The organism is Natronosalvus rutilus, from assembly GCF_024204665.1.
GTDB lineage: Archaea > Halobacteriota > Halobacteria > Halobacteriales > Natrialbaceae > Natronosalvus > Natronosalvus rutilus.
Genome location: NZ_CP100355.1, coordinates 2,937,343 through 3,163,876, shown reverse-complemented (window position 1 = coordinate 3,163,876; position 226,534 = coordinate 2,937,343). Strand labels below are relative to the sequence as shown.

Below are 226,534 nucleotides of genomic sequence, written 5' to 3'. Positions count from 1 at the left end.
GGCGAGTTGCTCATGAGCCTCGACCCCGACACGCCGATCGAGGAAGACCAGGAGACCAGTGTCGTCCTGGATCGCTCGAGCATCCACCTCTTCGACACCAGGTCGGGCGAGGCGCTCGCCCACGGCATCGAGACGCTCGCCGAACAGCCCCGAGGCGACGACACGACGCCGACCGAAGCGGAATCCGACAGCTACTCATGAGCAACCTCGTCATCGCGATCTACTACGGCGGCCTGCTCGTCCTGTTTTTCTTCTGGATCTACGGAATCGTCTCGTTCGGCCTCGACGTGCGATACAAGATCGCCCCTGGAATCCGGCGATACCTCCGAGGACGACGGCGTCTCGAAGACGACGCGACGGAACGAGACGAGCGGGACGAACGGGAACGACAGCTGTACTGAGTCGAGTCTGGACTCGACCGGGAGATGCACTCAGCGCACATGACGCCACAACACGACCGAACGACGCTTCGAACCGGCCTCGTCGGCCTCGGTAACATCGGGCAGTACCATGCCGAGCGCCTGCTCGACCTCGGCGTCCCCCTCGTCGGCGGCATGGACATCTCCGCGGAGGCTCGAGAGAGCTTCGCGCGCCGCTACGATGTCGACGCGTACGACGACCACACCGACCTCTACGACGAGGTCGACGCCGTGATTGTCACCACGCCGAACAAGTTCCACGAGGAGTACACCGTCGCCGCACTCGAGCGGGACGTGCACGTGCTGGTCGAGAAACCGCTCGCCCACTCCCTCGAGAGCGCCAGGCGAATCGTCGACGCCGCGAAGGCAAGCGATGCCGTCTGCATGGTCGGGTTCAACAACCGCTTCCTGAACACCGTTCGAATCGTCCGCGACCGGATCGAACGCGGCGACCTTGGGCGAGTGAACCACATCGAGGCGAACTACGTCCGGCGGCGAGGAGTTCCAGGCCGTGGCTCCTGGTTCACCCGTCGGGCGGTCGCGGGCGGCGGCGCGTTGATCGACCTCGGCGTCCACGCCATCGACCTCGCGCTCTACCTGCACGAGTACCCCGAGGTCGTCGAGGTAAACGGCGTGACGCGAACCGCGTTCGGTACCCAGGAGGAGTACGCCTACCTCGACATGTGGGGCGACGACGCCGGGCCGGACGAGTTCGACGTGGACGACTCCGCCAGCGCGTTTATTCGCTGTGCGGACAACCGGACCATCTCGCTCGAGGTCGCCTGGGCGACGAACCGCCCGCCGACCCACGAGTTCTTCGTCCGCGGAACCGAGGCGGCCGCGCGGTTCGACTTCCTCGAGGGGGACCTCTCGTTTTACTCCGCGAGTGCAGCCGGGCCACATCACCTCGAGGATACGTCCGTGGAGACGGCTCACAACGACACCCACGCCGACGAACAACGCGCGTTTTTCGACGCCATCGTCAGCGGTCGGTCGCTCAAGGACAGCGTCGACCAGGCGTTCGCGGTGCAGCAGGTGATCGATGCAATCTATCGCTCGAGCGACATCGGCAGGTGCGTGATGGACTTCGAGTCCCCCTGATCGCCTCTGGTCGTCCCGACGTCGAGACGTCGAGAACTGGACGACTGCGTGCACCCGCCCTTTTATTTCGCCAGCAGTCGTCGGTCGAGACGTATGGACATCGGCGTACACACCCCACCGCTGTACGGTGAATCGCTCGAGGACGCCGTCGCCTACCTCGCCGAGCGGGGCGTCGGCGCAATCGAACCCGGCGTCGGCGGCTACCCGGGCGACACCCACCTGCCTCGAGACGAGTACCTCGACGACGAGGATGCGCAGGCGGACCTCCACGCACTGCTCGAGGACCACGAGATGCGAATCAGTGCGCTCGCGACCCACAACAATCCGCTCCACCCCGACGAGGAACGTGCGAGCGAGGCGGATACGGAACTCCGGGAGGCGATCGGGTTGGCCGACCAGCTCGCCGTCGGCACCGTCACCTGTTTCTCGGGCCTCCCAGCAGGCGGGCCGGAGGACGAGGTTCCCAACTGGATCACGGCGCCGTGGCCGAGCGAACACGCCGACGCCCACGAGTACCAGTGGGAGGTCGCCCGCGAGTACTGGGGCGACCTGGCCGCGTACGCGGACGATCACGGCGTCGACCTGGCGATCGAGATGCACCCGAACATGCTGGTCTACGAACCCAGCGGCCTGCTCGAGTTACGCGAGGCGACCAACGAGCGCGTCGGGGCGAACTTCGACCCCTCGCACCTCTATTGGCAGGGAATCTCGATCACGGACGCGATCCGTCATCTCGGGAAACGCGACGCGATCCACCACGTCCACGCCAAAGACACCCGAATCTACGAGGAGGAGTCGCGCGTGAAGGGCGTCCTGGACACGACGGCCTACGACGACGAGTCCAACCGGTCGTGGCTGTTCCGCTCGGTCGGCTACGGTCACGGCGAGGCCCACTGGAAGGACATCGTCTCGACGCTGCGAATGGTCGGTTACGACGACGTACTGAGCATCGAGCACGAGGACTCGCTCACGAGTTCGACGGAGGGCCTCGAGAAGGCCATCGAACTGCTCGAGCGGGCGGTCTTCACGGACCGGCCGGGCGAAGCCTACTGGGCCGAGTGAGGGGATTCGTGGTGTCGACGAGTGGTCAATCCCGTGTCCACTCCCAGATACCCTACCTCCCGTTCACTCGGCTGGCCTGGCGCGACGCAGCTGCCAGGAGCGGCCGTCGGTACTTCTCGAGGTCGAAGTTGAGCCCGATGTAGACGCTCACGGCCGCGAGAACGATCCCGGCGGCGACATCCGAGAACCAGTGGATGCCGAGGTACATCGTCGATACCACGACGCTCAGCGCCAGGATGCCCGAGATGGGCACCCAAAGCGGATACTCGTCGCGGGTCGCCAGCGCGAGGAAGAAGACGCTCACCGATAGCGACGTGTGAAGCGAGGGGAAGACGTTCGTGTTCTGGTTGATCTCGTTGGTCAGGAACCGGGCCTGTGGATAGGACTCGTAGAGGAGCGGGACGACCTCGAGGGCGAGCAGGTTTCGCGGCCCGTAGGCGATGAACAACACGTAACAGAGCAGGCCGATGGCGTAATTCGCCGTAAACGCGAGCACCAGCGAATTGAACCGGTCCATTCGCCCTAGCGAGAAGTACGCGACGAACGGGAACAGGAGCAAGAAGGCGTAGCCATAGAGGTAACTGAAGACGAAAAACGACGTCAGGAGGTCGCTCTCGAGCGACTGGAGTACGATGACGGGGTTCTCGGCGAACAGTTCCCGCTCGAATCGGTCGATCAGCGGCGTGATGTTTCGGCCGACGACGCGAAACTGTAACCACGACATGACGTCCTGGGAGGTCCACGGGACGCTCTGGGAGGACCCCCATCTGAGGAGCAACACACCGAGGAAGGTGCCGAGAGTGAGGGATGCGTTTCGAAACCGCGAGCCGGCATCCCTGAGTGCGCGGGTGAATCGTGCCGGCCCGACCAGGACCAGCGTCGCAGAGCAGAGCATCACGCCGACGCCGAGCGCGAGGTCCAGCACGACTCCTTCGAGTGCCATACGCTCCCGGTACGTTCTCGACGGGGTTAAAACAATCTGCTCGCGGGCGAATTAGTGTACGGTGACCGACCGAAAGCCCGGGTATGCACTGTGACCGAGGGCTCGAGTGTGCAAAACTGACGCGTTCGATCACTCGACGAGTTCGCCGTTGACGTAACTGTATCCGGCCTCCTCGAACAGCCCTCGTGCCTGCTCTTCGTCGAGTTCCCCGTCCTGACCCGGAAATGCGTATCCCGAGGCGCGCCGGTCGGTGTCCCATCGGTCGTCGGGGATGCCGACGAAGGCGCTCTGGGTCTCTGGCGCCCTCGCATACCCGTGAAAAATTCCTTCGGCTGCGTTTTCGCGGTCGATCAACTGCGATATCACGCCTCTGAACCGCGGATTGCCGAGTGAGGAGTGAGTCAGGTTGTACCCGATCATGTAGAACGCCCCGGTGTCCTGGGTCGTCGTCCGTATGGCTTCCTCGTCCGCGACTTCGTCGAGTTGGGCCGCCGGAATCTGATTGGCGATGAAGTCGAGGTTGCCGTCGATCAGCGCGTCGAGAGCGGCGCCGACGTTCGGGAGGACGCGAAACTCGAGGCCGTCGAATCTGGCGTCGGTCTCTGTGGACGTGTCTTCGTCGTCGAACTGATCGTCCCCATCTGCATCCCCGTCCCCGTTCCCATCCTCGAGTTCATCGTCCGTCTCGTTGGCCCCGCCACCGTCTGACTCGGGCTCCGTTACGGGGTCGTCCGTCGCCGGTTCGTCTTCGTCCGCGGATTCGGGTTCGTACAGCACGTGGTCCTCGAACAACTCGAGGGTGACCGACTCCCCGTCTTCGGACTCGACGAACGCGAATAGGCCGGAACCGATGGGTTCGGAGTTGTCCCACTCAAGGGCGTCAGTCTGGTGATCGCCGACGAGTTCTGACCGCTCGTACCAGATGTGCTCGGGAAGGAGCGGGAGCGTGAGCGCCCATCGGGCCACTTCTCGGGAGACGTCGTCGAAGCGAACGCGGGCGGTTCGCTCGCCGACGACGGTAACCTCGTCGATCAGCGACTGCCGACCCCGTAACTGTGGGGCCGTGACGGGGCTCTCGGCTTCTCCGAGCGAGGTATCGGAGAGGAAATCGACCGTGAACCGGACGTCCTCGGCGTCGATTGGCTCGCCGTCGTGCCAGTGGAGGCCGTCGTGGAGCGTCACCGTCGCCTCGAGCGCGCCGCCGGATTCCTCCCACTCGATGCCGTCGGCGAGCCAGTGGACGTACTCCTCCTCGAACTTTCGAACGAGTGGATCGTACACCAGGTCCAGAATCGTCTGGACGTCGGTCAGGTCGACGACGAGCGGGTTCAGGCGTGACGTGCGTTGATAGCCGAACAGGCCGGCGCGGAGTGGTCGGTCGATCTCGTCGTCGGGTGGATTCGTGACGGCCTCGAGATACTCCCGTGGGGTAAACGGGATCCGAGAGAGTGAGAGATCGGTGTTGACGGCGCCGAGGTGGTCGTGGTGGGCGACGACGGTGTACGGAGCCGTATCATCCTGGGTGAGGTAGGTAAACAGGGAGTCGAAAATTTCGCGTCGGTCGCCTCCCTCCGCTTCGCGCTGTGAATCGAGGAAATCGTCCGCCGTCGGGTCGGAGAATCGAAACGGGTTCTGCCAGCCCTGCTCGCCGACGAAGTCCGAGTGGAGGAGCGATCGAAGCGAGTCGATTTCGTCGAAGCCGGGGTGGCGAATGATGAAGACGTCGTAGTTTCGCTCGATTAGCACCTCTCGGTAGAGTTCGGCTTCCTCGAGCGGGACGTGATCGGTGTCGATCCCGACTGCACGGAGGTTGTTGGTCAACTGGTTCGCGATCTTCGGAGCGATGACGTCGTCGTCGGTCGGAACGGTCTTGATCTCGAGCGAGATTGGGTCGGGCGAGGTGCCATTGGTTCCCGACCAGATGTACTCCGAACAGCCGGCGAGGGACGCGCTGGCACCGGCCCCGAGCGTGGCCAGGACGTCTCGCCGACGTACCCGATTATCCATCACCTCACTGGTTACTTACGGCGCAGTATATGACTTTCTACTCAGTCGACATTGCGTGTTTTTGCCAGTTTGCCGTCCTCGAACGAGGGTGATACCCCTTCGGTCACGTCAGAGAGAACTCACCGAACACGACGATCACCAGTGGGCACCCTGCAGTCGCTCGATACGCGAGAGACGGAAAATGAGTGTCAGACTCGAGCGTCGAGACTCGAGTTCTGGTTCGAGTGTACGGCTCGAGTAATCGCTCCCAAACGCGCCGTAGCGACTGCTTACTCACTCACTCGAATCCCGGCGTTCGCAGTACGGCCGGCATAACAATGGACGCATAGGCGGCCCTGACTATACGGCTTCCAGACAGGTCTCCCGCGGCGGTCGCCCGCCGGGAACGGGGCGAGCGCTGTAAGGCGGGGATACCGGGCGGTAGCCGTTGGAATCAGAGCCATGAAACTCGCACTCATCGGTTTCGGTCAGGCAGGCGGAAAGGTCGTCGACGCCTTCTGTGCGTTCGACGAAACGATCGGTGGCCACGTCGTCGAGGCGGCGATCGCCGTCAACACCGCGACGGCCGACCTGCGCGGACTCGAGCACGTCACTCCCGAGAATCGCGTCCTGATCGGGCAGTCTCGCGTGAAGGGCCACGGGGTCGGCGCCGACAACGAGTTGGGCGCCGAGGTCGCCGCAGCCGACGTCGACGAGATACAGACGGCGATCGACCGCGTCCCCGTCCACGACCTCGACGCCTTCCTGATCGTGGCTGGTCTGGGTGGCGGGACGGGATCGGGCGGCGCCCCCGTGCTCGCGACGCACCTCAAACGGATCTACAACGAGCCGGTGTACGGCCTCGGCATCCTCCCCGGGACGGACGAGGGCGGCATCTACACGCTCAACGCCGCCCGGTCGTTCCGGACTTTCACGCGCGAGGTCGATTCGCTGGTCGTCTTCGACAACGACGCCTGGCGCCAGACCGGCGAGTCGGTGGAGAGCGGGTTCGAACGGAGCAACCGGGAACTCGTCGAGCGAGTCGGTCGACTCTTCGCCGCCGGCGAGGTGTCGTCGGGCGACCACGTCGCCGAGAGCGTGGTCGACGCCTCCGAGATCATCAACACGCTCGAGAACGGCATCGCCACGATCGGCTACGCGACTCAGTCGGTCGATTCGAATACGTCCGGTATCCTCGAGCGCGTCTCCAGAACGTCCTCGAGCACCCACTTCGGCACCGAACACGAGGCGACGAACCGAATCACGAGTCTCGTCCGAAAGGCGACGCTGGGCCGACTGACGCTCCCCTGTTCGGTCGCGAGCGCCGACAAGGGGCTCGTCGTGGCGACCGGCCCGCCGGACGAACTGAGCCGGAAGGGAATCGAGCGCGGACGAACCTGGCTCGAGGAGGAGACCGGGAGCATGGAGATTCGCGGCGGCGATTATCCGCGACCGGGCGCCGACGAGGTGGGGGCGATCGTGCTCCTCTCCGGAGTCACGGACGTACCCCGCATCGAGCAACTTCAGTCGGTCGCCGTCGAGACCAAGGAGACGACCTCGGCGATTCGAGCTGAACAGGCTGGCGACCTGGAGTCGCTGCTCGACACCAGCGGTGAACTCGACGCGCTGTTCTAGGCGCCAGACGTTCGAGAAGGCCGAGCGCCCATCCGTTTCGACGTTCCGCTAGCGCCACCGCCCTCGAGTGCCCACTCCCTTGTTTTTAGCACGGGCTCGAGAATCGTCCCCCGTCGATCGATCACGGGACATACAACGTTAAGAGAGTTGACTGTGTATTCGGCCACGAGCATGGGTACCACGAGACGGAGTGACCAGCGATGACGGTCGAACAGTTCCACGTCGACGGCGACGTCGCCATCGTGACCGGCGCCTCGAGCGGCATCGGCCGGACCATCGCCGAGCGATTCGCCGACGACGGCGTCGACGTCGTGATCTGTTCGCGCGAGCAGGAGAACGTCGATCCCGTCGCCGACGCCATCGAGGACAGCGATCGACCTGGAAACACACTCGCCGTCGAGTGCGACGTGACCGATAGCGAGGCCGTCGCGGCTCTCGTGGAGGCGACCGTCGAGACGTTCGGCGGACTAGATATCCTCGTGAACAACGCGGGCGCCAGCTTCATGGCCAACTTCGACGGCATCAGCGAGAACGGCTGGCGAACGATCCTGGACATCAATCTCACTGGAACCTACCTGTGTACCCACGCGGCCGCCGACCACCTCAAGGACGGCGGCGGCATCGTCGTCAACCTCTCGAGCGTCGCCGGGATCAAGGGCGCGCCGTATATGAGCCACTACGCGGCGGCGAAAGCCGGCGTCAACGCCCTCACGTCGTCGCTGGGCTTCGAGTGGGCAAGTGAGGGCGTCCGCGTGAACGCTGTCGCTCCCGGTTTCGTCGCGACGAAGGGCGTCGAGGCCCAGATGGGGATCGCCGCGGACGAGGTCGACCGCGACGAAATCGACCGACGGATGGGAACCGTCGAGGAAATCGCCGACGTCGTCCAGTTCCTCGCCAGCCCCGCCTCGTCGTACCTCGTCGGCCAGACGCTCGAGGCCGGCGGCAAACCAGCGATCATGGAGAACCCCGATACCTGACATCTGATACCTGCTATGACCAGAAAAACGCTTCACCTGCCCGTCGCCGCACAGCCATCCATCCAGTCGCTCGTCGACATCGCCAAACGGGGCGAGGAGCGGGGATACGAACGCGCGTGGGTCCCGGAAACGTGGGGGCGCGACGTCGTAACCGTCCTCACGCGAATCGCCACCGAGACCGACGAGATCGGAATTGGCCCGAGCATCGCCAACGTCTACTCGCGCTCCCCGGCGCTCCTGGGTCAGACGGCCGCCACCCTCCAGGAGGTCTCCGATGGCCGCCTCCGCCTCGGCATCGGTCCCAGTGGTCCGGCCGTCATCGAGGGCTGGCACGGCGCCGACTTCGATCGCCCCCTCCGGCGCACGCGCGAGTACCTCGAGATCGTCCGGGCGGTGACCAGCGGCGAGACGCTGTACTACGACGGCGACATATTCTCGCTGGCCGGCTTTCGGTTGCGCTGTGATCCGCCCGAAACGTCGATTCCCGTCGACGTCGCCGGCATGGGGCCGAAGTCCGTCGAACTGGCTGGCCGGTTCGCGGACGGCTGGCACGCCATCGTCTTCACGCCCGAGGGCATGCGCGAACGTCTGGAGGACCTCGAGCGCGGCATCGACCTCGGTGACCGCGAGCGCGACGACGTTCGCGTGACGCTCTCGCTGACCACTTGCGCGCTCGAGGACGGCGAACGGGCCCGCGACCTCGCCCGCCAGCACCTGGCGTTCTACGTCGGCGCGATGGGCACGTACTACCGGGAGTCCCTCGCCCGGCAGGGGTACGAGGAGGAAGCGAACGATATCGCGGCTGCCTGGTCGAGCGGCGACCACGAGCGGGCGTGTTCGCTGATTCCCGAGGACCTGCTCGACGACCTCGGCGTGGCGGGGACGCCCGATAGAGCCCGCGCCGAACTCGAGAAGTTCGAGGCGATCGACGGCGTCGATTCGCTCGCTATCGGCTTCCCGCGGGGGGCCACGACCGAGGAGATCGAAGCGACGATCGACGTGCTCGCACCCGGGCGCTGAGTCGCGCTCGAGGTTCCGGGGAACTTCGACGGACGAATCCGCTGATCTCCTTCGCTAGCTAACACGGGTGAGCGTTTAAGAGAACTCGTCACGAACTTCACCCATGAGCATGAGCTACCGGAAGGTGAACTACGAGGAGGTCGAGCAGGTCTCGGACGCGATGCACCTCCTGAGCGAGCCGCTGGGATGTCGCCAGGTCGGCGTCACGTTCTCCCGGTGTCCGCCGAACTGGAACAGCAAACCGCACGACCACACCGGCGACGATCACGAAGAGGTGTACGTCCTGGTTCGAGGCGCCGCGGAGGTTCGCGTCGACGACGAGTCGGTCCCCGTCGAGGAGGGGGACGCGGTCTGGATTGCACCGGAGGCGGAACGGCAGATCAGAAACGGCGACGAAGAGAGCGCGTTCGTGCTGATAAGCGCCCCCGAGTTCGATTCGGGGCAAGCTGACGACGACGATACCTGGTCGCTCACTGGTTTTCAGGGCTGAGTCGCGCTCTCGCTCTCGCACGTACCCTCGTTCTCACTCTCGAGCGTCCGTCGGGCGAATTGCGTTGTCGACTGCCTCTCGAAACCCGTCGCTCTCGCAGTACCAGAGCCACGTCCCGGTCAGGGCGGTCACGAGGGACATCGCGACGAGCGCGGCGACGGAGACGGTGTACGCGACCGAACCGTCACCCGTGACGGCACCGACGTTCGCGGGATTGTCGTGAACGAAGAAGAAGTAGACGATGAACCAGCAGGTCGTGGCGGTCGTTCCCACCAGCAGCGGCGCGCCGTAGCCGTAGTTCTTCACCCAGACGAACCCCATCACGAGGAGCGGGCCGAGGTAGCCGACGAGCACGATGAACTCGACCTGGCTCTCCGTGTACGTCACGCCGGCCGCCGACTGGGCGATGGCGAATAGGGCGCCGCCGACGAGGTAGCCGGTAAACACATCGTGACGATGAGGCGTTGATCCACGACTCTCACTGGCCGTTTGAGGGGCTTAATTGTTGTCGACGACTCAGTTCTCGAGTCGTCGCGACGGTTGCGGACGTCATGACAGTCGCGGGCGCCACGAACCGACCGAGCCAGGACCGTTCGACTCAGGTACCGGGCGCCGAAACGACGACTATGACCGTAGTTCGAGTGCCAGTCGGCGGCGGGACGCCCGAAGGAACCAACAGCGCCTACCTCGTCGACGAACGGGTTCTCGTCGATCCTGGACCGCCGACTGAGTCGGCGTGGTCGAATCTACAGAACGGCCTCGAGGCCGAACTCGAGGCGCTCGCGGACCTCGAGTACGTCGTCTGCACCCACTGGCACGCCGACCACGTCGGGCTGGCGCCGCGCCTCGCCGAAGCCGCCGACGCGACGGTTGCGATGGGCGAGCGGGACGCGCCACTGCTCGCGGACTACGCCGCCGAGCGCGAGGCCCGACTCGAGCGAGACGCTGCAGCGATGGTCGCCTGGGGCGTCCCAGAAGACGTCGTTACCGCAGTCGTCGAGGGAGATCGACCCTCACCGCTTCCCGACGCGACGCCCGTCGAGTCGCTGGTCGACGGGCAGACCGTCGCCGGCCTCGAGGTGCTTGAGACGCCCGGCCACACGGCGGGGCACGTCTCGCTCGCGACCGACGAGACGCTCGTCCTCGGGGACGCCGCGTTGCCCACGTACACCCCCAACGTCGGCGGGAGCGACACGCGGACGCGCGGCACGGACCCGCTCGGTACCTACCTCGAGACGCTGGATCGACTCCTCGCCCGCGAAGGCGTCGAATCGGGTGCGGTGACGCTCCGCCCAGGACACGGCGAAACCGTCGACCCCGAGCGGATCGAGGCGCTTCGAGGCCACCACGACGAGCGAACGCGGCGCGTCAAAACGGCCCTCGAGTCGCGCACGGAAGCGACGCCGTGGGACCTCGCTCGGGACCTGTTCGGCGAACTCGAGGGGATCCACGCCAAGTTCGGGGCCGGCGAGGTCGCGGCTCACCTGGAGCGACTCGAGCGAGACGGCGTCGTAGAGTGCGAAGAGGGCGGCCGGTACGGAATAGCGAACGAGTGAGTCGGGTCAGTGCGAATCAGCGGGTGAGCCGTCCACGCCCTCGAGCGGAATCGCCCGCGCCGCGGTCGCCTTGAACGACGCGACGATGGGACGACCGGGTTCGAGACCGAGGGAGTCGACGCTCGCGCGGGTGACGAGCGCCTCGAGTGCGGCTTCGTCGGTCCGTGGCCCCTTTAGTGCGGCTCCGTCGGCCCCCATTCGCCCCTGCGTTCCGTCCACGCCGACGCGAACCTGGGCCACCGAGGTTCCTTGTTCCACGCGCTCGACGGTGCCCTCGAACCGGTTGCGAAAACTCGTCTGACCCGGTTGCGACCGTTCCCCGGGATCGGACAGGACGACCGCGTCCGATCGGACGCTCACTTGGACCATCTCCGCCTCCTGGGGAGCGACGGCGACGACCAGCCCGATGTCGGTCTCGACCGTCGCGAGTTCGCCCTCGCGGTCGACGACCGTTCCTGACAACACCGACTCCGTGACGCTCGCGACGCCCTCGAGCGCCGTCTGGTGGCGTTCGAAGCGCCGGCGGAGGTCCTGCGCGGTCTCGGTGATGGTGGTCCCGCCGCCGTCGGCGCCACCCCGGTGGCGCTCGGTGAGTGGACCCAGTTCGTCCTCGAGTTCGACGATCCGGCGCTGGAGTCGGGCGTAGGATCGCCCCAAGGCGTCGGCGGCCGCGTGCATCGAGCCGTGGGCGTCGATCGCCTCGAGCATCTCGACGTCGCGGCGGCCGACCGTCACCTCGCCGACGGTGAGTTCCGTTCGATACCCGCGCTCGATCGTCATGGATCAGTAGACCAGGTCCCCCCGGATAAACTGTCGCGTTCGGTCGTCGCTGGGGTCCTCGAAGATGGTGTCCGTCTCGTCGATTTCGACGATGCCGTCGTCCAGAAGGAGGCCGACGCGGTCGGCCACGCGCCGGGCCTGGTGCATGTCGTGGGTCGCCAGCGCGACCCCGATGCCGTTCGCGCGGGCCGTCCGGACGGCGTCCTCGAGGATCGCCGTGTTCCGCGGGTCGAGTTCCGACGTGGGTTCGTCGAGGACGAGGACGTCCGGATCGTACGCGAGCGCTCGAGCGAACGCCACGCGCTGGGCCTCACCACCCGAGAGCGAATCGACGTCGCGATCGGCGTACGACTCGAGGCCGACGGCCTCGAGGGCCTGTGCGACGGCCGGAGACGTCGACGCACTCCCCAGAATCGAGGCGAAACTGTGCCGAACCCGTTCGGGCCACCCCTGCCGAACGCGCAACCCGTAGGCGACGTTCTGCCGGACGCTCGCGCCGAAGAGGTTCGGTTCCTGGAACACCATGCCGACGCGACGACGGTGGTCGAGACGTTCGCCGTTACCGTTCGCCCAGACGTCCTCGCCGCCGTGACGAACCGTCCCGTCGTCGGGCCGCTCGAAAAGGGCGAGGAGTCGCAACAGCGTCGTCTTCCCGACGCCCGAGGGGCCGATGAGTGCGACGACCTCACCGGGGGCGACCGAGAGGGTAACGTCCTCGAGGACGCGCTCGCGGCCGTAGCCGTGGGTGACGTCGCGGGCCTCGATGGTTGCCCTCGGCGCGTTCGTTGCGTTCGTTTCGCTCGCCTCGTTCGTCGCGTTCGATCCGTCCGTCTCGCCCGTCTCGTCTGTCTCCTCCGTCGAGCCCGCCCCGTCTGTCACCCTCATCGGTACCGCCCACCCCCGCCGTCGCCCAGCCGAAGGACCAGCGCGTTCACGAGCAAGACGAGCGCGACCAGCACGCCCCCGAGGATCATCGCCGTCTCGTAGCGTCCCTGTCGGGCCTCGAGCTGGATCGCCGTCGTGAGCGTCCGCGTGTACGACTCCCCGGAAACGACGATGTTCCCGCCGACGATGAGCACCCCGCCGACCTCGCTGATCGCCCGACCGAAGCCGGCAAGGACGGCCGTCGCAATGCCGTAGCGGGCCTCCCTGATCGTCACGATGGCCACGTCGAGCCGGGTGCCGCCCATGGCGAACGCCGCGTCGCGAACGCCGTCGTCGACGCTCGAGACGGCCGCGAGGCTGACGCCGGTGATGACCGGCATCGCGAGGACGATCTGAGAGAGGATCATCGCCTCCGGCGTGAAGGCGAGCTCGAGCGAGCCGAGCGGCCCCTGGTTCGAGACCCCGAAGAGCACGACGAGGCCGACGACGACGCTCGGAAATCCCATCCCGGTGGTGATAATCGAGGTGAGCAGTCCCTTCCCGCGAAACGAAGTAAATCCCAGCGCGAGCGCGATGGGCAGGCTGAGCAGCGTGCTCACTAAGACGGCGGCGGTGCTGACGTACAGGGAGACCTCGATAATGCTCCTGACGTAGGGCCACTCGAAGGGGAAAGCGACGGCCGGAATCGACAGGACCTCGAGTGGCAGTTCGCTCATCGTCCGCGTCATCTCCGTGGAACCATTGTAGCCGTTCCGAATAGTGATCACTCCTGGTCGGTCGACTCGTTAGACGAGCCGCTGGGTGAGTCGTCGGACGACGACCGCCAGGCCGTCGGTACGTACTGTTCGAAGTTCGGTTCCTCGGCGAGCGCCTCGGGGAAGAACAGCTGTTCGTCCGAGACGGTGTACCCCTCGATGACCTCCTGGCCCTCGAGACTCGTCAGGAAGCCGATGTAGGCCATCGCGAGGTCGTAGGCCACGTTCTCGTGAACGGCCGGGTTCACTGCGACGATCCCGTAGGGGTTCATCAGGGACTCCGGGCCGCCTCCGACCGGGCCCTGGACGTGGATCTTGAGGTCGATCTCGGACTTCATCGAGAGGTAGGTCCCCCTGTCGGCCAGGGTGTACCCGCCCATCTCGTTCGTTCGGGTGAGTGCCTCGCCCATCCCCGACCCCGTCTCGACGTACCACTCGCCGCTCTCGGCGGGGTCGATGCCCGCGTCCGCCCACAGTTGCTGTTCCTTCGTGTGGGTGCCCGAGTTGTCGCCTCGAGAGACGAACGTGGATTCGGTCTCGGCGATGGTCGAGAGCGCGCCCTCGACCTCGCTCTCGCCGCCGATTCCCGCCGGATCGTCGCTCTCGCCGACGATTACGAAGTCGTTGAACATGAGGTCCCGGCGGTTCACCCCGTACCCGTCCTCGAGGAACTCGTCCTCGAGCGAGCGGGCGTGAACCATGACCACGTCGGCGTCGCCGTTTCGCGCCGTCTCGAGGGCCGCCCCGGTTCCCTTGGCGACGGTGTGGACGGTCACGCCGAAGCGCTCCTCGAACGGTTCGTTCAGCGCAGCCAGGAGCCCCGTGTCGTCGGTACTGGTCGTCGTCGCCAGTGTGAGGGTTTCGCCGGCAATCTCGGCCCCGTCATTTCCCGAATCGCCGCTCGCGAAACAGCCAGCGACGCCGGCGGCCGCGGCGGATCCGGCGACGGCCAGGAACCGACGGCGTTGTATCGGCATGGATACCACGATACGCTCCAGTTGCAAATAACCGTCGATCGGGCGTAATTGGATGTGGTTACGGCTGGGTGGGTGTTCGACGACAAGTAGTTGCCCTCGTGCTGAGTCACTCGATTGGAAGTGCTCGCACGTCAATCGCGTCGCGGCGGCCGTCGAGGACCGAAAAGTTCTCGCCGCGACGGTGCTCGAGCCAGTAGAGCAGCCGTTCGGCCCACGAAAGCTTTTTCGATTTCGTCGGGTCGACGGCGGGGTCGTCGAAATCCCAGCCGACGAATCTCAGCCGACTGGCTCCAAGGTGGTCCGCGAGAAACGCCGCCCGGTCGCCGTCGGTGAAGCCGCCGAAGTTGCGGACGGGTCTAGCCGGTTCGGCCTGCGTTGTCGGCAGGACGAACTTCTGGTCGCACTCGGGGACCACGGTTTGAAGGGCGGGAACGTTGTCGCCGTGCGCGTGGACGGCTACCGGGGTTCCGCGGCGGGTGAGGTGTTCGACAGTCTCCGGGTTCTTATCCAGGTCCGTCACCATGCAATCGACCTCGACTCCAGCGGCCTCGAGTACGTCCACTGCCGTCGAGGCCGCGATCACGACCTCGGCCGCTCGAGCCGTCTCGAGGGCCGCGTCGGTCTCGAGCGACGGTCCCGCTCCAGCGAGGACGACCCGGGCGCCGCGCACGAACGCGAGTCGCTCGAGGTCGAAGGACGAGGTGAGGTCGGCGAGGGCGTCTCGAGCGCGTTCGTCGGCCGTCCGGTCGAATCCGAAGTCGGCGAGAATCGCGTCGTACGCCGGTTCCCACTCGTGATAGTCCATAGTCGTCACTGTCCCAAGTTAGAGCCGACCGCAATAATCCGTTTGTGGGCCGAGCGTTGCCTCGCAAGTACCCCTACCCGTGAGGCCACCCGGCTTCCACTTCCCTCTTTCGAAGCGGATGCCATAAGCTTTCTCTTACTCGAGCACCCGTCTGACGGCGTTCCAGGCGTCTTCGGTTTCGTCGTCTGAGCCCTCGAGGCGCTCGAAAATCCCGGATAGTTGATCGTCCGACGCGCACAACAGCATGCGTCCGTCAGACAATTCGACCGGGGTTGCGCCCGTATCGTGTGCTAATTCGCCGACTCGTTCGCGTTTCGATGGCGTGAGGCCGTCGATTTCGAGAACCTGTTGGTACAGTTCGCCGGCCAGCGACGGATCGACTCCGCCCTCGCGAAGGTGCGCCCGGAGGTCGCGCGTCGACTCGACCTCGAGCCGGGCTACTCGAACACCGTCTTCCAGTACCTGCTCGCGGTCGGTGAACGCCTTCCCGATATGCGCGGCGTCGACAGTCTCCGCCACGTCGTGGGTTCGGACGACGTGGGCCCCATGGTCGACGGCCAGCGCGGTCGCCGCGAGGCTCGCGGGGAGTCGACCCTCCGTATCGCGGCCGACGAGGTCGCCGAGGAAATTCTTCCGGTTGATCGAGACCAACATTGGTCGGCCGAGGGCGCGAAACTCACGCAACCGGCGGAAGGTCTCCCGGTCGTGTGCGAGCGTCTTCTCCTCGCTCCAGCCGCCGAAAGCGGGGTCGACGATGGTCTTCTCGGTCAGCCCGTTCTGCTTCAGCGCCTCGTAGACCTGGTCGACGTAGTCGGCCGACGCGGCCCACTCGGGTGACTTCCGGACGCTCCAGTCGGTCTCCTCGACGGCACCTGGTCGCTCGAGGTCCGGCGGACTCGCCATCTTCACGACGGCGGCGTCGTGGTCCCGACAGACCGCGGGCATCTCTGGGTCGGCGAACCCGCAGATGTCGTTTACCATATCGAAGCCGCTTGCGAGGGCCTCGTCGGCGACCGCCGCGTAGCGCGTCTCGATCGAGAACACGGCGTCTCCGGAGACGCGATCGATCGTCTCGAGGGCGACGTGGAGGCGCTTGAGTTCCTCCGCTGCGCTAAGCACATCGAAGCGCTTGTTGGCCGACTCGAGGCCGACGTCGACGATGTCCGCTCCCTCGCCGACGAGTTCCTCGTCCACGTACCGGGCCGCCTCTTCGGGGTCGTCGAACACGCTCGGATCGTACGGCGACTCCTCGCTGACGTTGAGCACGCCCATGATCCGGGGCGGGTACTCGTCTCCGATGCCCAGTCCCGCGGCGTCGACGCTGTCCATGGGGGTACTCGAGCGGGCGGCTACAAAGGGGCCGTGATTCCGGCGAACCGATCAGTCGTCGGATCCAGGGGCTCCCGTCAGGAATGTCTCCTGTCGAGATGGTCACGAAACCGCCCCTCGAGCGAAACGAACGTCCACTCGTGTAGCTGTTTCCCAGCGAACGGGAACCACGACCCCTTCTTAGGTGGATAGGCAGCCTACGAATACCTGTAAGAGGTACCAGACAATGTCAACTAACACGTTCAACCGGCTCGAAAGCCGTTACGGCGGTATCACCCTTGAAGGTCACCCCCACGCCCTGTCGGCGTGGTTCGTCGTCGCCCTTCGGTTCGTCATTGGCGGCATGATCCTGTTCGCCGGTCTCGGAAAGGTCAGCGAGTGGCCCTTCGACGCGAGCGGCTACCTCGTCCACGGCGTCGACGCGGCCAGCCCGGTCAGCGGGCTCTACGCCACGATGGCGGCCAACGCCGCGCTGATGGACGTCATCAACGTCGTCATCCCGGCGACCCAGCTCCTGATCGGGATCGCCCTCATCGCGGGGGCGTTCGTCCGACTGGCGGCCCTCGGCGGCGCGCTCCAGATGACCGCCTTCTACCTCGGCGGCTGGGAAGGCGACGTGCTCGCGCTGTTCGACTCGACGCTGATCTACGCGGTCGTCTTCCTGGCGGTCGCCGCCTTCGGCGCCGGTCGAATCCTCGGGCTCGACCGCTACATCGAGCAGATGGAGATTCGCGGCGAAGCGCTCGTCGAGCGGTACCCGGTGATGCGGTACCTGCTGGGCTGAGCCCCTGACCACTCGGGAAGCGAACAGTCTCTTTTTGTCTTCGCGGCCGAAACCCCGACCATGGGAAAAGTGAGTATCGGGATGCGCGGCTGGCGTTTCGACGAGGAAGACATCCTCGACGAAGACGGCGACTTTCTCCCGCTCGCGCAGATGCCCGAGGACGCCCGCAAACGGATGATCCGACTCGACGTCATCTACAACGCACCGTGTCACGGCTGCTGGTTGATCTACGGCGACGACAACCTCGAGGCGTGCAACCGGGCGCGGTACGTCTACGGCGAACCCCTCTCGGAAGTCATTCTCTGTGAGGAACACGAACCCGACTTCGTCTACTGGTTCCGCGAGGAGGGCGGCGACGCCCACCGCGGCAGCGACGACTTCGCGGAGGCGTTCTACGAGTGGTTCCTCGAGGGCGGTCGCGCACCCGAGGGCTACGAGGGCATGGAGTACGTCGAGACGGACCCGACGGACCTGCCGAAGCCGCCGAAGGCCGATCCCGACGAGCACGGCGACCTGATGGGCGACGACATCAGCGACCGGGTCGGCCTGAGCGACGAGGACATCGCCAACGCGGACGTGGATTTCGGTGCCGAGTATCCGGGCCGGAAATGACCGACGACCCGCGAGCGTCTTCGCCGGAAACCGGTGACGAACATCCTCGAAATCCGCCCGCTGTCGCCGTCGTCGACGCCCAGACGCCCGGCAACGTCGGCACCATCGCTCGAGCGATGAAGAACTTCGGCTTCTCGGAGCTGCTGCTCGTCGACCCGCCCGAACTCGACCCCGACGGGGAGGCCTACGGCTTCGCCGGTCACGCACGCGAGGACGTCCTTCCGAACGCGCGGGAGGTCTCGTTCGACCACCTGGTCGAGAACTACCACACCGTCGGCACCACGGCGATCACGAACGAGGACGACCAGCACCACGTGCGCTTTCCGTTCACGACGCCCGCCGAGCTCGCCGACCGCCTCGAGCGCGTCGAAGCCGACACCGTCGTCGTCTTCGGTCGGGAGGGCGTCGGCCTGACGAACGAGGAACTCGCCCGCCTGGACGAGGTCTGCTCGATCCCAGCCAGCGCCGAGTACCCGGTACTCAACCTCGGCCAGGCCGCGACCATCACGCTCTACGAACTCCGGACGATCGCGCTCGATCCCGGAGATGTCCAGCTTCCCGACGTCGAGCGCGTCCGGGCCGACGAGCCGTCGCTCGAGCGGCTGTACGACCAGTGGGCGGCCCTCCTCGAGGAGATCAACCACCCCGAGGAGAAGCGAGCGAAGACAATGCGGATGCTTCGTCGACTGCACGGTCGAGCAGATCCCACGGTCCAGGAGGTCACCACCTTGCTCGGCGTGTTGCGCCGAGCGACCGAGCGCCCGGACCGTGAGGAGAACTGAGGAGTACGAACCGTCGCGAAGAGGTATCAATACTCCCGGAGTGGCCACCAGGGATATAGTCCTCGGATCACGACCACCGAGCAATGGACGCACACCGCCGCCACGTTCTCGCGATGCTCGGCGCCGCCAGCACGCTTCTGGCCGGCTGTTCCGACCTCGCCGACGAGGCCGATCAGTCGCTCGAGCCGAACGATGACGAGGATAGCGAAGAATCGAACGCCGACGATGGCACCGACGGGGCCGACGAGGACGAGATCGACGAAACCGACGAGGAGACGACGCCCGCCTGGCTCGAGGGTGGCGAACTCCCCAGTTACGCGTCAGTGCTGCCGTCGGCCGACGCGCTGGCCGACGACGAAACGACGCCGCGAGAGTACTTCTTCACCGCCGTCGACCTCGCGACCATCGTCGGGACCCTCGACGACGACCCGGGCGAGGGAACGGTGCCCGACGACCCCTTCCTCCAGAATCCGATCGCCGTGGTGTCGCTCGGCATCTACGGGCTGTTCGCTCTGGGATCATCGCCAATCGCACAGGTACAGGCCGAGGCGGAGGGCGAGTCCGACGACGCCGCCCTCGTCTACGTCGACGGCGCGTACGCCCTCTACGGTGCGTACGACCTCGAGACGGCCCGCTCGGGGCTCGAGGCCGAGGGCTACGAGCTGCAGGCCGAGGCGGAAGACGGTGCCGATGACTTCGTCGTCTTCGCGGACGACGCCTCGAGCGAGGTCGTTGGCGTCACCGACGACGCGTTCGTCTACGCGTTCGGCGCCGACCAGGCCCGGTCGCTCGCGGTCGTCTCCGCCATCGTCGAGACGAACGTGGGGTCGCAATCGCCGGCCCACGAATCGGACACGACGCTCGAGACATTGCTTCGCGCGGGGGCGAACACCGGAATCACGTCGTGTCTCGCCGGCGCAGGCGAATCACTCACCGACCTCGAACCGGGCGACCAGGTCCAGGAGGACGACGTCGCTTTCGACTTCTCGCCCTTCGAGGGGGCGACGGGCGTCGTTCAGGGACTACAACTCGCGGAGTCCGAGTCGAATGCCCGCGTGATAGTCACCTACGAGTCTGAAACCGCCGTCGACGTCGAGCGCCTCGAGTCGGGACTTGGCGGCGAGGCGCGTTCGTTCGACCTCGAGACCGGCGGGTCGGCGGCGCTCGTCACCGCCGTCTACGGGACCGACCCGATCGAGGAGTGACGGCTGGGCGGTGCTCGAACGGCGCGGCGGAGTCGCTATCGTTTTTATACCAAACTGCTTCGAAAAGTGTAGTAATAGTCACCACTTCGACTCGTGACGGCCGACTCGCGACGGCTATCTCGAGTGAAAACGGGTCTCGAACTCAGGCCCGCTCCTGAATCTCCTCGCGCAACACCTGGCTCACGAGGTCGCCGTCGGCCTTTCCACGCAAGGCGCCCATACATTCGCCCATAAGCCCCGAGAACGCCTGCATTCCCTCGCGCTCGACCTGATCAGCGTTTCGCTCGACGACCTCGAGGACGGCCTCGCGCACGTCGTCCTCGGCGGCGGATCCGAGTCCGGCCTCCTCGGCGACCGTTCGCGGGTCCTGGTCGGGCTCGTCCGCGAGCGCCGCAAGGAGATCAGGCACGCCCTCTCGCGCCAGGTCGCCGTCCTCGGCCATCGTGAAGACGGTCTCGAGGTGGCCCTCGGTGAGGTTCTCGACCGGCACGTCGTCTCGGCGTAGTTCCGTGAGCGTCGACTCGAGCGTCGTCGCGGCGAAGGTGGGATCGATCCCGTCTCCGACGACGCGCTCGAACAGCGGCATGTGGGTGCCGTAGGCGACCTGTTCGGCCAGGCCGGCATCGAGGTCGTACTCGGCCTGGTAGCGCTCGACCTTGTCGGTCAGGAGTTCCGGTTCGGGAACCTCGCTCGGATCGGGTTCGACCGGGGGCACGTCCGTCTCGGGGTACATCCTGGCCGCACCCGGGAGCGGGCGGAGGTAACGTGTCGACCCGTCCTGGTTCGCACCGCGGGTCTCCTCCGGAACGCCCTCGAGGGCCGTCCGCGCGCGGTCGGCAACGGCCTCGATCGAGGATTCGGCGACGTCGGTCGCGGCGGCGACGATGGCGACGGCGTCCTCGTCGGTCGCTCCCACTGCCTCGCGAAGCGCCATCACCTCGTCGTCGGTGACGCCGTAGGCCGGCAGTTCGTCGGTGTGGAAGATGCCGCCCGCACCGTGGCGCTTCGCGTGGTCGGAGAACTCGGTGCCGAGGCGGCGGTCGGGCGCGATCTCGCGACCGACGAGGCCGTCGAAGCCCTCGAGGCGGACGCCGAAGACCGACCCGCCGTCGTTCAGCGCGCTCGCGACGACCCCGCTGTCAGTACCCTCGAAGACGCCGGAGACGTCCCGGGGTTCGTGGACGGCCGCCTCGCAGGCCTCGAGTTTGTCGCGGATCGAAACCAGTTCGGCCTGGCGACCGACCTCGGTACGGACGATGTCGGCGATGTCGTCGAGGCTCTGGACGCCCTTGATCTCGACGCGAGCGCCGTCGGCGATGGAGACGTTGACGTCCTGGCGGATGGTTCCCAGGCCGCGCTTGACCTTTCCGGTCGATCGCAACAGCATGCCGATGCGCTCGGCGGCTTCTTGGGCCTGTTCGGGCGTTCGAACGTCGGGCGCGGTGCCGATTTCGACCAGCGGGATGCCGAGGCGGTCGAGGCTGTAGGTCACGCCGTCGTCGGTCTCCTCGATGCGCTGGGCGCTCTCTTCCTCGAGCATCATGTCCTCGATGCCGACGTCGCCCGCGCTCGTCTCGATGGCCCCGCCGGTGGCGACCAGCGTCGAGCGCTGGAAGCCCGAGGTGTTCGAGCCGTCGACGACGATCTTGCGCATCACGTTCGCCTGGTCGACCGGCATCATGTCCATCAACTGGGCGACCTCGAGGGCCGTCTCGAGAGCCTCCTCGTCGAGTCGGTGGGGTGGTTCGTCGTCCTCTTCGACGAGGCAGGTGCTGTCGTAAGCCAGATAGGTGAACTCCCGTTCGACCCGGCTCTCCTCGAGGGCGGCCTCGTCGAGTTCGCCCAGTTCGCTCCGCGTCGGGTGGAGGTAGCGGGTGAACCGACGGGCCGACTCGTCGGGTTCGCGAAGATCAGTCGGACACGCACAGAACAGTTTCGTCGCCGTGTCGAGTTGCTGGTGAATCTCGAGTCCGGCGACGAGACCGAGCGCCTCGTAGTCGTAATCCGCGGTCATTGGCGAGCACTCGGTGGCGGAGGGGTAAAAAACCGTCCAGTCCGTCCCGGGAGCGGGTTCAGTCGTCGTCGCTCGAGGGGTCGTCGAAGGCGGTTTCGCGAACGTCAGCATCACGGACGGCGATGGCTCTCGCCGTCACCTCGAGCACCGAGCCCTCGGTCGCCTCGAGTGCGCCTGCCTCGACCCGTCGGTATCGGTCCGTCCCCGCCTCGCCGACGAAGTTTCGGTCGTCGAGCGGCCGGGTTTCGAGGGCGACTAGCGACGGCGCCGCCTCGAGCGCCTCGATCAGGAGTTGCGTTCCAGGTGCGAGTTCGAAGTCGGCGAGCACCGTCGCGTCGGCGCGGCCGACGAGTTCGCCCACGCGTTTCCGAGCTGCGGCCGAGACCGGCGCGAACGGTTCGGTTCGCACGCACTCGAGGCCGCGGTCGACCGCACGCTGGTCGACGACTCCACCGGCCGGTGCGGGACCGGACGTCACCTCGGCGCCCGCTCGCTCGAACCGTGCTATCACGTCGGCGGCGGTTTCTCCTGTGCCCACGACGTGAACGCGCCGCCCCTCGAGCCTCGTCGGAGTCGTCGATTCGATCTCCTGGTCGTCCACAGTACCGCGATCCCCCGACTCCGAGCGCGGAAACGCCGTCACGCTCGCCGCCCCGGTCACCGGGTGTCGGGTGACCGTCGCGTTCGCGTCGAAGGCCGACTCGAGCACGTCGGCCGTCAGCACCTCGCCCGGTGGACCGTCGGCCTGGACCGTACCGCCCGCGAGGACGACCAGTCGGTCGCAGTAGCGCGCCGCCAGGTCGAGGTCGTGAATCGCCGCGACGACGGCCCGCCCGTCCGCGGACAGCTCGCGGGCCAGCTCGAGCGTCTCGACCTGATGGTTCACATCCAGGCTCGCCGTCGGCTCGTCCAGCAACAGCAGCGGCGTGTCCTGGGCGAGCGCCCGCGCGATGAGCACTCGCTGACGCTCGCCACCGCTGACCGCGTCGATCGGCCGATCCGCGAACCGGGCCGTTCGCGTCCGCTCGAGCGCCCGGTCGACCTGCTGCCGATCCTCCTCTGCGGGCGGAGAGAACCGCGAACGATGGGGGTATCGCCCCATCTCGACGACGGCTCGGACGTCGAAGGCGAACGACAGCGAGGTGTTCTGGGGGACGACGCCCACGAGTCGACTCGCCTCGCGGGAGGCGAGCGTCACGACGTCCTCGCCATCGATCCGGACGTCGCCGCCCGCGGGCGTGATCGCGCCGCTGAGCGCCCGCAGGAGGGTGGTCTTCCCGGCGCCGTTCGGACCGACGAGGCCGACGAACTCGCCGCGGTCGACCTCGAGCGAAACGGCCTCGAGGATCTCAAGAGTTCCGTAGGCGACCTCGAGATCCTCGATTTCCACGAGCGGTCGAGCAGGAGCGTCGGTCACAGCGAGTGCACCTCCCGTCGAACGAGCAGAAAGAGGAAGAATGGCGCACCGAGGGCCGCCGTGACGATTCCGACTGGAACCTCCGCGGGGCCGGCTCGAGCGAGGGTATCCGTCACGACCAGAAACGACGCGCCGGCGAGCGCGCTCGTCGGGAGCAAGATTCGGTGGTCGGGGCCGACGAGCAAGCGCAGGACGTGTGGGACGACGAGACCGACGAAGCCGATGACGCCAGCGACGGCGACGCCCGCAGCGGTGACGACGGAGGCGATCACGAGCAAGAGGAGTTTGGTCCGCTCGACGTCGACGCCGAGGTGGTGGGCGTCCTCCTCGCCGAGCAGGAGGACGTTCATTTCGCGGGTATAGGCGCCGAGGACGCCGACGCCGACGAGGGCAACGGGGAGGGCGAAGCCGACGTCGCCCCAGTTGCTCCCGCCGAGGTGACCCATCATCCAGACGACGGCCGCCCGGAGGCTGTCCCCGCTGTGGACGAGCATGTAGGAGATGAGCGCGCCCAGGAACGCCTGGACGGCGACGCCGGCGAGCAGGAGAGTCGCAACGGGGGTGCGTCCACCCTCGGTCGCGATGGCGTAGACGAGCATCGCGGTGGCGATGGCCCCGACGAACGCGGAGAGGTGCAGGCTCGTCAGGGGAACCAGCGCTGGGTACGCGATGGCGGCGACGGCGCCGGCGGCCGCGCCGGTCGAGACGCCGATGATGGAAGGGTCGGCCAGCGGGTTCCTGAAGAAGCCCTGCATCACCGTCCCGGCGGCGGCCAGGCCGAAGCCGACCGTGGCCGCCAGCGCGATCCGCGGCAGTCGGACGTCGCCGACGATCGTCTGGTGGGTTGCGGGAACGTCGAACCCGAAGACGGAGGCGTAGGTGAATCCAGGCCGGGGGATCGACCGCTCGAGCAGCGGAACCGCCGTCGCGGTCCACTCGAGGCCCGCAGGGACGACGAGCACGTTGAGCATCGCTTTCGTGACGACGAACGGGTCGATCCGGACTGGTCCGAGGGCGGCGCTCCCGATCATCACGAGAACGAGCAGTATCGCCAGCCCGATCGACCACGAGAGCCCGGATCGCTTCACGTTGGCAAGCTCGCTTGCTTTAGGTAAATATTTATTGGATAGCCGTCGATCATCGGGCGATGCGACGACTACTCATCGTGACGATCGCGATACTCGCGCTCACCGCGAGCGCCGGTCCTGCGCTGGCTGCCGGGGGCGCTGCACCAGCGGCTTCGAGCGGGGTCCAGACTCCGGCCCAGGCCGACTCCACGTGCGAGTACCCGATCGAACTCGAGGACGCGACAGGCGAACAGTTGACGCTCGAGGAACCGCCCGAATCGATCGTCGCGCTCTACCCGAGCGACGCGCAACTGGTGTACAGCGTCGGGGCCGAGGACCGACTCGAGGGTATGCCGATGGGTCCGTACACCGAGGGTCTCGAAACCGAGGGCAAGACCGACATCACCGCCGACGACGGCGTGACACCGGTCGTCGAGGAGATCATCGCGCTCGAACCTGACGTCGTGCTCGCGGCGAACGTCGTCACGTTCGAGGAGGACAAGTTGAATCAGCTTCGAGACGCCGGCATCGACGTCTACGTGTTCGATTCCTCGAGTTCTGTCGATGACGTGCGCTCGGCGGTCGAAATCACCGGGCAGCTCACCGGCGCCTGCGACAGCAGCGACGTCACGCTCGAGTGGATGGACGAGCGCCTCTCGATCATCGAGGGCGCACTCGCGGACGAGCCGCGCCCATCGGCCCTCTACGCGATGGACGGCGAGGTCTACACCACCGGAACCGGAACGTTCCAGCACGAGATTCTGACGACTGCCGGCGTCGAAAACGTGGCCGCGAATGCTGGTATCGAGGGCTGGGGCATCATCAGCGACGAGACGATTATCGACGAGGACCCCGAGTGGATCCTCTACGGCGACGACGCCTACGACGAACCGCCCGTCTCCGACGCGGTCGGCGAGACGACGGCGATGCAGGAAGATCAGCACTTCGGCGTCGACGCGAACGCGATGAGCCAGCCCGCACCGAACGTCGTCTTCGCCATCGAGGACATCTTCGCCACCGTTCACGCCGACGCCTACGGCGAGGTCGAAGCGGACCTCGAGGCGGCCGACGAGTCCTACGAGGAGTCACTGGCCGACTTGCAGACGAGTGCCTCTGACGATGAAAACGCTGACGAAGAAGACGCCGACAGTGGGAACAAAAGCAACGCGAACGACAGTGAGAGCGAGATGGAAGACGAGGACCAGGGTGAAAACGAGGGCACGGTCCAGGACGCAAACGAATCCGACGACGAGGATTCGATTCCCGGCTTCGGCGTCCCCGTCGCACTCGCCGCTATCGCGGGTCTGCTCGGACTCCGTCGACTGTAGCGCTCCGGACCTGACAGGTCTGGTACGAATTTACCCGGTATTCTTTTGGCGACGTGTTTCATTGTTCGCCGTCTGTTCGACGAGTCTGCAGTCACGCTCGAGTCGGCGGTGGCCAGAACTTGAGGTACTCGAGGGAACGCCAGTCGGATCGAACAAAAGCCGAGAACGGACGTGAGACTGATTCGTCCGCCCCGGTGTGTCGATTAGTCCTCGCGTTCACTCACATTTCTGTTGCGTTTTCGATTGCTCTTTGGCCTCTTCCTTTCGTTTTTCCTTTTTCGATTTTCCGTCCTGGTCGTCAGTGTCGTCGCCGCTATCGTCGCCGTCGTCATTGTCTTCGCCGTCGTCACCGCTGCCACTATCATCATCGTCGTCGCCGTTATCGCCGTTACCGCCGTCTTCTCCGTCACCGCCGTCATCACCATTACCGCCGTCGCCGTTGTCACCATCTCCGCCATCTCCGTCGTCTCCATCTCCGCCATCTCCGTCACTGCCGTCGCCATCATCGCTATCGTCACCGTCTCCGTCGTCCCCATCGTCGCCACCGTCGACACCGTCGATCTCCTCGAGTTCACCACAGAACCGAATATTTGACATCCCAGCTTGCTGTCCGCTCTGGCCCGCTTCGAGATCCGTCTCGATGAGCCCCTCGGTCTCACCGTCGCCGTAGTCGTAATCCTCACAATCGTTGCCGCCGTAGACGCGTACGGCGTACACGACGCAGTCGTCGTCGACGGTCCATTCGAAGCTGTACGCATCGCAGTCGTCTCCCTCTCCTTCGCCTTCGGATTCGGTCACTTCCACGGTAATCGCACAGTCACCTTCGACCTGCTCGACCGAACAGCCGTCGAACTCGTGGACCGCTAGCAACTCGCCGTTGGGACAGTCGTACTGCCCCGGCGGCACGCACCCCTCCTGCCCGCTGTCCTGTAGCGATCCGAGACACCCGCTCAGCGAACCCATGGCCACACCGGTCGCCACCAGTACCGTTCGTCGTTTAATGGTGTTACCCATGGGCGCACCGATACCGTCACCAGATATTGTTAGAGACGAGTTGAAAATGTGAAAAGATACCAGGCCAGTGATTCGATAATACCTTCTCTCTGTATGATCGCCTTATTGCCCCGCACACCGGGACTTCAGACCAGGTAGGGTCACCGAACTCCCGGTCTCCTACCACGGCGAGCAGATCCCCAACCGACCGCATCGCAAGCGACCGAGGGTTGATCTTCACGAAACGTTGTTCAAGACGAGACGGCACTCGAGTCCCGATTCCACGTCGCATACCGGCTCGAGAACCGATTCCACCCCATCTGCGCGCCCCGTCTCGTTTTGAAAAGCGTTTACTCACCGGCCCGCCGAGTTGGCTCATGGTCGAGAACGTCATCTGGCCCGCGTACCTGGATTCCACCCGCACGCGGGCCGAGGGGCGACGCGTACCCCTCGAGCTGGCAGTCGAAGAGCCGACGGTCGAGGAAATCGCGAAGGCGGTCCAGCAGATTGGCTACGACGCGACCGTCGAACGCGACAAGGCCTACTCGCGAGAGCACTGGGTGCCCCGGGGACGGGTCGTCGTCCGCGGAACCGAGGACTCGACAAAGAACGACCTCGTCCAGGCAGTCGCGGCGTACGTCGTCGCGTTACGAGAATGATGCGGCGGGTTGGAACGGTCGTCCGGACGGCTCAGGGGCTCGCGGTGTTGCGGGCTGAGCTTGTGGGCGATGGGGACGGCGACGACGGCGGGGACGGTAACGGCGGTACTGGCGGCGATAGCGGACGAAACGCCATCGGCACGATGGTCCTGAACGACTCCCTCGAAACCGTCGGTCGAGTCGTCGACGTGTTCGGTCCGGTCGACCGACCGTATCTCGCGGTTACGCCGCAGTCGAGCGTTCATCTACCCGGCCTCGTCGGGTCGACGCTGTACGCACGATAACGTCGTGCGTTTCGTGCTTTGTGGCGGATTCGCGTCGTGGTGGCCGTCGTCAGCCTCGAGTCGTTACTTCTCGGATTCGTCTTCGTCGACGCGACGTCGCAGCCACTCGAGGGTGAGTCCGCCGCCGGCGAGCGCGCCAATGCCGGTGAACCCGGGGGTCTCGTCGGCCGACGATCCGCCGTCTTCGGTTGCGGATTCGTTTCCAGAGTCGTTGGAGTCGTTGGAGCCGATGGTCTCGTTAGTCTCGTTCGTCTCATCGGAACCGCTCGAGTTGTCGGTACTGTCGCTCTCGTTGCCCTCGCTGATGTCGCTCGATTCGTTCTCGGAACCACCGTCGTCTGTATCGCCACTTCCATCGGAGTCGTTCTCTTCGTCGTCGGTATCGTCGTCGATCTCGCTTCCCCCGTCGGACTCGTCGTCTCCGTCTTCGCCATTGTCGCCCTCGTCGTCTTCGTCCTCACCGTTGGGTCGCAACGCGGCCAGCACCTCGCCGTCGACGCTCCCGACGTAGAGCGTTTCGTCGACGAGTGCGAGGGGACGCAGTACCGCCGTGGTGTCTCTCTCCCACTCGACGGAGCCGTCCCAGGCATCGAACGCGAAAAAGCGCATCCAGGACCCCTCGTCCTCGCCTGTCGATTCTGAATCACTTTCGAGACCGGCGTAGACGTGCTCTTCGTCGATGATGAACGGACTGGTCCCTTCGCCGGACGGGTCCGGTTCCCACTCCTTCTCCCCCGTCTCGAGGTCGTGGCCCGTCGCGGTGTCGTTGTTCGTCCCGTCGACGGTGTAGACGAGTTCCGAGCCGATCACGGGTGGGTGATTGTGCGCTCGACCGGCCACGCGAGCGATTCGGCCCCCGGATTCGACGTCGTGGTAGGAGATCCCAGCGTCCGACTCGCCGTGGTAGCCAGCGGCCAGGATGCCGTAGTCCACGACCGGCGTGACCGCGCTGAACTGTCCATCGTCGTCGTTGGCCTCGAGGTCGAACGTCCAGCGTTCGGCGCCGTCGCTGGCCTCGCGGGCGTACAGGCGCGTCTCGTCCGCGACGAATACAGCGCCGTCGTCGATCGGGACCGGTGATTCGTGTAGCCCTCCGTCATCCGGATCGAACTGCCAGAGCTCTTTGCCGCTCGAGGCGTCGATCGCGTAGAGGACGCCGTCACCGACGACGAACACGACCCCATCGGCGACTTTCGGCGATCGAATCCCGTCGCTGTACTCGAGGTCGAGCCGCCAGCGAATCTCGCCGTTCTCGGCGTCGACCGCGGTGAGTGCCTCGCCGCCGACGTAAACGGTTCCGTCAGCAACTGCCGGCGTTCGATCGGCGCCGAGGTCGTCGGATTGCCACACCTGTGACCCGTCCGCGGCTTCGTAGGCGTGTACGGAGCCGTCGTCCGCTCGGAGGTAAACCGTCTCGTCGACGACCGCGATATGGCCGCCGCAGTCACACGACCAGGCGACCTCGAGGGACCCGGGATCGCTGATCCCCGAGGCGACCCGCGCGTTGTTTCCCGGCCTTCCCCCGAGGGAGGGCCAGTCGCTCGGATCGGCGGCCGTCGACGACGTGGCGCCAGCCGTCCCACTCACTGCGGCGAGGGTGCTTCCGGCGGTGATCGTCAGCCCGGTGTGCCGGAGGAACGTCCGTCGGCTGTGGTCTGGCATACGCCGGCCCTTCGACTCTACCCAGTTAGCTACTGTTTCGGTAACTCAATTTCGACACCGAAACGGTACCCGTGAGACGATTGCGCCGGGAGCAACGGACCACGTCCCTGGGTCGAAAATAACCGTTCACGAAACCGGGCTCCGCTTCGTTTCGACGAAGTGACACGAGAGGTGATCGATCCAGATACGTCGTTCACTGGTCGGTGGCGCTCTCCTCCTCGAGGTCACTCTCGACCACCCGCCGGCACAGCCACTCGAGGGTGCGTCCGTCGCCGGCGAGTACCGCGAAGTCGGTGAACCCGGGCGAAGGGTCATCCGCCTCGAGAACGCAACACCAATACGACGGCCGGTCAAATCGCGACCCATGAACGAGCGGATTCGTCTGGGCAGTGCGGTCGGATTCACCTGTCTCCTCTTTATCGGCGTCCAGTTCGGCGCGCTCGCGCTCGTCGAACCCTTCACCGCCGCCGAGATGCAGGCCGTCGAGGACCCCTCCGACCCGACGAACAGCCTGGTCTACGTCGGGGCGATTCTCGTGATGACGGCGTTCATGCTCGCGGCGTTCAAGTACGATCTCCAGTGGATCATCCGCGGACTCATCGTCGGCGTCAGCGTCATGCTCTCGTGGTTCGTCTTCGCCGAGATTCTCCCGCCCGTAGCCACGATCGCCTCGTTCGGTGTCTTCCCCCTCCTCGTCTCGCTCGGCATCGGCGCCGCCCTCGTGATCTATCCCGAGTGGTACGTCATCGACCTCGCCGGCGTCGTCATGGGCGCGGGCGCGGCCGGCCTCTTCGGGATCAGCTTCGGCCTCTTGCCCGCTCTCGTCTTGCTCGTCGTGCTCGCCGTCTACGACGCGATTAGCGTCTACCGGACGGAGCACATGCTCGACCTCGCCGAGGGCGTGATGGACCTGCACATTCCCGTCGTCCTCGTCGTCCCGACCTCGCTGTCGTACTCCTTCCTCGAGGCCGGCGACGTGCCCGGTGAAATCGAAAATCGAGACGCGGAATCGACGGCGACGACCAACGGCGGTTCCCCGGAAGCCGATGCGGACGATTTCGAAGGCCCCACCGCCGAGCCGACCGATTCCGAGGCTGCCGAGGACGAACGCGAGCGAGAGCGGACAGAGTCAGAGCAGCCAGAGCCTGAGCAAACAGAGCCAGAACTGGACGACGCATCCGAAGGCGTCCGCGACGCCCTCTTCATCGGTCTCGGTGACGCCGTCATCCCGACAATCCTGATCGCCAGCGCCGCCTCCTTCCTCGAGGTTGGCTCGCTCGACGTTCCGCTGATCACGCTCAACGCGCCCGCGCTGGGTGGCGTGCTGGGCACGCTCGCGGGGTTGCTGGTCCTGATGGCCATGGTCCTCAGGGGCCGACCGCACGCCGGACTGCCGCTGCTCAATTCGGGAGCGATCGGCGGCTACCTCGTCGGCGCGCTTTGGGCCGGCGTGCCGGTCGCGACGGCGCTCGGGTTGTGAGTCGGCAACTCTCGACCACATCGTTTTGTGCCTGGGGCGGTCTCGATGGCGTGGACGTGAACGTGAACGTGAAGGCTTATAGCTATCTAACCGGTTAGTTAACCTATGGATCGGTCGTTCTCGAAGAAGCGCCCGTGGCTCGCCGCGTTACTCGGGGTCCTCGTCACCGGCTTCGGTCACTGTTACCTCCGGCGCTGGCGGCGTGCGCTGGGCTGGATCGTCCTCCTGTTCGGCGTCAGTATCCTGTTCGTCGAGACGGCCACGCTCGAGGCCCTCGCGGCCGGCGAGGGCGCAGATCTGGCGGAACTGTCCCCGCTCCTGTTCGTCGCGATTCTCAGCGTCGTCGATGCGTATCTGCTCGCGGTGGCGCACAATCAGGTGGCCCGGCGAGCACCCGCACCCGACGGGAGCCTCACGCACTGCCCGTACTGTGGGAAGGAACTCGATACGGATCTCGAGTTCTGTCACTGGTGTACGAGCGATCTCTCGGACTTCTCTAATCTGGAAGCGCAAGAGGAGACGTCCACCGAATCAGACCGGTAGTCCCCGGGACGGCTACCGTAACACGGCATTGTCGTACTCGGCGGTCGCCCGCTTCGCTGTCGCCAGCTCGCCTCGCTTTCTCGTTTTTATCGCAGGAGTATACCCACCGCAATCGTTCCTGCTTTCGCGACGAACTCGGACCTCGAGTCCGTCACGAGCACTGACGACGTTCGAACAAGGAGGGGTGGAGGAGAACAGCCGCCGTCACGGAAGCCGAAACGTCGGCCCCTCGTCCGTATCTTGTACCTCGACGCCGATCGCCTCGAGTTCGTCGCGCAACTCGTCGGCGCGCTCGTAGTTACCCGCGTCTCGCTCCTGCTCGCGGATCTCGAGGACCAGGTCGACGACCTCGCCCGCGAGTTCGACGTTGCCGGTCGCCTTGGCGCCGCCGAAGGTCAATCCGAGTACGTCGCCGAGTTCCTCGAGCGTCTCGACGGCTCGTTTCAGGCCCTGGTAGTCGTACGCCCTCGATCCGTGTTCGCCTTCGGCGCCCTCGTGATGGCGATTCGCCGCGCTCGCAATTTCGAGCAGCGCCGACTGCGCCTCGCGGGTGTTGAAGTCGTCGTTCATCGCCTCGGTGAACGCCTCCCGCGCAGCGTCCACGGACTCGCGAAGGTCCTCGTCGACGAGTTTCGACTTCGTGGCGGGGGAATCGAGCACATCGACGGCGGCGTCGTAGGCACGCTCGAGGCGTTCCCAGCGTTCTTCGGCCTCCGAGATGGTGTCGTCGCTGTAGAGTTGCTGGCTGTTGTACGCACCCGCGGTGAGGAACGTGCGAAGGACGTTGGGTCCCCACCGCTCGACGGCCTCGTCGACGGTCACGAAGTTGCCCAGACTCGAGGACATCTTCGTCTCGCCCATCTGGAACAGTTCGCAGTGGAGCCAGTAGCGGGCGAACTGGTGGCCCGTCGCGGCCTCGCTCTGGGCAATCTCGTTCTCGTGGTGAGGGAAGACGAGGTCCCGGCCGCCGACGTGGATGTCGAGGGTCTCCCCGAGGTGGGTCATGCTCATCGCCGAGCACTCGATGTGCCATCCTGGCCGCCCCTCGCCCCACGGCGAGTCCCAGGTCTGGCCGGTCGGCGTCTCCTCCCAGGTCGCACCCTTGCTGTGTTCGTGGACGGCCTCTTCCGAGACCGGTCCCGCCTTCCAGAGCGCGAAGTCGGCCGGGTGGCGCTTATCGGCCTGTTCGTCGGGTTCGCCCTGGGCCTCGATCGATTCGATGTCCTGGTTCGAGAGCGCCCCGTAGTCCTCGAAGGTCGTCACGTCGAAGTAGACCGAGCCGTTGGACTCGTAGGCGTAGCCCGACTCGACGAGTGTCTCCACGAGGTCGATGATCTCGGGGATGTGCTCCGATACCCTGGGGTAGACCTCGGCGCGCAGGAGGTTCAGCGAACGCATGTCCTCGATCGTCCGCTGAACGTAGGTTTCGGCGACCGCGGCTTCGTCGTCGCCGAGGTCGTCCTGGCCGACGCGGGCGACGATCTTCTCGTTGACGTCGGTGAAGTTCTCGACGTGACGGACGCCGTAGCCGACGTGCTCGAGCCAGCGGTGCATCACGTCGACGTGCACCCACGAGCGGGCGTGCCCGAGGTGGGGCGGGTCCGAAACCGTCAGGCCACAGTAGTAGAGGAGGACGTTTTGGGGATCCTGTGGCTCGAACGGCTCCGTCTCGCCCGTCAACGTATTCGTCACGTGCAGGGTCATTACTCGAGTGTCCTCGCGGGCGTACCTTAAAGCGTCGGATGGGGTGTCGACCGTCGACACGGACTCACTCGACCGCCCGATGGATTGCGTTCCGTGCTCTCCACCCCAAGCTATTTTGGGCGAAACGTTATCTGCGGATTTCGAAACGTTGAGACAATGCCCGAGCTACTGCTGATTTTTACTATTCTCATCGCCGTCTTCGTCGGGTTCAACATCGGGGGCTCGACGACGGCGCCGGCGTTCGGTCCAGCCGTCGGAGCGTCGCTGGTACCGAAGGTCGTCGCCGGGGGGCTGATGGCCGTCTTCTTCGGCCTCGGTGCGGCGACGATCGGCCGTCGCGTCGTCGACACGCTCGGACAGCAACTACTCAACGATTCGTCGCTCTTCACGCTCGAGTCGAGCATCGTCATTCTCGGGCTCATCGGCATCGTGCTGTTCGCCGGCAACCGGACCGGAGTTCCGGCCTCGACCTCGATGACCACCGTCGGAGCGATCGCCGGCCTCGGCATGGCCAGCGGCGAACTGCAGTGGGCGACGATGCGCGAGATCGTCTTCTGGTGGACCATCGCCCCGATTGCTGGGTTCGCTGTCTCGGTTGCCATCGGGTACTTCTACTACCAACGGTTCGACGACTGGATCTCGGAGTCGAGTTCGAACGAACCGCTGTTCGCCGTGGACCGTTCGGGTACGATTCCCTCGATGACTGTCACCTCGAGCCAGCGCGACGAATTGCTGGCCGGGGGCGTGGTGGTCGTCGTCGGCTGTCTCATGGCGTTCAGTTCCGGTACCTCCAACATCGCGAACATCGTCGCGCCGCTGATCGGCGGTGACGTACTCGACATGCCAGTCGGCATCGTTCTGGGATCGATCGCCGTTGCTCTCGGTGCGCTGACGATCGCTCGACGAACCCTCGAGACGCTGGGCAACGATATCGTCAAACTTCCGCTCCCTGCCGCGCTCGTCGCGTCGACGGTCAGTGCGGCCATCATCATCACACTCTCGCTGCTGGGTATTCCCGCCAGTTTCGTGATCGTCGCGACGGTCTCCATCGCGGGACTCGGATGGAGTCGAACGCTCCGCGTTGACGACGATTCCGGCGGCCGAAAACGCGGCCCCGTCGGCGATGGCGGGCTCGACCCTGCCGAGGTCAGGGGAACCATCGCGTCGAAGGACGACTCGTCCGAATCCGAACTCGAGTTCGACCCGTTCGAGAGCGCCCGCGTGCTCACACTCCAGCACGTGATCCCGGTCGTCGCGACCGTCGGCGCCTACGCCGTCTTCTCAGTCGCACCGGTGTACTGAGTGAAAGCGGCTACTTGAGCGCCGTCTCCAGGGCACCCTCGACCGCACGAACGGCGTTCGCCCCGTCGAGACGCTCGACCGCGACGACCAGCGTTTCGGCCTCAAATCCGGCGGCGACCACCTCGATACCTGCGATGCTCAGCGACGCGAGCGCCGTCGAAACCGCTCGAGCATCCACTTCGCCTGTCGCGACGATAGCCGTGTACGCACTCGAGTCGGCACCAGTGCCGAAGACAGTTGAACCGACCGCCAGGAGCGCTTCGCCGTTATCGTCGACTGGCCCGACGCCGCTTTGCATCCGGACGCGGACGGATCGGTCGCTCGGACCGAGCGCCTCGAGTTCGTCGCCGTAACGCCTGAGCGCCGTCGCGACCGCGTCGGTTTCATCGTCCACCGCGAGGAAGCGGGCGGCAGCGGTATAGTTGACCACGTCTGCACGGAGCGCGGTGTGGAGAAACGGGTGGGCGTCGACTGCCCGTCGCGTCTCGGCTGCGAGTGACATGTTCGGCGGTGTGGAGGCGACCAGTATAAACGCGCCGGCCGATGGCGACGACGGCGCCGAGGATGGTGGCGAAGACGGCGTCAATGGGGATGGTGACGGAGAGGACGGTAACGGGGACGATGGCGGAGACGGCGCCAACGGAGACGGTGACGGAGACGACGAGACCGGGGCGCTTTTGGGCACTTCGGACGATGAACCGGACATGGAACCCGAAGCCGTCGAATCTCTCATCGAATCCGAACTCGAGGACGCCGACGTGACCGTCGGCCGTGCCCGCGGCGACCACGACGACGATCACCTGGCGGCGACGGTCGTCTCGCCGGCGTTCGAGGGTCTGCCCCTCGTTCAGCAACACCAGCGCGTCTATGACGCCCTCGAGGGCCACATGACGACCGACATCCACGCCCTCGAGTTGTCGACGTACACGCCCGCGGAGTACGCCGAGCGCGTCGACGACTGAGCGCACGTCGGTGCTGGTTGAGCGCTCGACGATGACTCGAGGTCGGACGACCCGAACCGGACGCTCGACCGCAACGACCTGCCGCCAAAACGCTCGACCGCAACGACCTGCCGCCAGAACGCTCGACCGCAACGTATCGACGACCGAACGCGCCACCAATCCGCACGTTTATCCGACTCTCCTGAGAGGATTTGGCTATGGAATCGTTGCATCCGCGCATTCGCCTGGTGTGGATCGCTCGGTGGGTGCTGCTGGCTGTCCTCCTCGGCGTCGCCGTCAGCGCCATCGACCAGTGGCTGGTCCAAATACCGGTCGCCGTGACGGTCACCGTCGTCGCTCTCGCACTCGTTCTCGGCATCGTCTACGCAGTCGTGCTCTACGGGCGCTGGCACTTCGACCTTCAGGAGGACGCCCTCTACCTCGAGCGGGGCGTCGTGACGTTCGTCGAGACGGCCGTCCCGTTCGTTCGCGTCCAGCACGTCGACACGCAGTTCGGCCCCGTCGAGCGCGCACTGGGCCTCTCGAGCGTCGTGGTCTACACGGCCGGCTCGCGAAACGCCGACGTGCGGGTCCCGGGACTCACCCCTGAACGCGCTCGCCGGCTCCAGGACACACTCCGGGAACTGGCCGTCGAGAGCGAGGCCGACGACGCCGTATGACGGACTCGAGTACCCATCGCCTCCACCCGTTGAGCGCGGTCACGACCACGCTCCGGTCGGCCGTCGTCGGCCTCTCGATGCCGTTCTTCCTCGTGAGCGTGCTGAGCGCCGTCTTCGACGCCGTCTCCGTCACCTGGGCCCTGTATCTCGCACCCATCGGGCTGCTCGTCGGCGCCGGTTACGGCCTCGCGTACTACTACCGGTTCGAGTACGGGCTCACCGACGACACGGTCGACGTCGCCTCCGGCGTCTTCTCCCGGCGCGCTCGAGAGATCCCCTACCGGCGCATCCAGAACGTCGACGTTCGTCAGGGCGTGTTCCACCGCGTGGCGGGTCTCGCGGTCGTCTCGATCGAAACCGCCGGCGGCGGCGAGACGGAAGCGGCACTCGACTTCGTCGGCGAGGACGAAGCGAAGCGCCTGCAGCGCGAGATTCGGCGACGAACCGCGCGTCGACCCGACGAAGCCGAGGCCGACACCGATACATCCGCTCCAGCGACACGCCCCACGACCGCACCGGACGAAACCGACCAGCACGAGCGTGAGAGCGAGCGCGATCACCCCTGGAGCGGCCAGGCCTCGGCCCTCACGGATTCGGGCCTCGAGTCCGCGACTACGAGGACGGAGACCGGGACAGAGGCACCGTTCGAGGACGACCAACCGACGCTACTGTTCGCACTCGATGCCCGAGAGTTGTTGCTCTACGCGTTCACGACGGTTCGCCCGGCGGCGGCCGCCAGTGTCCTCGCGCTCGCGTTCTTCTTCACCAGCCAGGTCGAGGCGCTGTTGCTCGCGACGGCCCAACCGTTCGGCGGCCCGGCCTCGTTCACGGACGCGACGCCCTCGGGGTACGTCGCCCTGGGGCTCGCCTCGGCGATCAACGGCGTCGTCGTCACCTACGCCGTCAGCGTCGCCTACACCTTCGCCACCTACTACGACTTCCGACTCGGCCGGGCCGGCGACGACTTCGTCTATGAACGCGGCCTGCTCCAGCGCTACAGCGGCTCGGTCCCGTCCGAGAAAGTCCAGTCGGTGACGATCACCGACAATCCGCTCCAGCGGGCGCTCGGCTACGCCGGCCTCTGGGTCGAAACCGCCGGCTACGGCCCGGACTCGAGCGGCGGGAGCACGTCCGCCGTCCCGCTGGCGAGGGTCGAGCGCGTCCAGACGTTCGCGGAGAACCTCACGGGCACCGAACCCCCGCGATTCGAGTCGCCGCCGGCAGTCGCCCGCCGGCGCTACTTCGTGCGCTACGCGCTCGTCGCGGCGGTTCTCGTGGGGGTCGCGTTCGGGATCTCGAGCCTGACCGGCTTCGGGACGGAGTACTGGTATCTCTCGGTGGCCGTCTTCCTCGCGGTACCCCCAGCAGCCCACATCCGATACGTCAACCTCGGCTACTCCGTCGGTGACGATCACCTCGTGATTCGCCGGGGCTTCTGGCGACGGCGAACGACCGTAATTCCCTACTACCGGATCCAGACCGTCTCGAATCGCCGGTCGATCTTCCAGCGTCGACTCGGGCTGACCTCGGTCGTCGTCGACACGGCCAGCTCTCAGACGTTCGTCTGGAAGACGCCGACCATCTACGACGTCGACCTCGAGGACGGCCGTATCGTCGCGTCGACGGGTCGAAAACGGTTACAGACCGCCCTGCGCGAGCGCCGCGAGGCGACGGACGAGGGGCCGCGGTTTTCGGTGGATTTTACCTGACACCCGCGAACCGCTAGGGTATGGGAGACGAATTTCGCACGGAGCAGGACAGTCTCGGCGAGATGCAGGTCCCGGCCGACGCCTACTGGGGCGCACAGACTCAGCGCGCGGTCGAGAACTTCCCCATCTCGGGGATCACGTTCGGCCGCCGGTTCGTTCGCGCCCTCGGCGTCGTCAAAAAGGCCGCGGCCCAGGCCAACCGCGATCTCGAGTTGATCGACGACGACGTCGCCGACGCCATCGTCGAGGCGGCAGACGAGGTCATCGACGGGGAACTGGACGACCAGTTCCCCGTCGACGTGTTCCAGACAGGTTCAGGGACCTCGTCGAACATGAACGCCAACGAGGTCATCGCCAACCGTGCTGCCGAGATTATGGGTTCGGAAATCGGCGACCGCGTCGTCCACCCGAACGACCACGTCAACTTCGGCCAGTCGAGCAACGACGTGATCCCGACGGCGATGCACGTCGCCGCGCTCGAGGCCGTCGAGAAGGACGTCATCCCCGCGCTCGACACGCTTCGCCAGGCGCTCGAGGCGAAAGAAGAGGAGTTCGACGACGTCGTCAAGACCGGACGGACGCACCTTCAGGACGCCACACCCGTGACCCTCGGCCAAGAGTTCGGCGGCTACCGAACCCAGGTCGCGAAGGGACTCGCCCGCGTCGACAAGACCCGCGAGCACCTCGCGGAACTCGCCCTCGGCGGGACCGCGGTCGGGACGGGGCTGAACACCCATCCCGAGTTCCCCGGGCGCGCCGCCGAGTACATAACCAAAGAGACCGGCGTCCAGTTCCGCGAGGCCGACGACCACTTTGAGGCGCAGGCCGCCCACGACGCCATGTCGGAGGCCCACGGCGCGCTTCGCGTCGTCGCGGGGTCGCTCAACAAGATCGCGAACGACCTCCGATTGCTCGCGTCCGGCCCGCGAAACGGCCTCGGCGAGATCGAACAGCCCGAGAACCAGCCCGGGTCGTCCATCATGCCCGGCAAGATCAACCCGGTCGTCGCCGAGGCGGTCAACCAGGTCCACAAGCAAGTCGTCGGCAACGACGCCGCCGTCGCCGCCGGCGCCGCCGAGGGTCAGATCGACCTCAACCTCTACAAGCCCGTCCTGGCGCACAACTTCCTCGAGTCCGCCGAACTCCTCTCGAACGCGAGCACGGTGTTCGCTGACCGCTTCGTCCGCAAACTCGAGGCCAACCGGGAGTACTGCGAGGCGCAGGTCGAGCAGTCGATGGCGCTGGCGACCTCGCTCAATGTCCACATCGGTTACGACAAGGCCAGCGAGGTCGCGAAGACGGCACTCAAGGAGGACAAGACGGTTCGGGAGGTCGCCCTCGAGAAGGGCTACCTCACCGAGGACGAGGCCGACGAGGTGCTCGACCCGCGGAAGATGACCGAACGTGGCATCCTCGGCGACGAGTAACTAACAGGTTCTCGACACACTTCGAGCGGGGTTTTTCCACCGCGAATTACCCTCACGAGAGCGAGGGGACCTGTAATCGAGACTGATAGATCAACGTCACGTTCGTCGTATCGTGACGCTCATTTTTTCTCGAACGCGTTGCCAAAATCGACCGAGAGTACCCCAATCGGCGGCGAATACGGTGAAATAAACGAACCCACGTAATTTTTGGCCTGGGTTCGCGTCACTTCTAGTATGCACACCTGTCGCAACTGCAACCAGTCGTTCCAGACGTCGCTCGCCCTCGAGATTCACCGGGACTCATGTGAGAAAGGGCAACTATACTGTCAAGTCTGTGGGGAGCGATTCCGGGAACGCGACGCGACTCGAGACGGCTGGCACTACGCGTGCCCGACGGAGGACTGTGACGGCGAGGGACTCCACGAGGACCTCTACGAAATCGACGCGATTCGCAAGGCAACCCACTGATCGACTGAATCGACCACTCCACTGCCCTTCTGACTGGCTGGCTCTCCAATCGTTGCGGCCACAACTCTCAATTTCTGCCCGCTGTCAGACGCTTTATCGGGCTGTCCGTCGAATCCCGACCCGATGGAACGACTCGAGCCGAGGATTCGCTGGGTCTGGATCGTCGCCGCCGTCGTTCGAACCGTGATCCTGGGCACCGTCCTGGGGGGCCTCCTGGTGGCGTTACAGGCTCGCGAGGTGCTGGCGATCGGCACGGATCGGATTCTCCTCGGAACCGTCGTCCTCGTCATCCTCGTCTCCCTCGTCCGGACCGCCGTCGCCTGGCGCCGGTACGCCGTGTTCGGCTTCACGCTCCGCGACCAGTCGCTGTACATCGAGCGCGGCGTCTTCACCCGAATCAAGACCGTGGTTCCCTACGTTCGCGTCCAGCACGTCGACTCCAGGCGGTCGCCGCTCGAGCGAGCCCTCGGACTCGGGACGCTCGTGGTCTACACGGCGGGATCCAGGAACGCCGACGTGGCGATTCCCGGCCTCACGCCCGACCGGGCCGAGGCGTTACAGGAACGGCTCCGCGAGCTCACGATCGAAACCAACGGTGAAGACGCCGTATGAAGCGCCTCCACCCGTCGTCGGTGATCGTCCGTTCACTCTCGCGGAGTCTCAACCTCGGCTTTTTCTTCTTCGTCGTCGGCCTCGTCACGTCTCCGGGCGAGGTCGGAGCGAACCTCTTCGTCGTCGGCGTGTTCGTCCTGGGTGGGATCCTCGTCGGCGTCCTCTACGAACTGGCCTACTACGAGCGGTTTCGGTACGCCGTCACCGACGACACGTTCGACGTCGTCTCGGGGGTCGTCTCGCGACGCGACCGCGAGGTCCCCCTCCACCGGGTCCAGAACGTCGACGTTCGCCAGACGGCGCTGCACCGTCTGTTCGGCATCGCGGCGGTCCACGTGGAGACGGCTGGCGGGAGCCGGACTGAAATCACGCTCCGGTACGTCGACGAGGCGGAGGCTCGAGCGCTCACTCGTCGTCTCCGAACGGGTGCCGAGGCCGAAGCCGAGGCGGAGCTCGGAGACGCCGACAGCGGAGAGCCGACGACCGCAGAGACGGACGCTGGCCGCGCGCCTCGAGAACCCGGTGACGGGGTCGCTGGCGCTCGAGATGCGGACGCCGAACGGACCCTCTTTCGAATCAAACCGAAGGAACTCGCCATCCTCAGCGTCTTCACGATCGACCCCGGCGCGAGCCTCCTCGGGGGACTCATCCTCTCGTTCGCTAGCGGGTTCGACCCGACGACGCTCGTCCCCATCGACCTCCTCGAGAGCGACCTCCCCGGGACGGGACTGGTGGCCATTCTCTGGGCGGGGTTCCTCTTCTTGCTCGCGGCCTGGATTCTGAGCGCGCTCCTCACGCTGACGCGCTACTACGGCTTCCGGCTGACGCGAGTCGGCGACGAACTCTACTACGAACGGGGCCTCGTCCAGCGCTACAGTGGGACTATCCCGCTCGAGAAAGTCCAGACGCTCACGATCACCGAGTCCGTCCCCTACCGGTGGTTCGGCTACGCCTCCCTGGCGGTCGAGACCGCCGGCTACGGTCCCGAACAGTCCGATTCCCGCGGGACCGAGTCGGCGATTCCGCTGGCCGAGTTCGGTCGCGTCGTCGCGCTCGCCAGGTCGATCGAGCCGTTCGAGGCGGGGGAGGCGAGCAGGACTAGCGGAACGGGCGAGACAGCCGATTCGACGGGATCAGCCCTCGACGCTCCTGACGCCGTTAGCGCCGGTGACGCCCCCGACGCCGTTGACGCTCCCGCTGACGCAATAGACGCGCCAACCGACGAATCGAACGACAGTGACCTCCCATCACTCGATCGACCGCCACTCAGAGCCCGCGAACGCTACGCTGTCCGGTACATCGCCGTCATCACCGTGGTGCTCGCCGCCGGCTACGTCCTGGCCTCCCGAACCGAAATCGTGCGCGACTGGTACGCGTTCGCGCCACTGCTCTTCCTCGTCCCGCTCGCCGCCCACCTGAAGTGGCGCAATCGCGGCTATCGAGTGGGCGAGGCGTACTTTTACGCCCGAACCGGCTTCTGGCGGCGCTCGACCAAGATCGTCCCCGCCTACCGGGTGCAGTCCGTGCTGAACGCACAGACGGTGTTCCAGCGGCGGCGTCGCCTCGCGAGCGTGACGGCGGACACGGCCAGTTCGGCGACTCTCCTCGGACGGTCGGCGACGGCCCACGACATCGACGCCGAGCGGGCGCTCGAGGTCCAGTGGACGCTCGAGGAGCGGTTACAAGAGCAACGACGAGTTCGGTCTCACGAAAGTGGTGGGTCGGCCAGTGACTGAGAGGCGGCCGAACCACGTCGAGAACCATCACATCACTCAGGTCACGGCGTCAGGATCGGCCGCCTCGAGCAAATTCTCCTCGAACAACGTCTCCACTACGTCCACGAAAGTCCAGACATCGTGATAGCCCATATACAGGGGTGCAGGGCACACTCGAACCACGTTCGGCGGACGGACGTCGACGACGTATCCGCGCTCTCGGAGGGCCGCCCCGAGCGCGTAGGCCTGTTCGTGCTCGAGAGCGACGTGGCCGCCGCGGCGGTCGGCATCGCGAGGGGTGCCGACGTCGACGCCGTACTCGCTCAGGCTTTCGTCGGTGAGTTCGACGAGATACTCGGTGAGCGCGACCGACTTTCGCCTGATTGCCTCGAGTCCGGCCTCCTCCAGGATCGACAGCGCCCCGTCGAGCGGCGCGGCCGAAAAGATCGGAATCGTCCCGATCTGCCAGGCGCCGGCCGACGTGGCGGGCGTGTACTCGAGGTTCAGGTCGAACTGGGTCTCCTTCTCGTGGCCCCACCAGCCGGCGAGTCCAGGACGCGTCCCGAAGTGGCGTTCATTGACGTAGAGGCCGGCGACCGCGCCGGGCCCGGCATTGCAGTACTTGTAGTGACACCAGACGGCGAAGTCCGCGCCGATTCCCGAGAGGTCGTGGGTCATTGCGCCGACCGAGTGTGCCAGGTCGAATCCCGCGAACGCGTCGTGCTCGTGGGCAATCTCGGTGAGCGCCTCGAGGTCGAACAACTGGCCGCTCCGGTAGAGTACCGAGGGGAAGAAGACGATGGCCGTCTCGTCGTCGACGGCCGCACGAATCGCGTCTTCGTCGATGGTTCGGCCGTCCTCGCTCTCGACGCGAACGAGGTGCTCGTCGGGGTCCAGTCTGTGCGCTCGAAGCTGGGAGGCGATGGCGTAGTGGTCGGTCGGAAAGTCGAGTTCGTTGACCACGACGGTGTCGCCGTCGGCCGCCTCGAGGAAGGTCCCAATCAGCGTGTGGATGTTGACCGTCGTGGAGTTACCGACGACGACCTCGTCGGGATTCGCGCCGACCATCGGCGCCAGTCGGTCCCCAAGGCGCTCGCCGTACCAGAACCACGGCGGGTCGCCCTCGGTCCAGCCGCGCACTCCGAGGGTGCGCCACTCTTCGACGACGTGCTCGAGGGCGGCGACGGCCTCGTCGCTCGCCGGGCCGAGCGAGTTGCCGTCCAGGTAGCAGGTATCGGGTACGTCGAAGCGGTCGCGGAAGCCCGCGAGCGGATCGCTCGCGTCGAGTTCGCGGGCTGTCGATTCGCTGGCGTCGAACTCCCGGTCGCTATCCGGTCCGGATCCGCCCTCGGGGTCGCTCATGTCCTCCCCTTCGCGGCCACCCCCATTCATCTTTGTGCCGCGGCAAGGGGCCGGTATGGACGCCCAACGGACAGATCTCGACCCGCAGGTCGCGACGCTGCTCGAGGAGCCGACCTACCAATCGCTTCGGCCGTGGCACGCCCTCTCGGTCGAGGCGGCCCGCCGACTCGAGGACGACGTCTTTGGCGGCGACCCGACGATTTCGCTCCCCGAGGTGACAGACACCGCGATTCCCGGAGCCGACGCGGCAAGCGAGATTCCGATTCGCGTCTATCGCCCGTTCGAGGCTCACGACCTCCCGGTCCTCGTCTTCTACCACGGCGGCGGCTGGACGCTCGGCACGCTCGATTCCGCCGACGACCTCTGTCGGGCGTTCGCCGCAGAGACGGAGTCGCTGGTCGTCTCGGTCGACTATCGCCTCGCCCCCGAACACCCGTTTCCGGCCCCGCTCGAGGACGCCATCGCCGCCCTCGAGTGGGTCCACGAGCACGCGGCGGCCGTCGGCGGCGACCCGGATCGGATTGGGGTCTGTGGCTCGAGCGCGGGGGCCAACCTCGCGACCGCGGTCGCCCAGTGGGACGCTCGGGAAGGAGCCGACGTGCTGGCCCAGCAGGTGCTCTGCTATCCGATCACCGACCACGCGTTCGACACGCCCTCGTACGCGGAGAACGCGGACGGCCCGCTGCTCACCCGCGCAGACATGCGCTGGTTCTGGGACCAGTACCTCCGCCACCCGGTCGACGGTGTGAACCCCTATGCGTCGGTCCTCCGGGCACCCTCCTTCGATGGGCTTCCGCCCACTACTGTCGTCACCTGTGGTCACGACCCGCTTCGGGACGAAGGAATCGCCTACGTCGAGGCGCTCGAGGATGCGGGCGTGCCCGTGAGCCATCACCATTACCCGTCGTTGCCCCACGGTGCGTTGAGTCTGGCCGACGAGGTCGAGCGGTCGGCCGAAGCGATGGAGAAACTCACTGACCGAATCCGGTCTGCGTTCTGAGTCGCTTTTGATGGCAGCACCCACGCCGTCCTGCTGATCAGCCGAGTTCGGCCCCGCTAGCTATAGATAGTATAGTATCAACTCAGGGAAGAATTCGAGGGAGCACGCGTGTTCACGAGTAGAACGGTGCACGACGGTGGTTCGACGTCCAACGCTTTAGGCGACCGTCCCGAACACGCTCGTATGCACGAACACCCGACGACCGATTTGCGACAGCGACTCGAGAGGGCGGTTTCGGGATGACCTCGCGTGTTTCCATCGAGGACTACGACGCGCTCGCCTCGAGCGAGCCGCGAACGGTCGCCCTGGACTGTCTGATCGCGGGTATTGACGCGGCCCACCCGCGACGGGTCGTATTCGACGCGCTCACGCTCGAGGGCGAGCACCTCACCGTCACTCCGGTCGCCGGCCCGTCACGAACGTACGACCTCGAGACGTACGGCGACGTCGTCGTTCTCGGTGGCGGAAACGCGGCGGGCCACGTGGCCGCGGCGCTCGAGGCTTTGCTAGGGGATCGAATCGACGACGGCGTCGTGGTCACCGACGACCCCGTCGAAACCGACCGGATCGACGTTATGCCCGGCGATCACCCCGTGCCCTCCGAACGCGGGGTCGAAGGGACGAACGCGGTCCTCGAACGGGCCGCCGACGCCGGTCCGGACGACCTCGTCCTCGGCTGTCTCACCGGTGGCGGGAGCGCTCTCCTTCCGGCACCCGCCGAGAACATTTCGCTCGAGGCCCTCCGGAAGACCACCGAGGCACTGCTCGCGAGCGGCGCGTCCATCGACGAGTTCAACGCCGTCCGCAAACACCTCTCGAGGCTCAAGGGCGGGAACCTCGCCCGTGTCGCGGATCCCGCGACCGTCGTCGGCCTGCTCGTCAGCGACGTCGCCGGAGACGACCCGAGCGTGATCGCCAGCGGGCCGCTCTCGCCCGACGAGACGACCTTCGCTGACGCGCTCGACGTGCTCGAGCGCTACGGAATCACCGCTCCTGAGCCGGTCCTCGAGCATCTTCGACGCGGTGCCGACGGAAACGAACGAGAGACGCCGGTCGACGACGACCCGGCGTTCGACGACGTCGACTGCCACGTCGTCGCTAGCGCGACCACGGCGCTCGAGGCAGCCCGCGAGGTCGCCGTCGACCGTGGCTACGCGCCACTCGTGCTCTCCTCGTCCGTGCGGGGCGAAGCACGCGAGGCTGCGAAAACGCAGGTCGCCATTGCCGAGGAAATCGCCCGCACGGGGACGCCGGCCGAGCCACCGGCCGTCGTCCTCTCGGGCGGGGAAACGACCGTCACGCTCGCGGAGGACCACGGACGAGGCGGACCGAACCAGGAGTTCGTTCTCGGTGGCGCGCTCGAACTCGAGGTCCCGGCGGTCGTCGCCAGCGTCGACACCGACGGCATCGACGGTACGACGGACGCGGCGGGAGCCATCGTCGACCAGGGAACCGTCTCTCTGGACGGACCGCTCGATCCGCTGAAAGCACGACGGGCGCTCGAGCGAAACGACGCCTATCCGGCGCTTGAGGCGGCGAACGCGCTGGTTCGGATGGGAGCGACCGGAACGAACGTCAACGATCTTCGAGCCCTCGTCGTCGAACGGGGCATCGCCAATCGGTAAAAACTGGACCGAATTCGATATAGCGGTATACGATTTATTTGTCCGGTGTGGATCGGGCATTATGGACAATAATACAACAATTACTGCTCAATTCACAACTCGAAATTCCGAAAATCGCTCGTTCAGACTCCCAGCGAGTAGATGTTCGATTCGTACACCGTTCGGACCTGATCACCCCAGTCGTGGGTATACGTGTCGATCACGTCGCTCGCGACGTCCCCCCGCAGGTACTTGACGACTCCACGATCACCCGTCCGATCGCGAAGGTGAGTCGTGAAGAAGTGACGGAAGTAGTGGGGCGTCACGTTCTCGCTTGCACCGCCGCCGGTACGATACCAGCCTCGGTCGCGAGCGTGTTCCTCGACGATATAGCGCACGTCCGAGGGCTCGAGGCGCCGTCCCCAGCTATCGCCGGTGTCCAGGAAGAGCGGTTCGGCCGTCGACCGCGCGTCGGGTCGAATCGCCAGCCACGCCGTCAGAACCGCCTGTAGCTCCGAATCGACCGGGATAACGGTTCCGCGCTTGCGCTTATTCGACGCCGTCCGTTCCTCTCCGTTGACGACCACGCCGCGGACGGGTTTCTCGTCGACGTACAGCGAATCGGGACGGGCCTCGAGTTGAACTCGCGGAGTCCACTCGAGATCGACCGCCTCGATGTCTGCGTGCAGATCGCGTAGATCCAGGTTACAGAGCTCGCCGACACGCATTCCCGTCTTGAGGAGAGTGACGACCACGGCACGCTCGAGAGGGTGTGCGAGGTCCCCGACGAACGACTGCATTTCGGGGATCGAGATCTCACGTCTGGTTGGGTTCGTGTCGATCGATTCGTTCATCTCCTCGACGACCAGCGTCATCGGATTCCCCTCGAAGGCGTCGACGCGGGTCATGTAGTCGTAAAACCGGTGGACGTAGGAGGCGTAGGTGGCGATCGTACTCGGCTCGAGACGGCCGCGCAGGGAGTGCACCCAGGCCATACACTCCCGTCGGGTCGCGTTTGCAGGCGAGACGCCGCTCTCGTCCTCGACGAACGCCTCGAACTGCCCGAGAACGCGCTCGTAGGCCTCGACTGTCCGCTCGCTCTTGCCGTGATAACGTTGCTCCTCGAGGAAGTAGGAAACTGGCTCCTCGATCGTGGCTGGCTCGCTCGCTCGGTCAGTTGCCATCGATATCACCGCTCAGGGTGTATCCGCCGTGGCGACCGCTGTATCGAACCTGGTTCGTTGCCTGGAGGCGCTCGAGCGTCTCGTCGAGTTGAGACTCGATGTCGTCGCTCACCGCCTCAAGCAATTCTTCCCACGAATAGGTGCCGGAACGAAGCAACTCGAGGACCTGTGTTTCGAGGCCGCTACCCCCAGGGGTAGCATCCGGAGAACGGGGTTGCTCTGTCGGCGACTCGAATCCCTTCCGGCCGGCTTGTACCATACTCCTTACATACTCGCTCTGGCTCATGTCGAGTTCGTCGGCGTGGGCGGTCCAGTTCTCTTTCTGGTATCTGGGGACGTAAGTTCTGACGACGACAGTCTCGGAACTCGGATCGTCACTCATGAACGACGGTCCGTACTCGAGGATAATTAATCTAGCTGTTACTCGAGATAAGAGACCTTATCTAAACATGAATACCCGATTTTCGCCTATATTTGAGTATGCTATTCTATATTTGGTGGCCCTATAGGCTACTAGTTGAGATTATATGATAGCTGGAATAGGTACGTGGCTCGAGATTAAAATCTACCCGATCGGCACTGCGTTCGAGGACTAGCCTGGTGAGTTGTGCATAACGAAACTGAACTGAGGACGCTTTCTTCAGAGTTCGTGTCGTTTACGTCCCGTATCTCTGATTATCCGAAGCAGGATTCTACCATCTTTCTTATATATGATACGACGGCTATCGAGCAACGGAGCTCGGTAGCGACGACCGCTCCAGTCGAGCGATCGAACGACGGTCGAATGGCGTTCAGACGTTAGCTCAAGAGCGTCGATGAATGCGTTCGTCTGACATTGCCAGGGATCCATCTCTTGGTAGCGAGCAACGGCGGGGCAAGTCGCTTTCGCGAATACGCCGGGCTAGAACCGTATATCAGCCATACCGGAGACCGGCCGTAGCACGCACATTACTCCGGTATCGGGTGGGCAGTGTTTATCCACCGAGCGGACTCGAGCGTCTGAGGGAGGGACGGAACGGAACCCACAAACCCGGATTGTGTATCGCGACCAGGACGCTATCGGTCCGAGCTCATCCGAAGACCGGAAACGACTCGTTCTGCAGGATGGAGAGTCGGCTGATACCGTTCTAGAGGGGTTTCACCGGGGTTTTGGTCAGGGGGGGGGGGGGGATCGGAGGGTACATTCGCTCCACGAGAGACACCGTCTGGGGCCGATTGCGACACTGAGGCAGTACTGACAACGCCATAGCAGTGTTGGGAAGCCTTCGTTTGGCTGGAGCGAGAATAGCGACTGTCCGGGACGGGAATTCGCCCCGTATTCGATAACGAGTTTCATTGGACTCCTGGATATACTTCGTGTCGCTGTACTCTCGACACTCCCTACACTCGCCGTTCATCGCAACTGAACTGCAACTGAACCGCTCGAGGAGTGCGCAGTTGAAGCCAACTCTGATCGACCGCTCGAGTGACCTGGGCAGGTTTTTGTTGATTGGGTTAGTGCGTCCTGGTCGTCGAGAGGGGTCGCATTCCTTCGACTCGGCCAGGTCGCCTCGAGCCTTTCGAATCTGGATCCACTCCAGATCAGTGCGTGCGGACGTCAGTGTACGGGTGAGAGCGGGCCAGCCAGGGATCTCGAAGGCATCTTCTCGTAGGGAAGAGAACCGCTCACGCGACCCGTGAGGGTGTTCGACGTCACGGTTACGCCCCCTAAGCCCAGATTGTCCCAGCGGTGTGTTGCGTCCAGCTACTGGCGATTTCGTCCGACCTGACAGCCGTTCGTCTCACGATAGCTTCGGTACTGGTGACGAGAGCGGTCGACGTACATCCTGTAACGACGTCCATGAATATCCATGGATACGTGACCGTATCGCCCGGTTCACGCGCTCGATTGCCCCTCGTACCAGACCTTTCGGCCAATTTCCTGCCTCAGCCACGCACAGCTGAGCCGGAAATACACCAAGGTTCGGTCACCTCGGTATCTTCGCCTGATCTCGTCGAAACTGGGATGAATTGATGAAAATAGCGAAATTTGTCTTGGTGAAGTGTCATTAAATCCTGTCTGGCCGAGACTGTCGTGCGACGCATAAACTCCATAACGATATACCGAATCGGCGCCGCTGAGAAGGAAGACGTGATCTCGAGTATCGCCAGGAATATCGCTAGACGGCGTGGCCACCGCGATAGCCGGAGTCGGTTTCTCGAGTCGTTTCGTCCGGGTCACGGACTGATCTCGTTCCGGCCAGGTGCCACTCGACCGTACCTATTTGTCACCGCGTCGTGACTGTCCACCTATGTCCACGATTCTGCTGGCAGTCGATCGAGACGAGGACAGGGCGGTCGCACAGGCGGAGTCCATCGTCGATCTCGAACTCGAGTCGGCGTCGACCCGAGTCCGAGTCGTCCACATCTTCACCAATAACCCCGAAGGGGCGTCTGTCACACAGCTCGGCGCCGTCCGTCGAGCGAAGGCGGTGCTCGAGGCCGCCGGATTCGACGTCGAGGTCGAGGGCCGAAGTGGGGATCCCGTCGACGAAATTCTCGACGCCGCGGACGAGCACGACGCGGACGTCATTACGATCGCCGGTCGAAAACGGTCGCCGGCCGGAAAGGCACTGTTCGGCAGCGTGGCTCAGGGCGTATTTCTCAACACGAACCGGTCTGTCTTGCTGTGCAGTGAACGGGACGCCTGATTGTCTTCTGGGATCGTGCAACTCGAGCACGATTGGCGATTCCCTCGACGTTACTACGCTCTGCGGACACCAATTGCTCGAGCAGGCGCCACGCTGTGGCGTCGATTTTGGGTGATACGGCCAGAAAAGAGGTTGACGATCCCGATCGCCGTGACGAGTGTGAAATGTCTCGAGGAGGATGTCCTTACCCTCTCGTCGTAGCACCGCGAAAGCGATCGAACTCGAGTTGCTGATCGGCGGGTCGACGCGATCGAGGAAGGCATCGCCCACGTGGTGGAAATCGGCATCTAACAATGTGGCCGTCTGTCTTCACTGCGGACATGACCGCCGACAGCGAGCACTCGATCGTCTACGTCGGGTGTACCGCACCCGGTCGGAACGTTCTCGAAGCCCTCCTCGAGCACGGCCTGCCCATCGACTCGGTCGTGACGATCGACCCCGAGATGGCCGAGACGAACGCCGTCTCTGGCTACGCGTCCCTCGGCCCAATCGCTGAGGCCCACGACCTCGAGGTGTACCACCCGCGGACGTACTCGATGACCGACGCGGCCGACCTGGATCACTTCCGGACCATCGACCCCGACATCCTGATCGTCAACGGTTGGCAGCGACTGATCCCGGAATCGATCCTGGAGACGGCGACCCACGGTGCGCTCGGGAACCACGGCAGCGCGTTCGGCCTGCCGAAGGGCCGCGGTCGCTCGCCGCTCAACTGGTCGCTCATCGAGGACCGCGACCGGTTCCTTCTCTCGGTGATTCGACTGGACCCCGGCGCCGACTCCGGGGACGTGGTGACGACCAGAAAGTTCGACGTCACCGAGTTCGACACCATCGAGACGCTGTACTACAAGGTCTCGATGTGTCTCGAGGCGATGCTCCTGGAAGTCGTCGAGCCGATTCTCGAGGGCGAGCGGCCCTTCGAACCGCAGACCGGGGAGCCGACGTACTATCCGAAGCGCACTCCCGAGGACGGGGAGATGCACTGGGCGAACGGCACTCGAGAACTGTACAACCTCGTTCGGGCGGTAGCCGATCCCTACCCGGGTGCGTTCACCTACGTCGACGGCGACGGCAACGTTGGCGGCGATGCGAACACCGACGCGACCAGCAACGACGACGCCTCCCGTAACCGACTCGAGCAGGTCATGATCTGGGACGCCATTCCGTTCTCGTCGGACCTCGCGAAGTCGGCTCCGCCCGGAACGATCGTCGAAGTCTTCTGGACGGACGAGTTCGTCGTCGCGACCGGTGACGGAACCCTACTCGTCCGCGAGTGGGAAGTGGATTCGAACTCAGGTTGGGAACCGGTCGCGGGTGGCCGGTTCGAGTCTCGTGGCGAACCGGATCGTGTGGATCGGCCCGGTCACCACGAAAACCTCTCGAGTTCGGGGTCGGATTCGGGTTCGAATACGGCTTCAGATTCTGCTCCGGGTGCCACCGATGCCTGAACTCTCGACGCTCGAGCGCCTCGAGTACACGCTCGATGAGTACGAACACCTCCTTCGGACGTTGCTCGAGGACGGCGTCTCCTTCGTGGATTTCGGCCGCCCCCTCGACCGCGACGAGGTGATCCTGCGCCACGACGTCGACCTCTCCCCGGAGCTAGCCCTCCGGATGGCGCGGCTCGAGGCCGCGCTCGACATCTCGTCGACCTACTGCGTGCTTGTGACGACGCCGATTTACAACCTGCTCGAGGTCGACCGATCGAAGGCCCTGGCGGAGATCCAGGCGCTGGGTCACGACGTGGCGGTCCACTTCAACACTCACCACTACTGGGACGACCGACCGAGCGACGACGAACTCCGAACGCAGGTGCGCGCCGAGTGCGACGTGCTGGGGACGATTCTCAACCGCCACGTCGACGTCGTTTCGTTTCACCGCCCGCCCGAGTGGGTGCTCGACGTCGATTTCGACGGATTCGAGAACACCTACCAGCCGGCGTACTTCTCGGAGATCAACTACCGGTCGGACTCGAGCCAGAAGTGGCGCGCAGAACCGCCGTTCCCGGAGGGACGACCGGAGCGGATGCAACTGCTGGTCCATCCAGGATTGTGGGGTGAATCTCCCAGACGGATGGCCGACATTGTCACCGAAATCGCGACGAGACAGCGCGCGCACGTCGACTCGTACCTGGACGGACTCGGCGTTTGAGGGTTGGCGTGGTGTACCCGGTGGTCCGGTGAGGTGTTGCGACTACGAGAGGGCGACCTCGAGTTCGGTCTCCGTGTCGTCACCCGCGAGTAGCGACCGTACGGTGGCCACCTCTGGGGAAATTTCGGCCGCGTTCTCCATCAACACCGTCTCGCTGGGGAACAGTTGCTCGCCCAGCACCAACCCGTGGTCTCTGGCGGTCGACCCGGTGACGGTCAGGTAGACGCCGACGCCCGCCTCGGCGATGGCACGCTCCTCCTCGACGCCCTCGTCGGGGTACTGAAACCGAACGTTCTCGAGGCTATCGGTGCCGAGGACGGCCCGAACCAGCCGTTCGTAGCGTGGGGTGATACACAGCGGCCCTGCGTAGTCTCGCAGGAAGTCCCGATCGATCTGCTCGCCCGAGGGCGCCGCGTCGGGCGTCGCCATCAGCGTGTGGTAGACGGTGTCGCCGAGGCCCGAAACGACCTGGACGTCGGTGTTCGCTGGATCGATCCGCGCGTTGATGTCGGCGATGCGCTCGAGAGGGTCCGAACGCAGGTCGACGACCTCCTCGAGAATGAGGTCGGCGCTGTCGAACCCGAGCGCGAACTCGTGGGTTCGGAGTGCGCGAAACGGTTCCTCGCGGCCGACGAGGACGAGTTCTGTTCCTCCGGAGACGCCGTCGACGCCCTCGAGCGGGATCGTGACGCTATCGAAGACGATTCGCCGGGGCTTGCCGGCCCGGTCGTCCCGGAGGAGGGTGTACTCGGGGGCCATCGGATCGTCGACGGCGCTGTAGGTGGCGAGGCGATGGTAGACGTCGGGTTCGTCGGGCTCGACGGAGCCCTTGGTCACGGCCTTCTCGTGTCGAAGCGTCGTGATGACGTCGTCCGCGAGATCCGCCACGTCGAGTCGACGCGCCAGCAGGTCGAGGACCGACTCGAGCGGTCGACCCTTTCGCGGTATCGCGAGTGGAATACGCTCGCCCATTGACGTAGCTGTGAGACGGGCGGCTAAACCGGTTGCGTTTCAGGTGAGATTGTCGTGCTTGTGGTGTCCGTGGCGGCTGTGTCGACGATGGTGTCTGCGGTGATCGTGGCCGGCGTGGTGTCCGTGGCGCCAACCGGAACTCGGATCGAAACAAAAGCACGGAGCGACCGGCAGAACAGAACGATCGGCAGAACAGAACAACCGACGGAACGAAACGGCCTACTCCGAGAACATCGAACCCAGCTGGTTTCGCCACTCCGTAATGTCAGTGACCTCGTCTCGAACCTCCTCGAGGTCCTCCTTGAGGGTCTCGACGTCGGACTGGACGTCCCCGACCGACGATTCGACGTCGTCGATACCTTCCTGCAGATCACTTTCGACCTCCTCGAGGTCACCTTCGACGCGCTCCAGATCGTCCTCGGCGTCCTCCAGATCGGCCTCGAGGTTGTCGACTGCCGAATCGGTGTCAGCGAGTTCGGCCTCGAGGTTCTCGGTACGTTCGTCGACGGTTTCGACCGTCTTGCTGACCGCCTCGAGGTCGGCCTCGAACGAGTCGACCAGTTCCGTGAACTCGGTGATGAGCTGTTCGCCGGTTCCGTTCTCGTCGAGGAACTCCTCGAGGGCGCCGGTGTAGGCGGCGAGTTCTTCGACCCGGGACTGGAGGTGCTCGATCTTCGCGGCGTCGCTTCCCGAGAGGGTGGCCTCTGGTGGTTCTGAGTCGACATCTACGTCCAGGGCCAACCGGATCGCCTCGCGGTCGTCCTCGGCGAGTTCACCGGAGCGGAGTTCTGCGGCGAGGGCCGCGCCGATGGACGCGGCGTCGGCTGGGGGTGACTGTTCGTCGGTCACCGCGTCTGGGGTTTGGTCGTCGGTTACGTCGGTTTCGTCTGCGTCCTCATCCTCGTCCGTATCGCCGTCCGTTTGGCCGTCGGTGGGATCCTCGAGGTCCAGTTTCTCTGCCTCGGCGTCTTCGGTGTCGGCGTCTGCTTCGGTGTCGTCTACCGCGTCCTCCGCGTCGTCTGCCTCAGTGGCCGCCGCCTCGAGGTCGAGTTCGATCGTCGGCGCGTCGTCGTCTTCCGCTTCGGCCTCGTCTGCGGGATCTGGCAGTTCCTCACCGTCGAATCCGAGGTCGATGTCGGGGGCGTCCTCGTCGTCTCCTTCGTCCGCGTCGACGGGGGTCGGGTCGGTGTCGACGTCGCCAAGGTCGAGGTCGAGTCCCTTGTCCTCGTCGAGGAAGCCGCCGGTGTCTTCGTCAGCGTCGCCAGCGTCGTCAGAGGCCGTGTCCTCGCTTTCCGATTCATCGAAGTCGAGGTCGATCGACTCGTCCTCGTTTTCAGCTACTGTGGGCTCGTCGTCTTCGGCTTCTACGGCTTCGTCCTCGTTCGCGGCTTCTGCAGTCGCTTCCGCGGATTTGTCCTCTACTTCGCTCGACTCCTCATCGTCTCCATCGTCCACACCATCCGCGTCGTCCTCGAGGCCCGGTACGCTGTCGGCCTCCCCCGACAGCATATCCTTGACCACCTGGTTGCTGTCGTCGGCGATGATGTCGTCGATCATCGTCTCGTCGAGGTGGCCAGCCGCCTCGTCGTCCGCCTCGGTTTCGTCCTCCAGCTCCTCATCCTCGTCCCCGTCCTCGTCCGAGGACACACCCTCGATCGTCGGTTCGGTCAGAAAGTCGGTCTGATCCGTCTCCTCGTCGAGGCGGACTCCGTAGACCGTGACCAGCGGGTCGTCGGGCGAGACGACGCCGGAGAACTCGACGTGGTTGTCCTGGAACGCCGTCCAGTTTTCGCTGTGGTACTCCGGGTGGAAGCCGACGCTGTCCATCGGAAATGATTCGGGAATGTCCTCGGAGAGTCGGACCGTCGCCGGTTCGTCTCGCGTCGACTCGAATTCGAACCGGACGGCCGGCACGGGGAACTCGTCTGCGGTGAACGACTTTCGCACCGTTATCCCACTGTCGGTCACCTCGACCACTTTCTCACCATCCGCGGTTTCACTCATGCGAGCAACGTTAATTCAGCATTACCTTAAAACGAACGGGCGTTCGTTCGGGGCGACCGGACGCGTTCTTCCTCAGGTGAGATCGACCCGATCGCCGATCTCGACGACCTCGAGTCGCTCGGGGTGATCGAAACTCCGGGCGTGGTGGTGGAGCACTTTCGGGTCAGCGGTTAGCCCCTTCCACATGTCCCAGTGACTGGGGAGCAGGGTCTCGAGTTGTAGTGCCTCGGCGCACTCGATAATCTGATTCTCGTCGTTGTACCATCGCGTACGTTTTGGTTCGCCCGTCTCCTTGTCGGGGATGGTGCCGACCGTGCCGAACGCGAGGATGCCGAGGTCGAGGTCGTACGCCTCGCCGATGCGCTCGAACGAATCGTCCTCGGGGGGTTTGGTGTCGCCGCCGTGGAACACCGTGCCCGTCTTGTGTTCGATCACGTAACTCACGGGATGGGTCGCGTCGGGGTCGTTGGCCGGCTCGACGTGGACCGTGAACTCGCCGACCTCGATGGTGTCTCCCTCCGTCACTTCCGCGAACTGGTCGTCCGTCACGTCCCAGTTGTCGGGCCAAGCTTCGTCTTCGCGCGCGACCGCGAGGCTGTCGTCGGGGCCGTACAGTGTGGCGCTCGAGTTCGCCAGGATCGGTGCCTGACTCGGCCCGTGGACGTGGTCGGTGTGTTCGTGGGTGACCAGGACGGCGTCGGCGTGGTCGACGTCCTCGGGGTCGAAGGGCACTGGAACCATCCGTACCGTCCGTGGCGGGTCGCCCAGGCCGACGTAGGGATCGACGTAGATGGTCGTCCCCTCGCGTCCCTTCAGGACGAAGCCGTTACAGCCCAAGTACCAGAGCGCGACCCCGTCTGGGTCGGCCGATTCGATCGCGTTCGGGAGCCAGTCTCCCCAGTCGCTCGTTGCCATACTCAAGTCTGTGTGAGGACGGTGGGTAAGTGTTGTCGTTCGATTTTCACTCGCAAAATTCTGGGTTCTCTCGAGCACTGGCAGCTGTCAGAGATACTATAGAATTTATGGGGAATGCTATAGTAGATATAGTAAAGTCGAATCGGTTGCGTCTGTGCTCACCAGGTCCCGTGAAACGTGTCGAACTCGAGGTTCTCGAGGGGTTCGTTCCCGACGGCGATCTCGTACTCGCCGGGGGTGAGCATCGGCTTGTGGAAGCGGGGACCGTCGTCGGTCGTGATTCGGGGACAGCCGGTGTTGACGAACGCGTCCATGTCGAAGTTGCGCAGGCGGTCGGGGGTGACCTCGTCCATCGTGATGAGGTAGGCGTCGTCGTTGTCCTCGAGGATCTCCTGGGCCTTCTCCCAGCGGCCCTGCCCGATTTTGGTACAGAAGATGACGCCCCACTTCTCGGCGTCCATTGCGCGGTGGACGGCGCCGTAGCGCTGTTTCATGAACTTCTCCGTGTCAGCGACGGTGACGACGTTGTTGACGGGGTCGGCGATGACGACATGCTTGTCTGGGTGTTCCATCGCCAGGCCGAGCGGGTGGAACTTGCCGCCGCCGACGTAGAGCACCTGGTCGGCGGGCACGTCCGCGCTGGCGTAGTTGCACCCTAGCACCTGTCCCTCGTGGGTCAGGCGGTCGTCGCCGCGACGCGTCTTCACGTCGTAGCCCCGATCCTCGAGGAAATCGCGCATCTCCTCGAACCGGTTCATGTGCTGGGCGGTGGTGACGAGCCCGACTTCCGGCGTCTCCTCGGCCGGCTCGAGCGTCTCGAGGGCTTCCTCGATGATCGGGGTCACCTCGACGTTCGAGAACAGCGGGACGTAGATCACCTTGTCCGTGTCCTTCATCGGCGAGTGGCCGAAGTGGACGAACACGTCGGTGCGTTTCATCAGGTAGGTGTCCAGATCGCAGGCGCCGTAGCAGGGCTGGCCCGAGAGCATGATCGTCACGTCCTCGGGGACCAGTTCCCGGAGGTCATCGGCCACCTTCGGGCCGCGGCGTTTCAATCCCTCGGGAAACTGCAACCCAATCTTCTTTGCGTCCTTCTCCTCAACGGCCTCGACGATTCGCTCGAGTTCGTAGTCCCATTCCCGATCGTGTTTGAGGGACATACCCGTGTTCCGGAGGTCACCCTCGCTGTACTCCGACTCCTGGCTCATTGGACGATATTGCGGACGCGGACGTAAAACGACGCGGGTTTGCGGCGCCGACGACTGATCCGGCACATACAAACGGCCCGCGTCCCAACCTGGGTTCATGAGCGTCGAAACCGCCCCCGACCCGACCGAGACCGACGTCGAATCCCTCGGCGAAGAACTCGGCGAAGCTATCACGACCCTGCCCGAGTACGAGGCCTTCGAAGAGGCCCAGCGCGCCGTCGAAGCGGACGAAGAGGTCCAGGCGAAGATCGACGAGTTCGAGCGCGTACGCCAGGAGTTCATGATGGCCCGTCAGACGGGGACGGCCTCCCAGGAGGACCTGCAACACCTCCAGGAGACTCAGGAGGAACTGCACGCGATGGAACCGATGGCCGACTTCCTCGAGGCGAAGGGCGACCTGACGGCGCGCCTCGAGTCGATCAACCGGGCGATTTCGGACCCGCTCGCGGTCGACTTCGGCGGCGAGGCTGGCGGCTGTTGTCACGACTGAGCGGCGTCCCATCGACCTGAACCACCGTTCTGGTCACTCGCGTTCAGCTCGAACCAATCGCAAACGAAGCGAGTATTTTTCGTCCCAACAGTCATAATACTGGAGGGTAAATGGAGGTCAATGGCAGCCGAAGACCCTGCAGATGGGTACCTGTTCGACCTCTACCGGCGCTACATCGGCGAACCGGACGACCGGACCGATGTGTACGTCGGGTTCGGACTGTTTCTCGGTGGTATCGGATTCGCGATCGTCGCGCTACTCATCTACCTGTGGAGTAGCACGCTCGAGCCTCGCTCCCCGGCGCACCTCGCGTGGGTACAGCCGGCGTACTCCGTCGCGATGGTCTCGCTTCCCGTCCTGATGCTAGGGATCGTGGTCTTGCTCCCGTCGGAACGACGGGTCCTGTACACCTCGATCGCCGGGCTCGCCGTCACGGTCGTGGCCGTCGGTGGATTCCTGTACGCCTACCCCGATCACTGGAACGGGTACGGGAACGATTACACCGCCCAGATCGTCGCGGTCTACGCCGTCGGACTCGCCGGCGTCACCGCCTCGACGGGGGCGGCGCTGATCGCGCACTACCTCGAGATGGCCCGAGCCGTCGACGACGTGAAAACGGACGACGACGGCGAGGAACTCACCTACTCCGACGAGGAAATTCGAGACGACATCGACGCCGCGATGGAGGGCGTCGAACTCTCCTGGGGTGGCGTCGAGAAGTCCGAGCACAAGCGACTGACCTTTTCGGACCACGAGTTCGACAGCGAGAACCTGGACACGAACATGGCGACGAAGACGACCCGCTCGAGCGGCGTCGACACGCAGGTCGCGGGCCTCAAGGGACTCAAAGGTGGGGAGAAGAAGACCGCCGTCTCGGAGTCGTCGGTCGACGACCAGACCCAGAAACTCAAGGAACTGCGCGAACAGCGACGCAAGGAACAGGCCGCCGAAGAGGCCGGGGGTCGTCGCATCGCGAACCCGTTCTCGGGGCTGCTCGAGCGCTTGCGTTCGCTGGTAAATCGTAATTAACGCGCTGGCGAGTGGAGTAATCCGAGTTTATAATATCTATCAGTACTGGAAATAAACGCACATAGATTTATAATCCGTCAGTGGAGTTGAGGAAACATGGCCAAAGGCCTAGACGTTGGAACAATGAACATCCTGTCGGCACAGCAGGATGGTTCCGATACCGTATTTGTGCAGCAGCGTAACTCCTTCGTGGAAATCGAATACTCCGACATGGCGGAGCAGATGCTCTCGCGGAGCGAAGTCCTTCACATCCGAAAGGACGACAAGGTGTACGTCGTCGGTGACGACGCCCTCAACTTCGCGAACATCTTCAACAAAGAAACTCGCCGGCCGATGAAACACGGCATCCTCTCGGCCGACGAGAAGAGCGCCATTCCGATGATGAAACTCATCATCGAGCAGGTCGTCGGCGAACCGTCCTACCCCGACGAGAAACTCTACTTCTCGACGCCAGCCGATCCGATCGACGACGATCTCTCGACGCTCTATCACCAGAAGACGATCGAGTCGTTCCTCAACGACATCGGCTACGACGCCGAACCGATCAACGAGGGGATGTCCGTCATCTACTCGGAACTCGCGGACAACAACTTCACCGGCCTCGGCATCAGTTTCGGCGCCGGGATGACGAACGTCTGTCTGGCGTACTACGCGGTCCCGGTCATGAAGTTCTCCGTCGCCCGCGGTGGCGACTGGATCGACGAGCAGGCCGCCCGCGCGACCGGTACCCCGGTCGACAAGGTCACCTCCATCAAGGAGGACAACTTCGAACTCGACTTCACCACTGACGTCGGCGGCGTCGAAGGTGCGCTCTCGATTTACTACGAGAACCTCCTCGACTACGTCATCGAGAACATCGTCAAGGAAGTCGACGACGAAGACGTCGAGGAAGGCCTCGACGTACCCGTGGTCGTCACCGGCGGGACCTCGAGCCCCAACGGCTTCGAGGCGCTGTTCCGCGACCACCTCCAGGACGCGGCGATCCCGTTCTCGATCAGCGGTGTGAGCCACGCCGACGAGCCGCTGTACAGCGTCGCTCGCGGTGGACTCGTCGCCGCTCGTTCGGACGAGGACGTCGACTACGAGGAAGAGGAAGCCGAAGCGACGGCTGCGAGCGAGTAACTCGTTCGGTTCTCGGTTCCCAATTCACGTTTTTCTTCGACGGCGTTTCCCCCGAACTCGACGGCCGTCAGCGACCGTCAGGTCTCGTAAAAGCGGTTGAATGCGTCTTGCCAGGATTCGAACGCCATCTCTCGGCTCTCGTGTTCGACGGGTACGTCCGCGAAACCGCATCGACTACATGCGATCGTCGTGACCTCCCCCAGCGTGAGCCGCTCGAGTGGAGCCTGGCACCGTGGGCAGTCGTCCATGGCTACGGCATGACAGGCAGCTATCTTAAGTGTATGTTCTCGGTCCGCTGGCGCTGACACTGGCACTGGCGCTCACGGCGAACTACCGTCGTTCAACCCCAGGCCATATTACTACTGAGCATTTGCAAAATTATTTGTATGCAGCCTGTGTATGCCGTCGTATGAGCACCACTTCGTCCCCCCAGTTCGAGCGAACGATCGACCGCTGTCGGCCGACCGACGTCACTCCCGTGGCACTCGACGCCTCGGATCTCGACTCGACGGCCCCCGAGTACCTGCGCGACCTCAAGCGCGTGTTCACGCGAAACGACCTCTTCCCGGCCGGGCTGACGGTCAACGCCTGTTTCGCCGAGGACTGTTCGCTCGAGACGCAAGCCGAAATCGACCGGGTGCGAAGCTACGTTCGCGCCGGTGCGTTCCTCGGCGTCGGCACCGTGACCGTCGATTGCGACGACGTCGCGAACGCCGAGAAGGTCCGCCCCGCGCTCGAGGCCTGCGCGGAACGCGCCGACCGCGAGGGGCTCGCGTTCGAACTCGACGCACCCATTACCCTCGACCGCGAAGCGTAGGCGATGCCCTCGGGGCTCTCCCGCCGACAACTCGCCCGCGTCCTCGAATCAGTTGCTGATTTTCCTACTCCCGATATCGACCTCGAGCAGTATCTCACGCCCGCAGAGCTCGCCGCCCACCTCGGTCACCTCGCCGCCGTCCAGGGCGACCTCACCGGCGCGACGGTCCTCGACCTCGGAACCGGAACAGGGATGCTGGCGCTGGCCGCGGGCCAGTACGCCCCCGATGGGGTCGTCGGGGTCGACGTCGACGCCGACGCCCTGGTCCAGGCGAGACTCAACGAAGAAACCGTCGACGAGGCGGCCCGCGAGGTCGGAGCAACTTCGATCGTCGGACCGAATTCGGGTTACGAGTGGATTCGAGCCGACGTGACTCGGCTCCCGCTCGAGCGGGGGAGATTCTCCGCGCCAGTCACCGTCCTGTCGAACCCGCCGTTCGGCGCACAACGCGGTAACCGCCACGCCGACCGACGGTTCCTCGAGGCCGCCGCCGACCTGGCCGACGTCTCTTACACCATCCACAACGAGGGGAGCCAGGCGTTCGTCGAGTCGTTCGCGGCCGACGAGGGTGGAACCGTCACCCACGCGTTCGGAGCCGAGTTTCCGGTCGACCACCGATTCCCCTTCCACGACCGCGAGCGGGCGGTGCTCGAGGCCGAGGTGTTTCGGGTCGAGTGGCGGGAGAGGGGGTCGCGGTCGTAGTTCGAGTTCGGATCGCGGTCACTTGTACCGCTCCTTGCTCGCGATCTGGACTGTCGTCTCGCCGGTGGTCACGAACAGGTCGTTCCTGAGGCGAGTGAACTCCAGGCCGTCGACCGTCACTGACTCGTCGGCGGCCGGAACGTCTGCCCTAGCCGGGTCGGCCGATTCGTTCGCGCTGACCTCGAGGACGAACGCGCCGTCGTCGGGTACGATCGTGACGTTCTTGCCGTCGATTATCGCGTTGGCCGTCGACGGTTCAGAGGCGTGAGCGAGCACCCGCCGGTCGTCGTGTTCGAGCCAGACCTGGTAGACGGTATCGTTCCCGGCGGGGGTCCACCCCGCGCGAGTGGCGGTGATCGACTCCCGCCAGCCCGGACCGCCGACGTGGATGGTTTCCGAGCCGCTGAAGGCCAGGCGCTGGGCGGAGACGGACTCCGACCAGATGTGACGGTCGGGACTCGAGACGATCACGCCGCTGCCTTCGACCCCTTCCGCGTCGAACGCCTCGAGGTCGACGACGGAGGCGATCGGGTTCTGGGCGTTCTCGGCGTACGTGATCAAGTAGTCCTCGACGGCGAGCGCGCCCTCCGTCGAGCCTGCGTCGTCCCCGTCGAGGACGAACAGGTTGACCGGCACCGCTGGCCCACTAATCGCCGCGAGAACGACGACGACGACCACGACGGCCGTGTACTGGCGCGACGTCTTCGCGAGCGACGGAACCCGGGATTTCGGTCGCGCGACGAGTTCGCGAATCCGCTCGTCGGTCGCCGCGTCGTCGGCCAGGAATCTGGAGAGGAGGCCGCCGTCCTCGAGTATCGGCGCGGTCGGCCGCGAGAGCCTGCGCTCGAGGCGGGCGGGAAGGATCGAGTGCTGAGAGCCAGCCACCGCGATAGTGATAACGAGGGCGAGTGCGGCGACGATCACGACGCCGGGTCCCCGGAACAGGACGTACCGGTTCGCGCCGTCGAACCAGTAGATCGCCCAGAGTGACTTCGAGAAGCCGTAGACGAGGACGGCGAGCCAGAGTGCGAGCGGGTCCGGCCGGTAGCCGTCGTTCCGACGGTCGAAAATCACGAGCGCGACGACGAGGCCGACGAAGAACCCGAGAGCGTGGCCCTGGATGGCCGTCGACGCCCACCACGGAGCCGTCGGCGGTCGGGGCTGGACGACGTACCACCCGATGGGGCGCTGGAGGGCGCCGTAGATCGTCGACAAGGTGCCGTGGACGCCGATTGCGCCGATCAACGTGACGATCGGGTACCGAACGATCGCGAAGCCCGCGAAGGCGAAGACGACGCCCGAGAAGCCGATGACGGGGCCCAGCGCGAAGAGGCCGGTGACCACGCCGACGACGATGACGCCTGCGGGGAAGACGACGAGCGCCCGGAGCCACGGGTTCGTCAGGAGACTCGAGGCGAGGCTGCGCGACGTGCTCGAGTTCGTCTTGACGTTTCGAGTTCGGCTCCCGTCCGCGTAGTGCCCCCACGCATACTCGGCGATGGGAGCCACGACGACGGTGCCGATGAGGTTCCCCGTGAGGTGGCCGGGGTAGGCGTGAGCGAACGGGGCGGTGAGGATGCCCAGCGGGTAGAAGAACGACCAGGCACGAAACGGCGTCACGACGGGGTTGTCGAAATCGGTGATCCCGTCCTGGACGAAGAGGTAGACGGCGATCACGAAGCCGACGACGACCAGCGTACCCCACGGCACGCCGAGTACCAACCGGTCCTCGAGGACGTCCCGCCAGCGGCGCTCCCGTGGATCGAGTCGGCTGACGACGAACAGCGAGCCGAGCACCGTCAGGACGACGAGTACGGTGAGTCCGGTCGTCAGCCAGTTCATATCTGCTGGTAAGGGGGGAGCCGTATAGGGATTTCCCTCTCTGCAGGCCTCGAATGTCGTTCGACTTTCGACGAGGGGAATTCGACGGCGACCCCGAACGAGTGCTGGACCCCAGCGGCTTCGAAAGGTACAAGCGGCCAACGGCCGGAGAGTGGGACATGGAACTGCGGGTCACCGAGAGCAGCGAGAACGAACTCTCGATCGAAATCGTCGGCGAGGATCACACGTTCATGAACGTGCTCAAGGGCGCGTTGCTCGAGCACAACGACGTGAGCGCGGCAACGTACGACATGAACCCCGAGCAGTCGGGCGGTCAGACAGATCCCATTCTGACGATCAAGACCGAGGGCGACGTCGAACCGCTCGACGCGCTCGAGGAGGCGGCCGGCGACGTTCGGTCGAAGACGGCGGCGTTCCGGGACGCGTTCGAAGCGGCGATTTGAGGATCTCGATGCTGTTCTCGCCAGGTGTGACAGACGGATAGTTCGTGGTCCGGTCGCTGCGTGAGTCGTCAGCCATGAGTCGCACGTCTCGAGTCATACGAACCGAATGAGTAGTGCGAAGGCATCGGCCGTCCTGGATGGTCCAACTCGAGAGACGGAACGCGAGCCCCGAAGACGAACGCGCCCGTTCAGTCCTGAAAGTGACGGCGGTGACGGCGAGCGGTCACAGCCTGACCGGCACGTCGCGCTCGTCGAGATAGTGCTTGACCTCCTCGATCGAGTACTCCCCGAAGTGGAAGATGGAAGCGGCCAGTCCGGCGTCGGCGTCCGCCTCGGTGAACACCTCGTACATGTCCTCGGGGCCGCCACAGCCCGAGGAGGCGATGACCGGCGTGTCGACCGCGTCAGAGACCGCCCGCATCAGCGGGACGTCGTAGCCGTCTTTCGTCCCGTCGGCGTCGATCGAGTTGACGAACAGCTCGCCGGCGCCCCGGGACTGGGCCTCTTGGGCCCACTCGACGACGTCGATGCCGGTCCCCTCGCGGCCGCCTTTCTTCGTACACTCGAACCAGCAGGACTCGCCGTCGACGTCGACGTAGTGTTCGCCGCCTTCGTCGAACCGTCGCCGTGCGTCGACGCTGATGACGATGCACTGGCTGCCGAACGCACGGGCGCCCTCGTTGATGAGTTCCGGACGCTCGAGGGCGCCCGTGGTGATCGAGACCTTGTCGGCCCCCGCGCGCAGGGTCTCCTTGATGTCGTCGACGGTTCGGATGCCGCCGCCGACGGTGAGCGGGATGAATACCTCGTCGGCGACTCGCTCGACGACCGAGAGCATGGTCTCGCGGTCCTCGGCGGAGGCGGTGATGTCGAGGAAGACGAACTCGTCGGCCCCGGCCTCGTTGTACGCGCGAGCCATCTCGACGGGGTCGCCGGTGTACTCGAGGTTCTCGAAGTTGACCCCGGTGTAGACCGCCGGGTTCCCGTCGTCGTCGACGTCGACGTCGATACACGGGATAATTCGCTTGGTGAGCATCTGTCTCGAGGTTGGGCCGACCGGGGTTTGACGGTTTCGACCACGGCAGATGCCCGTGTCCGCGCCGATTCGGATTGTGTAGCCGCGCGTGTTATGGCCAGTCAACGGTGGTCGGCCGTCTGTCGTCAGTCGTTCGTGATCCGCCACTCGTCTTCCGTCGTCTAGTAGCGCTTAAGTGCTCGAGTCCGAAACACTCGCGTATGACAGACGAGACGGAACCCACCCACGACGAGGATTCGGGAGCCACGGTCGGCCACGACCTCGAGGACGAGCGAACGACCGCGCCGATGAGCGCCTTCTCGCCGCGCGATGCGGCGTTCGGGTTCGTCGTGATGGTCATCGGCGTCGCGATCACCCTCGCGATCCCGATGGGTCTGTTCTAACTGCTACCTGCTATCCGCATTTTCGCCGTCGTTCGAGGCCCTCGGTTCGCTCGAGCACGCCACGTCGAACACGGCACGCTGAGCACACTGCGCCTAACACGGGAAACCCCACGGCCCGGTCGTAACCGGGCACTCCGTCGGAGAGATAAAAACGGCGTCGGAGGCCTCCACAGCCACCGGAGAGAGTCAGAAAACGTACTCGTCGTCGTGGCCCATCATCCCGTCGTTCTCGAGGCCCGGCTCCTCCTCGTCCATCGGGCCGCTCGTTTTGTACGCCTTGATCCCCGTCGAGAGCAGGTCTTCGATCGCTTCTTCGCGGTTGACGAACTCGCCGCGTTCCACCATCTGCGCGATCTGCATCTCGAGATGTTCCGGTATCGTGATCTCTACTTTCGGCATCTGATTCGGGTTTCGGTGAGGGGGTATTTAAGATTGACGGGGCCGGGAATGAGCGTCTACGGTGCAGTCGCTCGTGACGGTGTACCGGTGAAAAATACGTGCGTCAGAAACGTCGGCGCTCGCTACTTGCTCATCATCGACTCGAGCGTGTTCTTGATCGACGAGGCCGGCTTCGCCAGCATGTCCAATTGTCGGCTCATTTTCCGCTGATTGAAGTAGCTCGCGAACGCCAGGATCGTCGGTGGCCAGAGGCCGACAAAGAGTCCTCGCTCCTTGTCTCCTCGCGCGAAGAAGTAATACCACGAGAGGCCGACCGACGCGGCTGCAGCCATAACCGCAGGTCCCATGGCCTGGGATCCCTTCGCTTCCATCTCGCCACTCGTCTCTCGCTCTGTGAGTCGTTGTGTACTCGCCATGCGATAGACCCATCGCCCACGCCCGTATTGGTTATAAAGCGCGTATCCCTCGGTACCGAGGGATTGGTTCCCTCGAGCGTTCGTTCCATCCGGTTCCATTGGGGTCAACGGGCGGGGAATCTTGGATTTACTGCGCGAAACAGAGCGCCCGTCGACCTCGAGCGGTACGGTTACGGTCGTCCCGCACGGACGAGTTGACGATGAAGGACGTCACGAACCTCTACCAGGAGTTCGGCGACGAACGGTTGCCACCCGGACAGCGCGAGACGTCGAAGTTCCCGGTCCTCTCGAAGGGCGAGACGCCGACGTGGGACCCCGACACCTGGGAATTTACCGTCACCGGCGCCGTCGAGAACTCCCTCTCGTTCACGTGGGAGGAGTTTCGCGACCTGCCGACAGAAACCCAGCGCCAGGACTTTCACTGCGTCACCGGGTGGAGCAAGTTCGACTGCGAGTTCACTGGCGTGCCCTTCACCGACCTGGCCGAGCGCGCCGGGGTGACGGACGACGCGGTCCACGTCATGTTCGTGGCCCTCGACGACTACACGACGGACCTCCCGCTCGAGGACTGTCTCCGCGACGAAGTGCTCTTCGCGTGGGCCTTCGACGGAAAACCGCTCGCGCGCGAACACGGTGGGCCACTTCGAGTCGTAACGCCACACCGCTACGCCTACAAGGGGGCGAAGTGGGTCACCGGCGTGGAGTTTCTGACCGAACCGGAACTGGGATACTGGGAACGACGGGGGTACTCCGAGACGGCCGATCCCTGGAAGGAAGAGCGGTACAGCTAGCTTAGACGTCTTTTCGCGTGAACCAGGCGCTGCTGGCGAGGACCAGGACGAGCGTAATCGCAACGAGAATCGCGACGCCGACGAAGTCGTACTCGCCCTGGAGGAGGATATTGTTCGGATCGTAGTAGCGCATCGGGACGACGGCCCCGAGGAACTCGTAGCCGGTCCCCTCGAGCAGCGATTCGGCGAGGAAGATTCCGAAGGTGATTCCGAGGGCGGCGCGCTGGGCAATTCCCACCCGATCGAAGACGACCGAACAGCAGAGTCCGATTCCGGCGCAGGCGAACAGGTAGGGAATCGAGAGCAGGTGGACCGCGAAGACGTCCGCCACGGAGAGCGACTCGTCGATGAGCCACCCGCCCGCGAGGATCACCGGCGGGAGGAGGAGGTTCACCGTGACGATGGGCACGGCGAGGGCGGCGAACTTCTCGACGACCAGTTGCGGTCGCGAAACCGGCATCGCCAGGATGGTGTCCATCCGGCCGCGGTCGACGTCGTCAGCGATCAGTCCGGCGGCGCTGTAGGCCAGGTAGAGCCCGAGGAGGATGACCCAGCCGAAGACGTAGAACTCGAAGGCGAGAAAGCCCTCGAGCGATGCCATCGTCTCGACGTCGAACAGCTGGAGGATCTGTGGCGGGTAGGCATCGAGGAGTTCGTCCTCCTGGAACGAGTCGCGGAAGGACGGATAGACCCAGACGATCATCGCGGCCAGCGCGATCATCCCGAGCGAAAGGTAGAGGCTGCCTTTCACCCGCTTTCGGGCCTCGTACCGGAGGAATTCAAACATCGTCCTCACCTCCGTAGAACCGCATGAAGACGTCCTCGAGTGGTGCCTCCTCGATTGAGAGGTCGAGCAGGTCGTAGGGGGCGAGGCGCTCGAGCAGGGCGTTGATGTCGCCGGTGAAGGTGAACGCGCACTCGCTGAAGTGCGCCGTCTGTTCGCCCGCGACGGCCGGGCTGTCACCGTCGCCCGTGTCGCCATTCTCGCTTCCGTTGCCTCCGCTGCTATCGCTTGTACTCGTCTCGAGGCCGTGAACGCCCTCGAGGTTGAGGACTTCGACAGGAATCGACTCGCTGGCGTGGATGCGGACGACTTTCCCGCTCCGGGTGAGCAGGGTCTCGATCGGGTCGACCGTGACCAGCCGCCCGTTACGGATGATGCCGACGCGGTCACAGAGCCGGCGAACTTCGCTCAGAATGTGCGAGGAGAAGAACGTGGTCACGCCCCGGTCGCGTTCGGCTCGCAGGAACTCCGAGAAGCGCTGTTTCATGAGCGGATCGAGCCCGCTGGTCGGCTCGTCCAGGATCACGAGGTCGGGGTCGTGCATGAACGTCGTGACGATGCCCAGCTTCTGTACGTTCCCGCGGGAGTACTCGCGTACCTGGCGGTCGAGCGGCGGATCGAACAACTCGAGCAGTTCGTCCCGGCGCTCGCCCCCTTTCACCGCGGCGTGGAGGTCGAGGATTTCGGTTCCGGTCGCCTCCTCGTCGAACCCGGGGTCGTCCGAGAGGTAGCCGACCTGGCGCCTGGCCTCGAGCAACGCCTTCCGGTCGCGGATATCCGCGCCGAGGACCTGGGCCGATCCTGCCGTCGGCGAGATGAAGCCGAGCAGCATGCGGATCGTCGTGGTCTTGCCCGCCCCATTGGGACCGAGGTAGCCGAAGATTTCGCCCCGGTCGACGGTGAGCGTGAGATCGTCGGCCGCTCGCACGTCGCCGTAGTCCTTCGTGAGCCCCTCGAGATCGATGACGGCCATACCTAAGTCTACTCAGCACGGCCATTTGGTTGTACTGGTGGAGTTACCAGTAGTCTGGGATATTTGCGGAACGATCCGGGCCGTGGCTCTCGAGGGGTTGCTACCGACCGAGGATCGAGTCTCGTGTCAGTTACCGACTGAGACTCGTTCTCGCGTCAGTCACTGACCGAGGATCGGTTCCTCGAGTTCACTTACTTCCGCGAGAATCGCCTCAACGTGGTCCTCGTCGACGCCGTTCTCGATGAGGGCCGTCTCGAGGTAAGCTGCGACGGCGTCGAAATCGGCAGGGTCGAGATCAAGATCAGCGTGTGCCTCGCGCATGTCCGCACCCGTGTACGTGACGGGACCGCCGGCCACCGAACTGATGAACTGGACCTGGTGGGCGTACAGTTCCTCCAGGTCGTAGCCCTCGAAGTAGCCCGCGAGCTGGTCGTCCGCGAGAACCTTGTCATAGAAGTCCGTGACGACCGATTCGACGGCTTTCCGTCCTCCGATTTTGGCGTACACTTGTGGTGCCATTGTCGGCCCTACCTGGTCGCGACGTTCGAATCGTTCGCCACGTTCTCACCGCGTGGGAATCGGCGAAAGCGAGCGCTTCCTGGAGATGCGTCCGGCGCCTAGTCGAGGAGCGACTGGAACGCCTACTCGAGGAGCGATCGGAGGGAGTTCCCGCCCAGCAGGCCGAGCCCGACGACGCTTGCCAGGATCGCCACGAGCGGGTTCAACAGTCCTGCAGCGGCGGCGGGAATGGTGAGCACGTTGTACGAGAAAGCGAGTCGCTCGTTTTGCTCGACCCGTTTGCTGGCGGCCGCGGCCAGTTCGAACGCCGTCTCGATCGACGCCAGGTCGTCCTCGACGATCGCCAGGTCGGAGGCGTCGGAGGCCAGGTCGGTGCCGCTTCCAAGCGAAATACCCAGGTCCGCCTCGGCCAGCGCGGGCGCGTCGTTCGTCCCGTCGCCGACCATCGCCACCCGCCCGCGCTCCCGGAGGTGGCGAACCGTCGCGACCTTCCCCTCGGGTGGGACGCCCGCGAACGCGTGGGAGACTGCCGGGTGGGCCTCAAAGGCGTCCGTGGCCTCCGGGTCGTCGCCGGTCAACACGACCACGTCTATGCCGCGCGCCTCGAGCCCCGAAAGCGTCTCCTCCCAGCCGGGGCGGGGCTCGTCGCCGACGACGATCACGCCCTCGGCGGTTCCGTCTCGACCGATGACGACGGGGAGGCGTCCGAAGCCGCGCGCCTCGCTCGCGCGGGTTTCGATGTCCTCACCCAGCGTCCACCCCCGATCGGCGAACGCGTCGGGGTGGCCGACGAGCACGCGACTGCCGCCGACGGTTCCCTCGACGGCGTTTCCGTGGCTCTCGAAGTCCGACACCCGGTTTGCGGTGGCGTGTTCGCCGGCCGCACCGCCGTCGGGGCGAGTCGCAGTATCGTCGCCACGATCGCTGTCGCTCGAGTCGGACCCACCCACGCCGTAGGTTCGAGCGATGGCGTCCGCAGCGGGATGGGACGCCCGCTGCTCGAGCGCTCCCGCCGCCGACAACAAGTCGACGGGAGCCTCGGCCTCGAGGACGGTCATCTCGCCGCGGGTGAGCGTGCCGGTCTTGTCGAAGACGATCGTGTCGATCGCTCGAAGCCGCTCAAAGACGGTCTCGTCGAAGACCACGACGCCGCGCTCCAGCGCCGCCTCGATGTTCGTCGCGATGGATAGCGGCGTCGCTACGCCGAGCAGCCAGGGGGTGCCGACCAGGACGACCGTCAGCGACCAGAGGGTCGCCTCGCCTGGACCGCGCCCGAGGACGAGCGCGACGACGCCGGCGGCGATTGTGGTGCCGACAAGCGGTCGAACGAGTCGGCCGGCCAGGTCGTCGACCCGCCGCTGGGTTCCGTGGACGGCGGTCTGGAGGTCCCAGACCGTTTCGGTGAGACGGTCGAGGCTGCTCGAGCCGCGGTCGTCGACCTCGATCACGGCGGCGTCGGCGGTCACGATCGAGCCGCCGACGACCTCGTCGCCCGCGTCTTTGGCGATGGGAACGGATTCGCCGGTCACGATTGCTTCGTCGACCGTGCAGGTCCCCTCCGCGAGGACGCCGTCGATCGGGATGCGCTCGCCCTGCTTGACGAGGACGGTGTCCCCGGCCTCGAGGTCGGCCACGTCGACGTCGGTGACTGATCCGTCGGTCTCGTATCGGCGGGCGCTGTCGACCTGGGAGATCGTGAGTTCGGTCAGGCGATCCATCGCGCGCTGTTTGGCCATCGACTCGTAGAGGATCGCACCCATGACGGCGGAGGCGACGACGAGCACGAGGTCGAAGTAGACGTTCGGGCTGGTCACGAAGACGGCGACGGAGCTGTAGAGGTAGGCACCGACGATGGTCATCGCCGCGAGCAGGTCCGTGTTCGGGCGCCGAAGCTTGAGGCTGACGTAGGCGCCCCGGAGCAGCGGCATTCCGGTGACGTAGAGGACGATTCCCGTCAGGACGAAGTAGACCCGCATGAACATGATGCCGCCGTCGGTGAAGATCGTCTGGAACGACGAGAGCGGGCCGATCGGTGCCATGTTCGCCATGTACGACGGGTAGAGCATCACGACGTAGGGCAAGAGCAGGAACGACCCGAAGACGACACCGAGGACGTACCGGACCTGACGCATGTCGTCGGTCCGTCGCTTGCGGACGCCGCTCATCTCGCGCGAGCGGCGGCTCTTTCCGATCTGGTCAGCCTGGATCTGTGATCCCGCATCCTCGCGGAGGTACGCCGTGTACCCCGTGATGCTCAGGGCGTCGCGGAGGTCCGCCGGCGAGACGGTCGCGGGGTCGTGATCGACGCGAACCGACTCGGTGACGTAACTCGCCTCGGCCTCGAGGACGCCGTCCAGGTCGGTGGCGACGGACTCGAGGTAGGCTTCGCAGGTGGCGGTGTGCATGCCGTCGACCCGGAGGTGGGTGCGTATCGGCGGGCGATCGTCCTGTTCGTCGGCTTCGGTTTCAGCGTCGGCTTCGGCTACGGCTTTGGTTTCAGATACGTCTCCCGAGGCAGCCTCGTTCGCGCCTGCAGTTGCGTCACCAGCGGCATCGTCCGGACCGCCTCCGTATGCGACGTTGGAGCCCACGCCCTCCAGGGACTCCTCCGCCTCACCGTCGGGGTCTGCTGGACCGAGGTGTTCGTCGCGTGCCTCACTCGAGGGGCCCGGAGGTCCGGATTCCACCGCGAGATCCGCCGACGGATCCGGCTCGAGCGTCTCCCAGACACGTCGACAGCCCGGCGAGCAGAACGTCGCTTCGTCCTCGAGCGTTGCCTTCTCTCCGGGCGACGGCTCGTCGACCTCCCGGCCACACAGCGAGCAGATAGTTGCCGCTGGCGCCTGGTCGTCCTCAGCCACTGCAGACCACCGGGTGGTCGGCGATCCACCCCTGTTCGAGGGTCCGTGCGAGTCGCTCGACGGGACTGCGCCGGCTGCCCGATCTCGAGACCATTGGCGACCGTAGGGACGCGAGCGGTTAAACGAGTTCGAAATCGGACCTCGAGAAAGCGACCTCGAAACGCTGAAGGCGCCCCCACACCGAAATGCGCCAATGGATCGACCGTCGGGACAGGGACGAGTCGACGCGAGCGGGCGGGCGACGGCGTCCGCGACCGGAGCGGGCCGCCGACTGGTGAGTCGGAGCCGTTCCATCGGCGACGTCTCGTTCGGGACCGCACTCGAACACGCCAGCGGAACACGGGTGCAGTGGGCGACGGCCGACGGCCTCGAACTGGTCGGCTGGGGTGAGACCGCCCGGTTGACCGCGAGCGGACCGGATCGGTTCGACGAGATTCGAGCGCAGGCAACGGCGGCGTTCGACGGCGTCGACCACGACGGGCCCGCCGTCGCCCGCCCGCGGGCGTTCGGCGGATTCGCCTTCCACGACGGCCACGAGCCGCGCGACCCCTGGACGGGGTTCACCGCGGCGACGTTCGTCGTTCCGTCGGTGATTCTCGCGCGAACTGACGAGGGAACGTGGCTCACCGCGGTCGACACGAGCGACGACGACGCGACGAGGGCACTCGAGTCCTGGTACGACCGACTTTCGGACGGACCCGCGATGCGCTCGAGCGGGACAGGCCCCGGAATCGACGACACCCGGCGAACGACATCGCGCGAGCAGTGGACCGAGGGCGTCGAAACGGCCCTCGAGCGCATCGCGGACGGCGTCCTCGAGAAGGTCGTCCTGGCCCAGGCCCTCGAGGTCGACCTCGAGACCCCCCTCGACGTGCCGGCCTGTCTCGAGCGACTGCGCCGACGGTACCCGAACTGCTACCGGTTTCTCTTCCGGGACGGCGAGAGCGGTACGTTCTTCGGTGCCCCACCGGAGCGCCTGGTCGGGAAGTCCGGCACCGACGTTCGGACGGAGGCGCTCGCGGGGTCGGCCCCTCGCGGCGACTCCAGGGAGGCCGACGAGGAACTGGCCGACCGACTCCTCGACAGCGAGAAGATCCGGCGCGAACACGGCATCGTCGTCGACACGATTCGCAACCAGCTCGAGGCGCTCGCGGCCGACATCCGTGTCGACGAGCGGCGGGTCAAACGGCTGGCCACGATTCAACACTGCTGGACCCCGATCGAGGCGACGCTCGAGGCCGGCCACCACGTGCTCGACGTCGTGGAGGCCCTGCACCCGACGCCCGCGGTGGGCGGCATTCCTCCTGGAGCCGCCTGGGAGACTATTCGCGACGTCGAGACGTTCGACCGGGGGTGGTACGCGGCGCCGATCGGCTGGTTCGACGCCGGCGGCGACGGCGAGTTCGCCGTTGGCATCCGCTCGGGGGTCGCCCGCGAGGACGCGGTGACGCTATTCGCCGGCAACGGCATCGTCGCCGACAGCGACCCCGACGACGAGTGGGACGAGGTCGTGCTCAAGTACCGACCGATCCTGGACGAACTCCGCGAGTGATCCCATGACGGCACCGAACCGCGCGACGCTCTGGGGTCGCACGCTCGTCGACGAACTGGCCGCCGGGGGCCTCGAGGCCGTCTGTCTCGCCCCCGGCAGTCGGTCGACGCCGCTGACGGTGGCGTTCGCCGAGCATCCCGAGATCGAGACGTACTCCCACCTCGACGAGCGTTCGGCGGCCTTTTTCGCTCTCGGACGCGCACGACGAACCGGCGAGCCCACGGCGCTCGTCTGCACCTCGGGAACGGCCGCGGCGAACTTCCACCCGGCGGTGATCGAGGCGAGTCAGGCCCGGGTTCCGCTGCTCGTCCTGACCGCTGACCGGCCGCCCGAACTGCGCGACAGCGGGGCGAACCAGACGGTCGACCAGGTGAAACTCTACGGCGACGCCGTTCGCTGGTACGTAGAACTCCCGGTTCCCAAACCCGACGAGCGCGCGCTTCGAAGCCTGCGGACGACGGCCGCTCGAGCGCTCGCCCGGACCTCGGGAATACCGGCCGGTCCGGTTCACCTGAACTGTCCGTTCCGAAAGCCCCTCGAGCCGACGCGAGTGCCGGACGCGGTGCCAGAAGGACTCGAGGACACGCTGGCCGGGCGGGGACGCGACGGGCCGTTTGTTCGGGTGTCTACGGGGGAGACGACCTCGACGGAGGACTCGCGAACACCCGAACGCATCGCTCGAGCGCTCGAGGACGCCGCCCGACCGCTGATCGTTGCGGGGCCCGCGGACCCGCCGGTCAGGAAATTAGCAACGAGCGCCGTCGTCGACCTTGCGACTGCCGTCGGCGCACCGATCTTCGCGGACCCGCTGTCGACGCTGCGGTTCGGGTCGCACCTCGAGACGCCGGACGAGGACGAACCGGTGGTCTACGGCGGCTACGACACGTACGTCGAGGCCGTCCCGGACCCCGACGCCGTCATCCGATTCGGCGCCTCGCCCACGTCGAAACCCCTCCGGCACGCGTTGCGGGACGCTGACTGTCGGCAGTTCCTGGTCGACCCCGCGGGCGAGTGGCGCGAGGCGACGTTCACCGCGTCGGATCTCGTCGTCTCCGAACCGACGTCCCTCTTCGAGGCCGTCTCGAGCGAACTCGAGACGGAGACGGCGCGCGCGCGAGTCGACGACGCCTGGCTCGAGACGCTCGCGGCCGCCGAAGCGCACCACTGGGCGGTTTCGACGTCAGGTCGAGCCGACCTCGAGTCCGCTCCCTTCGAGGGTGCGATTCTCGCGACAGTGTTCGAGGCCGCCCCCGACCCCTCGACTGTCTTCGTCTCCAACAGCATGCCGATTCGAGACGCCAACCGCTTCGGCGAGCCTCGAGACGCGGATCTCACCGTCCTCGCGAACCGCGGGGCCAGCGGGATCGACGGCATCGTGAGTACCGCACTGGGGGCCGGCAGCGCGACCGACGACCCGCTGGTGCTCGTCACCGGCGACCTCGCGCTCTACCACGACTCGAACGGCCTGCTCGCGCTCAAACGCTGCGGCGTCGACGCGACGATCGTCCTGCTCGACAACGACGGCGGCGGCATCTTCCACAAACTTCCCATCGAGTCGTTCGATCCTCCCTTCACGGAGCAGTTCCGGACGCCTCACGGCCTCGAGTTCGATCCCCTCGGTGAACTGTACGGATTCGACGTCCGCCACGTCGCGCCAGATAAATTCGAGGACGCCTACCGCGAGTCGTTCGCGACATCAGGGACGCAACTGCTCTCGGTGTCGTTCGACGCCGAGGCGAGCCATCGTCGGCGGGAAGTGCTCGAGGGGCGCGTCCTGGAGGCGGTTCGTGACCTCGAGTGAGAGACCTCGGCGGTACGATCCGAGTATATGCCTCGTTACCAATCCTCTTACCGCTGGCTGGGGTACTCAGACCCATAGATGGTCGAAGCCGCCGGTATCGATCTCCTGAACCTGCTGCTGGTGCTCACGCTCGCGTGGATATTCGGGCTCCTCGTCGAGCGCGTCGGCTATCCCGCCCTGATGGGGGAGATCCTCGCAGGAATCCTCTTTGGGCCCGCGCTGCTGGGGCTCTTGCACCCGAGCGAGACGCTCGACGTCTTCGCCGAGTTCGGCGTCTTCTTGCTGATGATCTACGTCGGGATGGAGGTCGACATCAACGACCTATTCGAACTCGGACCCCAGGCGCTGATGGTCGCGTTCGGCGGCTTCATCGTCCCGTTCGGACTCGGCTACCTGGTCGGCGTCTTCATCGGCGTCTCGATCGAGCAGGCGCTCTTCATCGGCATCGCCATGGCTGCAACCTCCCTGGCCACGAAGTCCAGGATTCTCGTCGACCTCGACATCCTCGACACGCGGATCGCAGGGGTGCTCCTCGGCGGTGCCCTGCTGTCCGACGTGGGGGTGATGGTCGTGTTTACTGGCGTCATGAGTTTCGTCGAAACGGGCAACGTCACCCCACTGGGCCTCGGCCTGGTCGTCGGCGAAGCCCTGTTGTACTTCGCGGCGGCGCTCGTCTTCGGCAATCGGTTCCTGCCGTACGTCTGGAGCGGGATGGAAGACTGGATGGAGCGTCATCGATTCGTCGACAAGACGTCCGCGTTCACCGTCGCGCTCATCGTCGCCCTCATCTTCGCGTTCTTTGCGGCGCTCGTCGAACTCCACATGATCATCGGCGGATTCATCGCCGGGCTGTTCCTCCGCCAGGCCCAGCTCGAGCCGGACATCTACGAGCACATGTACGACGTGATGTACGACCTGGCGATGGGGCTGTTCGCGCCGATCTTCTTCGTCACCATCGCGTTCGACCTCACGCTCGACGTGTTCACCGACAGTCTGGGACTCCTCGTGCTCATCGTCGTGACCGCATTTCTCAGCAAAATTCTCGGGAGTTGGCTGTTTACGCTTCCGACGAAACTCACCTCAAGGGAGGGCCTGGTTATCGGGTTCGGGATGAACGGCCGCGGCACCGTCGAGATCGTCATCGTCTCGATCGCGCTCTCGGCGGGCGTCATCGGCGAGGAACTCTTCTCAATTCTGGTCTTCACGGCGATTTTCACCACGGCGCTCGTCCCACCGACGGTCAAGCTAGGCGTCGAGTGGCTCGAGCGATCCGGCGAACTCGTCTTCATGGACGACGCTACCCTCGAGGTCGAGTGATCGAGTGCGACGGTCCGTCGAGAGCGAACGCGGACGAGAACCTATTTCACGACCTCGAACCCACGTCGAACCATGGTTTCGGAAACGTTCGACCCCGACCGGTGGGAGCCGGTCGAGGGGTTCGACTTCCGCGATATCACGTACCACCGCTCGCTCGAGTCGGGGACCGTCCGCATCGCGTTCGACCGCCCCGAAGTGCGCAACGCCTTTCGCCCGGGGACCGTCGACGAACTGTACGACGCCCTGGACCACGCCAAGCGCCAGACCGACGTTGGGTGCGTCCTGCTGACGGGAAACGGCCCCTCGCCGAAGGATGGCGGCTGGGCCTTCTGTTCGGGCGGCGATCAGTCGATTCGGGGCGAGGCCGGCTACGAGTACGAGGGCGACGAAGCGCGCGCGTCCGAACAGGGTCGACTGCACATCCTCGAGGTCCAGCGCCTGATCCGCCACATTCCGAAAATCGTCGTCTGCGTCGTTCCGGGCTGGGCCGTCGGCGGCGGCCACTCGCTGCACGTGGTCTGTGACCTCACGCTCGCGAGCGAGGAGCACGCGAAGTTCCTCCAGACCGATCCCGACGTAGGGAGCTACGACGCCGGCTTCGGCTCCGCCTACCTCGCCCGCCAGATCGGCCAGAAGAAAGCCCGCGAAGTGTTCTTCCTCGGGAAGACCTACTCCGCAGAGGAGGCCGCAGAGATGGGGATGGTGAACGAGGCCGTCCCCCACGAGGATCTCGAGGAGACCGCCCTCGAGTGGGCCGCAGAGATCAACGCCAAGAGCCCGAACGCGATGCGGATGCTCAAGTACGCGTTCAACATGGCCGACGATGGCTTCGTGGGGCAGCAGGTGTTCGCCGGCGAAGCGACAAGACTGGGCTACATGACCGACGAGGCCATGGAGGGCCGAAACGCCTTCAACGAGGGACGAGAACCCGACTTCTCGGAGTACCCGTGGCACTACTAGCCCGAGAGCGACGATGACCGACTCGAGCGCAACGGATCCGGGCGGGTGGCACACCTACCTCGTCACCCAGGAGTCGGTGTCGGCCGGGCGGTCGACCCTCGAGGTCGTCGACGCGGCGCTCGAGGGGGGCGTGGACGTGATTCAGCTCAGGGAAAAGGACGCGAGCGCCCGCTGTCGGTACGAACTCGGGCTCGAACTCCGCGAGCGGACCGCGGCCGCGGGCGTCCCCCTGATCGTCAACGATCGGGTCGACCTCGCGCTGGCGATCGAGGCCGACGGCGTCCACGTCGGGCAGTCCGACCTCCCCGTGGGCGTCGCTCGAGACCTCCTGGGTCCCGACGCGATCGTCGGCTGTTCGGCCTCCACCGTCGCCGACGCGAAGCGGGCGGAAGCCGACGGCGCGGACTACCTGGGCGTCGGCGCCGTCTACGCCACGTCCTCGAAGGACGTCGACCCCGACGAATCGGGCGTCGGGCCGGCACGAATCGCCAGCGTCGTCGACGCCGTCTCGATCCCCGTGATCGGCATCGGCGGGATCACCGCTGAGAACGCGAGTCCCGTCGTCGAGGCCGGTGCTGCCGGCGTCGCGGTGATCAGCGAGATTACGGCCGCCGACGATCCGAAAGCGGCGAGCGAGCGGCTGGCGACGGCGGTCCATCGCTGACAGTCACCGAAAGGCGCCACCGCGGCCGCAATGCCAACGTTAACACTCTCTCGAGTGGCACGTTCGAACAATGAGTACGGCAGAGGTATCTCGAACGAAGGCCTGGGTGATGGCCGCTCGTCCCCAGACGCTGCCGGCTGCTGCCGCGCCAGTGCTCGTGGGAACGGGTCTCGCCGTTTCCGAGGGCGTGTTCGCGGCGCTCCCCGCGCTGATGGCCTTCGTCGGGGCCGCGTTGATCCAGATTGGAACGAACTTCGCCAACGACTACTACGACGCCGTGAAGGGCGCCGACACGGACGATCGCGAGGGGTTCACCCGGGTCACCCAGTCGGGGCTGATCGACGCCGGAGCGGTCAAATTCGCGACGCTCGTCACCTTCGCCGCGGCCATCCTCTCGGGCGTTTACCTCGTCTACGTCGGCGGCCTCCCCATTCTCGTCATCGGCCTGGTGAGCGTCTTCTGCGGGTGGGCCTACACCGGCGGCCCCTATCCCCTCGGCTACCACGGCCTCGGGGACCTCTTCGTCTTCGTCTTCTTCGGCGTCGTCGCCGTCGTCGGCACCTTCTACGTCCAGGCGGCCGCCCACATCGAACCCCTGATCACGACGATTCCGGCCGGGACGATGCCTCCCGAAGCGTTTGCGGCGAGCCTCCCCGTCGCCGGCCTCTCGACGGCGATTCTCGTCGTCAACAACGTCCGCGACCTCGAGACCGACGCCGAGACGGGCAAGCGCACGCTGGCCGTACGACTGGGCTACCGATTCAGTCGGCTCGAGTTCGCGGCGCTCGTTTCCCTCGCCTACGTCGTCCCGCTCTGGTTCTGGCTCGGTTGGGGGTTCTCCGCTTCGGTGCTCCTGCCGCTCCTCACCGTCCCGTACGCGCTCGCGATCACTCGCACGGTCTGGACCAGAACCGATGGCGAGGCGCTGAACCCGGCCCTCGAGCAGACCGGGAAACTCCTGGCGGGCCACGCGCTCCTGTTCGCGATCGGTATCGCCCTCGAGGCTGGACCTTCGGTCGGAACCGGGGTGGGACTCTGATGAGCCTCGACCTCCAGTTTCGCCCCTTCGAACTCGAACTCGAGCAGCCGTTCGAGTCGGGCGACGCGACGATCACGACCCGAGAGGGGTTCCTGATTCGCGCCGAGTTCCAGGAGGTCGTCGGCATCGGCGAGGCGACCCCGCTTCCGGGCTGGACCGAATCGCTCGAGGACTGCGAGTGCGCGCTCGAGGAAGCCGTCGACGCCGCCGACGACGGGTCGGGAGCCGTCCTGGACGCGGTCGAGGACACGGCGGCGGCGAGGCACGGCGTCTCGCTGGCGATCGCCGACTGCTACGCGACCCGCGGGGCGCGTCCGCTCTATCAGTACCTGGGCGACGGCTCTCGAGTCGCCAGGGTTCCGGTCAATTCGACCGTCGGCGACGACGACGCGGACGCGACCGCGGCGGCCGCACGCGACGCCGTCGACCGCGGGTTTCGGTCGTGCAAGCTCAAGGTCGGCCGGCGTTCGGTCGACGAGGACCTGACGCGCGTCGAGCGCGTTCGGGAGGCCGTCGGCGACGACGTCGAGGTTCGGGTCGACGCGAACGGGTCGTGGACGTTCGACGAGGCCGTCGAGGCTATCCGCGGACTCGACGACGCGGACGTCTCGATCGTCGAACAGCCGCTACCGGCCGGGGCGCTCGAGGGACACGCCGACCTCCGGGGCCGCGGTCCGAAGATCGCCCTGGACGAGGGCCTGCTCGAGCACGGCGTCGACGCGATCTGCGAAGCGAGTGCCGCCGACGTGCTGATCCTGAAACCGATGGCCCTCGGTGGCCTGGACGTCGCCCGAGAAGTCGTCACCTGGACCGACGAACTCGGCCTCGAGAGCCTGGTGACGACGACCATCGACGGCGTCGTGGCGCGGACGGCGGCGGTTCACCTCGCAGCCTCGGTGCCCGACGTCCCGCCCTGTGGCCTGGCGACGGGCGAGTTGCTGAAGACGGACCTCGGCCGCGATCCCGTGCTCTTCGAGAAGGGGGCCGCCGTCGTCCCGCAGGCGAAGGGGCTCGGCATCGACGACGTGTGGGGGGCGACGTGACGGGTGCAATCGAACCAGCAGGACTCGAGTGGGCGACCGATGACCTCCTCGCGCGGCGAACGGCGACGACGCCCGAGTGGACAGCGCTGATCGATGCCGACGAGGGCAGTCGATACAGCTACGGGGACCTCGACAAGGCCGTGGACGCCCTCCTCGAGGGGCTGCCGGGCCAGCCGGGTGAACGACTCGGCATCGTCCTGACGACCCGGCCCGCGTTCGTGACGCTGCTCTTCGCGGCGATGCGCGGTCGGCGAGCTCTCGTCCTCCTGAACGTCCGCGAGACGGCCGAGGAATTGCGGTCGAAGGCGGCTCGAGCGGGTGTTTCCGCCCTGCTCTGTGAGGACGAGACCGAGGGGCTGGCACGCGACATCGGCGGCGAGTCTGTTCCGATTTACTCGGTGGACGGCAAACAGGGCGGGAACGACTCGAGTCCGCTCGCGTCGCTGGCACCCCTCGAGCCGAACGCGGAGCGAGACCGGTCACTCGAGTCGTGTGTGGGACGAGACCCGACACTCGAGCCGGAGCCGGGCACGGGAGGTGAGACGAATCGAACCCCAGAGCTGGCCAACCCAGACGGGCGCAACAGCGGTAAGGAACTCCTCATCGCCTTCACCTCGGGCACCACCGGCGAACCCAAGGGCGTCCGCCTCACTACCGAGAACCTCGTCTCGAGCGCCACGGCGTCGGCGTTCAGACTCGGCGTCGACCCCGACGACCGCTGGCTCTGCTGTCTCCCCATGTACCACGTCGGGGGGCTGGCGCCGGTCTTCCGGTCGGCGCTGTACGGGACGACGGTCGTCCTCCAGCGCGAGTTCGACCCGGACGCGACCGCACGGACGATGGAATCGCACGACGTGACTGGCGTCTCGCTCGTCCCGACGATGCTCTCGCGGTTGCTCGAGGCCGACTGGCGGCCGCCGACAAGCCTCCGGTTCGTCCTGCTCGGCGGCGCTCCCGCGAGCCCGGACCTGATCGACCGCTGTGGGCGACGTGGCGTCCCTGCATGCCCGACTTACGGCATGACCGAGACGGCCTCCCAGATCGCGACGGCGACGCCCGAGGAGGCGGTGGCCCACGAGGGTACCGTGGGCCGCCCCCTCGTCTGCACGGAGGTGACGATTCTCGACGACGACGGTGACCCCGTCGAGGCGGGCGAGATGGGCGAAATCGTCGTCTCCGGCCCGACCGTGACGCCGGGTTACCTCGAGGCCGAGCGAACGCGGGCCGCGTTCGACGAGCGTGGCCTCCACACGGGCGACCTCGGCCAGCGCGACCAGGACGGTCGCCTCTGGATTCTCGACCGGCAGAGCGACCGGATCGTCACTGGCGGCGAGAACGTCGATCCGACGGCAGTCGCGACCGTTCTCGAGGACCATCCCGCGGTGTCGGCCGCCGCCGTCGTCGGCTTATCTGACGAGGAGTGGGGCGAGCGCGTCGGCGGGCTGGTCGTCGCCTCGAGCGGGGAAGAGGTCGATCCGTACGCGCTCAGAGCGTACTGCCGCGACCGCCTGGCCGGGTTCAAGTGTCCGAAGACGATCGGGGTCGCGTCGTCGCTCCCGCGAACACACTCCGGAACCGTCGACCGCGAGCAGGTCCGCGGGCGGCTCGAGGAGGTGGGCGTCGACGTCTCGAGCGGCCGGTGAGGTGCCGAACGGGCGTCGATATCTCGAGTGACCGATGAAATGCCGAGCGGTCAGTGCGGTCTGCTAAAGCGCTAAGGGCGTCGCGCCCGTCCTTTTCAGCGTGTGCACCCTGACGCTCGCCTGGCAGGTGTTCGAGGAAGCGCCGGTCGTCGTCGCCGCCAACCGCGACGAGGGCCTCGAGCGACCGAGCGACTCCCCGGATCTGTACGCGACCGACCCCCTCGTCGTCGCCCCGCGTGACGCCGAGGCCGGCGGTACCTGGATCGGGTTCAACGACCACGACCTGTTCGTGGGAATTACGAACCGGTGGACCGACGCCGATCTCGCGGGCGAGCGCTCTCGCGGCCGCCTCGTCGCCGACGCGCTCTCACGGCCCTCCGCGCACGAGGCCCGGACGTTCGTGGCGGAGGCCGTCGACGCCGTGGAGTTCGCGGGCTTCAGTCTCGTGGTGGCCGACCGCGACGACGCCTTCGTCCTGGAGTGGGACGGCAGGCTGCGGACGACGACGCTCGAGCCAGGGATCCACGTCGTCGTCAACGTTGGCTTCGACGAGACGTTCGAGATTCCACACGGACGTGCGGACGCCGCGACGACCCAGGCCGAGAACGCCCGCCGCGTACAGCGGGAGCTCTCCGGCGCGGTTGCCGGTCTGGTCTCCGACGCTGACGAGACCTCCCTGAACGACGGCGTCCAGTCTTCGGACGCAGACCCGATCCGCACGCCGGCGCTCGAGTGGCTCGGGCGGGCCCGGACCGTCCTCGGCGATCACGAGTACGGCGTCTGCGTCCACGGGGACGGGTACGGCACGCGATCGTCGTCGCTGATCGTCCTCGGGGACCGGCGAGGGTACGCGTTCGCCGACGGTCCGCCGTGTCGAACGCCGTATCGGGACGTCGAGGTCGACGCCGGGGGTCGCCTGGAGCGCCCACTCGAGGCGCTGGCCACAAACCTGACCGACCGCGAAGGGCACATTTAAGCGGCTTGCGACCGGTGGATGGAGTATGAACGCGCCGGAACCAGGACCGATTGGTACGGTCGGAGGGGAGTCGCGATGAGCGTCTCGGCCGCCGAAGCGGAGCTGTCAGAAGACGAGTTCGCGGGTCTCGAACTCGTCCGCCAGACGAGCGGGATCCACCAGAGCGACTTCTGGAAGGAACTCGGCGTCTCCTCGCGTAAGGGAAGTCGGATCGTCGAGTCGCTGGTGGAAAAGGACCTCGTCGACCGCGAGGAGACCGTCTACAACGGACACAACACCTACTACATTTCGCCGACGGCTCGAGACCTCGATTTCACCCTGCTGATGGCCGGCGACATGCTCTCGCCGTTCATCGGAGAGGAGGAGGTCGATCCCAATAGCGACGCCTTCTCCCAGTGGATCATGAACCTGGCCTACCAGGAGTGACGGCTCGCAGTTCGCGTTTCGCGGTTCGCTGATTTTCGCCCAGAAATCGGATCGGTTTCAAACGCCGTCGGGACGCCGTTCGATCAGTACGAACGGATCTCGCTCGCGGTTGTAGTAAGGAACGTCGCCGTCGATGGCCTCGATGAGGCGGCGGTGGACCTCGCGCGCTGCCCGTCCTTCGTCGGGGCTGAGGTGGTGAAGTCCGCGCATGTCGAGCCAGAAGTCGCCGTCGAGCCAGAGGAGCGTCTCGTCGTTCGACTGGTAGACCATCTCGCCTTCGTCGGTCAGCCGGTCGATCGCCAGCTGGCGGCCCGAGAGCTGGGCGCGTGCGAGCACGGCGACGAGCTGGCGTCGCGAGACCGGCGCGTGGAGGGCAACGTCGTCAATCGCCTCGCCGAAGTACTCCTCGACGAGGTCGCAGGCGCGAGAGAACTCGTCGAACTCGATTTCCTCAAACTCGACTTCCAGATCCGGTATAATCTTCATAGATGCCTTCCGCTATACGCTCATGTCACGATTCGTGAATCTAGTATATAAATCTACGTAGAGCGCTACTCGAGCGCGCTCGCCGCACGGACGAGGCGGCGCTCGCCGAAGGCGGGGCCGACGAACTGGATGCCCACTGGGAGGCCGTCGGTTTCACCGGCGGGTGCCGAAATCGCCGGAAGGTCCGCCAGGTTGACCGGGACCGTGTTCGCGTCGGCCAGATACATCTGCAGCGGGTCGTCGAGGCTCTCGCCGAGTTCGAACGGCGTGACCGGCATCGTCGGCGAGGCGAGCACGTCGGCCTCCTCGAGCGCCGCGTCGAAGTCCTGTTTGACCCACGCGCGGGCGTCCTGAGCCTTCTTGTAGTACTTGTCGTGGTAACCCGCCGAGAGCGCGTAGGTGCCGAGGAGGATGCGGCGTTTGACCTCGGGGCCGAATCCTTCCGCGCGCGCCTGCGAGAACGACTCGTTCCAGTTGCCTTCGTAGCCTCCCGAGTGGCCGTACCGGACGCCGTCGAAGCGCGCCAGGTTCGAGGACGCTTCGGACATCGCGATCACGTAGTACGCCTCGACGGCGTGTTCGACGGAGGGGAGACTGACCTCGTGGGTGGTCGCTCCCTGGTCCTCGAGCGTGCCGATGGCGTCCCAGAAGGTCTCGACGACGCCCTCGTCGGCGCCCTCGAGCAGTTCCGTAGGGATACCGATGGTGAGGCCGTCGACGTCGCCGTCGGCCGCTTCGGCGTACGATCCGCGGTCGGCGTTGGGGTCCTCGCGGGTCGTCCCATCGTACTCGTCGGGCCCGGCGACGACGTCGAGGAGGGCCGCAGCCCCTTCCGTGGTGGCCGCCAGCGGACCGATCTGCTCGAGGCTGTTGGCATAGGCGACGAGGCCATATCGGGAAACGAGCCCGTAGGTCGGCTTGATGCCGACGACGCCGCAGAACGCGGCGGGACAGCGGATCGACCCGCCGGTGTCCGAACCCAGCGCGAGGTCGGCCTCGCCGGCCGCGACGGCCGCGGCGGAGCCACCGGAGGAGCCACCGGGGACGTGTCCCGGTGCGGCGGGGTTGTCCGTCGGGCCGAAGTGGGAGGTTTCGGTGGTGGTTCCCATGCCGAACTCGTCCATGTTCGCCTTGCCGACGATGGTGGCGCCCGCCTCGGAGATACGGTCGACGACCGTGGCGTCGTACGGCGGTACGTACTCCTCGAGCATCCTCGACCCGCAGGTGGTTCGCACGTCCGCCGTGGAGATGTTGTCCTTGACCGCGACCGACTGGCCGGCCAGCGGCCCGTCGTCGGCCCCGTCGATGGTCGCCTCGGTGATGAAGATGTCCTCGCTCATGGCTGATCAGGAGACGTTCGGCCCCTTGAAGTAGTCGTCTTCGCTGTCCGGCGCGTTCCGGAGCGCCGCGTCCGTCTCGAGGCTCTCCCGGACCTCGTCGGCGCGCATGACGTTCGTCAGGTCGGCGTCGGTGTCGACGTCCGGAACCGAATCGAGCGTCTCGAAGGCGGCCAGGATGTCGGCGAACTGCTCGGTGAACTGGTCGACCTCATCGTCCTCGAGATCGACCCGGGCCAGCGCCGCGACGTGGCGGACAGCCTCGGGGGTGACGGCGTCCTCGGTCATATGCGACCACTACGGGCATTGGGGAGTAAGGGTTTCGATACGCCGGGGGCCGGACGAGTTATTGTCCCCGGCGTGCTCGCGTTCGAGTCCGAATGTTCCTCGAGCACTCGCGCAAATCGCGTCCCCTTCAGGCCCGCCTTGACTCTCCTGAAACGAGGGATTTCCGCCGCTCGAGGGGCGTTAACGACCCCATAGTAAGGGTAGGGGGTCTCGATATACCTCGTATGGAATGCGATAACTGTGCCACGAACGACTCGGTCGCGTACACGCTCAAGACGCACCTCGAGAGCGAGCCATCGGAGACGGTCGACCTGCACTTCTGTTCCTCGCGCTGTCTCGGAGACTGGACCTGAGCCCGCACCTCGAGTCGTCGACCGCCCGTTCTGCGCGGCCATTCTATCGATCAGTTATCGCTCGAGCACAGCGACTCCACGTACGTCGTGACGTGGTCGTCCATCCGTCGCTTGTAGCCGGCCTGACGAGCGAGACGGTCGAGTTCGCGAGCGACGAGGCTGCCGTACTGGACGGCTTTCTTCTCTCGACGGGCAACGGAGTCGGGCAGGTATCGGCTCGCGACCGCCCGAAGCGCGCGCTTTCGTTCGTCCTCGTCGGCGAGCAAGTGCGGGGGGAGCGCAAGCGCCGCCTCGACGACGGCGTCGTGGAGCAGCGGCGCGACGGGTTCGACGCCGGCGGCTTCGACGGCCAGGACGTCCCGCGGTAGCTGTTCCGAGAGCGTCTCGATCTGTTCTTGAACCGCACCGCGGACCGTCTCGGACTCGACCCGGTGATCGAGGTGGACGACCTTCTCGTAGCCGCCGAAGAGTTCGTCGGCCCCCTGGCCGACGGCCATCGCGTCGAAGCCGTCCGCGGCGATTCGTTCGGCCACGAGGTACAATGGCAGGGCGATCTGAACGTCCATGGCGTTCGTTCGCCCGATAGCGCGGGCGACCGCGGGAGTCGCGCGTTCGAGGTCGCTCGGCTCGAGGGAGACGACGGTCAGGTCTCGTCCCATCGCCTCGGCAGCCGTACGGGCGGCTTCGACGTCGTGACAGCCCTGGAAGCCGACGACGTAAAGTGGCGCGTCGAGCAACTCGGCGACGAGCGCCGAGTCGACCCCGCCGGAGAAGGCGACGGCGACGTTCTGTACGTCGACGGCGTCGATAGCGGTGGTGATGGCATCGTCGACGGCGTCGATGGCGGTGGCATCGTCGCCTCCGCTGGCTTCCGGTTCCAAGACGTCGATTTCGGGAATGGACCAGACCTGTTCGAGCCCCGCCGGTCCCAGGCGGGAGCCCGCGGGAACGAGCGCTGGCTCCGCCAGGGGAATGGGCGAAAACGCCACCCGGTCGGGGGCCAACGAGACGTCTCCCTCGAGGACTGGTTCCTCGACGAACAGTGGAACGCGCCCGAGGACGTCACGCACGAGCGCGCCGTCGATCCAGCCGGCGAAGCCCGCGGTTCCGGGGAAGGGGTCGCACGTCTCGAGGGCGTCGCGGACGAGGGTACTCGAGGCGCCCCGGAGAGGGCGTCCTTCGGTATCGCCACGGGAATCGAAGTCCGTCATCGAAACAGCTGGAAGACGCCACCCTTGATCCGGCGCTTGACGCCGCCGGCGGCCTGCCGGAAGCTGATGTGCCAGGGTGTTCGCTTCCCCTCGATCGTCGTCCGTCCGTCGGCGATGGCCTCGAGGATCCCGTCGGCCGAACGGTCGTCGGTGTCGACGCGGGTGACTGCCTGGCCGACCATCTCACCAATGTGGGCGTCGCTCCCGGCGGTCATCGGCAGGTTTCGAGCGCGCGCGAAGCGTTCGGCCTGGCGGTTCGCCCGCCCGGTCAGCAGTCGGGAGTTGTACACCTCGATCGCGTCTGCCTGTGCGAGGTCGGCGCGCGACACGCGGGCCATCACCCCGTGCCGGGATTCCTGGAACGGGTGGGGGACGACGGCGATGCCGCCCTGCTCGCGGATCGCCTCGAGGGTGGATTTGTAGGAGAGCCCCGGCGGAACGGCCTCGGAGATGCCGAAGCCGAGCACGTGGCCCGCTTTGCTCGAGATCTCCATGCCTGGAATGCCTACGAGGCCGTAGTTCGGGGCCCGTTCGACGGCCTCGAGGCTCGCGGCGATTTCGTCGTGATCGGTGATCGCGATGGCGTCGAGGCCGACGGCCGAGGCCTGCTCGAGAATGAACTCGACCGGGTCGCGGCCGTCGTACGAGAGCGACGAGTGGACGTGGAGTTCGACCGACAACACGGTTCTCTGGGTCGTACTCGTGGCGGGCCGGACAAAATACTGCCGATCGGTTGCGGCCGGTGGTAGTCTCTGAATTGTGCGTATCTGGCTCTAACTATACATTGTATAGTGTCGTTCGATACTGAATCGCTCTCGAGGCAGACCTGAACGCCTTTGAACGACCGATACCGGATTCGAGCACGATTCTCGAGGCTCGATACTTCGTCGAAGGCTGTGAGTATCAACAGAAAATCTTGTCCGATTCACACTGTCCACAAATATGTAGCCTCATTTGGATCGGTTTGTCACAACCGTTTATGTTATCAATGACGTTGGAATACGCGTTCACATCCCATGTCAGGGAGTAACGAAGATCAGCAGAGGGGAACCGGGTTCTCACGTCGAACATTCGTCAAAGCGACCGGGGTCGCCGTGGGGGCGGCGCTGGCCGGTGGGGCGAGTACGACCACCGTTGGGGCGACCGACGACATCGATCCACGATTTCTCAACTGGCGGGCGCTCGAGGCGCGTCACGCCTGGGATAGAGGATATCGCGGTCGAACCGACCGGACGATCGCACTGACCGATTCCGGCCTGGACTCGCGGCATCCGGACCTCGGGCCGTGGAACGGGGTCCAGGCGTTCATCGAGGACGGTCAGGTAAAACTCACGAAACCAGACGAAAACGACCTCGAGCGCGTCGAGACCGGCGACACCGAGTCCTTCTCGGGGACGATGGGGCCTGGGACGTTCGTCTCCGGCGAGGAGGCCTACCACGAGTTCACGACACCCAGCGGCGTCGAAGAACTGGACGCCTCGCTCTCGTGGTCGCCGTTCGTCGAGAACACCAACGATCTCGAGTTCCGGATCGACGAGTACGTCGATGGCCAGTGGGAGACCGCCGCGCGAGCGGCCTCCGGCAGCATGCCCGAGACGATTCGAACCTCGGTCACGCCCGACCAGCGATACCGTTTCGTCGCCGAGGCGTACATCAACACGCTCTCGGAGTACGAGATTTCGGGCACGTACTTCGCCTACGAGGGCGAGCGAACGACCTACGACTCGAGCGTCGTCTTCGAGGGAACCGACGGGACGCCGACGGCCGACACCCCCAAGACGGTGGGCTGGTACGACGCCGGGTCGAACTACGGCTTTTACGAGCGACCGCGCGACGAGAACGGCCACGGGACTCACTGCGCGTCTATCATGGGCGGGAGCGGACGGGCGAGTGCAATCGACCCGGATACCGTCCAGACCGACGAACCTCGCACCGCGCTCTCGGCGGTGACCGGCAACTACCTCGCCTACGAGGTCGAGGCCGACGCCGGCACGGGGGTCTTCGGTTCCGCGTTCGGCGAACTGATCGAGGTCCTGATTGAGGGGCCCGATGGACAAACGCTCGAGCGAACCACGCTCGACACCGACGAGGGCGTCCAGGACAACGTGACCGCCGTAACTCCGGCCGAGGAGTCGGGAACCTACACGGTCTACGTCCGGACGGCCGAAGGCGAACTGGCGACGGCTGCGTACGTCGACTCGGTCGCCGCCGGAGCGTTCTGTGATCCCGACACCACCGCCGCCGATCGAACCGGCGAACACGATGGTTTCCACTCCGGTGTCGCACCGAACGCGAGTCTCGTGTGCCTGCAGGGCCTCTCGGGCCCGACTGAGGACCTGGGCCGGCACGCCGCGGACTTCGCCGACCTGTTCAACATGCGCACGGTCAACATGTCCTGGGGCTACGTCGGCGGCCTGCCGCTGGGGGCGGCGGCGGGCACGCTCGACCGCATCCCAGCTCGAATCAAGGAGATCGCCGACGCGGGCGTACTGACGGTCGCAGCGGCGGGTAACGCTGCGACGCCGGTCAACGGGAACGGCTCACCGGCCGTTGCAGACGAGGCCATCTCCGTGGTCGCGACCGGCCCGCTCGACGGCATTTCGGCGTACTCGAGCGGCGGCATCGGCGGCATCGACGAGGAGGACTACGACACGTACATGAAGCCCGACGCCACCGCGCCGGGCGGGTACGTGACGGATACGGCCAATGCGGCCGACACCGGCGTCGCGGACCAGCCGGAGGACGAACAGCCGCCGATCCGGGGTTACACCGGCAAGGCCGGCACGTCGATGGCTTCGCCCTATACGAACGGTACCGCCGGACTAGTCGCCCAGGCGATGGAGGAGGACGCGCCCTCGAGCATCGCACTTCCCGAACCCGCGGAGACGGACTTCGACGACGTGATGCGCCTCAAGCAGGTGCTGCTGGCCACGGCGACGGAGACGGCGCTCACCGCAGCGCCATACCACCGCGCAAAGGCACCCACGTACGACTTCGGCGGGCGGGACCCGTTCGAGGGGTACGGCCGCGTGAACCCCGGCCCGGCCATCGACGCCGTTACCCGCGAACTGTCGGGCACCTCGAGCGAGGTCGTTGGTCTGAACGTCCCTGAAGACGAGCGCGCCGCGGCGGGGTACGTGCAGGCCGGCCCGGGTACGGTTACCGCCAACATCGAGATCAGTCACCTTTCGGGCGGCGACAAGGGCGCGGCGAAGGGCGACCCGCACATCGACCTGTTCGTCTACGACGCCGCGAACCCGGCGGACAACGGCGAACCGAACGTGCTCGGACGGGCCCAGGGACTCCAGGGATCGGCCGAGACGTCCGTTTCGTTCGGCCGCGACGCGAGCGAGCAGACGGTGTTCATCGTCGCGAAACTGGTCAACATGCCGGGCTGCGTCAACGGCGACGACGTGCAGGTCCACCTCGACCTCACGGTCGACGTCGAGGACGGCTTCTTCGTCGACGGCACCCGCGAGGACGACGCCAGCGTCTTCACGGGCGGGCAGACCAACCACGTCCAGCTGACCGCGAACCCGAGCGCGGACGCTGAACTCCGGGACGTCGTTCCCGCCGAGTGGGACGTCCTGACCGAGTACTCCGACGACGTCGAGCGCGTCGAGGCGGGCGAAGGCGTCCAATACGTCTACTTCGGAACGGCCGCCGCCGACACCGAGACGTCGGTCGAGTACTTCGTCGAGGCGCCCGACGAACTGCTGCTGAGCGACACCTACGACTTCGGCCCAGCCGAGGTCGACGCGGGCGACGGCTGGGTCGCGATTACGGGAACGAGCGACTCGAACGTCGTCGTCGGTCAGAGCACCTAGAGCCCGGTTCACCGCCTCGAGCTTCGAGTCCGCGGCCCGAACGATGGCTCGAGTCTCGAAGCACACCACTACCGATACGAATCTACTTCCACGATGTCAGAGGACACGTCACACCACATCGACCGACGCACAGTACTCAGGACCGCCGGCGCCGCCGGCGCAGCGTCGTTGCTCCCGTTTTCGGGAACGGCGACAGCCGACACGGACACGTCGGTGCTCGACGGACTGCTCGACACCGCGAGCGACGTGCTCCAGGAGGTGATCGTCGTCTTCGACGACGCCGAATCGGTCGGGCTCCTGTCGGACCTTGACCTGCAGGCGGGCCTCGTCGAGTACGAGGTGCTCCCGATGGCCTACACCGCCCTGACCGGCGATCAGCTCTCGACGGTCGCCGACTGGGACGCGGTTCGGCGGGTCACCAAGGCCGTAGAACTCGAGTTCTACAACGACGACTCTCGCGAGGCGACGGGCGCTGACGTGGTCCAGTCTGATTTCGGCTACGACGGCTCGTCGGTCGATACCGTCGTCATCGACTCGGGCTTTTCCGGCCCGCACCCCGACTTCGACGGTCGACTCGAGTCGAACTGGCAGTGGGTCGACGATCCGCTGGGCGATCCTGATCCCGACTGGATCGACCTCGGTGCCGGCGCGGACACCGACGACCTGGGGCACGGCACCCACTGCGCCGGCATCGTCGCCGGTGATGGGTCGGCGAGCGACGGGCAATACCGCGGGATGGCTCCCGGGGCCCGCGTGTCGGTCTACTCGACCAACGAGGCCGTCTACCTCCCGTTCGTCGTGGGCGCGTGGGATCACGTGCTGGCCCGGGCGGACGACCCCGACGACGACTTCGATCCCGACGTGGTGTCGAACTCCTACGGCGTCGCTCGCGACGTGCGGTACAACCCGAACGACCCCGTCAACGTCGCGTCCTGGGAGGCGTTCCAGCGTGGAATCGTCCCCGTCTTCGCGGCGGGCAACGACGGCCCCGACCCGGATACCCTCTCGCGGTTCGCCAAAGCGCCGCACGTGCTCGGCGTGGCGGCCACCCGCGACGACGAGCACGTCACCGATTTCTCCTCGCGCGGACGAACGCCGGACGAGGACCGCGAGACCAACTACGACCGCCGAAAAGCCCTGCGAAACCTCGAGAAGTTCCACGCCGCGATGACCCGGGGACAGTACGTCGTCGACACCGAGTCGTGGGCGGGCGAAGTCGGCCCTACAGGTACCGGCAGCGACTACTACGAGTGGGTCGCGCCGAACAACGCGGACGTCCTCGAACTCGACCTCTCGCTGACGCCAGACGGCGAGCAGATCACACTGACCGTCCTCCAGGGTTCGAAAGACGGCGAGGAAGTCGCCCAACTCGGCGAGGAGCTGGTCTACCAGCACCAGACGCTGACGACGGACGTCGAGGGCGGCGAGACCTACTGGATCGAGGTCGAACCCGCGACCAACGTCGTAGTCACCTACGAGATCGCCCTCGAGGCGTTCGAACAGCTCGGCGAACCGTATCGGTACCGACCGGTTGGCCTCTATCGACCCGGCGTCGCGACCCCGGGCAACGCCGTGATGAGTACGGTCGGCCCGACGGACGCGCTGGACGCGCTCGAGCCGGACGACGAACTCTACTACTCGCCGATGACGGGGACGAGCATGGCCTGCCCGGCCGCGGCTGGCATCTGTGCCCTGGTGATCGACGCCGCGCGCAAGAACGGCCACGACTGGTCGCCCGCCGACGTCATCTACACGGTGGAAGCCCAGGCCCGCGACGCCCACACCGCCTACACCCCGTGGAACGCCGGTACCGGCTTCGTCGACGCACCGTCGGCCGTTCGGCGAGCGGCGGCCGGCGACTTCGCGAAGCACAACGAGGTCGAACTGGTCGACCCTGACACGCCCGAAACGCTCGAGGTGGCGGGTGCTCGCGAGGACGATGGGTCGGCGTTCACCGCTGGCCAGACCAACCGCGTGGACGTGGCTGTCGAGTCGGTCTCACACGAAGCGACGGTGAGGGACGTCGTCCTCGCCGAGTGGTCGGTCGACGAGGCACACGGCGACGTCGAGCGCGTCGAGGAAGATGGCGACGTGCAGTACGTCTACTTCGGAACCGCGGTCCCGGGCGAGACGGCCACGTTCACCTACTTCGCGGAAGCGCCGGCGGAGACGGGGACGTACACCTTTGGCCCGAGCGAGGCGAACGCAGCCAAGACGGACGACGACTGGGTCGCGTTCGGTGAGGCCGACGACAACACCGTATTGGGCGTGGAAACCTGAGGTAGCCCGACTTCGTTTCGGTTCGAGTAGCGACCTGTCTTCGTTTCGGCTCGAGCAATACCCGTCGAGAAAACGTTCCGCGACGCTTCCCAGCTACTCGAGACTTACCCACTCGCCGCGCTCGTCGCTTCGCTCGACGGCGTCGAGCACTCGCTGGGCGGCCAGTCCGTCCTCGAAGCTCGGTTCGTACTCCTCGCCCGCGTCGACGGCCGAGAGGAACTCGTAGTTTTCGTGGACGAAGGTGTGCTCCCAGCCGATGACGTGCCCCGGCGGCCACCAGTGATCGACGTAGGGGTCGTCCTCGTCGGTGACCAGCACAGTCTCGTAACCGCGGTTGCCCTCGCGCAGGACCTCGAGTTCGTTCAGCCGCTCGAGGGAGAATTTGAGACTCCCCTTCGAACCGTGGACCTCGATCGTGTGGTCGTTCTTGTGCCCCGTTGCGAACCGTGAGGCCTCAAGGGTGCCCATCGTCCCGTTTGCGAACTCGACTTGCGCAGAGTAGGCGTCGTCAACAGTCACCGGCCGCGTCCCCCCGTCCCCGGTGGGCCGCTCGTCGACGAAGGTCCGGAGGTGGCCGCTGACGCGCTCGATTTCGCCCGCGAGGTCGTCGTTTCCGACCAGAAAACGCAGGAGATCGACCGTGTGCGACCCCAGGTCGCCGAGTGCACCCGACCCGGCCAGTTCCTCGTCGTTTCGCCAGGACCACTCGGCTGCGGGGTCGACCAGCCAGTCCTGGAGGTAGCGCCCGCGGACGTGGTGGATCTCCCCGAGTTCGCCCGCCTCGAGCAGGTTCTTCGCGTACTGAATCGCTGGCACGAACCGGTAGTTGAACGCGGCGCCGGCGGGGACGCCGGCTTCGCGAGCGGCCGTGGCCATCTCCTCGGCGGTCTCGAGCGTCGGAGCGAGCGGCTTCTCACAGAAGACGGGGGTGCCGGCCTCGAGCGCGGCGATGGTGGGCTCGGCGTGGACGTGGTTCGGCCCGAGGTTGTAGAAGACGTCGACCTCGTCGACGACATCGGCCCAGTCGGTGGCGGTCGACGCGAAGCCCAGGCGGTCGGCGGCGTCCGCGAGAGCGTCCTCGTCCCGTCCGATCAGCACTTGGCGCTCGACATCCGGCGCCTCGGGGAAGAACATCGGGAGCCGTGCGAGCGCGTTCGCGTGCGCCCTGCCCATGAATCGATACCCCAGTACGCCGACGGAGAGACTCATAGCCGTATATTCATTCGCACGGTAGTTATTGGTTTGCGTCTCGGTTCGGTCCTTCCTGCCTTCGGGTGAAAGATAGCTGCCGATAATACGAGAGCGAGGCAAATATTACTGGTAGATGGAAAGTTATTACCGGCAATCCATCGTGGACGTCGAGTATGGAACAGGAAGATCGTGCTGCGTTCGAGACCCGGGCCGTCACCGCCGGCGAGGAGCCGTTCCGCGTGGGGAGCGAGGCGGGCGACGTCACCACCCCCATCCACCTCTCCTCGACGTTCGCCCTCCCCGGACTCGACACCGATCTCAGCCTCGAGGACGTCGACCCCGACCGCGGCGAGTTCCTCTACTCTCGGCTCTCGAATCCCACTCGACACGCCCTCGAGAAACGCCTGGCGAGCCTCGAGGGTGGCGAGCACGCGATGGCCTTCTCCTCGGGTACCGCCGCAATCTTCACGACCCTGCTCTCGAGCGTCGAACCCGGCGATCACCTCGTCGCCGGCGACGACCTCTACGCTGGCACCCGACGGATGCTCGAGTCAGTCTTTCGCGACCGCCTCGACGTGGACGTGACGTTCGTCGACGGGGGCGACACGGAGGCCGTCGAGACCGCCGTCACCGACGAGACGGTCGTGATCTGGATGGAGACGCCGACGAACCCCCGGATGACCCTGTGTGACGTGGCCGCGATCGCAGAAATTGCCGAGAGCTACGACGTCTTGTTCGGAGTGGACAACACCTTCGCCAGTTCCTACTTTCAGCGCCCGCTCGAACTGGGCGCGGACGTCGTCGCCCATAGCACGACGAAGTACCTGAACGGTCACTCCGATTCCATCGGCGGCGCCGTCGTCACGAGCGACGACGACCTCGCTGAGGAAATCGGGTTCCAGCAGCAGGTCGGGGTCGGCGACATGCTCGCGCCCTTCGACAGCTACCTCGTCCTCCGGGGGCTCAAAACGCTCCCAATGCGCATGCGCCAGCACGAGGGGAACGCGATGGCCGTCGCCGAGTTTCTCGAGAGTCACGACGCCGTCACCGACGTCTACTATCCCGGCCTCGAGTCTCACCCGCAGCACGACCTCGCGGCTCGACAGATGGAGGGCTACGGCGGCATCCTCTCGTTCGAACTCGACGGCGAACTCGAGGACGCGAAACGGTTCCTCGAGACGCTCGAGGAGTTCACCCTCGCAGTCAGCGTCGGCGGCGTCGAGAGCCTGATCGAACTCCCGGCGGCGATGACCCACGAACCGCTCCCCCGGGAGGAGCGGGAAGCCGTCGGCATTACCGACACGCTGATTCGCGTGTCCGTCGGGGTCGAGTCGGTCGACGACCTGCTCGCTGACCTCGAGTCGGGATTCGCGGCGCTCGACACGGCACCCGTGGCCGCTAACGACTGAGGCCGCTTCCGGTCCCGTCGCCGATATTTCATCCCACGCGCGGCTCGCTTTCCAGTTCTGCAGCCAATTTTCGAAGCCGTGCGATACGCTCGGTCGTCGAGGGATGGGCATAGGTGTCCACCTCGAGCGGGCCGCTACCGTCCGTCGCTCCTTCCCCTGACCGATCGAAACCGTGCGGAAGCAAGCACATCCCCTCGAGACCGCGGTAGTGCTCGCCGGACGTCGCCTCCGCCTCGATTCGCGCGTCTTCGACGGGGGCGCTCGGGTGTCCGTCGAGTCGCTCGAGGACGCCCGCGAGCGTTGCCGGATCGCCGGTGGCGAGGGCCCCGGCACGGTCGGCGACGAACTCCCGCTGGCGCGAAAGGCTGCGGCTGAGGAAGACGACGGCAGTCGCGACGACGCCGAGAACGATCCCGCCGACGACGACGGTGACGGCCAGAGCCACGGCGAGTTGCAGGAGTCCGCTCGGGGTGAACACGGGCGCGTCGATGAACGACGACCCGAGGAGTGCCGCGACGAACAAGAGTCCACCGTAGACGTACGGTCGGGCCCACCGCGGCATGTGATCCCCGAAGACGACGTGTTCGTCGGCGATCAGCGCCGGGAGGAACGAAGCGAGGGTCATCACCGCCGCGTCGTGGTTCTTCAGGTGCGCGAGTTCGTGGGCGAGGACGGCGTCGAGTTCCGCGGGCTCGAGCGTCCCGAGGAGCCCCTCGCTAACCACGATCGTGCCCGAACGAACGCCGCCGACGGCGAAGCTGTTGGCCACCTGGGTGTCGGCAACGGCGACCGTTGGCACCGCGACGTCCAGTTGGGCAGCGAGTCGCGTGACCTGATCGGTCAGTTCCGGCCGCTCCTCGGGCGCGAGCACAGCGGCGTCGGCTTCGGCGAGGAGTTCCAGGCGGGCGTACCGCAACTGGACGGCGAGCATACATCCTAGACAGAGGGCGGTCGCGAGAGCGAACGCGACGCCGCGAGAGAGTCCGACGCCGTCGAAGACGGGGGCGAGCCAGGGCTCGAGCAGCGTGACGAAAGCGAGGGCGAGCACCAAGTTGGCGAGGACGATGGCGCCGAGCGTCGTCGCCATGCGTCCGAGGAGGTCGCGAGAGACCATGCACCCGGTTGAACCTGTCGGTCGAAAATAGTTTCGTCGCGCAGACGTCGTGATCTTCCACATGTCCGGTCGACTACTGGTCACAGTGGTAACATTTTTACGAATCGGCCACGCACGAAGCGATAGTGTGGGATACGACCGCCACAACGCCGCCCTCGTCGCCTGTTGTGTCCTCGCAGTCCTCGCCGCCGCCGCGTTCCTCCCCGCGGCCGGCTACGGCGACTACCCCGACCAGGACGCCGTGAGCGACGACCACTACCGCGAGTCCGGACCCCAGACGGACGGCGGGGACGGTTTGAGCGACCCGGACGGAGACGCGATGGACCCGGATGGTAACGAAAGCGACGGCTCCGACTCGAGTGACCATCCGGACGACTCGGACGACTCGGACGACGGCGCCGAACCCGACGACTCGGACGGGGAACCGAACGATTCGGACGACGAAAACGAATCGACCGCAGATGGGGCCGAACCCGAAGACGGCGCCTCGAGCGGTGGCGCCGACCTCCTTCGAGCCGCTGTCGTCGCGCTCGCCAGCCTGATCGTCGTCGGCCCGATAGTCCTGCTCTGGCGAGGAACACACCCTGATCGGGCCCCTGGAAACGTAGACGCCGACGTGTCCCTTCCGGACGGATTCCTCCCTCGCCTGCGGTTTCGTCTCAAGCGGATCCCGCAGGTGACGATGGCGGCGACGATCGGAGTTACGCGCGTGACGCCGGCCATCGTCGACGGCTTCGTTCGAACCGGACGCGCCGTCGAGTCGACACTCGGAATGGCCGGTCGCGGCCTGGGCCGCGGACTCGGGTCCGCGGTCGTCTCGCTTCCGACGGGAATCGCTGGTGCGCTGGGTTCGCTCGGGAGACGTTCCCGCTCGTTCTCCCTCTCCGGAGGCATCGCGTCGCTCTTCGACGGCTTCAGCCTGTCTCGTCGAGCGGCCGGTTCCTGGTCGCAGTCGACGGCCACTCAAGACGACGATCGCCGAACGACCGACGACGCCGAGACCGAAGACGATCCTGGACCCCAGACGGTCGAGGAAGCCTGGGCCGCACTGACCGGACTCGTCTCACGGAGACGAGACCGGTCGAAGACACCGGGCGAGTACGCGAGTGCCGCGGTCGACGCGGGCTTTCCGGAGTCGGCCGTCTCGACGCTCACCGAGACATTTCGAGAGGTTCGGTACGGAAACTATCCGGCAACCGACGCTCGCGTCCGTCGTGCGCGAGCGGCCTACGAGCAAATCGTTTCGAGACACGACGGAGCGGACGGTGAGCGAGAGTGAAACGAACGATCCTGATCGCACTCGGGGCGGGCGCTCTGCTGGCGACGCTCCTGGCCACCACCGGTGTGGTAGTGCTCCCTCCGGCGAGCGCGGCCATCGCTCGAGACGTGGTCGTACTCGGGGGCGGTGGCGTCGCGATCGTCCTGGGCGCGATGGTGCTCGTCTCGACGGTAGCCGGTGCCGGGGCACACTCGAGGCTCGGAGGCCCAACCGACGACAGTGTCTCGGTCGACCGAATCGGCGACGACGTCGAGCACGCTCTCGAGCGACAGTCGCTCGGCGATGATCGCGCCGAACGCGTTCGACGACGACGAGCACGGAACCGAGTGCGCATCGCCGTTACCGACGCGGTGATGACGACGCTGATCGACAGCGGCTACGACGCGGAGGAAGCGCGTGAATTGGTTCGATCGGGGACGTGGACGGACGATCCGCGAGCGGCCGCCTATCTTTCGGACGCAGTCACGCTGTCGAACCGGACGCGATTGCAGGACTGGCTCGTCGGTCGGCGCGAGCAACGACAGGCTCAGGCAGCCGTAACGGAACTCGTGGCGCTTCGGGAGTCGCCTCTCGAGGGCCGTTTCGACGAATCGATGGCAGGGATCGGCTCTGACGCACTCGAGGATCGTGAACTCGACCGCGAGGAACCGGGCCGACAGCGGAGGCGAGCGAGATCGTGAGCGACGCGAGTACACTCGAACTGGAGGTCGACGAACCCCGTGGGCAGGAGTCCGACGCTTCCGGGCCCGAAACGGACAGCGTCTCCGTCGGCGATAGTGCCTCCGACAGCGCCGAACGATCGGCTCCCGAATTGGGCGAAGCCGCGACCGAAACCGACGGTGAATCGGCCACCCGGACGACGGGAACGGTCGCCGACGAGCGACCAATCTCGAGCGACCGCTGGACGGTCGCCCTCGGAATTGCCCTGGTCGCCGTCGGCGTCGGCGTGGTCGCTCGCGACGCCGCCGTGTTTCTGTCGTCGGTCGTGGCCCTAACCTACGCCGTCTACGGCTACGCGACGACCCCACCGTCGCTGCAGCTAGTCGTTAAGCGACGGTTCGAGCCGTCCAACCCCGTCCCTGGGGAGTCAGTCTCGGTTACCGTCACGGTCGCCAACGACGGAACCGACGCCGCGCCGGACGTATGCGTGGCCGACCAACCGCCGACGGATCTCGCTCTCGACGGGACGCCCAGGGCGGTCGGCAGTCTGGCACCTGGCGAATCTCTCACGTTCGAGTACGCCGTCAATCCGAGACGCGGCACGCACGTCTTCGACGACGTCGTCGTCGAGAGCCGGAACGTGAGCGGGAGCGAACGGCTGCGGAGGCGGTACGAGTTCGAAGGCGAGGGCGAGGACGAAGACGAAGATGAAGGCCAGGATCAGGACCAGGACGACGGCAACGGGACTCGCCTGACGTGGAACGACGCCCTCGAGCGCCTCCCGCTCGCGGGGCAGACGATCCAGCACCCCGGTCGGGTGGAGACCGACGTCGGAGGCGAAGGACTGGAGTTTCACTCGCTTCGCCCCTTCCAGCCGAGCGATCCGATGCGTCGAGTCGACTGGAAACGGCTCGCGCGAACCGGCGAGTTGACGACCATCGAGTTCCGCGAGGAGCGGGCCACGTCGGTCGTCGTGGTCGTCGACGCGCGAGACGCGAGTGCGGTCGTCCGAAACTCGGGCGAACTCGACGGCCGGTCGCTCTCGATCCGCGCAACCGAGTGGCTGGCGACGACGTTACTGGCCGAAAACAACCGCGTCGGGGTCGCCCTCTACGGCGGCCGCGGCGACTACCTGCTCCCGCGAACCGGGCGCGACCAGTTGGCTCGAGTCCGTCGGCTACTCGACGGGGAGTGGTGTGGTTCGTTCGGCCGCCCGTCGTGGCTCGCTCACGGGGATCAATCGATAGATCGGTTCTGCCGACACCTGGCCGACGAGAAACAGGTGGTCTTCGTCACGCCCTTACTCGACGACGACCCCGTCGCCTCCGTTCGTCGATTCCGCGCCTACGGGCACGAGGTGACCGTCGTCTGTCCGGGGGTAGCCGACCGACCCGACCTCGCCGGCGCCCTCGAGCGCCTCGAGGTCGACCGTCGGCGATCGACGCTCCGGAGTCACGGCGTTCGCGTCGTCGAGTGGCGCCCGGACGAGTCCCTCCACGTCGCGGTCGATCGGAGTAAACGGCGGTGGTCGACGTGAAGACGGATCGTGCGGTCGCAGCCACCGACCTTCGCTTGCTCGCCACGGCCATCGCAGCGGTGACGACGGTTGGTATCTGCTGGGGCGCCGGATACGGACTCGAGGGCGCGCTGGCGGGTCTGGGCGCACTCGGACTGGCTCTGGGGGCCGTACTCGCCGCTTCGGACCGACTCGCTCGTCGAGCCCTCGGCAGCGTCCTCATCACGACAGGCCTGCTCACCGTCCTCGGCGGCTGGGGTCTCGCCGTCTACGAGGGCGGTGTGGGCCTGCTCTTGGTCGTCACGAACACGGTCGCCGTCCTCGCGATCGGTGCCGCAGGAATCGACGGCGAGTCGAATCGGGAGTCGGCCGCCTGGTCGGTTCGCGACTCGACCCTCTCGTCGCTCCCCGTCACCGTCGGGGTTTTCGCCCTGGCGACCGGCGTCGTCGGACGGGTACTTTCGGGGACGAGACTGACGCTCGAGGCGGTGACGATTGGATCGCACGCGAGTCTTCTCTCCGTGCTCGCGCTGTCCGTGATGGCGACGGTGTTAGTCGCGTGTGCCGGATCCGCCCTCGAGCGACTCCTCCCGGATCGAACGTCGACGCTGACCGTTCGATCGATCGTCCAACGGGTACGGAAGATTCCGACGGGTGCCTATTACGTTCTCGTGATTGGAATCGTCGTGCTGCTGGCCCCGGGAACCGGCGACGCGTTCGAGTCGACACTGCGAGCGATGGGAACCGTCGGCGCCCTCGTCCGCTTCGCTCTGGAGAGCGGCGGCCTGCACCTCGCGCTCCTGGGCGTGTCTCTCGGCGCGGGTGTGATCTGTCTCGGCTGGATGGTCGCCTCGCCGGCGCGCGCCTGGTTCGGCCCCGTTCCGCTCCGAACGGTCGCGTTCGCCACCGGCGGTCTGGTCGTCCCGCCTGTCGCGTTCGCGCTGGCATCTCTCCCGTTCGTCGAGGTCGACCCGAACGTGGCGGTCTGGGTCCCGTTCGGCACGTTGTTGACGGTCGTCCTCCTCGAGTTGCTCGTCATTCCGCTCGCGTCGGACCTGCGTGACTGGCGAGGGTGGCTTCGACGACTCGGCTGCGGGTCGATGCTCGTCGCAACGTTCGTCGGCTCTCGACTCGGTCTCGCTCCGATTGGCGTGTTTCTCGCCGTAGCGGGCGCGATTACGGTCTGGGATCTCACCGAGCGGAGTCACGCCCTCCGTACACAGCTGGGGCCGTCGGTCGACAGCCGCCAGTCGGAACTCGTCCACGCAATGGGGACGGTCGTCGTCGGCGGAATCGGGGTTTCCCTCGCGGTACTCGCCATGTACGGAATCGGCGCCGTAACACCGCCGGGACAGCGATGGCACGCCCTCGCCCCGGTTACGCTGGCACTGCTCGCGGTGTTCGCCCTCGTCGGATCGATCGCTATGGGTTCCGGGTGGCTGTCGACGACTCGAAGTCGTATTGGAACGGGACTGCGAAGCCAACTCGTGGTCACCGCCCTCGCCGTCATCCTCGTCCTGGGGGCGGCGGCCGTCGTCGACGCACTCGACGCGTTGCTGACCGTCGTCCTGTTGATCGGGGTTCCGATCGCCGTCCTCTGGTTGCTCAGCCGGCTGTCCTCGAGCGATGCGGCTGGCGACTTCAAACAGCCACCGCCAGGTGGATATTGACGGGCGCGTAGGTGCCTCGAGCAATCTCTCGGTCGACGTACGCTCGCGAGCGGACGGTTCGAAGCGCTTATACCCGCCACGCTGATAGCACCAACCGACTCGTCGGTCCGCGGGCGACGGCGGGCACCTGTTCGGCTCACGCCACAGGTTGGAATGTGGAAGCTACTCGCGTGTCGAACGCGAGATCGCTTCTGAACCGGGAAACGCCCGCAGACTACCAATGGCACGAAGCTTCTACTCCCACATCAAGGAGGCATGGAAGAACCCGGGCGACGGCAAGCTCGGCGAACTGCAGTGGCAACGAAAACAGGAGTGGCGCAAAGAGGGCGCCATCGAGCGCATCGAGCGCCCGACGCGACTGGACAAGGCGCGCGAGCTCGGCTACAAGGCAAAGCAGGGCATCGTCGTGACGCGCGTCGCCGTCCGCAAGGGGAACGCGCGCAAGCAGCGACACAAGGCCGGGCGCCGGACGAAGCGCCAGGGCGTCAACCGCATCGGTCGCCGGAAGAACATCCAGCGCATCGGTGAAGAGCGCGTCTCCCGAAAGTACCCCAACCTCCGCGTCCTCGCCAGCTACTGGGTCGGTGAAGACGGCGGGCAGAAGTGGTTCGAAGTGATCCTCGTCGACCCGAACCACCCCGCCATCGAAAACGACGACGACCTCAACTGGATCTGTGCCGACACCCACAAGAACCGGGCCTTCCGCGGGCTGACCAACGCGGGCAAGTCCAACCGCGGTCTCTACAACCGCGGCAAGGGAACCGAGAACGTCCGTCCCTCGCTGAACAGCGGCAAGCGTAGCTCCGAGTAATCGCACACTCGGCCGCTCGAGACTCGCTTTCTGCGAACGCATTTTGGCGCCTCTCGAGCGTCGGTGCTGTTTTCGTTCCCGTTGTAGCTCGACTAGTCGGTAGCTCACATAGCACGAGCTACACGAGCGAGCACTCCAGCCTCCTATATACGGGAACCGATGTCACGTTCCAGCCAGCCAGGAACGGTAGCCGATATTAACATACTGGAGCGTGTACGTTCACCCATGCGAAACCGAATCCTGGTTCCAGTCGACGGCTCCGACCGCGCGGCAGACGCCCTCGAGTTCGCCTTCGAAGAGCACCCCGACGCGACCATCGTCGGCCTCCACGTCATCGACCCGGCCGACCTCTACGGAGCGCCGGGTCTCGAGGGAGGCGCGATGATCAACTACGAGGAGATCCACCGACAGAGCAAGGAACGCGGCGAGACATTGCTCGAGAACGTCGCCGAGAAGGCGGCCGACCGCGGCGTCGACTGCGAGACCGAACTCGTCGTCGGTCGCGTCGCGCACTCGATCATCGACTACGCCGAGGAGCACTCGGTCGATCAGATCGTCATCGGGAGCCACGGTCGACGGGGTGCGAGTCGCATTCTCCTGGGGAGCGTCGCGGAGACGGTCGCTCGTCGGTCGCCGGTTCCCGTGACGATTGTTCGGTGAGTCGGCCGGTACGGGTCTTCTAGCACGTACCTACCCACCTACCACGGCGGGTAGTCAGTACTGCGAGCGTTCGACCCGCTCGGGCGCCTCGAACGGCGTCGACAGCTCGAGCAACTGGACGAGAATGCGACCCGTCGCCCCCCAGACGGTGTAGCCGTCGACGTGAAAGTAGTGGATGACGATGTCACCGTAGTAGGGGTGGTCGCGTCTGTCGTACTCGTAGTTGTCCGGGTCGAGAAACCCCGAGAGCGGCAGGACGACGATTTCGGCGACCTCGCGCTCGTCCGGGTCGTACGAACGATCCGGAATTCGCCCGACGAACGGCGTCACGGCGTACTCCGTGACCGTCCGAATGTCGTCTAACTGGCCGACCACGTCGACCGCCGACGGCTTGAGGCCGATCTCTTCGTCGGCCTCTCGGAGGGCGGTCTCGAGGATCGAGTCGTCGTGTGGCTCCCTGCCGCCGCCGGGAAAACTCATCTGGCCGGGGTGTTCCCCGAGGTGGTCGGCCCGGCGCGTAAAGAGCAGGTGGTCCTCGCCGTCGCGGTCGATCACGGGGGCGAGCACGGCGGCATCGTACGGCTGGTCGTCTATCTCGGTGGGCTGAAAGTCGATGACCGCCTCGAGTGTGAGCCGTCGTGTCGTCATACGAATCCCCGGTCAGGCGTCCTCTAGCGCCTCGACGAGTCTGGTTCGTTCGGCCGTCAGGTCGAGCGGAGCCCACGCTTCGAGGTCGTAGCTCAGGTCGATCAGGTTCTCGATGGCTGTCTCGTCCACGTTCTCGGTACCGTCGTCGCTCCCGTCCACGTTCTCGCTACCGTCGCCACGCCCACCCTCACCCTCGAGCACCGTCTCGACGTCCGCCAAAAATCGGTCTCGGGCGGCCTCCCCGACCGCGTCCTGGTCGGGGTCACGTGGCGACACGTCGAGAATGTGCGGAAGGTCCTCCGCGTGCTCGGGGGTGCGAGGGAACGCGGTCGGACCGGGGACGAAGAGCGCGTCCCCGTCACCGCTCTCGGTGCCTCCGTCGGTGGCGTGACCGTTGCCACGGAGTTCGTAGCGAACCAGCGCGAACGCGTCCAGCGACGCCTCGATCGCTCCCGCTGCAGCGTCCTCGTCGACCGACTGCCCGTCCGCGCGGAACGCGACTTCCGAGAGGGCGCGCTCGAGTTCCGTCCGGGTGAGCCCGCCGAAGAGGTCGACGATCCCGGCGAGTTCGTCGCTCGTCCGCTGATCGAGTCCGGTCCCCATAGACCCTGCAACGAACGAAGCGGTGATTAGTCTTGCGTGGTCGACTCGAGCGAGGCGGCCGAAGGCGTCCACGGCGTCGCCGCCTGGACGAGCGCGTCCGGCTCGACGGGCGCCGCTGCCCAGGGCGGGAGCCGTCGTTCCCCTTTGGGTGGGGTGAGCGACCTCGCGTAGCGGGTTACCTGCTCTCGTTCTCCGTCTCGATCGTACGAGAGGTCGTTGAACGCGGCGTCGGCCGCGTACTGGTCGATCAGTCGGTCGGCGACCGTGCGGTACCGCGTCGCCAGGGTCTCGTAGTCGACGTCGACGTCGTTGGCCTCGAGTACGCGAAGGATCGAGGAGGCGACGTCTCGACTCATCCCCTCAAGGCCAGCGTCGCCGTCGACGTTTCGGTGGTCGTGTCGGTGGATACCGAGATCGACCTGCGCGGATCCCTCGAAGCTAGCGTGCTCGAACGCGTCGCCGAGGGTCGCCACCTCGAGACCCCACGCCCGGGGTGGCCGGAGTCGGCTGGCGAGGTCGGCCGTCACCGCGAACTCGCCCGCCAGCGCGTATCGAAACGCGGCGAGGTACTCGACGACGGGGTCGTCGTGGTCGGCGCGCACTGCCTCGACGAGGGGCTCGTAGAGGAGCCGACAGAGCCGCCCGTAGAGTCGGCCGTCTTCGACGCGCGCGTAGTATCCCTTCGAGAAGTCGTAGCCCATCGCCAGCGGCTCGAGCAACCGGACGACGTGGTCCGGTCGAAAGCTCGTCGCGTCGGCGTCGTGGACGACGACGTACTCCCCCTGGGCAATCGCTGGACCGAGCGCGAGCCACACGTCCCGACCCTTCCCTAGATCGCCGTCGAGCTCCTTCCTCGCCAGCAGCTTCTCGACGGCGGGTGCATTACACCACAGCACCTGGACCGACAGGTCGAACGACTCGGCCCACACGCGAAACGACTCGATCCGGTCGGGGTCGGCCCGGACCGGAACGATCACGCGTTCGGGGGCCGGCCGAATCGACTCGAGCGCCGACAGGACGCCCGTCGCTGCGGGCCGCTCCTGTTCCCGATCCGTCATCGGCACGACGACGACGGTCCGCTCGAGAACGGGTTCGAGGCCGTCGAATCCGACGGGGGCCTCCGTCAGTCGGTGGAGCGTGGCGACGCGCTCCTGGGTGTACTCCATCGGTGAATCGTTCGGCTGGAGGGTAAAAACGGCGACGAATTCGGCGAAGCCCGCCTCGAGGCCGGTATTTCGACGAGCCAGACTCCACGAACGGGACGACCGGCCCGTACGCGGCCCGGAACTCAGTCACAACATGCGTCGGCCCGTATCCACGCGGGGTTCGGAAACCTTCGAATCGAAATAGTTCCGAGACACCGGTCTTTTTCTTCTCCACCTTCGTAGGTGGTCAACATGAAATCTATCCGGAAGGCACTCCGCGAAGGGGAACTCGAGAAAGACACCTACGAGCGAGTGACCTGCGCCGAGTGCGGGAAACCGCTGAAGACGGAGAACGACCCGGACACGATCACCACGATCCGGCGGTGTCCGAACTGCGAGCGGGAGTGGAAGGAGATTCGCTAGGACTCGCCGGAATCGCTGTCGGGCCCCACGAAGAGCTCGTCGAACGTCGACGCACCGAGCGGGTCGAATCGCCCGGCATCGACGTTCTCCTCGACGTGTTCGGGGCGGCTCATACCGACCAGCGACGTCGTTACCCCCGGTGCCGACCGAGCGAAGTTGATCGCTCGCTGGACCGGCGAGTCCCCCTCGAGAATCGTCGCCACGTCTTCTGGAAGGTCGCTCGTGAGTTTACCCTGGGCGATGCTCGCACTCGTGAACACGTTGAGCCCGGCTTCGGTGGCAAACTGGAGGACGCTCTGTGGCCCGTCCGGGCCCGGTTGGCTCGCGACCGTGAACGCGTCGGCCATCGCGACGTTGAACGGGAGCTGAATCGCCCGAAAGTGCGTGCCACCCGTGCCCGCTTCGCTCGCGGCGGCGCGGGCGCGCTCGACGATCTCGCCGATAGAGAGGTACGACGGGTGATCCTCCGGGACGCGGAACGCCTCCCAGGTCGCCACGCCGTAGTGTGAGAGATCTCCCGCGGCAGCCCGCTCCTCGAGACGGACGAACGTCGCCTCGAGCTGGTCGTAAACTGCCTCTCGGGACCGATCTCGCAACTGGGTCTCCGGGTTGTGCACGTAGTAGAGGTCGACGTGCGTGTCGAGGTTCTCGAGGGACCGATCCAGTTGGTCCTCGATGTAGTCGGGGGCGATGCAGTGGCTCCCCGTGGCGAGGTCCTCGCGGTCGACGAGTCCAGGCTCCACGTACGTTTCCCTGACGTACTCGCCCGGGTCGTCCGGGCGCTCCCCGTCGAAGGGTACGAAGCCGCCCTTCGTCGCGACGAAAATCGCGTCGCGGTCGATATCCGTCCGCTCGAGGGCTCGCCCGACGACGTGTTCGCTCCGCTGGCACCGGTAGTTGATCGCGGTGTCGAGCACGTTACACCCTCGCTTGAGCGCTCGCAGGATGGCTGCCTCGTAGCCCTCGTCGACGTCGTCCGTCGGTTCGCCGAGGTAGGTCCCGAGGCCGATACTCGAGAGCAGCCCGTCGCCGTAGCGCCTGAAGTACGTTCGCCCGAACTCCTCGTAGTGGTCGTCGCGGTATTCCCACGTCGCCGGTCCGGTTGCCATGCTCGTGTCTTGGACTGTCGACGGTAAAAGCGCGTCTCTCCCTGGGCTCTCGAGTCGTGCGGGTCGGGGGCAGGCAGTAGCGATATCAGTAGAAACGGCGTCAGGAACGCTCGCCCGCCATCGCCGAGAAGACGCGTTTTTCGAACTCCGGTTTGCTCACGCCGTCGGAGGGACCGATGCCGTTCATGTGATCGACCGACACCTGGCCGCCGCCCATGCGCGCGTGACCGCCCGCGTTCGCCATCGGAATGTCGCTGACGGCGTGGCGCAGGGCCTCGCCCATGTGAACGCGGTCGTCTCGAGAGCGACCGGAGAGGTGAATCGTGCCGTCGTGTTCGCCGTAGACGACGACCGCCGTCACGCCCTCCAGGTGCATCAACTCGTCTGCGGCCTGGGGAATCGCGTCGACGTTACCGATCTCGCCGACGTCACAGATGGCGAACGATCCCTCGATGCGCTTTTTCTGGATCGCGTCGGCCTTGATCTGGAGCACGTCGTCGCTCACCTGCGGGTTCGCGATCCGGTCTAGCTTCTCCTCGTCGATGGCCCGAAAGAGAAACGACGCGGCCTGGAAGTCGGCCGCCGAACAACCTTTCGTGAGGTGGTTCGTATCCGAGAGGATGCCGTAGAGCAGCCCCGTCGCCAGTTCCTCGGTCAACTCCACGTCGCCGCCACCGGAGTCGTCGCTATCGACCAGGTCGACGCCGGTCTCCTCAAGGTACTCGACCAGGATCGTCGACGCGGCGCCGTACTCCGTTCGCACGTCGGTAAACGTCGTTCCTGTACCGTTTCCAGGGTGGTGATCGACGACGACGAGCGGTTCGACCATCTGGGCGCCGGTGAACCCTCTCGGCGTGTTGTGATCGACCAGCACGACCGTCTCGGAGTCGATATCCGAGGCCGACTCGACGGTCTCGAGTTCGAGTTCGAGTACGGTTCGGAACGCTCGATTCTCCTGGTGGCGGATCTCGCCCGGATAGTAGAGCGTCGCGTCGGTGTCGACGCTCTCTGCGATCGCCGCAACGCCCATCGCCGAGGCCATCGCGTCCGGATCGGGGTTCGGATGCATCACGACCGCCACGTCGTCGTACTTCGTGAGGAGCCGTCGCAGCCGATTCCCCGGCGATCGGTTGAACCAGCGAAGAACCCACCAGCCACCGAGTGCGAGGGCCACGAGTCCGACGACTCCTAGCGAGAGGACGAGCGGGTCGATCACCCGTAACGACTCGATGGACTCGCTGACCATCCCGACGCCACCACTAGCACCATCGGCCACGGGATCGATTCGTGTGCCGCCCCGGGTTCCCATACCCCACACTCAAATTGAATGCCCATGAAGGTTCCCCTCGATTATAACGCCCACAAACCGCCCGTAACAACCGGCTACGAGGGCGTTTCTCCCAGATACGCCGCTATCGCTGACTCGTATCCCTCCCGATAGGTCGGGTACTCGAACTCGTATCCCAGTTCGCGCAATTTCGTGTTCGAACACCGCTTGCTCGTCAGGATTCGACGCCGGGCCGCCGCCGTGAGATCCCCGGCCTCGAGTCGCTCTGCTTTCGTTCGCCTTTCGGGCGGATCGCGCCCACACTGCTCGGCCAGCCAGTCCGCGAACGCCCACTTCAACGCCGGTTCGTCGTCGACCACTTGCACGACTTCGCCGCGACCGAGGTCGTGCTCGAGGAGGTATCGAACCGCACCGGCGGCATCGTCTCGATGGACCATGTTCAGGTACCCCTCGGTAACCGGTCCCTCGAGATAGCGCTCCAGGCGATACCGGTCCGGGCCGTAGAGGCCCGCAAAGCGGGCAACCGTCCCTTCGAAACCGTACTCGGGTGGCCGCTCGAGGGCGATTCGTTCGGCCGCTGCCAGCACCTCGGTCTTCTCGGTGGTCGGCTCGATGGGCGTCTCCTCGTCGACCCAGTCCCCGCCGTGATCGCCGTGAACGCCAGTCGAGGACGTGTAGACGAGACGTGCCGGCTGGTTGGCTCGTTCGCTGAACGCCCTAATCGCGGTCTCGAGCCCCTCGACGTACACGTCTCGAGCGGCCTCCGCACCTCGTCCACCGCTGCTTGCGGCGAAGACGATTGCATCGACGTCGGGGACGGCCTCCAGCGCCGACGCGTCAGTCACGTCGGCCTGGATGGCGTCGAAACCGGCGTTCTCGACCACCGCGAGTCCGTCGACGGATCGACGAACACCGATCGCCTCGTGGCCTCGGTCCTCGAGCTGACGGCCCAGTTCCAGGCCCACGTACCCACAGCCGAGAATAGCGACGCGCATATCCGTACTCGGGAAGCCGAGTGCATAACGACTGCGCTCTTCACATACCGCGATCGACGATCGCGTACTGAATCGCGACGTACTCCTCGAACGTCATCGGTGCGCGGCGCTCGATTTTCTGTTGAATCTCCGTGGCGCCGAGGCCGCCGTCGAGGTCGGCCGCGAGCGTATCCACGTCGACGACGGCCGTCGTCATCCCCAACAGCAGGTGTTCACCCGCCAGTTCGACGATCGTCTCCGGGTCAGGCTCGCCATCCTGAAGCGACTGAATTTGGGCGGCTTCCTCGAGGGTCAGGTCCGGTGCCTCCCCGTCGCGGAGCGCCTCCAGTTTCAATCGGTCGACGTCGGTTTCGATCTCGGCTTGCTCGAGGCCAGCGTGCTCGAGTGCCGATCGAAGGTCGTCGTCGTATTCGGTTCGAAGCGAGTCGCGAGTGTCCGGGACGGAAAGGCGCTGCTCGTAGAACATACGTGGGGAAAGGTCGGTCAGCATCAAGTCGGTTTTCATCGACGTATTTCGATTCGATATTCCTATATTAATATTATAAAATTAAGTTAATATATTCTTATAGCTTCACTCCATCTGTCGATCAATGCCTTCCCAGACGAGACGACGTCGTCCCCGTCCTCGCTCTCGATGTCGTCCTCGTCTCCGCCGAAATCGGCGGAGTCGAAGCGGTCGAAATTGAAGCCGCTGGGTACGGTCATCGAGACGCTACTCACGTCGGCCGTCGGCGACGGGGTCGGGCCGATGCTCGCTCGTCCCTCGAGCGGCGCCCCCTCGTAGGGCGTCCAGTGGGCCGCCACGGCGACGTCACCGTCGACGACCGCGAACTCGCTGGCGATCGGTCCCTCGATCGCCGTCGCGAAGAGGTGACCTTCCTGCGTGAGTGGTTCGTCCTCGAGCGACACGTTCGCGAGTGCGGCGTCCGCGAGAACGCCGGCGGCCGGACCGTGTGTCACGCGCGTGAGTTCGCTCCTGGTGTAGTCATCCGGCTCGCCGTAGGCGCCCTCGGGGGCGCGCTCGAGGGCCGGTTCGAGTGTGTATTCGACGCTGACTGTCGTCGAGTCGAGCAGTTCGACCGCGTGGGTCGCCGTTTCGGGGGTGTGACCGGTGTCCTCGTCACCTGCGAGATAGATGCCGAGAACGCCGACGGCGGCGCTCATCAGCACGAGACAGAGTGCGACGTCGAGGACCGTACTGACGGCTCGGTCGTCACCGATGCAGCGCTTCCGGGCGCCGGTACCGGCTGCGGCTGACTCGATGTTATCGGTCGTGGATAGCTCGGTATCGGGTGTGGACGACTCGAGGGCGGGTGCTGACGGCAAGAGGCCAGATACTGACGGTAGGAGGTTGGGTGCTGACGACAAGAGGCCGGGCGCTGACGTCACGACCGGACCTCCACGTGGAGCGTGGCGCTCGCCACCTTCCCCGAGGGCTCGAGGATGGCTATCGCACGGGTCGCGGTGTCGTCAGCGCTCCCTCCGTGCGTCGGGGCGGGTGAGGGCGGGCGGTCACCCGTTGCAGAGCCACGCTCGTACCGACCGTCGACGTACTTCACCCAGCGTCCCGTTTCTGGATGACCTTCCTCGAGCGCCAGTACCGTCACCGTCACGGTCCGGTCGCTGGGCAGTCGATCCGTCGGGATCTTTGCGACCGGGTCGTCTGGCCCATTCGGATCGTAGACGCAGTCGGCGGCGATGGTCGCGTGCACTGCCTCGAGCGTGGGTTCTGCAACGGAGCGATCGCTGCTCGTCTGCCCCATCCCTGAGAGTGCACCGGCGTACACGCCGAGTGCGAGACAGACCGTAGCGACGGCCACAAGTGCGGCGAGCGGTTCGGTTTGCCCGCGCCGGTTCGAACGGTCCAACGGTGGACTCGTACTCGAGTGAGGCGAGCCCTCGCAGCCCGTCGAACCACCCGGCGAGCGGTGGGAAACAGGAACATGGCCCCCTCTGGCCGCGCCATCGCATATAAACGTCAGACCGTGAAAATGATCCGGAACGTTCAACTTGATTCCCTCGGATTCCTGCATATGAAAGTAGCCCTGATTGGTATCGGCCAGGCCGGTGGAAAGGTGGTCGAGCGCCTCACGAAATTCGACGCTGAAATGGACTTCGACGCCGTCCAGGGAGCGTTCGCCATCAACTCCGCGACCCCGGACCTCCAGTCGCTCGAGCACGTCGAGACGCACCTGATCGGTGCCGACCGGGTGAACGGGCACGGCGTCGGCGGCGACAACGAACTCGGTGCGGAGATCATGCAGTCGGACGTCCAGGAGGTGCTCGGCGACCTCGACGGCCACGTCACCTCCAGGTCCGAGGCCATCTTCGTCGTGGCCGGTCTCGGCGGCGGCACCGGGAGCGGTGGCGCGCCGGTCCTCGTCCACCACCTTCAGCAGGTCTACGACATTCCAGTCTACGCGCTCGGCATCCTCCCCGGGCGGAACGAGGGGTCGCTGTACCAGGCGAACGCGGGCCGATCGCTGAAGACAATCGTTCGCGAGGCCGACGCGACGATCCTCGTCGACAACGACGCCTGGCACAGCCAGGGTGAGAGCGTCGAGAGCGGATTCGAGTCGATCAATCAAAACATCGCGCAACGATTCGGCCTGCTCTTCGCGTCGGGCGAGGCCGTCGAGGGCGTCGGCGAGAGCGTCGTCGACTCGAGCGAGGTCATCAACACGCTTCGCCAGGGTGGAATCGCCGCGCTGGGGTACGCGAGCGCGCCGGCGAGCGACGACAGCACGCAGAACATTCGAAGCGTGATGAGTGTCTCCAGGCAGGCGTTGCTCACCGGAACGAGTTTGCCGGAGGCTCGGGTCGGCGACGCGGCGTTACTGGTCATCGCCGGGAAGCCGGAGACGATTCCGCGCAAAGGAGTCGAGAAGGCGCGGCGCTGGCTCGAGGACGAGACCGAGAGCATGCAGGTTCGAGGTGGGGACTTCCCCCTCGATAGCGACCGAATAGCCGCGCTGGTCCTGCTGGGCGGCGTCGAACGCTCCGACCGGATTCAGGAGTTCCTCGACCGCGCGCGTGCGGCCCAGCGAGTCGAGGACGAGAAAGCGGCCGGCGACCCGGCTGACGCCTTCGCGAACGACGAACTCGAGAATCTGTTCTGAGGGCTCCGGTCTTCAAGGGGGTGCCGGGGATTCCCTCGGCCGTCGAGATCCTCGCTCATCGACTATCGATCACTCGACGTGGACTCCGCTCACTACTCACCGCTCATTCGTTCGGATTTTCGTCCTGTACCTCGACGATCTCCGCCTGCTCGAACGTTTCGATCCCGCCCTCGAATCTGACCTGGATGGTCTTTCCGGGGAGCGCCGAGTCGTCGTCCTCGTTCGATCGCTGGGGGATGGAGACGGCGGTGACGCCGTCGATCGTGACGTCGCGACGCTGGATGGGATCGCCCTCGTACTCGACGGTTTCCCAGGTTTCGACGTCGAAATCCTCGATATCTTCCCCGAAGTACTCCTCTGACTCCCGTTCGATCGAGTCCGCGGTCTGGGATTCGCCGGTCGTCCGGTTGTCGTCGAACTGGACCTCCTCGTGTTTGTACTGCTCGAGCTGGACGAGCATGCCATCAGTTACCACTTGAGCGGGCAAAACGCTGTGTGCGGCGTATGCAAGAGACCCGTTCCTCGAGCGCACGAAGAAGAAGCGGCGTCGGGACTCGAGGTATCTTCGAGTCCCTAGCGATTGGTCGCTCCCTCGCCGAGCGAGCCGTCGTCCATTCGCTTCGCGCGGAGGTATCGCGCCCGGTAGCGGTTCGCACCGTCGTAGACGTCCGCCTCGCGGATCTCGTCGACTCGCCCGTCGGCCACGGCGTCGACGATTTCGGCCAGTTGGTTCATCTCGGTGGTCGTCAACTCGAGTTCCCACGTCTTCTCCTCCTCACTCTCGAGGATGGCCCACTTCCGGGCCGCCGCGATGACGAGCGAGCAGGGTTCCCGGCAGGGGAAGACGCCGTCGCCAGGGTCGGTGTCGATCGGATCGTCGGCCGCGTACTCCCACTCGCGGCGTTTGAGACACTGGGAGTCGACGCAGCAGGCCTCGGTCAGCCACTCGAGGGTCTCTCGCGGGAGTTCGTCGATCACGTCGTAGATGCCGGTCTGGCGCTCGGCCGTCTCGAGCCAGTGGTCGACGTCGAGGTCGCCGCATTGTTCGCGGTGCCAGTTGGCGACTGTGGCGGGGTAGATCGTGCGGACGGTTTCGACCAGGTCGTCACCCGACAGGCCGGCGAAGCGCCACCCCGCCACGAGCGTCGGCGCGGTCTTCAGCGGCCGGTACCGCCCGTCCGCGTCGTAAGTGACGATTTCGCGAGCGTCGCGAGGGTCGTCGTGATCCTCGAGCGTCTCGTCGGTGGCGTCGGCGTCCTGGACGTGGCGGATCTCGTAGACGCGTTCGCCGGCTCCTGTGCCAGTGCCGGTGCCGGTACCGGTGCAACCACCATCCTCGGTCGCGAGGCGAGTCGTGATCTGGAGTTCGCCCCAGTGACGGACGACGCCCGACTCGAGGGCGTCGTATCGATCGAGGACGTCGCTCGTGTCCGTTTTCGACGCTACTGTCTCGACCTTCGGATCGTCCAGCGGCGCCCCCTCACACCATCGCAAGAACGCGCGCCGGGCGGTTTCGCGGCCGCCGACCGTCCGCTCCCAGACGTACCAGTTCGTGACGAAGGGGCCGATCGGCTCGAGCGACTGACGCAACTCGTCCATCGATCGCTCCGTCGCGTTGGCGACGGTCGACGCCTCGATTTCGACGGTCGTGGTCGAGGTTTCGAGCCGGTAGGTCGACCCGTCCGCGAGTCGCTCCGCGACGAGTCCGTCGAAGTCGATTACCGGTTGGTCGTCCTCGTCAGTCTCGAGTACCGTTTCGAGGAACGCCTCGAGTACTTCGTCGGCGACTCGCCACCCCGTCGCCTCCAAGTCGGGAGCGTCTTCGACCACGTCAGTCACCCGCCGCCGGCCTCTCGCTCGTCCAGGACTCGACTTGCTCGAGCGCGTCGCCGACGTCGGCACCGGCGTCGACTGCGCGCTCCAGGATGACGTCAGCCATCAACGGTTCGGTGCCGACGGCCCCTGCGTACCAGATGCGCTGCCCGTCGACGATGCCGGGCACGTCCCAGCCCGTTCGGTAGTCGTCGGTGAGCCCCATGTCCTCGGGGATGTCTTCCTGGGTGTGAAAGCCGTCGGCGACGAACAGCGGGACGACGACGACGTCCTCGCTTTCGAAGTAATCGGTGACGTCGTCGACTTCCGGCTCTTCGTCCATGTAGAGGGCTCGCATTTCGTCGAAGCGATCCATCTCGCGGATGCGCTCGGTGTGGTGTTCGATGGCTTTCGCGGAGTTCTCGTTTCGCTCGGTCCCGTGGCCGACGACCGCGAGCCCGAAACCGGGACCGACGTCGGGGTCGTCGGTCACCGTTTCAGCGCGCTTGACGATTACGTCGGTCATCGCGTCGTGGGTCCCGACTGGGCCGCAGTAGTGGACCGTCTTCTCGGCGTCGCCGACCTCGAGCGTGACTTCGGTGGCGTCGGTGCCGTCCGACTCCCACAGGTCGGGATCCCAGCCCTCGAGGCGGAGTTCTCGCGGGATCACCTGTTCGGTGAAGTACCCCTCGCTGATGAACAGGGGGACGACGAACACCTCGTCGGATTCTACGGTACGTATCACTTCCCGGAAGTGGGGCTCTTCCTTCCAGAATCCCTCCCGAACCTCGTCGAAGGCGCCCGTCTTCCGGATCGTATCCGCGTGGTCGTACGTCGGCTGTGCGGAGTCCGGATTCAGGTGCGATCCGTGTGCCACGATGACCAGCGCTTGCATACTCGGTCGTTAGGATGGCAGCGGCTTATCGACTTCGCTGTCGGTGCGTTCGCCGTCGGCGGCCCTATCTCCTACCCTCTCCCTCTACCCCGGCGGCTCGAGCCGTCCGACCAGCAGGGCGACCGCGACGACGACGCCGATCGAGACGATCAACACGCTGGCGTACGCGACGGTTCCGCCGACAACGGCCGCTGTCGACCAAGCAATCGCAATCGCGAGGACGGCGAGAGCGAGGACGCCGAGGGTACCGGGCTCGAGCCCGCTCACGGCTCGAAGCTGTTCGACGCCGCGCTCGAGCGCCGTTGGCTCCGGCTCCTCTCGAGCGGGTTCGCCGAGCGTCTGGTCGACGTCGACCGACCGAGTCGTCGGGAGCAGCGTCACCGCGAGCGTCGTTTCGGTCGCGCCGTACCCCGTCGAGAGGACGATCGATCCCTCGAGCGGCGCCTCGAGCGCCACCGGATCGAAGTCGATCAGGATGGGAGTCGGTCGATCAGGGTCGACGTAGTGGTTTCCGTCTCGAGCGTTCCCATTGCCCGCGTTCAACCCCCCGATCGACGCGGCGCCTGTTAGCTCGCCGGTCAGGCGGCAGTGAACGTGTGCCGGCCCACCCTCGCTCTCGAGTTGGATCTCGAACGGGTGGCTCGCCTCGAGCGAGCTGGCGCTGGCGGTGAGGCTGTCGGACCCGGTTCGATCGACGGTGACGGTGGCCGCGTGGCGGGACACGAAATCACCTTATGCCGGCGATTGTTCGCGCATGTCCGGAGGGAGCAGGTTCGGAATGCCGTCTTCGATCGGGTACGATTCGCCACAGCCGGTGCAGACGAGCGATCCCGAGATGATCTCGTCGTCGTCGTACTCGGCGTCCTCGAGTTCGAGGTCGTCTTTGTCGAGCGGGCAGCAAAGGATCTCCAGCAACGACTCGTTCATGGTTCGACAGGGGACCGCATCCAGCAAAAGGTTTCGGGAACGGCCGCGTGTCGACGATTGGCTAACGGTCGTGAACATTTATATGAGTGGATGCGAAGAATGAAACGAGACGACGGCGGCGAACGCTGGTCTCTCTCCTCTCGAATATGGTTGCCTCGAAGACCGTCGAATTCATCGGACGACTCGGCGATATTGCGACGACGCTCGATGCGAGTACGTCCGTCGAATCGGTCTACGAACACGCGCTGACCGCGGCCGCGGACGTACTGTCGTTCGAAGCCGCGAGTATCTGCACGCAGCGAGACGAGCGCTTGATCCCCCGGGCAGTGTACGCGAACCACTTAATTCCCGGCCAGGCGCTCTCGGCGAACGCCGGCATCGCCGGCCGAACGCTCGCGACCGGAGCCACCATCCTGGTCGACGATCTCCGAGACGAGACCAACGCCGCCCCGACGTGTGACTCCTTTCGCTCGGTCCTCTCCGTTCCCATCGCCAACGACGGCATATTCCAGGCGTTCTCGTCGGAACCCGACGCGTTTTCCGACCTCGACCGACAAATCGGCGAGACGCTCGTCGCAATCGTGGTCAACGCTCGAACCAGCGTCGAATACGAGGCGGCGCTGGAGACCGAACGCGATCGATTCGCCGCGCTGTTCGAGAACGTTTCCGACGCGGCCGTTCAGTACCGAATCGAAGGCGAGCGTTACCGGATCGAGCGCGTCAATTCCGCGTTCGTTCGCGTCTTCGGGCGGGACGCCGAGTCGATCGTCGGCGAATCGATCGCGGACGTACTCGAGGCACCCGGTGACGGTGCCGACGAACCCACTCGAACGCCGCTGATCGAACACGCACCCGACGGAGAGACCGAAACCGAAGTCATCAGGAACACGCCATCCGGACCGCGACCGTTCTTGCGCCAAACGGTCCCGATTGCAACGGACGACGAAACGACCCGGGGATACCGGATCTACACCGACCTCACCGCGCTGAAAGTCCGGGAACGCGAACTCGAGCGACAGAACGAGCGCCTCGACCAGTTCGCGAGCATCGTCAGCCACGACCTCCGAAATCCCCTCACCGTCGCGAACGGCTATCTGGGATTCGTACGGGACGAACTCGGCGACGACCACGACGCTGTCACCACAATCCAGCAGGCTCACGACCGAATGGAACAGCTCATCGACGACGTGCTGGCGGTCGCTCGCAAGGGTGACGAGACGGGAAACCTCGAACTGGTTAGACTGTCCACCGTCGCCGAGCAGGCCTGGGAACACGTCGACACTCGAGATGCCCGTCTCGAACTGGACGACGGCGGTGTCTGGGTCGATGCGGACCCGACACGCTTGCTCCAGTTGTTCGAGAACCTGTTCCGGAATTCGGTGGAACACGGCTCGGCACTCGATCAGCGCGAGTCTCGTGCCGACGATGCCGTAAAACAGGGCACCGCTTCGGTCCTTTCCGAATCAGAATCCGGTGATGGTCCACCAGGAACTCGAGGCGAGTCAGCGGTCTACGTCCGAGTCGGCACGTGCGACGACGGGTTCGCAGTCGAGGACGACGGTCCGGGCATTCCGCCGTCTGAACGCGAGGTCGTATTCGACTCCGGCTACAGTACGGGCTCCGGAAGTACCGGACTCGGTCTCGCGATCGTCGAGCGAATTGCCGACGAACACGGCTGGAGCGTCGAGTGCACTGACGGATCGGCTGGTGGGGCACGATTCGAGTTCACGGGCGTCTATCTCACCAGCGAATCCGCGGTTGAAACACCAGTTTCGTCGGCGTTGACGGAATCGAACGGTGATGAGCAGTGATTCGGTTCACTCGATTCGTTTGGTTCGTCCGAGCCGTCCAACCCACTCGAGCTCCCCGAAAGGCTACCACGTTGACGTCGGGGGTAGTGGCGTGAACGGCGACCATGTCGACCCCAACCCGGACATCGACCTCGTCGACGTCACGTTCCACACCGCCAGTTCGTCCCTCGACGTAACCGACATCGCAGGGAACGATCTCTTGTTTGGTCTGACCGGGTGGGACCCGTCCGTGGACGACCGCGACATTGACGAGCAGGTCGACGCGGCAGTCACGGCTCGAGTCACGGAGATCAGGTACGACCTGCAGAACTTCCTCAAAGTCACCCGGTCCGATGGCTCGTTTCAGGTCGAACGGAACGGGCAAACGACGGCCACTGTCCGCGACGACGTCGGCACCGACCGACCGGTCCGGTACTCGTTACCCGAGGGACAGTACCGGTGTTCGGTCGAATCGAGCATCAATGTCCACCTCTGGTTCGACGGGGCCGGAACGATCAGGTATCGATCGGAATCCGGCCTCACGATATCGTTCCCGTACCCCACGACGGTCACCTTCGGTTTCAAGACGTACGTGGACTACCCACGCCACGAGTTGACCGTCGAACCCACGACAGCGGGGTTTGCAACGGCCGTGTCGCACCTCGGCGCCACCATTACGACGACGTCGGTCGACCGAGTCCACCGGAACAACCGGGGCTATCCGCCGACGATTCGCCTCGGTTCTGAGACGACCGTGCCAGCGGCCGTCGAGGCCTCGACGCCTGACACCGGCATCGAACTCCTGATCCCGGACTCGCTCTCGGCTCTCTTGCCGGCGGCTCCACTGGCGTACTATCTGGGGGCTCGCGTCCGCGTCCAGGACGACTCGGCACCGATCCTTCGTGCGCCTGCTGTCGACGTCTACCACGAGTTCGACCCGCTCCCGGCGTTCGAAGGGCAGACGGCGGCGCTGTTGAAGCGCATCTTCTTCCTCGACATGCTCGCCACGTGGTACGACGATTCGGAGTGGACCGTTCGCGCGCACGGCATCCTCGAGTCGGCCGGAATCGACCTCGAGCCGTGCGTCGAAGCGCCGCTCGCGGAGCGTCTCGAGGCCTATCTCTCGTTTCCAGGGCCGCCGCTCGAGGAGGCGCTTCCCGCCTGGCCGTACCGGATGACGGTCGAGCCGTCGCCGGAGTCGGTCGCTCAGCTGCCCCATCTGTTGTACGATATGGCAGCGATCGAGCTTCCGAAGGTGGCGGAGTCGACGGAGACGACGAAAGAGGCGACAGAGGCGACAGAGCCGGCTGAGGTGATGGATGCGACGGAGGCAACGAAGGCAACGAATACGACCGAGACAACTCGATCGGCAGCCGGTTCCCCCTCGAGCGATGAACGGCATTTCGAGGTGATTACCCGGTTGCGAGGTCGTCTCCGGTCGGGTGGAGCCGCGTCGGATCCAACCGACGCCGCGTTTACGTCGATGCCCGGCGCCTACCGCAATCGCCTCGAATACCTCGGACGCGACTGTCGACAGCGGGCCGTGGTCGTCGCGTTCACGGACGAAGTCACGGACGCGGAACGAGAATCGGTCGTCGATCGCTACCGCCGACGAGACGACGTGCTCTCACCGACCGTGACGGCACTCGAGACCCCCTCTCGCGAGGAACTCGCCGGCGTCTTCGAGACGGGGGTGGACTTCCTCCATGTCGTCGGCGACTGCTCCGAGGCCGGTATTCCCTGTCGTGACGGCGTCCTCGAGCCGGCGTCGCTGGCGGAGAACAACGTCCAGCTGTTTCAGATCGACGGTCCTCGATCGCTCGCCGTCGACCTCGTCGAGCGCGGGAGCGTCGCTGGGGTTGGCGGGGTCGCCGGGATCGCTGGAGCGAGTAAAGATGGCGACGACAATGGCGACCGCTCGAGCGACACTACTGTTGGCGAACTCCTCCTGTACGGTCACAGCCTGGCCACGGCGACGCAGTGTGCGGCCAGAACCGACACCATCGAGTCCCAGCCTCAGCCGCGAGCCGTCGTCGGTGACGGCAGCTATCGGTTCGTCGCTAGCTGGTGGCCAACCCTGATTTACGTGCTGACTGCTGGCGGCCGTCGAGCCAGTACTGGGGACGGTGATGAGTACACAGCCAGTGACGGAGACGCACGAGGAGAGCCGGACGCCCTCCGGGTAACGGCCGTTCCGTTCCCGATCGATCCGGTCGGTGGGTACGCGGTTCCAAACTGGGACGACGAAAAACGCCTGCAACCGAATCCACTCTCGTTCGACGTCGATCCCGGATCAGTGACCGACTTTCTCGCAGAGTCCGAAGCCCCGATCTACTACGACGGCCGATTTTACTGGCCGGAAGAACAGCTACTGCTCGCCTATCCGATCGCGTGAGCCGGGGCCGTGACGAAACGGACCCTGACCGTGCTCGAGAACGCACCAGAAAACGGCTCGATTCATCGAACGGCCAGCCCTAACGACACTACTCGTCGTAGGGTGACTCGATGACGACCGTCTGTTCGCGTCCGGGACCGACGCCGATGGCGTAAAGCGGCGCGTCGAGTTCCGTCGACAGGTACTCGAGGTACGTCCGCGCGTTCTCGGGGATGGCCTCGTAGCCTTCTTCGGCGACGGCGGCCCAGTCGACGTCCGGCCAGCCGTCGAAGGTACGGTAGGTGGCCTCACAGCGGGCCCACTGCTCGGTCGTCGGCGGGACAGTGAAGATCTCCTCGCCGTCGAACTCGTAGCTGTGGCCGACCTCGACCTCCTCGAGTCCGGCGAGGACGTCGATGTGGTTGACCGCGAGGCCGGTGAAGCCGTTCGTGCGGGCGGCGTGGCGCAACATGGGGATGTCGAGCCACCCGACGCGGCGGGGACGACCGGTGACGGTGCCGTACTCGCCGCCCTCGTCGCGGATGTAGGTCGCGAGTTCCTCTTCGTCCCTGTCTCCAGTACTCGAGTCGCCGTCGTAGCCGGGTGTCTGGCCCTCGACGCCGCCGAGTTCGGTCGGCAGCGGGCCGGTGCCCACCCGGGAGAGGTAGGCCTTCACGATACCGATGACCTCGCCCTGGCCGACGACGGTCGGTCCCAGTCCGGTGCCGACGGTCGCACCCCCTGCGGTCGGGTTCGAGGACGTGACGTAGGGGTAGACCCCGTGGTCGATGTCGATCGACGTCCCCTGTGCGCCTTCGAGCAGGACGTTCTCGCCCGCGTCGACGCGCTCCTGGAGGAAGGTGCCGCAGTCGACGGTCATGTCCTCGTCCTCGAGACGCTCGCCGTAGGCGCGGTAGGTCTCGAAGAGGTGGTCGACGTCGAAGGCGTCCGCCGTCTCGCCCTCGAGCGTCACGCCGAAGACATCCTCGGCGAGCGCGCGCTTCTGAGGGACGACGTACTCGAGGCGCTCACGCAGGACCTCGGGGTCCAGGAGGTCGCCGATGCGGACGCCGCGACGGCCCGCCTTGTCCTCGTAGGTGGGGCCGATGCCGCGTTTGGTCGTCCCCGCGGCGAGATCGGCCTTCTCTTCCTCCTCGATGCCATCGAGCACGCGGTGATACGGGAGTATCGCGTGCGCGCGCTCGGCGACGCGAACGTCTGGCTCGAGGCCGCGCTCGCGGAGCTGATCGAGTTCGTCGAACAGCGTCTCAGGGTTGACGACGCAGCCGTTGCCGAGGACGCCGGTCTTGCCGCGCACGGCGCCGGACGGCACCAGCGAGAGTTTGTACGTTTCGCCGCCGTGAACGACGGTGTGGCCGGCATTGTCGCCACCCTGGTAGCGAGCGACGACGTCAGCAGCGTCGCCGTAGAGGTCGACGACGCCGCCTTTGCCCTCGTCGCCGAGTTGCGACCCGACGATTGTGACAGTCATACAGGCGCCGGATTCTTGCCCGGCCGATAAACCGGTTACGGTCTGTGGGGCGCGAGAGGCGACATTCGATCCACGTTCGTGTATAGGTGGTTCCTTTTCGAAGAGAAAATCTGGGTGGTCGTGAATATCTGCTCGAGTATTCTCCGGCTCTCGTCCCGATACCCGAACCCGAAACGTTAACTCCTGTCACGACGGACTGTCAACTGACGGTTCATTTTGCCGGGACTCGAGGGCAATCTTTAAAAGGTGCAAAGACAAGTTAACAAATGCCATGATAGACCGACTTGAGAAGGAAGTCGATATGCTGGAACGACATCTGCAGGTCCTGAAGATGGTCATCGAGAACGAACCGATCGGGATCGTCAAGATGTCCAACGAAACCGGGTACCCCCACCACAAGGTTCGGTACTCCCTGCGCGTACTCGAAGAAGAGAACCTCATCGAACCCTCCAGCCAGGGTGCGATCAAGACCGAGCGGACGGTCGAGTTCGTCGACGAACTCGACGGAAAACTCGACGAGATCGTCGACAAACTCGAGGGCATGAAGATCGAAGACGTCGCCGAAGTCGAAGGCTAGCCTAGAGTTCTGGGACGTTCATGTGGAAGCCGCCCGAACGCGACTCCACGAGACACAGGTGATATCCACCCTGTTTTCGCGACAGCGACACGTAACTCAGCCGTGAGTCTCGCGTGAGGAAGCCGCCGCCGCCGGTCGCCTGCTCGGTCACCTCGAGGGCGCCCGGTTCGAAGAAACTCGAGGTGACGAAAAACGCCGCGGCGAGTTCGCCGTGGTTGGCCTTAACCGCCGAGACGGACTCCTCCAGCGTCTCGAGATCCGTCTGGGTGGCGGGGTCGCGCGACCCGTCGAGGTTGGCCGCGAGCAACGGGTTGCCCATCTTGTCGAAAGCGACGACGTCGAACGCGACTTCGTCGGGAACGCCCTCGGTGTCGTCCCCGTCGAGGGAGATCGAGGCGTCGAGTTCGGCTCGATCGATGCGGGGGAGGGCGTCGTAGAGATCACCGAGGCCGTCCGCGTGGCCGGTATCGCGGATCTCGAACGGCAGGGTTGCGACGAGCCACTCGACGAACTGGTACTCGATCCGTGACCCGAGGAACGCCTCGTACGATTGGCCGTCGACGACGACCTCGCTCGCGTCGAACTGCGTGTGGTGTTCGAGACGGAGGTTCTCCGCGACGTCCTCGCGACTCACGTTCTCGTCGTGGGCCGTCGCCAGCGTCGGCTGGCTCTTCGAGGCGTACCGGACGAACAGGTTAGTCCTGGACAACGCCTCCTGGGGTGAGAGGCTGGTCCCGTCGACGGGAACGCCCGCGGCGTCAGCCGCTCGAACCCGCTCGAGTTCGGTCTCGAGCGTCTCGATGCGCTGTTGCAATCGATCGACGGTCGCTGAGAGTTCCTCGGCGCGCTCCCGGTATCGGTCGCGCTCGGTCGCGAGTTCCTGCTGGCGCTCCTCGAGCGTCCCCTTCTCTCGCTCGAGTTCGTCGACGCGCTGGGTGAGTCGGTCGATCTTGTCCTCGCGCTCGAGCATGTCCTCCTCGAGGGCCTCCCGGGGGACGTTTCTCGCGGCGCTAGTGCTGGACTGAGCGCGACCCTGTCCCGACGTGTTGGCGGTCCCGTCCCGCTGTTGTTTCGAACGACCCGTACTCGAGTTCGACCCCTGGGTCGACGAGGCAGTCGACGGTCCGGGCTGGCGCGACCGACCGCCCGTCGTTCGGCGCCGACCCTCGGCGTTCGATCCCGATTTCGACCCGTCGTCCGTCCGGTCGGGACGCGAGGTCTTCTCCGGGTCGATCGAGGGGATGTTCCGGGTTTCCCGCCATTGTTCCTCCTGTTTGAAGCGTTCCTCGAGCGGATCGCTCTCCGACGGCTCGTTGTCGGTTTCGGGTGCTCGGTCGTCCGGTTTTCGTTCGTCGGCGTCCTGGACTTCGCGGGCCTCTGCACTTCCACCTCCACCGTCCTCGTCTGTTTCCTCCCAGGGAACGCCGTCAGCACCGAGTTCCTCCGCGGCGGCCTCCACGTCCTCGGGATCGAGCGACTCGCTCGAGGCCGGCGGCATCGGTTCGGCATCCTCCACGGGCGTCGCCGCGTCCGACCCGGCGTCGGTCGACGCTCCGGCCGCGTCGACGTCGTCTCCGCGGTCGTCCTCGCCACTCGTGTTCGATTGCCTCTCACCCTCCGCTGGGGGCATCGGCTGCGCGTCGGCAGCCGACTCGTCGTCGGCCGACTCGGTGCCCTCGAGTTCGTCGTGCTCGACGGAATCGGCGGACTCGGCGGTCGAACCGGGAGTCGCTCGAGCGTCGGCTTCGGTCGCCGGTTCCGTGATCCCGGACGATTCGACCGGCTCCGGGTCCGGTTCGGTCGTCGCACTCGCCGTGATCCCGCCGGGGGTATCGTTCGTCCCCTCGGAGGCCGGTTCGGACTGTGTTTCGACGTCGCGCTCGCTATCGGTCGACGGACTGGACGCACCGGCTGTCCCGTTCGCAGCGCCTGACTCTCCCGCCGGTGCTGTCGAATCCCCGGACGTTGGCTCTGGTGCTGGCGCCGATCCGGGGACGTCATGGATGTCGATATCCACGTCGACGACCTCGTAGATGCCGACCTCGTCGTCGGCCCGCTCGAACGCGTCGTCGCCGGTCAGGAGTCGCTGTGCGTTCCCGATGTAGGCCGCGGCCATCCGGCGACCGCCGTAGTACACGAGGTAGTAGTCGCCGCTGAGTACCTGTTCGCTCAGTTCGACGTAGCCGGTGAACGACCCCTCCTGGAGCGTCTGGTCGACCTCGCTCAGCGGCGTGTCGTTCGTGTAGTACTTCGCCCTTGTCTCGCCGCCCTGTTCGTCCATCGTACACAGCAACGGGAGCGAGGGATGGGGTGCGACGTACGTCGTGCCGTTCGCTCCGTCGAACTGTTCGAGAGCGCCGTCGACGACGCCGACGATACGTCCGTTGAGCATGAACGCCCAGGCACCACCGGACGTCACGGCACCGGAGAACTCCTCGTCGGCGAGTGAAGAGAGACCGTCGTAGCCGCCGGAAAACGGACGGGAGTCCCATCGCTCGACGCGCTCTTGCGTGCGCGGATCCATGTTTCAACAAGCGGGAACCGGTGTAAATACGTTTCGCCTGGTTCGGTGGCGAATCGGAGGTCTATCGTCGGCCTCGAGGCCCAGCTAGATCTTCGACTCGGCGTCGTCGGCCAGTTCCTTCATGCGCTTGCCGATCCGGCCCGCGCTCGAGAACTCGTCCTCGCTCATCGCGTTCGCGAGCGCGTTGCCGAGGACGAAGACGGCGTGTTTGTGCTCGCTCTTCGATTTGTGGACGTCGTCGGGGTCGACGTCGAGTTGGTGATAGGCGTCGAAGAGGCTCTCGTCGACGTGCTCTCGCTCGGAGAAGTACTCCATGATGACGACAAGTTCGTCGTGGAGCTCGAGCAGTTCGTCCTTGTGCATACTCGCGACTATGAACGGTTCCGATTTAAGCGTTGTGTGGCTCAGCGTGCCAAATTCGGGCGATCAGTCCCGGCAGTCCCGACGTCTGCGGCCTCCACTTGTTCCTTCTGGCGACCCCGTCAGCGCCCCTGTCGTCCCTTCGTCTGTCGATAATCGGACGCCATCAGGTCGACGAAGTGCTCGAGCCAGGCCTGGGTCTGGGCCTGGGTCTGGGCCGCGGGCTCGAGCATGGGCACGAGTTCGAAGCCGCGACCCCGGATCGTCGTCGCGTGGTGGGTCTCGATCTCGAGGTCGTCCGCGGCCGTCGTCGTGTATTCGGTGCCGATTTCGGTGAGCGCGCGCTGGCCCACGGGGACGATGATCTCGGGGTTTATCATGCGAATCTCGGCGTTGAGGTACGGTTCGCAGGTGACGACCTCCTCGTCCGTCGGCGTGCGCTCGGGGTCGCGACAGCGAGTCAGCAGGGTGAGGTAGACGTTGGCGAGTTCGGGTTCCTCGGGGTCGCTCGCACTCGCGCAGAGACCGAGTCGCTGGAGGATTCGGTACAGTCCTCCCATCCCCTCCCCGGGTTCGTCTTTGGGTCCCGCCTCGAGGAACGGAATCCCAACTGTGTCGGCCCGCGCGCTCGGTCGCTCGCCGACGAACAGGAAGTCGGCTCCCACGTCGCCGTATCCGTGGACGACCTGCGTGCGCGGCGCACAGAGTTCTGGGCAGTTCTCGCAGGCCTCGTCCATGCCGAACGGGTTCGCCGTCGACTGCTGATTCGCGTCCACGGTCGTCCTGGGGGCGGCGGCTACAAAAACGACGCGCTCCGGTCCGTATGGCCCTCGGCGCTCGAGGCACCAGAACCGAATCTCAGCGCCCGAGCCCGCCGCGTTCCGTGACCTCGAGGATGAATTTGACGTTCCGGACGATCTCCTCGGGCGAGGTGTCCTCGGCCTCGTCGTAGAGGTCGCTCGTCCGGTAGAGGATGTTCGCCAGTTGCTTGCTCTCGCTCGAGTCCCCGCGCACGTCGTCGGCGATTTCCCGGAGCAGGGTCACGCGCTCGGAATCGGGCTCGAACTCGTCGCCGCTCATGGTCTCTCAGTGTGCTCGCTCATGTCGGCTCAGTGCTCGCCCTCGCCCGTGCCCGCGTCGACCGGCGGGGTTCGCTCGGCGACCGATTCGGAGACGGCCCGCCGGTGGACGATGCCGGTGTTGTTCGCGACGGCGGCGGTCAACTCGCGGAAGGACTCGCCGGTCCCGCTCTCCTCGTCGAGGACGGTCGGCTGTCCTTCGTCGCCGCCCTCTCGAACGCGGGGATCGAGCGGGATCGAGCCAAGGAACGGCAGATCGTGCGCCTCGGCGAACGCCGACCCGCCGCCAGTCCCGAAGATGTCGTGTTCGCCGCCGCAGTCGGGGCAGACGAACGTGGCCATGTTCTCCGCGATTCCCAGGACGACGGTGTCGTGGCGGGCGAACATCTGGAGTCCCTTCCGGGCGTCGTCGAGGGCGACGTCCTGGGGGGTCGTGACGATCACCGAACCCGTCACCGGGATGGTCTGGAGCATCGTCAGCTGGGTGTCGCCCGTCCCCGGCGGGAGGTCGATCACGAGGTAGTCGAGGTGACCCCACTCGACGTCCTCAGTGAGCTGGGTGATCACCTTGTGGACCATCGGGCCCCGCCAGATGACGGGGTCGTCCTCGCCGACGAGGAAGGCCATGCTCATCAGCTTCACGCCGTACTTCTCGGGCGGGACGAGCGTCTCCTCCTCGGTCGCCATCGGCGGCTCGTCGGCGTCGACCATCCGGGGGACGTTCGGCCCGTAGACGTCGGCGTCGAACAGGCCGACGCGGGCACCCCGACGGGCGAGCCCCGCCGCGAGGTTGACCGCGACGGTCGACTTCCCGACGCCGCCCTTCCCGGAGGCGACGGCGATCACGTTCTTGACGTTCGGGAGCACCTCGTCGCCACTCGAGTCGTCGCGGTCGGGGATACTCGCGGAGAGCTCCGGATCGATCCCTTCTTCGGCGAGGGCGTCTCGGACGGCCCCGGCGATGGCGGTTTCGGTCGGCGAGTACGGCGCCCCGAGGGCGAGGTCGACGGCGACCTCGCCGTCCTCGCTCACGGTCACGTCGTTCACGAGGCCGAGCGTAACGATGTCGTCCCCCAGTTCCGGGTCCTCGACCGTTCGCAGGCGGTCTCGGACGGCGGCTTCGTCCATACCTACTGGTGGCCGCTGGCGCTCGAAAAGCGTTGTGTTGTCTTCAGCAGGCGCCGGCCTCGAATGCTCGTCGCCCCGCTCGAGGCTGCCGCCTCAGGTTCGGAAGTCGAACCGCGGCCCGCCGTAGGTGGGTGGCTCGGGCTCGAGTTCGACGCCGTGCTCGAATCGAACGAAGTTGAGGTAGTAGGGGCGGCCACAGCCCTCGATCTCGTTCCCGTCGCGATCGGTCACCGGTCCGTCCTCGCCGCAGCGAAAGGCGATGCCGTCCGCCGCCTCGCGAACCTCGAGCGGGTCGGTTCGCGTCGCGTACTCCCAGCCGGGCTGGCGGACGGTCGTCACGGACCGATCCGCGAGGTCGGGGGCTCGCTCGAGGCTCACGACGGCGTCACAGTGCGGGCAGGTGTAGCGAACAGTGACGGTGTCAGTCATACCGGATTCCACGCCGCGGCGGGCCAAAAGCCGTGCGCTCGATTTCGGTCGGCACCGACTGCAGAATCACCCACCCGGAACACCTTTTGTGCTGACCGCAGTCTGCTCGAGTATGATCGACGAGACGGCCGAGGAGATCAAGGAAATGCAGACGCACAGTTCCTCGGTGGTAGCGATAAAGGCGACGCGCGCGCTGACGGACCTCCTCGAGCGGGACTTCGCGACCGTCGAGGAGTACGTTCGCGACCTCGACCGAAATGCGACGGCCCTCCGCCGGGCCAACCCCTCCCACGCCTCGCTCCAGAACGCGGTCCGCGAGGTCGTCCACCAGGTCGAAGACGCCGACCCCGACACCGTCTCGGAGGCCAAGACCTTCACCGAAACGGCGATTGAGGACGTCGTCGCTCGCGTCGAGTCCGGGAAAACCCGGGCCGCCGAGAACGCCCTCGAGTACCTTTCGGACGGCGAGACGATCCTGACGCACGACTTCTCCTCGACCGTCATCGAGGCCCTCGAGCTGGCCACCGAGCGTGGGATGAGCTTCGACGTCTACGTCACCGAGGCCCGGCCGCGATACATCGGTCGCAAGACGGCCCGGCGACTGGCGACGCTTCCGGGCCTCGACGTGACCCTCATCACCGACAGCGCCCACGGCCACTACCTGCCCGAGTGTACGCGCGTGCTCATCGGCATGGACTGCATCGTAAACGACTCCCTCTACAACCGCGTGGGCACCTTCCCCATCGCGTCGACGGCGGCCCAGCTCGAGGTGCCGGTGACGGTGCTCGGATCCGCCGCGAAGATCGTCTCCGAGGGCTTCGCCTTCGAGAACGAGTACCGGACTCCCGTCGAGGTCATGGCTGAACCGGCCGAAGGCTTCTCCATCGAGAACCCCGCGTACGACGCGACCCCTGTCGCCCTCCTCGAGAGCGTGATTACGGACGAAGGGCGGAAGACGTTCTGAGGTGGGCAGCGAACGAGGTCGGAACCGAGGCCAGTACCGGAACGGATGGACGGCAAACGGGGGTGGCGAACGAGGGCGAAGAAACAGACGGCGAACGGGGGCAGTGGATAGGGGTAGACAAACGGACGACGAACGGGGATGGGGAGATTCAAGAGGCCCGCGCGTGCCATCTCGAGTAGATGCGCCACGATCACCTCATCACGAGCAAACACCTCACGCGGGAGGACGTCGAGGCCGTCCTCGACCGGGCCGCCGAGATCGACGCCGATCCGGACGCCGTCGCCGGAAAACACGAGGGGACGATCCTCGGCCTGCTCTTTTTCGAACCGAGCACCCGAACGAAGATGAGCTTCGAGACGGCGATGAAACGCCTCGGCGGGGACGTCGTCGACATGGGATCCGTTGAGTCCTCGAGCGTCAAGAAGGGGGAGACGCTCGCCGACACCGTCCGCGTCATCGAGGGGTACGCCGACGCCATCGTCGTTCGCCACCCGAGTCAGGGCTCCGCGAAGATGGCGAGCGAGTTCGTCGACGTCCCGCTGATCAACGCCGGTGACGGGGCGGGCCACCACCCGACCCAGACGCTGCTCGACCTCTACACGATCCGGGAAAACGCCGGCCTCGACGACCTCTCGATTGGCATCATGGGCGACCTGAAGTACGGACGGACGGTCCACTCGCTGGCCTACGCACTGTCGAACTTCGACGCTCACCAGCACTTCGTTAGCCCGGAGAGCCTGCAACTGCCGCGGGAAGTCGTCTACGACCTCCACCAGGAGGGGGCGTCCGTGCGCGAACACGAGAGCCTCGAGGAGGTCCTCGACTCCCTGGACGTCCTCTACGTGACCCGCATCCAGCGCGAGCGGTTCCCGGACGAAAACGAGTACCAGCGAATCGCCGGTGAGTACCAGATCGATCTCGAGACGCTCGAGGGTGCGAGCGACGACCTGACGGTGATGCACCCGCTCCCGCGGGTCGATGAGATTGCACCCGAGATCGACGACACCGATCACGCGGCGTACTTCGAACAGGCGCACAACGGGGTGCCGGTTCGGATGGCGCTGCTCGATCGCCTTCTCGAAGGGGGTGTGTCTCGATGAGCGATAATCACGACGACGACCACGACCACGAACTCCGCGTCAGCAAGATCCGAAACGGCACCGTCATCGACCACGTGCGGGGCGGCCAGGCGCTGAACGTCCTCGCGATCCTCGGAATCGACGGAAGCCAGGACGAGGAGGTTTCGGTCGGGATCAACGTCCCCTCCGACCGACTCGCCCGCAAGGACATCGTGAAAGTCGAGGGCCGCGAACTGAGCCAGGAGGAAGTCGACGTGCTCTCGCTGATCGCGCCCGACGCGACGATCAACATCGTGCGTGACTACGAGGTGGCGAGCAAACACCGCGTCGAACGACCCGAGGAGGTCGAGGGCGTGCTGACCTGCCCGAACGCGACCTGCATCACGACCGAGAACGAACCCGTCACCTCCCGCTTCGACGTCCTCGAGGACGGGGTTCGCTGTTCGTACTGCGAAACGATCGTTCGCGACGAAATCGCCGACCTGATCGACTCGAGCTAGGTAACGAACTGATTTCTCGTCCGATTTCCGAGACTATCCAGAATCTCTAAGTGTTAGGCGATTGATTCTCTACGCGTACATGTCGCGTACGATCAAATTCCTGTTCGTCCTGGTCGCCGTCGTCGTTCTCTGGAAAGTCGTCTTCAGCACGTCCGAGGTCGACGTCGAGTACGAGCCGACCGAGTAGAGAGGAACCGAGCGAATCAGAACCGCTTACCGTCTCGACGTCCTATCGCCGCCCATGTACGGCGTCGTGACGCGAAACCCCGACGAAGTCGCGTGGGACGACTTCGGCCGGGCGTTCTACGAAGTCAAGGACGTGACCGGCCGGTCTGCCGAACCGCTCCCCGATGCAGTGAACATGGTCTCCTGTTTCGGCGACAACGCGGCGGCCGACGCCGACCCCTCGCTCGTCCCCGTCGACGACGAGGGCCATCCCGCCACGCGAGACCGGCCCTACTTCGACTGGGCCTACATCTGCCCTTCGCGAACCGAGTACCGGGATGGACTCCTCGAGATCATCGACGACTGCGTCGCTGCGAACGAGGACGTTCGTCTCGACGACGTCGGTTTCCCGCGCCCGGAGTACTGTCGATGCAAGGTGTGCGAGCGACGTTTCGCCGAGAGCGAGTTCGAGGATCGGTTCGCGTGGCGCGCGAACGTGATCACCGAGTTCGTCGAGGCGGCGGCCGATCGTATCCCCGGCCGCGTCTACCTGACGCTGTATCCCGACCCCTACCCGGGACACCTCTACGAGCGATCCGGGCTCGACCTCGCGGCCCTCGAGCCCCACGTCGACGAGTTCGTCGTCCCCCTCTACGACATGGGGTACACGACGACCTACTGGCTCGAGACGATCGCCAAAGGGTTCGAGAGCGCGCTCGAGACGCCGTTCAGTATCGAACTCTACGCGGTGAACGTCGACCTCGAGAACCTGTGTCAGGCGGCCGAGGTGGCCGGCCACTACGGGAATGACGTCATCTTCGGCTACGAGGCGGGCAACGCGCGGGCCGCGGTGCGGCGACTCCAGGCCGACCAGCGCGAGGGCGTCTCACACGGCGACCCCTGACGCGACTGCGGCAAACGCCGACACATACTATTTGACCGTGGGTCTCGAACACACGACTCACAGCGATGTACGAGCGAATCCTCCTCCCCACCGACGGCAGCGAGACGACGGGTCGCGCCCTCGAGCACGCGATCGACCTCGCGAACCAGTACGACGCCGCGTTACACGTCCTCTACGTGATCGACAAGGCCGTCTTCGCGGGTGACGTCGAAACCGGCCCCATCGTCGAGCAGTTTGAGACCGTCGGCGACTCGGTCCTCGAGGACGTCTCCGGCGAGGCTGCCCGGGCCGGCGTCGAGCCGGTTATCACCACGCTCGAGCGCGGCAGTCCTCACACGAAGATTCTCGAGTACGCCGAGGCTCAGGGGATCGATATGATCGTGATGGGGACGCACGGACGGACCGGGCTAGATCGCTACCTGATCGGGAGTGTGGCCGAGAAGGTGGTCCGGCTCTCCGACACGCCGGTGTTGACGGTCCGCCAGGCGGAAGACGTTTCGGGCGGAGGCGAACGATAACCGGTAACGAAGCGTTATCAGTCACTCCTCGGCAGCATCGGCCGCCAACTCCTCGAGCACCGTCTCGGCGTTTTCGACGGCCTGTGGCTTCTTCGCCGGGTAGGCCTCGACTTTCGCGCGGAACGTGATCCCCTCGCCGAGCCGGACGTCCCCGCCGAAGGCGGCTTGCTTGTCCAGGCGGAGAAACAGTTCGCAATTGTCGGTGACGCGATCGTCGAGTTCCGCCAGCAGCCGGTCGAACGTCTCGAGGTCGGTCAACTGGGAGAGAACGTGACGAACGTCGTCGGCGTTTTCGACGCGGGCCGAGAGAACGAGGATGCGGTCCCCGTAGTGGCCCTCGCTCTCGACGCGTTCGATCTCGGACTCTTCGGGGAGGAAGCGTCTCAGCGCCGCCTCGACGCGCTTGTCGTCTTCGGTGGCGTAGCAGAACGTTCGCAGGTCGACGTAGTGAAGCGGAATCTGTGGCATCGGCGTATCCTCGAGTCGGGGCCAACGGATCGGGAGTGGTACTCGCTACTGGGCGTGGATCGGTTACGCGTCGTCTGCGTCGGCTTCCTCGTCCTCGACGACGTCCTCGTCGGCGGCCTCCTCAAGGGCGTCCTCCGGAACGCCGGCCTCCTGGCCGTCCTCGAAGCTGATCGTGTAGGTCGTGTCGCCGAACATCGACTCCATCGTCTGGGTGATGGTGCCGGTTTCGCCGTCGAACTCGCTGTGCTTATCGTGTAAGACGACGCGGTCGTCTTCGTCGAAGCTCATACCGGCTTTTCCCCGTCGTCGGGTAAAAAGGGCGTGATTCCCGCCAGCCCCGGCGAAGCCGTTCGGGGAGATACGATTACCGGGCAATCACGGCTCGCGTCCACTCGTATGCCGTTCCGACGACGACCGAGATCCCGTAGCACCCGGCGACGAAGGGGATCCAGTAGACCCAGAGCTCGAACTGTGGTGCGAGCCTGTGGCCGATCGCTGACCCGATCGCGTAGATGATGTAGCCGGGAAGCGCGAGCGGGGAGAACAGGGCCGTCTTGAGCCAGCCGAGGCCGAACGGAACGACCAGCAGGAGAAACGTACCGATGGTCGCCGGGCTGGCCAGGACGCGTCGGAGAGTGAGGGTCATCGGGCCACCTCCGCCTCCGTCTCGAGTAGGCCGTGTAGTGCGAGGACGCGGGCCGCCGCTGCCCGCGTGAACGCGTTTTTGGTAGATCGGTCGAGCATGAAGCGAGTCGTCTCGAAGAGGTAGGCGGTCGACCCCAGTTCGTGTGCTGCCTTCTTGAACAGGAGCGGACTCGGCTGGGTGCTCTCCATGGCCACGAACCGGTGGGCGGGCATGTACCAGGGAACGAGGTCCTCGTTGAGAGACGTCGCGAGTTCGTCGCCGTGGGCGTCAGGCGTGTGGAAAACTGCCTGGCCGACGTATCGGTCGTGGAGGCCGAAGATGCCGAGCGATCGGTGCAGGTCGAGCACGACGTCGGGGTCGTAGCGTTCGACGGCGTCCCAGATGCCGCGAGCGAGGTCAGTTATCGGTTCACGGTCCAGTGGAAACATCCGGTTGAGGTCTCCGTCAGTACCTTCTCGCCGCTCGTTCTCGACGGCGACGCGGTTCGCCTCGGGGACGACGACGAGCGTCCCCGCGTCGGGGTTCCAGTCGGTGATTTCGTGAGCGACGTCGATGCCGTTGTACTCGTCGCCGTGAATTCCGCCGAACACCATCACCGTCGGGCCGTCTTCCGGCGCGTCGACCACGTGCAGCGGCGTCTCGTGCTCAGTTCCAGAGAGGAGGCCTTCCGTCTCTCGTTCGACCCCGTCCGCCGCTGGCGGTGCTCGAGCCGCCGAAACGAACGCGTCGTCACGCAACGTCTGACCCGCGGCGGCCGCAACCGTGACCATCCCAGCGGCGAGGGCCCCACCGGCGCCCAGGACCGTCCGTCGTTTCATCGTTCAAACCGATAACGTGCTCCCTTAAGCGGGTTTCCATCGGCGAGATCAATGTCAAAATAGGTATGATTCGACGATTCTCGTCCCTGGTGCGAACGCTCGAGAGCGTTCTCACTGACCGTTCTGACCGAGTTCCTCGAGCAAGGTCTCGGCGGCTGCCCGGGAGGATTCCGGGCCACGGCCCGTGATCAGGTCGCCGTCGACGATTACGTCCGTGTCGGCCTCGGCGTCGGCGTCCCAGTCGGCGCCGGCAGTGGCGACCTCGTCTTCGACCCAGTAGGGAAGTTTTCGGCCGTCGGGGAGCAGGTCCCGGTCGTCGACGATGTCTTCCTCCCACGCGTTGGGGAACCCGGTGACCCGCCTTCCGTTGGCGAGGAACGCGCCGTGGCTGTCGCGGGCGAACGCGAGGATGCCGACGGCGTGGCAGACGACCAGGGCCTTCCCGTCGCCCTCCAGAATCGTCCGCAGGGCGACTCGAGCGTGGTGGTCCTGGTTGACGTCCCACTCGGTGCCGTGCCCGCCCGGGAAGACGACCGCGTCGAAGTCTTCGGCGTGGACGTCCGCGATTGCCTCCGGATCGCTCAGCCGTTCGTCCGTCTCGTGGCGCTCCTCGACGCGTTCGGCGGTCTCCTCGCCGACCGTCTCGGGATCGATCGAGCGGTCGTCGATCTCCGGCGGCCCGCCGGATGGCGTCGCGATCGTCACCTCGACGCCCGCGTCCTCGAGCGTCTCGAGCGGGTCGATACACTCCTCGCCCCAGTAGCCGTACTCGCTCACGACGAATAGTGCGTTTGCGTCCGTCATCGAGTGAATGGACGGGTGCCACGGGGGAGTATCCTCCCCTGTCGTGTGCAGGGGTTGCCCTCGAGCGCTCCGGTGTCCCGATGCCCCGGCACCCCGACGCCCAGCGCCTGATGTCACGATGCACCAGTACCCGGTGTTCCGACCCTCCCGCATCCCGAGGCCCGTGCCTCTGCCTCCCGGTGCGCTCAACTATTCTGACGGTCACCCCGACGTGCAGAGGACTTTTCGGTCCCGGCGGCGTTACTCGAGACGACCATGTCACGACGTCCCAACCCACTCGACGACCTCGGTTCGTTCCTCGAGCGACTCGGCCGCGAGTTCGACGCCGCAACCAGCTCGTGGAACCCCGAGTTCACCCCAAGAGGCGGCCTCGGCTGGTCGCTCCAGGATCGCGAACCCAACGTCGACGTCGCCGACTACGGCCACGCGTTCGTCGTCAGCGCCGACGTCCCCGGCTACGACGCGGACGACCTCGAGATCCAGGTATCGGGCGAGAGCCTGCAGATACGGGGCACCCGCGACCAGACGCGAGATCGCGACGGTGCGAGCATCATCAGACACGAGCGGCAAGCCAGTACCTTCAATCGGCGAGTGGCGCTTCCCGACCCGATCGAGACCGACGCCGTCGACGCGACGCTCAACAACGGCGTGCTGACGGTTACGCTCGCGAAACGCCAGCCGGCGGACGAACCCAGGCGGATCGACATCGACTGAGCGACTCACTCCCTGGAACCGTTCCCGGAATCGAGATTCAGCGCCTCGAAAAATCGTCGCCGAACCCGAGTGTCGACGAACGCCAGCACGCTCTCGTCGTCGCTGGCCTCGTCGGCGAACAGTCCCAGCCCAATTCGGCCGCCAGCCATGTCGTGGTGACCGCCAACCGACCCGAATTCGCCGTAGGCGTCCTCGAGAACGTCGCCGATGTTGATCCGCGGATCGATCGACCGCCCGCTCAGTCGAACCGTCCCGTCGACGATGCCGTAGGTGAGCGTCGTGTCGACGCCCTCGATGTTGAGGAGGTAGTCGGCTGCCTGGGGAAGTGCGTCCGTCTCGACCGTTCGACCGACGCTCGCGGTGACGGCCGATCCGCGGCGCTCGCGGGTGGTTATCGCTCGACCGATCGCGTCGATCGTCGCCGGCGAGAACGCGCTACCATACAGCTGTTCGAGCGTCTCGAGGTCGGCCTCGGGGTACACCGCCAGCGCGGCTTCGTACTCCCGCTGGGTCGGCTCGCGGACGAAGTCCAGGCGTTCGCGGTGGAGCGCGAAGAGCAACGCGGACGCCAGCCGCGTCGTCAACGGGACCTCGAGTTCGTGGAGGTACTCGACGAAGATCGTCGCCGTCGCCCCGTAGTCGGTTCGGACGTCGACGAACGTCGCGTCGGCGGATTCGCCGGGATGGTGGTCGACGATCACGTCCGGTTCGAACCGAGCGTCGAGTGCCGTGTTCGCCGTCGGCATGGAGTGATCGACGAACGCGAGACAGTCGTACTTGCCGATATCGAGATCCTCGAGCGGTTCCACGTCGATATCGAGGCGGTTAACGAACGCCCGGTTTTGCTGGTGGGATATCTCGCCACCGTAGGCGATGGCCGTCTCGGCGACGTCCTGGTCGGTCGCGATCGCCTCGAGTGCGAGCGCGCTCGCGAGCGTGTCCGGGTCGGGGTTGTCGTGACAGACGATCACGAGCGACGAACTGTCGGCGAGGACGTCCGCGAGGTCCGCTGCACGAGACATACCCGACGTAGGAGGGGGAAACGCTTCAACGTCGCTCCTGAATTCGATGTGTTGTCACCGAAACGAATACTGTCGGTCAGCGATCGACGTTTCTCCTCGAGCGGCGCGCTGTCGGTCGTCGTTCTTCGAACTGTCTCGTACGGGAGGTGGTGCGATCGTCGTCGGCTATCGCTCTCTCTGAGCCCGCCGAAGCGTCGAATTCCTCGAATCATCGACCCCATCGAACCCACGACCCCTTCGAAGCCGTTGGAGCCGTTGAATCCGTCGACACCGTCGACGACGTTCCGATACCACTTAGCGACGACGCCACGAACCTCGAGTATGGACCAGCACGACTTCGTTCGGCTCTCGCTGCTCGCCTTCGGACTCGTCGTCCTGAGCTTCGTCGTGCTCGGATTCAGTCGGATCGTCCTCCCGTTCCAAACGGCCCAGATGGTCGCCGCCCCCATCGGCCTCCTCGGGTTCGCGCTCGTGATCTTCCTCTTCCTCCGTGCGACTGCCGCGGCGATCGGTATCGCGCCAATCGAGGAAGACGCCGACGCAGACGCGCGTGGGAACGAGAGCGCGTAACCCCGGCCGCGAACGCAACCGTTTTTCACCGTTCGCCCGAATCCGAGCGTATGAGCGCGTTTTCCGTCACCGAAATCGCCGACCTCGGTCTCGAGACCCGGGTGGCCCTGTTCCAGCGCGACGCCGGAATCGACGCCGCCAGGAACGACGCCCGCGAGATCGTCGAGCGCGTCCGCGAGGAAGGCGACGTCGCCGTCCGGGAGTACTGTCGCGAGTTCGACGGCGTCGACGTCGGCAATCTCGAGATCACCGACCAGTGCGAGCGCGCCGTCGAGGACCTCTCGGCCGACGTCCGCGACGCCATCGACACCGCCATCGAGAACGTCCGCGAGTTCCACCAGGCCCAGCTCCCCGAGGACTGGCGACGCGAGTTCGACGACGGGCGCGAACTCGGTCGACGATTCCGACCGCTCGAGCGCGCCGGCGTCTACGTCCCCGGCGGCACGGCCGCCTACCCCTCGAGCGCGATCATGGGTGTCGTCCCTGCCGCAGTCGCGGGCGTCGAGCACGTCTCCGTGGTGACGCCGCCAGCCGAGGAGATCAACCCGGTCACGCTCGCGGCGATCCACCTTGCCGGGGCCGACACCGTCTACAGCGTCGGCGGCGCCCAGGCTATAGCTGCCCTCGCCTACGGAACCGAGAGCGTCACCTCGGTTCAGAAGGTCGTCGGCCCCGGCAACCGCTGGGTGACCGCTGCGAAAGCCGAGGTTCGCGACGAAGTGGAAATCGATTTTCTCGCGGGGCCGAGCGAGGTCGTCGTCGTCGCCGACGAGACCGCCGATCCTGAGTACGTTGCCGCCGAACTCCTCGCCCAGGCCGAGCACGACCCGAACGCCTCCGTCGTGGCCGTCACGGACGACGAGGCGACCGCCGAGGCCGTCGTTGACGTACTCGAAAAATCGCTCCCCGACCGCGAGCGCGAGGAGACGATCCGGGAGGCGCTCGAGAACGACGCCAGCGCTGTCTTGCTCGCCCGCTCGATGAGCGAGGCGATCCTCTTCACCGAGGAGTACGCCCCCGAACACCTCGCCATCGTCGCCGACGACGACGAGTCCATCCTGGACCGCGTCGACAGCGCTGGGAGCGTCTTCCTCGGCCCGAACACCCCCGTCGCGGCGGGCGACTACGCCAGCGGCACTAACCACGTCCTTCCGACGAACGGTGGCGCGAAAGTCGCGGGCGGGCTCTCGGTAGAACACTTCCTCCGGGCCACGACGGTGCAACGGCTCTCCGGCGACGGACTCGCGGAACTCGCGCCCACTATCACGACTCTCGCCGACGCGGAGGGCCTCGAGGCCCACGCCGAGAGCGTCCGCGTCCGTCTCGACGACCGGGACGACGAGTGAGTTCCCCACCTCGGCGAGCGTCACAGTTAACACCGAGGCAGCCGTGGAGTGCACTATGAGCACGGAGAGCGCAGACGGTGGATCCGCCAACCCACGAATCGAGGTGACCGAGACCGCCGCCGAGCGCGCCCTCGAGTTACTCGAGGCCGAAGACTACGACACGACGGAGGCCGGACTCCGACTGTTCGTCCAGCAAGGCGGCTGCGCCGGCCTCTCCTACGGGATGCGATTCGACGAAAAACCGGAAGCCGACGACGCGATCTACGACCACCACGACCTGCGGGTCTTCGTCGACCCTGCGAGCCTCAAGTACATCGAGGGCAGCATCCTCGACTACGAGAGCGGCCTCCAGGCCGAGGGCTTCCACGTCGAAAACCCGAACGTCGTCAGCGAGTGTGGCTGCGGCGAGTCCTTCCGGACCTGATTACGCTACTCCTGTAGTTCGAACGCAACCGTCACTTCCGCCTGGTACTGTCGCTCCTCTACGGACGCGATTTCGACGCCGAGTTCGTCGACTTCGACCCAGTAGACGTTGTTCAGCGTCGACTCCGCCCGGTCGATGGCGTCGTCCGCTGCGGCGTCGAAGCTCTCAGTACTCGTTCCGATCAGGGTGATCTTCTTGAAGACCATTGCACGGCCCCCTACATCGGTGGTCGCCTTAAACGTACGCTGAGCACTGTTCGAGTACAGGTACCGCCGCTGATCCCCACTTCTGGGCTCGAGGTGGGCCCTCGAGTTCGGTATTCGACGCCAGCGCTGGCGTTCTCGACGTCCTGGAGTGTCCGAGTTGGTCGTCTAGGCGTCTGCTCGAGAACGGGAGTTCGGCGGTGGCTCGACGAGTGCCGCAGCTCTTCAGTATGAAAACGATATGAATGGAAGCGGCGAGCCGGAGTTTCCAGCGGATCTCTCACGCCAGTACTGACCGAAACGCGGGCGGGCTTATCTGCCGTGTTCGGGATGGGTACGGGAGGTACCCCGCCGCTGTGGCCGCTCTAATGCCGATCGGCGGAATCGAACCGCCGCGAAGACGCCAGTATCGGTGGATACTGTATGTGGTATGAGTGGGTCGGCGGCGAGCCGGGGTTCCCAGCGGGTCTCCCACGCCAGTACTGGCCGAAACGCGGGCGGGCTTAACTGCCGTGTTCGGGATGGGTACGGGTGGTGCCCCGCCGCTCTGGCCGCCGTAACGCCGACTCGCGGAGTCGAACCGCGACGATACCAGGGTCGGTGTACGGTGTCTAGGGTTCTCTGGTCGCTGTGACCGTTATGTACGTGTAGTCCAATTAGCGCCTGGACCCGTTCTTACGGGTTGATCCATGCGAAATGAATGGTGGCTCGATCTGTTAGTGCTCGCGGGCTCAACACCTCGTTGCCTCGGTGCGTACACCCCGAGTCTATTGAACTCGTCTTCTACGAGTGATCTCGGTGGTATCTCTTTTTCAGGTGGGTTTCGAGCTTAGATGCGTTCAGCTCTTACCCCGTGGTGCGTCGCTGCCCGGCACGTGCCCTCTCGGACAGCCGGTACACGAGTGGCACCCATTCGGAGTTCCTCTCGTACTATACGAACGTTCCCGTCAGATACCGTAACACCCCCAATAGATAGCAGCCGACCTGTCTCACGACGGTCTAAACCCAGCTCACGACCTCCTTTAATAGGCGAACAACCTCACCCTTGCCTGCTTCTGCACAGGCAGGATGGAGGGAACCGACATCGAGGTAGCAAGCCACCCGGTCGATATGTGCTCTTGCGGGTGACGACTCTGTTATCCCTAAGGTAGCTTTTCTGTCAGCAATTGCCCGCATTGGGCGGGCTAATTGGTTCGCTAGACCACGCTTTCGCGTCAGCGTCCGTTGTTGTGCCGGACACTGTCAGGCTTCCGTATGCTCTTGCGCTCTTTCTCGGGTCTCCGACCCGAGTGAGGAAACCTTGGGGCGCGCTCGATATCTTTTCAAGCGCGTACCGCCCCAGTCAAACTGCCCGGCTACCAGTGTCCTCCGCCAGGAGTGAGAGTCGCAGTCACCATCGGGTAGTATTTCAGTGATGCCTCGGTGGCCCGCTAGCGCGGGTACCTGTGTAACGGCTCCTACCTATGCTGCACAATGGCGACCACGTCTCAGTGACAGCCTGCAGTAAAGCTCTATAGGGTCTTCGCTTCCCCTTGGGGGTCTCCAGACTCCGCACTGGAATGTACAGTTCACCGGGCCCAACGTTGGGACAGTGGCGCTCTCATTGATCCATTCATGCAAGCCGCTACTAAAGCGGCAAGGTACTACGCTACCTTAAGAGGGTCATAGTTACCCCCGCCGTTAACAGGTCCTTCGTCCCCTTGTACGGGGTGTTCAGATACCTGCACTGGGCAGGATTCAGTGACCGTACGAGTCCTTACGGATTTGCGGTCACCTATGTTGTTACTAGACAGTTGGAGCGCCCGAGTCACTGCGACCTGCCACTTTCCGTGGCAGGCATCCCTTATTGCGAACGTACGGGACTAACTTGCCGAATTCCCTAACGTCGGTTGCTCCCGACAGACCTTGGCTTTCGCCGCCACGAGTACCTGTGTCGGATCTCGGTACGGACAGTGTGCTTGCCTTTTCACGGGCTCTGGGTTGACCTCTCTTGCGTTATCCAGCCATTCGACCGCTTCGTGCCATTACGGCTTCCACGGTCTTGGACTGTTCACCCGGGCGAAAGCCCGGGAGAGGCGGCCCCAAAGCGTCGGCTTTGAGTGCACACTGGCATAGGAATATTAACCTATTTCCCTTTTGTCAGCTTCGAATTGCGGGCTGACTTAGGACCGGCTAACCCTCAGCTGATTAGCATTGCTGAGGAACCCTTACTCGTTCGGCCGTCGGGGTTCTCACCCGACTAACGCTGCTACTATGACCAGAATTTTCGTTACTGCACGGTCCACACGACCTCTCGGCCGTGCTTCCACCCGAACAGTACGCCAACCTACGGAATCGTGCGGTGAGGCACGTCGCTAGGTCTCGGTGATGAACTTGAGCCCCGATCATTTTCGGCGCCGCAAACCTCGGCCGGTAAGCTGTTACGCTTTTCTTAGAGGGTAGCTGCTTCTAAGCTCACCTCCCGGCTGTCTAGGGCTTGCGACCACCTTCGATCGCACTTAGTCCATACTTGGGGACCTTAACCCAGCTCTGGGTTGTCTCCCTCACGGTACACAGGCTTACCCCGCGCACCGGACTCCCCGCGTCGACGGCGTTCGTAGGTTCGGAGTTGGACAGGGGGGCGAACTCCTCTCGGAGTCCGGTCCCCCAATCCGTCGCTCTACCCCACGAACTACCTCAGCGGAGGTCATGCTTCGACATGTTTCGGTTGGAACCAGCTGTTTCCGGATTCGATGGGCCTTTCACCCCTAGACATAGGTCACGCGAGGGTATTGTAGGACACCAACGCTAGCGGGCCTCCACGTGGCTTTCGCCACGCTTCACCCTGCCCATGCCTAGATCATCCGGTTTCGGGTCGTGCCCGCCTGACTCCCCGCGCTTGAACACGGTGACCCTGGTCGTAAGACTGCGGTCATATCGGTTTCCCTCTGCCTTCCCCGATACTCGGGTTAGACTCGTCAGACAGGCACACTCTCTGGTTCGTTTTTCAAAACGTACGACGGAACACCGGCTTCCCTCCCGGCTTACTACAGGTTCGCACCTGGTTCATTGTGAGAGGGACCTTGTATGCCCCGTCGCTCTATCGCCAACTGAGTTCACGCCCTATTGCACCTCCCTTTTTGGGGTGCTTTTCAGCGTTCGCTCACGCTACTTGTTCGCTATCGGTCTCGAGGAGTGTTTAGTCTTCGCGGTCAATGCCCGCGGTTTTCACGAGGGATTTCCAACCCCCGCTACTCTGGAGCTGACGCACACTTTAGTGATCGACGGTACGGGACTGTCACCCTGTTTCGTACCCTATTCCAAGGGATTTCTCGTCGATGGTCGAGTGCTGAGAGTCAGTCCGAACACCACATTGCCCGTGAGGGCTTCGGTTTGGACTGTGTCGGGTTCACTCGCCGTTACTAACGACATCGCGGTTTGCTTTCTTTTCCTGTCGATACTAAGATGTTTCAATTCTCGACGTTCCCCATTGCGCTAAGCAATTGCAAGAGGATTCCTATTCGGAGATCTCGGGTTCTTCCCCTCCGTGCGGGTCCCCCGAGCTTATCGCAGCTTGGCACGTCCGTCGTCGGCTCTCGAGCCGAGCGATCCACCAGTTGGCACAGTAGCCACGTTCTTTCGGATCGGTGCTGCACAGAATGCAGCGGTTGTGACCCGGGAACGGGTCCAGTGGACGCCTGGACTACACGTACATACGGTCTTCATCTGCCACCAGTAGACGGCTGGTGGCATCGACCCTTCCCTCCCTCGCTTGCGCCGGGAGGTGCATCAGTTTTGCTTACGGATTATATTCTCTTTCGGTCACGTACTTAAGAGCACGGATTCGACTTCGCCTGGTGACGCTCCCACATGACTATCTCTGGCACGGAACGTTCGCTCGAGCCGAGACGTACTCCGGGAACGCTGAGACGCCCTCGCCCTCCAGACACAGATTCGCCGGGGAGTGAACGCTTTTGGTGGTTCCCACACCACACTATGCCATGCCACCAGCTAGCGACGACTCGAGCGCACCGGACGTCGGCGAACTGACGCCGCCGACGCGAACCCTGATGGGACCAGGGCCGAGCGACGTGCACCCGCGCGTACTCCGGGCGATGAGTACGCCCCTCGTCGGGCACCTCGATCCCTCGTTCATCGAGATTATGAACGATGTGCAGGAACTACTCCGATACGCCTTCCAGACGGACAACCAGTGGACGATCCCCGTCTCGGGAACCGGCTCGGCCTCGATGGAGGCGGCCATCGGTAACGTCGTCGAACCGGGAGACACGATGCTCGTCCCGACCAACGGCTACTTCGGCGGGCGCATGGCGTCGATGGCTCGCCGTGCGGGCGGTGAGGTCGTCGAGGTCGACGCGCCGTGGGGCGAACCGCTCGATCCGGCGACGGTCTCGGACGCGCTCGCGGAACACGACCCCGACGTGTTCGGATTCGTCCACGCCGAGACGAGCACGGGCGTTCGTCAGCCGAACGTCCCCGAACTCACCGCCGCGGCCCACGACCACGACGCGCTCGTGATCACCGACACCGTCACCTCGCTGGGCGGCGTCGAACTCCGCGTCGACGAGTGGGACATCGACGTAGCCTACTCCGGCCCGCAGAAGTGTCTCTCCTGCCCGCCGGGGGCCAGTCCGCTCACCCTCTCCGACGAGGCGATGGAGAAGGTCCTCTCGCGCGAGGAGCCCTCCCGGTCGTGGTACCTCGACCTCTCGCTGCTCGAGGGCTACTGGGGCGACGAACGCGCCTATCACCACACGGCCCCGATCACGAACGTCTACTCGATCCGGGAGGCCCTCCGCCTGGTCGCGGAAGAGGGCATCGAGAATCGCTGGGCGCGCCACCGTCGACTCGCGGGCGCGCTCAAGGCCGGCGCCGAGGGGATGGGCCTCGAGATGAACCCGGACGACGAGTACTGGCTCCCGAGCCTCAATGCCGTCCGGGTTCCGGAGGGGATCGACGACGGAGAGGTCTGTGACGAACTCCTCGAGCGCTACGACCTCGAGATCGCGGGCGGCCTGGGCGACCTCGCGGGCGAAATCTTCCGCATCGGCTGTATGGGCTACTCCGCGAGTCCGGAGAACGTCACACTCCTCATCGCGGCGCTGGCCGACGTGCTCGACGATTTCGGTGCGGACGTCGATCCGGACGGCGGCGTCGCTGCGTGTCGTGAGGCCCTCCGATAAGTGGGTGCGGGGACTGTCGTTAGACAGTGACTGTCGGTCCTGGCGGTGCGCGTTCGACCTGATAATCCTCGCCGTCGGCGGCGATGATGGCCCACTCGTAGCCCGGATCGAGGCTCTCGAGTTGGACTTCGAGGTCGTCTACGTCACCGGGTTCGGTGACGAAACAGTGAAATTGTCCCGAGCATCGGGGAAGCTGTTCGACGTCGGAGACGGCGTTGACGTGAACGACTTTCCACGCCCGTTCTGCTCGGAAATCCGGTCCGTTGCCCTCGACCGTGTAGCCGAGTTCAGCAAAGATCGACCTGGCCTGCTCGACGAGTCGCATGTTAACAGGACCCATTCGAGTAGAACTACATCGGACACCATGATAAACGTTTGCACGGCGACAGGCAATGGACATCTCGAAGGACGTCGCTACCTTCAGCTGCTTCCCGTAATTACTCGTGGGCAGCGTCCCACTCGGTCGGTTTCCGGAGGTTGCCACAGCGGTTACACAGGATGCGTCCCATCGGGTCCATCGCGTTGTCGATCGATTCACAATTCGAACAGAACCAGCCGTAGCGACGCCTCCGCTCGCGGCTCTCGAAGGCGACCAGGAACGGTCCCTTGGATCCGCGGTCGCCGTCGGTCGTCGCGACGTAGACCGTGTCCCCGTCGTCGGTAGCCACCGCTTGCATACCGCCCGCTACGGAATCGGCGGGTAAATGGCTGTCCTTCCGGGTCTCAGCCCGACCGGTCCCGGTAGGTGCCGAGCACCTCCTCGAGAACCAGACACTCCTGGTCGGTCGGTTCGTAGTGCATGTCGATGAAGTCCTCGGCGTCCTCGTAGTTCCCGCGAAGTCCGTACTTTCGGACGGTGATGAGCGCGTCGAGGAAGAACGTCCCGCCGTCTGCGCCCACCTCCTCGGCTCGAGCCGGTCGGTCAATGTTCAACTCGCTCTTGATCTCGTCGAAGTTGAACGTCTCGACTTCGTGGTCCGGGTTGATCATGGTCAGCACGTACTCCGCGGAGAACCGGTAGAACTCCGATTTACTCTCGAACATACCGTCGTCGACGAGGTTGTCGATGGCTTCGACGACGTCGTCGGGATATCTGACGGTATCTTTTGCCATACCTTCCAACTCACTGCTACGACAGCATTATTGTTGCGGGAACCCTCGTTTTTTTGATGTTTTTGTCGTCGACCACGCCTTCGAGACTCGAGATTCAGATTCAAAGTTCAGGGTTCGAGACTCGAGACTCGTATCGACGCTCGATACGGCGCGAACGTTTTAGGGGTTTCCGAGGCTCTCTTCGGATGACGACAGGGAGACCGACGTGTATTCTGGACTCATCTTCGAATCGCTGCCGTGGTGGATCGCCGCGCCACTGTTACAGCTCGGTATCCTCGTCTTCGGGATGGCCCTCGACGAGACCTACGTCAACCGGGCGACGGTGCTGACGGGAGCGATCGCTCTCTACACCCACTCGGTCATCGCGGGCGGGGTCTGGATGCCGGTCGGACTCTACCTCGACATCGGCGTCGTAATCGGCGCGTACGGCCTCTACGCCTACGTGGTCGACGCCTACGTCGCCAACTGGTTTCGAGTCGCCGCCTTCTTCGTGTACTCGCCGCTATCAGTCTTCCTCGTCATCTTGCTTCCGGACGTCGTCTTTCCACTGGCGCTCGTCCTGGCCGGGTACGCCAACCTCCAGTTGATGGCGTCTCTCGAGCCCACCGAACCCTACTACTTCGGGCCGGACTCGCCTGACGAGTTCGAAGATGCCGTGGCCGCGACTGACGAAGGTGAGAAGGGCACGGAGGACGGAACGGAGTCCGGACCAGACGTCTCGAACGAGGACTCGAGCAGTGGTCATCTGGGTGCCGGACCCGCGCCCACGGGCGGTGACTCCGACGAGCGCGGGGTCTTGCCCGAGTTCATGCGTCGACTGTAACTATCTGTTTCGGCCATTGTGGCGTCATCCACGCACACTGGACGGGGTGCATTGACTACCGTAGAACGTGGCATTTTACGGCGAGTAACGATCGATACAGATCGTTCGTATCGTTCGCTACATCATTATTCGTAAAATACATAGTATGGCGACCTTTCTGGAAAATATGGTTTCACGACGTGCACTTCTCGCGGGCGTCTCCTCGTCGGTGACAATCTCTCTAGCTGGATGTGCTTCGGCAGTTTTGCGGAGCGAGAACTCGGTTCTCAACTGCATCGAGGTCGTGAGTGCAAGTAATACGCCACACACCGTTCATCTCCGTGTCGACTACGAGGGCGACGAGGTGTATGCTGACTCGTACAGCATCGATGGCAGTAGAATGGGCGAGTCGCTTCAATACCAATGGATCCCACGGAGTTGGCCAGACGATCCAGGCCACTTCCGCGTTCATATGCGCATGGACCATCACACTGAGTGGGTGACGATCGATTCTGAAGAAGAGTCCGGGGAATCCGCCTACCAGATCGCGTACTGGATCGGGCCCGATGGCAATGGCATTCCCCACTGGGAAACGGTCGATCTCGACGACCGCGAGCAACAGTGCAACTCCTCGTTACACGACCTCGTAACTGTAGATCAGTGAGACGAGCGTCTGCCCGGTTGATTTGTCCGATACGGGCCAAGCCGTTCGGTTCACACACGAAGTAGCCCGTGTCTCGAGCGAAGAGATAGTCGACGTACGACATCGAGAATGGATGACGAGATGTACGCGCTCAGCCCTCGAAACCGTCCTCGAACACGAAGGCCCCGTCACGCTGTACGACGTCGCCGTCTACCTCGATGAACGAATCCTCGCTCATGTCGACGATCATGTCCATGTGGACGGAACTGTCGTTTCGCTCGTTGCCCTCGCCAACTGTCTCCTCGTAGGCGCGACCGACCGCCATGTGAACCGTGTCGCCCATCTTCTCGTCGAACAGCATGTTGTAGGTGAACTCGGTGATGTCGCGATTCATGCCGATGCCGAGTTCGCCCAGTCGGCGGGCGCCGTCGTCGGTCTCGAGCACCGTCGAGAGCACGTCCTCGTTCTTCTCGGCCGTGTGGGAGACGACCTCGCCGTTCTCGAACTCGAGGTACACGTCCGTGATCTCTCGCCCCTGGGCCATCAGCGGCTTGTCGAAGAGCACCTCGCCCTCGACGCTGTCGGGGACGGGCGCGGTGAACACCTCGCCGCCGGGCAGGTTCTTCTCCGCGTAGTCGTTGAGCGTCGGGTTCCCGGCGACCGACATCGTCACGTCCGTCGTGTCGCCGCTCACGATGTGAACCTCGTCGGCGGGATCGAGGATCTCGACCAGCTGCTGCTGGAACTCCCGCTGGGCGTCCCAGTCTCTGGTGATCGCGTCCCAGACGAACTCCTCGTAGGCCTCGGTGCTCATCTCCGCGTCCTGGGCGTTCCCCGGCGCGGGGTACTGGGTCCCGACCCAGCGCTTGCCCATGACCTCGTCCTGGATGGGCTTGTAGGCCTGTCCGAACGCCGCGGTGACTTCGGGGTCGACGTCGCTCGTCTCGTAGGTGTTCTCCGAGGCCCGGATCGAGATGAAGACGTCCGTCTCCTCGGCGGCCGCGAGGACGTGGCTGGGGCACTCGAGGTCCTCGGGATCGACGGCTCGCCGGTAGGCGCGGCTGGCGGCGCTGTTCGACGCGCTGAGCGATGGGTGGGCACCGCGCTCGCCGAGCAGTTCGTGGATCGCCACGACGAGGTCCTGGGCGATCGGCGGTGCGCTGATTCTGACGTTGTCGCCTTTCTGTACGTCGACGGAGTGGTCGACGATGATTTCAGCATGTTCGCGGACGCGTGGGTCCATAACCCGCTAGTCGGGGAATCCCATCAAGAACCTTTATCATTTGGCTGCCGAGGGCAGCGTTCGTGGCTCAGTTCCCGACTCGCTCCTCGAGTCTGACTCAACGCTCGATTGGGCACGCCCACTGCGTCACGCACCTACCGCGTCATGCACCGACTCACACACTACTCGAGCGTCGGCGGTTCCTGACGACCGATGTGGATCTCGTGGGCCTCGACGTCCTCGATTGCGGCGACCCGGCCGCCGACGCTCACGGAGCCGTCGTCGGTCTCGAGGGTCAGGCTGGCGACCTCCTCGCTCATCTCGAAGGAGACGTCGACGACCTGGCCACGAACGACTCGCGAGCCCCCGCGCTCGACGTCGCGCCCCTCGATGGTGGCGTAGAACTCGCCACCGTCCTCGATGAGGTCCTTGACACAACGGCGGATGGAGGCGTATTTCCGGGGATAGGGACGACCTTCGCTGTTCTCACCCAGGATTTGCTCGGCGGTCGTCCAGAGCACGGTGCCGAAGAAGCCCGACACCAGGAAGCCGAGCGCGGAGCGATTGAAGATGACGCCGTATCGGTCCTGATCGTCCCGGAGCGCGTCCTGGGTCGCGTACATCGAATAGTTGCCGTCGGCGACGGCGATGACCGGCGTCGTGATCCCGCGGCGGGCACGCGCCGTCGTCGCCACGGCCTCGTAGTCGAACTCCGCGGGAAGGGGTGCCTCCACGGCGGGCGTCACGATCAGGTCGACGCTGACGTCGGCGCTCGTCGCCGCCCGGAGCTGGTCCTCGAAGCGGATCAGCAGGTCGGGAGTCAGCGAGAGCGCCAGTTCGTACTCGGCCTGCTCGATGATCTCCTCGAGGTAGCGCAGGATCGTCGACCGCGACTTCACGAGGGAGACGGCCTCGGTCTCCCGCGCCGGAGCGGTGTACCGGGCCTCGAGTTCGTCGATCATCTCCTCGAGGGCGTCCTGAACGTCGTCGAAGGCGTCGCCGGGGTCGATCGCGACGATCTTCATCGGGCGGGATTCGCGGAGTTCGACCAGGCCGCGGTCGCTCAGACTGCGGACGGTGTCGTAGACGCGCGGCTGTGGGATGTCGGTTCGATCGGCGATTTCGCTCGCCGTGAGCTGTCCGTGTGCGAGGACGGTCAGGTAGGCGTCGATCTCGTACTCGCCGAGATTGAATCGATCGCCCACGCGTTCGACCGTCGAACGCAGTTCGTCAGTGGCCATACGCGGTCATCGAACGCGACCGCTAAAACATTTCTTATGTTTCGAGTAGCACCTGATTTCAGAACAGAGTACCCAGCGTCGAACCCTTCAGAACGCTTAACCACGACGCCCCTGACAGTGAGGGTATGCTGCAGAACGCCACGGGTGGCAACGAGACGGCCGTCGAGGAGGGGCTCCGGTCTCTCGCTCCCGACTGGATTCCACCCGGGGTCGTCGACCTGGCGTTCGCCGCGTTCGTGCTGATCGTCGGCTGGTATCTCTCGAAGGTCGTCGTTCGCCTCACTGGCCGAACGATCGCCCAGAAAATCGAACGGCCGTCGGTGACGCGAACGGTCCTTCGGGCCGTTCGAATCACAGTCATCGCGTTCACGGTCCTGATCGCCGCCAACATTCTCGGTCTGACCGGCGTCGAAATCCTGCTTCCGGTGACCGTCATCTCGGCTATGGTGGGTATCGTGCTCGCGCCCCTGGTCGGCAGCCTGATCAACGGCCTGTTCGTCCTCTCGGACCAGCCCTACGAAATCGGCGACATGATCGAAGTCACCGACAGCGGCCACCGGGGGTTCGTCGAGGACATTACGATCCGCTACACGAAGATATTCACGCTCGAGAATACGTTCATCGTCATCCCGAACTCGGAGATCAATGCCCGAGACGTCGTCAACTTCTCCGCGGAGGACGAACGGACGCGACTGTCCGTCTCGTTCGAGATTACCTACGAGAGCGACCTCGAGACGGCCATACGCGTCTCCGAACGAGCGACGCGAGGCGTCGACAACGTGATCGCCGGCGGCCCGGACATTCGCATCGGGAGCGCCCGGTACGCCGCCTCGCCGACGTGCGACGTCCTCCAGTACGGCGACAGCGGCGTCACCCTGCAGGTCCGATTCTGGGTGAACCACCCGTACAAGATCACGGTCGTCCGCTCGGCGGTCAATCGAGCGATCCGCGACCGGTTTAGCGCGGAGGGAGTCGAGTTCGCCTACCCGCACACCCACCACGTCTTCGACGAAACCAGTGGTACTGCCCGGGTCGCGCAGGTCGACCGCGAACTCGAGCCCCGGCCGACGAGCCGAAAACACGAACAGGTCGCCGATGGGGACGGAGACGGGAACGAATAGCCCACGATCGACCCGTTTGAGACACGGACTCCAGTCTCGACCAGTAGCCGTCCAGCCCGGGTTACAACGAGCGGGGCAGTCTCGCCACGAAAAGGGTCCCTGACTCAGCCTACGCGACGGCCTGGCCGACCGTGATCACTTCGCACTCGAGGTGGTTCTTGAGGTAGCGCTCGATGTTGGGATTGTCCATCACCCGTCCGAGGATGCGTCGCCAGCGGCTCACCTGTTTGGTTCCCACGACGACGACATCCGCCTCTTCGCCGGCGACTTCGTCGAGAATCGTCTCCTCGACGAGAAACCCCGATCGAACGACGTATCGAGTGTTCTCTAGACGGCCGAACTGTCGCTCGACAGCCGATTTCAGATCCGTCCGCGTCACCGTCTTTCCGTTCTGATAGAGATTGACGTGCAGCACCGAGAGAGCCGCGTTCCGCTCCTTGGCGACCTCGATAGCCTCCTCGAGCGTGCGGCGAGAATTGTTCGTTAATGGGTACCGAACGGGGACCACGACCAGTGTCATCAGGAGAGGAAACGCGGTCCGTAGTGGTAAACGTTTCACTCGGTGCGTTCGCTCGACTCGAGTCGTGATTCGAGTCGACGCACGCGCCCCTCGATAGCGGGGTCGATGCCGTGCCGTCTGGCGTATTCGACCAGCACATCGTACTGGCAAGCCTCGGTTCGCTCGACGCGATCTGCCGGGTCCAGCGCGGGAAACTCGTCGTCGGTGTGAAAGAGGTAATCGGAGGTTGCCACTCGGTAACACTGGTCGGGATCGAGCGGTTCTCCGCCGACGCTGTCGACGACGACGCGGTGATCCGTCGGGTTCCACTCGAGGACGGCGCCGCTCACTTGGGCGTGCCACCAGTCCGGTTCGGCAAAACCCAGGTCGAGTCCGGCGGCACCCTCGAAGATGGCCTCGAGGGTCGACCCGCTGACCTCGGCGACGGCGACGGGTTCCTCGAACGGGACGAGGCTGATGACGTCGGCGACCGTGACGTCACCCGAGAGCGTCGTCCCGGTCCTGAGCCCGCCGCTGTTCTGGATGGCGACGTCTGTCCCGGTTTTCCAGCGATAGGCGTCGGTGACGAAGTTCCCGAGCCTGGCCTCGCCGCCAAAGAGCGTCGTCTCGGACCGATCGAGCGGTTCGTCGACGCGGGCGATCACCTCGTCGAGTCCCGTCTCGGCCTGGAGGGTCTCGAACGACCGGCACACGTCTTCGTGGGGCTCGAGTTCGGTCGTTCGCCGAATCGTCGCGGTCGGCCCGTCGCGATCGAACGAGAGGTCCACGATCGCCGTCCCGCCGTCGCCGGGTCGCGTGAGCAACGTCCCCTCGACGACCTCGTTCCGGGCGCTCGGGACGTGCCCGCCGAGGACGACGTCGGCGTCGACCTGTCGAGCGAGAGCGTCGTCGCCTCGCCCGAGGTGTGAGCAGACGACGACGTAGTCGACCCCCTCGTCGCGAAGGTCGTCGATCGCCGCCCGCGCCGTCTCGACGGGGTCGCGAACGTCGATGTCCGTCGCCATCGGGTTCAGCGACACCGTCCGCGGCGTCGTGACCCCCGTGAAACCGACCCGCGTCCCGTCTCGCTCGAGCACGGTCCACGGCCGGACGCCCACGTCCGACCCGAACGGACCGCCGTTGCGCCGCACGTTCGCGCTCAGCCAGGTCTGGGGGGAGCGGCGAACGATCTCGCGAGTCGCGTCGACGCCGAAATCGAAGTCGTGGTTGCCGAAGGTCTCGAGGTCGGGGTCGACGGCGTCGTAAAATTCCAGGGCCTGTCTCCCCTCCATCACGAGCGGCAACACGCCGGGTGCCGTGTTGTCGCCGGTGCCGACGACTACCGTGTCCTCGTCCCGGTACCGCTGGAGGGCGGTCGCGAGCCGACCGATCCGTGCGGGCTCGTCGCAGGCGTTTTCGACGTCGGAGTACTGGAGGACGCGAGCGGGCATTCGCCAGTCCTTTCGATTCGAAGGTCTTTGCTCCGTCGGTTCGTCACCCGCGGCGATACCGTCGCGTCCACCGCGGCTCCGAACGGACGGCGAGCCACCATCCGAGCGCCCCGGCGATACAGCCAATCGCGGTCAGTACGGCCGCGATAGTGGTAGTCAGCGGCGCGGCGACGAAGCCAACGACGAGCGTCGGGACCAGGGCGACGGCGATGCCGAGGGTGAACGCACCGAACCGGACCGCGTCGAAGAGGAACTCGTTGGGGTCGAAGCCGGCGACGAAGACCGTCAGCCCGTAGTAGTACAGCGCGAGGCCGACGAGGAGCACGAACCCGACGACGGCGTCGAGAAGCGGCGGTCGAGCCCAGGCGAGTGCAACGAGGTAGGCGAGCGTCATCGTCGGGAGGCCGACGAGGTAGAAGGCGACTCGCTTCGCCCGAAAGACAGCCGCAACCGAGACGGGGTAGGCCGCGTAGGACTCGACCGCGTCGAACTGGGTCAGCCAGTTGTAGGTCGTGAAGGCCGACAGGCCGAGCACGCTCCCAAAGAACGGGCCGAGCGCGGGTTCGACCCCGACACCGTCTCGAACGACCCCGACGAGCACGACGACGAGGCCGAGGAGGATTCCCACCGATACGAGCGGCTTCCAGACGCCGCCGCTCGAGCGAGCCAGGTCGAGCAGCGTCTTCGCGACGAGAGGATCGCTCCCGGGCAGAGACTCGAGCGCACGAAAGCGCTGGCGGTGCGTCCGCGTCGGGCGCACGTACGCGGGATCGTAGATTCGCACGGAGAGCGCGGCGGTCACGACGAGTCCGGCGACGAGGGAGGCAGTCAGCCAGAGCGGCACCTCGGTCAGGACGAGGTCGGCCACGGAGACGGACGGGCGAGGGCGGCCCGCGACCAACCACGCGCCGCCGACTGCGAGGGCGCCGAGCAGTCCGCCCCGGGTCGAGAGACCTCGGGTTCGAAGGGCGATGAGGGCGAGCGTCGCCGTCATTCCGGCAGCGAAGACGAGCCACAGCGAGAGCCAGAGCCCGATGACGTCCCCGGGCGTCGAAACCGAGAGCCCCTCGAGCGGGACGACCACCAGCGAGAGCGGCAGGATCATCGTTACCCCGTAGAAGAGGGCGTCCTTCAGCAGGAAGTGTGCGAGCAACCGTCGTCGGGACAGCGGCAGGGTGTCCGCACTCGAGAGGAGCAAGGAGAGGTCGCCGAAGACGTTCTCGAGCATGTCCGAGCCGGCGAAGGCGGCGGTGCCGCTGTAGAGGCCGAAGGCGAGGGCCGCGACGTGGACGCCGGCCAGGATCGAATCGGTCGCGTAGCCCGTCTCTCGCAGGGCGAACCCACCGGCGACGACGAGGGCGGCGACGACGAGCGGAAAGGCGTAGAACCGTCGGCCGCCGAACAGTCGGGCGTGGAGTCGCCACTCCTCGAGGGCGAGCGCGCGGAAGACGAGCCAATCGTGGGACGTAGTCATTGGTTCGGTAGTGTGTGAGTGTGGTAGTACGTGAATACGTGTGACAGCGGGACTAGTGGCGCGGCACCGGACTTGAGCCCTCGTCCTTGAGCGTCGGCACGTCCTCGGAATCGGTCGTCTCGACGTACGCGAGGAATTGCTCGCGAAGTCCACCACTGTTGGAGGCCGTCTCGACGATCCGACAGGTCCCGTCGGCAACGAATCCGACGCGGGTGCAGATGGCCTCCGCGACGTCGACGTTGTGGGTCGACACGAATATCGTGTGTCCGCGGTCGACGTACTCGAGCAGGAACGCCTTCACCCGCTCCTGGACGAGCGGGTCGAGGTTGACGAGCGGTTCGTCGATGAAGACGAGGTCGGGTTCGTGGAGGAACGCCTGCGTGATCATGACCTTCTGTTGCTGGCCTCGCGAGAGGTCGGTGTGCAGCGTCTCGAGTTTGCTCGCGAAGCCGAGGCGGTCGGCCCAGGTGTCGACGCGGGCGGAAACGGTGTCGGGCTCGAGTTCGCGGATCGAGCCTACGAACTCGAAGTACTCGCGCGGCGTCAGGAAGCTCGGCGGCGACTGCTGTTCGGGGAGGATTCCGACGCGTCGGCGCGTCTCGACCGGCTCGGTCGTGGGATCGGTCCCCAGAACGGACACCTCGCCCGCGTCGGGCGTGAGACGGCCCGTGAGGATGCCGATCGTCGTCGTCTTGCCGGCGCCGTTAGGGCCGAGAAAGCCGAAGAGTTCGCCCGACTCGACGGCGAAACTCATTTCCGAAAGTGCGGTCACCGACCCGAACGACTTCTCGAGTCCGGCGACGCGGAGCGCGACCATTGCTGTGGACGATTCGTCGGGCGTTCCCCATAACTGTACTGTCCGTTTTGTCGAGGAGTGACAGCACGGCGGGTCGTTTTCGGACAGTCAGTACACTGTCTCGCGTCAGTACTCCGTCCCGCGTCGCGCCCGCTGGCCGTCGTCGAACGGGTGTCGACGCTTGGCAACCTCCGTCACGAGGTCGGCGTGCTCGAGGAGGTACGCCGGTTCGGTGTGTCCGCCCGTGAGCACGATCTCGAGCGAGTCCGGTTTAATTTCGAGAAGTTCGACCACGGATTCGGGCTCGATGAGGTCGCTCTCGACCGCGTAGAGGATCTCGTCGAGAACGAGCATGTGGACGCCGTCGTCGGGATCGGAATCGAGCGGAAACGGCGTCGTCAGGTCGGCTTCGTTCGCCGCCGACACCAGGTCGCGAGCGCGCTCGAGTCCGGATCTGGCCTCGCGCTCGTGGTCGACGTCGTCGCTGCCGTCGGCCATCCCGTGCCAGCCGTAGTGGCCGAGGTTCTCATAGCTGAACCCGGGAAGCGACTCGATGGCGTTGTACTCGCCGCGGACGGCCTCGACGCTCGAGGCGCCGCCTTTCATGAACTGGAGCATGTGGACCCGGAAGCCGTTTCCCGCGGCCCGCAGTCCCAGTCCCATCGCGGCCGTGGTCTTTCCCTTTCCGTCGCCCCACCACACCTGCACCAGGCCGAACTCCGAGGGGGCGTCGGGTGTGATCGGCCGGGCGGCGGGCGTGGTTCCGCCACCAGGAGTGTTCTCGAGGACGTCAGACTCGTTGCCGACGTCGGTCCCGGCTTCCGGTTCGTTATCGACGTCGCTGTCGCCCTCACGCTCACCATTGCTGTCGCCCTCACGCTCACCATTGCTGTCGCCCTTACTCTCGCCGCCGTTTTCCTCTGGCCCGTCCATAGGTCATCTCGGGCCGTCACGACCTAACCGTTTATGCCATCGACCGCCGCCTCCTCGCGCCGACCGACCTCAGTCAGGGTTCCAGACGAGTTCGGACTCGGCTCGGCGTTCGCGGTACCGTTCGCGAACCCAGTCGACGCTCTCGGGGTCGTCGGTTCGAAGGACGCCCGCGAGCCCGTTCTCGGAGTACACCGTCAGTCCGGCGACGACGGTCTCTCCTTCGGCGATCCAGATGGCGTATGGCATCTCGAGCGTGGCCGTGTACAGCCGACCGCAGTCCGCTTCGATGATCTCCCGAAGCTGGTCGTGCTGACCATCGTCGAGCGAGGAAAACAGGTTCTGATCGAGGATCAGTTCCGCGCACAATCCACCGTTCTCGATCGACTCCAGGAACTCGTCGAAGTAGAGATTGAAGACCACCGGGGCCGTGCCGAACACCGCCGACGCTTCGCGGATGTGACGCATGCTCGTCTCGAGGGCCGTCCACGGCGCCTGCGGACTCGGCACGTCGATCGACGCCTCGCGAAGGAACGACAGGTCGATCGACTCGAGGGGGAGTTCCGTCAGGATCGGTCTTCCCCGTTCGATCCGATCCAGGTCGGCGAGATAGTCCCGTCGAGCACGACAGGCGAGTCGCCCCGTCTCGGTCGCGAGGTAAGCCGAGTCGCGTCGTTCGATACACCCGGTCTCGAGCAACGACGCGACCCCGCGGTCGATCGTCGACCGGGACGTGGACAGTTCGTCGACGAGTTCGGGTTTCGTCCGTGGCGTTTCGAGGAGGGCTTCGAGGAGGGCGTTTCGCGCTGCGAGTAACTCGTCCATGCACCAGTTCGTCTCGTGGTTCGTGGTGAGGGATTAATAACTCTCGGGCGTTGCCAGGTTCGAAACGGTTCCGTCTGCCACTCGCTACTGCGTCGATCCGGCTACGCGCTCGGTGAACCGCTCGCGAACCTTGTCGATCTTTGGCGCGGCGTGCATCCGACAGTAGGCGTCCGTGGGGTTCTTCTCGAAGTAGTCCTGGTGATACGCCTCGGCCTCGTAGAACGTCTCGAGCGGTTCGACTTCGGTCGCGATTTCGTCGTCGTAGACGCCCTCCGCCTCGAGTTCTTCGATGAACGCCGTTGCGAGTTCGCGTTGCTCGTCGTCGTGGGTGAAGATCACCGATCGGTATTGGCTGCCGACGTCCGGTCCCTGTCGGTTCACCTGCGTCGGGTCGTGGACGGTGAAGAAGACCTCGAGTATCTGGTCGTACCCGATCACGTCGGGGTCGTACTCGAGCTGGACGACTTCCGCGTGGCCGGTCTCGCCCCTGCAAACGGCCTCGTAGCTTGGGTCCTCGACGTGGCCGCCCGCGTAGCCCGACGTGACCGACTCGATGCCCTCGAGTTCCTTGTACGCCGCCTCGATACACCAGAAACAGCCGCCGCCGACGGTCGTTCGTTCCATGGACGTCGTACGTGCTGACCGGCAAAAGGTGTGACGGGGTTTCAGTCGTTCTGGCATCAGGTCACCGATTATCGTCGCGTTCGCCGGTATCTGAATCGCCGGTCACCGATCGCCTTCGCCTTCGCCGGTCTCCGCATCGGATTCGCCTGGTGGAGGCCCATCACCTGCATCGGACCCGCCGGGGAGGACGTGTGGATCGGCGGTATCGTCGCCGTGGACCGCGTCGTCGCGTTCGAACGCGTAGAAGGCGAGCCCCGCGACCACGAGCACGAGCAGGCCCGGGATCGGGACGGTCCCGATCACGAGGTGGAGCGACAGCGCGAGGAGCATCGGGGCGGCGACGACGGCGGCCCACAGCCACGGCCGCTCGAACTCGAGGCGGTCGGCGTCCCGGTAGACGACGATGGTGGCGACGGCGACGAGAACGGCACCGACGAGGGCGACCACGAACTGGGCGGGAAGTGCCATTACCTCAAGCAAGGACCGATCGGGGGAAAAGCGTTCTGAGACGACGGCTCGCTCTCGCCCATCTCGCCTGTCTCGCTCTCGCTCGTCTCACTCGACCATGGCGACCGCCCGTACCGGGGCGCCGTCGGCGTTCGCGACCGCGAGTGGATACGCGTGGACGGTGAACACCTCGCCGGTGGGAAGCGCCTCGAGCCCCCTGAGGTTCTCGAGGAGGACCCGGTCGTCGGCGAACATCGTTCGGTGGAACGGGTAGCCGTCCGGTTCGTCCGGGGCGGGGTCGCTTCCTGGCGTTGGGTCGACGTTCATCGCGTCGATGCCGAGGTCGAGTTCGCGCTCGACCAGCCAGTCGGCAGCCGATGCGGTCAGGTAGGGGTGGTCGAACGCTCGGTCGGTTCCCCAGTGGGTTTCCCAGCCAGTTCGGCAGATGAGGAGGTCGGGGTCTCCGTCTTCGTTGCCGATCGTGTCTGCGTCCGCACCAGCGGCTACCGCCCGCTCGAGGTCGTCCGCCCCAATCGGTTCTCGAGGCTCGAGCGGACGGCAATCCGCGAGAACGGCCCGAAATCGGAACCGTTCCACGTCGAAGTCGTCGAGCGTCGGGCCATCCGATCGCATGTGCGCGGGCGCGTCGATGTGCGTCCCCGTGTGGGAATCGAACGACAGGTCCGTGGTCGCGTAACCATCGTCCTCGACGGTCGTTGCGGGTTCGACCGCGACCGGCGGCGAACCAGGATAGACAGGCATGCCGGTCTCGAGCGGGTACGAGAGATCGTGGATAGGCATCGATTCACGCTCCGTCTCCTTGCTCCTCGCTCGAGTCGTAATCGATCGGCTCGCTGCTCGAGTCGTGGTCGCTCGACCCACCGCTCACCTCACACTCGAGCGACTCGAGGAACGAGTCGACGACCTTCGCGCGCTCCTCGGCGACGGCCCGTCCCTCGGGCGTGTACATGCGTTCGGGCAGTCGGAGCAACTTCTTGTGAACGTGGTTGATGCTGGTTGCGCCAGCACGCGTATCATCCTCGGCCGGCGGGAGGCCGGGATCGTGAATCGTCGTTCCGAGTTCGCCCCCGAAGGAGAACGTGCGCGCGAGGCCGATGGCTCCGAGCGCGTCCAGGTTGTCGGCGTCCGAGAGGAGGCGTGCCTCGGCCGTCCGGGGGTCGACGTCGTTCGAGAAGCGGTGCGCGCGGATGCAGTGGGCGACGGCGTCGACCGACTCTGGAGGGTGGTCGACCGACTCGAGAATCGTCCGGGCCTCGCGGGCACCCCACTCGGCGTGGTCGTCGATGGCGCCCGAATCTTCCTTCGGTCTGCCGATGTCGTGGAGAACCGCAGCCAACAGCAGTACGTCCTGGTCGACGTCCGTCCGTTCGGCAGCGAGGCGGCGCGCGTTCGTCTCGACGCGCATGACGTGGTGCCAGTCGTGGGCCGGCGTCACCGCGTCGTCGAAGTAGGATCTGGCGACGGGGCGAACCCGCTCGAGAACGTCGTTCATGGGCACTCGTTCGTGGCCGCCGACAAAATCGTTCGGGAACGACCGATGGGGCGATCCTCGACCGGCCGCGCGAACTCGAGTGAACGAGTGATCGCGTGATCGAGGAATCGGTGAACACCCACTCGAGCACCGGACTGTCTGACTAAGAATTAAGAGTCCGCCGTGCATGGGTGGGTACATGGACGACACTCCACAGGAGATTACCTCGCTCGTCGGACGCGAGGTCTACTCGAACAACGGCGTCTTCGTCGGCGAAGTCGAGGACCTGCGACTGAACGTCGGCGGCGAAGCCGTCACCGGACTGGCACTGGGGGGACTCAACTACGAACTCTTCGGCGACGAAGTCACCACCGCTCGTGGCGTCATCCTGCCGTACCGGTGGGTCCGTTCCGTCGGTGACATCATCCTCGTGACCGACGTCGTCGAACGCGTCAAGGAACCGGACGAGGAAGAAGACGAACTGGTCGCGTAGGCTGGCGGTACGCGGCTGCGGTCGTGGACACAGACACCACCAATTCGCTTCTATCTATCCTATCAAGAGCGGACCGTCTTAGCTCCCGTTTCCTTCGCCCTCGACGCCCATCGCGTCGAACAGTGTTCGCTTCACGGCCTCCTCAGTCAGCGTCAGGAGCGTCTCGCGCGTGTCGTCGGAGATTTCGATTCCCGTAAAGATCCCGAGGGGAATCTCCGCGCTGGCTTGCGTCGAGTGACCCGCCGTCTCGCCGATCTCGCCATAGGCGTCGGCCAGGACGCTCCCGATGTTCATTCGTATGTCCTTCGAGCGAGCGGCGAGGAAGATGGTCTCCTCCGCCACCCCGAAGACGGCCGTCGTCGTCACGCCTTCCAGGTTCAGGAGGTGGCTCGCGGCCTGCATCAGCGCCTCCCGGTCGCGAACGAAGCCAGCGTTCGAGACGAGGTGACTCCCCTGGACGTCCCGATTCGCGATGGCCTCGGCCAGCACGTCGAGCGTCTCGGGCGACATCGAGGGCGACTCGACTTGCTCGAGCGTGTCGTGGTTCGCGAAGGGATAGAGGTAGGCGGCGGCGGTGAGGTCTGCGGGCGTCGTGTCGCGTTTGAAATCGAGGGTTTCGGCGCGGATGCCGTAGAGCAGCGCCGTCGCCACTTCCTCGGAGACGTTCATGTCGAACTCCTGGATGTACTTCGTCATGATCGTCGAGGTCGAGGACATGTTGGGCCGAATGTCGGTAAAGAAAGGCTCGAGGCCCTCCTCGGGCTCGGCGTGGTCGATTAGCACGTCGACCTCGAGCGTGAGGTCCTCGGTGCTCGTGTGGTCGACGAGCGCGACGGTGTCGTAGACCGACTGGTCCTCGACGTCGTCCCACTGCAGGAGGTCGATGCCGAGTAAGTTGACGAACGCCCGGTTCTCTTGGTGGCCGATGTCCCCGAGGTAGATGATGTCGGATTCGATGCCGAGATGGGCAGCGATCGCCTGCAACGCCGCTCCGCTGGCGATCGAATCGGGGTCGGGGCTCGGCTGGGTGAGGATCGCCAGCCGACCCGTCGTCTCCTCGAGCAGGCCCGCGAGGGTCGCGGCGTTGTGCTCAAGTTCGCCGGACTCGAGGGCTCGTAGTGCGGAGTCGGCGATGACGGTCGAGGGGTTGATGACGATGTCGGCCCCGAGGTCGGCGAGTTCGTCGCCGGAGACTGGATCGCTCGCGCGCGCGACGATGAACTGGTCGCCGTTGACGTTGCGAATGTGCTCGACGGCCTGTTTGTTGGCCTCGACGTCGGAGGCGAGGATGAGGACGACCGAGCGGTCGGCGACGAGGTTGGCGGCCTCGACCTCGCGGATGTCGGCGGTTCTGGCGTCGAGGTCCTGGTCACGGAGGGACTCGACGCGGTTTTCGTCGCGGTCGATGATCAGGACGTCTTTTCCCTGCTCGGCGAGTTCCTCGGCGACGGCGTAGCCGACGCTCCCGCACCCGAGGATCGCGTAGTCCGAGATCGACGAAATTGTAACCCCCGTACTCATGTGACAGTCCGGTTGAACCGACTGTACTTAACGTTCCCGAAGACGGTTACGGTTGTCGTTGCACTGTCCGGCCGACGGCATGTCCGTGCGTGCCACATTGCTTCCTAAAGGAAACCTATTTGAGCGGCGGGCAAAAACTCGAATGTACAGGGCCGGTAGCTCAGTTAGGCAGAGCGTCTGACTCTTAATCAGACGGTCGCGTGTTCAAATCGCGCCCGGCCCGCTTAATTAATTCACGAAAGTGAGTCACGATAATCGGCAGACGGGAAGCTGATTGGCTCCGCGCTAACGCACTCACTGTTTGAGTTGAATAACGCGGTGAACGGTACTCTACCACGTCTAGCATCTACTACTGAGTTCTCGCGCGCAAAACCTCCATTCTGACGGTCGACGCCAAACACAGTTGAACACAGTTAGTTTCTTTGTTCACAAAGTAGCCAACCGCTCCTACGACGAACTCAGTCAATCCGGTACTTGCATCCACGTTATCTGTCCAGTTCGCTTCTTCCAGACGGTCACGAGATAGCCAAACTTCAGAGTGAAGGGAAATAGAACTGTTTGACCCTGGACAAGTACATCCTGTTTTCACTCGTTTCGAAATCTCCCGTCAGTATCCGATTTCACCGCCCTGCCGTGGTGTCGACTGGGACAATGAATCCGGCCACCACTCGGACTGGTTTTTGAGCGGACGGTTCTACCTGTGCGCGGAGAATACTTCATTGGCTTTGTTGAAACCCCAAGAGATGATAGGTTTCAACGACCGTGCTGCATACAGAGCGCGAATGTCGCACGGGCAGACGCCCATTCTGAAAGGAGTCCAATCGTTCAATACGAGTCGTTTACGTATCGGCAGCCGGAAGCGTAAACGAGAACGTCGAGCCGTCGTCTGGGTTCGAGTCAATCCAAATTTCCCCGCCGTGTCGTTCCACAATTCGCTTGCAAAGTGCGAGACCGATCCCTGTCCCTTCGTACTCCTCGTGGCTGTGAAGTCGCTGGAACACCTTGAAAACGCGATCTGCATCCTCCTGATCGATACCGATCCCCTCGTCACTGACCGAAACGATCCACTCCTCCTCGTCACGCGTCGCAGAGATTGCTACTCGGGGTTCCTGCTCGCCGCTGTACTGGAGAGCGTTTTCCATCAGGTTCTGAAAGAGTTGGCGAAGTTGGCTGGCGTCACCGCTGACAGTCGGCAGCGGTTCAGCAGTGATTTTAGCACCGGTTTCGTCGAGTCGGATATCAAGATCCGTCAACACATCGTCGAGTACTGCCTCCAGATTGACTGAATCGAAGGGCTTCCCCTGTGTTTCGACTCTGGAATACGTAAGCAACCCGTCGATCATTGCCTCCATCCGCTCGGCACCATCAACTGCGAACTCGATGAACTCTTTGGCGTCCTCGTCGAGTTCGTCGCTATACCGACTCTCGAGCAGTTGCAGGTAGCTCGTGACCATCCGTAACGGCTCTTGCAGGTCGTGAGAGGCAACGCTGGCGAACTGCTGGAGACGCTCGTTGGATTCTTCCAACCGGCGCTGATACGTGTATCGATCGGTGATGTCGAAATGCGCAACAGCGACGTATCGCTGCTCACCGTCGGTGAACGATGCTGCCCGCATGAGAAACCACCGCTGGTTGTCGGGAGAGTGGCACGGATATTCGAACTCGAAGAGTTCCCGTCCGCCCGTCAAAATCTCGGATAGCCCGGCAGCAGCCGTCTGTGCCGTTTCCGTCTCCGCTTGTCTGGTGATCGTCAGATAGTTAGTTCCGATGGTATCTGGCCGAATATCGATATCGTTCGCCTTGCCAAACTCCTGCCATGCACGATTCGTATACAGGATCGTCCCTTCGTCATCGAGGATTGCAAAGTTGATCGGGAGTGTCTCTACAGCCGCCGGAATAAGAGTCTCTGGCTCCCGGGCATTCATATCCGTTTCCAGAAGGCTGACGTAGATAACGTTGTTCCCATTCTGGTTACAGGAGACGGGACACTCTCTGGATCTTGCACGCCACTCCTGGTAACCTTCGAGAGGTCGAGCAAGGTGTACGAGATACGTGGCGCAGATGCAGCACAGAGACTGCAGCTGACAGGGAACGCCAAGTACTCCGCTTGCTCGATCAACCCGGGGCAGGAAATCTCTACAGGAAAAGCAGGCCGAGTGCCTCGGGGCTTGACCCCGAGGAGTTCACATTGCTGGCTCCCGTTTGGCGGTTCATGAGTGTCATCCTGGAGTTCACCATTGGCAGTGAGGACTTTCAGCTCGGGGAGGTTCTCTCGGGAACCCCGAATATGCACCTCGAACTCGAACGCATCGTCCCGACGGGACCCATGATTATGCCGTTCATCTGGGCGACCGGCGACAGCCACGACGCATTCGAGGCACAAGTCCAGGCCCATCCGGCGGTCAAGGAGTTCCTCGCACTGGACACGGTCGAAGAGAGTGCCCTGTATCGGATCGTATGGACAGACGACCCGACCGACCTCATCGAAGGGATTGCGGAGGCAGACGCGGTCGTCCTCGATGCCCGCGGCAACGAACAGTGGACCTTCCGGCTGCGCTTACCCGATCACGACAAGCTCTCGCTCTTTCACAATTTCATCCTCGAACACGACCTCCCGATTCACATCGACCGGACGTACACGTTGACCGAAACGACCGAGCGTGGTCACCGGTTCAACCTCTCTCAAGAACAGCGCGAGGCCCTGGTCCTCGCCGCCCGGCGGGGGTACTTCGCCACCCCGCGAGAGACCGGGCTCGACGCCCTCGCTGAGGAACTCGACATCAGCGAGCAGGCCGTCTCGAACCGGATTCGCCGCGGGAACGAGAAGATCCTCCAGCAGGTGTTGCTCACGTCTGCAAGCGACCTCAGGTGAGACGAACCCTACTCAAAAAAGGGTTGACCCTTCAATAGTGAGTTCCAACTGTAGTGGATGACTGCGAGTATATATGAACGCGCCACCGACCGATTGCGACACGCAGACTAGGTTCTGCGATGTGCTGGCCAGCGCGTACCGGCGCCAGGTCCTGCGATATCTGGTGGCCGGTGAGGACGACGTTGCCTCGGTTGAGAACCTCGTCGACGAACTCCTCAGCCAAGACGAGATCACCGATGACCGAAGACACGTCGCCATCGAACTGCACCACGTGGCACTGCCGAAGTTGGCTGAAGCAGGGTTCATCGAGTACGACGCCCGGACGCGGACGGTATGCGCCTGCGAGCATCCGTCGACGGAGTGGCGCGCGTTCCCTGCCAACGTGGAGGGCGCCTGATGGAATAGGGAATGTGCCGGGCGTGCGGCGAGTTCGTGCAAGCGGTTCAGGAAAACGAGACCTACGGTCCCGTCAAGATGAGTATCCGGCATGCGGCGGAGCGGAGTTCAAACACACCGCAACTGAGTCGATAATCAGCGCCGACTATGTTACACTGCGACGAAGAGGTGATCTGACCGAAGCAGGTCCAACGACCGTCTGAATCACAGAGCTACCTCATGAGTGTTTCAGTCGTTTCTTTCTGAATCAAATGTAGTCTCCGTGCTGCACACATCCTCTGTATCTTGCACGGCTCTCTTGACAGCGATTCGGTAGCTCACTGCACCTCTGCAAGATACAAAGCGCGAATGTCGCAGGGACCGACGCCCATTCTCGGGGCAGCCCACTCGTTCAGTAGAGAGAATGCAGAGATCAGACGACTCAGTTACTAATCAGTACAGTGGTATTCGATTTCCATCGAGTCGATTTCGTCGCTTTGGTCGTTTTCAGCGAGTAGTGCGAGGCGGCCGTGGTGTGGTGGTGAGCCGATAGTGATACGGTATTCACGAGCATCGGTTGTGGGGATTTCGTTTAGGAGGTCGCCTTCAGAGTTCTTGAGAAGAATTGACTCGATAGGGAGTGTGTCACCTGATTCCTGTAATGAGACCAGCAGCGCAACTGATTCATCGGATATCATAGCACTCGCTTGCTGTAGGACATCTCCGTCACCGTGTTCGAGAGCGGTTGTCGTACAGTCGGGGGACTCAGAACTGGCATCACCTGAACACCCTGCTAGCCCGGTCGCACCAATCACAGCACCGGATGCAAGGATTTTCCGACGTGACAACGCCTCGCTGGAGGGAGTATGGTCGGAAACCATGCTAAGTTATTAATAATTCTAAGTGATAAGTTTGGTGATGTAATTGGAAGTGAGGCATCCGCACATCTACCGAACAGGTTGTTCATCCGTTTCGACGTGAAACAAACGATACCGTCGTGCTAAACTCATCCTCTATATTCAGCACACAGTTCCTGCCAACAATTCGCCAGGCCTGATTCCGTCTGCTGAATAGAGAGCGCGAGTGCAGTATCGAGACTCAGTGGTGTCTACCTGACGTGTTAGAAGCGGGGCGATTCCTCAATCCAGGACCCGGTCGTGGACGTTAGCTGGGTCGATTTCCCATAGGGCAAACCGACCTTCTGCAATATTCGTCGCCACCTCGTGGGCATCAATGTCGTGCCGTCGTAGATATTCAAACAATTGTGCGACAAGGGCTTCAGTCGCTGCGCGGAACTCGCCGACGGGGCCAGTGAGACGGGGCTTGGCACCCAGCGTTACCGTCTCATCATTGAACCGAAGATTGACGAGCCCCGTTCCCCATAGCATCCGGCCCGACTCGCGCTTTTCCAGGCGATCCAACAGCAGAAAGGCATGCTCAAGACACGTATACTCATACTGATGGTTGGTCACTTCACCACCCTCATCACGAACCCGGAGCACGACTTTCGCTGCATCGGCCAGCCATTCGAGACTCTCTGCAATGGTGTATTCGCCGACTTCGACGTAAATCGCACAGATTGACGTCAATGCCCTCGGCCACGTCCATACAGGTTCAGTCAGACCGCCACACCTCAAAAAACGACCGCTCCACCTCCCGTATTGGGTTACCGCTCGTCGAGAAGCATATCGTTCCTCCTACTTGCTGCACCCAACCTCTGTATTCAGCAGACAACTCTTGTTATCTACTGGGGATTACAACAAAACGTACTAATCGCGTTTCAGATACCTCATAATCGGGTTCTCTGTCCGGAAGAGTAGGTATGGTCTCTGTTTCGAGGGCCGATTATGAAGATCGTCTAGGAACGGTTGCACGATGAGAATCGCCCTCGAGAGCATGGCTTGAGACCTAATCGTCGAGTAGGAGACCTCTCGAGGCGATTAGGGGATATTCAGGTCTGTTTCGATGATTTCCAGGGCTGATGGGCGAGCGAGTCCCGTTTCAAGACCGGTACTCGCTGCGTAGATGCAGGGCTCAGGGCGTCAAACGTGCATAACCGGTTCGAGACGCGCTCTTGGGCGCGTTTACCTTCTCGGAAAGTGTCTCAGTCCCATCGGTAACTCCAGTGCTGTCTAGCACCCTAAAACCGATAGCGGGGAACCGATTATGAACTTTTGAACCGTGTACTGGACGATCACACGCTCGGCTCGAGTTGGTGAGTGAGATCCCTCCAGAGAAGGCTCTAAACCGCCGAATCCAATTTCGTGAAATCGGTTCGAGGCTATCTTCGTAGAGCTTCTCTACCTGGTTACCGTCAACCCGGAAAACGCAAGACGGAAACCGATTATGAACTTTTGAGAGCGTGGTTTTTCCCTCTTTTCGGGCCACTCTATTTCTCCCGCTCACGCTTGCCTCTATCCTGAAAAGTCATCTCGAGCGATAATCGCCTACTCCAGGATCTCTTCCTAGATTCGTCTTTAGATCACTTCTACACACATCTTCCGGACAACTGTCGTGATTATGACCGCCAAGTGTTTCGGTCAATACGATCATAGAAGCGCTCATCCCTCTGTGATTTCCTCTATTCGTTAGGGAGCATATTCACTGCGACCCCTACCTTCCGCTTTCAGTGTAGCGGTTACTCTGGAATCAAGCGCTGCTACGTCCAACCTGTACTCCATGTCGGGGTGAACATGCGGTTAGTAGCCCGGAACCGGTATGCGCGAGATCACCATACGTACTCGTAGTTGAGGGCTACACAAACGCCCATCAATTATGTTCTATATCCTCAAACGCCGCCGTTGACACTCTCTTGCGGTTAAGGACGAGAAAATTTTCGACCCTCTTTCGAATTCTGGATCGTCAATTTGTTTCTGTGGCCAAAAGACGACATTGTGCGAACACTGTGAGCGAGGAGGATTTGAAGGCTTTGTTGAGATCCTCAAACGGTGATAGGTTTCAACGACCATGCTGAATTCAAGGCGCGAATGCATCACTGGTTGAGTATCTATTGATGAGAAATTTATATAATAGAGATATCAAAAACAATAACTATTAAACATACATGAATATATTTTGTGCTTGGCTATGCCACGAAAATTCAGCAGGCGTTCGATCGTCAAGTCACTCGGAATCGCCGCGACGGGAATCACCGGAACTGCAGCACTGAGTGGCTCGGTGAGCGCGTTTAGCGACGGCGAGCGCGTCGAAGTAACCGCAAGCGCACTGAACACGCGGGAACAACCCGGCACCGATTCGCCCATCGTCGCCACACTGAACAACGGCGAGGTCGGCGAAATCATGAACGGGCCGACCGACAAGGATGGCTACAGGTGGTGGGGCGTCCACTGGCTCGACCGGAACGTGTGGGGTTGGTCGGTCGAACGGTACCTCCAGTCCACCTCCGGCGGGGGTTCGGAGTCAGACTTCGACTGGCCAATTACAGGATACATTACGTCTCCGTACGGCGCTCGTCCTGGTCACTACGCGGTGGATTTCGGCGCTAACGGCAACATCGGCGAACCGATTTACGCGGCCCATAGCGGTGTCGTGGACATCCGAAGTTACCAGGCAGATGGCTGTGGCTACTACCTCAAACTGGGACACGGAAATGGCTACCAGACGATGTACTGCCACCTGAACAGCTTCGACGTGGTGCAAGGAGAGAGCGTCGCACGTGGCCAGAAGATCGGTGGCATGGGCGACACCGGTAATTCGACCGGTCCTCACCTACACTTCACTATCGAACGGAACGGCAACCACCTCTCGATTCCGGGCTACGACGGCGAAACCGTCACTGCAGGCACCAGAATTCCGAAAGATTATCCCGACATCTGAACTTACAGTCTGCCGCAGTAGTCGGTACTATATAATTCTTCAAACATGTAGCTTTTTCTTCGCCATACCGATCGATGAATAGGGTTTGACGTAGTCGGTGTGCTTTTAGGGGTAGAATTTGCGAGCCGCAGGTTTCGCTCGCCCTGCTGATCGAACTTGACTACGCTCCACCAAAATGCGAGAGTCACGGGGTTCGGTGTATCTTACTGTGCCACCTCCTCGCACTCGAGCCACATCGAATCCCGTGCCTCGAACAGATCGATCACGAACTTACTCCTGTTAACGCGTTTCTCTGAGTAGTGGGACGTGGTCCCATAACGCCAGTCAAGTGCGAGCCGATGGAGGTAGACTGATGGCAAATAGATCCCGAAGGTCCGCTCCGGGATGTCAAGCGCGTCGCAGTAACTCGAAACGTACTCGCGGGCGTGTTCGACGAACGGCTTCGCCGCCGATGGACGCACACTCGAGTCACAGAGGACGGCCTCGAACCCGGCTGGATAGCTCCCAAAGGCGCGATTAGCAGCATCTAGGAGAAAGAGGCCGGCGTCGATGATCGGCGAACCGGCGACGGTGCCGTACTCCCAGTCGATCACGCCGGCAATGGACTCGTCGTCGTGAACGTGGACGTTGCTCGGCATGAAGTCACCGTGAACCGGAGTGGTGAACGTCGGAACGGGGTCCGAGATCGACGGAGGCTCGATGCCGGTCGGCTCGAAGCGTAGTTCCTCGCGTACCGCATCCGGCGATCGTACGACACGATCGCCGCGGAACGTTCGCTGAAACTCGACGAGCCAGTTGCGGCCCGTCTGGAGCACAGAGCCGAACGTTTCCGGGTCACCCTCGAGGCGCTCAATCAGGGGAGTTCCCCCAACCGGCTCTTCGATCCTCGCTGTGCCGAACGGTGTTTCGACGGCAGTGCCGTCAGGAAACGTCCCTCGGAGCGGCGTGTCCTGGCTTTGAAGCCAGGTGAGCAACGTGTGTTCGCGGGCGGTCAGCGCCGCGTTCGCCCGGCAGTTAGGAATCTTCCAGACGCGGCGAATCCCCTGTTCGCCTAGTTCGAGGACGACGGATCGAGCACGTCCCGAGAGAAGGAGGGGCTCGACCCCATTCTCCAGCGGGGTTCCTAGGACGTTGGGCGCGGACGACTCGTTCGTACACACGACAACGAAGCTCGGATAGAGGCGCTCAAGTAGCGCCGGATACAAGGAGGCCGCGGATTCGCTCGATCGTATGGTTGAAAGCACCCTCTCACCCAGGTCTCCCCATCGCTCGAATTCGGCGAGAACGAACGAACTCATCCGGTAGACAGCCCGTTCATCGTCGACGGCAACTACGTAGGCTGGGTTCGAGGCCGTCGGCACGCAGGCGTAGACAGTGACCTCATCGAAGCCAAGAGCGGCGGCAGCCGAGCGGTACCAGTTTGCGGTCCCGTAGAGGCGGCCCGCGAGCGAGGCCGATGGTTCGGTGGGTTTGCCGAACCCGGCCATCGAGGCAAGCCCGGACCTGCCGACGAACCCGTCGGCTACGAACGTCAGATTGCCCGTGTCCGTCAGCTGGTCGACCAATTTCTCGAGCCGCGCTCGAACGTCGTCCGCACCGGTGAGGTCGGCGACGATGGATTCGAAAGCACCAGCAGAAAACGGGAGCCGATCTTCGCGTGCACGGACGTGTACGATACGATCGGCGAGCGATGGTCCTCGGTTCGAGTGGGGTTCCCTGGCGTGATTTGTCGAAGCGGGCCGACCGAACTCGCTCGAGTCGACGACGCACAGGCGCTCGGCGAACGATGCCAGACTAATCGCACGTCGGGCGGATCCGGGACCGACGGCTAGACAAGGGCCGTCGATCACGTCCGCGGCGAGCGCCAGCCACGCGTCACGCTTTACGTCGATGAGCGCGTTAGCGGATGATTGAGTCGTATCTCGTCCGCGAGTGGGGACCGGGGATGAGGCGTCTTCTGTAGTCTCGAAAACACCAGTAGCGGATTCGAGGTTGAGCAAAACGTCGTCCACCACGGAAGTCGGTGAGTGGTTTGGCGGTGTCATGAGTGTTGAAGCGTTGAGCGAACGTCGGCGATGTCGAGTAGGCCGGTCGCCACCGAGAGTGCTCCCCAGACCACGACTCCGAGACCGACGACGAGGAGGAGAGACGGAATCGAGGTGATGTAGTCGGTGACGGCGGCGACCGTGAGCGCCATGATGCCCGTGATGGCGCCGATGGCGACGAGTCGTCGAACCAGATAGCCGAGACGTAGGGAGAACTCCTGGTGGATGATGTAGACGTTCGCGAGGGTGTACATCGAGTACGTAATGACGGTCGCGATAGCGGCCCCAACGACACCGAGCGTCGGTATCAGGAGGACGTTAAGGACGACGTTCAGTGCGGCCGTCGTCCCCTTGACAACGGCTCGGGACCGGGCGCGGCCGAGGTAGTCTAGCCCGTTGCTGGTGAGGTTCGTTACGGCCTGCAAGACGGCGTACGCCGCGAGAACCTGCAGGACGGGGACGGCTCCGAGATACTCCTGACCGACCAGGAGTGAGACGGTCGGTTCGGCGACGAGGACGATACCCGCTCCAACGGGAACGTAGAGGAGCAGCGAGTAAACGAGCGAGGTTTCGTACAGTCGGGCGGCTCGCTCAATGTTGTCGCTCGCCTTCTCGGCGCCGAACGTCGGCGAGAGCGTGAACCCGAGGGCCGACATGGGTGTCTCGACGAACTGGACGATCTGTTTGCTGAGGACGTAGTAGGAGACTGCGACCGGCGAGAGGAAGAAGCCGACGAGAATGGTGTCGACTTTCTTGTCGAGCGTGTTCGCCGTGCTGGTCGCGGTCAGCGGGACAGTGTATGATCCGATCCTTCGTCGGAGACCGTCCTCGATCGACGCGCCGGTGTCGAGCGGCCGATACTGGCGAACATAGAGAAAGCCAATTCCGACTGCTGATGCGAAGGCGAAGCTTAGCAGGTAACCGGCGAGAGCACCAAGGGCGCCGAATCCGAGGACAACGAGGCCCACGGCGAACGCCAAACGACTCACGCGGTCTAGCGCGTGGACCGCAGCCGATACCTTGATCTGCTCGAACCCCTGCAGTATGAGGCGGACGTATGTGCTGCTCGCCTCGAGCGCGAGGTAGAGAGCGCCGAGGAGCAAAAATGGCGTCAATGACGGCTCTCCGATCACTCGAGCGAGGTGTCGGTGACCGACGACCAGTGCGGTACCGACGACGGCGATGGCCAGCAAGTTGTACCAGGCGGTCGTCCGGATGATGTGGGGGATCTGCTCGGGTCGCCGTTCCTTGTACTCGGCGATGTATCGAGCGCCCGACTTCGCGATTCCGAGTTTGCTGAGGATGCCGAGCGAGCCGAAGACGGCGATCGCAAGGAACAGGAGCCCATACTCATCGGGACCGAGCAGCCGGGCGAGGAGAATCGTCAGCAGCCCACCGGCAACCGTCGCGGCGAGCTGACCGACGAACTCGACTGTGAATCGAGATCCGAGCGAATCCGGCCGACTCATATCCGTGGGCTGCTCGCATACCTAGTCGTGACTCGCGCACTCTTCGAGCGGATACGTACGGCGGCTCGAGCCGTCCCCGCGAATTTACTGTTCATACGATGATAGTCAGGTGAGACAGACATTGTTATTGAAGGACTGAATCGCGGGGAAAATCGTTATTCACTCCCTATCGGTGCTGAGCAATCCGGGCCGCGGTACACGCTCGTCGGTAACGCTCCCAACGGCACCGGCCTCGTCTGTTACGTATCGACCGAGTGCGGGTGATCCAGCAGAGCAGTCCGGACGCAGAAAAGAACGTTTGGGTACCGATGCAGCGGCTACAGCGAGTTCGTGTTCACTTCGATCCCGTCGACGAAAATCCGAAGGTCGTCGGTGGAGTTCACTTCGAACGTTTCGATATCGCCGGTGAAGTACCACTGGGTCCAGGATTCGGTGAGATACCAGTCGACCTTCCCATCACCGTACTGTTCGCCCTCGGTCACCCACTGTGCGATTTCCTCGTCCGGGCGAATGTCGCCGCTCACTTCTACGAAGTAGTCCGTAGTTCCCTCAAGTCGCAACACGGACTCTGTGTCCGTCCCACTCGACGCGGCCAGACTGTAGGGATCGACCGCCTCGCCGTCGACGAAGACTCGAAGGTCGTCGGTCGAGTCGACCTCGAAGGTCTCAATCTCACCCGTGTAGTGCCACTCGGTCCATGAGCCGGTGAGATACCAGTCGACCTGCCCATCGCCGTACTGCTCGCCCTCGGTCACCCACTGAGCGATCTTCTCATCCGGACGGATGTCGCCGCTGACCTCAATCAGGTAGTCGCACTCACCCTCGAGTCGGAGAGTCTTCTCCGTTGATTCGGCGTCGTCGGACGCTCCGAGCGCATCCGGGTCCACCTCCTCTCCGTCGAGGTAGACGGTGAGCTCCTCGACGTTCTCGAGGTCGAACGCTTCGATCTCCCCAGTGAAGTACCACTCCGTCCATGAGCCGGTGAGATACCAGTCGACCTCGCTGTCGCCGTACTGTTCGCCTTCGGTTACCCACTGAGCGATCTCGGGCGCTGGTTGGATGTCGCCGCTGACGGCGATTCGGTACTCGGCTTCGCCCTCGAGACGGATCGGCGTTCCGTCGGGTTCGGTTGCCTCTTCCCGTTCGTCGTCGTTCCCGCTATCTTTGTCGTTCGTCTCCTCCGGTGCCCAGTCGCCGTCCGGGACCGGACACGTTCCGCTATTCGAGATACCGCTCGTGGTCGGGCTTCCACTGACAGGGTTTCCGGTGACGTTGATCGTCGAGTTCTCGACCCGAACGTCGCTCGAGTTCCGAACGCGGACGCCGTCTCCGGCTTTCTGGAGACAAAGACTGCGCAGTCGAGCACCGCTCCGACCGCTGAGGTAGATGCCCGCCTTCGAGGAGTCGCCGGTGATCGAGACGTTCTCGATGATCGTCTGTCCTGAACCGCCCTCGGTGAGCTGAACGGCGTAAAAGTCGCTATCCTGGCGGATCACGCAATCGCGGACCTCGATTCCCTCGTGAGAATTCGACGTGTAAATCGCGTGGGCACCACTCGGATCGGTCATCACGAACTCACAGCCTTCGATGGTGATGTCGCCCGAAGTCGAGCTATTCGAGTTGATCCAGATACCGCGCGCCGCGCTCGCACCAGACCATCGCGCTGGTGGGGCTTGCGACTGGTTGAACACGGTGTCTCGAACCGTCGTGTTCCCACCGATTCTGATACCCGTGTTCGTGTCCTCGAGGTAGCAGTTGTCGATCAACAGGTGACCGGGCATGTTGTGGAAGTACATCGAGTTGTTCGCGAAGCCCGAGACCGCTACGTTTCGCAGCGTTAGGTCACCCTCGGAGCCGACGATTCGTAGTCCGCCGCGGTTAGACGATTCGTCGACGGCCGCTGAGCCGTCCATCGCGCGGACGTTTTCGACGAGCCCTTGGGTGCCGCGGTCGGCGTCCATATAGAGGAGGCTCGAACTGCCGCGGTTTGATGGGTCGCTCATCCGCCCGACGAACTCGACGTTCCTGAACGTCCAGTTGCCGCCATGAAGGAAGTTGACCGGGGCCGCGCCGTCAGCGGACAGGTCGATGTCGATGCCGTCGATGGTCCAGCCATTTCCCGTCAGGTGAAGGTACTTCTCGGTGACGTGGGATGGAACAACGAACCTCGCGTCCTCGCCGTACCACGTCCAGTCGTCCGCCCCGTTATGAAAGGAATCGAGGCGATACTCTCCCGGCGGAAAGTAAATCGTCGTACCGTTCCCGTGAACGGACTCGAGAACGTGGTTGATCGACGTGTTCCCGGAGTTATCCGCACCGGCATCTACAATGTTGACGTCCGGGTCGACGTCAGCGGCGGCCGCCGCCGTTCCTGTCCCGGCGACTAGGCCGGCAGCCGAGCCAGCAAGTTTGAGATACGAACGCCGATGGAGGATTCCATCAGTCGTTTGGCGCTGATTACGTTCAGGTAGCTGATCGCTACTCGAGTCGACCGGAGTGTCGCGTGCCATACAGTCAGGGGACTTTACCAATGATACATAAACTTTCTCGTCCAATAATTGTGCGTTTGTTGTGGTATTCAACGATGTGTGAATGTATGTCTATTAATTAAGGAGTACATGCAAAAACTCTTGAGCTAATGTAAGTCGTCTCTGCGGCCGATTAACATCGAAATACTCGGTGTCCCTGAATGCAATTCCACGAAGACCGGACTGTTCTCGACGTTGTTCTCTCGAGACGAACGAACCCGTTTAATCCATATTATAGACCTCGCTAACAGTCGTTCGCCGAGTACCATCGCTTCGGTAGGAATACCGTCTTCTCGAGAACGAGTCGATGACGTCTTATCGACCGTCTATCACCCGTAGCCCACCGTCAACTTGTGAGCACGCTGCTAAACGTGGATTATATTCGCCACCTCGTGCCGTGTAGTAACCTTTAAACCAAAGTGCGCACAAGTGGGGACCAGATGGCGAGTAACAAGATTCTCGGAATCGACCTCGGGACGACGAACAGCGCCTTCGCGGTGATGGAAGGCGGCGATCCGGAGATCATCGTCAACGCGGAGGGCGACCGAACGACGCCCTCCGTCGTTGCGTTCACCGACGACGACGAGCGCCTCGTCGGCAAACCGGCGAAGAACCAGGCGATCCAGAACCCGGAGAAGACCATCGCGTCGATCAAGCGCCACATGGGCGAGGAGGACTACACCGTCGAGATCGAGGGCGAGGAGTACACGCCCCAGCAGATCTCGGCGATGATCCTCCAGAAGATCAAGCGCGACGCCGAGGAGTACCTCGGTGACGACGTCGAGAAGGCCGTCATCACGGTCCCGGCGTACTTCTCTGACACCCAGCGACAGGCGACCAAAGACGCCGGCGAAATTGCCGGCTTCGACGTCGAGCGCATCATCAACGAGCCAACGGCCGCGTCGATGGCCTACGGTCTCGACGACGACTCCGACCAGACGGTACTCGTCTACGACCTCGGTGGCGGTACCTTCGACGTCTCCATCCTCGACCTCGGTGGCGGCGTCTACGAGGTCGTCGCGACCAACGGGGACAACGACCTCGGTGGCGACGACTGGGACCACGCGATCATCGACTGGCTGGCCGAGGAGTTCGAGGACGAACACGGCATGGACCTCCGCGAGGACCGACAGGCCCTCCAGCGGCTCAAGGACGCCGCTGAGGAGGCCAAAATCGAACTCTCCTCGCGCAAGGAGACCGAGATCAACCTGCCGTTCATCACGGCCACCGACGACGGACCTATCCACCTGGAGAAGTCCCTCACGCGGGCGAAGTTCGAATCGCTCACCTCGGACCTGATTGGTCGCACGGTCGAGCCGACCGAGCAGGCCCTTGAGGACGCGGGCTACGAGAAAGAGGACATCGACGAGGTCATCCTCGTCGGCGGGTCGACCCGGATGCCTCAGGTCAGCGAGCAGGTCGAGGAACTGATCGGCGAGGCCCCCCAGAAGAACGTCAACCCCGACGAGGCCGTCGCGCTGGGCGCGGCGATCCAGGGCGGCGTGCTGGGCGGCGAGGTCGACGACATCGTCTTGCTCGACGTCACCCCCCTGAGCCTGGGGATCGAGGTCAAGGGCGGCCTCTTCGAGCGCCTTATCGAGAAGAACACGACGATTCCGACCGAGGAGTCGAAGATCTTCACGACCGCCGCGGACAACCAGACGTCCGTCCAGGTCCGGGTCTTCCAGGGTGAGCGCGAACTCGCGAACAAGAACGAGATGCTCGGCGAGTTCCACCTGACCGGTATTCCGCCCGCGCCTGCGGGAACTCCACAAATCGAGGTGACGTTCTCCATCGACGAGAACGGCATCGTCAACGTGAGCGCGGAGGACAAGGGAACCGGCACCAGCGAAGAGATCACCATCGAGGGCGGCGCAGGTCTCTCCGACGCCGAGATCGAGCGCATGCAGCGCGAGGCCGAGGAACACGCCGAAGAGGACAAGCAGCGCCGCGACCGTATCGAGGCCCGGAACACGGCCGAGGCGACGATCCAGCGCGCCGAAACGCTCCTCGAGGAGAACGACGACGTCGACGACGACCTCCGCGAGAGCATCGAGGCCGCGGTCGACGACCTCGAGGAGACGATCGACGACTCCGACGCCGGTGCCGAGGAGATCGAAGCGGCGACCGAGGATCTGAGCACCGAACTCCAGGAGATCGGCAAGCAGATCTACCAGGAGGCCGCGGCGGCAGGCGGTGCTGGCGGCGCAGGTGGCGCAGGCGGTGCTGGCGCCGCTGGAGCCGGCGCAGGCATGGGCGGCGGCCCGAACCCCGGCCCCGGCGGTGCGGCTGGCGACGACGAGGGCGAGGAGTTCGTCGATGCCGATTTCGAAGATGTGGAAGAAGACGACGACGAGTAACGAGGCCCAACGCTGAATCGGCCGTCGACAACGTGCTGATCGCTGTCGAGGACGAAACGAGTCGGTGCTCGTCAGCCAGCACTTGCGTTCGTTACGGATCTGGATACGTTCCTGATTACGAGCCTGGTCGAGAGCGACGTCTGGGCACCGATCCGAGGACTGTGAGGCTCGACCTGAGGGCGGTGGCTCGACATGAGAAAAAAGGTACACTCAGAAAGTCGAAAGACTCGATCCGGAGACCAGGAGACTCGAGTTCGGGCCCTCGCCGTTTCGCTCTCCGCTCTGCCCTCGCTCAAGCAGTGAACGCAGAACGGTCGTTTCAAGTGTCTCAACGGTATACCATTGGATAACGAATGAGCGAGGACTTCTACGACGTGCTCGGCGTGAGCCAGGACGCTTCCGCCGAGGAGATCAAAAAGGCGTACCGGAAGAAGGCCACGGAGTACCATCCGGACGTCAGCGACGATCCGGACGCCGAAGAGAAGTTCAAGAAGATCCAGAAGGCGAAGAAGGTGCTCACCGACGAGGACAAGCGCCAGGCCTACGACCGGATGGGCCACGATCAATTCGAACAGGCCGAGAAACACGGCTTCGATGCCGGCGGTGGCGGTCCGGGTGGGATGGGCGGCGATCCGTTCGGCGGCATGGGCGGTATGGGTGGCATGGGCGGCGGCCTCGGCGACATCTTCGAGCAGGTCTTCGGCGGTGGTAGTCGCGGCCGCGGTCGCAACCGGCCCCGCAAGGGTCGAGACCTCCGAACGGGCCTCGAGATCGACCTCGAGCAGGCGTTCGAGGGCGTCAAAAAGCAGTTCACGGTCGAGCGCCCGGAGGCGTGTGAGACCTGCGACGGCGAGGGCCATCCGCCCGAAGCCGAGGCGTCGACCTGTCCGGAGTGTCAGGGTCGCGGCCAGGTGACCCAGGTCCAGCAGACGCCGCTCGGTCGGGTCCAGCAGACGACGACCTGTCCTCGGTGTGAGGGCGAGGGGACGCTGTACTCCGAAACCTGCGACGACTGTCGCGGGGAGGGGTACGTTCGTAACGAGGCCTCGCTGTCCGTCGAAATTCCAGCGGGCATCGACGACGGCCAGACCCTCCGGATGGAGAGCGAGGGCGCCCCGAGTCCGAACGGTGGGCCCCACGGCGACCTGCTGATCGACATCTCGATCGCCGATCACCCCGAGTTCGAACGCGAGGGTGACGACCTCCACTACCAGCTCCCAATCTCGTTCCCGCAGGCCACCTTCGGCGACAGCGTACAGGTGCCGACGCTCGAGGGCTCGGTCGAGTTCGAGGTCCCGAAGGGAACCCAGAGCGGGGAAACGTTCCGCCTCGAGGGCAAGGGGATGCCGCGGCTCCGGCGCTACGGCCAGGGGGACCTCTACGTGCGCGTGCAGGTCGTCACACCCGAGTCGCTCAACGACGAGCAACGGGAGGCGCTCGAGGCGTTCGCCGAGGCCGGCGGCGAGGAAATTGAGGTCAGCGAGGGCTTCTTCGAGAAGATCAAGCGGAGTTTCTAAGTTCTCGTTTTCGAGTCTCTCACTTCTCGTCTCTACTTCCTGCACCCTCGAGCCAGCCCGGAAGTGACGGCGCTTTTGTAATCACGGTGAGTAGGACCGGTATGGAGACGCTGGCTGCGTGTTTCGAACGCGAGCGGCGGAGCGAGCGGCCGGCACTCGAGGACGCAACCGGTCGGACGTACGACGCCCACTGGCTTCGCACCTCGGCGTGGAAGGCCGGGAACTTCCTGCGCCACACGGGCGTTCGCCGGGGCGTTACCGTCGGCGTCGTCGGATCGGGCCCGCTCGCACTGCTCTCGTTTTTCGGGACGGCGCTGCTCGAGTCCCGGACCAGGTTCGATCCGCCCCACGACCTGGGAGGGAGCGAGGATCTGCGAACACTCGTCGCGCCGGTTAGCAACCTCGGGGAGTACGCTCTCCCCGAAGGTGCTCAGCGAGTCGGTTACGGCGAGCGCCCCGACGATCCAGGAGTCCGTCACCTCGAGAGCGGCCTCTGGAGCGAGAATCCGTCGTTTCCGCCCCTCGAGGTCGATCCCGAGACGCCGTTGCTCGTCGACGGCCGGCGCGAGTACAGTCACCGGTCGGTGCTCGAGGCGGCCACCGATGTCGTCGACGAGTGGGGGCTCGAGACTGGCGATCGGGTGGCGCTGCGGGCGCCCCTTTCGGATCCGCGAGCGGTCGTCGGGGGCGTCGTCGCGCCGCTGCTCGTGGATGCGGTCACCGTGCTCTCCGATCCGGATTCGGATTCAAATTCAGAGCCTCCGGTCGACGACGTCGGTGCGGACGTCGACTTCGTCGTTACGACCGAGGACGACCGTTCTCGCACAGCTAGCCCCGAACAATCGCTTTCTGCGATCCAACTCGAGTAGACGGCGTTCGATATTCACGACCGCTCGAGCACTCGAGCGCTCGACTGTTCTGCGTGGTTGGTCGAGTCGGTCGTATCCGCCCTGGTCGACGTCAGCCGTCGGTCGGCGGGACGTACCGCTCGGCCGGCGTTCGTTCGCGACTGAACGCGGTCGACGCGAACACGAGCGCCAGCACGCTACACGAGCCACCGAGGACGCCCACGACTAACGCGAACGTCCCCGACGCGATCAGCGCCAGGACGAGTAACATCGGGGAGAGCGTCCCGGCCGCCAGCCCCAGGACGAGTCGAAACGCACTGCGCATTCCGAGGTTCCCCCTGAGGAACGCGAGGAGACCCCCGTAAATCGACAGCGGTCCTGCAAGGAGGACGAGGCCGGCCAAGAGGAGTCGGACGGCCGGGACGAACAGAGCGAGTCCGCCGGCGACGACGAGTACCATCGCTCCCGCCAGTCGACGTGAACGGTCGCCGCTTCCCGTCTCACCTCGAGCCACGTTCTGTCGGTCGTCGAATGCGTTCCTAACCGTTTCGATTCGTGGCCCGACGGCCTGGTCGGACACCGACCTCGAGGCTCGGATAGACCGATGAGACGATAATTGCTCTCGAGAACATGGATACGCTATGATCGATGCCATCTACATCATTCGTGTTCAGGAACTGGAACGTATGGGAAACGTCATTACCAGTGACGGTAATGAATGCGTGTATGATTCGGTTGCTCCATCAGCTTCGGGGGAAGGGAGGGAGCACGCCAGTCGGTCGGTGGGGACGACGAAACCGCGAGCAGTGTAGCGTTCTATCGCGAGGCACGCGATGATCGACCGCGCCGACCGAGGGCTAACGCCGGTACTCGCCCTGACGATTATCATCGGCATGGTCGCCGTTGCCAGCATCGGCATCGTCCTCGTGGGAACCGGAGCCCTCACGACGTCGTCCGACCAGCTCGAGGACGAACGCGTCGAACAGTCGTTCGTCAACCTCGGCTCGGAACTGAACACGGTCGCCGCCTCGAGCGACGACACGCGGTCGGTGGCGCTCGGCCTGGCAGACGCCAATGGCGGCGTCTCGCTCGTGGAATCGGGCCACATTACGGTGACCGCGTCCGGACTCGAGGACCCCATTATCGACGAACCGATGCGGGCGATCGAGTATCGCGACGGCGAGACGGTCGTCGCCTACGAGGGCGGTGGCGTCTTCCACGGCACGGGCGCCCAGGCGAGACTCATCTCCGCACCACAGGCCGAGTACCGCCAGGACGCCTTCCGGCTGCCAATTACGCGACTAGAGGGCGTCGAATCGGTGTCGAACGATCGGGTTCGCCTCTCGAAAGTGCAGAGCGATCGGCCGAGCCGCGACATTCCGAGCGTCGCCGGCCGGTTCGTCACGATCACGATCGAAAGTCCGTACTACGCCGGCTGGGCGGCTCACTACGAACGACAGGTCGGCGACCAGTACGTGACGGTCGATCACGCGAACCAGACCGTCGCCGTCCTCCTCGGACAACCCGATCCCGACGGGTCCTACGACGGAGCAGTCACCGCCGTCGGGGACGTGCTCGATAACGGCGGGAACCCCTCCGTGAACGGCTCGATCTCGGCGACAGGAAACGTCAATATCACTTGCGAGGCGCCTGCTAACTGTACGGGCGGCGAAGATGTGGACCTTCGGCCGCTCGATGACGACATTGCGTACCTGTTCGAGACGTCGGCCGGCGACGCCCAGTCGATCGACGGATCGACCCTCGAGAACGGGACCTACTACGCGGACGAGTTGCTTCGAGACGACGACCTCGAGATCGATCTGAGCGAGGGGGACGTGACGGTCCTCGTCGACGGGAACATCGGACTCGACAACACGAAGATCGAGGTCGTCGACGGTGCAGGAACGGATCACGTCGCGAGAATGTACACGACCGGTGACGTGGCCATGGGGGGCGGTAGCGGCGGCGTCACCGTCGAATCCGACGATCCTCAGCGCTTCCAGCTCTACGGAACCTCCGAGATGAAGTTCGCGATCGGCCAGGGGACCTTCACGGGAACCATCTACGCACCACGGGACGAACCGGCCGAGGGGACGAACGAACTCGTCGGCGAGTACCTGACCAACGCCGACTGCTCGCCCGACGCCGACTGGGCCGACGTCTGCATCGGAACGGGGAGCGTCGACTTCACGGGATCGATCATCTCGGGCCCGATGTCGATCGCCCAGAACGCGAAGTTGACGTACGACCCGTCGCTTTCGACCGTCGAGCCGACGATCGCGATCCCACCGGAGCACTTGCCTCCGAAACTGGACCACCTGACGGTCGTCGTCCACGAGGTCGCCGTCGAGAGCGAGTGACGAGTGACCGGCCGTTCGCTCGACCGCTCTCTCGCCGCTCGTTTCAGGAACGCCGCCCCGTCAGCGCCTCGCTCGCGGGTGCGAACGAAATGGTCGAGCCGAGTCCCTCCTCCACGGCCCGTTCGTACAGCATCGCCGCGGCCGCGACAGTTTCGATCCCGGTCCCGCCGCTGTCGAACACCGTGATCTCGTCGTCGCTCGTTCGTCCAGGTGCCTCGCCAGCCACGACCTCGCCCAGTTCGGCGTGAACGTGATCTTCGGCTATCGCGCCGGCCTCGAGCGCCGCGAGAAACGACCCCGCATCGTAGGTCGCCCGGTCCCGGAGGTCGGGAACGTAGGTGGCCCGTTCGATCGTCTCCACGTCGAGTTCGCGCTTCTTCGGGTGATACTGCCCCATCGCCGTGACGTGGGTTCCGGGCTCGAGGAGTGACCCATCGAAGACGGGATCGCTCGCCGTCGTCGCGGTGATCACGACGTCGGCACCCTCGACGGCGGCGGCGCTCGAGTCGACGGCCGTGACGCTGGCGGCGAGTTCGTCGTCGAACTCGGCGGCGAACGCCTCCCGATTGGACGTCGTCGGCGAGAAGACGCGAACAGTCTCGAAATCGCGAACGGTCGCCGTCGCGTGGAGCTGTCCGCGCGCCTGCGGGCCGGTGCCGATCACGGCGAGCGTGGTGGCATCCTGGCGAGCGAGTTCGTCGACGGCGACCGCTCCGGCGGCGCCGGTCTTGAAGGGGTTCATGTGGGCGCCGTCGAGCAGGGCGACCGGTTCGCCGCTGTCGGCGTCGAACAGTGGCGTGACGAACCAGGCGTCGCCCGATCCGAACCCGGCGCTGTACATGTAGCCTCCCATCGCGCCGGTTTCCGGGAGTACGGCGGAGTAGGTCGTTAGGAGTCCGCCCGGGTCGGCGTGAAAGAGTTTGGTTCTGGGCTCGGCGGGCGCGCCGGCGCCGCGCTGACGGTAGCCGTCTCGAACGGCAGTAACGTAGTCTGCGGGCGAGGCGAGGCCTGCCGTCTCTTCGCTGGTGAGAAACAGGACGTCGGTCATACTCCCACGAGGAGACCGAGAGATAAAAACCGCGTGGCTGGGGATTACTCGGAGTTGACTCTGGGGCGCGTGGCTGGGGCGTCCTCGACGGAATCGACGGGACCGTTGACGAACATCGCGTGACCGATGACGCCGATTGCGACGGTAGCGCTAATCGGGACCGCAGCCGTCAACGAGACGCCAACGACGGTCAGGGCAGCGGTGATACCGAGCAGTGCGACCGGGATAAGTCCGAGAACAATGTCATAATAGCCAGCCATAATCTATTACATTCTATGAGGAATAGGCATATAAGCGTTTCCCATAATTAGCCGATATTGAATTTGTCCCTGATTCAGATAGAGGGGGGATTATCCTCGTAACTTATCGAGTGGTTCCAATCGGCCAGTATGTCCTCATTCGAAACCCTCTCTCAAAATCGGTATTACCGAATTCGGTGCGCACTCGGGCCGTGAACGCCCGGTTTTGAATTGTCGATCGCTTCGACAAACAATTTGATCCGGGTCGGCCTGCACTCGAGGCCCTCGTTTCTGACCGGGGATCACTCGAGCCAGTCCGCATTGCGGAGCCCCACCGAGAGCCCAATGCGCCAGGTTCCGAGCACGAGCAGCCCGATGGCGGTGATGACGACGTTGAACGCCCACAGCGCGTTGCCGTCGAAGAACGGCGACGAGCGAAGAATGAGGCCGACGTTCGCCCCGCCGAGCCACGCGACGGTCGTGACCACGGCGGCGGTCTTCGTCGACACGATCGCACGTCGAGCGTACGCGCCAGCCAAGAGGGCGACGACTGTCCAGCCGACGAGAAACGGCAGGGCGGTCTCGAGGGCGGCCCCCGGTTCGCTCGCGATCGGCAGGCCGTGCTGGCGTCGGCCGATCATCATGATCGCCGTGATGAGGGCGAGGTCGACCGTCCCGACCAGCGCGATGGCTCGCTGTCCGGGACGATCGGTATCGAATACGGTAGGTAGCGCTCCCATGTTCATCGGTCCGGGTGGAGCCCGTATTGCTGTCACGGTTTCTGGTTCTAGTATCGGTACCGCCGGGGTCGCTCCGTCTCGGCCGTAGCTCTCGAACCGTCCGCCGTGCATTTCAGGAGATGACTACAATAATATACTCCGAATACAAACAATGTGACAGATGGCCGTGGTCGACCAACGCCGCGAGCGGTGTGATGGGTGCGGACGTGCCGTCGCGCTCGAGAATCTGTCCACCGTGACGATGCCCGACGGGGAACGCCTGGCCTGCTGCCCGACGTGTGCGCCCCACGCCCGCGAGGCCGCCCGGAAACTCGAGTCGATCGACCGGCCGCGCGGGACGTGCGATGGCTGTCGCTCGAGCGTTCCGCGAAACGACCTCGAGGACGTCGTTTTGACCGACGGAACGGTGATCACGTGCTGCTCCGACTGTCTCGAGGAAGTTCCCGGCCACGGGGAGGCGGGGACCTCGGAGTCGGATGGGCTAGACGACGGTACCGGAGCGTCCGTCAACGAGGCGATGGAAACGACCGAACTCGCGACCCGTCGAACGCTCTGTAGCCAGTGTCACGAGTACGTCGACGAGGAACTCTACCACGTGACTACGATCGACGGCCGGACCGAGGAGCTGTGTTCGGACTGTAAGGCGCTGGCCGAGGAGAAAGGCGTGGTCAGCGGCGTCAAGATGCGCAAGTCGGAGGCACGGGAGATCCTTCGCGTCGGCGACGACGTGACGAACCAGGAGCTTCGCGAGGCCTTCCTGACCCAGATCAAACACGCCCACCCCGACAAGAAGAGCGGGAGCGAGTCGGCGTTCAAACTCGTCAAAGAGGCCTACGACCGGCTGAAGTGACCGTCACGCTGTTCGAGGCCGTCCATGCGCCTGACGAACCCGATCGTCGCCGGATCGAAGGCGTAGGCGGCGTCGCAGACCTCGCAGGTGGCCTCGAGCAACTGGCCGTGTTCCGAGAGTTTCCAGAGTTTCGTCTGGCCCTGCGTGATATCAAGCGTCACGGGGTGGCCGCAGTCCGGAACCGTACACGGGAACCGGACGTACCAGTTGGGGACCGACAGTGCTCCGAGCGGAGAGAGTTCGCTCCGAAGCCGACAGAGCAGGTTGAAGATCGTGAACGAGAGGTTCTCCCGATCGATGGCGACTCCTTCGATGTCGGCGATGAACCCGCCGCGGAACGCCTCCTCGTCGTACAGCGGGAGAACCGGAATGCCCTTCGCGAGCGCGTAGCCGATCTCCTGGTTGACCCAGTTGCTGGTCGCCGACGCCTCAGTGAGTACGGCGACGACGACGTCGCTGTTGGCGAGTCGGCCCTCGAGTCGATCGCGCGTTCGACCGGATTCGATCTCCTCGAGGGCGATGTGGACGCCGAACGGGAAGTTCTTGACCGTCGAGAACAGCTCCTGCACGAGGTCGAGGTCAACGGGTGCGTGGGAGACGAACACCTGTTCTCCGGTCATCAGTAGCTCTACGGAACCGAAGACAGCAATCCGTAATGAATGTAACTACTTCTTAGACCCGGCGTGAGTAATTGTATCGAGAACGAGATCTGAAAATTCGAGTTCGGAGAGTTCGTCACCCAGCTGATCGAACCACTCGCGTTCGACTCGCCACGTCCCGCGCCGGTCCCCGTCAGTGGATCGAGAGACCGCCTCGAGCGTTCCTGGCTCCCACTCACGCTCCTCCGCGACCGTCAGGACGATTCGAACGATGGTACTGACCTCGTGGGTAGTCACGCCCGGTACGTCGTGCACCATTTCGTACTCGAGTCGCGTTCGGTCGTCGGTTCGCTCCAGCGAATTGACGTAGACGCCCTGACCCATCAGGCGGTTTTCGAGGGTAACCTCGAGCGGGTGGGCGTTGGACGTGTCGTCGGGGTTCGAGTTCGCGTTGGTAGGCGAGTGCGAGTTCGAGTTCCGGTCATCGTCGCTCATCGGTGATGCCTCGAGTTCGCGTTCGGTGGGGAAAAGGTGTCGGGCTCTGGCAGTGGCGTCGCTCTGGCTCTCGTCCGTATTTCCGTTCTCGTTGTCGTCTTCGTCTTCGTCCTCGTCACCATTCCGCTTCCGCCTCCGTTCACAGGGGTTCGACCAGGTCAGCGAGCGCCGCCGCAGGGTCATCGGCCTTGGCGACGCCGCTGGCAAGCAAGACGCCGCTCGAGCCGAGGTCGGCGGCGGCGACGACGTCCTCGCCGGTACTGATCCCCGCGCCACAGAGCACGGTGACGTCCTCGTCGACCCGAGCGGCGGCGTCGACAGCGTCCTCAACTACGTCCGGATCGGCCTGGCTGACCGGCGTCCCGGTGCCGATCAGTTCCGGCGGTTCGACGGCGACGGCGTCAGGAGCGAGCGCCGCGGCCGCCCCGATCTGGGCCGGGTTGTTCGCACAGACGACGGTCTCGAGGCCGGCACGTTCGGCCGCCCGGATCGCGCCGTCGACGTCGGCGAGTTTCAGGCGGCGCTCGGAGTGGTTGATCAACGTGCCCACTGCGCCCGCATCCGCGGCCGCCTCCGCGAGCGTGTGCCCAGTGTTGCTCCCGTAGTCGATCGGATCGACGTGCTGGGCCCAGGTTTCGACGCCCGTCTCGGCGACTCGCTCAAGGTGGGTCGCCTGCGGGGCGACGGCGATGCGAGCGTCGGTCGTCTCGTCGACGTCGCGCGCGGCTTCGGCGACGGCCACGGGGTCACACGGATACGTCTTGAGGTTGATCAGAACGAACATGCTCGAGAGGAGGCCCTCGCGACCAAAATAGTTACCGAGTGGTCGTCGTCTCGAGGTCCGTCTCGGGCTCGCCGGGAACCGACGGATCGTACCGGTGGCAGGCGACCGGTCGGCCCTCTGTGCGGGTCTCGAGCGTCGGCGACTCGCGTTCGCAGACGGTCTCTATCGGCGCGGCGAGGTGGGCTCGAGCCGTTTCGAGGTCGCCCTCCTCGATGGATTCGACGGCCGTCGTGAGCGCCGCCTCGAGATCCGGATCCGCGAGTTTAGCGGGCAGATCGAACGTCGATCGAACGGCGTCGTCGGTGGCGGGGACGGACCCGATGGTTGCGGGGTCGTCCGACTCGCGCCCGGCGACGGCGGCCCGCACGTCGTCCGCGGTCGTCCAGTCGTTCTCGAGGCGAAAGCGGAACCGCACGAGCCCACGCCACTGGTCGCGAGGGATCGTTGTGTCGGCAGGCGGGATGATCGCCGGACACCGAGGATGGAACCGACACCCGGACGGCGGGTCCGACGCGTCGGGGAGGTCGTCGGTCAGGGGTTCGACGCCGACGTGGGGCGCGCTCGGATCGAGGCTGGGAATCGACGACACGAGCAGTTGCGTGTACGGGTGGCGAGGCTCGTCGAAGACCTTGTCGACCGCCCCGGACTCGACGATTTCGCCGAGGTACATTACCGCCGCGCGGTCGCAGAACCGACGCACGAGATCGACGTCGTGACTGATGAAGACGATCGCGACATCGAACTCCCGCTGGAGACGCCCCAGCAACTCGAGGACGTCGGCCTTGGTTCGACCGTCGAGCGCGCTCACCGGTTCGTCGGCGACGATCAGGTCCGGGTTCAACACCAGCGCGCGGGCGATGGCGATGCGCTGTTTCTCCCCGCCGGAGAACTCGTGTGGGTACTGGTCGGCCGCGGCGGCGGAGAGTCCGACGCGCTCGAGGGTGTCCTCGACGACGTGTCGACGCCGCTGGGAGCCGTGTAAGCCGTGGATACGGAGGGGCTCCTCCACGGACTCGCCGACCGTTCGACGCGGGTTGAGCGCCGAATCCGGATCCTGGAGCACGAGTTGTGCGCGTCGGCGAAAGCGACGCAGTTCGTCGTCGTCGTACGCGCGAACGTCGTCGCCGTCGAACCGAACGTCGCCACCAGTCGGCTCCTCGAGGCGGAGTACCGACAGCGCGGTCGTGGATTTCCCGCAGCCGGATTCGCCGACGAGCCCGAACGCCTCGCCGAGCTGGACGTCGAAGCTCACGCCGTCGACGGCCCGAACGGTCCCGACCTCGCGCCGAAGCAATCCCTCGGTGATCGGGTAGTGTTTCTCGAGGTTCCTGACCGAGAGCAACGGATCGGCCTCAGTCATCGTCGGTTACCCCGCGGTCGAGTTGGGGAGCGGTGTCGAGGACCGTCCTCGCGTCCTTTCGGTCGCCGTGGTAGATACACGCCGCGCGGTGGTCTTCGACGCCGGCGACCGGCTCGAACGGCGGTTCGTCGCCTCGACACGCCTTGACGGCATGTGGACACTCTCGACGGAAGCAACAGCCCTCCTTCGGGATTGAGCCGTCGCGTCCGACGGTTTCGGTACGACGGTCCGGCCCGTTTGTCCCACCCTGGCCGACGAAACTCCGGAACAACGACTGCGTATAGGGGTGTCCCGGCTGTTCGAGGACGGCCTCGACGGGGCCGCGCTCGACGGCGTTTCCGGCGTACATGACGACGACGCGATCGGCCAGCGAGGCCACGACTCGGAGGTCGTGAGTGACGAGCAACAGCGTCAAATCTCGCTCTCGTCGGAGGTCGTCGATCAGGTCGATGATCCGCGATTGAATCGTGACGTCCAGCGCGGAGGTCGGCTCGTCGGCGATGAGCAGGTCAGGTTCGGCGGCCAGGGCGATGGCGATCAGGACGCGCTGTCGCATGCCGTCGGAGAATTCGTGGGGATACGCGTCGAGCCGCTCCGCTGGTCGTGAGAGGCCGACTGTCTGCAGCAGGTCAATCGCACGCTCCCGCGCGGTCCCGTCGCTGACGTCCCGGTGGAACGTGATCGCCTCGACGAGCTGGTCGCCGACGGTGTAGACGGGGTCCAGCGCGTTCTGGGCGTTCTGGAAGAGGTAGGCGATCCGGTTGCCGCGGATCGATCGAAGCCGCCTCTCACCGGCCGAGAGCAACTCCTCGCCCTCGAACGTCACCGATCCGGAGACGTCGACCTGCGAACTCGAGACCAGACCGGTGATCGAATCGCAGGTCAGCGTCTTCCCGCTTCCGCTCTCGCCGACGAGGCAGACGGTTTCCCCCCGCTGGACGTCGAAGCTTACCCCGTCGACGGCCCGAACGGTGCCATCGGCGGTCGCGATGTGGGCGTGCAGGTCGTCGACGGAGAGCAGTGGATCCGTGTCAGTCATGGGCCCCCCGTGGATCGAGCGCGTCTCGTAGTCCGTCGCCGGCCACCTTGAACGCCGCGACGGTCAGTCCCAGGGCGATAGCGGGGAACGTCGAGACCCACCAGGCATCGAGCGGGGCCGCCCTGAACAGTCCCTCGCCCATCGTCATGCCCCACGACTGGAACGTGGCGTGGAACCCGAGGAAGGCAAGCGCGGCCTCGGTCAGGACGAGCACGGCCATCAGGTGGAACGCCGCCGGGATCACGCTGTTGGTGATGTTCGGTAGCATGTGTCGACGCAAGACGTACGGCCTCGAGGCCCCGAGCACTCTGGCAGCGAGGATGTACCCTTCTTCGCGGCGTTGCAGCGTCTCGCTCCGGACGATGCGGGCGATCCCGCCCCACGAGAGCAGGCCGAACGCGGCGAGCAGAACGAAAAACGAGTCCCCGATGAACAGGTACGCGATCATGTAGATGACGATCGCCGGGATACTGAGCTGGACGTCGACGTAGCTCATCAGGAGGTCGTCGACGGAGCCGCCGTAGTACCCCGCGACGAGCCCGACGACCGTCGCCAGCGGGACGATGATGCCGACGGTGACGAACACGGCGTAGGCAACGGGTCGAGCGCCGACCACGAGGAGGTCGACCATCTCGTACCCCCAGCGGTCGGTTCCGAGCACGTACTCCCAGGTCCCGTGACACTGCTGTTCGTAGATCGTGTCACCAGTAACCGTGCCCACGCAGTCCTGCCTCGTTTCCAGGTAGGAGCCGCTGAAGCCGACTGGCGGCTGGAGTTTGTCGGTTCCGACCGTCCCCGAGTCGAGCGTCAACCGGGGCTGGAACCCCGTGATCATCGCGTAGAACGCCGTGAGGACGACGGCGCCGAGAACCACGAGGCTGGCGACTGTCGCCCACCGTCGCCGAAGCCGAGCGAGGAGTCGGCGGCCGCGCGACGGGTCGAGGAGCATCGGGACGACGCCGTAAGCGACGACCACGGCCAGCGCGAGCAACAGCAGCCAGTCCTCGGGACCAACGTGCCATCGAGCGACGAGAAAGATGCTGTCCTTCGACCGGTAGTAGAGGTACGCCAGTCCAACCGCGAGTACGCCGATCACGAGCGCGATCCGTTCGGTCGAAAACCGCCGCGTCGACGAGTCGACCCGATCCCAGTCGATCCGCTCGAGTGCCGCGACGTCCGCCTGCCCCGGTGGCTCGTCCCTGGAGGGGCCGTTCGATCCCGATTCCGTCATTGCGAGTCGTGCAGGAACCTGTCGCCTCTGTGAATAAGTGTTTCTGTTCCGTCACGACCGCAACACTCATATATCCCTGGCTGACACGTGTGCAGTACTCGTGATTTGCGACCCCGTCATCACGGCCGCGTCGCTTGCAGGTGACCGCCGGTGAGAGTGGTGCGGATACTGGCTCGGCGTCTCGCACTGGGGGTAGTTGCCGCCTGGGCCGTGCTCACGGTGATGTTCACACTGTTCGCCGCGACCGAAGACTGGGTGCTCGACAGACGGCTCGCGCTTGCAGCCTACGGCGGCGCTGATCCCGACGAACTCGAGTCTATTCGCCAGTCGTACCTCGCCGACCGAGGGCTCGACCGACCGCTCACCGAGCAGTACGTCGACTGGATAGGGAACATGATCTCCCTGGAGTGGGGAAACTCCTTCCAGAGTGGCGAGGCCGTGTTTCCGCTGGTGCGTGAGGCCACCCTCGAGACGGCGCTGTACGTCGTCCCGGCGATCGTGCTGGCGACCACGCTCGGGCTGGCCGTCGGCGCCTACGCCGCCATGAACGTGCGCTCGACTCGCGGCAACGGAGCTACGGGAATCGTGTACCTGCTGTTCGCGGTTCCGAACTTCTGGATCGGCTTCCTGATCCTGAGCGCGTCCGCGACTGCCGCTGCCGCCTTCAGGTGGGGCAGCGAGTTCAACTACATCACGGTGACCGAGTTGCCGTTTCTCTACGGGCGCGTCCTCCCGGTCGTTCTGGTGACGACGACGTTACTCGCTGCCATCGTCAGTTACGCTCGAGCGTACGCCCGCCAGTACTACACCGCGGACCTCACCAAACTCGTTCGCGCGAAAGGAGGTGGGCGGCTCGACGTCGCCAGACACGTGTTGCGAAACGCGGCGATCCCACTGCTCTCGCTCGTGTTCGCCGAGACGCTCGCGCTGCTCGCGATTTCGGTGATTATCATCGAGGCCGTGTTCGGCATCGGCGGGATCGGCTCGCTCTTCTACAACGCCGTCTGGACGCGCGACCTGCCCGTCATGATGGGCGTAACGGTCGTCATCGTCGCCTTCGGCGTCGTCGGCAACGTCGTTCAGGACCTGGCGTACTCGCTACTCGACCCTCGAGTGGACACTGGATCGCGGTGAGGACAGCACCTGCGACCGGGGAAAAACGCTGTCGCCGCTCGATCAATCCTTTCGCTTGACAACGTCACCGAGCGTGTAACTCCCACTTGAGGAGCCGCCTTCCCAGTCGCTGTCCTCGCTCGACCCGGACCCGCCGGTGAGGCTGATCCCCAGGAAGCGCTCGAGTTTGCTCTGGACCCGGTCACTGGGCAGGGTATCCCCGCGCTCGAGTTTGCGGATCAGACTCGCCTTCTCGTTGAGTTCGTTCGCGAGGTCGGACTGGCTGAGGTCCTTCTTCTCTCTCGCTCGGCGAATGCGGTCGTCGTAATCGGTGACGATCTCGTCCATCTCGTCGAACATATCGCGGCGACGCGAGCCACCGGACCCCGAGGAGCGACTCCCGCTCGAGGACGTGTTGCTGGACCCTGACCCGGATCCCGACCCGGAGTCCGTCGAGTACTTCGTTGACGTGCTCGACGAGGAGGCGGTCTTCACCTCGGTGCCGAAGTCGGTGCAGTTCGAACACACGTCCAGCTTCGCGCCTTCGACTTTGATAGTCTTCGGGGACGACGTCTCGGCGCCACACATCTCGCACTGAACCATGGTCGGGTCTAACGCACCACGCGTGATAAAGGGTGCGGCGCCGGCGGTCTGGACGAGTCGTGTCTCGAACGAGGTCAGCCACTCCTGGAGATGGAAAGATGGCGGGAGGACGCCGGGGAGGAGGGTGGGAAGATGACGTGAAGACGGCGGGGAGACGACGAGAAGTCCCTCGAGATCGGCACTACTCGAGCGCGCTCCAGGAGTAGAAGAACCGCTGGAGGGCCGTCAGGTGACCGACGACGGCGAGGAAGACGAGCAGCCAGCCGACGAGCGAGAGGCCGCCAGCGTCGAACGACTCGAGCGGATAGGCGAGGAAGCCGACGATTCCGATGATCGCCAGCCGGTCCGCACGGCCGACGAGCCCCCCGTAGACCCGGTCGAGGCCTACCGCCTGGGCCTGGGTGCCGAGGTAGGAGGTCATGACGACGCCTGTAACCGCCAGGAAGCCCAGCCAGTAGTCGCCGACGCCGGCGGCGAGTCCACCGATGATCACGATGTCGGCGTAGCGGTCCAGGACGTGGTCGAGCAGGTCCCCCGACGGGGAGGAGACGCCCTGTGCTCGAGCGAGTGCGCCGTCGATGATGTCGAACCAGCCGTTCAGGAAGACGAGGGCCGCGCCGACGGCGTACCAGACGGGATGGGCGACGCCGCCGAGGTAAAACGCGAAGCCCGCGGTGATCGCCACGAACCCGGCGATCACGCTCACGCCGTCGGGGGACATCCCGACCCGGTCGAACCCACGGACGAACGGATCCAGGAACTTCGAGATGTACGGTCGGAACTTATCGAGGGTCATGTCAGGTACCCCACGAAGTCGACTTCGCCAGCGCTTGGCGCTCGCGTGCCGCGGACGACGGCCTCGAGTTCGTCGGCCACCTCAGTGGGTTCGCGGTCCGTAGTATCGATTTCGTACACGGACTCGAGGCCGTGGTGGTCGACGGCCTCCGAGAGGATGACGTCGAGCGCCTCACTCTCCGCGTTCTCGTGAGCTTTGTCCGTGCGTTCTCCGCGTTCGCGCAGTCGTTTTTCGAGTACCTCGGGGGCACACCGCAAGACGGCGACGCGATCGGCCGGCAAGTGATGGGAGAGGTGCGACTCGACGAGGACGTCGTCTCGCTCCGCGAGTCGTTCCTCGAGGGCATCGAGGTCGGCGACCTTGCTGTCGCGCTCTTCGTCGACGGACGTGTACAGTCCCTCGCGTTCGAGGAGGTCGTTGAGGTAGATCACGTCGTAGTCCTCGAGTCGGCCCTCGAGAATCGTCGTCGCCGTCGTCTTCCCCGTTCCTGGAGTGCCGGTGATCGCGATTCTCACGCGCCGTTCACCCCGGTTGTTCCGCCGTCGGCATCCAGTCCACGGTCCTCGAGCACCTCGTTGAGCGTCTCGACGGCTCGATCGGTTTCGGACGGCGTACCGCAGGTAATGCGGATGCACGCCGGCAGCCCGAAACTCGTACAGTCGCGAACGATCACGCCCCGTTCTTGCATCGCCTCAGCGACCGGCGTCGCCTCCCCGACGTCGACGAGGACAAAATTCCCGTCGCTGGGCCAGACGAGGGCGTCGATTTCCTCGCGCATGGTCGCTCGAGCCTCGGCGACGGTCGCGACGGTTCGCTCGACGTGTTTGTCGTCCTCGATGGCGGCCAGGCCGGCCCGGCAGGCGAGTTCGCTCGCGGCGAACGGGGTGTTGACGCGAGCGTAGGCCTCAGCCCACGCGTGCGGAACGATTGCATATCCGAGTCGCAGACCCGCCAGGCCGTACGCCTTCGAGAACGTCCGGAGGACGGCGACGTCGTCGCGGGCGTCGAACCCGTCGCGACCCGAGATCAGGGCGACGGCGCTGTCGACGTCGGCGAATTCGCCGTAGGCCTCGTCCACGACGACGAGCGTCTCCTCGTCCGTTCGATCGGCGATCTCTGCAACGGCCTCCAGGTCGATCGTCGATCCCGAGGGGTTGTGCGGGCTGGTGAGGTAGACGATCCGCTCGCCGTCGTAGGCCTCGAGGACCGTCTCGGCGTCCTGTGAGAAGTCGTCTTCGCGCGCGAGCGCGTACTCGGTGACGTCGCCGTGGTGGAACCGAGCGCTCATGCCGTAGTAGGCGAACCCCGGCGCGGGGACGAGCACGTCGTCGCCCGGCTCGAGGGTCGCCCTCGAGAGGTAGTCGATGGCGCCGTCGCCGCCGTTTGCGAGCCAGATCTGGTCGTCCGCGACAGCCCAGCGGTCGGCGACCGCGGCGGTGAGATCGGCGTGAGCCGCCTTCGGGTAGGAACTCACGCTTCCGGCGGCGTCCTCGATGGCGTCGACGGCCGCGGGCGAGGGGCCGTGGGCGTTCTCGTTGGAGGCGAGTTTGACGAACGTCGAGGGGTCGCGCCCGAGTTCGCGGGCGACCTCCTCGATGCCTCGACCCGCCTGGTAGGCGACGTGGTCGGACAGATCGCGCGGTTTCATACGTGAGCCTTTTCCTCGCGACGCTTAAGCGTGCTTACCTGTGGCCGCAACCGAGGTGGGTTCGAGACCGGCGGCGGTGATGCGGTGGTAGTGGTGGTGCCTCTCGAGTGAGACGTCACCGTTACGTACGATCGGCAATGATCGTGGAATGTCCGATTATTTTTCAAATAATCGTTCGAATGACTGGTAGAACTACATATAATATGGTGTTATTATAGGTGCGACTGGAAATTAAGCATATTAATCACTCACTATTGAGTATCTGTCCAGGGACGACAGAGGTTCTCTCGCTCACAAAGGCAAAACTTATACGACTCGAGAGAATTTTGCCAGTCGATGCCCAACGACAACGGTGTATCCCGACGATCATTCCTGAAGGCCACGAGCGCCGGTGCAGCCACCGCGGCGGTGGCCGGGTGCTTTGGCGGCGACGAAGGCAATGGTGATGGGAACGGCGACGGTAACGGTAACGGCAACGAATCTGGCAACGGAAACGGAAACGGCAACGGCGACGGGGATCTGTCCAACGTCGAGAAGGCCCAGCAGGCCTGGGAGCGTGCCCAGGACAACCCTGCGCCGGAGGACGAGGAGACCCGGATGGAAGCGTACCTCGAGATGGAGGAGGCCATCCGCGACGACATGATTCTCCTGCCGCTGTACCACGGCCTGACCGAGCGCTTCTGGTACGACACCGTCGAAGTCGAACCAACGGGGTCGCTGGGATCCCACCGCCAGCAGCACAACGAAACCACCACCGAGGACGGTACGCTGAACCTGATCAACTCGGGGGTTTCGTCGCTCGACCCGATCCAGTCGACCGACACGGCTTCCGGCGTCATCATCAACCAGGTGTACGAGAACCTCGTGCACTACCCCAACGGCGTTCCGGAAGTCGAGAACCAGCTCGTCGAGGAGGTCAACGTCTCCGACGACCTGCTGACGTACACGTTCACGATCAAGGAGGCCCAGTTCCACGACGGTAGCGAACTGACGGCGAGTGACTTCGTCTACGCCTGGCGGCGTCTCGCCGAGTCCACCGCCAGCGAGCGCGCGAACTTCCTCGTCGAACCCGGCTTCCTCGCCGTCGAGCACGAGACGGAGGGCGAAGGCGAAGAGGCCACGATCGTCCCGGACTCCCTCGGCGTCGAGGCCGTCGACGACCGCACGATCGAGATGCGGATCACGGAGCCCCAGCCGTCCACGCTCGACATCCTCACCTACGACTCCTTCGCAGCGATGCCCGAGGGACTCGTGGGCGACATCGAGGGCTACGACGGGGAGTACAGCCAGGAGCAGATCTCCCAGGAAGTGATGGTCGGCTGCGGACCGTTCCAGTTCGACATGTGGGAGGGTGGCACCGAGGTTCAGGTGACCGCGTTCGACAACTACCACGGCAGCGGGCCGGAACTCGACGCGATTCACTGGCAGATCATCGAGGACGACGAGGCTATTCGAACGTACTACAACGAGCGAAACGCCGACATCTTCGGTATCCCGACGCCGTTCTACGACCAGGACAAAATCGAGGCCGAGGAGGACGACATGGGTCGCCAGATTGGTACCTACGGCGAGCTCGAGAACGGTGACACCGTCAACTACCTCGGTGTGAGTGAGATGTCGACGTTCTACTTCGCGTTCAACGCTCGCTACGCTGATAAGGCGGTTCGACAGGCCATCGCGTACGTCACCGACCACGAGGAACTCATTAACCAGGTCTTCGCCGGCCGTGGCGTCGAGGCGTTCAGCTTCACGCCGCCGGGAATCTTCCCCGGAGGAAACGAGGCCTACCAGACGTTCGTCGAGGAGTGGCCGTACACGCCCAACGAGACTGACCGCGAGGGCGCCCAGCAAGTTCTCGAAGAGGCCGGCTTCACGCCCGACGAACCAGCCGAGCTGACGTTGACGACCTACGAGAGCGAAGTGTTCAACGAAGCCGCTACGATCACCCGTGACAAAGTCGCTGACCTCGGCATCGAACTCGAGCTCGAGCAGTCCGAGTTCAACACGCTGATCAGCCGCGGTGAGGACGGCGAACTTCAGTTCTACTCGCTCGGCTGGATCTGGAGCTACCCGTCGATCGCCTACGGTCTGTTCGGCTTCGAGCCCGAGAACACCAACACCGAAAAGATCCCCGAAGACGCGGACGGCTACTATCTCGACTGGCAAGTCGAAATGGAAAGCGAAGAGTAACGTCGGACGCGAATAGCTCGGCGGTTCGTTTCCGCCGACACAATTGTTCATCCTCGGAACCCGTCCGGGGAAATCATGATACCTAATACCCTCGAATGCATACCGATCCGATAGTGCGACATATGGTAAACGTCTGGCAGACGTGTGATGCTCCATGAGCCGCTGGCGATACTTTTTCCAGCGGGTCCTGCTCTCGATTCCGGTCCTCTTTCTCGTGATGACGTTGTTGTTCGTCATCCTCAGGATGGGACCGCTCGACCCGGTTGCAGCGATGCTCGGTCCGGAAGCGAGCGGAGCGCAGGCTGCACAGATCCGCGAAAACATGGGATTGAACGAGCCGCTGTGGCAACAGTACGTCGACTTCATGGTCGGGCTGATCACCTTCGATCTCGGCCAGTCGTGGGTACTTCGGCGCGGGTACAGCGTGACGTCGATGGTCGCCACGTACGGACCTCGAACGGTCTGGCTCGGGTTCTGGGCGATCCTGCTGCCGCTTTTCATCGGGATCCCGCTCGGCTTCTACGCTGGGCTCAACTCGAATAGCTGGGGCGACTACATCGCTTCCTTCTCGGGGATCGTCTGGCTGGCGATGCCGAACTTCTGGCTCGCAATCATGTTCCTGGCTATACTGCGACAGACCCAGGGGGGTGGATTCCTCGGGTTCGACTGGTACACGATCGGGCCCAACATCGATAGTATCATCGGCACGCCGCCGCTCGACTTCGTTGGATTCACCCAGTTGTTCCCCCCAGGGGGGTTCTACTTCAATGGCGGGGAACTCGCTGTCGCGATTAAAGTGATCCTGCCGGCGGCAATCGTTCTCGGATCGGCATCGATGGCGACCGAACTCCGCATCGGCCGAACGGCGGTCCTCGAGACGATCAACTCGAACTACGTCGAGACGGCCAAAGCGAAGGGACTCTCGAACCGAGTGATCATCTGGAAGCACGTCTTCCGGAACGCCCTGATCCCGCTGGTACCGATCATCACCAACGAGGCGTTCCTGCTGATCGGCGGGTCCGTCATCGTCGAGGTCGTCTTCGGTATCAACGGCATCGGTCGGCTGTACTTCATGTCGTTGACCCAGGGTGACCTGCCGCTTGCCGGGTCGCTGGTGTACATCTTCACTATTATCACGATCAGTATGAACATTCTACAGGACCTCTTGTACACGATACTTGATCCACGCGTGGGGTACGACCAATGAGTCACGATCAAGACACGGACGAACTCAAGACGATTCGCGAACGTATTGCCGCGAATCCGCGTCCGGCCGCGATCTGGGCGGCCGTTCTCGGGGTGTTGCTCTTGCTTGAGATCGGTCGTATCGGGGCGGGGATCGTCAAACTTGGCGGTGTGGTTCGACTGATCCTGGGTGGGCTCGCTGCGATTCCCCACTGGGTTCACGGCAACATCCAGCCCTCTGCTGGACTGATCGCCGCCGAAATCGGGTTCGTGATTACCGCACTACTCGTCCTATCAGTGGCGACGATCCTTCTCAGGGCGACGATCGTCACCGGCCCGCTAGCTGAACGGTTCGGGTTCCACTACGATCGGTTCGACAGCCCGTACGTAACCGAGGAACGACTCGACCGAGGGCTGTTGCTCGCCGTCTTGACGGCTGTCACGTTTGTCGTCACGATGACGCCAGCCGCCGTAGCGATCGACCTCGTCGTCGGGGCGTTCACGTCATTCTTCGAGTGGGTCGCCTCGCTGGGAGCGGTCACGAGTCCAGAAACGATTCCGAACCAGGGGTACCGATCACCCGACGGCAGCGGTTGGGAGGGGACCTTTATGGGTCTCTCACCAGCCTGGGCGTGGGCACTCCGCGTCGCCGTCGTCTACGTGTACGCGTTCGTTACGTTCGCGTGGCTCTGGAAGGGATACACGATCTTCCGCGAACACTACCGCGAAGCCGACTGGACCCCTCGAGACGATTCGATCAACCGCTTCCGGAATCACTACTGGGGAATCTTCGGACTCATCGTCGTCTTCATGTTCGTCGTGATGGCACTGTGGGCTCCCGCGCTCGGGCCTGTCGGCCCGCAGGAGAACATCTACAGCCCGTACGGCCACGAATTCCAGTATCTAAATTCGGAGTCGGGTGAACTCGAGACAGTCAGCCACGGCACGGCTAACATCGACTCGCGTTCCCAGGGGAGTGATCCCGTTAGCCCGATGAGCTACGACAATTACGACCGGTGGTCGCCGTTCGGAACGACCGCTAACGGGAAGAACCTGTTCACGTACCTCGTCTTCGGGGCGCGAACGTCCCTAGTCATCGGGATCACGGCGATCGGGCTGGCGACGGGCATTGCTCTCGGGCTGTCGTTGCTCACTGCCTACTACAAGGGGCTCGTCGACCTCGTCACGGTCATCGTCAGTGACACGGTCATTGCCGTCCCGGTGTTCCTGGCGGTCCTGTTGCTCTCGGTGGTCTTCCAGGAGTCGAACCATCCCATCGCCAGCTACTACAACGGCGGGTTGTTGCTGGCGCTCATCTTCGCCGGACTATACTGGCCAGGACTGTGGCGTTCGATACGCGGGCCCTCGCTCCAGGTCGCCGAACAGGAGTGGGTCGACGCCGCGAAGAGCTATGGTCAAACGCCGATGATGACGATGCGAAAGCACATGGCTCCGTACATCTTTAGCTACGTCATGATCTACGCCTCGTTGCTGCTGGGCGGTGTCATCATCGTCACCGCTGCTCTCTCGTTCCTCGGGCTCGGCATCAACCCGCCGACGCCGGAGTGGGGGCGGATAATCAGTGACGGCCGCTCGTACGTCTCCACCGAATCGTGGCACATCGCGACGATTCCGGGGATCCTGATCGTCCTCGTCGTCACGGGGTTCAACGCCCTCGGTGACGGGATCCGGGACGCGATGGATCCGGAGAGCGAATCCGGAGAAGGTGACGTGACGACGACTGGAGGTGGTGCGTGATGTCCATGAACGCAGAGACGCAGACGACGCAGACGAACACAGGCCGATCCGAGACCATCCTCTCGGTTCGAAATCTCCAGACCGCGTTCTTCACCGACAAGGAGGTGATTCGGGCTGTCGATGGGATCTCCTACGACATCGAAACCGGTGAAACGGTCGGCATCGTCGGCGAGAGCGGGTCCGGAAAGAGCGTCACCGCACGCTCGATCATGGGGCTCGTCGACAGCCCTGGACGAATCCTGCCCGGCAGCAGTATTCGCTTCCACCACCTCGAGACCGTCCGGGAATTCGCCCAGCGGTTCTCAGGGAACGCGGTCGACGTGAACGCGCTCGAGCAAACCCACGATCCGGCAGAGCTGTTCGACCGGCCCGAAGTCGACATGACGCCCGCGGCGTTCGGCTACGAATCGCCCGAGGAGGCATCGATTGTCGACTTCCTCGGCTCCGGCTATGGCGAATCGCTCGGCCTTATCGACGCCGACGATTTCGTCTTCGTGACCGAGGGGTCACCCGACGATCCCTCGAGGATCGAGTCCGGATTCGTAGAGATCACTCGACTCGAGGGGAAGGCCCAGCGCGCCATGCGTGGCAACAAGATTGCAATGGTCTTCCAGGACCCGCTGACGAGTCTCAACCCCGTCTATACCGTCGGCAACCAGATCAAGGAAGCGCTCAGACTCCACCAGGGAATGACCGGAGGGGAGGCGACCAACGAGGCCGTCGAGTTGCTCGAGGCCGTCGGAATTCCGGACGCCCGGCGACGCGTCAGAGAGTATCCTCACCAGTTCTCCGGCGGGATGCGACAGCGAGCGGTCATCGCGATGGCACTCGCTTGTGAACCGGAGGTGCTGATTTGCGACGAGCCGACGACGGCGCTGGACGTGACGATTCAGGCACAGATCCTCGAACTACTCGAGGACCTGCAGGAAGAACGCGACCTGGCGATCATGTTCATCACCCACGACATGGGCGTCATCGCCGACGTCTCCGATCGGGTGAACGTCATGTACGCGGGCGAAATCGTCGAGACGGCGGACGTCGAGACGTTGTTCGCTTCACCGAAGCACCCCTACACGCAGGGGCTACTCGAATCGATTCCCGGTCGACAGGTTGGAGAACGGCTCCAGACTATCGAAGGGAACGTGCCGACGCCGAACGAACCGGCAACGTACTGTCGATTCGCACCGCGCTGTCCGGAGGCGTTCGACGCCTGTAACGAGATCCATCCCGTTTCGATTCCGGTCCGAGAAGGAGCCGACGACCACACGGCGGCCTGTCTCCTCTATCCCGAGGGGAAGTCCGAACTCGAACGGATCGATCACCACACAGACCAGGCGGCAGAGCCGTCGTCGACTGAAGGAGGTGCAAACGAAGATCAATGAGCCAAGAATCGCTACGTACAGATACCGACGAGGCCATGGGCGCCGACGAGGACGTCATGGTCGAGGTATCGAATCTACGGACGTATTACGACGAAGGGGGGCTACTGGGTGGGAACCCAGTCAAAGCGGTCGACGGGGTCTCCTTCGAGATCAAACGCGGTGAAACGCTCGGGCTCGTCGGGGAATCCGGCTGCGGGAAAACGACCCTCGGACGAACGCTCGTCCAGCTCGAGCAGGCGACGGGCGGCGAGATCCGCTTCGACGGGACCGACATCACGGAACTCAGCGGCCCGAAACTCAAGGCCTGGCGTCGAGACGCCCAGATCGTCTTCCAGGATCCCGATTCGAGCCTGAACGATCGGATGACCGTCGGCGAAATCGTTCGCGAACCGCTCGACGTTCACGACTGGAAGACACCCGACGAGCGTCGCCAGCACGTGCGCGATCTCCTCGAGAAGGTGGGGCTTCAGCGCGAACACTACTACCGCTATCCCCACCAGTTCTCCGGTGGCCAGCGCCAGCGGATCGGCATCGCACGGACGCTGACGCTCGAACCGGAGTTCATCGTCCTCGACGAGCCGGTGAGCGCGCTCGACGTGTCCGTCCAGGCTGAGGTCATCAACCTCCTCGAGGACTTACAGGACGAATTCGGGCTCACCTACCTGTTCATCGCCCACGACCTCTCGGTCGTCAGGCACATCTGTGACCGGGTAGCGGTCATGTACCTCGGGAACATCATGGAGATTGGACCGACCGAGGAACTGTTCACCGATCCGTCGAACCCGTACACACACGCGTTGCTCTCGGCGATTCCGGAACCGGATCCGACGGCGAAGAAAAATCGGATCACGCTCCAGGGAACGCCGCCAAATCCCCGATTCCCGCCGAACGGGTGTCCGTTCAGCACACGCTGTCCGGCGCGGATCCGACCGGAGGAGTACAGACACCTGTCCAACGAACTCTGGGATCGGATCGATACGCTTCGGGAGGTCCTTCGAGAGCGCCACCGGGCCGATCGATCGGTATCCGACCGAATCAAGGCGTTACTCGGCAAAGAGACGCGCTTTGGCACGATCGAAGAAATTTACGACGAACTCTTCAGCGACGTTTCGGTCCCCGAAGAGGTGCAATCGGTCCTCGACGAAATCGCCGAACACGTCCGGCAAAACGACGAGGCTACCGCACTCGAGGTGCTGGCTGCAGACTTCGAAAGCGTCTGCGGAAGCGAACACCCCGAGTTCTACCCCGTGGGTGAGAGCAACCGGGTTAGTCTCTGCCATCGCCACGACGACTCCTACCGAGACCCCGAGCCAGTTCTCGAGGAACGGCACGGTTACGTCCCGAACGAGTAGGGCACTGTGATGACCCGGCTCGAATCTGTGCAGTGGCGCCTGCTTGCACTCGTCTGTGCAGACGCGATATCGTACGTGTTCGCCGTCGTCGTCGTGGCGACCCTCACAGCAGTCCCGATCAGTCTCGCCGTCGGTGGCGGGTTCGGCGGGGCCAAGGTCGTCCTGTTTTTCGCCGGATTCCTGTTGCTCGCGTACGCGACCGTTCGCCTCTGGCCGAACTCGCCCGAGGAGGTGTCCGGTCGATCGACGGACGCGGCGGATGCAATCGGGATGTCGGTATCACCGACAGGATCGAACGAGACCCGCTTCCAGCGGTTCGCTCGAGCGCTTCCACCCGCTCGCTGGATCGAGCCGCCGCCGCCGGATCGAGAACTCTCGTCTGCGGGAAAGCTCTTCTGGAGCAGCCTGGGGGTCCTGCTGATCTCGTATCTGATGGAGACGGTGTTCGGCGTCGTCTAGGTCGTTTCGCCTGGAAAGCAGTGGACTCGAAACCATTAACCGAGTCCCGATTCTGTGTCCCCATATGCCAAAACCGGATGACGATTCAGTCGGGATTCGAGCTCGTACCCCGGCGGCGACACAGGCCTGGAAGCGAACGCTCAAGGACATGCAAGCGATCGCCGAGGAGCGACGGTCCGAAGGGTGGGAGATGACGACACTTCCAGCGATTCAGACGTCCGTATTGTCGAAAGCTGACGGGAGCGAGGATCGGTTCGGACTCATTCACGTGCTGGCAGATAATCACGCCGATACGTTTCGAGCGGCCTACGAGAAGGGGTCGTTCCCGAGGAGCGAGGCCTACCGGAACACGGTCGACGGCTTCGTCTATCTCGTCACCGAGTTGCTCGATCCGGACTCCGAGACTGGTATTCTCATTGCGAGTCAGTACGACCTCCACCTCGCTCGCGGAATGATCGCCTCGGCGATCGACGAGGGCAAACTACAGACCCGGGTCAAACTCATCGACGGGACCGAACTCGCGATGGCGACGCACGAGGACGTCAGCGCGTTCGTCCCGGATCTCGGACATATCAAGGCCCAGATCGGTGTTGAGGACGAGCAGGACGAACAGGACGAGCACGAAGACTAACAACACCGAGTAACGCCTCGAGAATCGTCAGTCGGCGTTGGAAATCTGCGATTGTTGTACGTTACTCGTCTCCGATTGTCGTCGCCACTCACTCGAGGACGACGAGCGTATCGCCCATGTCGACGCTCTGGCCTTCTTCGACGGCCACCTGCGAGACGGTGCCGCCCGTCGAGGCGACTATGTCGTTTTCCATCTTCATCGCTTCCAGGACGACGACGACGTCACCGGCGGCGACCTCGTCGCCCTCTGCAACCTCGACGGAGAGGATCGTTCCCTGCATCTCGGCGTCGACGCGTTCGCCGTCGCCCTGAATCTCTACGTCGCTGCTCGAGTCCTCACTGCTGGCAGATTGTGGTGGTCTGCTGGCGGTGCTCGATCCCCCGTTGCTGGCTGCCTGCGGAATCTCGCCGCTACGGTCCTCGAGGTTAACGTCGAAGCGTTTGCCGTTGACCTCGACGGTGAACTCGCGTTCGACGACCTCCTCGTCGGTCGCGGTCGAATCCTCGCTTCCCCACTGTTCCTGGGCCTGCTCGATTCTGGACTGCTCGAGTTCGTTGTCCAGGTACTTCGTGGTGTGTCGACCCTCGACGAACTTCTCGTCGGTCAACATCAGGCGGTGGAACGGGACGATGGTCGTGATGCCCTCGATCTCGTACTCTCGCAGGGCGCGAAGCGAGCGTTCGATACACTCCTCGCGGTCCTCGCCCCAGACGATGAGCTTCGCGATCATCGAGTCGTAGTCGGTGACGAGGTCGTCGCCCTGGCTGAGGGCGTCGTCGAGGCGGACGCCGATCCCACCTGGTGGGTTGTAGGTCGTCAGCGTCCCCCCGGAAGCCGGCTGGAAGTCCTTCGCGGCGTTCTCGGCGTTGATCCGGAACTCCATCGCGTGGCCGTCGATCTCGACGTCGTCCTGCTCGAAGTCGAGTTCCTCGCCCGCGGCGACCCGGATCTGACGCTTGACGATGTCGAGGCCGGTGATCTCCTCGGTGACGCAGTGTTCGACCTGGATCCGGGTGTTGACCTCGAGGAAGTAGAAGTTCGCGTCGGGCCCGAGGACGTCCTCTCGCCCGGGTTCTTCCTCGACGAGGAATTCGACGGTGCCGGCGTTCGTGTAGTCGGCAGCGGCGACACCGCGGCGGGCGGCTTCACCGATCTGCTCGCGCAGTTCGTCCGATAACGCGGGCGATGGGCCTTCTTCGATGACTTTCTGGTGACGACGCTGGAGCGAACAGTCGCGCTCGCCCAGGTGGCGCACGTTGCCGTGCTCGTCGGCGATGATCTGGACCTCGATGTGGCGAGGCTTCTCGAGGTAGCGCTCGAGGTAGACCGAGTCGTTGCCGAAGTAGGCTTCGCCCTCGCGCTGGGCGCTTTCGAGCTGGTCGTCGACCTCGCTCTCGTCCTCGACGACCTTCATGCCGCGGCCGCCACCGCCACCCTCGGCTTTGATCGCGATCGGGTAGCCGTGTTCGTCGCCGAAGGCACGGACCTCGTCGGGGTCGGTGACGGGGTCGGTAGTGCCGGGCACGATGGGCACGTCGGCCTCGTGCATGATCGTTCGGGCCTTGGTCTTCTCGCCGAGGCTCTCCATGGCCGAACTCGAGGGGCCGATCCAGGTGATGCCCTCTACCTCCTCGACTTTGGCGGCGAACTCGGCGTTTTCGGCGAGGAAGCCGTAGCCGGGGTGGATCGCGTCGGCGTCGGCCTTTTGTGCGGCCTCGATGACCGCCTCGTGGTCGAGGTAGGAGTCAGCCGCACGGGCGGGGCCGACGTTGTAGGCTTCGTCGGCGTAGCGGACGTGACCGCCGTGTTTGTCGGCGTCGGAGTAGACGGCGACGGTGCCAACGTTCAATTCCTCGCAGGCCCGCATGACTCGAACCGCGATCTCGCCTCGGTTCGCGACCAGAACCTTCCTGAACATTCCTGTTCGAATCGACGGAAGGACCCTACCTTACTTTTTCGCAACGGAACGAGTCAACGGTTAAACGAGTTCTCGCCGAGGCACTCCACTTCGAAGCGGCAGACACCGAGCGTTCACTGGACGAATTTTCGTCACGGGGTGAGTATATCGCTCGAGTTGTCGTCTGTTTGGTCGAGACGAACGACGCGAGTGCGGTCGGAACGATCGACTCGCGCGTTCGACGGAGAATTCATGCTCATCGATTCTGGGTCACGTTCGGACGGTCGGTACAGTAGACGACGACTCCTCGCTCTGGTGGGACTCGCGGCGACGACCGCGCTCGCTGGGTGTACCGGAGGAACAGACGAGAGCGACGGGGATCTCGGCGACGAACCCGATGGCGACGGTGACGGCACCGATGGGTCCACCGACGACTCCGGTGACGCGAACGTCGAGGACGAGAACGACCAGAACGACGAGAGCGACGACGGAGATGTGATAGATTCCTGTGCCAGCCTCGAGGGCGCGTGGATCCCATTCGATCAGGGCAATCGATCGTTCCCGATTCACTTCGACCACCCCGACACGTTCGAGCAGTACAACGAGGGGATCAACGAGTCGGAGAGCGGAATCGGCGCGCAACTGGGCCACGTTGGGTCGAAAGAGAGCGCGTCGTACCCGGTCAACGTGCTCGTCCAGCAGCACAAACACCCCACCGACGACAAGGAGGCTACGACCAACTGGGTGACCGGCTTCGGCACGAACGAACTCATCGACTGGACCTTCACCTACGAAGGCGAACAGATCGACGTCTACCAGAGCATCCAGAGCAGCGAGGAGAATCGCCAGTGGCGCTTCCTGCTCCCCGCTCACGACGGCGACGGCGTCCGCGGCGTGATCGTCCAGTTCCAGGACGACCGCGACGAAGAGGCCTGCATCGACGGGATCGAGACGGTCGCGACGTCGTTGATCGAATCGCTACGACCCAACCTCGATTACGCGGTGTAGAAGGACTCGAGACGGCCGTAACGCTCTCAGTACCGATCGGCTCGCCCCGCCGCAGTCCAGGGGTTCGTCGGCGCTCGGGTCGGGACGCGAACGGTTCGACCCTGCTGGGCGTCGATCCGGCCGGCGAACGACCAGCGCTTGCCATCCCAGGTTACCTCGTCGTCGGCCTGGGCGGCTGCCGCCTCGAGGTCCCGGAGGTGGGCACCGATTGCTGCGACGATGGCCGCGGCTTCCTCGCTGGTGGCGTCCGCCGGGAGCGTGATCGAGACGTCTTCGTCGAGCGCCACGTCGACGTCGATGGCGGTGTCGGTGGGTTCGCCATTCGCTCGCTCGCCCGAGCCACCCTCGACCTCGAGCGCCTCGGAGTCGTTCGCCGTCATCACAGGGGGATGTTCCCGTGTTTCTTGTCGGGCGTGTCCTCGCGTTTGGTCTCGAGCATCTCGAGGTCCCGGATCAGCCGTGGCCGGGTTTCGGTCGGGCGGATCACGTCGTCGAGGAAGCCCTTGTCCGTGGCGGTGTAGGGGTTGGCGAACTCCTCGCGGTACTCCTCGATGAGTTCTTCGCGCAGGGCGTCCGGATCGTCGGCCTCGGCAAGTTCCTTGCGGTAGAGGATGTTGACCGCGCCCTTCGGACCCATGACGGCGATTTCGGCCGTCGGCCAGGCGTAGTTGATGTCCGCGCCGAGGTTCTTCGAGGCCATCACGCAGTAGGCGCCGCCGTAGGCCTTGCGGGTGATGACCGTCAAGAGTGGAACAGACGCCTCGGAGTAGGCGTAGAGCAGTTTCGCCCCGTGGCGGATGATCCCGCGGTGTTCCTGGTCGGTCCCGGGCATGTAGCCGGGCACGTCGACGAAAGTCACGATGGGGATGTTGAACGAATCGCAGAAGCGGACGAACCGCGACCCCTTCATCGAGGCGTCGACGGTGAGCGTGCCGGCGTTGACCCGCGGCTGGTTCGCGACAACGCCGACCGAACGGCCGTCGAGCCGCGAGAAGCCGACGACGAGGTTCTTCGCGTAGTTCTCGGCCACCTCGAAGAACGAGCCCTCGTCCATCACCGTCCCGATGACGTCGGTCATGTCGTAGGGTTTCTGTGGGTTGTCGGGGACGATCGACTCGAGGGCCTCGTCTCGACGGTCGGGGTCGTCCCAGGGCTCTACCCGTGGAGGGTCCTCGACGTTGTTCTGTGGGAGATACGAGAGCAGTCGCCGGATGTCGTCCAGGGCCTGCTCCTCGGATTCGCAGGCAAACTGGGCGACACCCGTCTTGTTCGCGTGCGTGAGCGCCCCGCCGAGTTCCTCGTGGGTGACGTCCTCGCCGGTGACGGTCTTCGTGACGCCGGGCCCCGTGATGTACATGTGACTCGAGTCCTCGACCATGAAGATGAAGTCGGTGATCGCGGGGGAGTAGACGGCGCCCCCGGCACACGGCCCCATGATCGAGGAAATCTGGGGAACGACGCCGCTGGCTTGCTGGTTGCGGCGGAAGATTTCGGTGAACCCGGCGAGGCTCTTGACGCCCTCCTGGATACGAGCGCCCGCGGAGTCGTTCAGGCCGACGATGGGGGCACCGACCTCCATCGCCATGTCCATCACCTTCGTCACCTTCTCGGCGAAGACTTCGCCTAAAGAGCCACCGAAGACGGTGAAGTCGTGGGCGAAGACGAAGACGTTTCGTCCCTCGACCTCGCCGTAGCCCGTGACGACGCCGTCGCCGAGGACCTTGCGCTCTTCCATCCCGAAGTTGCGCTCCTCGTGGGTCCGGAGCTGGTCGAACTCGGTGAAGGTGTCGTCGTCGAGGAAGTATTCGATGCGCTCTCGCGCGGTCATCTTCCCCTTCTCGTGCTGGCGTTCGATCCGCTCTTCGCCGCCCCCGAGTAGCGCCTCTTCGCGCATGGACTCGAGTTCCTTGATACGCTCTTCCATCGTCATCGGTCATTCCACCCGTGGCCGCTCATTGCCCGAGGGAACGGCCAGGGGCACAAAAAGCGTTCTGGGATGGCCATTTGTTACCAGGCAGCCGCCGTCTGACGCCCACAGCAGCACCCTCCAGTTTCCCGTCCAGTGTAGCTACTCCATTGCTCCACCTTCTCGAGGTCCATTCTTGGCAACGATAGTGTCAGCAAAAACTGGACGCGTCGACCTCCCCTCGAGAACGGTATTACCACGATGGGGGAGTAAAATATCGGGACATGATCAATTACACGCATAAAGTCTTTGTATCCCCCGCGATATCAAGGAACATGGTACAGAAGCTACCAAGACGGAAGGTGCTAACCGGTATCGGTGTAGCAGGTGCACTCGGTGTTGCTGGTTGCCTCGATGCCCAGGGGAACGGCGATGGCAACGGTGGTAACGGTGGCAACGGCAACGACACTGGCAACGGAAACGGCAACGACACTGACGACGGCAACGGCGGCGCCGAGATCGACTACAGCGGAACGGTCAGATACGGCGTACTGATGCCCGAAACGGGTGACCTGGGGAGCCTCGGCGGACCGATCCGGGACGGAGCGCTGCTGGTCGAAAGCCAGCTTTCGGGCAGCCTTGAGTTCGACGTCCAGACGGGGGACACGGAGACTCAGCCCTCCGCCGGGCAGTCGGCCGCCCAGAACCTCGTCGACGCCGGTATGCCGGCCGTCGTCGGTCCCGCAGCCTCGAACGTTAATATGCAGGTCACTCGCAGCGCCTTTATCCCAAATCAGGTCGTCGGCATCTCGCCGGCGTCGACCTCCCCCGCGGTGACGGACCTCGAGGACGACGGGTACATCTTCCGGACGTGTCCGAGCGACGCGCTGCAGGGCCCCGTCATGTCCGACGTCGTGATGAACCAGATGGAGGGAAGTTCGACCGCGACGCTCTATCTGAACGACGACTACGGACAGGCGCTCGAGTCCTCGTACGCCTCCGCGTTCGAGGAAGCCGGCGGCGAGGTCACCAACCAGGTGTCCTTCGAAGCCGAGCAGTCGACCTACAGTTCACAGCTCGGGGACGCCCTCAGCGGCGAACCGGACGTGCTAATGGTCGTCGGCTTCCCCCAGTCCGGCATCACGCTTTTCCGGGATTACTACAGCGACTACGCGTCCGACTGGGACGGACAGGTCATCGTCCCCGACGGCCTCATCGACGACACGTTGCCCGGCGAGGTCGGAAACGACATGGAAGACGTCTGGGGTACCGCACCGAGTTCGGCTGGCCCGGGTGCGGACTTCTTCGCGGACCGCTACGAGGAGGAATTCGGCTCCGAACCCGGCGTCTTCAACGGACAGGCCTACGACGCCGCGGCCGTCATCACCCTCGCGACGGTCGCCGTGGGTGGCGACGAGGCTGACGGCACGGCGATTCGTGACGCCATCCCCGAGGTCGCGAACCCCGAAGGAACCGAGTACGGTCCGAGCGAACTCGCCGACGCCGCCGCTGCAGTTGCCGGTGGCGAGGAGATTAACTACGTTGGCGCGTCTTCGCCCGTCGACTTCGACGAGAACGGCGACGTGGTGAGCGCCTCGTACGACGTCATGCGCTACCAGGGCGGCGGTCTCGAGGTGCAGGATACGATCGACTACGAGGCCGAATAAGGCCGATCGGTCGCCGTCGATTTTTTGACGCTCGATCACCTTTGAGCCTCGCGTCTCGAGTCCACGTCGGCCTGACGACACGACGGCGACACGAGACGGCACGGAGGACTCGAGCGTCACGTCCAGGCTGTCGAACGACGGCAAAAAAGCGTACTCGTCGAGTCGGTCCCGCTCACCCGCCGAGGAACTGCTGGCGCACCTCGTCGTCGGCCAGCAACCGGTCTCCGGTGTCCGTGTAGCTGTTTTCACCCTGGGCGAGCACGTAGCCTCGATCACAGCGCCTGAGCGCGGTTTTGGCGTTCTGCTCGACCATCAAGATTGCCGTCCCGTCGTCGTTGATCCGGTCGATCCGGTCGAACATGTCCTGGACCAGGTCGGGGGCGAGGCCGGCCGACGGTTCGTCTAGCAGCAGCAGGTCGGGGTCGAGCATCAGCGCCCGTCCCATCGCGACCATCTGTCGCTGCCCGCCGGACATCGTTCCGGCCTTCTGGTCCTTGCGCTCTCGAAGCACCGGGAACCGTTCGTAGACGGCCTCGAGTCGATCCTCGGGCACCGAGTCGAGAATGTACGCACCCATCTCGAGGTTCTCCTCGACCGTGAGCGTCCCGAAGATGTTCTCGTTCTGGGGGACGTAGCTGATGCCCTTGTGGATGATATCCTCGGGATCGAGAGGGTGAATCTCTTCGTCCTGGAAGGTGATCGAGCCGCCCATGTAGGTCGTCAGGCCGAACACCGACTTCATGACCGTCGACTTGCCGGCGCCGTTCGGGCCGACGATGGTCACGTACTCGCCCTCGCCGACGTCGAGGTCGACGTCGGTCAGAATCTGCAGGTCGCCGTAGCCGGCGTCGAGGTCGCGCACGGTGAGGATGGTCTCCTCGGGGACGGTCGCCAGCGGGTCCCGGAGCGCGGAGACCCCGTCGCCATCGCTATCGCTTTCGCCACCCGCCGTCGGTTCGGTCGATCGGTTCGCCTCGGTTTCGGCCGTCTGTGTCTGTGACTCTGGCTGATCGGCACTCATACGTCCATCTCCCCCAGGTACGCCTGGATCACGCGTTCGTTTTGCTGCACCGCTTCCGGTTCACCCTCGGCCAGCACCGACCCCTGGTGCATCACGATGACGTGCTCGCAGTTCTCCATGATGACGTCCATGTCGTGCTCGACGAGCAGGAACGTGTACCCCTGCCCGCGCAGTTCGTGAATCCGCTCGAGCAACTTCTCCTCGAGCGTCGGGTTGACGCCCGCGAGCGGTTCGTCGAGCAACACCATGTCCGGGTCGGTCATCAACGCCCGGGCCATCTCGAGGAGCTTTCGCTGGCCGCCAGAGAGCGTTCCGGCCTCGTGGTGGGCGATGTGGTCGATCTCGAAGAACTCGAGCATCTCCCAGACTCGCTCGCGAATCTCGAGTTCCTGATCGACGACCTCGCCGCGGGCGAACGGGGTCACCGAGCGCCAGAGCGATTCGCCGCGTTGTCCCTTCGGGGCGAGCATCAGGTTCTCGAGGACGGTCATCTCCTCGAGTTCGCGCGCGATCTGGAACGTCCGAACGAGGCCCCGGTTGGCGATCTGTTCGGGGCGGAGACCTGTGATGTTCTCGCCCTGGAACGTGACCGTGCCCGAGTCGGGTGCGTGAGCGCCGGCGATGCAGTTGAACGTCGTCGATTTGCCGGCGCCGTTCGGACCGATGAGTCCGGTGAGCGATCCGGCCTCGACCTCGAAGGTCGCGTCGTCGACGGCGACGATGCCGCCGAACGTCTTTCGCAGGTTCTCGACGCGGAGTGGGATGCCGTCGGCGGTTTCGTCGCTCGCAGCCGATTCGTGCGTCTCGGTCCCCTTCGTCGCCGTGTCAGTTCTGGTCGCGTCACTCATTGTCGTCACCTCTAGCGGGAGCCGACCCGTTTCGGCCCAGGTCGATGGCCGCAGCCGACTCGGTGCGGTGGCCGAGGACGCCGTCGGGGCGGTACTGCATGATGAGGATCAGAACGATCCCGAGCAGCACGAACCGGAGCGCCGAGATGTTTTCGAACAGGTACGCGAGCAGCGGCGCGAAGTTGAAGACGGCAAGCGGTTCGACCGCCCCGGCGAACGTGCTGGGAACCGCGCCGAGCTCGACTGCATTGGAAAAGAGGCTCGCGACCGTTCGCGGCCCCTCGAACAGGAGGCCGACGAAGAGAATCGACCCGACCACGCTTCCCGTGTTCGAACCCGACCCGCCGACGATGACGGCGATGAACACGTAGAAGGTGACGATCGGCATGAACGAGTTCGGACTGACGTAGCCTCGCGAACCCTGCCAGAGGATGCCGCCCAGTCCCATCAGCGCGCACCCGAGCATGAAGACCTTGATCTTGAACCACCGCGTGTCCTTCCCGAGCGATTGCGCCACGAGTTCGTCCTCACGGATTGCTTTCAGCACTCGTCCGAACGGAGAGTTCCCCACTCTGGCGAGGAGCCAGTAGATGACGATGACGAAGCCGATCATCGCGAGGACCCACATAAACCGTCTGACGACCGCATCGGTGATCTCGAGACCGGAGCCCTGGACCACCGGCAGGAGGTACTCGTTGGTCAGGGAGTCGGTCGGCCGAGCGGGGAGGTCCGTTCCGCTACCGCCGCCGGTTCCGAACCCGAACGTCTCCATCGTCCAGTCAGAAAGCGTCTTGGAGTTGGCCGTCAGTCGGATGATTTCGGAGAGGCCGAGCGTGACGATGGCGAGGTAGTCCGCACGAAGTCGCAACGCGGGGACGGCGGCGATGAGTCCGACGAGCGCTGCGGCGGTCATGCCACCGATAACACCGACGACGAGCGGGAGGCCGAGCCCCATTCCCGAAATCGCCTCCGGCGACGTCGAGAGCATCGCCATCGTGTAGACGCCGACGGCCATGAAGCCCGCGACACCGATGTTGAACAGCCCCGTGTACCCCCACTGGAGGTTCAACGCCAGGGCGAGGACGGCGTAGGCCGCGAACCAGAACGTGAGCTGCACCCACGTCGAGCCGAGGGTATTCAGACCGCCGCCGCCCAGGAACGTGAACACGGCGAACAGCGCGTACACGCCGAGGAGCGTGACCAGGATGATCCGGAAGTCGGTCGCGGCCAGTTCCCGGGCCAGCACCTCGCGAACGGTCGACGGGTCGCCCCCGCTCGAGGCGTCGTCTGCTCCGGGCGGTCCGCTCTCGGTTTCGACGCTCATGCGGTCGTCACCCCGCCAAAGATGCCCTGCGGTCGATAGAGCAGGACCAGAATCATGATGACGAACGCCGCGGCGGCGTTGAAGTCCGAGGGAATCCAGATGAGCGACATCTCGTGGACGAACCCGATGACGAAGCCGCCGGCGATGGCGCCGTAGATCGAGCCAATCCCACCGAGGATGACCGCGGCGAAGATGAACAGCAGGAGGAACCAGCCGATGTTGAACTCGATTGTACCGCGCTCGAGGACGTACAGGTAGCCGGAGACGCCGGCGAGCGCACCGCCGATGACCCAGGTCGCGGTGACGACGCGCTCGGTCGGGATCCCGGTGACGAGCGCGAGGTCCTTGTTGTCGGCCATCGCGCGCATCGCCTTGCCGAGTTTCGTCCGCTGGAGCATGAAGTGCATGCCGAGCATCAGTCCGACCGCGACGACGACTAGCGAGACCTCATGGGGGTCGAACGCCAGGCCGAAAATCTCCGGGTTGTCGCCCTGAATCGGAGCGGTGATCCCACGACTCCGGCCGCCGTAAACCAGCTGGATCAGGTACCGGAGTGCCAGTGCCGCCCCGATGCTGGCGATCAACAGCGGGATGCCACCACGGTCACGCATCGGCCTGTAGACGAGGCGGTCGATCACGACGGCGACGAGCACGGTCGCGACGGCCGCGACGATAACGCCAAGGAGTATTCCGAGCGGGGCCTGGACAATCGAGGCGCCGATCTCGTTCGGGTTCGCTCCGGAGACAGGTCGTACCAGCAGCAGGTAGCCCGCGTCAGTAACGCCCCAGCCGGCAACGAGCAGCGCGGCCCCCCAGCCGGTGAACGCACCAGTCGTCACCAGGTCACCGTGAGAAAAGTTCGCGAAGTTGAGTATGCTGTACGTCATCGAGAGTCCGATGCCGGCGAGCCCGAAGATGAGGCCGACGACGAGACCGTTCCAGACGAGCCCCCTAAATTGCCCGAACGTCAATTGCCCACCGAACGTTCGCCCGCCGATTATCGGTATTTCGAACCCTGCGAGTTTGGCTATCAGGTCGAACACCAGCAACACCCCCGCAAGAATCGCCACGAACAGAAACGGCTGCTCGCGTATGCGGGCTCCCCAAGTTAGTGATTCTGAACCTCCCATGTGTGAAGCTATCACGTAACCAAGCGAGTGCAGGTATAAATAACTCTTCGGTCTCAGTGGTACGATATCACGAGACAGTGTCGGGGTGCAAAACAGTTCGGATAATTGATGTCACGTCGTTCGGTCCGCCCTGCGCGTACGGTCGGATCGGCTCCGAGTAAGCTTAAAAGGTCTCTTCACTCGAGTCTCGAGAAACGCGAACGGTCAGGCCTCGCCGTACACCGGAACGGCCGCACCGCTGGTCACCGAGGCGCCGTCGCTACAGAGAAACGCCATGACTGCGGCGATGTCGGCCGGGTCGACCCACGAGTCGTGATCCGCGTCGGGCATCATCTCCCTGTTGGCCGGCGTATCGATCACGCTGGGGAGGACGCAGTTCGCCCTGACCGTCCCGCGATTTTCCTCCGCTAGCGTCTCGGTCAGGATTTTCACGCCCGCCTTGGTGATCCGGTAGGGACCATCGCCCGACCCACCCTCGAGCCCAGAGCGGGCGCTCACACTCACGATGGCACCTTCGGTCTCATGCAGGTGTGGAAGGGCGTGTTTCGACGCCAGGAACGCCGACTTGAGATTGACGTCGACCAGCAGTTCGAACTCCTCGAGCGGCGTCTCCTCGACGTGGTTCCCGCCGCGCCAGGTCCCGGCGACGTTTAGCAGGTGATCGATCCGACCGTGATTGTCGAGTACCGTCTCGACGAGGGACTCGACGGCGGATTCGTCCGTAAGGTCGGCCTGGTAGAAGTGGGTATCCGCGTCGAGGTCGAGCTGGGCGTCCTCGTCGTCGGGTTCGACGACGTCGACGGCACAGACGGTCGCGCCCGCGTCCCGAAAGCGGTCGACTGCGGCGCTTCCGAGCGCACCGCTGGCGCCCGTGATGACTGCGACGGTTCCGTCGAACTCGAGTGTCGGTGTCGACATGAGCGAACCATCCACGCCCAGCCGAATCAAACTAGAGGGCGCGTAGAGTGGTATCGCACTCGAGGGCGAATCGACCAAGGTCACACTCGAGGGTGCAACGACCGAAATCACACTCCGGTGCGAAACGACCACGACGCCAACCGACAGGGCAGACTTCAAGCACGTTCGTCCTGTGTGTCCACGCAGGCAATGCGACTCATCGCTCACCGCGGATTCGCCCGATCGGCCCCCGAAAATACGATCACCGCAATTCGATCGGCAGCGGAGTACGCCGACGCCGTCGAGTTCGACGTTCGACGGTGTGGCTCCGGCGAACTCGTCGTCTTCCATGACGACACGCTCGAGCGCGTCACCGTCGAGTCCGGTGCCATCTCGGATCGACCCCTCGAGGAACTGCGAGCGCTCACCGTTCTGGACTCCGAGGACACGATTCCGACGCTCGAAGAGGTCCTCGAGGCGTTGCCACCGTCGCTCGAGGTCAACCTCGAGATGAAGGAACTCGGCATCGCCGCGGACGTACTCGAGGCGCTCGAGGGAGTCGAAAACCGGGTCGTGACGACCTCGTTTCTCCACCCCGAGCTCCGACGAGTGCGCGAACTCGATCCCGACCAGCCGACCGGCCTCCTGGCTAGTCGCCACCTCGAACATCCGGTGACGACTGCCATCGAACTCGACTGCGACGTTATCGGGGCGAACTACTGGCGCTGTCTGTTCACCCGGCTGGTGCCGCGAGCGAAGGCACTCGGCCTCGAGGTTCACGCCTGGTCGATCGAACACGAACTTCTCGCTCGAGCACTGGGATACCGCGGCGTCGATTGTATCTCCGCCGATCGACCGCTGAATCTGTAGCCGTCAATTCGGGTCCGTGATGACGGCATCGAATATATTTCCGAGATGGCACCGCTTGCACGGCTCCCAGTGACGGCAGCGTCGCGCGACTTCCCATGACAGCACCGTCTGAACGCTCCGTTCTCGAGAGGCACACTGCCCAACTCCGGACTACTTGACGTGAAAGTTCACCACGTGCTCGGGGGCGGCGCTCGAGGCGGGTTCGTCGTTCGATACCTCGTCCTCGCGTTCGCTGCTGGCGTCCGACTCGAGGGTGACCCCCAGTCTCTCCTGACCAGAATCCGGCAATCTGTCCGAGACCGTCTCCACGTGGCTGGCGACCGCGTTCGGTCGTTCCTCGGCGACCCGTTCCAGACACCCAAGGAGGTGGTTTGTCGTCTCCTCGTCCAGCGATTTGGACGATTTCGAGAGAAACTCGACGACCGCCGGGACCGACGGGGCCACGTCGTCGGGCGACTCTGCGGCCAGTTTCTCGAGGCAGTAGGCGACGTCACGGTGGACGTCGGGTGTCGACGCTCCGAGCATCGATCGGAGGACCGGCACCGTCGGCAGGCAGGACGACGGATTCCTGTCGACGGTTCGGCGCACGGTCGCCACGCCCCGTTCGCGTACCGCTGGGTCCGGATCGCTGAGCCTCGCGACGACGGCTCCGAGATCGAACAATGCCTCTCCTTCCGTGGGACTCTCGTCCCCGCCCCCGTCCCCCGACATGTACGATTGGACACCTGCGACAACGAGGGCATAAGTATTGTGGCCGACTGGGTTTTCACCGACTAGAGAGGTATCTTGACACCACCAACTAATACCACTAATGTATATCTCGGTGCAGCACGGAGTTCCCTACGATGGCGTTTAGCGACCAGCTACTCGAGACCGGCACGCCGATCTGGGAGGCCCAGCAGACTCACCCCTTCGTGAGGGAACTTGCAGCGGGAACGCTCGCTGACGAGGCGTTCCGCACGTGGGTTCGCCAGGACTACCGATACTTGCTCGATTACGCGCGAACGTTCTCGATCGCGGGATCGAAGGCTCGAGACCCCGACACGCGGGCGCATTTGCTTTCGGTCGCTCACTCGATTCTGGACGACGAACTCGAGTTACACCGCTCGTTCGCCGAGGAGTACGGCCTCTCGCAGGCGGACCTCGAGGCCACCGAGAAGGCGCCGACGTGCGTCGCATACACGAACTTCCTCCTCCGGACGGCCTACGAGGGGTCGATCGCCGAAATTGCCGCCGCGATCTACCCTTGCGGCCAGGGCTACCTCGACATCGCGGACCATATGGACGAACTCGCGACTGAGGAACACCGCTACACGCCGTTCATCGAGAAGTACACGAGCAACGAGTTTCACGACTCGGTCGTCTGGATGCGTGCGTTCGTCGACCGCTGTGGCGAACGGTATCCGGGCGAACGCGAGGCGATGGAACGCGTGTTCCTGACGAGCGCGAAACTCGAGTACCGGTTCTGGGAGATGGCCTACCAGCAGGAAGACTGGGACCTGTCGCGAGCAATGGAGGGACGAAACCGCGTGGACTCTTCGTAACGCAGGAAACACATATCGTGTCTGAAATGAATGTGCAGATCAATGAAGCACTCGATCGCCCATCGACCGTCCTTTGCACTGCTACAGGTAGACCTCGAGACCGGCGAGTCGATCATGGCGGAAGCGGGAGCGATGGTATCGCACACGGACGGCATCGATATCGTGACCTCTCGCGGCAACGACAGCCTGCTCGGCTCTGTCAAACGGAAGGTCCTCGGTGGGGAGTCGTTCTTCCAGAACAGCTTCACGGCTCGCGAACTCGGGCACATAACGTTCGCTCCTCCAATTCCGGGTGACATCGTTCGACACGACCTGACCGACGAGACGCTCTACGTCCAGTCTGGATCCTACCTCGCGGCCGACGACTCGATCAGTGTCGACACGCAGTTCGGCGGGGGTAAGACGCTCTTCGGTGGCGAGGGGCTCTTCCTGCTCAAACTTTCGGGTACCGGCCCGACATTCCTCTCGAGCTACGGCGCCATCGAGGAGAAGACCATCGAGCCCGGGGAGCGATACGTGGTCGACACCGGCCACATCGTCGCCTTCGAGGAGAGCCTCGAGTTCTCGGTCGACCGCGTGGGTGGACTCAAGTCGACGCTGTTCAGCGGCGAGGGGCTGGTCTGTACGTTCGAGGGGCCGGGAACCCTCTGGCTCCAGTCGCGAAGCCAGGACGCCTTCCTGTCGTGGCTGATCCCGCAGTTGCCGACCAGCGACAACTGACTGACGTCGACTCGAGCCTGTTCAGTCGTGACCGGACACGCGAGCGGGCTCGTACGGTTCCTCGAGGTACTCGAGGTCCGAACGCGAGAGCGAGACGTCGAGCGCCTCGACGGCCTGCTCCAGGTGCTCGACGCTCGTCGTGCCGACGATTGGCGCGTCGACCCACTCCTGGTGGAGGAGCCACGCCAGCGACACCTGGGCCATCGTGAGGCCCTTCCCTTCGGCCAGTTCCTCGACGCGTTCGTTGATCTCACGGCCGCCGCCCTCGCGGTACGGGTGGGCGTACAGCTGTTCCTCGGCGTCGCCGCGGGTCGTCGCATCCACCCGTTCGTCCGGTCGGGTCAGGTAGCCGCGAGCCAGCGGCGACCAGGGGAGGACGCCGACGCCCTGCTTCTGACACAGCGGTAGCATCTCTCGCTCCTCCTCGCGGTAGACGAGATTGTAGTGGTTCTGCATCGTGACGAACCGCTCGAGGCCCAGTCGCTCGCTCGCGTGCAACGCGTCCGCGAACTGGTGGGCCCACATCGAGGAGGCGCCCAGGTACCGAACCTGGTTTCGCCGGACGGCGTCGTCGAGTGTCCGGAGGGTCTCCTCGATCGGCGTGTCCTCGTCCCAGCGGTGGATCTGGTAGAGATCGATCGTGTCCATCCCCAGCCTGTCGAGGCTGGCCGCCAGTTCCTGCTCGATGGCCTTCCGCGAGAGTCCGCCCGAGTTCGGGTCGTCCTCGTCCATCTGGAAGTAGCACTTCGTGGCGACGACCGACCGGTCGCGGTGGCCCTTGAGCGCGTTCCCGAGAATCCGCTCGGATTCTCCTCGCGAGTACATGTTCGCCGTGTCGAAGAAGGTAATCCCGAGGTCGGTCGCTCGTTCGATGATCTCGTGGCTCTCCTCTTCGTCGAGCACCCACGGTCGCCAGTCGCTCGAGCCGAAGCTCATACAGCCCAGACAGAGCCGACTGACTTCCATGCCGGTCGAGCCGAGGGTCGTGTACTCCATGCGGGATGATCGACCGTCGGAGCCAAATATCCACCCGTTTCAGACGATGCCTCGAGCCAGCGACCCAAGTATGGGGAGTCCGAGTGCCGCACCGACGGTGAGGTAGATGGCGGGTGCCATCTCGAGCGCTGGGCCTCGACCACTACCAAGCACGAACGCGAAGACGACGAGCACGACGAGGCCGAATCCGAGGCCGTAGCCGAGCGCCTTCGGCAGGTTGCGCGCGACGAGACCCACGAGGACGCCGCCAACGACGAGGCCGATCCAGTGGAGCCACGAGAGGGCGAGCCCGAGGCCCACGGAGATTAGCAGGGCGAGGAGGTGAAGCGGGCGCTCGGTTCGAATGCGAGTCAGTGTCGCTCGTGCCGTCGTTGACGCCCCGTTCCCGCCTTCGCGAGTCGTCATCGGTCCACCCCCTCGAACCGCGTCGCCGTCTCGCCGGCGGCCTCGAGGTCCATCGGCTTGTACTCGCCGTCGGCCCACCGCTCGAACTGGTCGTCGTAGTGAGGCGAGAAGTAGTCACCTGAATTTCCGCCGGGGAGGATCGCCCAGGCTTCGGCCCCGGGTTCGACCACCATCCGCCAGCTGGCGCCGACGGCGCTCTCGACGCGGTAGTTGTCGACCGTCGTCCGAGAGCCGTCGGTCGGTCGCTCGTCGTAACTGAGAAACGGCGCCTCGCTGCCGAAGGGGTGCCCGACGGGCCCGGTGGTATTCCAGTCGCCGTAGGTGTCCCACCCTTCGGCCTCGAGTTCCTCGAGGGTCGTCTCGAGCGTCTCGACGAGAATCGTCTCCCGCGAGCGGTCCTCGAAAACCGGGCTCTCGGCTGGCAGCGTCGCGACGATCCAGTCGTTCGGGTAGTACTCGGAACCGAGGTCGGCGGGGTCGAAGATCGGCTCCAGGACCTCTGCTCGGAGGTGCTCGAACCAGCGGGCGAACAGCAGGGCTCTGCGGGAGTCGCGCACCATCTCGTACTCCGGACCCCAGTCCTCGAGCGTCTCGATGGCGTCCTCGAATTGGTCGGAATCGTCGACCGTCCCGTCCTTGAGTGCCGCAGTTCCGGCCTCGAGTAGATCGGGAATCGTGTCGACGGCGCGCTCGTCGCGACGGTCGGTCTGGAGGTCTCGATGGAAGGCGAGGTTGGTTGCCGTGCCTTCGTCGGCTGCGGCATCGAGCACGTCGTAGATCCGCCGACCACGATAGGGCATCGCGTAGGCGGTTCCGACGTAGTGCTCCGTATCGTCCGCGGTCCGCTGATTTGCCGTCGCCAACAAGTCGGGCTCGATCGCCGCGGGATGTTCCTCGAATGGCACGAACCCGCCGGCTTCCCAGTCGGAAACGCCGTAGGGTTCGTACCCCGTCCACTTGCCCTCGCCCGCGGTGCCGTCGAAAACGCGGTTGTCCGCGATCGGCTCGCCGCTCGAGCCGTCGCCCTCCCTGCGGATCGGCAACTGGCCCACGGCGACGTACAGTGTCCGTCCGTCCGCGTCCGCGTACACGAGATTCTGGGTCGGCACGTCGAACCGGCTGGCGGCCTCGAGCGCGTCGTCGACGCCCTCGCTGACCGTCAGGTCGTAGACGGCTTCGGTCGTCCGGGTCGCGCTGAGTCCCGTCCAGGCGACGCCAACCGTCTCGCCCTCGCGCTCGAGCAGGGGGCCGTGGACGGTCTTCCTGGTGGTGACCGTTCGATTCTCGCCGCCCGAGACGGCGATCTCGCGTTCCTCGGTCTCGAACTCGCGCCACTCGCCACGGTAGCGGTAGCGCTCGTTCTCGTCGTCTATCTCGTAGGTGTAGCAGTCGAGGACGTCCGCGCCGACGTTCGTGAAGCCCCAGCCGGCGACCTCGTTGGCGCCGATGATGACGAAGGGGACGCCCGGGAACGTCACTCCGCGAACCGAGGTCTCCGGGGTCTCGACGTGCTGTTCGTACCACAGCGGCGGCGTCATCAACTGGAGGTGCGGGTCGTTCGCGACGATGGGCGTCCCGTTCTCGGTGTGCTCGCCCGAGACCACCCAGCTGTTCGAGCCGACGCCGAGCGGCGACTCGAATCGCGAGAGCCAGGTCGCCAGGGAGGAGGGACTCGAGTCGTGGACGTCGGTCGTCCCCTCGTTCTCGTCGCCGGCGTCGGCTGCATCGTCTTCCGAACCGTCCTCGCCGGTACGGACGCCCCGGAGTTCTCCCAGATTATCGACGTGCTCCGGGTCCGTTCGCAGCACCGGCGTGTCGTGGTCCATCCGCTCGGGGAACAGCGCCTCGAGAATCGCCGGATCGAGCCGGTCCTCGAGCACGCGTCCCCGAAGAGCGCTGAAGTTCCCCGTGAGCGTCCATGCGATCTGTTTCTCCATCAAGAGCGTGTCGGCGGGCACCCACGGGTCCGGCTCAAACTCGAGCAGTTCGAACTCGAGCGGGAGCGTCGTGCCCTCGAGCGCCGCGTTCACGCCGTCGGCGTAGGCCTCGATGAGCGACCCGGCGTGGGTCCCCTCGAGGGCGTTCCAGGTCGCCTCGGCGGCCCCGGCGAAGTCCATCCGGACGTGGAACTCGTCGCTCTCGAGGGTCGTCTCACCGACGACGGCCGACAGTTCGCCCCGCATCTGGCGACGCTGGAGGTCGAGCTGGAAGCCGCGGTCGAACCCGTGGAGGTGGCCGACGGCGAAGTACGCCGCCCGCTCGTCGTCCGCCTCGACGTGGGGGACGCCCTCGTCGTCGATTCGAACAGTCGCGTCGCCGTAGGGACTCTCGACGCGTTCTGGGCGTTCCCGATCGGCCGCGTTCCAGGCGGACCCCGAGAGCGGCGCGAACTGCTCGAGGAGGTCGCTCGCAGACGAGAGCGAGAGGCCGGCGACGCCCGCGAGGACACCCGCAGCGAGTGCACCCCGGCGGGTGATTTCTTCGTTCACGGCCGATGACATTCGGGGGATAGCGTATAACTACTCGGGTCGCGGCGGTGGAGGGTCGGCGGGCGCGCCGACTCCGAGTCCCCTTAGAGAGCCGCCTGATCGACCCGCTCGAGCCCCCACTGGAGCAACAGGTACGCCCCGAGACCGGCCACGACGTAGCCGGGGAACAGGAGCCAGGTCGTCGTCGTCTCGCTCCCGATGGCCAGTTTCGCAACCGTGTTCGCGGGATGTTCCGGCAACAGTGACGTGACGACCAGGAGGCCGACGATGCCCGCCGAGTAGAGCAACTGCGCCTGGCGTCGATCCGGGGCGTACAGCGCCACACCCATTCCGAGCGCGACGATGAGCAACGCCAACGCGGCGACGAAGACGATCAGCGCCGCCGGGTTGGCGATCGCCGTTCCGTTGAACGCGAGCAGGAGGAGCCAAGCGAGTCCCTGTAGCGGGGCCAGGCTGGCCGTCGCGACGAGTTTCGCGTCGATCACGTCCGGGAACGACAACGGCGCCACCCGGAGCAACTCTAACGTGCCGCGCTGGCGCTCCTCGATCAGCGAATCGACAGCGATCGAGCCGCTGATGAACACCGGCAGGAACAACAGGAGCGGCACCAGAACGGTGTAGGTGAACCCGAAGTACGGGGTCGCGCTCGTCGTAGGCACGGACAGGGGTGGCGACTCGAGACGGTCGGCGTTCGCCTGCCGTTCTTCGAACTCAACCGTGCGGAACGTCTCCTGCAGTTCCGAGATCAACAGTGTCGTCCCGATCCCCTCGTCGGGCGCCGTGACCACGATCGAGAGCCGGCCGTTTTCGAGGCGGTTGGTCTCGACGACGACGGCGACCGCTCGCCGATCGAAGTCCGCGTAGGCGGCCCCGCGGTCGTCGTAGAGCCGCGGTTCGATGGCCTCTCGATCGTGGACGACCTCGAGCAGGGCGTCCCTGTCGTCGCCGGTGAGCGCGACGGTCATCTCTTGACCGTCGACCGCGCCGGGGTCGTACAGCGAGACGAGGCCGACGACCAGGAAGCCCGAGAAGCCGGCGATGACGAGTTGGATGGCCAGCGCGAGTACGATGGTCTTCTCCGAGCGCAGGGAGCGCCACTCGCGGCGGACGATGGCGAGTCGAGCGTGCAGAGTCGATTCCGTGTGCTCGGGCTCGCGGTGGCTCTCCTGTCCACGCTCGTCTTCGGGCCCGCGGACGTGCCCGTTCCCGCGCTCGCTCTCGGTTGTTCGGTCGTCCGCTCGAGGCTCACGCGACAAGCGCGATCACCCCGAGGTTGTAGATCGCGTGAACGAGCGTCGCGGCAGTGAGGCCGAGTGCGTACGCGGTCCGGCCTCGGCTGGCGCCAATCGCCCCGATAATCGCCGTCACGGCGTGCAACGCCAGCGGTGCGAGGAAGACGGCGACCACCACAGCAACGGGGGCACCGGACAGCGAGGGACCGAACGCGGCCTGTCCCTCGAGCAGGTTAGGAAGCCCGACGAACTGGACGGCGTGGGTGAGCTTCTCGCCCAGGAAGAAGCCGAGTCCCGAGAGCGCCCCGAGGACGACGGCGGTTCGGACGGACGCCTCGAACCGCGAGTGGGCGTAGCCCGCGTAGACGTGTAGGCTCTTGGCGAGTTCCTCGAGGAGCGCGGCGACGAGGAAGACGATCGGGAGCGACACGGTCTGCGGGAGCGCGAAGACGAGCGCGACGGTAAGCAACTGGCCGGCGAAGACGAACGGAATGAAGACGACCGGCATCGCGAGCACGCTGGCGTACCCGTGGACGTGGGCGGCGACGGCGTCGATCGCCTTCGACGGGATCGGCTTCTGGGTGAACATGTCCTCCTCGCGGTAGCTCCCGAGGCCGAGGCCGAAGAGGACGAGCGCGCCGAGAGACAGCGGTGCAGTCGAGAAGAGGTACTCCCCGAGGCGAACGCTCTCGCCCTGAAGATCCAGGACGACAAGTGTCAGCGGCGATATGAACGAGATCGGCGTGACGTTCGTGAAGATCGCCGGCACGAACGCGTAGGTCGTCAGCACCACCGAAACCGTCACCGTGACGAACGTGAGTTCCTTGAACGAGCGGGCGAACATCGCCCCGACGAACGTGGCCGCGAGAAAGGCCAATGCGACGGGGACGACGGCGGCGACCGACAGCCAGCTCCCCTCGATCCCGTACGCGATGGCGACGACAATTCCCAGGAGTCCCAGCAGGTAGGGGAGCGTCTTCCCGGCGACAATTTCGTATCGCGAGGCGGGCGAGACCAGCAACAGTTCGCCGCGGCGCTTGATCCGTTCGTCCATGATCGTGCTCCCGTAGGACTGGATCACGAAGTTCATCGGGACGACGAACAGGAACGCGAGCACGAGCGACCGGAAGGGAAACGGCGGCGTGATCGAGCCCGGGGTCTGGGGCTGGCTCGACTCCTCGATCGAACCGCCGCCGAACTCCGGCACGCTGATGCCTGAACCAGATCCGCCGCTCGAGTCCGCAGGAGCGCCGCCGTCACCGTGGCTCGAGCCGTCGCCACTCGAGCCGTCACCACCGTCTGTCGAACCGCCGCTGGATCCGGTCGATCCACCGTCGCTCGAGCCATCGCCGCTGGAATCGATCGGTCCGCCATCGCTCGAGCCATCGCCGATGGAATCGATCGGTCCGCCATCGCTCGAGCCGTCCCCGCCGCTCACTGAATTAGGGCCGGATCGCTGCTGGTAGGTCAAGGTCACACTGACGGGAAACGCGGCGGTCTGGTCGTCCTCTGCGTACATTCGCTCCTCGTTGTACGTCTCGACGGCGTCGGCGAACGCGGCGTAGGCGGCCCTCTCTTTCGAGGTCTGTGCCCGGCCGGGATCGATCACGTCGCCGCGGTATACGTGCACGTCGGCCTCGGTACCCGGCTCGACGGCCGTGAACGTCGGATTCTCGACGGCGACCGCGTGGTAGGGGCTCTCCTCGTCGACGGCCACGGTGTAGAGCCCGTCCTCGAGGCCGACGCCCTCGTCCATGGTCGCGAAACCCACTGCACCGACGACGAGGGCGAGCGCGAGGACGATCAGGACGGTCTTCCGGTCGACCGTGCTGGCGCTCCGGGAGACTTCCCAGCGGGCGATTCGGGCGGTTCGGTGGACGAAGCCGCGAGCGGCGTCCGCTCTCGACGTCGAGTCGGTCGAATCGGACGAATCGGACGAGTTGGTCGAGCCAGTCGAATCGGCAGAACCCATCGAGTCGGTCGAACCGGCGGCTTGGACGTCACTCGAGTAGGGGCCAGCCGTCACGCGGCCGCCTCCCCGGCCACCTCGAGGAAGATCTCCTCGAGACTCGGCGTCTTCGTCTGGATGTCGGTGACGGAACCGCCGGCCGCCTCCACAGCGTCGCGGACGGCGTCGACGCCGTCCATGTTCCGAACTACGTATCGCAGGCCACCGTTTTCGCGGGCGATCTCGGCTACCGGGGCGGCGATCGCGTCGCTTCCCACCACCTCCTCTCCGTCCGTGGAGACGAAGACCTGGTAACTCGTCCCGCCGTAGGTCGAGCGGATGTCCTCGATGGTCCCGCGAGCGACGATCTCGCCGTCGGCCATGATGACGAGGCGATCACAGACGCTCTCGACGTGAAAGAGGTTGTGCGCGCTAAAGACGACCGTCTTCCCCTCCTCGCTGAGTTCCCGCGTGAACTCGAGGATGGCGTTCGTGGTCAGAGGATCGAGCCCGGATGCGGGTTCGTCGAAGATGAGTACGTCGGGGTCGTTGACCAGCGCGCGTGCGATGGCGACCTTGCGCTTCATCCCCTTCGACATATTGCCCAGGTTTCGGTCGCGGTGCTCGAGGTCGAGGCGATCCAGTAGGGCGGTGATGCGCTCGCTCGCCACGTCGTCCGGCACGTCGTAGAGGTCCGCGAAGAACTCGAGGTAGGAGATGGGCGTCATCTCCTCGTACAGCGGCGACTCCTCGGGGAGGAAGCCCAGACGGCGCTGCATCGCCGACGATCCGGCGGGGTGTCCGGCCACCACCGCGGTTCCGTCGGTCGGTTCGATCAACCCCGCGAGCATCTTCAGCGTCGTAGTCTTGCCGGCGCCGTTGTGACCGACGACGCCGAACACCTCGCCGCGACCGATCGAGAACGAACTGCCGTCGACGGCGACGAACCCGCCGTACTCCTTGCGTAGATCAGCAACGTCGATCATTCAATTGTATCGATAGAAGGAGACCCCGCAGAAAAGGCTAGCGGCCGGTCGTGATTCGAGCGAGCGCAAATCGTGCAGCGCGAGGGCGTCTCACGCGGTGGCTACCCCTGCCCTGCCCCTATCCCTATCCCACTAACCCTATGCCTATCTCTGGTCCTCGCCCTGTCTATTCGGCGCCCCCAATCGCACCACGACCGCGAACAGGGCCGCCGGACCACACAGCAGGCCGAACAGGAGCACTCGAGGGGCAACCCGTTCGAACCCGACGGTGGCGAGCTCGACGGCGGAAGCGAGTCCAATCGCTCCTACGGCCCCGACGATGACCCACTCGAGGACGGTGCCCTCGACTCGAGCGGCCAGGTGAGCGAGTAGCGCGGATCCGTTGCCCTGGGGGTCGTCGGCGTCGGGGACGCGAAGACGACGTTTTATCCCGTCCCCATTTTCGGCTCGGACGGCCTCGATCCCTCGTCGGTACGACGCGAGAATCGCGCCGAACAGGACGCCGACGAAGACCGCCTGGCCGACCGGTACTGACGGAACCAGCAACGCGAACAGCCCCAGCGCCAGCGGCGGCGCGGCGCCGACGGCGACCGTCTCGAGGACGTCGACGAGCGGCAACGGCTCCGCTCGAGGAGTCATCTCCCCGGTAGTCGCCGGGTTCTCACCGGAGGCATCCTCTCGTCGGTCGCTCACTGTGCTCGGGGGTTGTCCTCGTCACGTCGAAAAACTTTCTTCCAGGGTCGTTCGCAAGGCTCGAATCTGTCGAGCCCGGCTACGATGGACGCTCGAGCGAGAATCGTTCGTCGGTTTGCGCGTACCAGCTCCCGGCCAATCGTCCGACGGCGTCGACGTTCGATACGTCGATTTTCCCATCGG

General features: G+C 64.6%; 219 protein-coding genes, 1 tRNA gene and 3 rRNA genes (2 of these 223 running past the window's edge). 100 read left to right on the top strand and 123 right to left on the bottom strand.

The window, feature by feature from the left end; genetic code table 11:
* The 4 genes from NGM29_RS15270 to NGM29_RS15255 all read left to right on the top strand — a co-directional run.
* Positions 1-201: the end of an ABC transporter ATP-binding protein gene (locus NGM29_RS15270; RefSeq protein ID WP_254157295.1), read on the top strand. The gene continues 1,008 nt to the left of window position 1, outside the view; 201 of the gene's 1,209 nt are visible here — the last part of the coding sequence; the start codon falls outside the window, past its left edge; it ends in the stop codon at positions 199-201.
* Complete coding sequence (locus tag NGM29_RS15265; protein WP_254157293.1) at positions 198-401, top strand: DUF8005 family protein; 204 nt, start codon at positions 198-200, stop codon at positions 399-401. Before NGM29_RS15270 ends, NGM29_RS15265 begins: the two co-directional genes overlap by 4 nt.
* Positions 402-440: 39 nt before the next feature.
* Positions 441-1,520 (top strand): Gfo/Idh/MocA family protein, encoded by a 1,080-nt coding sequence (locus NGM29_RS15260; RefSeq protein WP_254157291.1) that lies wholly within the window; start codon positions 441-443, stop codon positions 1,518-1,520.
* Between the two features lie 93 nt (positions 1,521-1,613).
* Positions 1,614-2,582, top strand: a complete 969-nt coding sequence (locus NGM29_RS15255) for a sugar phosphate isomerase/epimerase family protein (protein WP_254157288.1) — start codon at positions 1,614-1,616, stop codon at positions 2,580-2,582.
* A 52-nt stretch (positions 2,583-2,634) separates the two neighbouring features.
* Here the strand turns inward: NGM29_RS15255 and NGM29_RS15250 are convergent, their stop codons facing one another.
* Positions 2,635-3,525, bottom strand: a complete 891-nt coding sequence (locus tag NGM29_RS15250) for a phosphatase PAP2 family protein (protein ID WP_254157286.1) — start codon at positions 3,523-3,525, stop codon at positions 2,635-2,637.
* 129 nt (positions 3,526-3,654) lie between these two features.
* Positions 3,655-5,532 (bottom strand): ABC transporter substrate-binding protein, encoded by a 1,878-nt coding sequence (locus NGM29_RS15245; RefSeq protein ID WP_254157284.1) that lies wholly within the window; start codon positions 5,530-5,532, stop codon positions 3,655-3,657.
* Between the two features lie 441 nt (positions 5,533-5,973).
* Between NGM29_RS15245 and NGM29_RS15240 the strand changes: the two genes are divergently transcribed.
* The 4 genes from NGM29_RS15240 to NGM29_RS15225 all read left to right on the top strand — a co-directional run bounded on the left by NGM29_RS15240 (position 5,974) and on the right by NGM29_RS15225 (position 9,633).
* Positions 5,974-7,146, top strand: a complete 1,173-nt coding sequence (locus NGM29_RS15240; RefSeq protein WP_254157282.1) for a tubulin/FtsZ family protein — start codon at positions 5,974-5,976, stop codon at positions 7,144-7,146.
* Positions 7,147-7,346: 200 nt separating this feature from the next.
* Complete coding sequence (locus tag NGM29_RS15235; RefSeq protein WP_254157280.1) at positions 7,347-8,123, top strand: SDR family NAD(P)-dependent oxidoreductase; 777 nt, start codon at positions 7,347-7,349, stop codon at positions 8,121-8,123.
* Positions 8,124-8,138: 15 nt separating this feature from the next.
* Complete coding sequence (locus NGM29_RS15230; RefSeq protein ID WP_254157278.1) at positions 8,139-9,143, top strand: TIGR04024 family LLM class F420-dependent oxidoreductase; 1,005 nt, start codon at positions 8,139-8,141, stop codon at positions 9,141-9,143.
* A gap of 109 nt (positions 9,144-9,252) precedes the next feature.
* Positions 9,253-9,633 carry a cupin domain-containing protein gene (locus tag NGM29_RS15225; protein WP_254160592.1) on the top strand — a complete coding sequence of 127 codons (381 nt, stop codon included), beginning with the start codon at positions 9,253-9,255 and terminating at the stop codon, positions 9,631-9,633.
* A gap of 33 nt (positions 9,634-9,666) precedes the next feature.
* On the opposite strand, the gene NGM29_RS15220 is transcribed toward NGM29_RS15225, so the two are convergent.
* On the bottom strand, positions 9,667-10,080 hold the full coding sequence (locus NGM29_RS15220; protein ID WP_254157276.1) for a hypothetical protein: 414 nt from the start codon (positions 10,078-10,080) through the stop codon (positions 9,667-9,669).
* Between the two features lie 179 nt (positions 10,081-10,259).
* On the opposite strand from NGM29_RS15220, the gene NGM29_RS15215 reads away from it, so the two are divergent.
* Positions 10,260-11,189 (top strand): MBL fold metallo-hydrolase, encoded by a 930-nt coding sequence (locus NGM29_RS15215; RefSeq protein WP_254157274.1) that lies wholly within the window; start codon positions 10,260-10,262, stop codon positions 11,187-11,189.
* A gap of 6 nt (positions 11,190-11,195) precedes the next feature.
* On the opposite strand, the gene NGM29_RS15210 is transcribed toward NGM29_RS15215, so the two are convergent.
* The 6 genes from NGM29_RS15210 to folP all read right to left on the bottom strand — a co-directional run bounded on the left by NGM29_RS15210 (position 11,196) and on the right by folP (position 16,720).
* Positions 11,196-11,969, bottom strand: a complete 774-nt coding sequence (locus NGM29_RS15210; protein ID WP_254157272.1) for a TOBE domain-containing protein — start codon at positions 11,967-11,969, stop codon at positions 11,196-11,198.
* 3 nt (positions 11,970-11,972) lie between these two features.
* A complete protein-coding gene (locus NGM29_RS15205) occupies positions 11,973-12,854 on the bottom strand; it encodes an amino acid ABC transporter ATP-binding protein (RefSeq protein WP_254157270.1) in 882 nt (293 codons plus the stop codon).
* A complete protein-coding gene (locus tag NGM29_RS15200) occupies positions 12,851-13,570 on the bottom strand; it encodes an ABC transporter permease (protein WP_254157268.1) in 720 nt (239 codons plus the stop codon). The genes NGM29_RS15205 and NGM29_RS15200 overlap by 4 nt, the downstream gene beginning before the upstream one ends.
* Positions 13,571-13,617: 47 nt before the next feature.
* Positions 13,618-14,586 carry an ABC transporter substrate-binding protein gene (locus tag NGM29_RS15195; protein WP_254157266.1) on the bottom strand — a complete coding sequence of 323 codons (969 nt, stop codon included), beginning with the start codon at positions 14,584-14,586 and terminating at the stop codon, positions 13,618-13,620.
* Between the two features lie 106 nt (positions 14,587-14,692).
* Positions 14,693-15,391, bottom strand: coding sequence for a 6-hydroxymethylpterin diphosphokinase MptE-like protein (locus NGM29_RS15190; RefSeq protein WP_254160589.1), 699 nt, complete (start codon positions 15,389-15,391; stop codon positions 14,693-14,695).
* A 135-nt stretch (positions 15,392-15,526) separates the two neighbouring features.
* Entirely contained in the window at positions 15,527-16,720 is a 1,194-nt protein-coding gene (gene folP / locus NGM29_RS15185) for a dihydropteroate synthase (RefSeq protein ID WP_254157264.1), read from the bottom strand.
* Between the two features lie 226 nt (positions 16,721-16,946).
* Here folP and NGM29_RS15180 point away from each other — a divergent pair, with 226 nt between their 5' ends.
* The 4 genes from NGM29_RS15180 to NGM29_RS15165 all read left to right on the top strand — a co-directional run bounded on the left by NGM29_RS15180 (position 16,947) and on the right by NGM29_RS15165 (position 20,103).
* A complete protein-coding gene (locus tag NGM29_RS15180; protein WP_254157262.1) occupies positions 16,947-17,504 on the top strand; it encodes a DoxX family protein in 558 nt (185 codons plus the stop codon).
* A 60-nt stretch (positions 17,505-17,564) separates the two neighbouring features.
* Entirely contained in the window at positions 17,565-18,116 is a 552-nt protein-coding gene (locus NGM29_RS15175) for a DUF8114 family protein (protein WP_254157260.1), read from the top strand.
* Positions 18,113-18,898 (top strand): RNA methyltransferase, encoded by a 786-nt coding sequence (locus NGM29_RS15170; protein WP_254157258.1) that lies wholly within the window; start codon positions 18,113-18,115, stop codon positions 18,896-18,898. The genes NGM29_RS15175 and NGM29_RS15170 overlap by 4 nt, the downstream gene beginning before the upstream one ends.
* An 83-nt stretch (positions 18,899-18,981) precedes the next feature.
* Complete coding sequence (locus NGM29_RS15165) at positions 18,982-20,103, top strand: hypothetical protein (RefSeq protein WP_254157256.1); 1,122 nt, start codon at positions 18,982-18,984, stop codon at positions 20,101-20,103.
* 142 nt (positions 20,104-20,245) lie between these two features.
* Here NGM29_RS15165 and gatE read toward each other — a convergent pair whose 3' ends face one another.
* From gatE to btuC, 3 genes are read right to left on the bottom strand one after another with little or no spacing between them, the layout of a single operon-like run.
* Positions 20,246-22,117 carry a Glu-tRNA(Gln) amidotransferase subunit GatE gene (gene gatE, locus NGM29_RS15160; protein WP_254157254.1) on the bottom strand — a complete coding sequence of 624 codons (1,872 nt, stop codon included), beginning with the start codon at positions 22,115-22,117 and terminating at the stop codon, positions 20,246-20,248.
* 58 nt (positions 22,118-22,175) lie between these two features.
* Positions 22,176-23,534 (bottom strand): heme ABC transporter ATP-binding protein, encoded by a 1,359-nt coding sequence (locus tag NGM29_RS15155; RefSeq protein ID WP_254157251.1) that lies wholly within the window; start codon positions 23,532-23,534, stop codon positions 22,176-22,178.
* A complete protein-coding gene (gene btuC, locus NGM29_RS15150; RefSeq protein ID WP_254160587.1) occupies positions 23,531-24,565 on the bottom strand; it encodes a vitamin B12 ABC transporter permease BtuC in 1,035 nt (344 codons plus the stop codon). Before btuC ends, NGM29_RS15155 begins: the two co-directional genes overlap by 4 nt.
* 116 nt (positions 24,566-24,681) lie before the next feature.
* On the opposite strand from btuC, the gene NGM29_RS15145 reads away from it, so the two are divergent.
* Complete coding sequence (locus tag NGM29_RS15145) at positions 24,682-25,929, top strand: PGF-CTERM-anchored ABC transporter substrate-binding protein (protein WP_254157249.1); 1,248 nt, start codon at positions 24,682-24,684, stop codon at positions 25,927-25,929.
* Positions 25,930-26,145: 216 nt separating this feature from the next.
* On the opposite strand, the gene NGM29_RS15140 is transcribed toward NGM29_RS15145, so the two are convergent.
* Positions 26,146-26,892 carry a hypothetical protein gene (locus NGM29_RS15140; protein ID WP_254157247.1) on the bottom strand — a complete coding sequence of 249 codons (747 nt, stop codon included), beginning with the start codon at positions 26,890-26,892 and terminating at the stop codon, positions 26,146-26,148.
* Positions 26,893-27,299: 407 nt separating this feature from the next.
* On the opposite strand from NGM29_RS15140, the gene srp19 reads away from it, so the two are divergent.
* Complete coding sequence (srp19, locus tag NGM29_RS15135; protein ID WP_254157245.1) at positions 27,300-27,581, top strand: signal recognition particle subunit SRP19; 282 nt, start codon at positions 27,300-27,302, stop codon at positions 27,579-27,581.
* Entirely contained in the window at positions 27,581-27,865 is a 285-nt protein-coding gene (locus NGM29_RS15130) for an H/ACA ribonucleoprotein complex subunit GAR1 (RefSeq protein WP_254160585.1), read from the top strand. The genes srp19 and NGM29_RS15130 overlap by 1 nt, the downstream gene beginning before the upstream one ends.
* A 63-nt stretch (positions 27,866-27,928) precedes the next feature.
* Here NGM29_RS15130 and NGM29_RS15125 read toward each other — a convergent pair whose 3' ends face one another.
* Positions 27,929-29,527 (bottom strand): outer membrane protein assembly factor BamB family protein, encoded by a 1,599-nt coding sequence (locus NGM29_RS15125; protein WP_254157243.1) that lies wholly within the window; start codon positions 29,525-29,527, stop codon positions 27,929-27,931.
* A 364-nt stretch (positions 29,528-29,891) separates the two neighbouring features.
* Here NGM29_RS15125 and NGM29_RS15120 point away from each other — a divergent pair, with 364 nt between their 5' ends.
* Together NGM29_RS15120 and NGM29_RS15115 are read left to right on the top strand one after the other, a co-directional pair.
* A complete protein-coding gene (locus NGM29_RS15120; protein WP_254157241.1) occupies positions 29,892-31,007 on the top strand; it encodes a presenilin family intramembrane aspartyl protease PSH in 1,116 nt (371 codons plus the stop codon).
* A 105-nt stretch (positions 31,008-31,112) separates the two neighbouring features.
* Positions 31,113-31,550 (top strand): DUF7575 domain-containing protein, encoded by a 438-nt coding sequence (locus NGM29_RS15115; protein WP_254157239.1) that lies wholly within the window; start codon positions 31,113-31,115, stop codon positions 31,548-31,550.
* A gap of 204 nt (positions 31,551-31,754) precedes the next feature.
* On the opposite strand, the gene cysS is transcribed toward NGM29_RS15115, so the two are convergent.
* The gene (gene cysS / locus NGM29_RS15110) at positions 31,755-33,254 is read right to left on the bottom strand and encodes a cysteine--tRNA ligase (RefSeq protein WP_254157237.1); all 1,500 of its coding nucleotides are present in this window, start codon (positions 33,252-33,254) and stop codon (positions 31,755-31,757) included.
* Between the two features lie 156 nt (positions 33,255-33,410).
* On the opposite strand from cysS, the gene NGM29_RS15105 reads away from it, so the two are divergent.
* Positions 33,411-34,556 (top strand): inorganic phosphate transporter, encoded by a 1,146-nt coding sequence (locus NGM29_RS15105; protein ID WP_254157236.1) that lies wholly within the window; start codon positions 33,411-33,413, stop codon positions 34,554-34,556.
* 10 nt (positions 34,557-34,566) lie between these two features.
* On the opposite strand, the gene NGM29_RS15100 is transcribed toward NGM29_RS15105, so the two are convergent.
* Positions 34,567-35,058, bottom strand: coding sequence for a DUF7523 family protein (locus NGM29_RS15100; protein WP_254157234.1), 492 nt, complete (start codon positions 35,056-35,058; stop codon positions 34,567-34,569).
* A gap of 202 nt (positions 35,059-35,260) precedes the next feature.
* Between NGM29_RS15100 and NGM29_RS15095 the strand changes: the two genes are divergently transcribed.
* The 7 genes from NGM29_RS15095 (at position 35,261) to NGM29_RS15065 (ending at position 42,129) form a co-directional block, all read left to right on the top strand.
* Positions 35,261-35,518: a BolA family protein gene (locus tag NGM29_RS15095; protein WP_254160583.1), complete on the top strand. Its 258-nt coding sequence runs from the start codon at positions 35,261-35,263 to the stop codon at positions 35,516-35,518.
* 197 nt (positions 35,519-35,715) lie between these two features.
* Positions 35,716-36,177, top strand: a complete 462-nt coding sequence (locus tag NGM29_RS15090) for a PH domain-containing protein (RefSeq protein ID WP_254157232.1) — start codon at positions 35,716-35,718, stop codon at positions 36,175-36,177.
* Entirely contained in the window at positions 36,174-37,886 is a 1,713-nt protein-coding gene (locus NGM29_RS15085) for a PH domain-containing protein (RefSeq protein ID WP_254157230.1), read from the top strand. Before NGM29_RS15090 ends, NGM29_RS15085 begins: the two co-directional genes overlap by 4 nt.
* A 20-nt stretch (positions 37,887-37,906) precedes the next feature.
* Entirely contained in the window at positions 37,907-39,313 is a 1,407-nt protein-coding gene (locus NGM29_RS15080; RefSeq protein ID WP_254157228.1) for a class II fumarate hydratase, read from the top strand.
* Positions 39,314-39,547: 234 nt separating this feature from the next.
* Positions 39,548-39,781, top strand: a complete 234-nt coding sequence (locus NGM29_RS15075; RefSeq protein ID WP_253436729.1) for a transcriptional regulator — start codon at positions 39,548-39,550, stop codon at positions 39,779-39,781.
* Positions 39,782-39,904: 123 nt separating this feature from the next.
* On the top strand, positions 39,905-40,393 hold the full coding sequence (locus NGM29_RS15070) for a PH domain-containing protein (RefSeq protein WP_254157226.1): 489 nt from the start codon (positions 39,905-39,907) through the stop codon (positions 40,391-40,393).
* Positions 40,390-42,129, top strand: coding sequence for a PH domain-containing protein (locus NGM29_RS15065; protein WP_254157224.1), 1,740 nt, complete (start codon positions 40,390-40,392; stop codon positions 42,127-42,129). The genes NGM29_RS15070 and NGM29_RS15065 overlap by 4 nt, the downstream gene beginning before the upstream one ends.
* Positions 42,130-42,165: 36 nt before the next feature.
* Here the strand turns inward: NGM29_RS15065 and kynU are convergent, their stop codons facing one another.
* Positions 42,166-43,500: a kynureninase gene (gene kynU, locus NGM29_RS15060; protein WP_254157222.1), complete on the bottom strand. Its 1,335-nt coding sequence runs from the start codon at positions 43,498-43,500 to the stop codon at positions 42,166-42,168.
* A 25-nt stretch (positions 43,501-43,525) separates the two neighbouring features.
* On the opposite strand from kynU, the gene NGM29_RS15055 reads away from it, so the two are divergent.
* Together NGM29_RS15055 and NGM29_RS15050 are read left to right on the top strand one after the other, a co-directional pair.
* Complete coding sequence (locus tag NGM29_RS15055) at positions 43,526-44,470, top strand: alpha/beta hydrolase (RefSeq protein ID WP_254157220.1); 945 nt, start codon at positions 43,526-43,528, stop codon at positions 44,468-44,470.
* Between the two features lie 239 nt (positions 44,471-44,709).
* The gene (locus NGM29_RS15050) at positions 44,710-46,095 is read left to right on the top strand and encodes a glycerate kinase type-2 family protein (RefSeq protein ID WP_254157218.1); all 1,386 of its coding nucleotides are present in this window, start codon (positions 44,710-44,712) and stop codon (positions 46,093-46,095) included.
* Between the two features lie 122 nt (positions 46,096-46,217).
* On the opposite strand, the gene NGM29_RS15045 is transcribed toward NGM29_RS15050, so the two are convergent.
* Both NGM29_RS15045 and NGM29_RS15040 read right to left on the bottom strand, forming a co-directional pair.
* Positions 46,218-47,258 carry a tyrosine-type recombinase/integrase gene (locus NGM29_RS15045; protein ID WP_254157216.1) on the bottom strand — a complete coding sequence of 347 codons (1,041 nt, stop codon included), beginning with the start codon at positions 47,256-47,258 and terminating at the stop codon, positions 46,218-46,220.
* Complete coding sequence (locus NGM29_RS15040; protein WP_254157214.1) at positions 47,248-47,640, bottom strand: DUF5805 domain-containing protein; 393 nt, start codon at positions 47,638-47,640, stop codon at positions 47,248-47,250. The genes NGM29_RS15045 and NGM29_RS15040 overlap by 11 nt, the downstream gene beginning before the upstream one ends.
* A 1,909-nt stretch (positions 47,641-49,549) precedes the next feature.
* Here NGM29_RS15040 and NGM29_RS15035 point away from each other — a divergent pair.
* From NGM29_RS15035 to NGM29_RS15025, 3 genes are all read left to right on the top strand, one after another.
* The gene (locus NGM29_RS15035; RefSeq protein WP_254157213.1) at positions 49,550-49,948 is read left to right on the top strand and encodes a universal stress protein; all 399 of its coding nucleotides are present in this window, start codon (positions 49,550-49,552) and stop codon (positions 49,946-49,948) included.
* A 320-nt stretch (positions 49,949-50,268) separates the two neighbouring features.
* On the top strand, positions 50,269-51,396 hold the full coding sequence (locus NGM29_RS15030) for a methionyl-tRNA formyltransferase (protein WP_254157212.1): 1,128 nt from the start codon (positions 50,269-50,271) through the stop codon (positions 51,394-51,396).
* Positions 51,389-52,099: a polysaccharide deacetylase family protein gene (locus tag NGM29_RS15025; protein WP_254157211.1), complete on the top strand. Its 711-nt coding sequence runs from the start codon at positions 51,389-51,391 to the stop codon at positions 52,097-52,099. Before NGM29_RS15030 ends, NGM29_RS15025 begins: the two co-directional genes overlap by 8 nt.
* Before the next feature lie 42 nt (positions 52,100-52,141).
* Here NGM29_RS15025 and NGM29_RS15020 read toward each other — a convergent pair whose 3' ends face one another.
* The 4 genes from NGM29_RS15020 to dph2 form a co-directional block, all read right to left on the bottom strand.
* A complete protein-coding gene (locus NGM29_RS15020; RefSeq protein WP_254157210.1) occupies positions 52,142-53,071 on the bottom strand; it encodes a phosphoribosyltransferase HisG-related protein in 930 nt (309 codons plus the stop codon).
* Positions 53,072-53,290: 219 nt separating this feature from the next.
* On the bottom strand, positions 53,291-55,075 hold the full coding sequence (locus NGM29_RS15015; RefSeq protein WP_254157209.1) for a coiled-coil domain-containing protein: 1,785 nt from the start codon (positions 55,073-55,075) through the stop codon (positions 53,291-53,293).
* 72 nt (positions 55,076-55,147) lie between these two features.
* Complete coding sequence (locus tag NGM29_RS15010) at positions 55,148-55,990, bottom strand: MBL fold metallo-hydrolase (RefSeq protein ID WP_254157208.1); 843 nt, start codon at positions 55,988-55,990, stop codon at positions 55,148-55,150.
* A 158-nt stretch (positions 55,991-56,148) separates the two neighbouring features.
* A complete protein-coding gene (gene dph2, locus NGM29_RS15005; RefSeq protein ID WP_254157207.1) occupies positions 56,149-57,198 on the bottom strand; it encodes a diphthamide biosynthesis enzyme Dph2 in 1,050 nt (349 codons plus the stop codon).
* Positions 57,199-57,295: 97 nt separating this feature from the next.
* Between dph2 and NGM29_RS15000 the strand changes: the two genes are divergently transcribed.
* The 3 genes from NGM29_RS15000 (at position 57,296) to NGM29_RS14990 (ending at position 59,839) form a co-directional block, all read left to right on the top strand.
* Positions 57,296-57,688: a YlbF/YmcA family competence regulator gene (locus NGM29_RS15000; RefSeq protein ID WP_254157205.1), complete on the top strand. Its 393-nt coding sequence runs from the start codon at positions 57,296-57,298 to the stop codon at positions 57,686-57,688.
* 120 nt (positions 57,689-57,808) lie between these two features.
* Positions 57,809-58,717 (top strand): cell division protein CdpA domain-containing protein, encoded by a 909-nt coding sequence (locus NGM29_RS14995; RefSeq protein ID WP_254157203.1) that lies wholly within the window; start codon positions 57,809-57,811, stop codon positions 58,715-58,717.
* Positions 58,718-58,813: 96 nt separating this feature from the next.
* Positions 58,814-59,839, top strand: a complete 1,026-nt coding sequence (locus tag NGM29_RS14990) for a disk-shape morphogenesis protein volactin (protein ID WP_253436680.1) — start codon at positions 58,814-58,816, stop codon at positions 59,837-59,839.
* Between the two features lie 77 nt (positions 59,840-59,916).
* Here NGM29_RS14990 and NGM29_RS14985 read toward each other — a convergent pair whose 3' ends face one another.
* The gene (locus NGM29_RS14985; protein ID WP_254157201.1) at positions 59,917-60,087 is read right to left on the bottom strand and encodes a zf-TFIIB domain-containing protein; all 171 of its coding nucleotides are present in this window, start codon (positions 60,085-60,087) and stop codon (positions 59,917-59,919) included.
* Positions 60,088-60,248: 161 nt separating this feature from the next.
* Between NGM29_RS14985 and NGM29_RS14980 the strand changes: the two genes are divergently transcribed.
* Both NGM29_RS14980 and NGM29_RS14975 read left to right on the top strand, forming a co-directional pair.
* A complete protein-coding gene (locus NGM29_RS14980; protein WP_254157200.1) occupies positions 60,249-60,656 on the top strand; it encodes a DUF7961 family protein in 408 nt (135 codons plus the stop codon).
* A 3-nt stretch (positions 60,657-60,659) separates the two neighbouring features.
* The gene (locus tag NGM29_RS14975) at positions 60,660-61,358 is read left to right on the top strand and encodes an METTL5 family protein (protein ID WP_254157198.1); all 699 of its coding nucleotides are present in this window, start codon (positions 60,660-60,662) and stop codon (positions 61,356-61,358) included.
* A gap of 18 nt (positions 61,359-61,376) precedes the next feature.
* On the opposite strand, the gene NGM29_RS14970 is transcribed toward NGM29_RS14975, so the two are convergent.
* Entirely contained in the window at positions 61,377-63,200 is a 1,824-nt protein-coding gene (locus NGM29_RS14970) for a rhomboid family intramembrane serine protease (RefSeq protein ID WP_254157196.1), read from the bottom strand.
* A 158-nt stretch (positions 63,201-63,358) separates the two neighbouring features.
* Here NGM29_RS14970 and NGM29_RS14965 point away from each other — a divergent pair, with 158 nt between their 5' ends.
* Complete coding sequence (locus tag NGM29_RS14965; RefSeq protein WP_254160581.1) at positions 63,359-63,643, top strand: DNA-directed RNA polymerase subunit L; 285 nt, start codon at positions 63,359-63,361, stop codon at positions 63,641-63,643.
* Positions 63,644-63,866: 223 nt separating this feature from the next.
* Here the strand turns inward: NGM29_RS14965 and hisF are convergent, their stop codons facing one another.
* On the bottom strand, positions 63,867-64,679 hold the full coding sequence (hisF, locus tag NGM29_RS14960; RefSeq protein WP_254157195.1) for an imidazole glycerol phosphate synthase subunit HisF: 813 nt from the start codon (positions 64,677-64,679) through the stop codon (positions 63,867-63,869).
* Positions 64,680-64,879: 200 nt separating this feature from the next.
* Between hisF and NGM29_RS14955 the strand changes: the two genes are divergently transcribed.
* The gene (locus tag NGM29_RS14955; protein ID WP_254157194.1) at positions 64,880-65,062 is read left to right on the top strand and encodes a DUF7550 family protein; all 183 of its coding nucleotides are present in this window, start codon (positions 64,880-64,882) and stop codon (positions 65,060-65,062) included.
* A 186-nt stretch (positions 65,063-65,248) separates the two neighbouring features.
* Here NGM29_RS14955 and NGM29_RS14950 read toward each other — a convergent pair whose 3' ends face one another.
* Together NGM29_RS14950 and NGM29_RS14945 are read right to left on the bottom strand one after the other, a co-directional pair.
* Positions 65,249-65,461: a ribbon-helix-helix domain-containing protein gene (locus NGM29_RS14950; RefSeq protein ID WP_252701061.1), complete on the bottom strand. Its 213-nt coding sequence runs from the start codon at positions 65,459-65,461 to the stop codon at positions 65,249-65,251.
* 122 nt (positions 65,462-65,583) lie between these two features.
* Positions 65,584-65,877, bottom strand: a complete 294-nt coding sequence (locus NGM29_RS14945) for a hypothetical protein (protein WP_254157193.1) — start codon at positions 65,875-65,877, stop codon at positions 65,584-65,586.
* 200 nt (positions 65,878-66,077) lie between these two features.
* Here NGM29_RS14945 and NGM29_RS14940 point away from each other — a divergent pair, with 200 nt between their 5' ends.
* Positions 66,078-66,668 (top strand): sulfite oxidase-like oxidoreductase, encoded by a 591-nt coding sequence (locus tag NGM29_RS14940; RefSeq protein WP_254157192.1) that lies wholly within the window; start codon positions 66,078-66,080, stop codon positions 66,666-66,668.
* A 1-nt stretch (position 66,669) separates the two neighbouring features.
* On the opposite strand, the gene NGM29_RS14935 is transcribed toward NGM29_RS14940, so the two are convergent.
* The 4 genes from NGM29_RS14935 to NGM29_RS14920 form a co-directional block, all read right to left on the bottom strand.
* A complete protein-coding gene (locus tag NGM29_RS14935) occupies positions 66,670-67,455 on the bottom strand; it encodes an ABC transporter permease (RefSeq protein ID WP_254157191.1) in 786 nt (261 codons plus the stop codon).
* Positions 67,448-68,425, bottom strand: a complete 978-nt coding sequence (locus NGM29_RS14930) for an ABC transporter ATP-binding protein (RefSeq protein WP_254157190.1) — start codon at positions 68,423-68,425, stop codon at positions 67,448-67,450. Before NGM29_RS14930 ends, NGM29_RS14935 begins: the two co-directional genes overlap by 8 nt.
* A gap of 159 nt (positions 68,426-68,584) precedes the next feature.
* Entirely contained in the window at positions 68,585-68,944 is a 360-nt protein-coding gene (locus NGM29_RS14925; RefSeq protein WP_254157189.1) for a group I truncated hemoglobin, read from the bottom strand.
* A 122-nt stretch (positions 68,945-69,066) separates the two neighbouring features.
* Positions 69,067-71,805 (bottom strand): heavy metal translocating P-type ATPase, encoded by a 2,739-nt coding sequence (locus NGM29_RS14920; RefSeq protein ID WP_254157187.1) that lies wholly within the window; start codon positions 71,803-71,805, stop codon positions 69,067-69,069.
* A gap of 193 nt (positions 71,806-71,998) precedes the next feature.
* Here NGM29_RS14920 and NGM29_RS14915 point away from each other — a divergent pair, with 193 nt between their 5' ends.
* From NGM29_RS14915 to NGM29_RS14870, 10 genes are all read left to right on the top strand, one after another.
* Positions 71,999-73,357, top strand: a complete 1,359-nt coding sequence (locus NGM29_RS14915) for an isochorismate synthase (protein WP_254157186.1) — start codon at positions 71,999-72,001, stop codon at positions 73,355-73,357.
* 4 nt (positions 73,358-73,361) lie between these two features.
* Complete coding sequence (gene menD / locus NGM29_RS14910) at positions 73,362-75,158, top strand: 2-succinyl-5-enolpyruvyl-6-hydroxy-3-cyclohexene-1-carboxylic-acid synthase (protein ID WP_254157185.1); 1,797 nt, start codon at positions 73,362-73,364, stop codon at positions 75,156-75,158.
* A gap of 78 nt (positions 75,159-75,236) precedes the next feature.
* Positions 75,237-76,475 carry a cation:proton antiporter gene (locus tag NGM29_RS14905; RefSeq protein ID WP_254157184.1) on the top strand — a complete coding sequence of 413 codons (1,239 nt, stop codon included), beginning with the start codon at positions 75,237-75,239 and terminating at the stop codon, positions 76,473-76,475.
* A gap of 72 nt (positions 76,476-76,547) precedes the next feature.
* Positions 76,548-77,435, top strand: a complete 888-nt coding sequence (locus NGM29_RS14900; protein ID WP_254157183.1) for a 1,4-dihydroxy-2-naphthoyl-CoA synthase — start codon at positions 76,548-76,550, stop codon at positions 77,433-77,435.
* Positions 77,436-77,448: 13 nt separating this feature from the next.
* Positions 77,449-78,099, top strand: coding sequence for a thiamine phosphate synthase (gene thiE / locus NGM29_RS14895; protein ID WP_254157182.1), 651 nt, complete (start codon positions 77,449-77,451; stop codon positions 78,097-78,099).
* A 70-nt stretch (positions 78,100-78,169) separates the two neighbouring features.
* A complete protein-coding gene (locus tag NGM29_RS14890) occupies positions 78,170-79,138 on the top strand; it encodes a 1,4-dihydroxy-2-naphthoate polyprenyltransferase (RefSeq protein WP_254157181.1) in 969 nt (322 codons plus the stop codon).
* Complete coding sequence (locus NGM29_RS14885; RefSeq protein ID WP_254157179.1) at positions 79,138-80,181, top strand: mandelate racemase/muconate lactonizing enzyme family protein; 1,044 nt, start codon at positions 79,138-79,140, stop codon at positions 80,179-80,181. Before NGM29_RS14890 ends, NGM29_RS14885 begins: the two co-directional genes overlap by 1 nt.
* Positions 80,178-81,824, top strand: coding sequence for a class I adenylate-forming enzyme family protein (locus NGM29_RS14880; protein WP_254157177.1), 1,647 nt, complete (start codon positions 80,178-80,180; stop codon positions 81,822-81,824). Before NGM29_RS14885 ends, NGM29_RS14880 begins: the two co-directional genes overlap by 4 nt.
* A gap of 100 nt (positions 81,825-81,924) precedes the next feature.
* Positions 81,925-82,800 (top strand): NRDE family protein, encoded by an 876-nt coding sequence (locus tag NGM29_RS14875; protein ID WP_254157175.1) that lies wholly within the window; start codon positions 81,925-81,927, stop codon positions 82,798-82,800.
* A gap of 75 nt (positions 82,801-82,875) precedes the next feature.
* Complete coding sequence (locus tag NGM29_RS14870; RefSeq protein ID WP_254157173.1) at positions 82,876-83,226, top strand: helix-turn-helix transcriptional regulator; 351 nt, start codon at positions 82,876-82,878, stop codon at positions 83,224-83,226.
* A gap of 57 nt (positions 83,227-83,283) precedes the next feature.
* Here the strand turns inward: NGM29_RS14870 and NGM29_RS14865 are convergent, their stop codons facing one another.
* The 3 genes from NGM29_RS14865 to gatC all read right to left on the bottom strand — a co-directional run bounded on the left by NGM29_RS14865 (position 83,284) and on the right by gatC (position 85,337).
* Complete coding sequence (locus NGM29_RS14865; RefSeq protein ID WP_254157172.1) at positions 83,284-83,712, bottom strand: DUF8048 family protein; 429 nt, start codon at positions 83,710-83,712, stop codon at positions 83,284-83,286.
* Positions 83,713-83,777: 65 nt separating this feature from the next.
* Entirely contained in the window at positions 83,778-85,052 is a 1,275-nt protein-coding gene (gatA, locus tag NGM29_RS14860; protein WP_254157171.1) for an Asp-tRNA(Asn)/Glu-tRNA(Gln) amidotransferase subunit GatA, read from the bottom strand.
* A gap of 6 nt (positions 85,053-85,058) precedes the next feature.
* Positions 85,059-85,337, bottom strand: a complete 279-nt coding sequence (gatC, locus tag NGM29_RS14855) for an Asp-tRNA(Asn)/Glu-tRNA(Gln) amidotransferase subunit GatC (RefSeq protein ID WP_254157170.1) — start codon at positions 85,335-85,337, stop codon at positions 85,059-85,061.
* 224 nt (positions 85,338-85,561) lie between these two features.
* Here gatC and NGM29_RS21185 point away from each other — a divergent pair, with 224 nt between their 5' ends.
* Positions 85,562-85,690: a hypothetical protein gene (locus NGM29_RS21185; protein ID WP_256499061.1), complete on the top strand. Its 129-nt coding sequence runs from the start codon at positions 85,562-85,564 to the stop codon at positions 85,688-85,690.
* A 50-nt stretch (positions 85,691-85,740) separates the two neighbouring features.
* On the opposite strand, the gene NGM29_RS14850 is transcribed toward NGM29_RS21185, so the two are convergent.
* Complete coding sequence (locus NGM29_RS14850; protein WP_254157169.1) at positions 85,741-86,901, bottom strand: asparagine synthase C-terminal domain-containing protein; 1,161 nt, start codon at positions 86,899-86,901, stop codon at positions 85,741-85,743.
* The gene (locus NGM29_RS14845) at positions 86,898-87,584 is read right to left on the bottom strand and encodes a CehA/McbA family metallohydrolase (RefSeq protein ID WP_254157168.1); all 687 of its coding nucleotides are present in this window, start codon (positions 87,582-87,584) and stop codon (positions 86,898-86,900) included. Before NGM29_RS14845 ends, NGM29_RS14850 begins: the two co-directional genes overlap by 4 nt.
* A 333-nt stretch (positions 87,585-87,917) precedes the next feature.
* Here NGM29_RS14845 and NGM29_RS14840 point away from each other — a divergent pair, with 333 nt between their 5' ends.
* Entirely contained in the window at positions 87,918-90,728 is a 2,811-nt protein-coding gene (locus NGM29_RS14840; RefSeq protein ID WP_254157167.1) for a S8 family peptidase, read from the top strand.
* A gap of 93 nt (positions 90,729-90,821) precedes the next feature.
* Complete coding sequence (locus NGM29_RS14835; RefSeq protein WP_254157166.1) at positions 90,822-93,008, top strand: S8 family serine peptidase; 2,187 nt, start codon at positions 90,822-90,824, stop codon at positions 93,006-93,008.
* 93 nt (positions 93,009-93,101) lie between these two features.
* On the opposite strand, the gene NGM29_RS14830 is transcribed toward NGM29_RS14835, so the two are convergent.
* Positions 93,102-94,217: a Gfo/Idh/MocA family protein gene (locus tag NGM29_RS14830; RefSeq protein ID WP_254157165.1), complete on the bottom strand. Its 1,116-nt coding sequence runs from the start codon at positions 94,215-94,217 to the stop codon at positions 93,102-93,104.
* Positions 94,218-94,372: 155 nt separating this feature from the next.
* Between NGM29_RS14830 and NGM29_RS14825 the strand changes: the two genes are divergently transcribed.
* On the top strand, positions 94,373-95,608 hold the full coding sequence (locus tag NGM29_RS14825) for a trans-sulfuration enzyme family protein (protein ID WP_254157163.1): 1,236 nt from the start codon (positions 94,373-94,375) through the stop codon (positions 95,606-95,608).
* Between the two features lie 28 nt (positions 95,609-95,636).
* On the opposite strand, the gene NGM29_RS14820 is transcribed toward NGM29_RS14825, so the two are convergent.
* Entirely contained in the window at positions 95,637-96,722 is a 1,086-nt protein-coding gene (locus NGM29_RS14820) for a M48 family metalloprotease (RefSeq protein WP_254157162.1), read from the bottom strand.
* Positions 96,723-96,849: 127 nt separating this feature from the next.
* On the opposite strand from NGM29_RS14820, the gene NGM29_RS14815 reads away from it, so the two are divergent.
* From NGM29_RS14815 to NGM29_RS14790, 6 genes are all read left to right on the top strand, one after another.
* Complete coding sequence (locus NGM29_RS14815; RefSeq protein WP_254157161.1) at positions 96,850-98,001, top strand: DUF4129 domain-containing protein; 1,152 nt, start codon at positions 96,850-96,852, stop codon at positions 97,999-98,001.
* Positions 97,998-98,681 carry a DUF7269 family protein gene (locus NGM29_RS14810; protein ID WP_254157160.1) on the top strand — a complete coding sequence of 228 codons (684 nt, stop codon included), beginning with the start codon at positions 97,998-98,000 and terminating at the stop codon, positions 98,679-98,681. The genes NGM29_RS14815 and NGM29_RS14810 overlap by 4 nt, the downstream gene beginning before the upstream one ends.
* A complete protein-coding gene (locus tag NGM29_RS14805) occupies positions 98,678-100,198 on the top strand; it encodes a DUF58 domain-containing protein (RefSeq protein WP_254157159.1) in 1,521 nt (506 codons plus the stop codon). Before NGM29_RS14810 ends, NGM29_RS14805 begins: the two co-directional genes overlap by 4 nt.
* The gene (locus tag NGM29_RS14800; protein ID WP_254157158.1) at positions 100,195-101,847 is read left to right on the top strand and encodes a DUF7519 family protein; all 1,653 of its coding nucleotides are present in this window, start codon (positions 100,195-100,197) and stop codon (positions 101,845-101,847) included. The genes NGM29_RS14805 and NGM29_RS14800 overlap by 4 nt, the downstream gene beginning before the upstream one ends.
* A gap of 220 nt (positions 101,848-102,067) precedes the next feature.
* Positions 102,068-102,658, top strand: a complete 591-nt coding sequence (locus NGM29_RS14795) for a 50S ribosomal protein L15e (RefSeq protein ID WP_254157157.1) — start codon at positions 102,068-102,070, stop codon at positions 102,656-102,658.
* A gap of 225 nt (positions 102,659-102,883) precedes the next feature.
* Positions 102,884-103,318 (top strand): universal stress protein, encoded by a 435-nt coding sequence (locus NGM29_RS14790; protein ID WP_254157156.1) that lies wholly within the window; start codon positions 102,884-102,886, stop codon positions 103,316-103,318.
* Positions 103,319-103,372: 54 nt separating this feature from the next.
* Here the strand turns inward: NGM29_RS14790 and NGM29_RS14785 are convergent, their stop codons facing one another.
* From NGM29_RS14785 to NGM29_RS14775, 3 genes are read right to left on the bottom strand one after another with little or no spacing between them, the layout of a single operon-like run.
* Positions 103,373-103,966 carry an NUDIX hydrolase gene (locus NGM29_RS14785; RefSeq protein ID WP_254157154.1) on the bottom strand — a complete coding sequence of 198 codons (594 nt, stop codon included), beginning with the start codon at positions 103,964-103,966 and terminating at the stop codon, positions 103,373-103,375.
* A gap of 12 nt (positions 103,967-103,978) precedes the next feature.
* Positions 103,979-104,569: a DUF7109 family protein gene (locus tag NGM29_RS14780; protein ID WP_254157152.1), complete on the bottom strand. Its 591-nt coding sequence runs from the start codon at positions 104,567-104,569 to the stop codon at positions 103,979-103,981.
* Between the two features lie 26 nt (positions 104,570-104,595).
* Positions 104,596-105,735, bottom strand: coding sequence for a glycosyltransferase family protein (locus NGM29_RS14775; RefSeq protein WP_254157150.1), 1,140 nt, complete (start codon positions 105,733-105,735; stop codon positions 104,596-104,598).
* Between the two features lie 231 nt (positions 105,736-105,966).
* Between NGM29_RS14775 and NGM29_RS14770 the strand changes: the two genes are divergently transcribed.
* The gene (locus NGM29_RS14770; protein ID WP_254157149.1) at positions 105,967-106,137 is read left to right on the top strand and encodes an HVO_0758 family zinc finger protein; all 171 of its coding nucleotides are present in this window, start codon (positions 105,967-105,969) and stop codon (positions 106,135-106,137) included.
* Here the strand turns inward: NGM29_RS14770 and NGM29_RS14765 are convergent.
* From NGM29_RS14765 to NGM29_RS14740, 6 genes are all read right to left on the bottom strand, one after another.
* Positions 106,134-107,246, bottom strand: coding sequence for an aldo/keto reductase (locus NGM29_RS14765; RefSeq protein ID WP_254157148.1), 1,113 nt, complete (start codon positions 107,244-107,246; stop codon positions 106,134-106,136). The two genes, NGM29_RS14770 and NGM29_RS14765, sit on opposite strands and share 4 nt — an antisense overlap.
* A gap of 100 nt (positions 107,247-107,346) precedes the next feature.
* Entirely contained in the window at positions 107,347-108,492 is a 1,146-nt protein-coding gene (locus NGM29_RS14760) for a DHH family phosphoesterase (RefSeq protein ID WP_254160579.1), read from the bottom strand.
* Positions 108,493-108,629: 137 nt separating this feature from the next.
* Positions 108,630-109,529, bottom strand: a complete 900-nt coding sequence (locus tag NGM29_RS14755; protein ID WP_254157147.1) for an SDR family oxidoreductase — start codon at positions 109,527-109,529, stop codon at positions 108,630-108,632.
* A gap of 40 nt (positions 109,530-109,569) precedes the next feature.
* A complete protein-coding gene (locus tag NGM29_RS14750) occupies positions 109,570-109,995 on the bottom strand; it encodes a DUF5791 family protein (protein WP_254157146.1) in 426 nt (141 codons plus the stop codon).
* Between the two features lie 86 nt (positions 109,996-110,081).
* Positions 110,082-110,918, bottom strand: a complete 837-nt coding sequence (locus NGM29_RS14745; RefSeq protein WP_254157145.1) for a DUF7284 family protein — start codon at positions 110,916-110,918, stop codon at positions 110,082-110,084.
* The gene (locus NGM29_RS14740; RefSeq protein ID WP_254157144.1) at positions 110,915-111,397 is read right to left on the bottom strand and encodes a DUF7285 family protein; all 483 of its coding nucleotides are present in this window, start codon (positions 111,395-111,397) and stop codon (positions 110,915-110,917) included. The genes NGM29_RS14745 and NGM29_RS14740 overlap by 4 nt, the downstream gene beginning before the upstream one ends.
* Before the next feature lie 165 nt (positions 111,398-111,562).
* Between NGM29_RS14740 and NGM29_RS14735 the strand changes: the two genes are divergently transcribed.
* A complete protein-coding gene (locus NGM29_RS14735; RefSeq protein WP_254157143.1) occupies positions 111,563-112,648 on the top strand; it encodes a tubulin/FtsZ family protein in 1,086 nt (361 codons plus the stop codon).
* Between the two features lie 103 nt (positions 112,649-112,751).
* On the opposite strand, the gene NGM29_RS14730 is transcribed toward NGM29_RS14735, so the two are convergent.
* From NGM29_RS14730 to NGM29_RS14710, 5 genes are all read right to left on the bottom strand, one after another.
* On the bottom strand, positions 112,752-113,108 hold the full coding sequence (locus NGM29_RS14730; protein ID WP_254157142.1) for a hypothetical protein: 357 nt from the start codon (positions 113,106-113,108) through the stop codon (positions 112,752-112,754).
* Positions 113,109-113,221: 113 nt separating this feature from the next.
* The gene (locus NGM29_RS14725; protein ID WP_425499266.1) at positions 113,222-114,457 is read right to left on the bottom strand and encodes a DR2241 family protein; all 1,236 of its coding nucleotides are present in this window, start codon (positions 114,455-114,457) and stop codon (positions 113,222-113,224) included.
* Between the two features lie 22 nt (positions 114,458-114,479).
* Positions 114,480-115,355: a CbiX/SirB N-terminal domain-containing protein gene (locus NGM29_RS14720; RefSeq protein ID WP_254157141.1), complete on the bottom strand. Its 876-nt coding sequence runs from the start codon at positions 115,353-115,355 to the stop codon at positions 114,480-114,482.
* Between the two features lie 84 nt (positions 115,356-115,439).
* Positions 115,440-116,078 (bottom strand): DUF7524 family protein, encoded by a 639-nt coding sequence (locus NGM29_RS14715; RefSeq protein ID WP_254157140.1) that lies wholly within the window; start codon positions 116,076-116,078, stop codon positions 115,440-115,442.
* 9 nt (positions 116,079-116,087) lie between these two features.
* Entirely contained in the window at positions 116,088-116,282 is a 195-nt protein-coding gene (locus tag NGM29_RS14710; RefSeq protein ID WP_254157139.1) for a methytransferase partner Trm112, read from the bottom strand.
* 86 nt (positions 116,283-116,368) lie between these two features.
* Here NGM29_RS14710 and NGM29_RS14705 point away from each other — a divergent pair, with 86 nt between their 5' ends.
* A complete protein-coding gene (locus NGM29_RS14705) occupies positions 116,369-118,093 on the top strand; it encodes a sensor histidine kinase (RefSeq protein ID WP_254157138.1) in 1,725 nt (574 codons plus the stop codon).
* A gap of 91 nt (positions 118,094-118,184) precedes the next feature.
* Positions 118,185-120,467, top strand: coding sequence for a hypothetical protein (locus NGM29_RS14700; protein ID WP_254157137.1), 2,283 nt, complete (start codon positions 118,185-118,187; stop codon positions 120,465-120,467).
* An 88-nt stretch (positions 120,468-120,555) separates the two neighbouring features.
* On the opposite strand, the gene NGM29_RS14695 is transcribed toward NGM29_RS14700, so the two are convergent.
* Entirely contained in the window at positions 120,556-121,938 is a 1,383-nt protein-coding gene (locus NGM29_RS14695) for an adenylosuccinate synthase (protein ID WP_254157136.1), read from the bottom strand.
* A gap of 271 nt (positions 121,939-122,209) precedes the next feature.
* Here NGM29_RS14695 and NGM29_RS14690 point away from each other — a divergent pair, with 271 nt between their 5' ends.
* On the top strand, positions 122,210-122,515 hold the full coding sequence (locus NGM29_RS14690; RefSeq protein WP_254157134.1) for a hypothetical protein: 306 nt from the start codon (positions 122,210-122,212) through the stop codon (positions 122,513-122,515).
* A gap of 1 nt (position 122,516) precedes the next feature.
* Here the strand turns inward: NGM29_RS14690 and NGM29_RS14685 are convergent, their stop codons facing one another.
* The 6 genes from NGM29_RS14685 to NGM29_RS14660 all read right to left on the bottom strand — a co-directional run bounded on the left by NGM29_RS14685 (position 122,517) and on the right by NGM29_RS14660 (position 128,035).
* On the bottom strand, positions 122,517-125,039 hold the full coding sequence (locus NGM29_RS14685; protein WP_254157132.1) for a DUF7527 domain-containing protein: 2,523 nt from the start codon (positions 125,037-125,039) through the stop codon (positions 122,517-122,519).
* Positions 125,040-125,123: 84 nt separating this feature from the next.
* Positions 125,124-125,402: a UPF0058 family protein gene (locus NGM29_RS14680; RefSeq protein WP_253436521.1), complete on the bottom strand. Its 279-nt coding sequence runs from the start codon at positions 125,400-125,402 to the stop codon at positions 125,124-125,126.
* A gap of 119 nt (positions 125,403-125,521) precedes the next feature.
* A complete protein-coding gene (locus tag NGM29_RS14675; RefSeq protein ID WP_254157130.1) occupies positions 125,522-126,175 on the bottom strand; it encodes a uracil-DNA glycosylase in 654 nt (217 codons plus the stop codon).
* Positions 126,176-126,257: 82 nt separating this feature from the next.
* Positions 126,258-126,479: a DUF7976 family protein gene (locus NGM29_RS14670; protein ID WP_254157129.1), complete on the bottom strand. Its 222-nt coding sequence runs from the start codon at positions 126,477-126,479 to the stop codon at positions 126,258-126,260.
* A 29-nt stretch (positions 126,480-126,508) separates the two neighbouring features.
* The gene (locus NGM29_RS14665; protein ID WP_254157128.1) at positions 126,509-127,606 is read right to left on the bottom strand and encodes an Mrp/NBP35 family ATP-binding protein; all 1,098 of its coding nucleotides are present in this window, start codon (positions 127,604-127,606) and stop codon (positions 126,509-126,511) included.
* Between the two features lie 93 nt (positions 127,607-127,699).
* Positions 127,700-128,035 carry a DUF7969 family protein gene (locus NGM29_RS14660; RefSeq protein WP_254157127.1) on the bottom strand — a complete coding sequence of 112 codons (336 nt, stop codon included), beginning with the start codon at positions 128,033-128,035 and terminating at the stop codon, positions 127,700-127,702.
* Between the two features lie 112 nt (positions 128,036-128,147).
* On the opposite strand from NGM29_RS14660, the gene NGM29_RS14655 reads away from it, so the two are divergent.
* From NGM29_RS14655 to NGM29_RS14635, 5 genes are all read left to right on the top strand, one after another.
* On the top strand, positions 128,148-128,999 hold the full coding sequence (locus NGM29_RS14655; RefSeq protein WP_254157126.1) for an eIF2B alpha/beta/delta subunit family protein: 852 nt from the start codon (positions 128,148-128,150) through the stop codon (positions 128,997-128,999).
* Between the two features lie 179 nt (positions 129,000-129,178).
* Positions 129,179-130,099, top strand: a complete 921-nt coding sequence (gene pyrB, locus NGM29_RS14650) for an aspartate carbamoyltransferase (RefSeq protein WP_254157125.1) — start codon at positions 129,179-129,181, stop codon at positions 130,097-130,099.
* Positions 130,096-130,578: an aspartate carbamoyltransferase regulatory subunit gene (gene pyrI / locus NGM29_RS14645; protein ID WP_254157124.1), complete on the top strand. Its 483-nt coding sequence runs from the start codon at positions 130,096-130,098 to the stop codon at positions 130,576-130,578. The genes pyrB and pyrI overlap by 4 nt, the downstream gene beginning before the upstream one ends.
* Positions 130,579-130,819: 241 nt before the next feature.
* Positions 130,820-131,647 carry a hypothetical protein gene (locus NGM29_RS14640; RefSeq protein WP_254157122.1) on the top strand — a complete coding sequence of 276 codons (828 nt, stop codon included), beginning with the start codon at positions 130,820-130,822 and terminating at the stop codon, positions 131,645-131,647.
* Between the two features lie 65 nt (positions 131,648-131,712).
* Positions 131,713-132,165 (top strand): universal stress protein, encoded by a 453-nt coding sequence (locus tag NGM29_RS14635; RefSeq protein WP_254157120.1) that lies wholly within the window; start codon positions 131,713-131,715, stop codon positions 132,163-132,165.
* 21 nt (positions 132,166-132,186) lie between these two features.
* Here NGM29_RS14635 and NGM29_RS14630 read toward each other — a convergent pair whose 3' ends face one another.
* From NGM29_RS14630 to NGM29_RS14610, 5 genes are all read right to left on the bottom strand, one after another.
* A complete protein-coding gene (locus NGM29_RS14630) occupies positions 132,187-132,633 on the bottom strand; it encodes an RNA-binding protein (RefSeq protein WP_254157118.1) in 447 nt (148 codons plus the stop codon).
* 63 nt (positions 132,634-132,696) lie between these two features.
* On the bottom strand, positions 132,697-132,921 hold the full coding sequence (locus tag NGM29_RS14625) for a DUF1918 domain-containing protein (RefSeq protein WP_254157117.1): 225 nt from the start codon (positions 132,919-132,921) through the stop codon (positions 132,697-132,699).
* Positions 132,922-132,997: 76 nt separating this feature from the next.
* Positions 132,998-133,279, bottom strand: coding sequence for a hypothetical protein (locus tag NGM29_RS14620; protein WP_254157116.1), 282 nt, complete (start codon positions 133,277-133,279; stop codon positions 132,998-133,000).
* Positions 133,276-134,097, bottom strand: a complete 822-nt coding sequence (locus NGM29_RS14615; protein ID WP_254157115.1) for a succinylglutamate desuccinylase/aspartoacylase family protein — start codon at positions 134,095-134,097, stop codon at positions 133,276-133,278. Before NGM29_RS14615 ends, NGM29_RS14620 begins: the two co-directional genes overlap by 4 nt.
* A 111-nt stretch (positions 134,098-134,208) precedes the next feature.
* Positions 134,209-134,901 carry a type 1 glutamine amidotransferase domain-containing protein gene (locus NGM29_RS14610; protein ID WP_254157114.1) on the bottom strand — a complete coding sequence of 231 codons (693 nt, stop codon included), beginning with the start codon at positions 134,899-134,901 and terminating at the stop codon, positions 134,209-134,211.
* Positions 134,902-135,156: 255 nt separating this feature from the next.
* Between NGM29_RS14610 and NGM29_RS14605 the strand changes: the two genes are divergently transcribed.
* Complete coding sequence (locus NGM29_RS14605) at positions 135,157-135,615, top strand: Hsp20/alpha crystallin family protein (protein WP_254157113.1); 459 nt, start codon at positions 135,157-135,159, stop codon at positions 135,613-135,615.
* 5 nt (positions 135,616-135,620) lie between these two features.
* Here the strand turns inward: NGM29_RS14605 and NGM29_RS14600 are convergent, their stop codons facing one another.
* Positions 135,621-136,637 (bottom strand): DHH family phosphoesterase, encoded by a 1,017-nt coding sequence (locus tag NGM29_RS14600; protein ID WP_254157112.1) that lies wholly within the window; start codon positions 136,635-136,637, stop codon positions 135,621-135,623.
* 321 nt (positions 136,638-136,958) lie between these two features.
* Between NGM29_RS14600 and NGM29_RS14595 the strand changes: the two genes are divergently transcribed.
* From NGM29_RS14595 to NGM29_RS14585, 3 genes are read left to right on the top strand one after another with little or no spacing between them, the layout of a single operon-like run.
* Positions 136,959-137,207, top strand: coding sequence for a hypothetical protein (locus NGM29_RS14595; protein WP_254157111.1), 249 nt, complete (start codon positions 136,959-136,961; stop codon positions 137,205-137,207).
* A gap of 50 nt (positions 137,208-137,257) precedes the next feature.
* Positions 137,258-138,553, top strand: coding sequence for a histidinol dehydrogenase (gene hisD / locus NGM29_RS14590; RefSeq protein ID WP_254157109.1), 1,296 nt, complete (start codon positions 137,258-137,260; stop codon positions 138,551-138,553).
* Positions 138,554-138,608: 55 nt separating this feature from the next.
* Entirely contained in the window at positions 138,609-138,977 is a 369-nt protein-coding gene (locus NGM29_RS14585) for a HesB/IscA family protein (RefSeq protein ID WP_254157107.1), read from the top strand.
* 5 nt (positions 138,978-138,982) lie between these two features.
* On the opposite strand, the gene NGM29_RS14580 is transcribed toward NGM29_RS14585, so the two are convergent.
* The 4 genes from NGM29_RS14580 to NGM29_RS14565 form a co-directional block, all read right to left on the bottom strand.
* Positions 138,983-139,183, bottom strand: a complete 201-nt coding sequence (locus NGM29_RS14580; RefSeq protein ID WP_254157105.1) for a dodecin — start codon at positions 139,181-139,183, stop codon at positions 138,983-138,985.
* Positions 139,184-139,426: 243 nt separating this feature from the next.
* Positions 139,427-139,548 (bottom strand): 5S ribosomal RNA (gene rrf, locus NGM29_RS14575).
* Between the two features lie 69 nt (positions 139,549-139,617).
* Positions 139,618-139,739, bottom strand: a 5S ribosomal RNA gene (rrf, locus tag NGM29_RS14570).
* Between the two features lie 139 nt (positions 139,740-139,878).
* A 23S ribosomal RNA gene (locus NGM29_RS14565) occupies positions 139,879-142,797 on the bottom strand.
* Between the two features lie 363 nt (positions 142,798-143,160).
* Here NGM29_RS14565 and NGM29_RS14560 point away from each other — a divergent pair.
* On the top strand, positions 143,161-144,363 hold the full coding sequence (locus NGM29_RS14560) for a pyridoxal-phosphate-dependent aminotransferase family protein (RefSeq protein ID WP_254157103.1): 1,203 nt from the start codon (positions 143,161-143,163) through the stop codon (positions 144,361-144,363).
* Positions 144,364-144,382: 19 nt separating this feature from the next.
* Here the strand turns inward: NGM29_RS14560 and NGM29_RS14555 are convergent, their stop codons facing one another.
* The 3 genes from NGM29_RS14555 to NGM29_RS14545 form a co-directional block, all read right to left on the bottom strand.
* Entirely contained in the window at positions 144,383-144,688 is a 306-nt protein-coding gene (locus NGM29_RS14555; RefSeq protein ID WP_254160577.1) for a DUF7116 family protein, read from the bottom strand.
* A gap of 112 nt (positions 144,689-144,800) precedes the next feature.
* A complete protein-coding gene (locus NGM29_RS14550; protein ID WP_254157101.1) occupies positions 144,801-145,040 on the bottom strand; it encodes a DUF5816 domain-containing protein in 240 nt (79 codons plus the stop codon).
* Positions 145,041-145,086: 46 nt separating this feature from the next.
* Positions 145,087-145,476: a ribbon-helix-helix domain-containing protein gene (locus NGM29_RS14545; protein ID WP_254157100.1), complete on the bottom strand. Its 390-nt coding sequence runs from the start codon at positions 145,474-145,476 to the stop codon at positions 145,087-145,089.
* A 205-nt stretch (positions 145,477-145,681) separates the two neighbouring features.
* Here NGM29_RS14545 and NGM29_RS14540 point away from each other — a divergent pair, with 205 nt between their 5' ends.
* Together NGM29_RS14540 and NGM29_RS14535 are read left to right on the top strand one after the other, a co-directional pair.
* Positions 145,682-146,299, top strand: coding sequence for a hypothetical protein (locus NGM29_RS14540; protein WP_254157099.1), 618 nt, complete (start codon positions 145,682-145,684; stop codon positions 146,297-146,299).
* A 457-nt stretch (positions 146,300-146,756) separates the two neighbouring features.
* Positions 146,757-146,942, top strand: a complete 186-nt coding sequence (locus tag NGM29_RS14535; RefSeq protein WP_254157098.1) for a hypothetical protein — start codon at positions 146,757-146,759, stop codon at positions 146,940-146,942.
* A gap of 130 nt (positions 146,943-147,072) precedes the next feature.
* On the opposite strand, the gene NGM29_RS14530 is transcribed toward NGM29_RS14535, so the two are convergent.
* Positions 147,073-148,164 carry an aminopeptidase gene (locus tag NGM29_RS14530; protein ID WP_254157097.1) on the bottom strand — a complete coding sequence of 364 codons (1,092 nt, stop codon included), beginning with the start codon at positions 148,162-148,164 and terminating at the stop codon, positions 147,073-147,075.
* A 161-nt stretch (positions 148,165-148,325) separates the two neighbouring features.
* Positions 148,326-149,384, bottom strand: a complete 1,059-nt coding sequence (trmB, locus tag NGM29_RS14525) for an HTH-type sugar sensing transcriptional regulator TrmB (RefSeq protein WP_254157096.1) — start codon at positions 149,382-149,384, stop codon at positions 148,326-148,328.
* Between the two features lie 125 nt (positions 149,385-149,509).
* Between trmB and NGM29_RS14520 the strand changes: the two genes are divergently transcribed.
* Positions 149,510-150,505 carry a mechanosensitive ion channel family protein gene (locus tag NGM29_RS14520; RefSeq protein WP_254157095.1) on the top strand — a complete coding sequence of 332 codons (996 nt, stop codon included), beginning with the start codon at positions 149,510-149,512 and terminating at the stop codon, positions 150,503-150,505.
* A gap of 109 nt (positions 150,506-150,614) precedes the next feature.
* On the opposite strand, the gene NGM29_RS14515 is transcribed toward NGM29_RS14520, so the two are convergent.
* The 10 genes from NGM29_RS14515 to NGM29_RS14470 all read right to left on the bottom strand — a co-directional run bounded on the left by NGM29_RS14515 (position 150,615) and on the right by NGM29_RS14470 (position 159,064).
* Positions 150,615-151,025, bottom strand: a complete 411-nt coding sequence (locus NGM29_RS14515; protein WP_254157094.1) for a universal stress protein — start codon at positions 151,023-151,025, stop codon at positions 150,615-150,617.
* Positions 151,026-151,060: 35 nt separating this feature from the next.
* A complete protein-coding gene (locus tag NGM29_RS14510; protein WP_254157092.1) occupies positions 151,061-152,455 on the bottom strand; it encodes a bifunctional metallophosphatase/5'-nucleotidase in 1,395 nt (464 codons plus the stop codon).
* A gap of 43 nt (positions 152,456-152,498) precedes the next feature.
* Complete coding sequence (locus tag NGM29_RS14505; RefSeq protein ID WP_254157090.1) at positions 152,499-153,929, bottom strand: hypothetical protein; 1,431 nt, start codon at positions 153,927-153,929, stop codon at positions 152,499-152,501.
* Between the two features lie 52 nt (positions 153,930-153,981).
* A complete protein-coding gene (locus NGM29_RS14500) occupies positions 153,982-154,746 on the bottom strand; it encodes an ABC transporter ATP-binding protein (protein WP_254157089.1) in 765 nt (254 codons plus the stop codon).
* A gap of 105 nt (positions 154,747-154,851) precedes the next feature.
* Positions 154,852-155,658: a cob(I)yrinic acid a,c-diamide adenosyltransferase gene (locus tag NGM29_RS14495; protein WP_254157088.1), complete on the bottom strand. Its 807-nt coding sequence runs from the start codon at positions 155,656-155,658 to the stop codon at positions 154,852-154,854.
* Positions 155,659-155,727: 69 nt separating this feature from the next.
* Entirely contained in the window at positions 155,728-156,480 is a 753-nt protein-coding gene (locus NGM29_RS14490; RefSeq protein WP_254157086.1) for a helix-turn-helix transcriptional regulator, read from the bottom strand.
* 84 nt (positions 156,481-156,564) lie between these two features.
* Positions 156,565-157,104 carry a peptide-methionine (S)-S-oxide reductase MsrA gene (gene msrA, locus NGM29_RS14485; RefSeq protein ID WP_254157084.1) on the bottom strand — a complete coding sequence of 180 codons (540 nt, stop codon included), beginning with the start codon at positions 157,102-157,104 and terminating at the stop codon, positions 156,565-156,567.
* A gap of 102 nt (positions 157,105-157,206) precedes the next feature.
* On the bottom strand, positions 157,207-157,572 hold the full coding sequence (locus NGM29_RS14480; protein ID WP_254157082.1) for a hypothetical protein: 366 nt from the start codon (positions 157,570-157,572) through the stop codon (positions 157,207-157,209).
* Positions 157,573-157,659: 87 nt separating this feature from the next.
* On the bottom strand, positions 157,660-158,352 hold the full coding sequence (locus NGM29_RS14475) for a cyclase family protein (RefSeq protein WP_254157080.1): 693 nt from the start codon (positions 158,350-158,352) through the stop codon (positions 157,660-157,662).
* A 4-nt stretch (positions 158,353-158,356) separates the two neighbouring features.
* A complete protein-coding gene (locus NGM29_RS14470) occupies positions 158,357-159,064 on the bottom strand; it encodes an HD domain-containing protein (protein ID WP_254157078.1) in 708 nt (235 codons plus the stop codon).
* Between the two features lie 178 nt (positions 159,065-159,242).
* Here NGM29_RS14470 and NGM29_RS14465 point away from each other — a divergent pair, with 178 nt between their 5' ends.
* Entirely contained in the window at positions 159,243-159,536 is a 294-nt protein-coding gene (locus NGM29_RS14465) for a PRC-barrel domain-containing protein (protein ID WP_254157076.1), read from the top strand.
* A 78-nt stretch (positions 159,537-159,614) separates the two neighbouring features.
* Here the strand turns inward: NGM29_RS14465 and NGM29_RS14460 are convergent, their stop codons facing one another.
* Positions 159,615-161,057, bottom strand: coding sequence for a DHH family phosphoesterase (locus tag NGM29_RS14460; RefSeq protein ID WP_254157074.1), 1,443 nt, complete (start codon positions 161,055-161,057; stop codon positions 159,615-159,617).
* A 149-nt stretch (positions 161,058-161,206) separates the two neighbouring features.
* Here NGM29_RS14460 and NGM29_RS14455 point away from each other — a divergent pair.
* Positions 161,207-161,280, top strand: a tRNA-Lys gene (locus NGM29_RS14455).
* A gap of 616 nt (positions 161,281-161,896) precedes the next feature.
* On the opposite strand, the gene NGM29_RS14450 is transcribed toward NGM29_RS14455, so the two are convergent.
* The gene (locus NGM29_RS14450; RefSeq protein WP_254157072.1) at positions 161,897-162,982 is read right to left on the bottom strand and encodes a PAS domain-containing sensor histidine kinase; all 1,086 of its coding nucleotides are present in this window, start codon (positions 162,980-162,982) and stop codon (positions 161,897-161,899) included.
* A 287-nt stretch (positions 162,983-163,269) separates the two neighbouring features.
* Between NGM29_RS14450 and NGM29_RS14445 the strand changes: the two genes are divergently transcribed.
* Positions 163,270-163,929 (top strand): helix-turn-helix domain-containing protein, encoded by a 660-nt coding sequence (locus NGM29_RS14445; protein ID WP_254157070.1) that lies wholly within the window; start codon positions 163,270-163,272, stop codon positions 163,927-163,929.
* Positions 163,930-164,002: 73 nt separating this feature from the next.
* Entirely contained in the window at positions 164,003-164,326 is a 324-nt protein-coding gene (locus NGM29_RS14440; RefSeq protein ID WP_254157068.1) for a DUF7344 domain-containing protein, read from the top strand.
* Between the two features lie 427 nt (positions 164,327-164,753).
* On the opposite strand, the gene NGM29_RS14435 is transcribed toward NGM29_RS14440, so the two are convergent.
* The gene (locus tag NGM29_RS14435; RefSeq protein ID WP_254157066.1) at positions 164,754-165,185 is read right to left on the bottom strand and encodes a hypothetical protein; all 432 of its coding nucleotides are present in this window, start codon (positions 165,183-165,185) and stop codon (positions 164,754-164,756) included.
* Positions 165,186-165,443: 258 nt separating this feature from the next.
* Positions 165,444-165,893, bottom strand: a complete 450-nt coding sequence (locus NGM29_RS14430) for a hypothetical protein (protein ID WP_254157064.1) — start codon at positions 165,891-165,893, stop codon at positions 165,444-165,446.
* A 1,498-nt stretch (positions 165,894-167,391) separates the two neighbouring features.
* Here NGM29_RS14430 and NGM29_RS21255 point away from each other — a divergent pair.
* Positions 167,392-168,141 (top strand): peptidoglycan DD-metalloendopeptidase family protein, encoded by a 750-nt coding sequence (locus NGM29_RS21255; protein ID WP_305882361.1) that lies wholly within the window; start codon positions 167,392-167,394, stop codon positions 168,139-168,141.
* Between the two features lie 203 nt (positions 168,142-168,344).
* Here the strand turns inward: NGM29_RS21255 and NGM29_RS14420 are convergent, their stop codons facing one another.
* From NGM29_RS14420 to NGM29_RS14410, 3 genes are all read right to left on the bottom strand, one after another.
* The gene (locus NGM29_RS14420; protein WP_254157063.1) at positions 168,345-170,156 is read right to left on the bottom strand and encodes a phosphotransferase; all 1,812 of its coding nucleotides are present in this window, start codon (positions 170,154-170,156) and stop codon (positions 168,345-168,347) included.
* Between the two features lie 26 nt (positions 170,157-170,182).
* Positions 170,183-171,655, bottom strand: coding sequence for a flippase (locus NGM29_RS14415; RefSeq protein WP_254157062.1), 1,473 nt, complete (start codon positions 171,653-171,655; stop codon positions 170,183-170,185).
* A 317-nt stretch (positions 171,656-171,972) separates the two neighbouring features.
* Positions 171,973-174,165: a right-handed parallel beta-helix repeat-containing protein gene (locus tag NGM29_RS14410; protein WP_254157061.1), complete on the bottom strand. Its 2,193-nt coding sequence runs from the start codon at positions 174,163-174,165 to the stop codon at positions 171,973-171,975.
* Positions 174,166-174,623: 458 nt separating this feature from the next.
* On the opposite strand from NGM29_RS14410, the gene dnaK reads away from it, so the two are divergent.
* The 3 genes from dnaK (at position 174,624) to NGM29_RS14395 (ending at position 178,929) form a co-directional block, all read left to right on the top strand.
* Positions 174,624-176,543, top strand: a complete 1,920-nt coding sequence (gene dnaK, locus NGM29_RS14405; protein WP_254157060.1) for a molecular chaperone DnaK — start codon at positions 174,624-174,626, stop codon at positions 176,541-176,543.
* A 353-nt stretch (positions 176,544-176,896) separates the two neighbouring features.
* Positions 176,897-178,060 carry a molecular chaperone DnaJ gene (gene dnaJ, locus NGM29_RS14400; RefSeq protein WP_254157059.1) on the top strand — a complete coding sequence of 388 codons (1,164 nt, stop codon included), beginning with the start codon at positions 176,897-176,899 and terminating at the stop codon, positions 178,058-178,060.
* 101 nt (positions 178,061-178,161) lie between these two features.
* Positions 178,162-178,929 carry a hypothetical protein gene (locus NGM29_RS14395; RefSeq protein WP_254157058.1) on the top strand — a complete coding sequence of 256 codons (768 nt, stop codon included), beginning with the start codon at positions 178,162-178,164 and terminating at the stop codon, positions 178,927-178,929.
* Between the two features lie 91 nt (positions 178,930-179,020).
* Here NGM29_RS14395 and NGM29_RS14390 read toward each other — a convergent pair whose 3' ends face one another.
* Positions 179,021-179,488: a hypothetical protein gene (locus NGM29_RS14390; RefSeq protein WP_254157057.1), complete on the bottom strand. Its 468-nt coding sequence runs from the start codon at positions 179,486-179,488 to the stop codon at positions 179,021-179,023.
* Positions 179,489-179,741: 253 nt separating this feature from the next.
* On the opposite strand from NGM29_RS14390, the gene NGM29_RS14385 reads away from it, so the two are divergent.
* Positions 179,742-181,268: a DUF7289 family protein gene (locus NGM29_RS14385; RefSeq protein WP_254157056.1), complete on the top strand. Its 1,527-nt coding sequence runs from the start codon at positions 179,742-179,744 to the stop codon at positions 181,266-181,268.
* A 43-nt stretch (positions 181,269-181,311) separates the two neighbouring features.
* On the opposite strand, the gene NGM29_RS14380 is transcribed toward NGM29_RS14385, so the two are convergent.
* The 3 genes from NGM29_RS14380 to NGM29_RS14370 all read right to left on the bottom strand — a co-directional run bounded on the left by NGM29_RS14380 (position 181,312) and on the right by NGM29_RS14370 (position 183,295).
* The gene (locus tag NGM29_RS14380; protein WP_254157055.1) at positions 181,312-182,316 is read right to left on the bottom strand and encodes an ornithine cyclodeaminase family protein; all 1,005 of its coding nucleotides are present in this window, start codon (positions 182,314-182,316) and stop codon (positions 181,312-181,314) included.
* 44 nt (positions 182,317-182,360) lie between these two features.
* Positions 182,361-182,576, bottom strand: coding sequence for a DUF8015 family protein (locus tag NGM29_RS14375; RefSeq protein WP_254157053.1), 216 nt, complete (start codon positions 182,574-182,576; stop codon positions 182,361-182,363).
* A gap of 281 nt (positions 182,577-182,857) precedes the next feature.
* On the bottom strand, positions 182,858-183,295 hold the full coding sequence (locus NGM29_RS14370; RefSeq protein WP_254157051.1) for a DUF3054 domain-containing protein: 438 nt from the start codon (positions 183,293-183,295) through the stop codon (positions 182,858-182,860).
* A 160-nt stretch (positions 183,296-183,455) separates the two neighbouring features.
* Between NGM29_RS14370 and NGM29_RS14365 the strand changes: the two genes are divergently transcribed.
* Entirely contained in the window at positions 183,456-184,145 is a 690-nt protein-coding gene (locus NGM29_RS14365; protein ID WP_254157050.1) for a J domain-containing protein, read from the top strand.
* Here the strand turns inward: NGM29_RS14365 and NGM29_RS14360 are convergent.
* Genes NGM29_RS14360 through NGM29_RS14335 form a run of 6 tightly spaced genes read right to left on the bottom strand, consistent with a single transcriptional unit; the run spans position 184,127 to position 189,653 of the window.
* The gene (locus tag NGM29_RS14360) at positions 184,127-184,765 is read right to left on the bottom strand and encodes a toll/interleukin-1 receptor domain-containing protein (protein ID WP_254157048.1); all 639 of its coding nucleotides are present in this window, start codon (positions 184,763-184,765) and stop codon (positions 184,127-184,129) included. The two genes, NGM29_RS14365 and NGM29_RS14360, sit on opposite strands and share 19 nt — an antisense overlap.
* Before the next feature lie 45 nt (positions 184,766-184,810).
* Positions 184,811-185,422, bottom strand: a complete 612-nt coding sequence (locus NGM29_RS21330; RefSeq protein ID WP_311136830.1) for a DUF8159 domain-containing protein — start codon at positions 185,420-185,422, stop codon at positions 184,811-184,813.
* The gene (gene tpiA, locus NGM29_RS14350) at positions 185,379-186,023 is read right to left on the bottom strand and encodes a triose-phosphate isomerase (RefSeq protein ID WP_254157046.1); all 645 of its coding nucleotides are present in this window, start codon (positions 186,021-186,023) and stop codon (positions 185,379-185,381) included. The genes NGM29_RS21330 and tpiA overlap by 44 nt, the downstream gene beginning before the upstream one ends.
* Positions 186,024-186,054: 31 nt before the next feature.
* Positions 186,055-187,383 (bottom strand): ABC transporter ATP-binding protein, encoded by a 1,329-nt coding sequence (locus NGM29_RS14345; RefSeq protein ID WP_254157044.1) that lies wholly within the window; start codon positions 187,381-187,383, stop codon positions 186,055-186,057.
* Complete coding sequence (locus NGM29_RS14340) at positions 187,376-188,422, bottom strand: ABC transporter ATP-binding protein (RefSeq protein ID WP_254157042.1); 1,047 nt, start codon at positions 188,420-188,422, stop codon at positions 187,376-187,378. Before NGM29_RS14340 ends, NGM29_RS14345 begins: the two co-directional genes overlap by 8 nt.
* Positions 188,415-189,653: an ABC transporter permease gene (locus NGM29_RS14335; protein ID WP_254157040.1), complete on the bottom strand. Its 1,239-nt coding sequence runs from the start codon at positions 189,651-189,653 to the stop codon at positions 188,415-188,417. The genes NGM29_RS14340 and NGM29_RS14335 overlap by 8 nt, the downstream gene beginning before the upstream one ends.
* Positions 189,654-189,875: 222 nt before the next feature.
* Between NGM29_RS14335 and NGM29_RS14330 the strand changes: the two genes are divergently transcribed.
* Positions 189,876-190,787, top strand: a complete 912-nt coding sequence (locus tag NGM29_RS14330; RefSeq protein ID WP_254157039.1) for an ABC transporter permease — start codon at positions 189,876-189,878, stop codon at positions 190,785-190,787.
* Positions 190,788-190,829: 42 nt separating this feature from the next.
* On the opposite strand, the gene NGM29_RS14325 is transcribed toward NGM29_RS14330, so the two are convergent.
* From NGM29_RS14325 to hisC, 4 genes are all read right to left on the bottom strand, one after another.
* A complete protein-coding gene (locus tag NGM29_RS14325; protein WP_254157038.1) occupies positions 190,830-191,369 on the bottom strand; it encodes a multiprotein bridging factor aMBF1 in 540 nt (179 codons plus the stop codon).
* 181 nt (positions 191,370-191,550) lie between these two features.
* Positions 191,551-192,165 (bottom strand): CDP-alcohol phosphatidyltransferase family protein, encoded by a 615-nt coding sequence (locus tag NGM29_RS14320; protein ID WP_254157037.1) that lies wholly within the window; start codon positions 192,163-192,165, stop codon positions 191,551-191,553.
* Positions 192,162-192,680 (bottom strand): adenylate kinase family protein, encoded by a 519-nt coding sequence (locus tag NGM29_RS14315; RefSeq protein WP_254157036.1) that lies wholly within the window; start codon positions 192,678-192,680, stop codon positions 192,162-192,164. The genes NGM29_RS14320 and NGM29_RS14315 overlap by 4 nt, the downstream gene beginning before the upstream one ends.
* Entirely contained in the window at positions 192,677-193,813 is a 1,137-nt protein-coding gene (hisC, locus tag NGM29_RS14310) for a histidinol-phosphate transaminase (protein ID WP_254157035.1), read from the bottom strand. Before hisC ends, NGM29_RS14315 begins: the two co-directional genes overlap by 4 nt.
* Positions 193,814-194,149: 336 nt before the next feature.
* On the opposite strand from hisC, the gene NGM29_RS14305 reads away from it, so the two are divergent.
* The 7 genes from NGM29_RS14305 to NGM29_RS14275 all read left to right on the top strand — a co-directional run bounded on the left by NGM29_RS14305 (position 194,150) and on the right by NGM29_RS14275 (position 202,770).
* Positions 194,150-196,003: an ABC transporter substrate-binding protein gene (locus tag NGM29_RS14305; RefSeq protein ID WP_254157034.1), complete on the top strand. Its 1,854-nt coding sequence runs from the start codon at positions 194,150-194,152 to the stop codon at positions 196,001-196,003.
* Between the two features lie 154 nt (positions 196,004-196,157).
* The gene (locus NGM29_RS14300) at positions 196,158-197,210 is read left to right on the top strand and encodes an ABC transporter permease (protein WP_254157032.1); all 1,053 of its coding nucleotides are present in this window, start codon (positions 196,158-196,160) and stop codon (positions 197,208-197,210) included.
* Complete coding sequence (locus NGM29_RS14295; protein ID WP_254157030.1) at positions 197,207-198,946, top strand: ABC transporter permease; 1,740 nt, start codon at positions 197,207-197,209, stop codon at positions 198,944-198,946. The genes NGM29_RS14300 and NGM29_RS14295 overlap by 4 nt, the downstream gene beginning before the upstream one ends.
* A gap of 5 nt (positions 198,947-198,951) precedes the next feature.
* On the top strand, positions 198,952-200,328 hold the full coding sequence (locus NGM29_RS14290; RefSeq protein WP_425499265.1) for an oligopeptide/dipeptide ABC transporter ATP-binding protein: 1,377 nt from the start codon (positions 198,952-198,954) through the stop codon (positions 200,326-200,328).
* Positions 200,325-201,680, top strand: a complete 1,356-nt coding sequence (locus tag NGM29_RS14285) for an ABC transporter ATP-binding protein (protein WP_254157027.1) — start codon at positions 200,325-200,327, stop codon at positions 201,678-201,680. Before NGM29_RS14290 ends, NGM29_RS14285 begins: the two co-directional genes overlap by 4 nt.
* Positions 201,681-201,689: 9 nt before the next feature.
* A complete protein-coding gene (locus tag NGM29_RS14280; protein WP_254157026.1) occupies positions 201,690-202,139 on the top strand; it encodes a DUF7555 family protein in 450 nt (149 codons plus the stop codon).
* A 64-nt stretch (positions 202,140-202,203) separates the two neighbouring features.
* Complete coding sequence (locus tag NGM29_RS14275) at positions 202,204-202,770, top strand: DUF7529 family protein (RefSeq protein ID WP_254157024.1); 567 nt, start codon at positions 202,204-202,206, stop codon at positions 202,768-202,770.
* 88 nt (positions 202,771-202,858) lie between these two features.
* Here NGM29_RS14275 and NGM29_RS14270 read toward each other — a convergent pair whose 3' ends face one another.
* Positions 202,859-204,688, bottom strand: a complete 1,830-nt coding sequence (locus NGM29_RS14270) for an acetyl-CoA carboxylase biotin carboxylase subunit (RefSeq protein ID WP_254157022.1) — start codon at positions 204,686-204,688, stop codon at positions 202,859-202,861.
* Between the two features lie 231 nt (positions 204,689-204,919).
* Here NGM29_RS14270 and NGM29_RS14265 point away from each other — a divergent pair, with 231 nt between their 5' ends.
* Positions 204,920-205,675 carry a hypothetical protein gene (locus tag NGM29_RS14265; protein ID WP_254157020.1) on the top strand — a complete coding sequence of 252 codons (756 nt, stop codon included), beginning with the start codon at positions 204,920-204,922 and terminating at the stop codon, positions 205,673-205,675.
* Between the two features lie 26 nt (positions 205,676-205,701).
* Here the strand turns inward: NGM29_RS14265 and NGM29_RS14260 are convergent, their stop codons facing one another.
* Both NGM29_RS14260 and NGM29_RS14255 read right to left on the bottom strand, forming a co-directional pair.
* On the bottom strand, positions 205,702-206,055 hold the full coding sequence (locus NGM29_RS14260; RefSeq protein ID WP_254157018.1) for a DUF8022 family protein: 354 nt from the start codon (positions 206,053-206,055) through the stop codon (positions 205,702-205,704).
* On the bottom strand, positions 206,055-207,599 hold the full coding sequence (locus NGM29_RS14255) for an acyl-CoA carboxylase subunit beta (protein WP_254160575.1): 1,545 nt from the start codon (positions 207,597-207,599) through the stop codon (positions 206,055-206,057). The genes NGM29_RS14260 and NGM29_RS14255 overlap by 1 nt, the downstream gene beginning before the upstream one ends.
* Before the next feature lie 317 nt (positions 207,600-207,916).
* Between NGM29_RS14255 and NGM29_RS14250 the strand changes: the two genes are divergently transcribed.
* Entirely contained in the window at positions 207,917-209,248 is a 1,332-nt protein-coding gene (locus tag NGM29_RS14250) for an ABC transporter substrate-binding protein (RefSeq protein ID WP_254157017.1), read from the top strand.
* Between the two features lie 172 nt (positions 209,249-209,420).
* Here the strand turns inward: NGM29_RS14250 and NGM29_RS14245 are convergent, their stop codons facing one another.
* From NGM29_RS14245 to NGM29_RS14225, 5 genes are all read right to left on the bottom strand, one after another.
* Positions 209,421-210,269, bottom strand: coding sequence for an ABC transporter ATP-binding protein (locus NGM29_RS14245; protein ID WP_425499154.1), 849 nt, complete (start codon positions 210,267-210,269; stop codon positions 209,421-209,423).
* Positions 210,266-211,117: an ABC transporter ATP-binding protein gene (locus NGM29_RS14240; protein ID WP_254157015.1), complete on the bottom strand. Its 852-nt coding sequence runs from the start codon at positions 211,115-211,117 to the stop codon at positions 210,266-210,268. The genes NGM29_RS14245 and NGM29_RS14240 overlap by 4 nt, the downstream gene beginning before the upstream one ends.
* Complete coding sequence (locus tag NGM29_RS14235; RefSeq protein ID WP_254157013.1) at positions 211,110-212,441, bottom strand: branched-chain amino acid ABC transporter permease; 1,332 nt, start codon at positions 212,439-212,441, stop codon at positions 211,110-211,112. Before NGM29_RS14235 ends, NGM29_RS14240 begins: the two co-directional genes overlap by 8 nt.
* The gene (locus NGM29_RS14230) at positions 212,438-213,571 is read right to left on the bottom strand and encodes a branched-chain amino acid ABC transporter permease (protein ID WP_254157011.1); all 1,134 of its coding nucleotides are present in this window, start codon (positions 213,569-213,571) and stop codon (positions 212,438-212,440) included. Before NGM29_RS14230 ends, NGM29_RS14235 begins: the two co-directional genes overlap by 4 nt.
* Before the next feature lie 204 nt (positions 213,572-213,775).
* On the bottom strand, positions 213,776-214,489 hold the full coding sequence (locus tag NGM29_RS14225; protein WP_254157009.1) for an SDR family oxidoreductase: 714 nt from the start codon (positions 214,487-214,489) through the stop codon (positions 213,776-213,778).
* A 189-nt stretch (positions 214,490-214,678) separates the two neighbouring features.
* Here NGM29_RS14225 and NGM29_RS14220 point away from each other — a divergent pair, with 189 nt between their 5' ends.
* Positions 214,679-215,338 (top strand): glycerophosphodiester phosphodiesterase, encoded by a 660-nt coding sequence (locus NGM29_RS14220; protein WP_254157007.1) that lies wholly within the window; start codon positions 214,679-214,681, stop codon positions 215,336-215,338.
* Positions 215,339-215,488: 150 nt separating this feature from the next.
* On the opposite strand, the gene NGM29_RS14215 is transcribed toward NGM29_RS14220, so the two are convergent.
* Complete coding sequence (locus NGM29_RS14215) at positions 215,489-216,049, bottom strand: hypothetical protein (protein WP_254157006.1); 561 nt, start codon at positions 216,047-216,049, stop codon at positions 215,489-215,491.
* Positions 216,050-216,183: 134 nt separating this feature from the next.
* On the opposite strand from NGM29_RS14215, the gene tenA reads away from it, so the two are divergent.
* Both tenA and NGM29_RS14205 read left to right on the top strand, forming a co-directional pair.
* Positions 216,184-216,882 (top strand): thiaminase II, encoded by a 699-nt coding sequence (tenA, locus tag NGM29_RS14210; protein WP_254157005.1) that lies wholly within the window; start codon positions 216,184-216,186, stop codon positions 216,880-216,882.
* Between the two features lie 42 nt (positions 216,883-216,924).
* Positions 216,925-217,602 carry a TIGR00266 family protein gene (locus NGM29_RS14205; protein WP_254157004.1) on the top strand — a complete coding sequence of 226 codons (678 nt, stop codon included), beginning with the start codon at positions 216,925-216,927 and terminating at the stop codon, positions 217,600-217,602.
* Positions 217,603-217,623: 21 nt separating this feature from the next.
* On the opposite strand, the gene NGM29_RS14200 is transcribed toward NGM29_RS14205, so the two are convergent.
* The 8 genes from NGM29_RS14200 to NGM29_RS14165 form a co-directional block, all read right to left on the bottom strand.
* Positions 217,624-218,598, bottom strand: a complete 975-nt coding sequence (locus NGM29_RS14200; protein WP_254157003.1) for an aldo/keto reductase — start codon at positions 218,596-218,598, stop codon at positions 217,624-217,626.
* 39 nt (positions 218,599-218,637) lie between these two features.
* Positions 218,638-219,003 (bottom strand): hypothetical protein, encoded by a 366-nt coding sequence (locus NGM29_RS14195; protein ID WP_254157002.1) that lies wholly within the window; start codon positions 219,001-219,003, stop codon positions 218,638-218,640.
* Positions 219,000-221,492: a penicillin acylase family protein gene (locus NGM29_RS14190; RefSeq protein WP_254157001.1), complete on the bottom strand. Its 2,493-nt coding sequence runs from the start codon at positions 221,490-221,492 to the stop codon at positions 219,000-219,002. Before NGM29_RS14190 ends, NGM29_RS14195 begins: the two co-directional genes overlap by 4 nt.
* Positions 221,493-221,575: 83 nt before the next feature.
* On the bottom strand, positions 221,576-222,748 hold the full coding sequence (locus NGM29_RS14185) for an ABC transporter permease (RefSeq protein WP_254156999.1): 1,173 nt from the start codon (positions 222,746-222,748) through the stop codon (positions 221,576-221,578).
* Positions 222,738-224,696 carry a PrsW family glutamic-type intramembrane protease gene (locus NGM29_RS14180; RefSeq protein ID WP_425499264.1) on the bottom strand — a complete coding sequence of 653 codons (1,959 nt, stop codon included), beginning with the start codon at positions 224,694-224,696 and terminating at the stop codon, positions 222,738-222,740. Before NGM29_RS14180 ends, NGM29_RS14185 begins: the two co-directional genes overlap by 11 nt.
* Positions 224,697-224,746: 50 nt before the next feature.
* Positions 224,747-225,658 carry an ABC transporter ATP-binding protein gene (locus NGM29_RS14175; RefSeq protein WP_254156996.1) on the bottom strand — a complete coding sequence of 304 codons (912 nt, stop codon included), beginning with the start codon at positions 225,656-225,658 and terminating at the stop codon, positions 224,747-224,749.
* A gap of 144 nt (positions 225,659-225,802) precedes the next feature.
* Positions 225,803-226,351, bottom strand: a complete 549-nt coding sequence (locus NGM29_RS14170; RefSeq protein ID WP_254156994.1) for a hypothetical protein — start codon at positions 226,349-226,351, stop codon at positions 225,803-225,805.
* Between the two features lie 79 nt (positions 226,352-226,430).
* Positions 226,431-226,534: the final stretch of a flavin reductase family protein gene (locus NGM29_RS14165; RefSeq protein WP_254156992.1), read on the bottom strand. The gene runs 514 nt beyond the window's last position; only the last 104 of its 618 coding nucleotides appear in the window; the start codon falls outside the window, past its right edge; its stop codon occupies positions 226,431-226,433.

Coding starts and splice junctions, on each gene's coding strand:
- NGM29_RS15265 (WP_254157293.1), top strand. CDS start 198: ATGAGCAACCTCGTCATCGCGATCTACTACGGCGGCCTGCTCGTCCTG.
- NGM29_RS15260 (WP_254157291.1), top strand. CDS start 441: ATGACGCCACAACACGACCGAACGACGCTTCGAACCGGCCTCGTCGGC.
- NGM29_RS15255 (WP_254157288.1), top strand. CDS start 1,614: ATGGACATCGGCGTACACACCCCACCGCTGTACGGTGAATCGCTCGAG.
- NGM29_RS15250 (WP_254157286.1), bottom strand. CDS start 3,525: ATGGCACTCGAAGGAGTCGTGCTGGACCTCGCGCTCGGCGTCGGCGTG.
- NGM29_RS15245 (WP_254157284.1), bottom strand. CDS start 5,532: ATGGATAATCGGGTACGTCGGCGAGACGTCCTGGCCACGCTCGGGGCC.
- NGM29_RS15240 (WP_254157282.1), top strand. CDS start 5,974: ATGAAACTCGCACTCATCGGTTTCGGTCAGGCAGGCGGAAAGGTCGTC.
- NGM29_RS15235 (WP_254157280.1), top strand. CDS start 7,347: ATGACGGTCGAACAGTTCCACGTCGACGGCGACGTCGCCATCGTGACC.
- NGM29_RS15230 (WP_254157278.1), top strand. CDS start 8,139: ATGACCAGAAAAACGCTTCACCTGCCCGTCGCCGCACAGCCATCCATC.
- NGM29_RS15225 (WP_254160592.1), top strand. CDS start 9,253: ATGAGCTACCGGAAGGTGAACTACGAGGAGGTCGAGCAGGTCTCGGAC.
- NGM29_RS15215 (WP_254157274.1), top strand. CDS start 10,260: ATGACCGTAGTTCGAGTGCCAGTCGGCGGCGGGACGCCCGAAGGAACC.
- NGM29_RS15210 (WP_254157272.1), bottom strand. CDS start 11,969: ATGACGATCGAGCGCGGGTATCGAACGGAACTCACCGTCGGCGAGGTG.
- NGM29_RS15205 (WP_254157270.1), bottom strand. CDS start 12,854: ATGAGGGTGACAGACGGGGCGGGCTCGACGGAGGAGACAGACGAGACG.
- NGM29_RS15200 (WP_254157268.1), bottom strand. CDS start 13,570: ATGAGCGAACTGCCACTCGAGGTCCTGTCGATTCCGGCCGTCGCTTTC.
- NGM29_RS15195 (WP_254157266.1), bottom strand. CDS start 14,586: ATGCCGATACAACGCCGTCGGTTCCTGGCCGTCGCCGGATCCGCCGCG.
- NGM29_RS15190 (WP_254160589.1), bottom strand. CDS start 15,391: ATGGACTATCACGAGTGGGAACCGGCGTACGACGCGATTCTCGCCGAC.
- folP (WP_254157264.1), bottom strand. CDS start 16,720: ATGGACAGCGTCGACGCCGCGGGACTGGGCATCGGAGACGAGTACCCG.
- NGM29_RS15180 (WP_254157262.1), top strand. CDS start 16,947: ATGTCAACTAACACGTTCAACCGGCTCGAAAGCCGTTACGGCGGTATC.
- NGM29_RS15175 (WP_254157260.1), top strand. CDS start 17,565: ATGGGAAAAGTGAGTATCGGGATGCGCGGCTGGCGTTTCGACGAGGAA.
- NGM29_RS15170 (WP_254157258.1), top strand. CDS start 18,113: ATGACCGACGACCCGCGAGCGTCTTCGCCGGAAACCGGTGACGAACAT.
- NGM29_RS15165 (WP_254157256.1), top strand. CDS start 18,982: ATGGACGCACACCGCCGCCACGTTCTCGCGATGCTCGGCGCCGCCAGC.
- gatE (WP_254157254.1), bottom strand. CDS start 22,117: ATGACCGCGGATTACGACTACGAGGCGCTCGGTCTCGTCGCCGGACTC.
- btuC (WP_254160587.1), bottom strand. CDS start 24,565: ATGATCGGGAGCGCCGCCCTCGGACCAGTCCGGATCGACCCGTTCGTC.
- NGM29_RS15145 (WP_254157249.1), top strand. CDS start 24,682: ATGCGACGACTACTCATCGTGACGATCGCGATACTCGCGCTCACCGCG.
- NGM29_RS15140 (WP_254157247.1), bottom strand. CDS start 26,892: ATGGGTTCGCTGAGCGGGTGTCTCGGATCGCTACAGGACAGCGGGCAG.
- srp19 (WP_254157245.1), top strand. CDS start 27,300: ATGGTCGAGAACGTCATCTGGCCCGCGTACCTGGATTCCACCCGCACG.
- NGM29_RS15130 (WP_254160585.1), top strand. CDS start 27,581: ATGCGGCGGGTTGGAACGGTCGTCCGGACGGCTCAGGGGCTCGCGGTG.
- NGM29_RS15125 (WP_254157243.1), bottom strand. CDS start 29,527: ATGCCAGACCACAGCCGACGGACGTTCCTCCGGCACACCGGGCTGACG.
- NGM29_RS15120 (WP_254157241.1), top strand. CDS start 29,892: ATGAACGAGCGGATTCGTCTGGGCAGTGCGGTCGGATTCACCTGTCTC.
- NGM29_RS15115 (WP_254157239.1), top strand. CDS start 31,113: ATGGATCGGTCGTTCTCGAAGAAGCGCCCGTGGCTCGCCGCGTTACTC.
- cysS (WP_254157237.1), bottom strand. CDS start 33,254: ATGACCCTGCACGTGACGAATACGTTGACGGGCGAGACGGAGCCGTTC.
- NGM29_RS15105 (WP_254157236.1), top strand. CDS start 33,411: ATGCCCGAGCTACTGCTGATTTTTACTATTCTCATCGCCGTCTTCGTC.
- NGM29_RS15100 (WP_254157234.1), bottom strand. CDS start 35,058: ATGTCACTCGCAGCCGAGACGCGACGGGCAGTCGACGCCCACCCGTTT.
- NGM29_RS15095 (WP_254160583.1), top strand. CDS start 35,261: ATGGAACCCGAAGCCGTCGAATCTCTCATCGAATCCGAACTCGAGGAC.
- NGM29_RS15090 (WP_254157232.1), top strand. CDS start 35,716: ATGGAATCGTTGCATCCGCGCATTCGCCTGGTGTGGATCGCTCGGTGG.
- NGM29_RS15085 (WP_254157230.1), top strand. CDS start 36,174: ATGACGGACTCGAGTACCCATCGCCTCCACCCGTTGAGCGCGGTCACG.
- NGM29_RS15080 (WP_254157228.1), top strand. CDS start 37,907: ATGGGAGACGAATTTCGCACGGAGCAGGACAGTCTCGGCGAGATGCAG.
- NGM29_RS15075 (WP_253436729.1), top strand. CDS start 39,548: ATGCACACCTGTCGCAACTGCAACCAGTCGTTCCAGACGTCGCTCGCC.
- NGM29_RS15070 (WP_254157226.1), top strand. CDS start 39,905: ATGGAACGACTCGAGCCGAGGATTCGCTGGGTCTGGATCGTCGCCGCC.
- NGM29_RS15065 (WP_254157224.1), top strand. CDS start 40,390: ATGAAGCGCCTCCACCCGTCGTCGGTGATCGTCCGTTCACTCTCGCGG.
- kynU (WP_254157222.1), bottom strand. CDS start 43,500: ATGAATGGGGGTGGCCGCGAAGGGGAGGACATGAGCGACCCCGAGGGC.
- NGM29_RS15055 (WP_254157220.1), top strand. CDS start 43,526: ATGGACGCCCAACGGACAGATCTCGACCCGCAGGTCGCGACGCTGCTC.
- NGM29_RS15050 (WP_254157218.1), top strand. CDS start 44,710: ATGACCTCGCGTGTTTCCATCGAGGACTACGACGCGCTCGCCTCGAGC.
- NGM29_RS15045 (WP_254157216.1), bottom strand. CDS start 47,258: ATGGCAACTGACCGAGCGAGCGAGCCAGCCACGATCGAGGAGCCAGTT.
- NGM29_RS15040 (WP_254157214.1), bottom strand. CDS start 47,640: ATGAGTGACGATCCGAGTTCCGAGACTGTCGTCGTCAGAACTTACGTC.
- NGM29_RS15035 (WP_254157213.1), top strand. CDS start 49,550: ATGTCCACGATTCTGCTGGCAGTCGATCGAGACGAGGACAGGGCGGTC.
- NGM29_RS15030 (WP_254157212.1), top strand. CDS start 50,269: ATGACCGCCGACAGCGAGCACTCGATCGTCTACGTCGGGTGTACCGCA.
- NGM29_RS15025 (WP_254157211.1), top strand. CDS start 51,389: ATGCCTGAACTCTCGACGCTCGAGCGCCTCGAGTACACGCTCGATGAG.
- NGM29_RS15020 (WP_254157210.1), bottom strand. CDS start 53,071: ATGGGCGAGCGTATTCCACTCGCGATACCGCGAAAGGGTCGACCGCTC.
- NGM29_RS15015 (WP_254157209.1), bottom strand. CDS start 55,075: ATGAGTGAAACCGCGGATGGTGAGAAAGTGGTCGAGGTGACCGACAGT.
- NGM29_RS15010 (WP_254157208.1), bottom strand. CDS start 55,990: ATGGCAACGAGCGACTGGGGAGACTGGCTCCCGAACGCGATCGAATCG.
- dph2 (WP_254157207.1), bottom strand. CDS start 57,198: ATGAGCCAGGAGTCGGAGTACAGCGAGGGTGACCTCCGGAACACGGGT.
- NGM29_RS15000 (WP_254157205.1), top strand. CDS start 57,296: ATGAGCGTCGAAACCGCCCCCGACCCGACCGAGACCGACGTCGAATCC.
- NGM29_RS14995 (WP_254157203.1), top strand. CDS start 57,809: ATGGCAGCCGAAGACCCTGCAGATGGGTACCTGTTCGACCTCTACCGG.
- NGM29_RS14990 (WP_253436680.1), top strand. CDS start 58,814: ATGGCCAAAGGCCTAGACGTTGGAACAATGAACATCCTGTCGGCACAG.
- NGM29_RS14985 (WP_254157201.1), bottom strand. CDS start 60,087: ATGGACGACTGCCCACGGTGCCAGGCTCCACTCGAGCGGCTCACGCTG.
- NGM29_RS14980 (WP_254157200.1), top strand. CDS start 60,249: ATGAGCACCACTTCGTCCCCCCAGTTCGAGCGAACGATCGACCGCTGT.
- NGM29_RS14975 (WP_254157198.1), top strand. CDS start 60,660: ATGCCCTCGGGGCTCTCCCGCCGACAACTCGCCCGCGTCCTCGAATCA.
- NGM29_RS14970 (WP_254157196.1), bottom strand. CDS start 63,200: ATGAACTGGCTGACGACCGGACTCACCGTACTCGTCGTCCTGACGGTG.
- NGM29_RS14965 (WP_254160581.1), top strand. CDS start 63,359: ATGGAACTGCGGGTCACCGAGAGCAGCGAGAACGAACTCTCGATCGAA.
- hisF (WP_254157195.1), bottom strand. CDS start 64,679: ATGCTCACCAAGCGAATTATCCCGTGTATCGACGTCGACGTCGACGAC.
- NGM29_RS14955 (WP_254157194.1), top strand. CDS start 64,880: ATGACAGACGAGACGGAACCCACCCACGACGAGGATTCGGGAGCCACG.
- NGM29_RS14950 (WP_252701061.1), bottom strand. CDS start 65,461: ATGCCGAAAGTAGAGATCACGATACCGGAACATCTCGAGATGCAGATC.
- NGM29_RS14945 (WP_254157193.1), bottom strand. CDS start 65,877: ATGGCGAGTACACAACGACTCACAGAGCGAGAGACGAGTGGCGAGATG.
- NGM29_RS14940 (WP_254157192.1), top strand. CDS start 66,078: ATGAAGGACGTCACGAACCTCTACCAGGAGTTCGGCGACGAACGGTTG.
- NGM29_RS14935 (WP_254157191.1), bottom strand. CDS start 67,455: ATGTTTGAATTCCTCCGGTACGAGGCCCGAAAGCGGGTGAAAGGCAGC.
- NGM29_RS14930 (WP_254157190.1), bottom strand. CDS start 68,425: ATGGCCGTCATCGATCTCGAGGGGCTCACGAAGGACTACGGCGACGTG.
- NGM29_RS14925 (WP_254157189.1), bottom strand. CDS start 68,944: ATGGCACCACAAGTGTACGCCAAAATCGGAGGACGGAAAGCCGTCGAA.
- NGM29_RS14915 (WP_254157186.1), top strand. CDS start 71,999: ATGGATCGACCGTCGGGACAGGGACGAGTCGACGCGAGCGGGCGGGCG.
- menD (WP_254157185.1), top strand. CDS start 73,362: ATGACGGCACCGAACCGCGCGACGCTCTGGGGTCGCACGCTCGTCGAC.
- NGM29_RS14905 (WP_254157184.1), top strand. CDS start 75,237: ATGGTCGAAGCCGCCGGTATCGATCTCCTGAACCTGCTGCTGGTGCTC.
- NGM29_RS14900 (WP_254157183.1), top strand. CDS start 76,548: ATGGTTTCGGAAACGTTCGACCCCGACCGGTGGGAGCCGGTCGAGGGG.
- thiE (WP_254157182.1), top strand. CDS start 77,449: ATGACCGACTCGAGCGCAACGGATCCGGGCGGGTGGCACACCTACCTC.
- NGM29_RS14890 (WP_254157181.1), top strand. CDS start 78,170: ATGAGTACGGCAGAGGTATCTCGAACGAAGGCCTGGGTGATGGCCGCT.
- NGM29_RS14885 (WP_254157179.1), top strand. CDS start 79,138: ATGAGCCTCGACCTCCAGTTTCGCCCCTTCGAACTCGAACTCGAGCAG.
- NGM29_RS14870 (WP_254157173.1), top strand. CDS start 82,876: ATGAGCGTCTCGGCCGCCGAAGCGGAGCTGTCAGAAGACGAGTTCGCG.
- NGM29_RS14865 (WP_254157172.1), bottom strand. CDS start 83,712: ATGAAGATTATACCGGATCTGGAAGTCGAGTTTGAGGAAATCGAGTTC.
- gatA (WP_254157171.1), bottom strand. CDS start 85,052: ATGAGCGAGGACATCTTCATCACCGAGGCGACCATCGACGGGGCCGAC.
- gatC (WP_254157170.1), bottom strand. CDS start 85,337: ATGACCGAGGACGCCGTCACCCCCGAGGCTGTCCGCCACGTCGCGGCG.
- NGM29_RS21185 (WP_256499061.1), top strand. CDS start 85,562: ATGGAATGCGATAACTGTGCCACGAACGACTCGGTCGCGTACACGCTC.
- NGM29_RS14850 (WP_254157169.1), bottom strand. CDS start 86,901: ATGACGGACTTCGATTCCCGTGGCGATACCGAAGGACGCCCTCTCCGG.
- NGM29_RS14840 (WP_254157167.1), top strand. CDS start 87,918: ATGTCAGGGAGTAACGAAGATCAGCAGAGGGGAACCGGGTTCTCACGT.
- NGM29_RS14835 (WP_254157166.1), top strand. CDS start 90,822: ATGTCAGAGGACACGTCACACCACATCGACCGACGCACAGTACTCAGG.
- NGM29_RS14830 (WP_254157165.1), bottom strand. CDS start 94,217: ATGAGTCTCTCCGTCGGCGTACTGGGGTATCGATTCATGGGCAGGGCG.
- NGM29_RS14825 (WP_254157163.1), top strand. CDS start 94,373: ATGGAACAGGAAGATCGTGCTGCGTTCGAGACCCGGGCCGTCACCGCC.
- NGM29_RS14820 (WP_254157162.1), bottom strand. CDS start 96,722: ATGGTCTCTCGCGACCTCCTCGGACGCATGGCGACGACGCTCGGCGCC.
- NGM29_RS14795 (WP_254157157.1), top strand. CDS start 102,068: ATGGCACGAAGCTTCTACTCCCACATCAAGGAGGCATGGAAGAACCCG.
- NGM29_RS14790 (WP_254157156.1), top strand. CDS start 102,884: ATGCGAAACCGAATCCTGGTTCCAGTCGACGGCTCCGACCGCGCGGCA.
- NGM29_RS14785 (WP_254157154.1), bottom strand. CDS start 103,966: ATGACGACACGACGGCTCACACTCGAGGCGGTCATCGACTTTCAGCCC.
- NGM29_RS14780 (WP_254157152.1), bottom strand. CDS start 104,569: ATGGGGACCGGACTCGATCAGCGGACGAGCGACGAACTCGCCGGGATC.
- NGM29_RS14775 (WP_254157150.1), bottom strand. CDS start 105,735: ATGGAGTACACCCAGGAGCGCGTCGCCACGCTCCACCGACTGACGGAG.
- NGM29_RS14770 (WP_254157149.1), top strand. CDS start 105,967: ATGAAATCTATCCGGAAGGCACTCCGCGAAGGGGAACTCGAGAAAGAC.
- NGM29_RS14765 (WP_254157148.1), bottom strand. CDS start 107,246: ATGGCAACCGGACCGGCGACGTGGGAATACCGCGACGACCACTACGAG.
- NGM29_RS14760 (WP_254160579.1), bottom strand. CDS start 108,492: ATGGTCAGCGAGTCCATCGAGTCGTTACGGGTGATCGACCCGCTCGTC.
- NGM29_RS14755 (WP_254157147.1), bottom strand. CDS start 109,529: ATGCGCGTCGCTATTCTCGGCTGTGGGTACGTGGGCCTGGAACTGGGC.
- NGM29_RS14750 (WP_254157146.1), bottom strand. CDS start 109,995: ATGTTCTACGAGCAGCGCCTTTCCGTCCCGGACACTCGCGACTCGCTT.
- NGM29_RS14735 (WP_254157143.1), top strand. CDS start 111,563: ATGAAAGTAGCCCTGATTGGTATCGGCCAGGCCGGTGGAAAGGTGGTC.
- NGM29_RS14730 (WP_254157142.1), bottom strand. CDS start 113,108: ATGCTCGTCCAGCTCGAGCAGTACAAACACGAGGAGGTCCAGTTCGAC.
- NGM29_RS14720 (WP_254157141.1), bottom strand. CDS start 115,355: ATGCAAGCGCTGGTCATCGTGGCACACGGATCGCACCTGAATCCGGAC.
- NGM29_RS14710 (WP_254157139.1), bottom strand. CDS start 116,282: ATGAACGAGTCGTTGCTGGAGATCCTTTGCTGCCCGCTCGACAAAGAC.
- NGM29_RS14695 (WP_254157136.1), bottom strand. CDS start 121,938: ATGACTGTCACAATCGTCGGGTCGCAACTCGGCGACGAGGGCAAAGGC.
- NGM29_RS14690 (WP_254157134.1), top strand. CDS start 122,210: ATGATAGACCGACTTGAGAAGGAAGTCGATATGCTGGAACGACATCTG.
- NGM29_RS14685 (WP_254157132.1), bottom strand. CDS start 125,039: ATGGATCCGCGCACGCAAGAGCGCGTCGAGCGATGGGACTCCCGTCCG.
- NGM29_RS14680 (WP_253436521.1), bottom strand. CDS start 125,402: ATGCACAAGGACGAACTGCTCGAGCTCCACGACGAACTTGTCGTCATC.
- NGM29_RS14670 (WP_254157129.1), bottom strand. CDS start 126,479: ATGAGCGGCGACGAGTTCGAGCCCGATTCCGAGCGCGTGACCCTGCTC.
- NGM29_RS14665 (WP_254157128.1), bottom strand. CDS start 127,606: ATGGACGAAGCCGCCGTCCGAGACCGCCTGCGAACGGTCGAGGACCCG.
- NGM29_RS14660 (WP_254157127.1), bottom strand. CDS start 128,035: ATGACTGACACCGTCACTGTTCGCTACACCTGCCCGCACTGTGACGCC.
- NGM29_RS14655 (WP_254157126.1), top strand. CDS start 128,148: ATGATCGACGAGACGGCCGAGGAGATCAAGGAAATGCAGACGCACAGT.
- pyrB (WP_254157125.1), top strand. CDS start 129,179: ATGCGCCACGATCACCTCATCACGAGCAAACACCTCACGCGGGAGGAC.
- pyrI (WP_254157124.1), top strand. CDS start 130,096: ATGAGCGATAATCACGACGACGACCACGACCACGAACTCCGCGTCAGC.
- NGM29_RS14640 (WP_254157122.1), top strand. CDS start 130,820: ATGTACGGCGTCGTGACGCGAAACCCCGACGAAGTCGCGTGGGACGAC.
- NGM29_RS14635 (WP_254157120.1), top strand. CDS start 131,713: ATGTACGAGCGAATCCTCCTCCCCACCGACGGCAGCGAGACGACGGGT.
- NGM29_RS14630 (WP_254157118.1), bottom strand. CDS start 132,633: ATGCCACAGATTCCGCTTCACTACGTCGACCTGCGAACGTTCTGCTAC.
- NGM29_RS14625 (WP_254157117.1), bottom strand. CDS start 132,921: ATGAGCTTCGACGAAGACGACCGCGTCGTCTTACACGATAAGCACAGC.
- NGM29_RS14620 (WP_254157116.1), bottom strand. CDS start 133,279: ATGACCCTCACTCTCCGACGCGTCCTGGCCAGCCCGGCGACCATCGGT.
- NGM29_RS14615 (WP_254157115.1), bottom strand. CDS start 134,097: ATGAAACGACGGACGGTCCTGGGCGCCGGTGGGGCCCTCGCCGCTGGG.
- NGM29_RS14610 (WP_254157114.1), bottom strand. CDS start 134,901: ATGACGGACGCAAACGCACTATTCGTCGTGAGCGAGTACGGCTACTGG.
- NGM29_RS14605 (WP_254157113.1), top strand. CDS start 135,157: ATGTCACGACGTCCCAACCCACTCGACGACCTCGGTTCGTTCCTCGAG.
- NGM29_RS14600 (WP_254157112.1), bottom strand. CDS start 136,637: ATGTCTCGTGCAGCGGACCTCGCGGACGTCCTCGCCGACAGTTCGTCG.
- NGM29_RS14595 (WP_254157111.1), top strand. CDS start 136,959: ATGGACCAGCACGACTTCGTTCGGCTCTCGCTGCTCGCCTTCGGACTC.
- hisD (WP_254157109.1), top strand. CDS start 137,258: ATGAGCGCGTTTTCCGTCACCGAAATCGCCGACCTCGGTCTCGAGACC.
- NGM29_RS14585 (WP_254157107.1), top strand. CDS start 138,609: ATGAGCACGGAGAGCGCAGACGGTGGATCCGCCAACCCACGAATCGAG.
- NGM29_RS14580 (WP_254157105.1), bottom strand. CDS start 139,183: ATGGTCTTCAAGAAGATCACCCTGATCGGAACGAGTACTGAGAGCTTC.
- NGM29_RS14560 (WP_254157103.1), top strand. CDS start 143,161: ATGCCACCAGCTAGCGACGACTCGAGCGCACCGGACGTCGGCGAACTG.
- NGM29_RS14555 (WP_254160577.1), bottom strand. CDS start 144,688: ATGCGACTCGTCGAGCAGGCCAGGTCGATCTTTGCTGAACTCGGCTAC.
- NGM29_RS14550 (WP_254157101.1), bottom strand. CDS start 145,040: ATGCAAGCGGTGGCTACCGACGACGGGGACACGGTCTACGTCGCGACG.
- NGM29_RS14545 (WP_254157100.1), bottom strand. CDS start 145,476: ATGGCAAAAGATACCGTCAGATATCCCGACGACGTCGTCGAAGCCATC.
- NGM29_RS14535 (WP_254157098.1), top strand. CDS start 146,757: ATGGACCATCACACTGAGTGGGTGACGATCGATTCTGAAGAAGAGTCC.
- NGM29_RS14530 (WP_254157097.1), bottom strand. CDS start 148,164: ATGGACCCACGCGTCCGCGAACATGCTGAAATCATCGTCGACCACTCC.
- trmB (WP_254157096.1), bottom strand. CDS start 149,384: ATGGCCACTGACGAACTGCGTTCGACGGTCGAACGCGTGGGCGATCGA.
- NGM29_RS14520 (WP_254157095.1), top strand. CDS start 149,510: ATGCTGCAGAACGCCACGGGTGGCAACGAGACGGCCGTCGAGGAGGGG.
- NGM29_RS14515 (WP_254157094.1), bottom strand. CDS start 151,025: ATGACACTGGTCGTGGTCCCCGTTCGGTACCCATTAACGAACAATTCT.
- NGM29_RS14510 (WP_254157092.1), bottom strand. CDS start 152,455: ATGCCCGCTCGCGTCCTCCAGTACTCCGACGTCGAAAACGCCTGCGAC.
- NGM29_RS14505 (WP_254157090.1), bottom strand. CDS start 153,929: ATGACTACGTCCCACGATTGGCTCGTCTTCCGCGCGCTCGCCCTCGAG.
- NGM29_RS14500 (WP_254157089.1), bottom strand. CDS start 154,746: ATGGTCGCGCTCCGCGTCGCCGGACTCGAGAAGTCGTTCGGGTCGGTG.
- NGM29_RS14495 (WP_254157088.1), bottom strand. CDS start 155,658: ATGGACGGGCCAGAGGAAAACGGCGGCGAGAGTAAGGGCGACAGCAAT.
- NGM29_RS14490 (WP_254157086.1), bottom strand. CDS start 156,480: ATGGACGAGTTACTCGCAGCGCGAAACGCCCTCCTCGAAGCCCTCCTC.
- msrA (WP_254157084.1), bottom strand. CDS start 157,104: ATGGAACGAACGACCGTCGGCGGCGGCTGTTTCTGGTGTATCGAGGCG.
- NGM29_RS14480 (WP_254157082.1), bottom strand. CDS start 157,572: ATGGCACTTCCCGCCCAGTTCGTGGTCGCCCTCGTCGGTGCCGTTCTC.
- NGM29_RS14475 (WP_254157080.1), bottom strand. CDS start 158,352: ATGCCTATCCACGATCTCTCGTACCCGCTCGAGACCGGCATGCCTGTC.
- NGM29_RS14470 (WP_254157078.1), bottom strand. CDS start 159,064: ATGAACGACGTTCTCGAGCGGGTTCGCCCCGTCGCCAGATCCTACTTC.
- NGM29_RS14465 (WP_254157076.1), top strand. CDS start 159,243: ATGGACGACACTCCACAGGAGATTACCTCGCTCGTCGGACGCGAGGTC.
- NGM29_RS14460 (WP_254157074.1), bottom strand. CDS start 161,057: ATGAGTACGGGGGTTACAATTTCGTCGATCTCGGACTACGCGATCCTC.
- NGM29_RS14450 (WP_254157072.1), bottom strand. CDS start 162,982: ATGAATGCCCGGGAGCCAGAGACTCTTATTCCGGCGGCTGTAGAGACA.
- NGM29_RS14445 (WP_254157070.1), top strand. CDS start 163,270: ATGAGTGTCATCCTGGAGTTCACCATTGGCAGTGAGGACTTTCAGCTC.
- NGM29_RS14440 (WP_254157068.1), top strand. CDS start 164,003: ATGAACGCGCCACCGACCGATTGCGACACGCAGACTAGGTTCTGCGAT.
- NGM29_RS14435 (WP_254157066.1), bottom strand. CDS start 165,185: ATGGTTTCCGACCATACTCCCTCCAGCGAGGCGTTGTCACGTCGGAAA.
- NGM29_RS21255 (WP_305882361.1), top strand. CDS start 167,392: ATGCCACGAAAATTCAGCAGGCGTTCGATCGTCAAGTCACTCGGAATC.
- NGM29_RS14415 (WP_254157062.1), bottom strand. CDS start 171,655: ATGAGTCGGCCGGATTCGCTCGGATCTCGATTCACAGTCGAGTTCGTC.
- NGM29_RS14410 (WP_254157061.1), bottom strand. CDS start 174,165: ATGGCACGCGACACTCCGGTCGACTCGAGTAGCGATCAGCTACCTGAA.
- dnaK (WP_254157060.1), top strand. CDS start 174,624: ATGGCGAGTAACAAGATTCTCGGAATCGACCTCGGGACGACGAACAGC.
- dnaJ (WP_254157059.1), top strand. CDS start 176,897: ATGAGCGAGGACTTCTACGACGTGCTCGGCGTGAGCCAGGACGCTTCC.
- NGM29_RS14395 (WP_254157058.1), top strand. CDS start 178,162: ATGGAGACGCTGGCTGCGTGTTTCGAACGCGAGCGGCGGAGCGAGCGG.
- NGM29_RS14385 (WP_254157056.1), top strand. CDS start 179,742: ATGATCGACCGCGCCGACCGAGGGCTAACGCCGGTACTCGCCCTGACG.
- NGM29_RS14380 (WP_254157055.1), bottom strand. CDS start 182,316: ATGACCGACGTCCTGTTTCTCACCAGCGAAGAGACGGCAGGCCTCGCC.
- NGM29_RS14375 (WP_254157053.1), bottom strand. CDS start 182,576: ATGGCTGGCTATTATGACATTGTTCTCGGACTTATCCCGGTCGCACTG.
- NGM29_RS14370 (WP_254157051.1), bottom strand. CDS start 183,295: ATGGGAGCGCTACCTACCGTATTCGATACCGATCGTCCCGGACAGCGA.
- NGM29_RS14365 (WP_254157050.1), top strand. CDS start 183,456: ATGGCCGTGGTCGACCAACGCCGCGAGCGGTGTGATGGGTGCGGACGT.
- NGM29_RS14360 (WP_254157048.1), bottom strand. CDS start 184,765: ATGACCGGAGAACAGGTGTTCGTCTCCCACGCACCCGTTGACCTCGAC.
- NGM29_RS21330 (WP_311136830.1), bottom strand. CDS start 185,422: ATGACCCTGCGGCGGCGCTCGCTGACCTGGTCGAACCCCTGTGAACGG.
- tpiA (WP_254157046.1), bottom strand. CDS start 186,023: ATGTTCGTTCTGATCAACCTCAAGACGTATCCGTGTGACCCCGTGGCC.
- NGM29_RS14345 (WP_254157044.1), bottom strand. CDS start 187,383: ATGACTGAGGCCGATCCGTTGCTCTCGGTCAGGAACCTCGAGAAACAC.
- NGM29_RS14340 (WP_254157042.1), bottom strand. CDS start 188,422: ATGACTGACACGGATCCACTGCTCTCCGTCGACGACCTGCACGCCCAC.
- NGM29_RS14335 (WP_254157040.1), bottom strand. CDS start 189,653: ATGACGGAATCGGGATCGAACGGCCCCTCCAGGGACGAGCCACCGGGG.
- NGM29_RS14330 (WP_254157039.1), top strand. CDS start 189,876: ATGTTCACACTGTTCGCCGCGACCGAAGACTGGGTGCTCGACAGACGG.
- NGM29_RS14325 (WP_254157038.1), bottom strand. CDS start 191,369: ATGGTTCAGTGCGAGATGTGTGGCGCCGAGACGTCGTCCCCGAAGACT.
- NGM29_RS14320 (WP_254157037.1), bottom strand. CDS start 192,165: ATGACCCTCGATAAGTTCCGACCGTACATCTCGAAGTTCCTGGATCCG.
- hisC (WP_254157035.1), bottom strand. CDS start 193,813: ATGAAACCGCGCGATCTGTCCGACCACGTCGCCTACCAGGCGGGTCGA.
- NGM29_RS14305 (WP_254157034.1), top strand. CDS start 194,150: ATGCCCAACGACAACGGTGTATCCCGACGATCATTCCTGAAGGCCACG.
- NGM29_RS14300 (WP_254157032.1), top strand. CDS start 196,158: ATGAGCCGCTGGCGATACTTTTTCCAGCGGGTCCTGCTCTCGATTCCG.
- NGM29_RS14295 (WP_254157030.1), top strand. CDS start 197,207: ATGAGTCACGATCAAGACACGGACGAACTCAAGACGATTCGCGAACGT.
- NGM29_RS14290 (WP_425499265.1), top strand. CDS start 198,952: ATGAACGCAGAGACGCAGACGACGCAGACGAACACAGGCCGATCCGAG.
- NGM29_RS14285 (WP_254157027.1), top strand. CDS start 200,325: ATGAGCCAAGAATCGCTACGTACAGATACCGACGAGGCCATGGGCGCC.
- NGM29_RS14280 (WP_254157026.1), top strand. CDS start 201,690: ATGACCCGGCTCGAATCTGTGCAGTGGCGCCTGCTTGCACTCGTCTGT.
- NGM29_RS14275 (WP_254157024.1), top strand. CDS start 202,204: ATGCCAAAACCGGATGACGATTCAGTCGGGATTCGAGCTCGTACCCCG.
- NGM29_RS14270 (WP_254157022.1), bottom strand. CDS start 204,688: ATGTTCAGGAAGGTTCTGGTCGCGAACCGAGGCGAGATCGCGGTTCGA.
- NGM29_RS14265 (WP_254157020.1), top strand. CDS start 204,920: ATGCTCATCGATTCTGGGTCACGTTCGGACGGTCGGTACAGTAGACGA.
- NGM29_RS14260 (WP_254157018.1), bottom strand. CDS start 206,055: ATGACGGCGAACGACTCCGAGGCGCTCGAGGTCGAGGGTGGCTCGGGC.
- NGM29_RS14255 (WP_254160575.1), bottom strand. CDS start 207,599: ATGGAAGAGCGTATCAAGGAACTCGAGTCCATGCGCGAAGAGGCGCTA.
- NGM29_RS14250 (WP_254157017.1), top strand. CDS start 207,917: ATGGTACAGAAGCTACCAAGACGGAAGGTGCTAACCGGTATCGGTGTA.
- NGM29_RS14245 (WP_425499154.1), bottom strand. CDS start 210,269: ATGAGTGCCGATCAGCCAGAGTCACAGACACAGACGGCCGAAACCGAG.
- NGM29_RS14240 (WP_254157015.1), bottom strand. CDS start 211,117: ATGAGTGACGCGACCAGAACTGACACGGCGACGAAGGGGACCGAGACG.
- NGM29_RS14235 (WP_254157013.1), bottom strand. CDS start 212,441: ATGAGCGTCGAAACCGAGAGCGGACCGCCCGGAGCAGACGACGCCTCG.
- NGM29_RS14230 (WP_254157011.1), bottom strand. CDS start 213,571: ATGGGAGGTTCAGAATCACTAACTTGGGGAGCCCGCATACGCGAGCAG.
- NGM29_RS14225 (WP_254157009.1), bottom strand. CDS start 214,489: ATGTCGACACCGACACTCGAGTTCGACGGAACCGTCGCAGTCATCACG.
- NGM29_RS14220 (WP_254157007.1), top strand. CDS start 214,679: ATGCGACTCATCGCTCACCGCGGATTCGCCCGATCGGCCCCCGAAAAT.
- NGM29_RS14215 (WP_254157006.1), bottom strand. CDS start 216,049: ATGTCGGGGGACGGGGGCGGGGACGAGAGTCCCACGGAAGGAGAGGCA.
- tenA (WP_254157005.1), top strand. CDS start 216,184: ATGGCGTTTAGCGACCAGCTACTCGAGACCGGCACGCCGATCTGGGAG.
- NGM29_RS14205 (WP_254157004.1), top strand. CDS start 216,925: ATGAAGCACTCGATCGCCCATCGACCGTCCTTTGCACTGCTACAGGTA.
- NGM29_RS14200 (WP_254157003.1), bottom strand. CDS start 218,598: ATGGAGTACACGACCCTCGGCTCGACCGGCATGGAAGTCAGTCGGCTC.
- NGM29_RS14195 (WP_254157002.1), bottom strand. CDS start 219,003: ATGACGACTCGCGAAGGCGGGAACGGGGCGTCAACGACGGCACGAGCG.
- NGM29_RS14180 (WP_425499264.1), bottom strand. CDS start 224,696: ATGGGTTCTGCCGATTCGACTGGCTCGACCAACTCGTCCGATTCGTCC.
- NGM29_RS14175 (WP_254156996.1), bottom strand. CDS start 225,658: ATGATCGACGTTGCTGATCTACGCAAGGAGTACGGCGGGTTCGTCGCC.